Origin of the sequence: Streptococcus halotolerans, assembly GCF_001598035.1 — a bacterium.
GTDB lineage: Bacteria > Bacillota > Bacilli > Lactobacillales > Streptococcaceae > Streptococcus > Streptococcus halotolerans.
On sequence record NZ_CP014835.1, the window covers coordinates 1,813,358 to 2,044,043 of the forward strand.

The 230,686-nt window shown below is 39.7% G+C and carries 212 protein-coding genes, 2 tRNA genes and 9 pseudogenes (2 of these 223 cut by a window edge); 181 read left to right on the forward strand and 42 right to left on the reverse strand.

All coding sequences use genetic code 11. The features are described 5' to 3' along the window. From A2G56_RS08270 to A2G56_RS08290, 5 genes are all read left to right on the forward strand, one after another. A protein-coding gene (locus A2G56_RS08270; protein WP_062711385.1) for a TIGR00266 family protein crosses the window boundary here: on the forward strand, positions 1-349 show its end. It extends 404 nt beyond the left edge of the window; the window shows 349 of its 753 coding nt (coding positions 405-753); the start codon falls outside the window, past its left edge; its stop codon occupies positions 347-349. Between the two features lie 326 nt (positions 350-675). After that, positions 676-2,130, forward strand: coding sequence for a glutamate--tRNA ligase (gene gltX, locus A2G56_RS08275; protein WP_062711387.1), 1,455 nt, complete (start codon positions 676-678; stop codon positions 2,128-2,130). Positions 2,131-2,233: 103 nt separating this feature from the next. After that, the gene (locus A2G56_RS08280; protein WP_157761210.1) at positions 2,234-3,550 is read left to right on the forward strand and encodes a hypothetical protein; all 1,317 of its coding nucleotides are present in this window, start codon (positions 2,234-2,236) and stop codon (positions 3,548-3,550) included. Further along, entirely contained in the window at positions 3,547-4,875 is a 1,329-nt protein-coding gene (locus A2G56_RS08285) for a sensor histidine kinase (protein WP_062711391.1), read from the forward strand. The genes A2G56_RS08280 and A2G56_RS08285 overlap by 4 nt, the downstream gene beginning before the upstream one ends. Then, on the forward strand, positions 4,872-5,636 hold the full coding sequence (locus tag A2G56_RS08290; RefSeq protein ID WP_062711393.1) for a response regulator transcription factor: 765 nt from the start codon (positions 4,872-4,874) through the stop codon (positions 5,634-5,636). Before A2G56_RS08285 ends, A2G56_RS08290 begins: the two co-directional genes overlap by 4 nt. Before the next feature lie 260 nt (positions 5,637-5,896). Here A2G56_RS08290 and A2G56_RS10505 read toward each other — a convergent pair. Next, positions 5,897-6,171 (reverse strand): annotated as a pseudogene (locus A2G56_RS10505) (transposase); the annotation flags it as partial. Between the two features lie 260 nt (positions 6,172-6,431). On the opposite strand from A2G56_RS10505, the gene A2G56_RS08295 reads away from it, so the two are divergent. From A2G56_RS08295 to A2G56_RS08335, 10 genes are all read left to right on the forward strand, one after another. Continuing rightward, on the forward strand, positions 6,432-7,196 hold the full coding sequence (locus A2G56_RS08295) for a (S)-acetoin forming diacetyl reductase (RefSeq protein WP_062711395.1): 765 nt from the start codon (positions 6,432-6,434) through the stop codon (positions 7,194-7,196). A gap of 260 nt (positions 7,197-7,456) precedes the next feature. After that, complete coding sequence (locus A2G56_RS10700; protein WP_157761211.1) at positions 7,457-7,609, forward strand: hypothetical protein; 153 nt, start codon at positions 7,457-7,459, stop codon at positions 7,607-7,609. A 1-nt stretch (position 7,610) separates the two neighbouring features. Then, the gene (locus A2G56_RS08300; protein ID WP_062711397.1) at positions 7,611-8,312 is read left to right on the forward strand and encodes a histidine phosphatase family protein; all 702 of its coding nucleotides are present in this window, start codon (positions 7,611-7,613) and stop codon (positions 8,310-8,312) included. Then, entirely contained in the window at positions 8,302-9,066 is a 765-nt protein-coding gene (locus A2G56_RS08305; RefSeq protein ID WP_062711399.1) for a M15 family metallopeptidase, read from the forward strand. The genes A2G56_RS08300 and A2G56_RS08305 overlap by 11 nt, the downstream gene beginning before the upstream one ends. Before the next feature lies 1 nt (position 9,067). After that, positions 9,068-9,664 (forward strand): glucosaminidase domain-containing protein, encoded by a 597-nt coding sequence (locus A2G56_RS08310; RefSeq protein WP_062711402.1) that lies wholly within the window; start codon positions 9,068-9,070, stop codon positions 9,662-9,664. Between the two features lie 125 nt (positions 9,665-9,789). Then, on the forward strand, positions 9,790-10,824 hold the full coding sequence (hrcA, locus tag A2G56_RS08315; RefSeq protein WP_062712530.1) for a heat-inducible transcriptional repressor HrcA: 1,035 nt from the start codon (positions 9,790-9,792) through the stop codon (positions 10,822-10,824). A gap of 26 nt (positions 10,825-10,850) precedes the next feature. Then, positions 10,851-11,396: a nucleotide exchange factor GrpE gene (grpE, locus tag A2G56_RS08320; RefSeq protein ID WP_062711404.1), complete on the forward strand. Its 546-nt coding sequence runs from the start codon at positions 10,851-10,853 to the stop codon at positions 11,394-11,396. Positions 11,397-11,723: 327 nt separating this feature from the next. Then, entirely contained in the window at positions 11,724-13,547 is a 1,824-nt protein-coding gene (gene dnaK / locus A2G56_RS08325; protein WP_062711406.1) for a molecular chaperone DnaK, read from the forward strand. A 491-nt stretch (positions 13,548-14,038) separates the two neighbouring features. Next, a complete protein-coding gene (dnaJ, locus tag A2G56_RS08330; RefSeq protein ID WP_062711408.1) occupies positions 14,039-15,178 on the forward strand; it encodes a molecular chaperone DnaJ in 1,140 nt (379 codons plus the stop codon). Between the two features lie 92 nt (positions 15,179-15,270). Beyond that, complete coding sequence (locus tag A2G56_RS08335; RefSeq protein ID WP_062711410.1) at positions 15,271-16,041, forward strand: nucleoside phosphorylase; 771 nt, start codon at positions 15,271-15,273, stop codon at positions 16,039-16,041. A gap of 54 nt (positions 16,042-16,095) precedes the next feature. Here the strand turns inward: A2G56_RS08335 and A2G56_RS08340 are convergent, their stop codons facing one another. After that, positions 16,096-16,548 (reverse strand): hypothetical protein, encoded by a 453-nt coding sequence (locus tag A2G56_RS08340; protein ID WP_062711412.1) that lies wholly within the window; start codon positions 16,546-16,548, stop codon positions 16,096-16,098. A gap of 127 nt (positions 16,549-16,675) precedes the next feature. On the opposite strand from A2G56_RS08340, the gene truA reads away from it, so the two are divergent. From truA to A2G56_RS08360, 4 genes are read left to right on the forward strand one after another with little or no spacing between them, the layout of a single operon-like run. Beyond that, complete coding sequence (truA, locus tag A2G56_RS08345) at positions 16,676-17,449, forward strand: tRNA pseudouridine(38-40) synthase TruA (protein WP_062711414.1); 774 nt, start codon at positions 16,676-16,678, stop codon at positions 17,447-17,449. Beyond that, positions 17,415-18,182, forward strand: coding sequence for a bifunctional hydroxymethylpyrimidine kinase/phosphomethylpyrimidine kinase (locus A2G56_RS08350; RefSeq protein ID WP_062711416.1), 768 nt, complete (start codon positions 17,415-17,417; stop codon positions 18,180-18,182). The genes truA and A2G56_RS08350 overlap by 35 nt, the downstream gene beginning before the upstream one ends. After that, positions 18,169-18,633 (forward strand): ECF transporter S component, encoded by a 465-nt coding sequence (locus tag A2G56_RS08355; RefSeq protein ID WP_062711418.1) that lies wholly within the window; start codon positions 18,169-18,171, stop codon positions 18,631-18,633. The genes A2G56_RS08350 and A2G56_RS08355 overlap by 14 nt, the downstream gene beginning before the upstream one ends. A 50-nt stretch (positions 18,634-18,683) precedes the next feature. After that, positions 18,684-19,247, forward strand: a complete 564-nt coding sequence (locus A2G56_RS08360) for a TIGR01440 family protein (protein WP_062711421.1) — start codon at positions 18,684-18,686, stop codon at positions 19,245-19,247. A 918-nt stretch (positions 19,248-20,165) separates the two neighbouring features. Here A2G56_RS08360 and A2G56_RS08365 read toward each other — a convergent pair. Continuing rightward, positions 20,166-21,002: a mechanosensitive ion channel family protein gene (locus tag A2G56_RS08365; protein ID WP_062711422.1), complete on the reverse strand. Its 837-nt coding sequence runs from the start codon at positions 21,000-21,002 to the stop codon at positions 20,166-20,168. Positions 21,003-21,176: 174 nt separating this feature from the next. Between A2G56_RS08365 and tig the strand changes: the two genes are divergently transcribed. The 7 genes from tig to rpmH all read left to right on the forward strand — a co-directional run bounded on the left by tig (position 21,177) and on the right by rpmH (position 26,811). Next, a complete protein-coding gene (gene tig, locus A2G56_RS08370) occupies positions 21,177-22,460 on the forward strand; it encodes a trigger factor (RefSeq protein ID WP_062711424.1) in 1,284 nt (427 codons plus the stop codon). Positions 22,461-23,368: 908 nt separating this feature from the next. After that, positions 23,369-23,728: a ribonuclease P protein component gene (gene rnpA / locus A2G56_RS08375; RefSeq protein ID WP_062711426.1), complete on the forward strand. Its 360-nt coding sequence runs from the start codon at positions 23,369-23,371 to the stop codon at positions 23,726-23,728. Continuing rightward, positions 23,694-24,515 (forward strand): YidC/Oxa1 family membrane protein insertase, encoded by an 822-nt coding sequence (locus tag A2G56_RS08380; protein WP_269465484.1) that lies wholly within the window; start codon positions 23,694-23,696, stop codon positions 24,513-24,515. Before rnpA ends, A2G56_RS08380 begins: the two co-directional genes overlap by 35 nt. A gap of 15 nt (positions 24,516-24,530) precedes the next feature. Next, on the forward strand, positions 24,531-25,577 hold the full coding sequence (gene jag, locus A2G56_RS08385) for an RNA-binding cell elongation regulator Jag/EloR (protein ID WP_062711430.1): 1,047 nt from the start codon (positions 24,531-24,533) through the stop codon (positions 25,575-25,577). A gap of 144 nt (positions 25,578-25,721) precedes the next feature. Continuing rightward, complete coding sequence (locus tag A2G56_RS08390; RefSeq protein WP_062711432.1) at positions 25,722-26,168, forward strand: LytTR family DNA-binding domain-containing protein; 447 nt, start codon at positions 25,722-25,724, stop codon at positions 26,166-26,168. A 12-nt stretch (positions 26,169-26,180) separates the two neighbouring features. After that, positions 26,181-26,585: a DUF3021 domain-containing protein gene (locus A2G56_RS08395; RefSeq protein ID WP_062711434.1), complete on the forward strand. Its 405-nt coding sequence runs from the start codon at positions 26,181-26,183 to the stop codon at positions 26,583-26,585. A 91-nt stretch (positions 26,586-26,676) separates the two neighbouring features. Further along, positions 26,677-26,811 carry a 50S ribosomal protein L34 gene (rpmH, locus tag A2G56_RS08400; protein WP_000831903.1) on the forward strand — a complete coding sequence of 45 codons (135 nt, stop codon included), beginning with the start codon at positions 26,677-26,679 and terminating at the stop codon, positions 26,809-26,811. A gap of 66 nt (positions 26,812-26,877) precedes the next feature. Here rpmH and A2G56_RS08405 read toward each other — a convergent pair whose 3' ends face one another. Beyond that, entirely contained in the window at positions 26,878-28,227 is a 1,350-nt protein-coding gene (locus A2G56_RS08405; RefSeq protein ID WP_062711436.1) for an MATE family efflux transporter, read from the reverse strand. Between the two features lie 183 nt (positions 28,228-28,410). Beyond that, a complete protein-coding gene (gene ruvB, locus A2G56_RS08410) occupies positions 28,411-29,412 on the reverse strand; it encodes a Holliday junction branch migration DNA helicase RuvB (RefSeq protein ID WP_062711438.1) in 1,002 nt (333 codons plus the stop codon). A 295-nt stretch (positions 29,413-29,707) separates the two neighbouring features. Here ruvB and A2G56_RS08415 point away from each other — a divergent pair, with 295 nt between their 5' ends. The 5 genes and pseudogenes from A2G56_RS08415 (at position 29,708) to rsmA (ending at position 34,207) form a co-directional block, all read left to right on the forward strand. Continuing rightward, on the forward strand, positions 29,708-30,916 hold the full coding sequence (locus A2G56_RS08415; RefSeq protein WP_157761212.1) for an excalibur calcium-binding domain-containing protein: 1,209 nt from the start codon (positions 29,708-29,710) through the stop codon (positions 30,914-30,916). A gap of 324 nt (positions 30,917-31,240) precedes the next feature. Beyond that, complete coding sequence (locus A2G56_RS08420) at positions 31,241-32,014, forward strand: TatD family hydrolase (RefSeq protein WP_062711449.1); 774 nt, start codon at positions 31,241-31,243, stop codon at positions 32,012-32,014. A gap of 283 nt (positions 32,015-32,297) precedes the next feature. Continuing rightward, positions 32,298-32,867, forward strand: coding sequence for a ribonuclease M5 (gene rnmV / locus A2G56_RS08425; protein WP_062711453.1), 570 nt, complete (start codon positions 32,298-32,300; stop codon positions 32,865-32,867). 2 nt (positions 32,868-32,869) lie between these two features. Next, positions 32,870-33,312: pseudogene (locus tag A2G56_RS08430) on the forward strand (HIT family protein). Positions 33,313-33,334: 22 nt separating this feature from the next. After that, positions 33,335-34,207: a 16S rRNA (adenine(1518)-N(6)/adenine(1519)-N(6))-dimethyltransferase RsmA gene (gene rsmA, locus A2G56_RS08435; protein ID WP_062711455.1), complete on the forward strand. Its 873-nt coding sequence runs from the start codon at positions 33,335-33,337 to the stop codon at positions 34,205-34,207. Between the two features lie 50 nt (positions 34,208-34,257). Here rsmA and A2G56_RS08440 read toward each other — a convergent pair whose 3' ends face one another. Next, positions 34,258-34,752 carry a VIT1/CCC1 transporter family protein gene (locus A2G56_RS08440; RefSeq protein ID WP_062711458.1) on the reverse strand — a complete coding sequence of 165 codons (495 nt, stop codon included), beginning with the start codon at positions 34,750-34,752 and terminating at the stop codon, positions 34,258-34,260. A 214-nt stretch (positions 34,753-34,966) separates the two neighbouring features. Between A2G56_RS08440 and A2G56_RS08445 the strand changes: the two genes are divergently transcribed. The 9 genes from A2G56_RS08445 to A2G56_RS08490 all read left to right on the forward strand — a co-directional run bounded on the left by A2G56_RS08445 (position 34,967) and on the right by A2G56_RS08490 (position 45,198). Then, complete coding sequence (locus A2G56_RS08445; protein WP_062711467.1) at positions 34,967-35,533, forward strand: GNAT family N-acetyltransferase; 567 nt, start codon at positions 34,967-34,969, stop codon at positions 35,531-35,533. A gap of 254 nt (positions 35,534-35,787) precedes the next feature. Further along, the gene (locus A2G56_RS08450) at positions 35,788-36,627 is read left to right on the forward strand and encodes an amino acid ABC transporter substrate-binding protein (protein ID WP_062711469.1); all 840 of its coding nucleotides are present in this window, start codon (positions 35,788-35,790) and stop codon (positions 36,625-36,627) included. 529 nt (positions 36,628-37,156) lie between these two features. Next, a complete protein-coding gene (gene rsgA, locus A2G56_RS08460; RefSeq protein WP_062711475.1) occupies positions 37,157-38,029 on the forward strand; it encodes a ribosome small subunit-dependent GTPase A in 873 nt (290 codons plus the stop codon). Between the two features lie 6 nt (positions 38,030-38,035). Then, a complete protein-coding gene (gene rpe / locus A2G56_RS08465) occupies positions 38,036-38,698 on the forward strand; it encodes a ribulose-phosphate 3-epimerase (RefSeq protein ID WP_062711479.1) in 663 nt (220 codons plus the stop codon). Beyond that, on the forward strand, positions 38,691-39,317 hold the full coding sequence (locus A2G56_RS08470) for a thiamine diphosphokinase (RefSeq protein ID WP_062711482.1): 627 nt from the start codon (positions 38,691-38,693) through the stop codon (positions 39,315-39,317). Before rpe ends, A2G56_RS08470 begins: the two co-directional genes overlap by 8 nt. Before the next feature lie 14 nt (positions 39,318-39,331). After that, positions 39,332-40,606, forward strand: a complete 1,275-nt coding sequence (locus A2G56_RS08475) for a DNA recombination protein RmuC (protein WP_062711485.1) — start codon at positions 39,332-39,334, stop codon at positions 40,604-40,606. Beyond that, a complete protein-coding gene (locus A2G56_RS08480; protein WP_062711488.1) occupies positions 40,596-41,534 on the forward strand; it encodes a 3'-5' exoribonuclease YhaM family protein in 939 nt (312 codons plus the stop codon). The genes A2G56_RS08475 and A2G56_RS08480 overlap by 11 nt, the downstream gene beginning before the upstream one ends. A 192-nt stretch (positions 41,535-41,726) precedes the next feature. Next, complete coding sequence (gene purR / locus A2G56_RS08485; protein ID WP_062711491.1) at positions 41,727-42,539, forward strand: pur operon repressor; 813 nt, start codon at positions 41,727-41,729, stop codon at positions 42,537-42,539. Between the two features lie 145 nt (positions 42,540-42,684). Next, positions 42,685-45,198, forward strand: coding sequence for an SEC10/PgrA surface exclusion domain-containing protein (locus A2G56_RS08490; RefSeq protein WP_082785135.1), 2,514 nt, complete (start codon positions 42,685-42,687; stop codon positions 45,196-45,198). Positions 45,199-45,394: 196 nt separating this feature from the next. Here A2G56_RS08490 and A2G56_RS08495 read toward each other — a convergent pair whose 3' ends face one another. Further along, the gene (locus tag A2G56_RS08495; protein WP_172793788.1) at positions 45,395-46,414 is read right to left on the reverse strand and encodes an IS30 family transposase; all 1,020 of its coding nucleotides are present in this window, start codon (positions 46,412-46,414) and stop codon (positions 45,395-45,397) included. A gap of 293 nt (positions 46,415-46,707) precedes the next feature. Between A2G56_RS08495 and rpsL the strand changes: the two genes are divergently transcribed. The 10 genes and pseudogenes from rpsL to A2G56_RS11020 form a co-directional block, all read left to right on the forward strand. Next, complete coding sequence (gene rpsL, locus A2G56_RS08500) at positions 46,708-47,121, forward strand: 30S ribosomal protein S12 (protein WP_018366304.1); 414 nt, start codon at positions 46,708-46,710, stop codon at positions 47,119-47,121. Between the two features lie 20 nt (positions 47,122-47,141). Beyond that, positions 47,142-47,612, forward strand: a complete 471-nt coding sequence (rpsG, locus tag A2G56_RS08505) for a 30S ribosomal protein S7 (protein ID WP_062711494.1) — start codon at positions 47,142-47,144, stop codon at positions 47,610-47,612. A gap of 249 nt (positions 47,613-47,861) precedes the next feature. After that, a complete protein-coding gene (gene fusA / locus A2G56_RS08510) occupies positions 47,862-49,940 on the forward strand; it encodes an elongation factor G (protein WP_062711497.1) in 2,079 nt (692 codons plus the stop codon). 210 nt (positions 49,941-50,150) lie between these two features. Further along, positions 50,151-51,161, forward strand: coding sequence for a type I glyceraldehyde-3-phosphate dehydrogenase (gene gap, locus A2G56_RS08515; RefSeq protein ID WP_062711500.1), 1,011 nt, complete (start codon positions 50,151-50,153; stop codon positions 51,159-51,161). Between the two features lie 467 nt (positions 51,162-51,628). After that, positions 51,629-52,300, forward strand: coding sequence for a GntR family transcriptional regulator (locus A2G56_RS08520; protein ID WP_237334444.1), 672 nt, complete (start codon positions 51,629-51,631; stop codon positions 52,298-52,300). A gap of 815 nt (positions 52,301-53,115) precedes the next feature. Continuing rightward, complete coding sequence (locus A2G56_RS08525; protein WP_062711506.1) at positions 53,116-54,312, forward strand: phosphoglycerate kinase; 1,197 nt, start codon at positions 53,116-53,118, stop codon at positions 54,310-54,312. Positions 54,313-54,651: 339 nt separating this feature from the next. Continuing rightward, positions 54,652-55,167, forward strand: a complete 516-nt coding sequence (locus tag A2G56_RS08530) for an FUSC family protein (RefSeq protein WP_062711509.1) — start codon at positions 54,652-54,654, stop codon at positions 55,165-55,167. A gap of 117 nt (positions 55,168-55,284) precedes the next feature. Continuing rightward, the gene (locus A2G56_RS08535) at positions 55,285-55,671 is read left to right on the forward strand and encodes a MerR family transcriptional regulator (RefSeq protein ID WP_062711512.1); all 387 of its coding nucleotides are present in this window, start codon (positions 55,285-55,287) and stop codon (positions 55,669-55,671) included. A 31-nt stretch (positions 55,672-55,702) separates the two neighbouring features. Continuing rightward, the gene (gene glnA, locus A2G56_RS08540; RefSeq protein WP_062711515.1) at positions 55,703-57,049 is read left to right on the forward strand and encodes a type I glutamate--ammonia ligase; all 1,347 of its coding nucleotides are present in this window, start codon (positions 55,703-55,705) and stop codon (positions 57,047-57,049) included. An 805-nt stretch (positions 57,050-57,854) separates the two neighbouring features. Then, positions 57,855-58,268, forward strand: a pseudogene (locus A2G56_RS11020) (CHAP domain-containing protein); the annotation flags it as partial. A gap of 86 nt (positions 58,269-58,354) precedes the next feature. Here the strand turns inward: A2G56_RS11020 and rnjA are convergent. Next, positions 58,355-60,052 (reverse strand): ribonuclease J1, encoded by a 1,698-nt coding sequence (rnjA, locus tag A2G56_RS08550; protein ID WP_062711521.1) that lies wholly within the window; start codon positions 60,050-60,052, stop codon positions 58,355-58,357. A 48-nt stretch (positions 60,053-60,100) separates the two neighbouring features. After that, positions 60,101-60,331 carry a DNA-dependent RNA polymerase subunit epsilon gene (locus A2G56_RS08555; RefSeq protein ID WP_062711523.1) on the reverse strand — a complete coding sequence of 77 codons (231 nt, stop codon included), beginning with the start codon at positions 60,329-60,331 and terminating at the stop codon, positions 60,101-60,103. 236 nt (positions 60,332-60,567) lie between these two features. Here A2G56_RS08555 and tsaB point away from each other — a divergent pair, with 236 nt between their 5' ends. The 6 genes from tsaB (at position 60,568) to A2G56_RS08585 (ending at position 64,871) form a co-directional block, all read left to right on the forward strand. Then, positions 60,568-61,257 (forward strand): tRNA (adenosine(37)-N6)-threonylcarbamoyltransferase complex dimerization subunit type 1 TsaB, encoded by a 690-nt coding sequence (gene tsaB / locus A2G56_RS08560; RefSeq protein WP_062711525.1) that lies wholly within the window; start codon positions 60,568-60,570, stop codon positions 61,255-61,257. Beyond that, a complete protein-coding gene (rimI, locus tag A2G56_RS08565; protein ID WP_062711528.1) occupies positions 61,235-61,672 on the forward strand; it encodes a ribosomal protein S18-alanine N-acetyltransferase in 438 nt (145 codons plus the stop codon). The genes tsaB and rimI overlap by 23 nt, the downstream gene beginning before the upstream one ends. A 20-nt stretch (positions 61,673-61,692) precedes the next feature. Beyond that, the gene (gene tsaD, locus A2G56_RS08570; RefSeq protein WP_062711531.1) at positions 61,693-62,706 is read left to right on the forward strand and encodes a tRNA (adenosine(37)-N6)-threonylcarbamoyltransferase complex transferase subunit TsaD; all 1,014 of its coding nucleotides are present in this window, start codon (positions 61,693-61,695) and stop codon (positions 62,704-62,706) included. An 88-nt stretch (positions 62,707-62,794) separates the two neighbouring features. Beyond that, positions 62,795-63,493: an AzlC family ABC transporter permease gene (locus A2G56_RS08575; protein ID WP_062711534.1), complete on the forward strand. Its 699-nt coding sequence runs from the start codon at positions 62,795-62,797 to the stop codon at positions 63,491-63,493. Then, positions 63,483-63,806, forward strand: a complete 324-nt coding sequence (locus A2G56_RS08580; RefSeq protein ID WP_062711537.1) for an AzlD domain-containing protein — start codon at positions 63,483-63,485, stop codon at positions 63,804-63,806. Before A2G56_RS08575 ends, A2G56_RS08580 begins: the two co-directional genes overlap by 11 nt. A gap of 39 nt (positions 63,807-63,845) precedes the next feature. Next, positions 63,846-64,871, forward strand: coding sequence for a threonine aldolase family protein (locus tag A2G56_RS08585; protein WP_062711540.1), 1,026 nt, complete (start codon positions 63,846-63,848; stop codon positions 64,869-64,871). Between the two features lie 127 nt (positions 64,872-64,998). On the opposite strand, the gene rpsN is transcribed toward A2G56_RS08585, so the two are convergent. After that, on the reverse strand, positions 64,999-65,268 hold the full coding sequence (rpsN, locus tag A2G56_RS08590; protein WP_062711543.1) for a 30S ribosomal protein S14: 270 nt from the start codon (positions 65,266-65,268) through the stop codon (positions 64,999-65,001). A 93-nt stretch (positions 65,269-65,361) separates the two neighbouring features. Continuing rightward, positions 65,362-66,534, reverse strand: coding sequence for an aminoacetone oxidase (gene aao / locus A2G56_RS08595; protein WP_062711546.1), 1,173 nt, complete (start codon positions 66,532-66,534; stop codon positions 65,362-65,364). A gap of 136 nt (positions 66,535-66,670) precedes the next feature. Here aao and A2G56_RS08600 point away from each other — a divergent pair, with 136 nt between their 5' ends. The 3 genes from A2G56_RS08600 (at position 66,671) to A2G56_RS08610 (ending at position 68,715) form a co-directional block, all read left to right on the forward strand. After that, complete coding sequence (locus A2G56_RS08600) at positions 66,671-67,213, forward strand: DUF536 domain-containing protein (RefSeq protein WP_062711549.1); 543 nt, start codon at positions 66,671-66,673, stop codon at positions 67,211-67,213. A 48-nt stretch (positions 67,214-67,261) separates the two neighbouring features. Further along, positions 67,262-67,849: a 3'-5' exonuclease gene (locus A2G56_RS08605; RefSeq protein ID WP_062711552.1), complete on the forward strand. Its 588-nt coding sequence runs from the start codon at positions 67,262-67,264 to the stop codon at positions 67,847-67,849. A 131-nt stretch (positions 67,850-67,980) separates the two neighbouring features. Then, positions 67,981-68,715: a MerR family transcriptional regulator gene (locus A2G56_RS08610; RefSeq protein ID WP_062711555.1), complete on the forward strand. Its 735-nt coding sequence runs from the start codon at positions 67,981-67,983 to the stop codon at positions 68,713-68,715. Between the two features lie 41 nt (positions 68,716-68,756). Here A2G56_RS08610 and A2G56_RS08615 read toward each other — a convergent pair whose 3' ends face one another. Continuing rightward, the gene (locus A2G56_RS08615; RefSeq protein WP_062711558.1) at positions 68,757-69,056 is read right to left on the reverse strand and encodes a YbaB/EbfC family nucleoid-associated protein; all 300 of its coding nucleotides are present in this window, start codon (positions 69,054-69,056) and stop codon (positions 68,757-68,759) included. Between the two features lie 358 nt (positions 69,057-69,414). Between A2G56_RS08615 and A2G56_RS08620 the strand changes: the two genes are divergently transcribed. Then, positions 69,415-71,076, forward strand: a complete 1,662-nt coding sequence (locus A2G56_RS08620) for a peptide ABC transporter substrate-binding protein (RefSeq protein WP_062711561.1) — start codon at positions 69,415-69,417, stop codon at positions 71,074-71,076. Positions 71,077-71,123: 47 nt separating this feature from the next. Here A2G56_RS08620 and A2G56_RS08625 read toward each other — a convergent pair. Further along, positions 71,124-72,181 (reverse strand): IS3 family transposase gene (locus tag A2G56_RS08625; RefSeq protein WP_237334445.1). Its coding sequence is split into 2 segments (ribosomal slippage): positions 71,124-71,953 and positions 71,953-72,181, totalling 1,059 coding nucleotides; the frame shifts between segments, so codons are not numbered across the junction. A gap of 800 nt (positions 72,182-72,981) precedes the next feature. Here A2G56_RS08625 and A2G56_RS08635 point away from each other — a divergent pair. Further along, positions 72,982-74,151 (forward strand): cation:proton antiporter, encoded by a 1,170-nt coding sequence (locus A2G56_RS08635; RefSeq protein ID WP_062711567.1) that lies wholly within the window; start codon positions 72,982-72,984, stop codon positions 74,149-74,151. Positions 74,152-74,205: 54 nt separating this feature from the next. On the opposite strand, the gene A2G56_RS08640 is transcribed toward A2G56_RS08635, so the two are convergent. Further along, complete coding sequence (locus A2G56_RS08640) at positions 74,206-76,476, reverse strand: Xaa-Pro dipeptidyl-peptidase (protein ID WP_062711570.1); 2,271 nt, start codon at positions 76,474-76,476, stop codon at positions 74,206-74,208. 124 nt (positions 76,477-76,600) lie between these two features. On the opposite strand from A2G56_RS08640, the gene gla reads away from it, so the two are divergent. Continuing rightward, positions 76,601-77,464 carry an aquaglyceroporin Gla gene (gla, locus tag A2G56_RS08645; RefSeq protein ID WP_062711572.1) on the forward strand — a complete coding sequence of 288 codons (864 nt, stop codon included), beginning with the start codon at positions 76,601-76,603 and terminating at the stop codon, positions 77,462-77,464. Between the two features lie 286 nt (positions 77,465-77,750). On the opposite strand, the gene A2G56_RS08650 is transcribed toward gla, so the two are convergent. Continuing rightward, on the reverse strand, positions 77,751-78,656 hold the full coding sequence (locus A2G56_RS08650; RefSeq protein ID WP_062711575.1) for a sulfite exporter TauE/SafE family protein: 906 nt from the start codon (positions 78,654-78,656) through the stop codon (positions 77,751-77,753). A 124-nt stretch (positions 78,657-78,780) separates the two neighbouring features. Between A2G56_RS08650 and A2G56_RS08655 the strand changes: the two genes are divergently transcribed. Further along, positions 78,781-79,530, forward strand: coding sequence for a CppA family protein (locus A2G56_RS08655; protein ID WP_062711578.1), 750 nt, complete (start codon positions 78,781-78,783; stop codon positions 79,528-79,530). Continuing rightward, positions 79,531-80,463: a serine hydrolase domain-containing protein gene (locus A2G56_RS08660; RefSeq protein ID WP_062711581.1), complete on the forward strand. Its 933-nt coding sequence runs from the start codon at positions 79,531-79,533 to the stop codon at positions 80,461-80,463. A gap of 104 nt (positions 80,464-80,567) precedes the next feature. Here the strand turns inward: A2G56_RS08660 and pflB are convergent, their stop codons facing one another. Then, entirely contained in the window at positions 80,568-82,880 is a 2,313-nt protein-coding gene (pflB, locus tag A2G56_RS08665) for a formate C-acetyltransferase (RefSeq protein ID WP_062711584.1), read from the reverse strand. Between the two features lie 285 nt (positions 82,881-83,165). Here pflB and A2G56_RS08670 point away from each other — a divergent pair, with 285 nt between their 5' ends. Both A2G56_RS08670 and dinB read left to right on the forward strand, forming a co-directional pair. After that, entirely contained in the window at positions 83,166-83,579 is a 414-nt protein-coding gene (locus A2G56_RS08670; RefSeq protein WP_062711587.1) for a hypothetical protein, read from the forward strand. A 180-nt stretch (positions 83,580-83,759) separates the two neighbouring features. Continuing rightward, entirely contained in the window at positions 83,760-84,854 is a 1,095-nt protein-coding gene (gene dinB, locus A2G56_RS08675) for a DNA polymerase IV (RefSeq protein WP_062711590.1), read from the forward strand. A 25-nt stretch (positions 84,855-84,879) separates the two neighbouring features. Here the strand turns inward: dinB and recD2 are convergent, their stop codons facing one another. From recD2 to A2G56_RS08705, 6 genes are all read right to left on the reverse strand, one after another. After that, on the reverse strand, positions 84,880-87,381 hold the full coding sequence (gene recD2 / locus A2G56_RS08680; RefSeq protein WP_062711593.1) for an SF1B family DNA helicase RecD2: 2,502 nt from the start codon (positions 87,379-87,381) through the stop codon (positions 84,880-84,882). Positions 87,382-87,442: 61 nt separating this feature from the next. Continuing rightward, positions 87,443-88,036 (reverse strand): signal peptidase I, encoded by a 594-nt coding sequence (lepB, locus tag A2G56_RS08685; RefSeq protein WP_062711596.1) that lies wholly within the window; start codon positions 88,034-88,036, stop codon positions 87,443-87,445. A 10-nt stretch (positions 88,037-88,046) separates the two neighbouring features. Further along, positions 88,047-88,961, reverse strand: a complete 915-nt coding sequence (gene rnhC, locus A2G56_RS08690) for a ribonuclease HIII (RefSeq protein WP_062712532.1) — start codon at positions 88,959-88,961, stop codon at positions 88,047-88,049. A 78-nt stretch (positions 88,962-89,039) separates the two neighbouring features. Then, positions 89,040-89,828, reverse strand: a complete 789-nt coding sequence (locus A2G56_RS08695) for a formate/nitrite transporter family protein (RefSeq protein WP_062711599.1) — start codon at positions 89,826-89,828, stop codon at positions 89,040-89,042. Between the two features lie 90 nt (positions 89,829-89,918). Next, a complete protein-coding gene (locus A2G56_RS08700; protein ID WP_062711601.1) occupies positions 89,919-91,166 on the reverse strand; it encodes an NAD(P)H-dependent oxidoreductase in 1,248 nt (415 codons plus the stop codon). 16 nt (positions 91,167-91,182) lie between these two features. Then, positions 91,183-91,788 (reverse strand): NADPH-dependent FMN reductase, encoded by a 606-nt coding sequence (locus A2G56_RS08705; RefSeq protein WP_062711606.1) that lies wholly within the window; start codon positions 91,786-91,788, stop codon positions 91,183-91,185. A 182-nt stretch (positions 91,789-91,970) separates the two neighbouring features. On the opposite strand from A2G56_RS08705, the gene A2G56_RS08710 reads away from it, so the two are divergent. The 9 genes from A2G56_RS08710 to rpsI all read left to right on the forward strand — a co-directional run bounded on the left by A2G56_RS08710 (position 91,971) and on the right by rpsI (position 98,630). Beyond that, a complete protein-coding gene (locus tag A2G56_RS08710) occupies positions 91,971-92,330 on the forward strand; it encodes a YbaN family protein (RefSeq protein WP_062711608.1) in 360 nt (119 codons plus the stop codon). A gap of 107 nt (positions 92,331-92,437) precedes the next feature. Then, on the forward strand, positions 92,438-92,725 hold the full coding sequence (locus A2G56_RS08715) for a MurR/RpiR family transcriptional regulator (protein WP_237334407.1): 288 nt from the start codon (positions 92,438-92,440) through the stop codon (positions 92,723-92,725). Positions 92,726-92,807: 82 nt separating this feature from the next. Then, entirely contained in the window at positions 92,808-93,257 is a 450-nt protein-coding gene (locus A2G56_RS08720; RefSeq protein ID WP_062711611.1) for a dUTP diphosphatase, read from the forward strand. 15 nt (positions 93,258-93,272) lie between these two features. After that, complete coding sequence (gene radA, locus A2G56_RS08725; RefSeq protein WP_062711614.1) at positions 93,273-94,634, forward strand: DNA repair protein RadA; 1,362 nt, start codon at positions 93,273-93,275, stop codon at positions 94,632-94,634. A gap of 690 nt (positions 94,635-95,324) precedes the next feature. Then, positions 95,325-96,074 carry a 23S rRNA (guanosine(2251)-2'-O)-methyltransferase RlmB gene (gene rlmB, locus A2G56_RS08730; protein ID WP_062712534.1) on the forward strand — a complete coding sequence of 250 codons (750 nt, stop codon included), beginning with the start codon at positions 95,325-95,327 and terminating at the stop codon, positions 96,072-96,074. 21 nt (positions 96,075-96,095) lie between these two features. Next, on the forward strand, positions 96,096-96,611 hold the full coding sequence (locus A2G56_RS08735) for an NYN domain-containing protein (protein WP_062711617.1): 516 nt from the start codon (positions 96,096-96,098) through the stop codon (positions 96,609-96,611). 121 nt (positions 96,612-96,732) lie between these two features. Continuing rightward, the gene (locus A2G56_RS08740; protein ID WP_062711620.1) at positions 96,733-97,593 is read left to right on the forward strand and encodes a DegV family protein; all 861 of its coding nucleotides are present in this window, start codon (positions 96,733-96,735) and stop codon (positions 97,591-97,593) included. A gap of 171 nt (positions 97,594-97,764) precedes the next feature. Further along, entirely contained in the window at positions 97,765-98,211 is a 447-nt protein-coding gene (gene rplM, locus A2G56_RS08745) for a 50S ribosomal protein L13 (protein WP_062711623.1), read from the forward strand. 26 nt (positions 98,212-98,237) lie between these two features. Next, entirely contained in the window at positions 98,238-98,630 is a 393-nt protein-coding gene (gene rpsI / locus A2G56_RS08750; protein ID WP_062711625.1) for a 30S ribosomal protein S9, read from the forward strand. A 431-nt stretch (positions 98,631-99,061) separates the two neighbouring features. Here rpsI and A2G56_RS08755 read toward each other — a convergent pair whose 3' ends face one another. Beyond that, the gene (locus A2G56_RS08755; RefSeq protein ID WP_062711628.1) at positions 99,062-100,312 is read right to left on the reverse strand and encodes a threonine/serine exporter family protein; all 1,251 of its coding nucleotides are present in this window, start codon (positions 100,310-100,312) and stop codon (positions 99,062-99,064) included. Between the two features lie 268 nt (positions 100,313-100,580). Between A2G56_RS08755 and A2G56_RS08760 the strand changes: the two genes are divergently transcribed. The 8 genes from A2G56_RS08760 to A2G56_RS08795 all read left to right on the forward strand — a co-directional run bounded on the left by A2G56_RS08760 (position 100,581) and on the right by A2G56_RS08795 (position 108,442). Continuing rightward, entirely contained in the window at positions 100,581-101,678 is a 1,098-nt protein-coding gene (locus A2G56_RS08760) for an iron-containing alcohol dehydrogenase family protein (protein ID WP_062711631.1), read from the forward strand. Positions 101,679-101,856: 178 nt separating this feature from the next. Then, entirely contained in the window at positions 101,857-102,438 is a 582-nt protein-coding gene (gene rpoE, locus A2G56_RS08765; RefSeq protein WP_062711634.1) for a DNA-directed RNA polymerase subunit delta, read from the forward strand. A 949-nt stretch (positions 102,439-103,387) separates the two neighbouring features. Then, the gene (locus A2G56_RS08770; protein ID WP_062711637.1) at positions 103,388-105,145 is read left to right on the forward strand and encodes a sensor histidine kinase; all 1,758 of its coding nucleotides are present in this window, start codon (positions 103,388-103,390) and stop codon (positions 105,143-105,145) included. Continuing rightward, on the forward strand, positions 105,145-105,870 hold the full coding sequence (locus A2G56_RS08775; RefSeq protein WP_062711639.1) for a LytR/AlgR family response regulator transcription factor: 726 nt from the start codon (positions 105,145-105,147) through the stop codon (positions 105,868-105,870). Before A2G56_RS08770 ends, A2G56_RS08775 begins: the two co-directional genes overlap by 1 nt. A gap of 134 nt (positions 105,871-106,004) precedes the next feature. Beyond that, positions 106,005-106,457 (forward strand): antiholin-like murein hydrolase modulator LrgA, encoded by a 453-nt coding sequence (gene lrgA / locus A2G56_RS08780; protein WP_062711641.1) that lies wholly within the window; start codon positions 106,005-106,007, stop codon positions 106,455-106,457. A gap of 12 nt (positions 106,458-106,469) precedes the next feature. After that, a complete protein-coding gene (gene lrgB / locus A2G56_RS08785; protein ID WP_062711643.1) occupies positions 106,470-107,177 on the forward strand; it encodes an antiholin-like protein LrgB in 708 nt (235 codons plus the stop codon). 207 nt (positions 107,178-107,384) lie between these two features. After that, positions 107,385-108,305, forward strand: coding sequence for an alpha/beta hydrolase (locus A2G56_RS08790; protein WP_062711645.1), 921 nt, complete (start codon positions 107,385-107,387; stop codon positions 108,303-108,305). A 51-nt stretch (positions 108,306-108,356) separates the two neighbouring features. Then, positions 108,357-108,442: transfer RNA gene (locus A2G56_RS08795), tRNA-Leu, on the forward strand. A gap of 68 nt (positions 108,443-108,510) precedes the next feature. Here A2G56_RS08795 and A2G56_RS08800 read toward each other — a convergent pair. After that, a protein-coding gene (locus A2G56_RS08800; protein ID WP_099091483.1) for an ISL3 family transposase occupies positions 108,511-109,769 on the reverse strand; the annotation gives its coding sequence in 2 pieces (ribosomal slippage) (positions 108,511-108,590 and positions 108,590-109,769; 1,260 coding nt in all). 338 nt (positions 109,770-110,107) lie between these two features. On the opposite strand from A2G56_RS08800, the gene A2G56_RS08805 reads away from it, so the two are divergent. The 6 genes and pseudogenes from A2G56_RS08805 to tnpA all read left to right on the forward strand — a co-directional run bounded on the left by A2G56_RS08805 (position 110,108) and on the right by tnpA (position 116,185). Then, positions 110,108-110,989, forward strand: a complete 882-nt coding sequence (locus A2G56_RS08805; RefSeq protein ID WP_062711647.1) for a class II fructose-bisphosphate aldolase — start codon at positions 110,108-110,110, stop codon at positions 110,987-110,989. Positions 110,990-111,393: 404 nt separating this feature from the next. After that, the gene (gene rpmB, locus A2G56_RS08810; RefSeq protein WP_062711650.1) at positions 111,394-111,582 is read left to right on the forward strand and encodes a 50S ribosomal protein L28; all 189 of its coding nucleotides are present in this window, start codon (positions 111,394-111,396) and stop codon (positions 111,580-111,582) included. Positions 111,583-111,703: 121 nt separating this feature from the next. Next, positions 111,704-112,069, forward strand: a complete 366-nt coding sequence (locus A2G56_RS08815; RefSeq protein ID WP_062711653.1) for an Asp23/Gls24 family envelope stress response protein — start codon at positions 111,704-111,706, stop codon at positions 112,067-112,069. Continuing rightward, positions 112,069-113,739, forward strand: a complete 1,671-nt coding sequence (locus A2G56_RS08820) for a DAK2 domain-containing protein (RefSeq protein WP_062711656.1) — start codon at positions 112,069-112,071, stop codon at positions 113,737-113,739. Before A2G56_RS08815 ends, A2G56_RS08820 begins: the two co-directional genes overlap by 1 nt. A gap of 899 nt (positions 113,740-114,638) precedes the next feature. Further along, positions 114,639-115,526: an SPFH domain-containing protein gene (locus A2G56_RS08825; RefSeq protein WP_062711659.1), complete on the forward strand. Its 888-nt coding sequence runs from the start codon at positions 114,639-114,641 to the stop codon at positions 115,524-115,526. 193 nt (positions 115,527-115,719) lie between these two features. Further along, positions 115,720-116,185, forward strand: a pseudogene (tnpA, locus tag A2G56_RS08830) (IS200/IS605 family transposase). 158 nt (positions 116,186-116,343) lie between these two features. Here the strand turns inward: tnpA and A2G56_RS10515 are convergent. The 3 genes from A2G56_RS10515 to A2G56_RS08840 all read right to left on the reverse strand — a co-directional run bounded on the left by A2G56_RS10515 (position 116,344) and on the right by A2G56_RS08840 (position 119,052). Next, complete coding sequence (locus A2G56_RS10515) at positions 116,344-116,463, reverse strand: putative metal homeostasis protein (RefSeq protein WP_017768991.1); 120 nt, start codon at positions 116,461-116,463, stop codon at positions 116,344-116,346. Between the two features lie 287 nt (positions 116,464-116,750). Next, the gene (locus A2G56_RS08835) at positions 116,751-117,491 is read right to left on the reverse strand and encodes an amino acid ABC transporter ATP-binding protein (protein ID WP_062711662.1); all 741 of its coding nucleotides are present in this window, start codon (positions 117,489-117,491) and stop codon (positions 116,751-116,753) included. After that, entirely contained in the window at positions 117,484-119,052 is a 1,569-nt protein-coding gene (locus A2G56_RS08840; protein ID WP_062711665.1) for an ABC transporter substrate-binding protein/permease, read from the reverse strand. Before A2G56_RS08840 ends, A2G56_RS08835 begins: the two co-directional genes overlap by 8 nt. Positions 119,053-119,233: 181 nt before the next feature. Between A2G56_RS08840 and A2G56_RS08845 the strand changes: the two genes are divergently transcribed. The 8 genes from A2G56_RS08845 (at position 119,234) to A2G56_RS08880 (ending at position 127,218) form a co-directional block, all read left to right on the forward strand. Beyond that, the gene (locus A2G56_RS08845) at positions 119,234-120,076 is read left to right on the forward strand and encodes an undecaprenyl-diphosphate phosphatase (RefSeq protein WP_062711668.1); all 843 of its coding nucleotides are present in this window, start codon (positions 119,234-119,236) and stop codon (positions 120,074-120,076) included. Between the two features lie 745 nt (positions 120,077-120,821). Next, positions 120,822-121,859, forward strand: coding sequence for an NADH:flavin oxidoreductase/NADH oxidase (locus A2G56_RS08850; protein WP_062711671.1), 1,038 nt, complete (start codon positions 120,822-120,824; stop codon positions 121,857-121,859). Positions 121,860-121,968: 109 nt separating this feature from the next. After that, positions 121,969-122,286 carry a thioredoxin gene (trxA, locus tag A2G56_RS08855; RefSeq protein ID WP_062711674.1) on the forward strand — a complete coding sequence of 106 codons (318 nt, stop codon included), beginning with the start codon at positions 121,969-121,971 and terminating at the stop codon, positions 122,284-122,286. A gap of 840 nt (positions 122,287-123,126) precedes the next feature. Beyond that, positions 123,127-123,582, forward strand: a complete 456-nt coding sequence (locus A2G56_RS08860; RefSeq protein WP_062711677.1) for a MarR family winged helix-turn-helix transcriptional regulator — start codon at positions 123,127-123,129, stop codon at positions 123,580-123,582. Beyond that, on the forward strand, positions 123,575-124,303 hold the full coding sequence (locus A2G56_RS08865; protein ID WP_062711679.1) for an ATP-binding cassette domain-containing protein: 729 nt from the start codon (positions 123,575-123,577) through the stop codon (positions 124,301-124,303). The genes A2G56_RS08860 and A2G56_RS08865 overlap by 8 nt, the downstream gene beginning before the upstream one ends. Further along, positions 124,296-125,822 (forward strand): ABC transporter permease/substrate-binding protein, encoded by a 1,527-nt coding sequence (locus A2G56_RS08870; protein ID WP_062711683.1) that lies wholly within the window; start codon positions 124,296-124,298, stop codon positions 125,820-125,822. Before A2G56_RS08865 ends, A2G56_RS08870 begins: the two co-directional genes overlap by 8 nt. A gap of 10 nt (positions 125,823-125,832) precedes the next feature. Then, positions 125,833-126,351 (forward strand): DinB family protein, encoded by a 519-nt coding sequence (locus A2G56_RS08875; RefSeq protein ID WP_062711686.1) that lies wholly within the window; start codon positions 125,833-125,835, stop codon positions 126,349-126,351. A gap of 21 nt (positions 126,352-126,372) precedes the next feature. Beyond that, a complete protein-coding gene (locus A2G56_RS08880) occupies positions 126,373-127,218 on the forward strand; it encodes an SDR family oxidoreductase (protein WP_062711689.1) in 846 nt (281 codons plus the stop codon). 283 nt (positions 127,219-127,501) lie between these two features. Here the strand turns inward: A2G56_RS08880 and A2G56_RS08885 are convergent, their stop codons facing one another. After that, positions 127,502-128,389: a LysR family transcriptional regulator gene (locus tag A2G56_RS08885; protein WP_062711692.1), complete on the reverse strand. Its 888-nt coding sequence runs from the start codon at positions 128,387-128,389 to the stop codon at positions 127,502-127,504. Between the two features lie 136 nt (positions 128,390-128,525). Here A2G56_RS08885 and A2G56_RS08890 point away from each other — a divergent pair, with 136 nt between their 5' ends. From A2G56_RS08890 to A2G56_RS08925, 8 genes are all read left to right on the forward strand, one after another. Then, positions 128,526-129,089 carry a DapH/DapD/GlmU-related protein gene (locus A2G56_RS08890; RefSeq protein ID WP_062711695.1) on the forward strand — a complete coding sequence of 188 codons (564 nt, stop codon included), beginning with the start codon at positions 128,526-128,528 and terminating at the stop codon, positions 129,087-129,089. A 56-nt stretch (positions 129,090-129,145) separates the two neighbouring features. After that, on the forward strand, positions 129,146-129,556 hold the full coding sequence (locus A2G56_RS08895; protein ID WP_062711698.1) for a cupin domain-containing protein: 411 nt from the start codon (positions 129,146-129,148) through the stop codon (positions 129,554-129,556). 26 nt (positions 129,557-129,582) lie between these two features. Next, complete coding sequence (locus tag A2G56_RS08900; RefSeq protein ID WP_062711701.1) at positions 129,583-129,909, forward strand: carboxymuconolactone decarboxylase family protein; 327 nt, start codon at positions 129,583-129,585, stop codon at positions 129,907-129,909. Positions 129,910-130,163: 254 nt separating this feature from the next. Continuing rightward, a complete protein-coding gene (nmlR, locus tag A2G56_RS08905) occupies positions 130,164-130,538 on the forward strand; it encodes a stress response transcriptional regulator NmlR (protein ID WP_062711704.1) in 375 nt (124 codons plus the stop codon). Beyond that, complete coding sequence (locus tag A2G56_RS08910; protein ID WP_237334408.1) at positions 130,535-130,990, forward strand: cyclophilin-like fold protein; 456 nt, start codon at positions 130,535-130,537, stop codon at positions 130,988-130,990. The genes nmlR and A2G56_RS08910 overlap by 4 nt, the downstream gene beginning before the upstream one ends. A 110-nt stretch (positions 130,991-131,100) precedes the next feature. Continuing rightward, positions 131,101-132,120 (forward strand): alpha/beta hydrolase, encoded by a 1,020-nt coding sequence (locus A2G56_RS08915; protein WP_237334409.1) that lies wholly within the window; start codon positions 131,101-131,103, stop codon positions 132,118-132,120. 321 nt (positions 132,121-132,441) lie between these two features. Then, positions 132,442-133,485: a zinc-binding dehydrogenase gene (locus tag A2G56_RS08920; RefSeq protein ID WP_062712539.1), complete on the forward strand. Its 1,044-nt coding sequence runs from the start codon at positions 132,442-132,444 to the stop codon at positions 133,483-133,485. Positions 133,486-133,611: 126 nt separating this feature from the next. Next, on the forward strand, positions 133,612-134,253 hold the full coding sequence (locus A2G56_RS08925; protein ID WP_062711712.1) for an HAD family hydrolase: 642 nt from the start codon (positions 133,612-133,614) through the stop codon (positions 134,251-134,253). A gap of 39 nt (positions 134,254-134,292) precedes the next feature. Here the strand turns inward: A2G56_RS08925 and mutY are convergent, their stop codons facing one another. Together mutY and A2G56_RS08935 are read right to left on the reverse strand one after the other, a co-directional pair. Next, a complete protein-coding gene (gene mutY, locus A2G56_RS08930; protein ID WP_062711715.1) occupies positions 134,293-135,441 on the reverse strand; it encodes an A/G-specific adenine glycosylase in 1,149 nt (382 codons plus the stop codon). Positions 135,442-135,957: 516 nt separating this feature from the next. Then, positions 135,958-137,063, reverse strand: a pseudogene (locus A2G56_RS08935) (IS3 family transposase). Positions 137,064-138,233: 1,170 nt separating this feature from the next. On the opposite strand from A2G56_RS08935, the gene A2G56_RS08945 reads away from it, so the two are divergent. Further along, positions 138,234-138,306, forward strand: a tRNA-Thr gene (locus A2G56_RS08945). A gap of 742 nt (positions 138,307-139,048) precedes the next feature. Here the strand turns inward: A2G56_RS08945 and A2G56_RS08950 are convergent. Beyond that, positions 139,049-139,936 (reverse strand): LysR family transcriptional regulator, encoded by an 888-nt coding sequence (locus tag A2G56_RS08950; protein WP_062711721.1) that lies wholly within the window; start codon positions 139,934-139,936, stop codon positions 139,049-139,051. Between the two features lie 247 nt (positions 139,937-140,183). Here A2G56_RS08950 and A2G56_RS08955 point away from each other — a divergent pair, with 247 nt between their 5' ends. The 6 genes and pseudogenes from A2G56_RS08955 to A2G56_RS10355 form a co-directional block, all read left to right on the forward strand. Next, positions 140,184-140,555 carry a nuclear transport factor 2 family protein gene (locus tag A2G56_RS08955; RefSeq protein ID WP_062712541.1) on the forward strand — a complete coding sequence of 124 codons (372 nt, stop codon included), beginning with the start codon at positions 140,184-140,186 and terminating at the stop codon, positions 140,553-140,555. Positions 140,556-140,568: 13 nt separating this feature from the next. After that, positions 140,569-141,153: an NAD(P)H-binding protein gene (locus tag A2G56_RS08960; protein ID WP_062711724.1), complete on the forward strand. Its 585-nt coding sequence runs from the start codon at positions 140,569-140,571 to the stop codon at positions 141,151-141,153. Between the two features lie 15 nt (positions 141,154-141,168). Further along, entirely contained in the window at positions 141,169-141,753 is a 585-nt protein-coding gene (locus A2G56_RS08965) for a TMEM175 family protein (protein ID WP_062711726.1), read from the forward strand. A gap of 16 nt (positions 141,754-141,769) precedes the next feature. Further along, positions 141,770-142,588 (forward strand): SDR family oxidoreductase, encoded by an 819-nt coding sequence (locus A2G56_RS08970; RefSeq protein ID WP_062711729.1) that lies wholly within the window; start codon positions 141,770-141,772, stop codon positions 142,586-142,588. 54 nt (positions 142,589-142,642) lie between these two features. Beyond that, on the forward strand, positions 142,643-143,503 hold the full coding sequence (locus tag A2G56_RS08975; protein WP_062711732.1) for an aldo/keto reductase: 861 nt from the start codon (positions 142,643-142,645) through the stop codon (positions 143,501-143,503). Between the two features lie 190 nt (positions 143,504-143,693). Beyond that, a pseudogene (locus A2G56_RS10355) lies at positions 143,694-143,888 on the forward strand (transposase); the annotation flags it as partial. A gap of 15 nt (positions 143,889-143,903) precedes the next feature. Here the strand turns inward: A2G56_RS10355 and A2G56_RS10360 are convergent. Further along, positions 143,904-144,907, reverse strand: a pseudogene (locus A2G56_RS10360) (IS630 family transposase). Positions 144,908-145,274: 367 nt separating this feature from the next. Here A2G56_RS10360 and rpsF point away from each other — a divergent pair. From rpsF to rpsR, 3 genes are read left to right on the forward strand one after another with little or no spacing between them, the layout of a single operon-like run. Further along, on the forward strand, positions 145,275-145,565 hold the full coding sequence (gene rpsF, locus A2G56_RS08980; RefSeq protein ID WP_062711734.1) for a 30S ribosomal protein S6: 291 nt from the start codon (positions 145,275-145,277) through the stop codon (positions 145,563-145,565). A gap of 11 nt (positions 145,566-145,576) precedes the next feature. Beyond that, positions 145,577-146,062, forward strand: coding sequence for a single-stranded DNA-binding protein (locus A2G56_RS08985; protein WP_062711737.1), 486 nt, complete (start codon positions 145,577-145,579; stop codon positions 146,060-146,062). A gap of 35 nt (positions 146,063-146,097) precedes the next feature. After that, positions 146,098-146,337 (forward strand): 30S ribosomal protein S18, encoded by a 240-nt coding sequence (gene rpsR / locus A2G56_RS08990; protein WP_000068665.1) that lies wholly within the window; start codon positions 146,098-146,100, stop codon positions 146,335-146,337. A gap of 639 nt (positions 146,338-146,976) precedes the next feature. Here rpsR and A2G56_RS08995 read toward each other — a convergent pair. After that, complete coding sequence (locus tag A2G56_RS08995; RefSeq protein ID WP_062711740.1) at positions 146,977-147,648, reverse strand: DUF1129 domain-containing protein; 672 nt, start codon at positions 147,646-147,648, stop codon at positions 146,977-146,979. Positions 147,649-147,934: 286 nt separating this feature from the next. After that, complete coding sequence (locus tag A2G56_RS09000; RefSeq protein ID WP_062711743.1) at positions 147,935-148,879, reverse strand: magnesium transporter CorA family protein; 945 nt, start codon at positions 148,877-148,879, stop codon at positions 147,935-147,937. A gap of 439 nt (positions 148,880-149,318) precedes the next feature. On the opposite strand from A2G56_RS09000, the gene uvrA reads away from it, so the two are divergent. The 8 genes from uvrA to A2G56_RS09040 all read left to right on the forward strand — a co-directional run bounded on the left by uvrA (position 149,319) and on the right by A2G56_RS09040 (position 159,031). After that, positions 149,319-152,147, forward strand: coding sequence for an excinuclease ABC subunit UvrA (gene uvrA / locus A2G56_RS09005; RefSeq protein ID WP_062711745.1), 2,829 nt, complete (start codon positions 149,319-149,321; stop codon positions 152,145-152,147). A 977-nt stretch (positions 152,148-153,124) separates the two neighbouring features. Further along, positions 153,125-154,189, forward strand: coding sequence for a M24 family metallopeptidase (locus A2G56_RS09010; RefSeq protein ID WP_062711748.1), 1,065 nt, complete (start codon positions 153,125-153,127; stop codon positions 154,187-154,189). An 8-nt stretch (positions 154,190-154,197) separates the two neighbouring features. Then, positions 154,198-154,650, forward strand: a complete 453-nt coding sequence (locus A2G56_RS09015; RefSeq protein WP_062711752.1) for a deoxycytidylate deaminase — start codon at positions 154,198-154,200, stop codon at positions 154,648-154,650. A 107-nt stretch (positions 154,651-154,757) separates the two neighbouring features. Further along, complete coding sequence (efp, locus tag A2G56_RS09020; protein ID WP_062711755.1) at positions 154,758-155,318, forward strand: elongation factor P; 561 nt, start codon at positions 154,758-154,760, stop codon at positions 155,316-155,318. 80 nt (positions 155,319-155,398) lie between these two features. Next, positions 155,399-155,794, forward strand: coding sequence for an Asp23/Gls24 family envelope stress response protein (locus A2G56_RS09025; protein ID WP_062711758.1), 396 nt, complete (start codon positions 155,399-155,401; stop codon positions 155,792-155,794). Then, positions 155,781-156,215: a transcription antitermination factor NusB gene (gene nusB / locus A2G56_RS09030; protein ID WP_062711761.1), complete on the forward strand. Its 435-nt coding sequence runs from the start codon at positions 155,781-155,783 to the stop codon at positions 156,213-156,215. The genes A2G56_RS09025 and nusB overlap by 14 nt, the downstream gene beginning before the upstream one ends. 60 nt (positions 156,216-156,275) lie before the next feature. Continuing rightward, positions 156,276-156,650 carry an MORN repeat-containing protein gene (locus A2G56_RS09035; RefSeq protein WP_062711764.1) on the forward strand — a complete coding sequence of 125 codons (375 nt, stop codon included), beginning with the start codon at positions 156,276-156,278 and terminating at the stop codon, positions 156,648-156,650. Then, positions 156,647-159,031 carry an acyltransferase family protein gene (locus A2G56_RS09040; RefSeq protein ID WP_062711766.1) on the forward strand — a complete coding sequence of 795 codons (2,385 nt, stop codon included), beginning with the start codon at positions 156,647-156,649 and terminating at the stop codon, positions 159,029-159,031. The genes A2G56_RS09035 and A2G56_RS09040 overlap by 4 nt, the downstream gene beginning before the upstream one ends. Positions 159,032-159,211: 180 nt before the next feature. Here the strand turns inward: A2G56_RS09040 and A2G56_RS09045 are convergent, their stop codons facing one another. Together A2G56_RS09045 and A2G56_RS09050 are read right to left on the reverse strand one after the other, a co-directional pair. After that, on the reverse strand, positions 159,212-160,177 hold the full coding sequence (locus A2G56_RS09045; RefSeq protein ID WP_062711768.1) for a LacI family DNA-binding transcriptional regulator: 966 nt from the start codon (positions 160,175-160,177) through the stop codon (positions 159,212-159,214). 1 nt (position 160,178) lies between these two features. Further along, complete coding sequence (locus tag A2G56_RS09050) at positions 160,179-161,618, reverse strand: sucrose-6-phosphate hydrolase (protein WP_062711769.1); 1,440 nt, start codon at positions 161,616-161,618, stop codon at positions 160,179-160,181. Between the two features lie 296 nt (positions 161,619-161,914). Between A2G56_RS09050 and A2G56_RS09055 the strand changes: the two genes are divergently transcribed. From A2G56_RS09055 to A2G56_RS09120, 13 genes are all read left to right on the forward strand, one after another. Further along, on the forward strand, positions 161,915-163,828 hold the full coding sequence (locus tag A2G56_RS09055; protein WP_062711771.1) for a sucrose-specific PTS transporter subunit IIBC: 1,914 nt from the start codon (positions 161,915-161,917) through the stop codon (positions 163,826-163,828). Positions 163,829-163,962: 134 nt separating this feature from the next. Further along, complete coding sequence (gene scrK, locus A2G56_RS09060) at positions 163,963-164,865, forward strand: fructokinase ScrK (RefSeq protein WP_062711773.1); 903 nt, start codon at positions 163,963-163,965, stop codon at positions 164,863-164,865. Between the two features lie 156 nt (positions 164,866-165,021). Continuing rightward, on the forward strand, positions 165,022-165,981 hold the full coding sequence (gene manA / locus A2G56_RS09065; protein ID WP_062711776.1) for a mannose-6-phosphate isomerase, class I: 960 nt from the start codon (positions 165,022-165,024) through the stop codon (positions 165,979-165,981). Then, positions 165,956-166,309: a hypothetical protein gene (locus A2G56_RS09070; RefSeq protein ID WP_157761213.1), complete on the forward strand. Its 354-nt coding sequence runs from the start codon at positions 165,956-165,958 to the stop codon at positions 166,307-166,309. Before manA ends, A2G56_RS09070 begins: the two co-directional genes overlap by 26 nt. A 783-nt stretch (positions 166,310-167,092) precedes the next feature. Next, on the forward strand, positions 167,093-169,627 hold the full coding sequence (secA, locus tag A2G56_RS09080; protein ID WP_062711784.1) for a preprotein translocase subunit SecA: 2,535 nt from the start codon (positions 167,093-167,095) through the stop codon (positions 169,625-169,627). Between the two features lie 94 nt (positions 169,628-169,721). Beyond that, positions 169,722-170,072 (forward strand): holo-ACP synthase, encoded by a 351-nt coding sequence (gene acpS / locus A2G56_RS09085; protein WP_062711787.1) that lies wholly within the window; start codon positions 169,722-169,724, stop codon positions 170,070-170,072. Positions 170,073-170,104: 32 nt separating this feature from the next. Beyond that, positions 170,105-171,205: an alanine racemase gene (gene alr / locus A2G56_RS09090; protein WP_062711789.1), complete on the forward strand. Its 1,101-nt coding sequence runs from the start codon at positions 170,105-170,107 to the stop codon at positions 171,203-171,205. A gap of 112 nt (positions 171,206-171,317) precedes the next feature. Then, positions 171,318-173,333: an ATP-dependent DNA helicase RecG gene (recG, locus tag A2G56_RS09095; protein WP_062711791.1), complete on the forward strand. Its 2,016-nt coding sequence runs from the start codon at positions 171,318-171,320 to the stop codon at positions 173,331-173,333. 338 nt (positions 173,334-173,671) lie between these two features. Then, complete coding sequence (locus A2G56_RS09100; protein ID WP_062711794.1) at positions 173,672-174,043, forward strand: GntR family transcriptional regulator; 372 nt, start codon at positions 173,672-173,674, stop codon at positions 174,041-174,043. A 3-nt stretch (positions 174,044-174,046) separates the two neighbouring features. Continuing rightward, the gene (locus tag A2G56_RS09105) at positions 174,047-174,895 is read left to right on the forward strand and encodes an ABC transporter ATP-binding protein (RefSeq protein WP_062711796.1); all 849 of its coding nucleotides are present in this window, start codon (positions 174,047-174,049) and stop codon (positions 174,893-174,895) included. After that, a complete protein-coding gene (locus A2G56_RS09110) occupies positions 174,892-175,545 on the forward strand; it encodes an ABC-2 transporter permease (RefSeq protein WP_062711798.1) in 654 nt (217 codons plus the stop codon). Before A2G56_RS09105 ends, A2G56_RS09110 begins: the two co-directional genes overlap by 4 nt. A gap of 237 nt (positions 175,546-175,782) precedes the next feature. After that, positions 175,783-176,598, forward strand: a complete 816-nt coding sequence (locus A2G56_RS09115) for a Cof-type HAD-IIB family hydrolase (RefSeq protein WP_062711800.1) — start codon at positions 175,783-175,785, stop codon at positions 176,596-176,598. Next, the gene (locus A2G56_RS09120) at positions 176,567-177,403 is read left to right on the forward strand and encodes a Cof-type HAD-IIB family hydrolase (RefSeq protein ID WP_062711802.1); all 837 of its coding nucleotides are present in this window, start codon (positions 176,567-176,569) and stop codon (positions 177,401-177,403) included. The genes A2G56_RS09115 and A2G56_RS09120 overlap by 32 nt, the downstream gene beginning before the upstream one ends. A gap of 40 nt (positions 177,404-177,443) precedes the next feature. Here the strand turns inward: A2G56_RS09120 and A2G56_RS09125 are convergent, their stop codons facing one another. Beyond that, positions 177,444-178,001 (reverse strand): TetR/AcrR family transcriptional regulator, encoded by a 558-nt coding sequence (locus A2G56_RS09125; protein ID WP_062711805.1) that lies wholly within the window; start codon positions 177,999-178,001, stop codon positions 177,444-177,446. A 118-nt stretch (positions 178,002-178,119) separates the two neighbouring features. Here A2G56_RS09125 and A2G56_RS09130 point away from each other — a divergent pair, with 118 nt between their 5' ends. Further along, complete coding sequence (locus A2G56_RS09130) at positions 178,120-178,965, forward strand: DegV family protein (protein WP_062711808.1); 846 nt, start codon at positions 178,120-178,122, stop codon at positions 178,963-178,965. Between the two features lie 51 nt (positions 178,966-179,016). Here A2G56_RS09130 and A2G56_RS09135 read toward each other — a convergent pair whose 3' ends face one another. Then, complete coding sequence (locus A2G56_RS09135) at positions 179,017-179,739, reverse strand: hypothetical protein (RefSeq protein ID WP_062711812.1); 723 nt, start codon at positions 179,737-179,739, stop codon at positions 179,017-179,019. Between the two features lie 167 nt (positions 179,740-179,906). Between A2G56_RS09135 and A2G56_RS09140 the strand changes: the two genes are divergently transcribed. The 40 genes and pseudogenes from A2G56_RS09140 to sstT all read left to right on the forward strand — a co-directional run bounded on the left by A2G56_RS09140 (position 179,907) and on the right by sstT (position 222,634). Then, positions 179,907-181,538, forward strand: a complete 1,632-nt coding sequence (locus A2G56_RS09140; RefSeq protein ID WP_062711815.1) for a Na/Pi cotransporter family protein — start codon at positions 179,907-179,909, stop codon at positions 181,536-181,538. A 426-nt stretch (positions 181,539-181,964) separates the two neighbouring features. After that, complete coding sequence (locus A2G56_RS10705; RefSeq protein ID WP_157761214.1) at positions 181,965-182,132, forward strand: hypothetical protein; 168 nt, start codon at positions 181,965-181,967, stop codon at positions 182,130-182,132. A 396-nt stretch (positions 182,133-182,528) separates the two neighbouring features. Continuing rightward, positions 182,529-183,677, forward strand: coding sequence for an N-acetylglucosamine-6-phosphate deacetylase (nagA, locus tag A2G56_RS09145; protein ID WP_062712544.1), 1,149 nt, complete (start codon positions 182,529-182,531; stop codon positions 183,675-183,677). 455 nt (positions 183,678-184,132) lie between these two features. Beyond that, positions 184,133-184,894 carry an elongation factor Tu gene (locus tag A2G56_RS09150; RefSeq protein ID WP_062711818.1) on the forward strand — a complete coding sequence of 254 codons (762 nt, stop codon included), beginning with the start codon at positions 184,133-184,135 and terminating at the stop codon, positions 184,892-184,894. Between the two features lie 126 nt (positions 184,895-185,020). Continuing rightward, a complete protein-coding gene (glyQ, locus tag A2G56_RS09155; RefSeq protein WP_062712547.1) occupies positions 185,021-185,938 on the forward strand; it encodes a glycine--tRNA ligase subunit alpha in 918 nt (305 codons plus the stop codon). A gap of 255 nt (positions 185,939-186,193) precedes the next feature. Then, positions 186,194-188,230, forward strand: coding sequence for a glycine--tRNA ligase subunit beta (gene glyS, locus A2G56_RS09160; protein WP_062711820.1), 2,037 nt, complete (start codon positions 186,194-186,196; stop codon positions 188,228-188,230). A gap of 175 nt (positions 188,231-188,405) precedes the next feature. Next, positions 188,406-188,663 (forward strand): DUF896 family protein, encoded by a 258-nt coding sequence (locus A2G56_RS09165; RefSeq protein ID WP_062711823.1) that lies wholly within the window; start codon positions 188,406-188,408, stop codon positions 188,661-188,663. 500 nt (positions 188,664-189,163) lie between these two features. Then, positions 189,164-190,669 (forward strand): glycerol kinase GlpK, encoded by a 1,506-nt coding sequence (glpK, locus tag A2G56_RS09170; RefSeq protein ID WP_062711825.1) that lies wholly within the window; start codon positions 189,164-189,166, stop codon positions 190,667-190,669. Positions 190,670-191,154: 485 nt separating this feature from the next. After that, a complete protein-coding gene (locus tag A2G56_RS09175) occupies positions 191,155-192,633 on the forward strand; it encodes a BglG family transcription antiterminator (RefSeq protein WP_062711828.1) in 1,479 nt (492 codons plus the stop codon). Next, positions 192,623-193,054, forward strand: coding sequence for a PTS sugar transporter subunit IIA (locus tag A2G56_RS09180; RefSeq protein ID WP_062711831.1), 432 nt, complete (start codon positions 192,623-192,625; stop codon positions 193,052-193,054). The genes A2G56_RS09175 and A2G56_RS09180 overlap by 11 nt, the downstream gene beginning before the upstream one ends. Continuing rightward, positions 193,045-193,494, forward strand: a complete 450-nt coding sequence (locus tag A2G56_RS09185; protein WP_062711834.1) for a PTS sugar transporter subunit IIA — start codon at positions 193,045-193,047, stop codon at positions 193,492-193,494. The genes A2G56_RS09180 and A2G56_RS09185 overlap by 10 nt, the downstream gene beginning before the upstream one ends. Before the next feature lie 11 nt (positions 193,495-193,505). After that, complete coding sequence (locus A2G56_RS09190; protein ID WP_062711837.1) at positions 193,506-193,817, forward strand: PTS fructose transporter subunit IIB; 312 nt, start codon at positions 193,506-193,508, stop codon at positions 193,815-193,817. 133 nt (positions 193,818-193,950) lie between these two features. Then, positions 193,951-195,038, forward strand: a pseudogene (locus A2G56_RS09195) (PTS fructose transporter subunit IIC). An 11-nt stretch (positions 195,039-195,049) separates the two neighbouring features. Continuing rightward, positions 195,050-195,748, forward strand: coding sequence for a D-allulose 6-phosphate 3-epimerase (gene alsE, locus A2G56_RS09200; RefSeq protein ID WP_062711840.1), 699 nt, complete (start codon positions 195,050-195,052; stop codon positions 195,746-195,748). Positions 195,749-195,995: 247 nt separating this feature from the next. Then, positions 195,996-196,640 (forward strand): fructose-6-phosphate aldolase, encoded by a 645-nt coding sequence (fsa, locus tag A2G56_RS09205; protein WP_062711844.1) that lies wholly within the window; start codon positions 195,996-195,998, stop codon positions 196,638-196,640. 46 nt (positions 196,641-196,686) lie between these two features. Further along, the gene (locus tag A2G56_RS09210; RefSeq protein ID WP_237334410.1) at positions 196,687-197,349 is read left to right on the forward strand and encodes an HAD family hydrolase; all 663 of its coding nucleotides are present in this window, start codon (positions 196,687-196,689) and stop codon (positions 197,347-197,349) included. Positions 197,350-197,478: 129 nt separating this feature from the next. Next, positions 197,479-199,464 carry a transketolase gene (gene tkt / locus A2G56_RS09215; RefSeq protein ID WP_062711846.1) on the forward strand — a complete coding sequence of 662 codons (1,986 nt, stop codon included), beginning with the start codon at positions 197,479-197,481 and terminating at the stop codon, positions 199,462-199,464. An 80-nt stretch (positions 199,465-199,544) separates the two neighbouring features. Then, entirely contained in the window at positions 199,545-200,348 is an 804-nt protein-coding gene (proB, locus tag A2G56_RS09220) for a glutamate 5-kinase (protein ID WP_062711848.1), read from the forward strand. A gap of 9 nt (positions 200,349-200,357) precedes the next feature. After that, positions 200,358-201,608: a glutamate-5-semialdehyde dehydrogenase gene (locus A2G56_RS09225; RefSeq protein WP_062711851.1), complete on the forward strand. Its 1,251-nt coding sequence runs from the start codon at positions 200,358-200,360 to the stop codon at positions 201,606-201,608. A gap of 20 nt (positions 201,609-201,628) precedes the next feature. Continuing rightward, positions 201,629-202,027 (forward strand): hypothetical protein, encoded by a 399-nt coding sequence (locus A2G56_RS09230; RefSeq protein WP_062711854.1) that lies wholly within the window; start codon positions 201,629-201,631, stop codon positions 202,025-202,027. 104 nt (positions 202,028-202,131) lie between these two features. Then, positions 202,132-203,082 carry a 16S rRNA (cytosine(1402)-N(4))-methyltransferase RsmH gene (rsmH, locus tag A2G56_RS09235; protein WP_062711857.1) on the forward strand — a complete coding sequence of 317 codons (951 nt, stop codon included), beginning with the start codon at positions 202,132-202,134 and terminating at the stop codon, positions 203,080-203,082. A 2-nt stretch (positions 203,083-203,084) separates the two neighbouring features. After that, entirely contained in the window at positions 203,085-203,408 is a 324-nt protein-coding gene (gene ftsL, locus A2G56_RS09240) for a cell division protein FtsL (RefSeq protein WP_062711860.1), read from the forward strand. A 2-nt stretch (positions 203,409-203,410) separates the two neighbouring features. Then, a complete protein-coding gene (pbp2x, locus tag A2G56_RS09245; RefSeq protein WP_062711863.1) occupies positions 203,411-205,657 on the forward strand; it encodes a penicillin-binding protein PBP2X in 2,247 nt (748 codons plus the stop codon). 1 nt (position 205,658) lies between these two features. Then, positions 205,659-206,669, forward strand: a complete 1,011-nt coding sequence (gene mraY, locus A2G56_RS09250; protein ID WP_062711865.1) for a phospho-N-acetylmuramoyl-pentapeptide-transferase — start codon at positions 205,659-205,661, stop codon at positions 206,667-206,669. 66 nt (positions 206,670-206,735) lie between these two features. Then, on the forward strand, positions 206,736-208,079 hold the full coding sequence (locus tag A2G56_RS09255; RefSeq protein ID WP_062711870.1) for a DEAD/DEAH box helicase: 1,344 nt from the start codon (positions 206,736-206,738) through the stop codon (positions 208,077-208,079). Between the two features lie 356 nt (positions 208,080-208,435). Next, positions 208,436-209,266, forward strand: coding sequence for a transporter substrate-binding domain-containing protein (locus tag A2G56_RS09260; RefSeq protein WP_062711873.1), 831 nt, complete (start codon positions 208,436-208,438; stop codon positions 209,264-209,266). Between the two features lie 138 nt (positions 209,267-209,404). After that, positions 209,405-210,202 carry an amino acid ABC transporter permease gene (locus A2G56_RS09265; RefSeq protein WP_062711876.1) on the forward strand — a complete coding sequence of 266 codons (798 nt, stop codon included), beginning with the start codon at positions 209,405-209,407 and terminating at the stop codon, positions 210,200-210,202. Then, positions 210,202-210,945: an amino acid ABC transporter ATP-binding protein gene (locus A2G56_RS09270; protein WP_062711878.1), complete on the forward strand. Its 744-nt coding sequence runs from the start codon at positions 210,202-210,204 to the stop codon at positions 210,943-210,945. Before A2G56_RS09265 ends, A2G56_RS09270 begins: the two co-directional genes overlap by 1 nt. 107 nt (positions 210,946-211,052) lie before the next feature. Then, a complete protein-coding gene (locus A2G56_RS09275; protein WP_062711881.1) occupies positions 211,053-211,277 on the forward strand; it encodes a DUF4059 family protein in 225 nt (74 codons plus the stop codon). A gap of 64 nt (positions 211,278-211,341) precedes the next feature. Further along, on the forward strand, positions 211,342-212,259 hold the full coding sequence (gene trxB / locus A2G56_RS09280; protein ID WP_062711884.1) for a thioredoxin-disulfide reductase: 918 nt from the start codon (positions 211,342-211,344) through the stop codon (positions 212,257-212,259). A 180-nt stretch (positions 212,260-212,439) separates the two neighbouring features. After that, on the forward strand, positions 212,440-213,903 hold the full coding sequence (locus A2G56_RS09285; RefSeq protein ID WP_062711887.1) for a nicotinate phosphoribosyltransferase: 1,464 nt from the start codon (positions 212,440-212,442) through the stop codon (positions 213,901-213,903). A 3-nt stretch (positions 213,904-213,906) separates the two neighbouring features. Beyond that, complete coding sequence (gene nadE, locus A2G56_RS09290; protein ID WP_062711890.1) at positions 213,907-214,728, forward strand: ammonia-dependent NAD(+) synthetase; 822 nt, start codon at positions 213,907-213,909, stop codon at positions 214,726-214,728. Positions 214,729-214,999: 271 nt separating this feature from the next. Beyond that, positions 215,000-216,337: an aminopeptidase C gene (gene pepC, locus A2G56_RS09295; protein ID WP_062711893.1), complete on the forward strand. Its 1,338-nt coding sequence runs from the start codon at positions 215,000-215,002 to the stop codon at positions 216,335-216,337. A 144-nt stretch (positions 216,338-216,481) separates the two neighbouring features. Beyond that, the gene (locus A2G56_RS09300) at positions 216,482-217,354 is read left to right on the forward strand and encodes a MetQ/NlpA family ABC transporter substrate-binding protein (RefSeq protein ID WP_062711896.1); all 873 of its coding nucleotides are present in this window, start codon (positions 216,482-216,484) and stop codon (positions 217,352-217,354) included. Positions 217,355-217,601: 247 nt separating this feature from the next. Continuing rightward, complete coding sequence (locus A2G56_RS09305) at positions 217,602-218,960, forward strand: M20/M25/M40 family metallo-hydrolase (protein ID WP_062711899.1); 1,359 nt, start codon at positions 217,602-217,604, stop codon at positions 218,958-218,960. Beyond that, positions 218,953-220,017 (forward strand): methionine ABC transporter ATP-binding protein, encoded by a 1,065-nt coding sequence (locus A2G56_RS09310; protein ID WP_062711902.1) that lies wholly within the window; start codon positions 218,953-218,955, stop codon positions 220,015-220,017. The genes A2G56_RS09305 and A2G56_RS09310 overlap by 8 nt, the downstream gene beginning before the upstream one ends. Then, positions 220,018-220,710 (forward strand): methionine ABC transporter permease, encoded by a 693-nt coding sequence (locus tag A2G56_RS09315; RefSeq protein WP_062711905.1) that lies wholly within the window; start codon positions 220,018-220,020, stop codon positions 220,708-220,710. A gap of 194 nt (positions 220,711-220,904) precedes the next feature. Next, positions 220,905-221,099 carry a nitrilase-related carbon-nitrogen hydrolase gene (locus tag A2G56_RS10710; protein ID WP_157761215.1) on the forward strand — a complete coding sequence of 65 codons (195 nt, stop codon included), beginning with the start codon at positions 220,905-220,907 and terminating at the stop codon, positions 221,097-221,099. Beyond that, a pseudogene (locus tag A2G56_RS09320) lies at positions 221,095-221,313 on the forward strand (pyridoxal phosphate-dependent aminotransferase); the annotation flags it as partial. The gene A2G56_RS10710 and the pseudogene A2G56_RS09320, both read left to right, overlap by 5 nt. A gap of 112 nt (positions 221,314-221,425) precedes the next feature. After that, entirely contained in the window at positions 221,426-222,634 is a 1,209-nt protein-coding gene (gene sstT, locus A2G56_RS09325) for a serine/threonine transporter SstT (RefSeq protein WP_062711911.1), read from the forward strand. 38 nt (positions 222,635-222,672) lie between these two features. Here the strand turns inward: sstT and brnQ are convergent, their stop codons facing one another. The 4 genes from brnQ to rsmG form a co-directional block, all read right to left on the reverse strand. Then, a complete protein-coding gene (brnQ, locus tag A2G56_RS09330; RefSeq protein ID WP_062711913.1) occupies positions 222,673-224,055 on the reverse strand; it encodes a branched-chain amino acid transport system II carrier protein in 1,383 nt (460 codons plus the stop codon). Between the two features lie 344 nt (positions 224,056-224,399). Beyond that, positions 224,400-225,071: a potassium uptake transporter gating subunit KtrA gene (gene ktrA, locus A2G56_RS09335; RefSeq protein WP_099091484.1), complete on the reverse strand. Its 672-nt coding sequence runs from the start codon at positions 225,069-225,071 to the stop codon at positions 224,400-224,402. A gap of 18 nt (positions 225,072-225,089) precedes the next feature. After that, complete coding sequence (locus A2G56_RS09340) at positions 225,090-226,463, reverse strand: TrkH family potassium uptake protein (protein ID WP_062711919.1); 1,374 nt, start codon at positions 226,461-226,463, stop codon at positions 225,090-225,092. 24 nt (positions 226,464-226,487) lie between these two features. Beyond that, positions 226,488-227,201, reverse strand: coding sequence for a 16S rRNA (guanine(527)-N(7))-methyltransferase RsmG (gene rsmG / locus A2G56_RS09345; protein ID WP_062711922.1), 714 nt, complete (start codon positions 227,199-227,201; stop codon positions 226,488-226,490). A gap of 113 nt (positions 227,202-227,314) precedes the next feature. Between rsmG and htpX the strand changes: the two genes are divergently transcribed. The 4 genes from htpX to A2G56_RS09365 all read left to right on the forward strand — a co-directional run. Next, the gene (gene htpX / locus A2G56_RS09350) at positions 227,315-228,220 is read left to right on the forward strand and encodes a zinc metalloprotease HtpX (protein ID WP_062711925.1); all 906 of its coding nucleotides are present in this window, start codon (positions 227,315-227,317) and stop codon (positions 228,218-228,220) included. Positions 228,221-228,252: 32 nt separating this feature from the next. Continuing rightward, entirely contained in the window at positions 228,253-228,789 is a 537-nt protein-coding gene (locus A2G56_RS09355) for a DUF177 domain-containing protein (RefSeq protein WP_172793806.1), read from the forward strand. A 241-nt stretch (positions 228,790-229,030) separates the two neighbouring features. Further along, entirely contained in the window at positions 229,031-229,720 is a 690-nt protein-coding gene (locus tag A2G56_RS09360) for a response regulator transcription factor (RefSeq protein WP_062711931.1), read from the forward strand. A gap of 43 nt (positions 229,721-229,763) precedes the next feature. After that, positions 229,764-230,686, forward strand: the 5' portion of a protein-coding gene (locus A2G56_RS09365) for a sensor histidine kinase (RefSeq protein ID WP_237334411.1). Its footprint extends 535 nt past the window's final position; only the first 923 of its 1,458 coding nucleotides appear in the window; its start codon is at positions 229,764-229,766; its stop codon lies beyond the right edge, outside the window.

Consider the following 230,686-nt stretch of genomic DNA (forward strand, 5'->3'; position numbering starts at 1 on the left):
TGGAGGTCAAGGTGGTCTCTTTGTCATGACGACTGAAGGACAAGGAACCCTTTTAGCAAATACTTTTGGTTCGGTTAAAAAATTGGAACTCCATGGAGAGAGTATGACGATTGATAATGCCCATGTTGTGGCATGGAGTGATTCGCTAGACTATGATATCCACTTAGAAAATGGTTTTTTACAATCTATTGGTACTGGCGAAGGTATTGTCAATTGTTTTAGAGGCTATGGTGAGATTTATGTGCAGAGTCTTAACATTGAAACCTTCTCTAAAGTAGTAGGAGGACACTTTGCTACTACTGGCAACTCTAATAGAGGTAAGGTAGACAGTTTTTTGGATTTGTTTTAAGGCTATCTGATGAGTCGAGTCAATGACTAGGCTCTTTTTGTAATTAATTAGCTAATAAAAATCAAAAGTAGACCAAGCACTGAGGATGCAGGTAGAGTGGAAATGCGTCAGACCAAGTCGACATTGATTTTCATTGAGTATAAAGCTCATCTGGAATGTCAATCGCTTGGACAGAGATCAATTAAAGTGAGAATTTTTATCAGAAATCTTCTGTCATTTCTTTAGCTGACCAAGCTGACTTATGCTATAATAGTATGGATTGGCAAGGACAAAAGAATGTGTATTTGCCCAAAGCTATTGATAAAAAAATATTATAGGAGACAGACATGTCAAACGATATTCGTGTGCGCTATGCACCAAGCCCAACGGGTCTTTTACATATCGGTAACGCCCGTACAGCACTATTCAACTACCTCTATGCACGTCATCATGATGGTCAATTTATTATCCGTATTGAAGATACAGATCGTAAACGTCACGTTGAAGATGGTGAACGCAGTCAGCTTGAAAACCTTCGTTGGTTGGGGATGGATTGGGATGAAAGCCCTGAAACACATGAAAACTATCGTCAGTCTGAACGTCTAGAGCTTTACCAAAAGTACATCCAACAATTATTAAATGAAGGGAAAGCTTATAAATCATACGTTACAGAAGAGGAATTAAAGGCCGAACGCGAACGCCAAGAAAAGGCAGGAGAAACGCCACGTTATATCAACGAATTCCTTGGTATGTCTGAAGACGAAAAGGCAGCCTACATCACAGAACGTGAAGCGGCAGGCATTATTCCAACGGTACGTTTGGCGGTTAATGAGACAGCTATCTACAAATGGACGGATATGGTGAAAGGCGATATCGAGTTTGAAGGTGGCAACATCGGTGGTGACTGGGTTATTCAGAAAAAGGATGGCTTTCCAACCTACAACTTTGCCGTTGTTGTGGATGACCATGATATGAAAATCTCTCACGTTATCCGTGGAGATGACCATATTGCCAATACACCAAAGCAACTCATGGTCTATGAAGCTCTTGGTTGGACGGCACCTGAATTTGGTCACATGACCCTGATCATCAATTCCGAAACAGGTAAAAAACTCTCAAAACGCGATACGAATACCTTGCAGTTTATTGAGGATTACCGTCGCAAAGGGTACTTACCAGAAGCGGTCTTTAACTTTATCGCTCTTCTTGGCTGGAATCCTGGTGGTGAAGATGAAATCTTCTCTCGTGAAGAATTAATTAATCTCTTTGATGAGCATCGTCTCAGCAAGTCTCCAGCTGCTTTTGATCAAAAGAAATTGGACTGGATGAGTAATGACTACATCAAGAATGCAGACTTTGACAAGGTATTTGCACTTTGCCAACCTTTCCTTGAAGAAGCTGGTCGTCTTACAGATAAAGCTGCAAAGCTGGTGGAACTCTATAAGCCTCAGCTAACAGCAGCGGATGAGATTGTCCCATTGACAGACCTTTTCTTCTCTGACTTCCCTGCTTTGACTGATGCGGAAAAAGAAGTGATGGCAGGTGAGACTGTTCCAACAGTGCTCGAAGCCTTTAAAGCTAAGTTGGAAGCTATGTCAGATGAAGACTTCCAGCCAGACAATATCTTCCCACAAATCAAAGCTGTTCAAAAAGAAACAGGAATCAAAGGGAAAAACCTCTTTATGCCAATTCGTATTGCTGTTTCAGGTGAAATGCATGGTCCAGAATTGCCAAACACTATCTATCTGTTGGGTCGCGATAAATCTATTGAACACATTGACAACATGTTGCAAAGTCTTTAATAGCAGAAGAAGAGCGGGACTTACCTGACTCTTCTTTTCTAATCTTATCGATATAAAGAAAGACTATCAGATACTTATCAAATTATCCAGAAGGGAGGGATAGATGGAATTTTTTGGAATGGAACAGTACCTACTAGAATTCACAGCAATTTGGTTTATTTACCAAGATTTGAGGCAGAGAAAACTAAACAAATATCACTTCCCTTTTTATTTACTATTATCAATAGTCTTGGCAATTATCATCCGAGTAAATGCCTTCTTACCTCTATGGCTTACTTTTTTACTGCTGTCTCTATTAGAAAAAGAGAAAAGAACCCTTTGTAGGCATTTATTCTATACTGGCCTGTCAGTAGTACTTGTAGACTTACTTTTAAGGTATTTTTATATCTTTGTTTCTCCAACCTTATTAAGGGGAATACATTATCCATCCTATTTAACCCCTTGGGTGACAATCGTCATTTTCCTGTTTTTAATACCAACAACTAGGGCCTTGCGGCGTCTCTTTCGTTTGGATTACCCAACCATTCTGAACATTCCAGATAAACAGGTTCAACGTTATATTTATGGCATGAATGGTCTCTTTTTACTTTATTATATTGTTCATTATCTAGTTCTCTTTAACCATTCATCAGTAATGGCTGATTATGACCGTGTAGCACTTTTTGCCTCTGTCATGGTTCTGGTTTATATGTTAACGCTTTTAAATCGAAAAGCTAGGGAACGTCATATATCCGATGTTGAAAGAGAAGAGCAGCAATACTTGGCTAATTTGGAACAATACAGCCAACATTTGGAAGGTATTTATCAGAATATCCGGTCTTTTAAGCATGACTATGACAATATCTTGATTAGCCTTAATGATAGTATTTATTATGGAGATATTGATGAGATTAGGCTCTCATTTGAAGAAGTGTTAAAAAAATCCCAGGATAGAATGAAAGATGAAGATTATTTATTCTATCAGTTGATTCCGATCGCCAATAATCATATTAAAATGGCTGTGACCAAGGATTTGTTGGAAGCCAAACAGTTAGGCATTCAGGTCTCCGTACTACTTCCGGATTCAGAAGACATCCCTATGCTAACTCAAAAGGATGCTGTTACCTTGCTTCATCATATGCTTCAACTGGGTATCCATCATGCTAAACTCAGTAAAAAGCCAAGTTTAAGGCTAGTGATTAAAACAATTAAGAATGGCTGTGAGATCAGTGTCTCTTATAGCACGTTTGTAAAATCATTAGTCTCCGGTTGTTTACCACTTGACAGGCAAACCCCTTCCTTAGACAATAAGGGCACAAGGACACATCTTGTCCAAAAGATTTTTCAAGATAATCCTAACCTTTCGGTGGTTTTTACAAGTGGTTCTTACATGGCTAAGGATACCTTGATTATCTATTCAAATGAACAGGAGGAAGCATGAGCTTAGAGTTGATTAAGGACTTTTTAGCCTTTGTGATCATGTGGATGATGTACTGGCTGATATTTCTCCACATCAGTGATATCACTATCAAAAAACGGTATTTATTCCCACTTGCCTTTTCGCTTATTATTGTTAACTACTGTTTTCAATTAGAGACCTCTCCTTTTATTTTTGGTGTGTTTTTAGCCATTTATTACTATCGAAATCCAAAGGAAAGTTTTTACAAGTATATCTTTTATGCTTTATTTCCTGTTGTGACGGTGGATATTTTTGCTAGGTCAATGGCTCTATACCTACTGTCACCGCTCTTAGACATCAGCCCTGAAGTGCTTAGTAAAGAATACGCTCTGTTATACCTTAGTTACGGTAGTGTTTTTCCTATCTATTACTTTTTTAATAAAACCCTAAACCTTAATTTTAAATATATTCAAAAAGGGTCAACGGCTAAAAAGAACTTTTTATCGAATATGTTTAGTGGCCTTTTACTGAGTTATTATGGTATTTTTACTTATAGTGTTTTAGCAAGGCGCTTATTTCCAGGCTCATTTAATTTTTGGGATTATCGTCAGCAAATCATGCTTATTTACATGTTCCTATATTTCTGGTTATTGTCCGAAATTAATCATGAAGCAAAGCTAGAAATGGATCGCAAACTGGCAGCAGCCAAGGCTGAAAAAATCAAAGCGCTAGAAGATTATAATCAGCATATTGAAAAGTTACATGGTGATATGCAAAGTTTTAAGGAATATTATGAGCAATCTTTTAACACGTTGCGTACCTTCATTAATGCAGGACATTTGGAAGCCATTCAAAAAGCTTACGGAGAATTGATTGAGGGACGGAAAATGAAAGTTGACCGTTCGCAATATGAATTAGGACGTTTAGCTAATCTAAAAGTTTCTCCGATTAAAAGTATTTTATCGACCAAGATGATTGAAGCCCAAAGCCAAAACGTTGAAGCCTTTTTAGAGATTCCAGATAGGATAGATGGAATTTATCTAGATGTTTTGGATATGGTCATTGTCTTGTCTGTCTTTTTAGACAATGCCATTGAAGCTGCCAAAGAATCACCTAGACCACACATCAGTGTTGCTTTTTTTAAGAGGGAAGACAGCCAACTACTCGTTGTTGAAAACAGCATAAGTAAGGATAGCGTTGATATCGTTAAAATATTCCAAAAAGGGTACTCGACCAAAGGACCAAATAGGGGGATAGGTTTAGCCAATGTTCGACAGATTTTAGAAAATTATCCGGAAACCGTTCTATCTACCAAGATGGGACATCATAGCTTCACCCAAATTCTAGAAATGAGACCAGAGCCATGAATATTTTTATCTTAGAAGACAACGTCTGTCAACAAGAACGATTATTGGGAACGATTAAAGAGATTTTAAAAGAAGAAAACTTATCCACACGTCATTTAGCAGCTTATAGCAAAGCCTCTAATTTACTCGATAATGTTAAAGAAAGAGGAAGCCATCAGCTCTTTTTCTTTGATATTGAAATCAAAGATGAGGCTCGTAAAGGCTTGGAAGTTGCCTCAGAGTTACGCCAGATGGACCCCAATGCGGTGATTGTTTTTGTAACAACCCATTCAGAATTCGCACCAATTAGCTTTAAATATAAGGTTGCTGCTTATGATTTTATTGATAAGATGCTGGATCCGGATGATTTCAAAGATCAGGTTCGCGACAGTATTTTATACACTGCCAGTCTATCCAAAGGGGTACAGACGGAAATAGAGTATTTTGATTATAAATCTGCTAAAGCACAAGTTAAAGTACCACTTCATGACATCTTGTATTTTGAAACCTCTCAAACGGCACATAAATTAATTTTAAGGACAAAAACAGAACGCCTAGAATTTTATGCTAGACTTTCCGATATTGAAAAAATGAGTGATAAATTCTACCAAAGTCATCGATCGTTTTTAGTCAATTTAGACAATGTGAGTGGTGTTGATAAGACCGAACAATTGGTTTATTTTGAAAATGGGGAGTCCTGCCTAGTCTCACGTTTGAAAGTCAAAACCTTAATCGCGAAATGGGAAAATAACATTTCAGGACGAAAAAATGACATTTCATGATTTTTGACTGGTTAAATTTAGGTGATGTGATAAACTAATACGTGTAGAGGCGAGGAACTCTCTCTCTTAAAAATTGACTGTTCGATACATTTCAATAATCTCCAACCTCGCTTCCTAATTTAATCTCCTTTCTAGTTTTAATCTCCTAATTTAACTAGAAGTTAAAAAACCTGTCATTCGTGGCAGGTTTTTTGACGTTGTCAATAAGCCAGTGTCCAAATATTTTTGGTATAGTCGAATGAATTAATACTCATCGAAAATCAAAATCTGAAATCCATCCATTTTCTATGAACAATCGATTTCAAATCAGACCAATAGAAGTGTTGAATCACTTCTTGCGGCTTGTTCATCACGTCATCAAGTGTTTTAAATATTTTATTCTTAAAGCCTCTCTTACGAATCTCAGCCTAGACTTGCTCAATAGGATTCATCTCTGGTGTAGAAGGAGGAATGAACTCAAAGCCAATGTTGGCAGGTTTCTCTAACGTCCTTGATTTATGCCACACAGCCTATCCATGATGAGTAAAATATAATCACGAAGATAAGTTAAGCTGCCGATTTGAGTTCTGTCGTTTAGTCTTGTGTAAAGTTCATATCGTTATTATAATTCAGATTTTTTCAGTGAGTATAACTTTGAGACAAAGAACTGAGATGCGGGCAGCACTTGAGTAGGGCAAGATGAAAGTGACGATGTCTCAATCTTAATTCAAAAGACTATACCAATAAAAACGCTTGCCTTTTTTGTCAATAGTTTTATAATGGGTGTCATAGCACATAAGAAAAGAGGTAATAACGATGAATAAAGTTGCTATTGTTACTGGTGCTGGGCAAGGCATTGGCTTTGCTATTGCGAAACGTCTCCATGCAGATGGGTTCAAAGTAGGAATTTTGGACTATAATGAGGAAACAGCCAACAAGGCTGTTGAGGCGCTATCTTCCAAGGATGCTTTGGCAGTCGTAGCAGATGTTTCCAATCGTGATGAAGTATTTGCAGCCTTTGATAAAGTGGTTGAATACTTCGGAGACTTAACGGTTGTGGTTAATAATGCCGGAATCGCACCGACAACACCTCTTGATACCATTACCCCTGAGCAGTTTGAACGCACGTTTGCGATTAATGTTGGTGGAACTATTTGGGGTGGTCAAGCAGCACTCAAGCACTTTAGAGCGCTAGGGCACGGTGGAAAGATTATTAATGCCACTTCTCAGGCTGGCTGTGAAGGGAATCCTAACTTGACAGTCTACGGTGGTTCTAAATTTGCGGTTCGTGGTATCACTCAAACCTGGGCTAAAGATTTGGCAGCAGAAGGCATTACTGTAAATGCTTATGCACCAGGTATTGTCAAAACGCCTATGATGTATGATATTGCGCATCAGGTTGGTAAAAATGCTGGAAAAGATGATGAATGGGGCATGAACACTTTTGCCAAAGACATTACCTTGGGACGTTTATCAGAACCTGAGGATGTTGCCAATGCTGTTGGTTTCCTTGCGGGAGAAGATTCTAACTATATCACAGGTCAAACGATTGTTGTTGATGGTGGTATGGTCTTCCACTAAGAAAACCTTTTGCTGAAAAAGCCGTTTAAAATGGATTGTCACTGTAAGCTTACTGATCCGATCAGTCAAGGTATCATTTAAATAAGGAGCTAAGAACCTGTCACTTATGGCAGGTTTTTCTGGTGAGCCAAAAGTTTAAAGAAGCTGCCAAACGCCTGAAGAAAATGTTAGTTTTGGAAAAACAGTTTTTAGATCAAGGTGCTATTTTTAGATGAAAAATGCCTGATCATTTCTCTTAAAATGAGGAAATACTCACCTTGTTGGAAAAATGTCATAGCAGTAGTTTGAAAAAATACGTGTCTCTAGAAAATAGTTTCCTGCATTTTCTTGATACCTACGGCATTCCTAAGGAAGTAGCTGTCTATCGCATTGTTACTATCTTATGGTATAATGTAGGGAAGAATGGAGGTTAGCATGACAGAAACGAAATTGTATATTGCAAGACATGGAAAGACGATGTTTAATACGATTGGTCGCGCACAAGGTTGGTCTGATACTCCCCTGACTGCCTTTGGTGAAGAGGGTATCCGAGAACTTGGTGTTGGTTTGAAAGCATCTGCTATTCCTTTCAAAGCGGCATTTTCAAGTGATTCTGGGCGTACCATGCAGACCATGGAGATTATCCTTCGTGAAACAGAAAATGAAAGCCTTCCTTATAAACGCGATAAACGCATTCGTGAATGGTGTTTTGGTAGTCTAGATGGCGGTTATGATGGTGACCTTTTCCAAGGTGTTCTTCCAAGAACGGTTGCCTTTGCAGATGGCCGCTCACTAGATGAAATGCCTTACCCTGATATTGCTCAAAGTATCGTGGAAGTCGATACAGCCAACTGGGCGGAGCCGTGGGATGTTTTAAGCAAACGTATCTATGACGGTTTCGAAGCCATGGCTAAAGAAATCGAAAGCCAGGGTGGCGGCAATGCTATTGTGGTCAGTCATGGTATGACTATCGGTACGTTTATATGGTTGATTGCTAATAATCAAGAAAAACAACGTATTGATAATGGAAGTATCTCAGTTGTGACTTATAAAGATGGTCAATTTAGCATTGAAACTGTAGCAGACTTATCCTACCGTGAAAAAGGAAGAGAGATTATCGACGCGAATGAGAAGTAAGTTAGGGAAATCGTCTCTAGTCATTTTGGGACTCGCTTTTTTAGTCTTAGTCGGAGGGCTATTCTGGTTCAGGAGTCAAGGGGACTCCCAAGGGTCAACTGGCAGTAAGGGGATCGAGCCAGCTGAGCAAGTTTCTGGAAAGAAAACAGCATCAAAGAAAACATCGCAAGATTCAGGCCTACCCAACGTCTCGCCTTCTGATTGGGAGCTAGTTTTGGTGAACCGTGATCACATCACACCAGAGCTAAATCCTGATTTGGAGACGGTTGAGAACATCACTGTGGATAAGCGAATTGCTGAAAATGTTAGAGCCTTTCTAAAAGCAGCCCAAGAAGTAGATCCTGCTTTTCATTTGATTTCTGGTTACCGCAGTGTCGCCTATCAAAAGGAATTGTTTCAATCATATATAGATCAGGAAAAAGCTAATGATCCTAACTTGAATGATCAAGAAGCAGAACGATTGGTCAAAACCTATTCCCAACCAGGGGGAGCGAGTGAACACCAAACTGGTCTCGCCATTGATTTGAGTACTGTGGATGCTTTGAATCAAGCAGATAAGTCTAGCATGGAAAAAATTCATAAACTGGCTCCTGACTATGGGTTCGTCCTTCGTTTTCTTGAAGGGAAGACAGCCTCTACGGGTGTTGGCTATGAAGATTGGCATTTTCGATTTGTGGGTAAAGATTCTGCGCGCTATATGACGGAGCACGGTTTGACTTTGGAAGAATATATTAAGCAATTGGAGGAGAAGTAGAGTGAGACGACGTTTTAAATTTTCATTTTTTATTAGTCTTACCATTGCTTTTGTATTGATTGGTATCTTGCCACTTGTTTTGAATTACCGAAGTTTATCGGCAGAGAAAAAAGTGGCAACTGGCTTGGATAATGAACGATTTATTGAAAAAATTGCTCCTGAAGTTCAAGAGTTGTCAACCTATTATGGGATTAGACCATCTGTCCTAATTGCTCAGGCAGCCTATGATTCCAATTTTGGTCAAAATTTATTAGCGGCTAAGTATCATAATTTATTTGCGATTCCTGCCCAACCCGGTGATGATAGCATCCGTCTGAAAAATATGGAACGCAACGAAGGTAATGTTAGTGAAGTTGAAAGAGATTACGCTATCTACCCATCGTGGAATCATGCTTTGGAAATTTATTTAGCAGGGCTCAAGGATGGTAGTCTAGCCAATAAAAATTTATATAAAATCTTAGCAACTGCTTCGAGTATCAGCGTAGCTACTCAAGCTTTTTACCGCTATGATTTCACTCACGATGATGATTATGCTAATCAATTAGAACAGATCATTAAAGAATATAATCTTGAAAAATACGATAAACAGATGAATTAGCACTCTATGAAAAAGAGTGCTAATTTTTTGTGTTTTTCTCTTGACTTCCTCAACTAGAGGTGTATAATTAGAATTATAAATTAGCACTCTACAAAAAGGAGTGCTAAAGCGTGAAGGGAGGTTCCATGATTACACCAAGACAAAATGATATTTTGAATTTAATCATCGAAATGTTCACCCAAACGCATGAACCAGTCGGTTCAAAAGCTTTACAAGGTTCGATTGATTCCAGTTCAGCAACTATTCGTAATGACATGGCTAAGCTAGAAAAACTTGGTTTTCTGGAGAAAGCTCATACGTCTAGTGGTCGTTTGCCAAGTCGAGCTGGTTTTCAATATTTTGTTCAAAACTCACTGAGATTGGAAAGTATTGAGGAGCAGGATGTCTATCAGGTGATTAAAGCTTTTGATTATGAAGCTTTTCGTCTCGAAGATATTTTTGCTACAGCTGGCCATCTCCTGGCTGATCTGACAGGTTATACTTCTGTGATTTTAGATGTGGAACCTAAACATCAGCGGTTGACAAACTTTGAAGTCGTGCAATTGTCCAATCATGATGCACTAGCAGTGATGATGTTGGATGACTCCAAACCAGTGACCGTTCAATTTGCTATTCCTAAGAATTTCTTGACCAAAGATTTGGAAACCTTGAATGCTTTGGTTAATGAACGTTTTCTTGGTAAAGCTGTTCTTGACATTCACTACAAACTGTTGACAGAAGTGCCGCAAGTTATCCATAAGTATTTTAGCACTACGGATAACATCCTGGACTTGTTTGATTACATTTTCCAAGGACTTTTTCGTGAGACGATTTTGATCTCTGGTAAGGTTAATGCTTTAAGTTATGCGGATTTATCAACTTACCAGTTCTTGGACAATGAGTCTAAGGTGGCTATTGAAATGCGCAGTAATTTGTCTGAGGAAGAACCGACCACTATTCAGGTGGCAGATAGTAGTGAACCCGCCCTTGCTAATCTAACCGTCATTCGACATCAGTTCTTAATACCGTATCGAGGTTTTGCTCTCTTGAGTTTGATCGGACCGGTCGAAATGGACTATCGACGGGCGATTAGCCTGATTAATGTGATTAGTCGAGTCCTAGCATTGAAGTTGGCTGATTATTATCGCTATTTAAGCGGCAATCATTACGAAGTTAATTAAGATATAGAATAAAAAGAGGTGACGCTGTGTCAGAAGATATTAAAAATGAAGAAATCGTTGATGAAACGATTGACAATGAAACCGACACTGAGGAGATTGTTGATGAGACTGTCGAGTCAGAAGAAGCTAGTGAAAAGTCAGAATTAGAATTGGCCAATGAACGTGCCGATGAATTCGAAAACAAGTATCTGCGTGCCCATGCGGAAATGCAAAATATTCAACGACGCGCTAGTGAGGAGCGTCAAAGTTTACAACGCTACCGCTCACAAGATTTAGCTAAAAAAATCTTGCCAAGCTTGGATAACTTGGAACGTGCCTTAGCTGTTGAAGGATTGACAGAAGATGTCAAGAAAGGCCTTGAAATGACACGTGAGAGCCTTCTGCAAGCATTTAAAGAAGAAGGTATCGAAGAAGTTCCAATGGATGTATTTGACGCCAATTTTCATATGGCTGTCCAAACCCTACCAGCGGATGACGGACACCCGGCGGAAACTATCGCAGAGGTCTTTCAAAAAGGCTATCAACTCCATGACCGCTTGTTAAGACCGGCTATGGTAGTGGTTTACAACTAGCTATTTCTGATGGTTGCTAAAGCAACTCATCAGAAAACGGCAAACGCTATGGGCGAATTGCCTAAGCTACTTACTAGCTTGCGATTAACGTAAATGCGATTTTAATCGCTCACGTCGTAATAAACGATTTGACCGCAATGTCGTAAAACTATAAAGTAATCAAAAGGAAAGCAAGTCCAAAGCTTGCTAGTATGATAATTTCCATTGTGACGACAGAGGCCTTGACTCCAAGGTTTCAGATAAGGCAATGTGATGACAACAGTTGCCGATACGTCTCAACAACACAAGGAAACTATCAAGAAGAAAATAAAGTAAAAGAGGAAAAAAATGAGTAAAATTATTGGTATTGACTTAGGGACAACTAACTCAGCTGTTGCCGTTCTTGAAGGAACAGAAAGTAAAATCATTGCTAACCCAGAAGGGAACCGTACAACACCTTCAGTCGTTTCATTTAAAAATGGTGAAATCATCGTTGGTGATGCTGCTAAACGCCAAGCAGTTACAAACCCAGAAACGATTATCTCAATTAAATCAAAAATCGGAACTTCTGAAAAAGTAGCTGCCAATGGAAAAGAGTACACACCACAAGAAATTTCAGCTATGATTCTTCAATACCTTAAAGGTTATGCGGAAGATTACCTTGGCGAAAAAGTTGAAAAAGCTGTTATCACAGTTCCAGCATACTTTAATGATGCCCAACGCCAAGCAACAAAAGATGCTGGTAAAATCGCTGGTCTTGAAGTAGAACGTATTGTTAACGAACCAACAGCGGCAGCCCTTGCTTACGGTCTCGATAAAACAGATAAAGATGAAAAAATCTTGGTATTTGACCTCGGTGGTGGTACGTTTGACGTTTCTATCCTTGAGTTGGGTGACGGTGTCTTTGACGTACTTGCTACAGCAGGTGACAACAAACTTGGTGGTGACGACTTTGACCAAAAAATCATTGATTTCTTAGTGGCTGAATTCAAAAAAGAAAACGGCATTGATCTTTCATCAGATAAAATGGCACTTCAACGTTTGAAAGACGCTGCTGAAAAAGCGAAAAAAGATCTTTCAGGTGTCACTCAAACCCAAATCAGCTTGCCATTTATCACAGCAGGTGATGCTGGTCCTCTTCACTTGGAAGTTTCATTGTCACGTGCTAAATTTGATGATTTGACAAGTGATCTTGTAGAACGTACGAAAATTCCAGTTCGTCAAGCTCTTTCAGATGCAGGCTTGTCAGTATCTGAAATTGATGAAGTCATCCTTGTTGGTGGGTCAACTCGTATTCCAGCTGTTGTAGAAGCTGTGAAAGCTGAAACATCTAAAGAACCAAACAAGTCAGTTAACCCTGATGAAGTTGTTGCAATGGGTGCTGCTATCCAAGGTGGTGTGATTACTGGTGATGTGAAAGACGTTGTCCTTCTTGATGTGACACCATTGTCACTTGGTATTGAAACAATGGGTGCAGTCTTTACAAAACTAATCGACCGTAACACGACAATCCCAACATCTAAGTCACAAGTCTTCTCAACAGCAGCAGATAACCAACCAGCTGTTGACATTCACGTTCTTCAAGGTGAACGCCCAATGGCAGCAGATAACAAGACTCTTGGACGTTTCCAATTGACTGATATCCCTGCAGCTCCTCGTGGTGTGCCTCAAATCGAAGTAACATTTGATATTGATAAAAACGGTATCGTTTCTGTTAAAGCTAAAGATCTTGGAACTCAAAAAGAGCAACACATCGTTATCAAATCTAACGACGGACTTTCTGAAGAAGAAATCGATCGCATGATGAAAGATGCTGAAGCAAATGCTGAAGCTGATGCTAAACGTAAAGAAGAAGTTGACCTTAAAAATGAAGTTGACCAAGCTATCTTTGCAACTGAAAAAACCATCAAAGAGACTGAAGGCAAAGGCTTTGACACAGAACGTGATGCCGCTCAATCAGCTCTTGACGAATTGAAAGCTGCTCAAGAATCTGGCAACCTTGATGACATGAAAGCAAAACTCGAAGCTCTTAACGAAAAAGCACAAGCTCTCGCTGTTAAAATGTATGAACAAGCAGCCGCAGCACAACAAGCAGCAGGCGGAGCAGAAGGAGCTGAAAACGCAGACGCATCAGGTGATGATGTTGTAGATGGTGAGTTTACTGAGAAGTAAGGTGTGAGAGCGTTAAAAGAATGACAGAAAAATAGGAACTTGACGCTGAATGCTTGTATTCAAGGAAAGTTATCTTTTTTCCGAAGTTCTTAGCCCGAACTCAATTTGGCTAAATGACATAGTGTCGCTTTACACCATGTATAGTAACTATAAATCCAATCACAGAGGTTGCAACCCAGCCTCTGTTTTTGGGTAAAAAACGATAGCAAGGTGGTCGAAGACCGCCAGAGATGGACAACTCCGTTGTAACGAGAGGTGGCAAGACCTAAGCTTACCAAAAAGGAAGGGAATGCCTTTGGCGATAGCTTTCGCCCCACATTATCGAAGGAACTTGTCCAAAAACAATACCTTTATAGAAAGGAATACAAGTTCGATTATTCGAACACAGGCTAAAAACCTAGTGAAAAAGATAAACTTCCTAGTGTGTTTCACACACTGTATCAGTTTCCTATTTTCATACGGTTTTCTTAACGCCTTTTGTATCATAAATTATGAACAATACTGAATTTTATGAACGTCTGGGGGTTTCTAAGGATGCTTCGCAAGACGAAATTAAAAAAGCTTATCGTAAGATGTCTAAAAAATACCATCCAGACATCAATAAGGAAGCTGGCGCTGAACAAAAGTACAAAGATGTTCAGGAGGCTTATGAAACCCTAAGTGATAGTCAAAAACGTGCTGCCTATGATCAATATGGTGCAGCAGGTGCTAGTGGCTTTGGTGGTGGAGCTGGAGGCTTTGGCGGTTTTGAGGGAGCTGGTGGTTTTAGTAGCTTTGAAGACATCTTCTCAAGTTTCTTTGGAGGAGGTGGTGCTAGCCGAAATCCAAATGCTCCTCGCCAAGGTGACGACTTGCAATACCGTGTCAACCTCAAGTTTGAAGAAGCTATTTTTGGGGCAGAAAAAGAGGTTACTTATAGCCGTGAAGCCACTTGTCACACTTGTGGAGGAAATGGAGCTAAACCAGGCAGTCACCCTGTCACTTGTGGTCGCTGTCATGGGCAAGGTTTTATTAATATAGACAGACAAACCCCACTTGGAATGATGCGTCATCAAGCCACTTGTGATGTCTGTCATGGAACAGGTCAAGAGATTAAAGATCCATGTACAACTTGCCACGGAACAGGTCATGAAAAAGAAAATCACAAAGTTGATGTCAAAATCCCCGCGGGTGTTGAAACTGGTCAGCAAATCCGTCTTCAAGGTCAAGGGGAAGCCGGTCATAATGGTGGCCCTTACGGAGATCTTTTCGTTGTTATCAATGTTATGAAGAGTGATAAATTCGAACGCGAAGGGGCAACCATCTACTACAACATGAATGTCAGCTTTGTCCAAGCGGCACTCGGTGATGTGGTTGATATTCCAACCGTTCATGGTGACGTTGAATTGACCATCCCAGCTGGTACGCAAACAGGTAAAACATTCCGTCTCAAAGGTAAAGGTGCGCCACGTCTTCGTGGTAATGGTCAAGGTGATCAACACGTGACTATCAATATCGTAACGCCAACTAAGTTGAACGATGCACAAAAAGAAGCACTGCAAGCTTTTGCTGAAGCTGGTGGTGAGAAAGTTCATCCTCAAAAGAAAAAAGGTTTCTTTGATAAGGTCAAAGATGCTATTGATGATTTATAAAAAAAGAATCCCTAATCGCTTGATTGGGGATTTCTTGATTTTAGATGGAAAGGATGTTAAACTATCTTAAACTTTCCCAAGGAGATCTGCCTATGTTACTTGAAGAATTCGACACCAACAAAGAAGCTATTATTAATCCAGATATGATTAATGAGCCTATCGAAGGATTTCCTGAAACAGTAGTGACTTGCTTTGCACGCGGGACTTTCGAGAGGATATTAAACGAGTTACCACATCGGCTTATCGTGTCAACTAGTGTGGCTAATCTAGATATTCCTATTTATGAAGTTGAATTTAATGGTCGAAAGTTTGGTTTTTTTAACGCCTACGTTGGCGGTGCAGCCTGCGTAGCGATTCTTGAGGACTTAATTGTTATGGGTATGAAAAATCTAGTGGTATTTGGTACTTGTGGGGTTCTCGATAGCACCATTCAGGAAACTTCCATCATTATCCCGACAGCAGCGCTTCGTGATGAGGGCACTAGTTTTCATTACGCGTCGCCTAGCGATGAGATAGCCGTTAATCAGGATTTTCACGAGGATTTTAAAACCTTCTTAGATGCTCAAAAGGTTTCCTACACAGAAGGCAAGGTTTGGACGACAGATGGTATTTATCGGGAAACGCCTGACAAGATGGCTAGGCGAAAATCCCAAGGAGCGGTGTGTGTTGACATGGAATGCTCTGCTATTGCGGCTTTAGCCGACTTCCGAAACATCAATCACTTCCAGTTTTTCTACTCAGCTGACAATCTAGATGCTGAAGTTTGGGATGCGAGAACACTTGATAATGACGCTGATCTTGAGACGAAGGACCGCATTGCTTATATCGCTTTGGCATTTGCTAAAGAGCGATTTACAGTGTGAGATTATAATATTATAAGAGCGATGACAAAAGACACCGGAAAGACGACTAGGTTTTTAGAAATGGGTAGCGACATAAATGGATATCGCAATAAGGACAAGGAGAGCTGGTAGGTAGATGATAGAAAAGGTGATTTTATCAAGCCTACTAGTGATTTTATGACGATTGAGATAAGCGAGAAGGGCAATCAGGAGAAAAACAATCCAAAGAACCATGACGACATAAAGTGATGTTGGACTAATGTCCCAGCCAACTTTGAAGGCCTCTAGCAGGTAGCCAGCTGCCATAGCAATAGGAAAGGAAAAGAAGTAGATGATTAAGCCAAACATCGATAGCCACCGTTTGTACCAAATAGCTGGTATCAACCCGATCAAAGAAAGAATCGGATTGATGACGAGTGTGACAATAGTGGCCCAATGATTTGGAAATAAAAAATCAAAATCCAGAACAAAGCTACTGTAAAATAATAAACTTTCGATAATTAAGATAATATTAACAGACTTTTTCATGACGTAAACCCTCCTGTAACCGCTTTCTTACTATGATAACACATTTGTGCTTCAAACCTTACTGTCTTAATGTTTGACTTGCTTCACTGATTTTGAAAAATGGTCAAAGTTTGCTATAATCAAGGTTATGACACGATATAAAGCGATTATTGCTTATGACGGGACCTTGTTTTCAGGCTTTCAGAGACAGCCTGGCGCGAGAACCGTTCAGGAAGAAATTGAAAAGACTCTTTCTCGATTAAACAGTGGCAAAGCTGTTACCATTCATGGGGCCGGACGAACGGACGCTGGTGTCCATGCCTATGGGCAGGTCATCCACTTTGATTTGCCCCAGGCGCGTGATGTGGAGAAATTGCGTTTTGGTTTAGACACGCAATGTCCTGATGACATTGATGTTGTTGATGTCAGCATTGTTTCAGATGATTTTCACGCTCGCTATTGTAAGCATAGCAAAACGTATGAATTTCTCGTTGATACGGGACGTCCTAAGAATCCCATGATGCGAAACTATGCGACAGCCTATCCTTACCCTTTAGACCTAGCCTCTATGCAGGAAGCCATCAAGGATTTGGTGGGAACTCATGATTTTACAGGATTTACAGCCTCAGGTACAGCGGTAGAAAATAAGGTCAGAACCATTTTCAAGGCAAGCTTGGAAGTCGATGCTAAAACAGGCTTTCTGGTCTTCACCTTTTCGGGCAATGGGTTCTTGTATAAACAGGTTCGTAATATGGTTGGAACCTTGCTTAAAATTGGCAACGGACGTCTACCAGTCAGCCAGATAAAGAACGTTTTAGAGTCTAAAAATCGTGACCTAGCCGGACCAACAGCAGCAGGTAATGGCCTCTACCTCAAGGAGATTAGATATGAAGACACCTTACATTCTCACCATAGCGGGTAATGATATTCTGAGTGGTGGTGGTTTTCAAGCAGATTTGGCAACTTTTTCAGTCCATAAACTCTATGGCTTTTTAGCTCAGACTTGCATGACAGCAGTGACCAAGGAGGGCTTTGAAATCATCCCAACAGCTGATGAACTCTTTCAAAAACAGCTGGATAGCTTAAAGGATATTCCTTTTGCAGCTATTAAAATCGGTCTCCTACCGACACCGCAGATCGCAAGAGCTGTGCAAGACTTTGTCAAAGACATGCCTCAAGTCCCTCTTGTCTTAGACCCTGTTCTCGTTTTTAAAGAAAACGCTGACCAAGAAGTTGCCCAAATGCGCCAAGAATTGCAAAAACTCTTTTCTTGTGCAACCCTTATGACACCCAATCTCAAAGAAGCTGAACTCCTTTCTGGACAGAGTATCTCTAACTTAGAAGAGATGGCAAAAGCTGCTCGCATCTTGCAACAAATGGGAGCTAAGTCGGTAGTTATTAAAGGCGGAGCACGACTGGACAAAAACCAAGCCTATGATCTCTTATTAGAAGAAGATGGACAAGAAGTTTTCTTACATTCGCCTCTTCTTAGTCGCAATAATCAGGGAGCCGGCTGCACCTTTGCCTCAGCAATAGCCAGTGGTCTAGCTAAAAACCAGACTGTTCCACAGGCAGTTCATAAAGCCAAAAAGTTTGTTTATCAAGCTATTGCTCACTCTAACGATTATGGAGTTACACAGTATGAAACACACTAACGTTCGTCAGTTAAGTCTTTGGGCGATCCTAACCGCTCTTAGCGTTGTCCTAGCCTACATTCATATCCCTTCCCCAACGGGATTTCTGACTTTACTGGATGCTGGCATATACTTTACGGCCTTTTATTTAGGATCAAAGGCTGGTGCTGTTGTCGGAGGTTTATCAGGGTTCTTGATTGACATGCTGTTAGGTTATCCCCAGTATATGCTTCACAGCCTAATCGCCCATGGGACACAAGGTTTCTTTGGGGGTTGGAGAGGTAAAAAGCGCATTTTTGGCTTGATTTTCGCTAGTCTTTTTATGGTTGGTTGGTACTTTTTAGCCGCTATTTTACTAGGTTATGGCATCGGCACCGCTTGGGCTGGTATTTTTGGGAACATCCTTCAAAACCTATTTGGTATGGGTTTGGGTTATCTTCTTTATAAAGCCATTGTCAAGCTAAACCTTTGAGATAGGCTAAACGGCTACTCGTTAGGATAAAGATATAGAGAGGTAAAGCTATGGATATCAAACATCTAGTAGAGGATGTGCAAAAAATAGTGGCTGATATTATTGATCGTTCAGCTATTCACAAAGGGCAATTATTCGTCCTCGGCTTATCATCAAGTGAAGTTTTGGGTGGTGTGATTGGCCAAAACTCCAGTCAAGAAATCGGTGAGGTGATTGTAAAAACAGTTCTTGATGAACTAGGGAAGTCAGAGATCGAGCTAGCCGTTCAAGGTTGCGAACATCTCAATCGTGCTTTGGTTGTGGAGCGCGAATACGCTCTAAAAAAAGACTTAGAAATTGTTAACGTCCTACCATCTCTTCATGCTGGGGGTAGTGGACAGTTAGCTGCTTTCAAGTTTATGAAGGATCCTGTCGAAGTGGAAGAGGTAGTTGCTCATGCGGGTATTGACATCGGAGACACCTCAATTGGCATGCATGTTAAGCGAGTTCAAGTTCCTCTCAGGCCAATCCAAAGAGAGCTTGGTGGCGCTCATGTGACAGCACTGGCAAGTAGGCCAAAACTCATCGGTGGTGCCCGAGGTCAGTATTTAGAAGATCCAATTCGAAAATACTAACTGAAGTATATAATGATATGAAACAAAACCAAGGTAATCATCATATAATATTGGTATGGATTAGCCACTCACTAGATTTTCGCAAAACAGATCAAAAAAGTATTGTCTAACGGCAATGCTTTTCTTGATATATCTTTGCCCCTATCTTGTTTCAGTTGATTTGAAAAGCTAACTGGTGGTTTTTCTCAAGTTAGCTTTTTACGGACTTTTTTATGATAGGTTTCTGAAAGAGTTAATAGTAAATGTCCAAGCTTATTTCTTGAGGATCTGGATTAACAAGGTCGCGGATAGATTTGGACAAGGTGGATATGACAAGAAGGTAAGCAAACGAATCATAGAGGACTATCGTTAAATCTTGAACGGTGAAAGAGCCTGCTGGTATTGTTAGAGTAGTACTCATTCTCGTAGAGATTAACTAAGCTGATTTATCTCACAAGATTAGTTTCTTCTACTGACTTACTATGGCGAAACTCCAAATTGATCCTATTAAGCTAGACGAACAGGGTCATCTATGTGAGGTTTAGATAACTACCACAGAAAACGAGGGTAAGTGAGTGATGTCCTTCTTATTATAAAGAAGCTTATTCTTGTTATGACAGCGTTTGCTATTAAAAAGCAGCTAATACTCATCCAAAATCAAAAACTAACTTTCTGTAACCATTGTCTGTTGACGGTGGTTTTTAATACTCTTCGAAATCAAAGGCAGACCTTCTTGACATGATTTGATGAACTTTAGTTCTATCTGTATCGGCGTTGCCTAGTTTGTTTTTGATTTTCATTGAGTATAAATAATGAATGGCTCTCTGGAGCAGCCTAAAAAGAGGACTTATCATTTCTTGACAATCAGACTAAAAATAGTGCTAAAAAAGCCTTCCCTTGAGAAGACTTGCTAAATTGTTAGCTTCAAAATCGGCATACTTATTGATGCCCAATAGGTGTTACCGTTGGTAATTGGATCCCCTCTTTTAACAAGGCCTCTTGATAAAACCTAAAGAATTTTGGACCGATGGTATATTGTTGTCCATTTTGAACGAAAATATTGACCCGAAAAACCAACTGATTATTAGTATTAGTAATAGCACCAATAATATCTGGATTGGTAACAATTTCAGGGTATTCAAGCACTCTGGTATCGTTGACTGCTTTAACAACGTCAATGACTTTATCAAGTTCAGTATGGGCATAGATGGGCAGGTCCACTTGCGCACGCATGTTACCACGGGATTGATTACTTACCGTGCTGATGTTTCGATTTGGCACAAAATGCAAGGTGCCATCAAACCCAATAATCTGTGTTGTTCGAATGCCGACACTAGCGACTGTTCCTGCAACCTCTCCGACTTCGACAACTTCATCAACTTCTAATTGGTTTTCAAAAAGAATAAAGAAGCCATTAACCATATCGGATAGAAAACCTTGAGCTCCTAGACCAACTGCAACCCCTGCAATCCCAGCACCAGCTAGTAGGCTAGAAACAGGAATGCCTAGAATACTCAAAATCCAGTAAAACAGCAAGAAATACAGCGCGTAATTCATGACATTATGAAGGAGTTTTGTCATGGTACGCTGTCTCATGGGACTCTGCTTAGTAAAGGAGATGGAGCGTTCGATAGTCTTCGTAAAAAGAACGTCAAAAACTTTTTTTGCTAGAAAAAAAAGCGTTAGTAATAGCACTAAAGAGACAGTCTTAGAAATAATGTTTTCTGCAATCGCTTCAACATGAAGTTTGTTCCAATAATTTTCAATGTATGTCATAAAAGTAGTTTACCAAAAAAAGCGTTAAAAATCATTCTAGGTCGATCAAAATATCTGACGATCAATTCTTCTAATCCCTTGATTTTCAAGAGAAAATTGACAAAAAACTTTTAAAAATAATGTAAATATGATAAACTAAGCTGTATTATAAATTTTTTAAGGAGAAACGACTTAATGTCTACATCATTTGAAAACAAATCAACTAACCGTGGTGTTGTAACATTCACAATCGGTCAAGATAAAATTAAACCAGCCCTTGATCAAGCTTTCAACAAAGTCAAAAAAGATTTGAATGCTCCAGGATTCCGTAAAGGACACATGCCTCGCGCTATTTTCAACCAACGTTTTGGCGAAGAAGCCCTTTACGAAGATGCTTTAAATGCCATCTTGCCAGAAGCATACGAAGCAGCTATTGCTGAACTTGGACTTGAAGTTGTGGCTCAACCAAAAGTTGATGTGAAGTCAATGGAAAAAGGTCAAGATTGGGAAATCGTTGCTGAAGTTGTTACAAAACCAGAGGTTAAACTTGGTGATTACAAAGATTTAGAAGTATCAGTTGACGCTTCTAAAGAAGTTTCAGAAGACGAAGTTACTGAAAAACTTGAACGCGAACGTAAAAATCTTGCTGAACTCGTTATCAAGGAAGAAGCTGCTGAAAATGGCGACACTGTTGTGATCGACTTTGTTGGTTCTGTCGACGGTGTTGAATTTGACGGTGGTAAAGGCGATAACTTCTCACTTGAACTTGGTTCAGGTCAATTCATCCCAGGCTTCGAAGATCAATTAGTTGGTTCAAAAGCTGGTGATGACGTTGAAGTGAAAGTTACTTTCCCAGAAGACTATCAAGAAGAAACGCTTGCTGGTAAGGATGCGGTCTTTGCAACAACTGTACATGAAGTTAAAGCAAAAGAAGTTCCAGAACTTGACGATGAACTTGCCAAAGACATCGATGAAGACGTTGAAACACTTGATGAGTTGAAAGCTAAATACCGTAAAGAACTTGAAGCAGCTAAAGAAATCGCTTATGATGATGCTGTTGAAGGTGCTGCGATTGAACTTGCTGTTGAAAACGCAGAAATCGTTGAATTGCCAGAAGAAATGGTACATGACGAAGTTCATCGTGCTATGAATGAATTCATGGGCAACATGCAACGTCAAGGTATCTCACCTGATATGTACTTCCAATTGACAGGTACAACTCAAGACGACCTTCACAAACAATACGAAGCTGACGCTGACAAACGTGTTAAAACTAACCTTGTTATTGAAGCTATCGCTAAAGCAGAAGGTTTTGAAGCTTCAGAAGAAGAAGTCGAAAAAGAAATTACGGATCTTGCCGCTGAGTACAATATGGATGCAGACCAAGTACGTTCGCTTCTTTCTCCGGAAATGCTACAACATGACATTGCCATGAAGAAAGCCATCGAAGTCATCACAAGCTCAGCTAAAGTAAAATAATCCTAGACTCTAGTTTAACCAAATTATTGACAAGCTTTAAGAGCTCTGAAGATCTATATGATTTTAGAACTTTGAGATGAGTGTATTTATGACCTATTTATCGTTTAATTGATAGGCTCATTGTTACCGAAAAGGAGGACAAGTATATGGGTATCTTTGCTTTTATATTGTTTTGTGGACTCTTTGCTTATGCAATCATTAGTCGTTTTAGAAACAAGTAGTGCAGGCAGTTGTGCCGAGAAACGTCGTTGAAGTTAAAAAGCACTCTTTAACTAAACCTGCAGATTACTGTCGACCTAGCCTAAGTTATTAAGTCAGTCGACCATTCGACAAGTTTTAGGATTGCTAGAGCTTCTGAGATTAAACGTTGATAAAACAATTGGGATAAAGTAGGTTGTGTCATTGACACAGATGCTATCTCGACATGTTAGCCAATAAGGTCATAAACAGACTAAAAAGAGTAGTAAGGAAATCTCCGATGGGAGAGAGTACTTACTACTTTTTCATTGTGGTAAAGTAGAGATGTTTTGTTAAGTTATGTGTTTTTTAGGCACTCGATACCCTATCATAAAACGACAAAGCCTCTGTGAGTTTTACGCCATTGTTGAGCGTATGGTCCTAGAATGCCTCCCCAAAAGAGAGTGGTAGGCAAGATATTTCTCCGGAAGATTACAAAGGCTAGTCAGAATGGTTTGAAGCAGATGGTTATGAGGTTTTTGGGAGTCGTAAGGTGGTTACCAAGTGCTAAACCCTTGGAGGGATAGGATTTGGCCAAGTTCTATGGCAGGTGGAGACAACAAAATCAGATTTTTTGTTATTATAGCCATAAAGTCAATAGTCGCAAGGCTTTTGGCTTTTTTTATGATTTTTTGATATAATAGGGCAAATACAGATGTTTGGAGATTACCTTGAAAAAATCATATCGTGTTAAAAGTGAGAAGGATTTTCAAGCCATCTTTAACAAGGGGAAAAGTTGTGCCAATCGGAAGTTTGTTATCTACCGTTTGGAAAAACAGCAGCCACATTATCGCCTTGGATTATCGGTGAGCAAAAAGCTTGGTAACGCTGTAACACGTAACCTTATCAAAAGACGGCTGAGACATATTGTGATGGAATTAGATTCAGGATTGCGTCATCATGATTTTGTTATCATTGCTCGTAAGGGTGTGGAAGAGCTGACTTACCAAGATATGAAATCAAATCTCGTACATGTGCTAAAAATTGCAAAATTATTTGAAGAAGGACAAATTAGTGAAAAAGAAATTTAAACTCTCAGTCACAGCGGGGCTGTCTCTTTTCTTGTTGACAGCTTGTGGAACCAGCGAAGTAACCAAATCATCTAATGGCTTTTGGAACCAGTTGATTTATCTCTTTGCGGAAATCATTCGTTTCCTTGGCTTTGGTGGTTCAATCGGTCTAGGTATTGTGCTCTTTACCTTGTTAATTCGCTTGATTTTGATGCCACTTTATCATATGCAACTCAAATCAAGTCAAAAAATGCAAGACTTACAGCCAGAATTACGAGAGTTACAACGCCAGTATCCTGGTGCGGAGAACCGTATCAAGTTGGCTGAGGAAAGCCAAGCTCTTTATAAGAAATATGATGTCAATCCTTATGCTTCTTTCTTACCATTAGTGGTTCAAATGCCGATTTTGATGGCTTTGTATCAAGCTTTGAGCCGTGTTTCTTTCTTGAAAGAAGGTCAGTTTCTCTGGGTTAATTTGGCCGAGAGAGACCCTTACTTTATCTTACCGATTCTTGCCGCTCTCTTTACTTTCTTATCGACATGGTTAAGCAATAAGGCAGCTAAAGAGTCGAACATTACGCTAACCTTGATGACTTATCTCATGCCGATCTTGATTTTAGTAATGGGTGCCAACTTGGCGAGTGGTATTGCTCTTTATTGGGCAGTATCGAATGCTTTTCAGGTAGGTCAAATCTTACTGTTGAATAATCCCTTCAAAATCATTGCAGAACGCAAACGTTTGGAAGAAGAAGAGAGAGAACGTTTGGCAAAAATTAGACGAGCTAAGAAAAAAGCACGTAGAAAGTAATAAAGGAGATAGAAAATGGCTATATTTACAGGTAAAAACGTAGAAGAAGCGATTGAGACTGGTTTAAATCAGCTAGGAATCCCTCGTTTAAAAGCACGTATCAAGGTCATTTCGAAAGAGAAAAAAGGGTTTTTAGGATTTGGTAAAAAACCTGCGCAAGTAGATGTTTCTAGTTTAGACGATGCCCAAGCATCTGATAAAAAAGCAAGCAGTGTGACTAGTATTTTCAAAGAACGTCCCAAATCAACCACTGAACTGGATGAGAAAGCCTTAGTTACTGAGTCAGTTGACGCTCAGGGACCTTCTGAGACTTCTGTTCCAAGTGAATCAGGCCAAGAAGCATTTGTTCAAGAAACTGAGGCTGAACGAGTGACGGACGAATCGATTGAACCGACTGAGCCTCAACCTTCGGTAGACTCTTCTGAAGAAGCTGTGCGTGTGACAGAAGAATCTGAAGGTCTCGTGATTATCGAAGAACAACCAAGCGTTGATAAAGAATCCTCTGAAGCAAGAGAAGTCGAAACTGGCGAAGAGACGTTTGACCAATTCGTTGCCAAAGAATTTTCAACGGATAGCAAGGAACCACTACCAGAGTTAGCAGAGGAATTAGAGGAAGCTGCTACGCAAGTGACAGCCTATGTTCAGAAAATTATTGATGAGATGGATGTGGAAGCGAGCATTGACACTCAAACCAGTCGCCGTCGCATCAGTTTGCAAATTGAGACGACAGAGCCTGGTCGTGTGATTGGTTATCACGGAAAAGTACTGAAATCCTTGCAATTATTGGCGCAAAATTATTTACATGATCGCTATTCACGCCATTATTCTGTGTCCATTAATGTTCATGATTACGTTGAGCATCGGACAGAAACTTTGATTGATTTCGCCCATAAAATAGCAAATCGTGTCTTGGATTCGGGTGAGTCGTTTGACATGGATCCAATGAGTAATAGTGAACGCAAAACAGTACACAAAACGATTTCGCAAATTGAAGGAGTGTCATCTTACTCAGAAGGTGACGATCCTAATCGCTATGTTGTGGTTACGTTATCAGGTCATTAGTATCGAGAAGTTAGCTAGTCTAACTTCTTTTTTATATTGTTGACCGCTTACAACCAAGTTTTGACCACTTACCTAAGAAAGTGTCACAAACCGATGAGGATCTGCTATCATAGAAGCATAAGGAAGGGGAAGAGGTGGTGGCAAATGAAGTGGTTCTTTGAAAAAAGTTCGGTGGATGAGTTATCTATTATCATCAAAAATCAAGAGTACACCTCGGAGGTCGTAGACTTAATGGCCTATCTGGAAGCTTATGCTGGTAGTTCAAACGGGATTGTTAGCGTTAAGACGTTTGATGATATTCTTATTCTGAAAATAGATGATATTATTGCGGCTGAGGTAGATGGTGATTACCTGACTATTCACTATCATAATCGTGACATTTCAACACGCCAGCGACTGTATCAGTTTAAACAAAGGCTGAATCATCCAGATATGGTTCAAGTATCTAAACAAAGTCTGATTAATATCCAACATTTAGAACGGATGGAGGCTTCTTTTTCGGGTAATATGACAGCCTTTTTAACAGGTGGTTTGACAGTGACTGTCAGCAGACGTTATTTGAAAGGTCTCGAAAAGCGATTGGGATTATAGGAGAAAAAGCAGATGAAAAAAGTGATTGATTATTTTATGATGGGTGTAGGAATTGGCTCTATTATCTATATTCTTTGTTTGCTCCTATATGGTTTTGAACCAACTTGGGAAAATGCCCTGATAGATTGGTTGGCAAGTGGTCTCATGGGAGTCTCTAGCCTTATTTATGATCATCCCAAGTGGTCAGCGTTTAAAAAGAGACTGTTGAGTATGCTAAGCGTTTATCTTTTGGTGATGGGAATGTTGTTTTATAATGCTTGGTTACCGTTTGAAGTTGCCTATATCATTGGGGCAAGTGTGCAATTTCTTTTCATTTATGGCATTATTGTATTTTATTTTAGTTGGCAAAATAAAGACAGTGTGCGTAAAATCAATCAAAAGCTAGCTAATAGAAAAATAAATCTTGACAAGAGATAGAATTTACTATATTATAGTTTAGTATGTTTAGTAACTGATATCACAAATAGCCGGCTAAACGAATACGAAAATCTATGAGGAGGTATTCACTGTGAAACGTACTTATCAACCAAGTAAAATTCGTCGTCAACGTAAACACGGATTCCGTCACCGCATGTCTACTAAAAATGGACGTCGCGTGCTCGCAAGCCGTCGTCGTAAAGGACGTAAAGTCTTATCAGCATAATGACTTATAAATGATAAATAGAAAAACCGAAGTGCTCGAGACTTCGGTTTTTTTGTTTTTCTAAATTTATGCAACTCGAGGGGCATTTGCCTGTGCTTTTAGACGTTTACGCATTATAAAGGTACTTGGTAGCAGTACAAGCAGGGCTCCCAACCAAGCAGCAGGGTTGGAGGCTGCAATACCACTAAAGCCAAAATAGATGGAGCCTACAGTGGCAATTCCTGCACGCATAAGGAGTTCCATAATGCCTGCTAGAGTAGGTGCCAGTCCTTTTCCAAGACCTTGAATAAAACTTCGAGTCACAAAGAGAATCGAGAGAACCCAGTAGAGAGCTCCGTTGATGACATAGTAAGATAATGCAAGATCATATACCGCTTGACTGCCATCTGAAAGAAACAGGCCACTGAAGAAACGGTTGAAAACAATCAAGATAGTAGCGAAAGAGATAGCCCAGAGAATGGCGATAAAAACGGTACGGTAAAGACCTTGCAAAATACGTTTATACTCTTTAGCCCCGTAATTCTGTGCCGTAAAGGTTGACATCGCTAGTCCCAGATTAATCATAGGCAACATTGCCAGCTGGTCGGTTTTACTGGCAATGGCTTGCGCTGCAATAGCATTGGTTCCTAGTTGGTTAAGACTGATTTGGAGAATAATGGCACCGATGGCGATGATACTGGACTGAAATCCCATAGGAAAGGCTAATTGTGCGTGTTTTTTGAGATTTTCACGATCTAAACGCCAATCTGATAGCCGCATGTGAAAATAAGGTACTTTCCGATGAATATAGATAGCTAGATAAATAACAGAGAAAGCTTGTGCAATAATAGTGGCTAAACCAGCTCCAAAAACCCCCATATGGAAGTTTAAAATAAAGGTGAAATCTAAGACAATGTTAATAATACTTGCGATAATCAGAGCAATCAAGGGTGTTTTGGAATTACCCAAGCTTCTTAAAACGTTGGAGAGATAGTTAAAGAAAATGGTGAAAACCATACCACCATAAATAGCAGTCAAGAAATGTTGCGCATGGTCGATAAGATTATCAGGTGTTCGCATGAGTTCTAGGCTAGGTCGAAGGAAGGTGAGAGCCAGAGCTGTCAAAACCAGACTAGTCATCAAAGCGTAAAAAACACCGTGAACAAAACTTTTTCGAATCCCATCGTCATCTTTAGCTCCAAATTTTTGGGCGGTAACGATAGTTAATCCTGCTGTTAACCCCTGAGCAAAGCCGAGGATGAGAAAGGTCAGGCTACCAGTAGCTCCAACGCTAGCAAAAGCTTCTTTTCCAAGCGTCTGCCCAACAATCATGCTGTCAGCAAAGTTATAAGCTAATTGGAAAAAACTCCCTATTAAGAGAGGAATAGTAAAAAGAAGGATGACCTTGATAGGACTCCCCTTGGTTAAATCATGCATATAATCTCCTTTAACAATAACAAAATAGAGGATAAGGATCCTAAAAGCGCTTAGACTTCCCTTTCCTAGCTAGCTGCCAGTCCTTCTAAGTATGTTGACTTATGAATAAAACAACCTACAAATACCTCTATCCTGTGTGTTATAAATAATGGTTTTAGCAATTGGCGTCAGCATAAAGCCCTTTTATTTTTCTTCAAAGTGATCGTATCCTAAGTGATTGTAGGCTTTAGCCGTTGCTACACGCCCTGTACGTGTACGCATAAGAAACCCTTTTTGAATGAGATATGGCTCATACATGTCTTCGACGGTTTCGCGTTCTTCAGCGATGTTGACAGATAAGGTTCCTAATCCGACTGGTCCACCATTATACATTTCAATCATGGTTTTGAGGATTTTTTGGTCCACATAATCTAAACCTTCGTGATCAACATCCAGCATGGTGAGGGCTTTATCAGTAATGTGATCATCGATGATACCATCTCCCATGATTTGGGCGAAATCGCGCACTCGTTTTAAGAGGCGGTTTGCGATACGAGGAGTTCCACGGCTCCGTTTGGCTAGTTCGATCGCAGCTTCATGAGTAATTTCCATGTCAAAGATATCAGCCGTCCGCTCAACAATTTCCGTCAAGTCAACTAGCTCATAGTATTCCATATGTCCGTTTATTCCAAAACGAGCTCTCAAAGGATTGGACAACATACCAGCACGAGTGGTTGCACCGATAAGAGTGAATGGTGGCAGATCTAAGTGAACACTTCGACTAGTTTCGCCGGTACCGATCATGATGTCAATGTAAAAATCTTCCATAGCGCTATAAAGCACTTCCTCAACCGCCATAGGCATGCGATGAATTTCATCGATAAAGAGAACATCACCCGGTTCTAGTTCGTTAAGGATGGCAACTAAATCGCCAGCTTTCTCAATAGCAGGACCGGATGTCTGCTTGAGATTAACCCCGAGTTCATTAGCAATAACGAAAGCCATAGTCGTTTTACCAAGACCTGGGGGTCCAAAAAGAAGAACATGGTCTAGGGCTTCATCGCGCATTTTGGCAGCTTTGATGAAAATTTCTAGCTGTTCTTTGACCTTGTCTTGGCCGATATACTCTCTGAAATATTGTGGGCGAAGCGTGCGTTCCACAAGCTCCTCATCGCCCATTAAATCCTTGTCTAAAATTCTTGTCATAAGGCTATTTTACCATAAAGCGAAAGAAAACTCCCTCTGTAGTTACCTACTCCGCTATTGTTTTTATGTAGAATTATTGGTTTTAGTTGGCTATCTCCATATTCCTTGATTATTACTATTTTATCTGTAAAGCAAGCCATTGAGATATTAGACAAGCTTTTATTCAGACGATATATTTATTAAAGCTGTAAAATAAGGTATAATTGTAAATAAACATTTTTTGCTGGAGATAGAGATGTACTTAGTGTTACTTTGCCTCATACTGTTTTTTGTGATCGTATTTTGTATACCTAATTTGGATCAATTAGAAATTTTAAAGATTCGTTTGCAAATATTTCTTACAACATTATCTTTGCGTTCTCGGATATATTACATTGCGGCAGCTACTTTTCTTTTTGTTATTTTTAGCGTTTGGTATGGTTCAAGAACTGCGGTGCCTCATTCTTCATCTTATTTCACCGATAAACTGCTTGATGAGGTGAAAGAGGAATTTCAAACACAAGGTTTCAAAAATGTTATGGCTGTTCCTATCAGAGATCTGGAAAAAGGGAAGGATAAAGATAGAACTGTAATGGAAGTTGAAATAGCAGGAGATACCTTCTTCGAGGAAGGCGCAAAATATGGGAAATCAACTGAGGTCAAAATAAAGTACCATGAGTTTCCAAAAAATTATGCAAAGTTATCAATTGGTACAAGTGACACAATTGAGAAAGTAGCAGGTAAACTACGGTCGGATGGTTTTCTTACAACATCTATTAGTAAGGAACAGCTGAGAGTTAGGTATATTACGGATAGATATATTACAGAAAATGAAAAAACAGTTCATGCGCTAGAGGTTGATGAGGAGATTTACAAAGGGAAAGAGATTCAAGAATTAGAGTCGTCTTATCTTCCAACATCCTCTACTTTAATTTTAAAGCAATATGAAGAGGATGGTTCTTTTATCACTCTACCTTATATGAAAAATAGCATGACAGATGTAGAAAATTTTAAGAAAACTTTGCAATCAGTTGGGTTCTCAGAAATCAAAGAAGATTTTATTCCTATCGACGATGAAAGATTCCACAATAAAATGGACAGTATCGATATAGAAGGACAAAATTTTAAAAATATAAGCGGAAATATAGAAGCTGTTGCAGATGCAGAAATTGTTCTTTATTTTTACTATTCAGAAAAGGCTGCTCAAAAAATAGAGAAAAAAGAAGAAGAAAAAAGAAAAGAAGAAGAAAAAAGAAAAGAGAAGCAAAAGGAAATAGAAGAGGAGCGAAGAAGGGAGCAGGAAAGAAAAGAACAGGAAGAGAAAGAGCGCTCAGAAGAATTGACTCCTCAACCATCTCTAACGGTCCCACCTACCCCGCCGCAACAGGCGCCTGAGCAAGGGTTAAGACCATTTGGAAATTGTACGGAAGCAAGGAGAGCAGGTAGAGTGAACATTCCAGCTAGTGATCCACAGTATGGATCGTGGCTGGATAGAGATGGAGATGGTGTGGGTTGTGATGCTTAAGTGTAAGAAAATGGCGTGTGCCACATTAATCTATTGAGAACATATTGTGCTTTGATTGTTTTGCAACACATACGCTCTCTGTGGATGATGATAAAACGATGTAGAATGATCAGAACATTAGGTTAGATGGGATAAAGTGACATCAGCGAATAAAGTGTTATGTCATTTGCATCAATAAGTAAAGAAACGTATAGTCATGTTACTCAAAATATATGATGAGGATAAATCGCATTGTACTTTGAAACTAACCAACACCCTAACCATATATTAACTAAAACAGGAAAAAATCATTGGGAAATATAAGGAAAAATAAAACATTAAATTATGGAAATCTTTGATACGCATACTCACTTAAATGTGGAGAATTTTACAGAAACTGTTGAAGAAGAGCTAAACTTGGCGCGTGAGATGGACGTTACGAGACATAATGTCGTCGGTTTTGACCATGAAACGATTGAGAAGGCCTTAGAGATTGCTGATAATCATCCAGAAGTTTACCTAACGCTTGGTTGGCATCCGACCGAAGCAGGGTCTTATGATAGCGAGGTAGAAGCCTATCTCAAACAAGTTCTCAAGCATGACAAAGTCGTGGCACTTGGTGAAATTGGCCTTGATTATCACTGGATGGAAGACCCCAAAGAGGTTCAAATTGAGGTTTTTAAACGCCAAATAGCTCTTTCAAAAGCCTTGGATTTGCCCTTTGTGGTTCATACTCGAGACGCCCTTGAGGATACTTACCAAGTTATTAAGGAAGCCGGTGTTGGTCCACGTGGGGGCATCATGCATTCTTTCTCTGGCTCATTCGAAGATGCTCAGAGATTTGTTGATTTGGGGATGATGATTTCATTTTCAGGTGTTGTGACTTTTAAAAAGGCAACTGATGTCCAAGAAGCAGCGCAGCGATTGCCCCTAGATAAAATCCTTGTTGAAACAGACGCGCCCTATTTGGCACCCGTACCAAAACGAGGGAAAGAAAATAAAACTGCCTATACTCGCTATGTGGTTGAAAAAATAGCAGAGCTACGGGATATGACGGTTGAAGAAGTCGCAAACATCACAACCGAGAATGCCAATCGTCTCTTTGGATTAGAGGACTAGGTGATCGAAGTGAGCAATAGAGAAATTGGTAATCGGAAGGATTTGCCTTTCTTGTCTTGTCTCTGACTTACCAAGTAGGTCTCTAAGAGATAATGAAATCGGTGTGAACTTGACCCTATTTAACCACTGCGATTGACAAGTTCAACCTTAAAAACATTAAGCCAATTACTGTTGTTGCAGCTTCAGGAGATTGCTGAAATTTTAAGTATCACAATGAGTCACAGCTGTTGAAAAGCAGTTGTTTATATCCCATTTCTTGAGGAAGCTAGCGAAAAAGGAGCATATGACAGAAAAACTAAAAATACAAGAGGTTCTCATTGTCGAAGGTAAGGACGATACCGCAAATCTTCAGCGATTTTACGATGTAGATACCTACGAAACACGAGGGTCAGCTATTTCCGAAGATGACTTAGAACGCATTGAAAAGCTACATGACCTTCGTGGTGTTATCGTCTTTACAGATCCAGATTATAGCGGAGAGAGGATTCGACGCGTCATTATGGATGCTATTCCGACTGTTCGCCATGCTTTTCTTAATCGAGATGAGGCTGTTCCAAAAACCAAAACAAAGGGGCGTTCTCTTGGTGTTGAACATGCTAGCTTTGAGGATTTACATAAGGCCTTGTCAAAAGTTACTCAGCATTTCGATGACGAAGATTATTTTGACATTACCAAATCTGATCTCATACGTCTTCGTCTTCTTATGGGAACAGATAGCCGGCAACGCCGCGAGTATTTAGGACAAAAACTTCGCATTGGTTACAGCAATGGCAAACAACTCCTCAAACGCTTGGAACTCTTTGGAGTGACACTGGCAGAAGTTGAGGAAGTGATGGGAGAGTATGGAGAATAATCATGTGTCTGATTTGTGAGCGTATTGAAATGATTGAATCGCAAACCAATCCTTATTTCGTCAAAGAGCTGGAGACCGGCGATGTCGTTGTTGGTGACCATCAGCATTTTAGAGCTACGTTATTTTTCTCTGTCAAGAACATGTGACAGAATTACATGATTTACCTAGGGATTTTCGAGACTATCATTTATCTGAAATAGCAGACGTTTCAAAGGCTGTCAATAAAGTTTTCTCTGCAGAGAAAATGAATATTGAAAGTCTATGAAATGATGATAGCCACTTACACTGGCATTTATTTCCGAGAAAGTCTGGTGATTTAGGAGAATACGGATATAATAGCAAGGGTCCAGTTTGGTGATAGCCGTTTGAAGAATTGTATTCTGATGACAATAGCATTTCAGGAGCAGATTTAGAAAATATGAAGTCCAAACTCCTTTTAGAATGACATAAATAGAAAGAAAAATATTATGCGTATCGCAGACTACTCCGTGACCAAGAGCATTCTTGAGCGTCACGGTTTTACTTTTAAGAAATCATTCGGTCAGAACTTTTTGACCGACACTAACATTTTGCAGAAGATTGTCGACACGGCTGAGATTGATCAGACGGTTAATGTCATTGAAATTGGTCCTGGGATTGGGGCCTTGACCGAATTTTTAGCGGAAAATGCCGCTGAAGTTATGGCTTTTGAAATTGATGAGCGCTTGGTTCCGATTCTAGCCGACACGCTTCGTGACTTTGATAATGTTCAAGTTATCAATAAAGATGTCCTCAAAGCAGATTTGCAGACGGAGATTCAGAAGTTTAAAAATCCAGGACTGCCGATCAAAGTGGTAGCCAATCTTCCTTACTACATCACCACCCCTATCCTCATGCATTTAATTGAGAGCAAAATTCCTTTCACAGAGTTTGTGGTCATGATGCAAAAGGAAGTGGCAGACCGCATTTCAGCTGAACCAAACACCAAAGCTTACGGTTCTCTTTCGATTGCTGTTCAATACTACATGATGGCCAAGGTAGCCTTCATTGTGCCTCGCACCGTCTTTGTTCCTGCCCCCAACGTGGATTCCGCTATTCTCAAGATGGTTCGTAGGGAAAATCCTTTGGTGCCAGTTCAGGATGAGGATTTCTTGTTTGACGTTTCAAAAGCTAGTTTTGTGCATCGGCGTAAGACCCTCTGGAACAATTTGACGAATCGATTTGGAAAAACAGATGATGTCAAAGTGATATTGGAAAAAGCCTTAGAAAAAGCGGAGCTTAAACCAAATGTTCGTGGTGAGGCTCTCTCCATTCAAGATTTCGGCCGTTTAGCGGACGCTCTCAAGGAGTTAGGATTGTAAAAAAAGAAAAGCATTTCAGAAAACCTGAAACACTTTTTGGTTTTTACTTGCTAAATGAAACTACCCAAGACTTGCCCAATTAAGAAGGCTACTGCTGCCGCAACGATGCCAACGATGAGTGTTCGGACAATTTCGGTTCGTTTACTTTGTTTTGTAATCATTGCCTTAATCCAACCAAGAGCGACGAGCGCTAGGGAGACGAGTAGACTGGCTAAAATTAAGGTAACACGATCAGAAAAGTCAGAGAGATGGATTAATAAAAGGTAGCTGAGAAGAGGAATTAAGCCGAAGAAATTGAAAGAGAGAAAGGTCATGACAGCGTTGTTAAGTGCTTTTGATGAGTCTGTGCCCTCTTCAGTTGTAGAGCTTAGGTAATCTCCTGCTGCCATGGAAAACCCATCGGCCAAAAGGTTAGAAAAACCTAAGATGATGATAGCTGCTGTTCCTAAGTTTCCCCCAATAGCCCCAGCAACGACGGCAAAGGTAGTGATAATGCCATCAAGTCCACCATAGGTAATGGACTTTGCATAATGACTGATATTCATACAATATTTCCTCCTACTTTTTCTTATTTTCTGATATTATTATCTCATTTATTTTATTAAAAAGATAGTGACCAAACGAACAGATTCCTTGTTAATAGGCGTTTTGACGAAAATATCTTTGGTTTCATTGAAAGGTTGTGATAGCTATGTTGACTAAAGTAGATAAATTGGCTATGGAGGATAAACTCCATTAAACGAAAGAAATGGAGGCAGTATGTCTTTTTCGACAGTTAAAATAGAAACAGAGCGTCTAGTAATCCAACCACTAAGAAAAGAGAACTACGACGCTTGGTACCAAGCCTATAGTAAGCGTCAACCATCGCAATCACCATATGATGATGGCTATATTGATCTGACGCCCTGCACCAAAGATTGGTTTGCTAATTTGGTGAGGCGACATAGACATCTAGCTGAGGAGGATAAGCAATATATTTTTGCCATATTCACAAAGTCGGGTCGTCATTTAGGAATGATTGATGTAGTCGTGTTAGCGCGTGCTAATATGAATTGGTGTGAATTGGGGTATTTTATTCATAACCAAGATTGGCGTTGTGGCTACGCTTACGAATCTTTATCAGCACTTATTGAGCAACTATATCCTTTGTTGAATTGTCATCGGATTGAAGCGCACGTTTCTTTAGCAAATACCCCCTCACGGCATCTTCTTGAGAAAATCGGTTTCCAATTAGAAGTTATTCGGGAGCAATTTATGTTTGAAGATGGTCAGTGGATTGATAAGGCTGTGTATGTTCTGAATTTACACAATAATCGTTTAGAGTAATCTTGACCCTAGTCGTTTTATCGGCTAGGGTTTTGCACGCTTCGAAAATCAAGAGCAGACGTTATTGACTGGATTTGATGACCTTTAGTTCCAGCTGTAACGGCGTTGCCAAGTCTGCTTTTGATTGTCACCGAGTTTAGCAGTTGTGATAGCCTTTGTCTATCGTGATGATAATGAAATAGTATAACTGTTTGGAGGAGATTGGGCGTGATTTCATGGTATAATGGCCTTAAATCGTTTTAAGGAGTTATAACATGACATTGAAAAAAGTTTTAGCAGTCACCAGTCTTGCCTTAGCATCAGGTCTAGTGTTGGCAGCTTGTTCATCTGATTCAGCTACTGAAAAAAACAAATCTGGTAAAGAAGAAGTTGTTTTTGCAACAGTAGGAACTACTGCTCCTTTTTCTTATGAAAAAGACGGCAAATTAACCGGCTACGATGTTGAAGTGGCTCGTGAGATCTTTAAAGATTCTGATACCTATAAAGTCAATTTCAAAAAAATTGCTTGGACATCTATTTTTACCGGCCTTGATGCTGGTAAGTATCAAATGAGTGGTAACAACCTTTCTTATACTGAAGAACGCGCTGCTAAGTACCTCTATTCCTACCCAACAGGGTCTACGCCTTCGGTGTTAGCAGTCACAAATGACAGTGATATTAAAAAGTTTGACGATATTGCTGGGCATTCGACACAGGTCGTTCAGGGAAACACAACAGTGACACAACTGCAAGAGTTTAATAAAAAGCATTCTGATAAGCCAGTTGACTTACAATTTACAGATGAAAACATCACTCAAATCTTGCGCAATTTGAATGATGGTAAGACTGACTTCAAAATTTTTGATGCTCCAACGGTCAATGAAATTGTGAAATCTCAAGGGTTAGACAATATTAAAACCATTGAGTTGAAATCAGAAGATCAACCTTATATTTACTTTATCTTTGCAGATGGAAAAGATGATTTACAAAAATTTGTAAACAAGCGCATCAAAGAACTTCAAGAAGATGGGACTTTGGCTAAGTTAGCTGAAGAGCACCTTGGTAACAAAGAGTACGTTCCTGCTAAAGATGCATTGAAAGTACCAACAAAATAGCCTTGTAACCATAAGGAATTGAGATAGACTTTGAAAAAAGTTTATCTTTTTTTATTTTTGCTATCTTTTTTTCGAATGAATAGTTAAGAAGAAAAAATAAGGAATGATTATGATGCCTCTAATGTTATGTTTGATTTCGACGTTGTCCATTCTGTCATGTTTTATGTTGATGACGGAAACTTGTCGAAAGGGTGGTTGGGTACGTCGGTCTAAATTTATTTACCTATGGGCCTTACTCTTGCTTCCTCTGGCCCATCTATTGGAGATGGCCTATCTATGCCAACTCTTTCGCTTTTTAACGATTCTTGGCGCTTTTATTATTATTTGTCATATCCCGTATGAAAAGATTACTCACATAAAAAAAGCATGCCTACTTTGTCTTTATGGTGGCTTATTTGTACAAATCTTAACCTTGTTAGGAGGCCAAATCTCTAGTCTTTTATCTTAGCCAGTTGAAAAAGGTATTAGCTGCTGAAGAATGCTGATAATTCTGTTATAATAAACATATCTTGATTACTAAGGAGTTCATTTGCAAGGAAGAATTATCAAAGCTTTGGCAGGATTTTACTATGTAGAATGCCAAGGGCAAGTCTATCAAACCAGAGCCAGAGGAAAGTTTAGAAAAAAAGGTCAAACCCCCTATGTAGGGGATTTTGTGGATTTCACAGCAGAGGACAATTCTGAAGGATATATTCTGAAGATTCACGAACGACAAAACAGCCTTGTTCGTCCACCGATTGTTAATATTGATCAAGCGGTGGTCATTATGTCAGCTAAAGAACCGGATTTCAACGCTAATCTATTGGATCGTTTCTTGGTTTTGTTAGAGCATAAGGGAATTCAGCCAGTTGTTTATATTTCCAAAATGGATTTATTAGAAAATCCAGTAGAAATGGAAACTATCGCTGATCGCTACCAAGCAATTGGTTACGATTTCGTGACTTCACAAGAGATGCTTTTACCTCTATTAAAGGACAAAGTCACAGTCTTTATGGGTCAAACAGGCGTTGGCAAATCAACCTTACTTAATAGCATTGCGCCTGAGTTGGCCTTAGAAACCGGTGAGATTTCAGATAGTCTAGGACGTGGTCGTCACACCACACGTGCGGTCAGTTTTTACAATGTTCATGGTGGGAAAATTGCAGATACACCGGGCTTTTCGTCTTTGGATTATGAAGTAAAAACGGCTGAAGATCTTAGTGAGTCCTTTCCAGAAATTCGAAAAGCCAGCCATTTTTGCAAGTTCCGCTCTTGTAGCCACACCCATGAGCCAGCGTGCGGCGTTAAAGAGGCTCTTAAAGAGGGGGACATTTGGCAATCTCGTTATGATAATTACCTTCAATTCCTTAGCGAAATCGAAAATCGTCGCGAAACATATCTCAAAGTTATCAAAAGAAAGTAGGCCATCATGTCAACTCATAAAATCGCTCCATCTATTTTAGCCGCTGATTATGCCAATTTTGCTTCTGAGCTCAAGCGCATTGAAGAAACCAGTGCTGAGTACGTTCACATTGATATTATGGATGGTCAATTTGTGCCTAACATCAGTTTTGGTGCCGACGTTGTCGCTAGTATGCGAAAACACAGTAAGCTTGTTTTTGATGTTCATCTCATGGTCGTCAATCCTGAACGTTTTGTTGATGCCTATGCACAGGCTGGTGCAGATATCATGACTGTTCATGCTGAGAGTACATTACACATCCATGGAACCCTTCAAAAAATCAAGGCTGCTGGTATGAAAGCTGGCGTAGTGATTAATCCAGGAACACCAGTGGAGAATCTTATCCCTGTCCTGGATTTGGTTGACCAAGTTCTTATCATGACGGTTAATCCTGGATTTGGTGGGCAAGCCTTTATTCCAGAATGCTTGGAAAAGGTTAGCAAGGTTGCTCAGTTACGAGACCAAAAAGGTTTGCGTTTTGACATTGAAGTAGACGGTGGTGTTGATGACCAGACGATTAAGGCCTGTGCCGATGCTGGTGCCAATGTTTTTGTAGCCGGTTCGTATCTTTTCAAAGCTCAAGATTTGGTATCTCAAGTTGACACCCTGCGTGTGGCTTTGAATGACTAAGGTCGCTTTGTTAGCAGGTGGCGATTACAGTCCACCGAGAGGAGATTTTGATTTATATATCGGTATTGATCGTGGGGCTTTGAGGCTTTTGGAAAATGGCTTCGCTCTGGATTGGGCAGTGGGAGATTTTGATTCCATTTCTGAAGAAGAAATGACTAAAATCGTATCGTCTGGTGCTCGGATTTACCAATCGCCCGCTGAAAAAAATGATACAGATACGGAGTTGGCACTGAAATTACTGTTTAAGACATATCCGCTGGCGCAGGCCACGTTATTTGGTGCCTTTGGTGGTCGTGTTGACCACTTTTTATCTAATATCTTTTTACCTAGCGATCCCGACCTACAACCTTATATGCGCCAGATTCATTTGGCAAATGATACCAACTTCATTTCCTATTATCCAAAAGGTGAGCATACGGTTGACACTCATCCAGAGATGACTTATCTTGCTTTTATGACAGATGAGGAAACGGAGTTGAGCATTTTGGGTACCAAGTACGAATTGACCGCGGCTAATTATTTTAAGAAAAAAATCTACTCCAGTAATGAAGCTATTGGAAAACCGATTACCTTGACTGTGCCTTCTGGTTACGTTGTGGTCATAGAAAGTAAAGATTAGAGAAAGGGGTTACGATGCTGGTTTTAATCATATTACTTTTGCTAGCTAGCCTTGGATTAACTTTCTTTTTATATCACAAGGTCACACACTTAGAAGGCATTCTCAAAAATCAGCTGGAAGATCATATAGACAATCTTTCAGAGCAACTCTCCTATCAGAACGAACGTTCTTCAAATGAAGTACGGATAGCCATAAGCCAAGAGTTTAATCGATTACAAACGGACTTCTATCAGCAGTTAACAGAGATTCGCGAAATGTTGCATCAGAACCTTTCAGACAGTCGCGATCGGTCAGACCAACGACTAGATACAATGACCGAACGGTTAAGGATGACTGTGAAAGAAATGCAAGATTCTAACGAAAAACGGTTAGAACAGATGCGTCTGACCGTTGAAGAAAAGTTGGAAAAAACTTTGCAAACACGGTTGCAGGCTTCTTTTGATAGCGTGTCTAAGCAGCTTGAGTCTGTTAACCAAGGCCTCGGTGAGATGAAAACTGTTGCGCAGGATGTTGGCACACTTAATAAAGTTCTGTCTAACACTAAGACGCGTGGTATTTTAGGAGAACTTCAACTGGGGCAAATTATTGAAGATATCTTGACTGAAAATCAGTATGAGCGAGAGTTTGTTACTGTTCCGAATTCATCAGAACGGGTAGAGTATGCTATCAAGATGCCCGGAGCCAGTCAGGGAGACTATGTTTATCTTCCCATTGATTCCAAGTTTCCTTTGGAAGATTATTATAGATTGGAAGATGCCTATGAAACGGGAGATAAGGCAGAGGTTGAGCGTTACCGAAAAGCGCTTTTGTCTAGTATTAAACGGTTTTCCAAAGATATTAATCAAAAATATATTAAACCACCTGAAACCACAAATTTTGGGGTGCTGTTCTTACCAACAGAAGGGCTTTACGCTGAAGTGGTGAGACAGTCAGCCTTCTTTGATAGTCTCAGACGTGAGGAAAATATTGTTGTCGCTGGACCATCGACACTGTCAGCACTTTTAAATTCTTTATCTGTCGGCTTTAGAACACTTAATATTCAAAAGAATGCTGATGATATTAGTAAAGTTTTGGGTAACGTCAAGTTGGAGTTTGATAAATTTGGAAATATGCTAGTCAAAGCGCAGAAGCAACTGTCGACAGCTAGTAAGACTGTTGATAGCCTCCTGACGACTCGGACCAATTCTATACGACGTGCTTTAGAAACCATTGAAACTTATCAGGATAGTGCAACCACAAACCTCTTAGATATGTCACCTTTAGAAGACGAGGATTCTTATGAAAATTAATCAAATGAAAAAAGATGAGCCTTTTGAAGGGTTCTATCTTATCAAAAAAGCAGAATTGCGTAAAACAAGAGCTGGAAAAGACTTTCTCTCTATGACTTTTCAAGATGACTCAGGGGAGATTTCCGGTAATCTTTGGGATGCGCAAGCTCATAATGTCGAAACTTTCACCGCCGGAAAGGTTGTCCATATGGAAGGACGTCGTGAGGTCTATAACAATACCCCTCAAGTCAATCAAATTACTCTGCGCTTACCAAAAGATGGCGAACCGAGTGATCCAAGTGATTTCAAAGAAAAACCGCCTGTAAACGTGGCTGATGTCAAAGACTACTTAGAGCAGATGGTTTTTAAGATTGAAAATGCAACTTGGCAACGCATTATTCGTGCCCTTTACCGTAAATACCATCAAGAATTCTTCACCTACCCAGCTGCGAAAACGAATCATCATGCCTTTGAATCAGGACTAGCCTATCACACAGCAACCATGGTACGATTGGCTGATGCTATCGGTGACATCTATCCTGAGCTCAATAAGAGCCTACTGTTTGCAGGTATCATGCTTCATGACTTAGCCAAGGTTATCGAATTGTCAGGGCCAGATAACACAGAGTATACTGTTCGTGGTAATTTGATTGGTCATATTGCTCTTATCGATGAAGAAATCACTAAAGTACTAACAGAATTAAATATTGATGATACTAAAGAAGAAGTGACAGTGCTTCGTCACGTTGTTCTGAGTCATCATGGCCTTTTAGAATATGGTAGTCCAGTTCGTCCTAGAATCATGGAGGCTGAAATTATCCATATGATAGATAACATTGATGCTGAAATGATGATGATGACGACTGCCTTGAGTAGAGTGGGCGAAGGTGAAATGACCTCTCGACTCTTTGCTCTAGATAATCGTTCATTTTATAAGCCAAAAATATAAATAGTCAAGAGAAAAATAAAAAAGCGTGCGTTATTTGAGGATAATGTTCGCTTTTTATTAGGTTTATGCTATAATAGCTACAAAATAAGTGATAGTACGGCAAAATATAGAAAACCTTTGTTTATGTGCCATCGTAATTAAAAAGAATGTCACAAAACGGCTGTTTGATCATATCGACTAGAGGAGAAAAGGATGAAATTAAGACGAAGTGAACGTATGGTTGTGATTTCAAATTATCTCATTAACAATCCCTACCAATTAACAAATTTAAACACTTTTGCAAGTAAGTATGAAGCGGCTAAGTCCTCTATTTCTGAGGATATTGCTATTATCAAAAAAGCTTTTGAAGAAAGCCATATTGGTGAAATTGAGACAGTCACCGGAGCCAGTGGAGGAGTGATTTTCACACCTAGTATTTCAAAAGACGAAGCACTAACTATTGTTGAAGATCTTTGTGGCAAACTTTCCGAAAGTGATCGTATTTTACCTGGCGGCTATCTTTATCTAACAGATCTTTTGAGTACGCCAACTATTTTACAAAATGTTGGGCGTATTATTGCCAATGCTTTCAAAGGTGAAAAAATTGATGCTGTTATGACAGTTGCAACAAAAGGTGTGCCACTAGCGAATGCAGTTGCTAATGTTCTTAATGTACCATTTGTCATTGTTCGTCGTGATTTGAAAATTACGGAAGGATCAACGGTTTCTGTTAACTATGTTAGTGGGTCATCAGACCGTATTGAGAAGATGTTCTTATCAAAACGTAGCCTACAACCTGGAAGTCGAGTTCTTATTGTGGATGATTTCTTAAAAGGTGGCGGAACGGTGACGGGAATGATGGGACTTTTAGCAGAATTTGACAGTGAATTAGTTGGTGTCGCTGTTTTCGCTGAGAATGCCCAAACAGAAAAAATGGATGTTTCCTATAAATCATTATTAAAAGTTTCTGAGTTAGATGTGAAACATAATCGAGTGACTGTAGAAACTGGAAATATTTTTCAATAGAACCTTGTGAATTATAGAATTAACACATGAATGTTACAGGATTGAAACATTCATGTGTTATTATTTATAAGCTGATTGAATTCTACTGTTTTTTGAGAATTGTGGAATTCATTAGAAATGAAATAAGAATAACGAGTGGAAGTTTATGTTGAAGAAATTAAAATTAGTAAGGGAAAATTCAGGGAAGCTAGCTGCAACATCAACGATTGCTTTGCTTGGTTTTGGATTAGCCAACCAAACAAATGTTCATGCTGATGAAGTAACGGCAGTTTCTACACCAACCGAACCTGGAGCGACAACATCGACAACTGTCGACCTTGTTCCAACAACAGTGGCTGAAGCCAATGCGCTAGTTGTTAACGCGCAAGCTGGTGCGGATAGTGCAAGTGAAGCTTTCTCAGAAAAAGAAAGTCAAGTTGCTTCACAATCTGAAACAATTGAAGTGTCAACATCTGAAGTTGCAACCCTTGAAGAACAACTAGCTAGTGCGCTGGCAGAACATTCTGAAGCAGTTGCGATTAAATCCGAAGGATCATCTGAACATATTTCAGAGTTAGCATCTCAAGTTGCTTCTGTAACAGAAACTTATACATCTGAGTCAGCAGTAAATGCTGCTAACCAATCAGCAGCAGATTCTCAATCGGTAACAGTTTCATCTGCTAGCACAGCAGCCTCAGAGGCTAACCGTTCAGCTTCAGAAGCAGCAACAAAAGTTGATGAGTTGATTTCTTTAGTTGCTTCACCAGAAAAAGTATCTACTAATTTACTTAGCGCCAAAGCTGAAGTGAGTCGTTTGGAACGCGAAGTATCTGCTGCTGAAAAAGCAGTAATCTCTGCGACAACTACTGCGAAAGCAAATCTTGCTAAAAAATTAGCTGAAAAACAAGAAGAATTATCACAAAAACAAACTGCTTTAAATAAACTAAAATCAGATCAAACAACTGCTAAAGTTGCCTCGGTTACTGGAAGCAATAGAATCGTTCTTCCATCAACATACAAAACCGTTGTTTACCCAGCTTTAAAGACAATCGAAAATAGTGGATGGACTTACTCATCTGGTTATAACCAATCAGCTTCACGATTGAAAAATCAAATTGAGTCTGGTGTTCAGTCTTCCGTTTATGGTGTGTTGTACAATGGTAATGGTGTGAACTCATACAAATCGATTGCTGCAGATAAAACAAGATATATTGATCCTAATAACCTTTCAACTGCTGTTCAAAATGAAATGGCGCAGTTTACAGGTGAACTATTGAACGATGTTCGCTCCCAACTTGGTTTGGCAACGTTGACAGTTACAAAAACGGCACAAGAGATGGCTGCAGCTATCGCAAACGAATATCGTCGTTCTGGATATGGTCGTTTAGGGAATGCACACAATCCAAGTATCATTGGAAAACATGCGCAAAATCGTGGTCTTTTATACTCTGATAACCGTGGTTATGAAAGCTTAGGTTTCTTTGGTAATGCTAAAACAGTTGATCAGTTGAAGAACTACTTCTATAATTCGATAGTCTATATGTTATTTAATGATGTGTCATCGAATTATGGGCATACTATCAGTTTGCTTCAAAATAGCAATAATGGACCATACTATCTAGGTGTTTCTTCTACATCAAATGCCCAGCACATTTATGTTATCCCATCCGCCAATGTCAAATCATCTCGTTTCAATACGACATCACTCGTTGCAGCTAAAACGGTTGATAATAGCGCTCAAATTTCAGCAGTAAAATCAGCTATGACCGCTATTCAGTCAGAAATTGACAGTTTGAAAGCTCAACAATCGACGATTGCTTCCTCTACACTAGTTGTTCGTGCTAAAGATAAATTGAAAAAACTCAATCAACAATTGTCGACATCACGTGATAACTATAAAACGTTATCAACCTTGAAAACAACATTGGCAGCTAACAAGAGCAAGTTACGTTCACAACTTGAAGAAGCTAAACAACTCAGTGCCGTTCGCCTTCAAGAAAAACTAATTGCTCAAGATAACTTAACAAGAGAACTCAAGAAATATCAAGTTTTACAAGCAGCTACTACTGAATCTAAAGCCTCTGTTGCAAGCTTGAAAGAAAGAATTGCAAAACTATCCAAAGAATTGCAAAAATTCCAAGATCCAGAACTCGTATCTCGGACAGCAGCTACTGTTAAAGTACTCAAAGACGATCTTCAAACAGCAAAAGCAGGTTTAGAAGTCAATGTCAAAGCTCTTCAACTGTTACAGAATGATTTGCAATCAGCAGCAAAATCCTATGGAACAGCTAAAGAGAACCTAGAGAACGCTAAGTCGCTTCTTAAAACATTGATTAGTGAACAAGAAGTGGAAGTGCCTGGCGCACCGAATGCTACTTCTACAGAAACAGAAACTGATGCAGCTATGAATAAAGCTATTGTTCCAGGAAATGTCCCAACATTCGATGGGACCAATAAAGTTATTCCAGGGACTCCAGTCGCTTCTCAAATGGTTTCAAAAGCGGATATGAAGACCGGTGTAACTTCGGATGATAAGGCTATGGCTAAATCAGAAAATCATCATGAAAGCAAAGCCTCTAGTCTTCCAAAAACTGGTGATAATACTTCTGCAAGATTCATCCTGACTGGAATCGGCATTTTAGGCATGGCAGGATTGGTTGTCAAACGCAAAAACAACTAGATTATCGATCTAGTCCATCAAAGGACTGGCTCGTTGTCAACTCTAGTGGTTGCTTTATCGTTAATCACAAGACAGAATCAGGGCTCTATAATTTCTGTAGTGGGTGACTTCACCGCAGAGGTTATGGGGCTTTTACAATGCCCCCAGTTGTCAAGTTAAGTGCAACACAGTGTTCATCAGACTAAGTCAATGATTTTTATACTGTTTGAGCTAGCTCAAACAGTTTTTTAGAAGACTGATAGTTGTGTATTCTTCTTGGTTTATCATTAATAGCTTGGGTATACATCTCTAAGTCATCTAGAGTAAGTCCTTTAAGTGAGACTCCTTTTGGTATAAACTCTCTAAGCAAACCATTGAAGTTCTCATTTGTCCCACGTTCGTGAGATGAATAAGCATGTGCAAAGTAGATATCAACACCCTCTAGGTCGCTTAGTAAAGCAAATTCACTTCCATTATCAGCTGTTATTGATTTTATTGGATAGCTTTCCATGTAGTCTAAAACAGCCTGATTAACGTACTCAGCTCTCTTTTTAGGAAGTTTAATGGTGAGTGCAAAACGAGTCTGCCTCTCAACTAGAGTCATAATAGAAGGCTCTCCAGCAGTCTTTAACCCAAGAACAGAATCAATCTCCCAATGCCCAAAAGTTGAACGATCGTTGATATCATCTGGTCTCTTCTCAATAGAAGTTCCAAGGTATTTCTTAGTTGATGGGCGGCTCTTAGTCTTTTTACGAATGCGGACAACTTTAGGCAGGTCAATTGGTTTGATGTCCAATAAACCTTGGTGGATGTAATTGTAAAGCGTCTTGGTACTGGGAACAACTTCCTCAGGATGCTCAAGCTTATAAGAATAGGCAAAAGTATCTACACTATGAATTCTGGGTTTAGCTTGCATAGCTTCTGTGAAAGCTAACAAGAAAGCTTCTGATACTTTCTCAAGTTTCAGATAGTAACTTCCTTTTCTACCCTCAGAATAACGAATCTGAGCAGTTTCTGCGACATATTGTTCGTAGTAAACTTTCTTTCCGTTGATCTGTTTAACTTGCCTGACAGTTCCACGCTTGAGTTCACGGTAGATGGTAGAGCGATTTCGACTCAAACGTTTCGCAATTTCAGCTGGTTTCAATCCTTCTGAAAGATAGGCTTCCATTTTCCCACGTTCTGCTTCAGAAAGATGGTGATAGGCTTGTTTTGTGGTAGAATGATTAGTGGACATGTTCATATTTCCTTTATACTTTGTTTGGCGACTTTAGTATATCAGAGGAACATGTCTTTTCTGTTGCACTTCATTTTACAACGCGGCGCTTTTACAATGCAAAAAAGAATTTAGGAAAAATAATTGACGGTGACTAAGTATTGTGGTATTATAATAAACGGTACTTTTTACTTTTGGTCTCTCAAAAGTGTACAGAGACGTGCTGACAAATGTTGCAAAAGTACACACAGAATAGAGGATGTCACCAATCGCTCTATTTAACCAAAAATAAAATCTTTACAGGAGAAATGTAGATGCCTACAATTAACCAGTTGGTACGTAAACCACGTAAATCTAAAGTTGAAAAATCAGATTCACCTGCTTTGAATATTGGTTACAACAGTCACAAAAAAGTCCACACTAAATTGTCAGCACCACAAAAACGTGGTGTTGCAACTCGTGTTGGAACAATGACACCTAAAAAACCTAACTCAGCCCTTCGTAAATTTGCTCGTGTACGTTTGAGCAACCTTATTGAAGTAACTGCCTATATCCCTGGTATTGGTCATAACTTGCAAGAACACAGCGTTGTTCTTATCCGTGGTGGTCGTGTAAAAGACCTTCCAGGGGTACGTTATCACATCGTTCGTGGTGCGCTTGATACAGCAGGTGTTGCTGATCGTAAACAAGGCCGTTCTAAATACGGTGCTAAACGTCCTAAAGGGTAATAGAAGGGGGATAAGAGAAAATGAGTCGTAAAAATAGAGCGCCAAAACGCGAAGTATTGCCAGATCCATTGTACAATTCAAAGATTGTTACACGTCTTATCAACCGTGTAATGCTTGATGGTAAACGTGGTACTGCAGCATCAATCGTATATGATGCATTTGCAGAAATCAAAGAAACTACTGGAACAGATGCTCTTGAAGTGTTTGAAACAGCTATGAACAACATCATGCCTGTACTTGAAGTACGTGCACGTCGTGTTGGTGGTTCAAACTACCAAGTTCCAGTTGAAGTGCGTCCAGAACGTCGTGTGACACTTGGCCTACGTTGGTTGGTTAACGCATCACGTGCTCGTGGTGAACACACTATGAAGGATCGTCTTTCAAAAGAGATTATGGATGCTGCTAACAACACTGGTGCATCAGTTAAGAAACGTGAAGATACACATAAAATGGCAGAAGCTAACCGTGCCTTTGCACACTTCCGTTGGTAAGATTAAGATACGAAGACATCTAAAACGCACAGCAGAAATAGAAAATGCGACGAAGAGTTTGTGGACTCTAGGAGGATTTATCTTTTTTGTTTAGCGTTTAGTCTGAGTTCAATGACTTAAGATGTAGGGATGTTTGGTCCCGACTCAATTAAACTAATAAACAGCACTTAACGGGTAGGTCCTGCCTATCCGTTTTTCTTAAATAGTGCTATAATGATATGGTAAAATAAATTTTATAGGAGAAACCTAATGGCTCGCGAATTTTCACTAGCAAAAACTCGTAATATCGGTATCATGGCTCACGTTGATGCTGGTAAAACAACTACTACAGAGCGTATTCTTTATTATACAGGTCGTATCCACAAAATTGGTGAAACACACGAAGGTGCTTCACAAATGGACTGGATGGAACAAGAACAAGAACGTGGTATTACAATCACATCTGCTGCGACAACAGCACAATGGGATGGTCACCGTGTTAACATCATTGATACGCCAGGACACGTTGACTTCACAATTGAAGTGCAACGTTCACTTCGCGTACTTGATGGAGCAGTAACTGTCCTTGACTCTCAGTCAGGTGTAGAACCTCAAACTGAAACAGTTTGGCGCCAAGCAACTGAATATGGAGTTCCTCGTATCGTTTTTGCTAACAAAATGGACAAAATCGGTGCTGATTTCCTTTACTCAGTAAGCACACTTCATGATCGTCTTCAAGCCAATGCACACCCAATTCAATTGCCAATCGGTTCAGAAGATGATTTCCGTGGAATCATCGACTTGATCAAAATGAAAGCTGAAATCTATACCAATGACCTTGGTACAGATATTCTTGAAGAAGATATTCCAGCTGATTACCTTGAGCAGGCTGAAGAATACCGTGAAAAATTGATTGAAGCAGTTGCTGAGACTGATGAAGATCTAATGATGAAATACCTTGAAGGTGAAGAAATTACGAATGAAGAGTTGATGGCTGGTATTCGTAAAGCGACTATCAACGTTGAATTCTTCCCAGTACTTTGTGGTTCAGCCTTCAAAAACAAAGGTGTTCAATTGATGCTTGATGCGGTTATCAACTACCTTCCAAGCCCACTTGACATTCCAGCTATTAAAGGAACAAATCCAGATACAGACGCTGAAGAAGAACGTCCAGCATCTGATGAAGAGCCTTTTGCAGCTCTTGCCTTCAAGATTATGACTGATCCATTCGTAGGTCGTTTGACATTCTTCCGTGTTTACTCTGGTGTTCTTAACTCAGGTTCATACGTCATGAATACTTCAAAAGGTAAGCGTGAGCGTATTGGACGTATCCTTCAAATGCATGCAAACAGCCGTCAAGAGATTGAAACAGTTTATGCTGGTGATATCGCTGCCGCTGTCGGTTTGAAAGATACAACTACTGGTGATTCATTGACTGATGAAAAAGCAAAAGTTATTCTTGAATCAATCAACATTCCAGAACCAGTTATCCAATTGATGGTTGAGCCAAAATCTAAGGCTGACCAAGATAAAATGGGTATTGCCCTTCAAAAACTTGCTGAAGAAGATCCAACATTCCGCGTTGAAACAAACGTTGAAACTGGGGAAACAGTTATTGCTGGTATGGGTGAGCTTCACTTGGATGTCCTTGTTGACCGTATGCGTCGCGAATTCAAAGTTGAAGCGAACGTAGGTGCGCCTCAAGTATCATACCGTGAAACATTCCGTGCTTCTACTCAAGCTCGTGGATTCTTCAAACGTCAATCTGGTGGTAAAGGTCAATTTGGTGATGTTTGGATTGAATTTACACCTAATGAAGAGGGTAAAGGATTTGAGTTTGAAAATGCTATCGTTGGTGGGGTAGTTCCTCGTGAATTTGTTCCAGCGGTTGAAAAAGGTCTTGTAGAATCTATGGAAAACGGTGTTCTTGCTGGTTATCCATTGGTTGACGTTAAAGCTAAACTCTATGATGGTTCATACCACGATGTCGATTCATCTGAAACAGCCTTCAAGATTGCTGCATCACTTGCTCTTAAAGAAGCTGCTAAATCAGCGCAACCTGCTATCCTTGAGCCTATGATGTTAGTTACTGTAACAGTTCCAGAAGAAAACCTTGGAGATGTTATGGGACATGTTACAGCTCGTCGTGGACGTGTAGATGGTATGGAAGCTCATGGTAACAGCCAAATTGTTCGTGCCTATGTTCCACTTGCTGAAATGTTTGGTTATGCAACAACTCTTCGTTCTGCAACTCAAGGACGTGGTACATTCATGATGGTATTTGACCACTATGAAGATGTTCCTAAGTCAGTGCAAGAAGAAATCATCAAGAAAAATTCTGGTGAATAATACATAGCAGTTAAGTGCTTGGAGAATGCCCTCGGGTGTTCTCTTTTGTTTTACAGAAAAAAGCTTGTATTTGCAATTTAGAAGAAATTATTATACAATAATCATGTTGAAAGGTTAGCTGATATATATATTAGTTAATATTTTCACAATAGCTAAGGGAGTAGTCCCTAACATAATTATTTATTGATTTTCATAAGGAGGAAATCACAAATGACAGTTAAAGTTGGTATTAACGGTTTCGGTCGTATCGGACGTCTTGCATTCCGTCGTATCCAAAATGTAGAAGGTGTTGAAGTTGCACGCATCAACGACCTTACAGATCCAGCAATGCTTGCACACTTGTTGAAATATGACACAACTCAAGGTCGTTTCGACGGAACAGTTGAAGTTAAAGACGGTGGATTTGAAGTAAATGGTAAATTCATTAAAGTTTCTGCAGAACGTGAACCAGGAAACATTGACTGGGCAAATGACGGTGTAGAAATCGTACTTGAAGCTACTGGATTCTTCGCTAAAAAAGAAGCTGCTGAACAACACATCCATGAAAATGGTGCTAAAAAAGTTGTTATCACAGCTCCTGGTGGAAACGATGTTAAAACAGTTGTTTTCAACACTAACCACGATATCCTTGATGGTACAGAAACAGTTATCTCAGGTGCTTCATGTACTACAAACTGTCTTGCACCAATGGCAAAAGCTCTTCATGATAACTTCAACGTCGAAAAAGGTCTTATGACAACTATCCATGGTTACACTGGTGACCAAATGGTACTTGACGGACCACACCGTGGTGGTGACCTACGTCGTGCTCGTGCAGCAGCAGCAAACATTGTTCCTAACTCAACAGGTGCTGCAAAAGCTATCGGTCTAGTTATTCCAGAATTGAATGGTAAACTTGACGGTGCTGCACAACGTGTTCCAGTTCCAACAGGTTCAGTTACTGAATTGGTTGTTACTCTTGGACAAAACGTTTCAGTTGAAGAAGTTAATGCTGCAATGAAATCAGCTGCAAATGATTCATACGGCTATACTGAAGATCCAATCGTATCATCAGATATCGTTGGTATGTCATACGGTTCATTGTTTGACGCAACTCAAACTAAAGTACTTGAAGTTGATGGTAAACAATTAGTTAAAGTTGTATCATGGTACGACAACGAAATGTCATACACATCACAACTTGTTCGTACTCTTGAGTACTTCGCAAAAATTGCTAAATAATTGATTTCTAATCAATAGAGAAAGGAGGCTTGCCTCCTTTTTTTTGCATCTAGCTTAGTGTTACAAATGGTGTAAAAGACAGCAGTATAAAAGACTTAGCTGAAACTTTTGTAACTGATTTAATGATGCGACAACATCGATGTCTTCTAAGAAAGGTTGGTAAAGATTTTGCTACTTTTCTTGTAAGAAGGAGTGTTCTTGCCATTTTAAACTTAAAGTAAGGGCTACGAAGATTTGATTATTAGATGTAATAGGTGTATGGTCTTTTGATATTGACAGCAACATATTCCACCGGATTAGTTTTCGAAGCTAGTCTATTGTGTTAAAATAGGCATAGAATATTAGTCATGATGAGTATGGGATGATGTCGTGACCAAGTAAATCATTAGTAACATGCATATATTAGAGAATGGGGGTGACTAATCATCGGACACATTGAACCTAAATATTTACAAATTGCAACACAGATTCGTCAGAAAGTCAAAGATGAATTTTACCCAGTAAATGCTAGCTTACCTGATGGGAAGACGTTAGCAAAAGAATTTAACGTTAGTTTAATGACCTTGAAACGTGCTTTAGATATGTTGGTAGCAGAAGGTTACCTGATTCGAAGACGAGGGGCTGGAACTTTTGTGCGAGATTGGAAGTCAGTTCAAAGGCCTCATATCTATACCCTGAATGGGCCAACAGAGGATTATGGCGAAAAGGTAGAAACTGAAGTTCTGGCTTTTGATGTCATCAGGTCCGATGCAGAGGTAGCAGAGAAATTATCTATCAATGAAGATGATTTTATTTATAAGATTATTAGATTGAGGCACATTGATAAACAACCTAGTATCATGGAGTACACTTATATGCCTCTTGATGTTATTCCTAATCTTAAATATGAACATGTAAAATCGTCTGTTTACCGTTATATTAATGAAAATTTGGGTCGTAAAGTTCATAGCGCTTTTGTAAAAGTAACAGGTGTTCGTCCTAATGCATTGGAGCAAGAAAAGATGCATTTGGTAGAAACTGACTATCTGATGCAGATTGAACAGGTCGTGAGCTTAGATAATTGTAAAGTGTTCGAATATGCTATCTCACACCATCTACCAGACATTTTTGATTTTGAGACTGTGCTTTTTAAACAATGAGCAGAGCCTCGCAAGAAAAGAGGTGCATTTTAAAACGTTGATTAGAAAAGAACATGTGTCTGAGCTTTAAGTCATTAGTAGTTTGATTGATGAATTTGTAGAATCTGTTGAGAAAAAGCTGATACGAGGAAATGGTGACGTTTTAGTGACTATGTCAACTGCTGATATGACGGTTGATGCAATAGTTGGCTATGATTGGTTTTAATCATTTACCAATCAGATATTTTTTAACATTGTTGGACATTAACAAATGGGCGAAATAGCAATACAAAGAAAGGCATTCTTGTCAGAGCTATTTAGCATTGTCTTTGTCATAACAATCTTATATGAGCATATCTAATGATTTTAATTGGGTGTTTCTCTGCTGATTCCTCTAGTTGCGCCTGAATAGTTACTAGAAATATAGTGGCACCTAATTTTCGGATTTAGGTAGTTTGTGACTGATGGCGGTCAGATATGGTGGATGGATGGCTGCTAATAGTAATCAGACAAATAAAGACCTATCCAAATATCAGTCAAATTTCATTAGGATGACCTTGGAGCAATTCAGAGGATATTCCTGTGAAAACTTATGGTACACAGGCGATTTCTTGGCTGATTTTTTAGTTACGGTATTGCTTTAATCTTCCTTTGATCGTTTATTAGTATTAAGTACAATGATAGCTAGACTGATCTGTTAATGGCTATTGGAATGAAAAGCGATTTTTATGTTGAAAAAAATGTGAAATAATTAATTTATTGCTTTCATATCTTGGGTTTCTGGGAATAATTATGTTATAATAGTTTTTGTAAAAAATTAATAAGGAGTCTTACTAATGGCTAAATTAACGCTTAAAGATGTTGAGTTGAAGGGTAAAAAAGTCCTTGTTCGTGTTGACTTTAACGTGCCTTTGAAAGATGGCGTTATCACAAACGATAACCGTATCACAGCAGCTCTTCCAACTATCAAGCACATTGTTGAAGAAGGTGGACGTGCAATCCTTTTCTCTCACCTTGGACGTGTCAAAGAAGAAGCAGATAAAGAAGGTAAATCATTAGCACCTGTTGCCAAAGCTCTTTCTGAAAAACTTGGACAAGAGGTTGCTTTCCCAGGAGCTACTCGTGGTGCTGAATTAGAAGCTGCTATCAATGCTCTTGAAGATGGACAAGTACTTCTTGTTGAAAATACTCGTTTTGAAGACGTTGACGGTAAGAAAGAATCTAAAAATGATCCTGAACTCGGTAGCTACTGGGCTTCACTCGGTGATGGCATCTTTGTTAATGATGCTTTCGGTACAGCTCACCGTGCACACGCGTCAAACGTAGGTATTTCAGCAAATGTTGATAAAGCTGTCGCTGGTTACCTTCTTGAAAATGAGATTGCCTACATCCAAGAAGCAGTTGAAACTCCAGAACGTCCATTTGTGGCTATTCTTGGTGGTTCAAAAGTTTCAGATAAGATTGGTGTTATTGAAAATCTTCTTAATAAAGCTGACAAAGTTCTTATCGGTGGTGGTATGACTTACACATTCTACAAAGCTCAAGGTATCGAAATTGGTAACTCGCTTGTAGAAGAAGATAAATTAGAAGTTGCAAAAGAATTGCTTGAAAAATCAAATGGGAAATTGATCTTGCCAGTTGATTCAAAAGAAGCCAATGCATTTGCAGACTATACTGAAGTACGTGATACTGATGGTGAAGCTGTTTCTGAAGGATTCCTTGGACTTGATATCGGACCTAAATCAATTGCTAAATTCGAAGAAGCTCTTGAAGGTGCTAAAACAGTTGTTTGGAACGGACCAATGGGTGTCTTTGAAAATCCTGACTTCCAAGCTGGTACAATCGGTGTGATGGATGCTATCGTTAAACAACCAGGTGTTAAATCAATCATTGGTGGTGGTGACTCAGCTGCTGCAGCAATCAACCTAGGTCGCGCAGAGAAATTCTCATGGATTTCAACAGGTGGTGGTGCCTCAATGGAACTCCTAGAAGGTAAAGTACTTCCAGGACTTGATGCCCTTACTGAAAAATAAGTTTTTGTTAACTTAATATGCTAAAAGAGAGTGGGAAAGTCGGATTTTCCTACTCTCTTCTTGTTTAATACCTTTCGTCTGTCTCCCAACTTCGAAGCGAGATAAAAAACTTTCGCTGCTATACGGGTGCGCATCGAAGGTTATACCAAAAACTCTAAATGCGATACAATAAAGGTGTTCAAGACTATTGTATAGTTAGATCTTACAAGGCTTTTAAGAAGGTTTGCAAAGCCTAAAGGGGTAACACTTATATTAAGACGGTAAGGAATTAAGGAGGAATGTTGAGTTTCAGTCTATTAATTGTGATAAAATAGATAAGTATTGAAGTGAGGTAATAAGATGCAATTTCGTTTTGATCCTAAGAAATTTCGTTTGGGGATGCGAACTTTTAAAACGGGTCTGTCGGTTTTTCTTGTGTTAGCATTGTTTAGCTTATTTGGCTGGGAGGGTCTTCAAATTGGCGCATTGACTGCTGTCTTTAGTTTGAGAGAAAATTTTGATAAAAGTTTTTCTTTTGGGATGTCACGCATTTTTGGCAATTCAGTTGGTGGTATCTTTGCTTTAATTTATTATCTTTTACGGGAATTATTAGGAGCTGATACGTGGGTTATGCTTGTTTTTGTTCCCATTTTAACCATGTTGACGATTATGATCAATGTCGCTTGTAATAATAAATCTGGCATTATTGGTGGTGTAGCTGCCTTGCTCATTATCACCTTGTCTGTTCCTCGGGGAGATACGATTTTCTATGTGTTCTCAAGAATTTTTGAAACTTTCATTGGTGTTTTCATTGCTATTTTAGTTAATACTGATGTTGATAGAGTTCGTCAGTGGCTAGTTAAAAAGAAGTTTTAGGTTAGTAAGGAGTAAGATTTAGTTGTCTGTCTCCTTATTTTTATATGTCAGAAAAAGTGACATAAGCACTTGACAGCTATAAATTATCAGAATATAATGTACAGGAAAGGAGGTCACATGAAAGGTAAAGAATTGAGACGAACAATGGCCGTTTTCCCGATTGGGACTGTTATGAAATTGACAGATTTAACAGCTAGACAGATTCGCTACTACGAAGACCAAGGATTGATTGATCCTGAGAGAACTCCTGGGAACAGACGCATGTATTCCCTAAATGATATGGACCGTTTGCTGGAAATCAAGGATTTCATTGACGAGGGATTAAATATTGCTGCCATAAAGCATGAATATGCGGAACGTCAAGAAGCCAAGCGCTCGAAGCAGAAATCTTTGACTGATGCTGATGTTCGTCGTATCCTTCATGATGAACTTCTTAATCAAGGAGGATTTCAAAATCCTTCATCACATTTAAATCATTTACAATCTGGAATGATGCGTAAATAAATCTGCCTCATATTCTTAAAAAGGAGCTCAAATGGCACTTACAGTAGCTGATATCAAACAAGATATCAAAGATAAAAATGTTACATTCTTACGCTTGATGTTTACCGATATCTTGGGAACCATGAAAAATGTCGAAATCCCAGCGACCGATGAGCAAGTTGAAAAAGTCTTATCCAATAAGGCGATGTTTGACGGCTCGTCAATTGAAGGATTTGTGCGTATCAATGAATCTGACATGTACCTATACCCTGACCTTGATACATGGACTGTTTTCCCCTGGGGGGATGAAAATGGTGCTGTAGCTGGTTTGATTTGTGATATTTACACGTCAGAAGGCCAACCATTTGCTGGTGACCCTCGTGGTAATTTGAAACGTTCATTGGAACACATGGAAGAAGTTGGTTTCAAATCATTTAATTTGGGTCCTGAACCAGAATTTTTCCTTTTCAAACTGAATGATAAAGGCGAACCTACTCTTGATGTCAATGATAAAGGTGGATACTTTGATCTAGCTCCAACTGATTTGGCTGATAATACTCGTCGTGAGATTGTTAATGTCTTGACGGAAATGGGTTTTGAAGTTGAGGCTAGTCACCACGAAGTTGCTGTTGGTCAACATGAAATTGACTTTAAATATGGTGATGTCTTAGAAGCTTGTGATAATATCCAAATGTTTAAGTTGGTTGTTAAAACGATTGCTCGGAAACACGGTTTGTATGCGACTTTTATGGCGAAACCGAAATTTGGCATCGCGGGCTCTGGGATGCATTGCAATATGTCTCTCTTTGATAAAGAGGGTCAGAATGCTTTTTACGATCCTGAAGATAAGAATGGTATGCAGTTGTCTGAGACGGCTTATCATTTTCTCGGTGGCTTGATGAAGCACGCTTATAATTACACAGCTATTATGAATCCGACGGTTAATTCATATAAGCGTTTGGTTCCTGGTTATGAGGCTCCTGTTTACATCGCTTGGGCAGGCCGTAACCGCTCTCCCCTCATTCGCGTTCCTGCTTCTCGTGGCATGAGTACACGGTTGGAATTACGTTCTGTTGACCCAACGGCGAACCCTTATCTAGCTATGGCAGTATTGCTTGAGTCTGGTTTAGATGGTGTTAAAAATAAGATTGAAGCACCAACACCTGTTGAATCTAACATTTATGCTATGTCCGCTGATGAGCGTAAAGCAGCGGGAATTAGCGATCTTCCTTCAACGCTGCACAATGCGATTAAAGCTTTGCAGGAAGATGAAGTTGTTAAGGCAGCGCTTGGTGAACATATTACAACCAACTTTGTTGAAGCAAAACGCCTTGAATGGGCGAGCTATGCTACCTTTGTGTCACAATGGGAAATTGATAATTATTTAGATTTATATTAAAAACGTCTGCTGGTCGTTTCAGGTTGAAGAAAATGTTCATTTTGGACAATTTTCTTCAACCTTTTTTCTTTATCCTGGAATCTAAAAAATCTCTTAGAAGTACTGCCATATCAATACTTTTAAGAGATTTTTTATTTTAGAATATAGTCAAATGAATTAACTTTGAGACAAAGAACTGAGATGCGGACAGTACTTGAGTAGGGCAAGGCGAAAGCGACGATGTCTCAACCTTAATTCAAAAGACTATATAAGGTTATTTCCTCGCTATTTCTCTGTTAGAGAAGGTTTGTTTACGTTTTGGAATGTCTGTGGGACATTTTTAATAAGCCAAGAAAGGAAATGAAGTCGCAACAGTGATTGTCTATAATAGCGTGGTAAGCCATTTTAAAGCTTAGCTTCCTTGAGGTTTAGCAGGATGACTTTGATGCCTTCATTAGGGTGGTTAATAGCGGTATCCCTAAGCTTCTGAGTTTTCAGTGGTGTTATGTGTAATGATGGTAGGCTTTTTTGATTGAGATGCTATTAATGTTACGACTAAGAAAGTAACGGGCTATTTTTTAGAAAACTTAAAGAAAGCTTATTTGCAACTTGAGTGTGATGAATGTCATGTCATCGTCAATAGCATGTCATATTTCTTCGGTAAGATAGACAAGTCTGATAATGAAAGGAAATTTTTAATATGACATCAAAAACTGTTTTTGCAACCTTAGGTCTCGTAGCAGCTTCTGGATTATCTTTAATGACCAGTGGTACTGTTAGTGCTGACCAATACGCTTATCATTATTCTTATGATTACAGCTATCAGAATTATGGGGATCAATATCAAGATGCTGCATGGGGAAGTCAACCAGCAGCCAGTTATGTGCCAGTATCGACAATAAGCTCAAATGGCTATCCAGTTGGGCAATGTACTTGGGGAGCCAAAACTTTGGCACCTTGGGCTGGTAGCAACTGGGGAAATGGTGGTGATTGGACAGTAAGTGCCTCAATAGCAGGATTTGCTACGGGTTCAACACCACAAGTGGGTGCACTAATGGTTTGGACTGACGGTGGTTATGGTCACGTGGCCTATGTCACGGATGTGGCAGCTGATGGTCAAATTCAAGTGATGGAAGCTAATTATAATGGGAACCAAGCTGTTGGGAACTATCGGGGATGGTTTAATCCATTAGCAAGTGGTACCCCAGGAACAGTGTCTTATATTTATCCTAATGTCTAATAACAGATTATCCTATTGTAAAAGCTAGGCGGTTGCCTGGCTTTTTTGGTCGAAAAAATCAGCTAGCCAAGCTAACTGATTCTTATCTATTTATGATTTTTATTTTCTTTATCAGGGGTCAGGATCATGGGAATGATGATTGGTTCACGCTCGGTCTTTTCGTATAGGAAAGGACGGATAGCGTTGACAATGGCACCATTAACAGACTGGATACTAGCTTCTTTGTTTTTAAGAGCAATCCGAATAGCATTGAACAAAACACGTTGGCATTCACGGATAAGGTCTCCTGATTCACGCATATAGATAAAACCTCGACTGAGGATATCTGGACCAGCAAGAATCATTTTGGATTTGAAATCAACAGTTGCAACGGCAAGTACAACTCCATCCTCTGATAAATCTTTACGGTCACGAAGAACAGCAGCGCCTATATCACCAATGCCATTACCATCAACGTAGATGTCTTGCGCGTTGAAGTGACCAGCGCGGCGAGCAGAGTCTTTGGTTAGAGCTAGGACATCACCGTTTTCCATGATGAAGATGTTGTCTTTCGGAACACCGGTATCAATAGCAAGTCCAGCATGGACTTTTTGCATACGGTACTCTCCGTGAACGGGCATGAAGTATTTGGGTTTTATCAAGCGGAGCATGAGTTTTTGCTCTTGTTGACCACCGTGTCCAGAAGTATGGATATTATTAATCTTACCATGGATAACTTCAACACCAGCTTCTTGAATGGTATTGATCAACTTGTTAACGCTGGTTGTGTTACCAGGGATTGGGCTTGATGAGAAGATCACAGTATCGCCAGGTTGCAAGGTTACTTGGCGGTGCATACCGTTTGCAATGCGGGCAAGAGCAGCCATTGGCTCACCTTGAGAACCTGTACACATGATAAGGATTTCACTAGCATGATAGTTTTTCATTTCGCTAGGCTCAATAATAGTTCCTTTTGGAACCTTGATGTAACCAAGTTCAACACCGTTTACGATAGCTTTTTCCATTGAACGTCCAAAGACAACAATCTTACGTCCTGTTTTCACAGCAGCTTCAGCAGCTTGTTGTAAACGGAAGATATTTGAAGCAAAGGATGCAAAGATAATACGTCCGTCAATGCCTTCAATGAGTTTCATGATAGATTGACCAACTACTTTTTCTGAGTTAGTAAAAGTAGGGACTTCTGCATTGGTAGAGTCAGAGAGGAGACACAGAACGCCTTCTTCACCAAGGGCTGCCATTCGGTGTAAGTCAGCAGGCTCACCAACAGGTGTAAAGTCAAACTTGAAATCTCCGGTACAGACAATTTTCCCTTGAGGAGTGTGAATAACAATTCCTAAGGGTTCTGGAATAGAGTGGGTGGTACGGAAGAAAGTAACGCTAAGGTTTTTAAAAGTTAGCTCAGTATTATGATTAATTTCAAATAACTCAGCATCTCTCAATAGTCCGTGTTCTTCAAGTTTGCCACGGATTAGGGCAAGGGCGAGAGGTCCAGCGTAAATAGGTATATTGGCCTGTTTGAGAAGGAAGGGAATACCACCGATATGGTCTTCGTGACCATGTGTGATGACCAGTGCTTTGACACGGTCAAGGTTTTCAACGATGTATGAATAATCAGGGATGACATAATCAATCCCTAGCAGATCGTCTTCAGGGAATTTAATACCGGCATCAACAATGATGATTTCATCTTGATACTCAATTCCATAGGTGTTTTTTCCAATTTCTCCCAAACCACCAATCGCATAGACCCCAACTTCTTCGGGTTTTAGATTGATATTTGACATAGTTTCTTGACGTTTCTGTTAACGTCAGTCCTTTCTATCTAGTTTGGATTAGAATGTTGTGAGTTTGAAAACACCTTTTTCTTTTTCGTATTCAAGGTGTTTATCTGATAATAAGTCGATATGTTCGATGTTAAAAGCGGTATTTTCTTCAATGAGTTTACGAGCTTTGATACGGCCTTCTAACTCCTCTTTAGCATCGATGTCAACATAAAGTGATTGCGTGGTTTCACGACGTGGGTTACGTTCTTTTGTTTCTTGGTAGAAAATTTTGTAAATCATAAAATTCCTTTCTGGTTTGGTCAATGGCTGACAATAAAAGAAGACAACCTGTCTGGTTAGGTTGACTCAATGTGTTGATGTCTGTGTCATGCGTTAACCGTGATATCGTTACAATTATCTTAAATTATACCATAAAGGCAAGGTATAGTAAAAACATTGATGAGAAAACTTTCCAGGACTAGGCTGTTTTTAAATGTGATATAATAAAGGAATAGTTAAACAAGAAGGAAGTTCTCATGAAAGTTTTAGCATTTGATACCTCAAACCAAACTTTGGCAGTAGCGCTTTTAGAAGGTGAACAATTACAGGCAGAGACGTGTCTTACCGTTAAGAAAAATCATAGCATCAGCTTGATGCCAGTGATTGATTTTCTTATGCAACAAGTTGGTTGGCAACCTGCTGATTTGGATCGTATTGCAGTGGCACAGGGACCAGGTTCCTATACGGGTCTTCGCGTGGCGGTAGCAACAGCTAAAACTCTGGCTTATAGTCTCAAAATTGATTTGGTAGGCGTGTCTAGTTTGCAGGCTTTAGCCTTACCAGTGACTTCATCTGCTGTGTTAGTACCACTCATAGATGCTCGACGTCAGCATGCCTATGTTGGTTTCTATCAAAATGGACACCCTATAGCAGAGGATCATTATGCCAATATAGATGAGATTATCGAGCAAGCTAAATCTTATGATCATGTTTGTTTCGTTGGAGAAGTGGATGCTTTTGTGGAGACGATTGCGACGGATTTTCCAGAGGCTACTTATGAAGCTAGTCTTCCATCAGCTTATGAGATTGGAAAATTAGCCTTGAACTTGCCGAGTGCTGATGTTGATGCTTTCTTGCCCAATTACTTGAAAAAGGTAGAAGCGGAAGAAATTTGGTTAAAAGATAATCAAGCGGGTAATAGAGATGACTATATCAAACGGGTCTAACCTCTCAAAAGATCAGCTTATTGAGGGGATATTTAAGATCTTAGAGGATGCCTATGGTCAGTCACCCTGGTCTAGGCAGCAGATTCTGGCTGATTATAATCAAAATAATACGGACTATTTTTTTCTGTCTGAGAATGATCAGATTATTGGTTTTTTGGCTCTTCAAGGGCTTTTTGGAGAGATGGAGTTAACCAATATTGCTGTATTGCCATCTTATCAAGGAAGAGGCTTGTCCAAACAATTAATGGCAAATTTAGAAGCCATGGACGAGCCTATTTTTTTGGAAGTTAGAACGTCTAATAAAAAAGCTCAAAACCTTTATCAGCAATTTGGCTTTAAGAAGGTAGGTTATCGAAAGAATTATTATCATCGCCCCACAGAAGATGCTGTATTAATGAAACGGGAAGCAAGGTAGTGTTAGGAGAAGGAGTTAATATGTCTGATCGCTATATTTTAGCCATTGAGAGTTCTTGTGATGAGACTAGTGTGGCTGTTCTAAAAAATGAATCAGAGTTGTTGAGTAATATTATTGCCAGTCAAGTAGAGAGTCATAAGCGTTTTGGAGGTGTGGTTCCTGAGGTAGCCAGTCGTCACCATGTCGAAGTGATTACGACTTGTATTGAAGATGCTTTAGTGGAAGCTGGGGTTAAAGCTAAGGACTTATCGGCAGTAGCAGTGACTTATGGACCAGGACTTGTTGGAGCTCTACTTGTTGGGGTATCAGCTGCTAAAGCCTTTGCTTGGGCACATGGTCTGCCCTTAATCCCTGTTAATCATATGGCTGGTCATCTGATGGCAGCGCGTGAACAAAAAGAACTAACCTATCCACTGATGGCGCTTTTGGTATCAGGTGGACATACGGAGCTTGTCTACGTATCGGCACCAGGCCAGTATCATATTGTCGGTGAAACTCGCGATGATGCGGTCGGTGAAGCTTATGACAAGGTTGGACGTGTCATGGGACTGACTTATCCAGCAGGACGTGAAATTGACCAACTAGCCCATAAAGGCAAAGACGTGTATCATTTTCCAAGGGCTATGATCAAGGAAGACCACTTAGAGTTTTCATTTTCTGGTTTGAAGTCTGCCTTTATCAATCTGCACCACAATGCAGCTCAAAAAGGAGAAGACTTGGTCTTGGAAGACCTATGCGCCTCCTTCCAAGCTTCTGTTATGGATGTTCTTCTAGCCAAAACCAAAAAAGCTTTGGAACGGTATCCTGTTGAAACCTTAGTGGTTGCTGGTGGCGTTGCTGCCAATGCGGGGCTACGTGAGCGCCTGTCGGAAGAAATAAAGGATGTAGATGTTATCATTCCTCCATTGCGCCTTTGTGGAGATAATGCTGGAATGATTGCTTTTGCTGCGGCGATTGAATATGAGTTAGACCACACCGCTGAGCTTGATTTAAATGCTAAACCCAGCCTAGCCTTTCCAGTTTATGAAGTTTAGAGCCTATCAACACAGCTTGAGTTCAAGTTGTGTTTTTGTTATAATCAAAAAATATTCTGAAAATTAAAGACAGAGATGAAGGAGGCTTATGGATAGTAGAGAATTTTTTAGAGGAGTAAGAGCCTCCCTGCCTACGGCTGTTGGCTATGTCTCTATTGGCCTTGCTTGCGGCGTTGTCGGTTCTAGTAGTGGGTTGACGACTTGGGAAATGGGGTTGATGAGTCTTCTTATTTATGCAGGATCATCACAATTTGCCTTTGCTGCACTGGTCTTAGCCAACGCTAGCCTAGTTACCTTAACACTGACGATTTTTTTAATCAATTTGCGTCATCTTTTGATGAGTCTGCATGTGACAACCATCTTTAAAAAGGTTTCTTTGGTTCAAGGCATTGGTATCGGAACCTTGCTAACAGATGAAAGTTATGGTGTTTTACTAAATGAGCAAGCCCACCAGAAAACCATTTCAACGTCTTGGATGCATGGCAATAATATTATGGCTTATTTAAGCTGGGTTTTGGCAGTTGTCTGTGGGGCGCTTGTTGGTTCTTATATTCCAAATCCTGTGTCTCTAGGGTTAGATTTTGCTTTAGTAGCTATGTTTGTGTCTATTTTTGCGAGTCAGCTGACGGGGATGCTTCGCTGGTTAGGGGGGCAGAAGATAGCAATGATTCTAGGTGCTGTTGCAGTATCGTATTTGCTTTTGACCATCGTTCTTTCAGACTCCATGGCTGTTTTAGTAGCAACCTTAGCGGGATGTGCAGTGGGGGTGAGAATTGATGACAACTAAGACCATTTTATTGGGGATATTCCTTGGTGCACTCGTTACCTGGATTCCTAGAGTCTTCCCGTTTATTTTGACAAAGTATAAAGGACTTCCAGAACCGCTGATTCGTTTCCTTAATTACCTACCGATTAGCATTATTTTTGCCTTGACCCTATCTAGTTTAGTTAAGGGACAAAGAGGCCAGTTGCCACAATTCAACTGGTTGGACATATTAGCGGTGATACCGACCTTTTGGGTGGCCACTAAGCACCAAAATATGTTGCTGTCGGTTTTGACAGGAATTGTCACCATAGCTGTGTTACGCTTGGTATTCTAAGAGAATTTTAGTACAATTTTGGTAAGAAAAGAGGTTCCTATGTTACATTTTGAAAATGATTATAATGAAGGTGTTCATCCAAAACTGTTAAGGGCCATTGTCGATACTAATGAAGTCAATCAAGCAGGCTATGGCTTTGATGATTACACAGATCAGGCTATAAAAAATATTCGTCAGGCTATTGATTGTCCCCATGCTCAAGTGCAATTCTTAGCGGGTGGCACACAAACCAATCAAGTAGCGATTGCTAGTTTATTGAAATCTTACGAGGGTGTGATCTCAGCAGATACGGGACACATTGCGACGCATGAAGCAGGAGCTATCGAATTTGTTGGCCATAAAGTTATAACGCTACCCCAGCAAGCAGGCAAAATTTCTGCCAAAGCCGTATCAGAATATTTGGAGACTTTTTACAATGAGGATACCTTTGAGCACATGGTTTTTCCGGGGATGGTCTATATCACCCATCCGACGGAGTATGGGACACTTTATAGCAAGAAGGAACTAACTGCCTTGGCTTCTGTCTGTCGCCAATACGATATTCCGCTTTTCCTCGATGGTGCCCGTCTTGGATATGGACTGGCTGCTCGGGATAATGATGTCACTCTGAAAGATATTGCTGAACTTTGTGATGTTTTTTATATCGGTGGGACGAAACTTGGCGCCCTAATTGGAGAAGCCTTGATTTATACGAAGGCTAATATGCCTAAGCATTTTCCAACCATGGTGAAACAGCACGGTGCACTCTTAGCTAAAGGACGTTTAGTTGGTCTTCAGTTTGAACAATTCTTTACAGATGATTTATACCTGAAGATTGGCCAACAAGCTTTACACTTTGCTGAGCAATTAAAAACAATTCTCAAGGAAAAAGGCTATCGCTTTTATTTGGAAAGTCCAACCAATCAACAGTTCGTTATTATCGAAAATAAAAGGTTAAAAGAACTACAAGAAAAAGTAGTTGTGAGTCTCTGGGAAAAATATGATGAGCATCATACTGTGGTTCGTTTTGTGACAAGCTGGTCAACGAAGCAAGAAGATATGGATGCTTTAAAAGCAATCTTATAAGGTACTCAAAAAGGTGTCGATTACTAGCTCGACACCTTTTTGGTGATAAAAACTTTAATATGCTAAGATGATAAGAATAACTGCATCATAGAGGACATGCAGTTAACAACGCATCATCGGCTAAAAATTACCAGCTGGCTTTTTTGACACCTGGAAGTTGTCCTTTGTGAGCTAATTGACGGAAGTTAATCCGGCTGACACCAAATTTACGCATATAAGCGTGTGGACGACCATCGATTTTATCACGATTTTTCAAACGATTTGGGTTTGAATCACGAGGTAATTTGCGAAGAGCTTCGTAATCACCTTTTGCTTTTAACTCACGGCGTAAGTCAGCGTATTGCTCAATTAATTGTAATTGTTTTTCGTAACGAGCTATTTTAGATTTCTTTGCCATATTGACCTCCTGTTATTTTGCTTAACTGGTTAACTATTAAAGTCTATCAAAAAATAAAAAAAGTAGCAAGGAAAACTTGTTACTTTTTAGGATTTAATAATGCAGGGCACCAGCTACCCAGCCAGAACAAAGGGCAGAAGTGATATTAAAGCCACCTGTGTGGGCATTGATGTCTAAGACTTCACCAGCAAAGTGCAGTCCAGGAACTTTTTTACTTTCGAGGGTTTTAGGGTTGATTTCTTTCAGATCGACGCCTCCCTTAGTTACAAAGGACTTGGTTAGATTCATCTTACCAGTGACAGGAATCTGGGTTATCTTGAGTTTGTCCACTAAACTTTCGGTTTGTTTAGGATCCATTTGTTTGATTTTTTCGGGCAATCCTTCTGAGAAAAAGTCAGCTAGACGTTCAGGAATAAGGGGTTTGAGACCATTTTTAATCGACTTGTTACGATTTTCTGTGAGATACTGGTTGATTTCTTCTCTTGTCATTTTGGGGAGCACATCCAGTGAGAGGATTTCACCGCCACGAACAAAAGAAGACATGCGTAAGGCAGCAGGTCCAGACAGACCAAAGTGGGTAAAGAGCAAATCATGGGTAATCACATGCTTGTCATAAGAGAGGGTGATGTCATCAAGGGAAATGCCCTGTAAGGGTTTATGAGGGAAATCGGTCAAAAGTGGGCTTTCGGCGGCCTCAATTTCGGTAACTTCCAGCTTGAAATGACGAGCGATATCGTGCCCAAAACCAGTCGAACCAGTCGAAGGATAGGCTTTTCCTCCGGTAGTCACAATCAATTGGTCACAGGTGAATTCGGTATCGATAGATTTGACAATGAAAACAGAGTCATTTTTCTTAACCGAAACGACTTCAAACTGAGTTTTGATTTGGCCACCTAGTTCTAGAATTTTAGTTTCCAAAGCTTGGATAATGGTACGTGATTTGTCCGTAGTAGGAAACATGCGTCCGTGATCTTCTTCTTTTAGTTTGACACCGTTATCTTCAAAGAAAGCGATGATGTCATGGTTGTCAAACTGAGAGAAGACGCTATAAAGAAAGCGTCCGTTGCCAGGGATACCTTCCATGAGATCCTCAAGGGTTCCGCTATTGGTGACATTGCAACGGCCACCCCCTGTGCCAGCTAATTTTTTACCAAGACGGCGATTTTTTTCTAGTAAGAGGGCTTTTTTACCATGAAAGGCGCTAGAGATGGTCGCCATCATACCAGCAGGCCCCCCACCAATAATAATAGTATCAAAATGTGTCATATCCTTATTTTAGCATAATTTTAGACAGTAAATCGTTAGAAAGGACTTTTGCAAAGTGCTTAGCCAAGGATAAATTGACATCAAAAAGCCTTTGTGTTACTATTTTTATAAGAAAAATCAGTAAAAAGAGGGTAAGATGGCTATTGAAAAGACTGTCAGTGAATTAGCTGAAATTTTGGGCGTTAGTCGTCAAGCGGTTAACAATCGTATCAAGACACTTCCTGAAGAAGACATCGAAAAAAATGAAAAAGGGGTTACGGTTGTCAACCGCAAGGGACTTATTAAATTGGAGGAAATCTACAAAAAGACCATTTTTGAAGATGATCCTATTGATGAAGAAACAAAGCAACGCGAGGTTTTAGAGCTTCTGGTTGATGAGAAGAATTCTGAAATCACCCGTCTTTATGAGCAGTTGAAGGCTAAAGATGCTCAGATTGCTGCTAAAGATGAACAAATGCGTGTCAAAGATGTTCAGATTGCTGAGAAAGATAAGCAGATCGATCAGCAACAGCAGTTGACTTTAACAGCTATGCAGGATAAAGAAACCTTAAAATTAGAATTGGAAGAAGCCAAAGAAGAGGCTAACCAAGCTCGAACGGAAGCGCAAGAAATTCAAGAAAAACATGAAGAAGCTGTTAAAAAAGGGCTGTTTACTCGTATGTTTAAAAAAAATAGATAACCTAATGACCCGTCAGGGTCTTTTTTTAGAAGAAGAGGAAGAGAAATAATGGAAAATTTAAACCAATATGTGGCATTTGATTTAGAATTTAATACAGTGAATGAGGTCAGTCATATCATTCAAGTATCAGCAGTCAAGTTTGTCAATCATGAGGAAATTGACCATTTTGATAGTTATGTTTATAGCGATGTTCCCTTGCAAAGTTTTATCAATGGCTTGACGGGGATTACGGCTGATAAAATCACTCAGGCGCCTAAGTTAGACAAGGTACTAGCTGATTTTTTAGCTTTTGTTGACGGATTTTCTCTTGTGGGTTACAATGCCCACAAGTCAGATCTACCGATTTTAGCTGAAAATGGTCTGGGTTTATCGGATCGTTACGCGGTTGATCTTTATGATGAAGCCTTTGAGCGTCGTAGTACGGACCTTAACGGGATTGTCAACTTACGTTTACAGACTGTGGCCGAGTTTTTAGGTATTTCTGGTAAGGGGCATGATAGTCTTGAAGACGCTAGAATGACAGCGCGTGTTTATGAAGCCTTTTATGAGTTGGATAGCAACAAGTCTTATTTATCAGAGCAGGAAGAAAGTCATGGTGATAATCCGTTTGCTGCTTTGGGTGGTTTTTTTGATTAATGGCTCTGCTATTTTAAAAAAAGATAAAAATTACCTTAGGTTAGGTCTTGTTTGTGACCTTGGGTGATATGGTAAGCTACAGGAGAACAGAGTTTGAAGACTTTGTATCTTACCATAAAGGAGGTGAAGAGATGTCTGTAACCTATACAACAGGGGAAATGGCTAAACTAGCAGGGGTTTCCATTCGGACTGTTCAATATTATGATCAGCGTGGTATCTTGACACCAAGTGACCTAACAGAAGGTGGTCGTAGGCGTTATTCTGATAAGGATTTAGAGCAGCTCAAATGGATATGTTTTTTGAGAGATCTTGACTTCTCATTGAAAGCTATTCAAGATATTTTGACGGAAGACCATTCAGAGCAAGTTTTACAATTGCTATTAGAAGGTCATATCATTGAACTGAAGCAGGAAATTGACCAAAAGCAGCTTAAACTTGACACTGCTGTCAACCTACTTGACAAGCTAGAACGACAAGAAGATTACTCTGTTGCAAGTTTACAAGATATGTCGCTCATCATGAAAAATAAAAAAGTACATCGCAAGCTTCAACTGAAAATGTTGGCTACACTGTTTACATTTATCCTAGCGTTGCTTGCTAGTATTTGGTTGGCTAAGCAATTTCCACAGTTAGAGTGGCTAAAAGTATTAGCTGTAATGGTCGGTGTGATTTATGTTGTAGGTCTTATTTGGTTGACCTATTACTTTTATAAACAATTAGTATATCTCTGTCCAAATTGTCATAGGACTTTCCAACCTAGTTATTGGAAATTTGTTAAGGCACCGCACACACCTAGGACACGTAAATTAACCTGCCCACATTGTCATGTTAAATCGTCATGTTTGGAATTAGCTAAGAAAGATTAGCAAAAAAGCCTTTTCCCTGTGGAGAAGGCTTTTTCTGAGTTTTAGAATGGTAATTTATTAGCAAATGCTCCCATTGTTTTTTGAGTAGCGTCATCAATTTGTCCGAGGGCATCGTTGATAGCTTGTGTAGTCATATCTTGAAGTGTTTCTACATCTTCAGGATCAACGATTGCTTCAGCGAAAGTGATATTGGTTAATTTCTTATCACCTGAGAATTCAACGACAACCAAGTCTTGTGCTGATTTACCAGTGAAAGTAGTAGCAGCAAGCTCCTCTTGTTTTTTCTCCATTTGCTTTTGGAGTTTTTGCGCTTGCTTCATCATGTTTTGCATATTCATCATAATAGTTTTAAGATTCCTTTCGTATCAAGGGGTTAGCCTTGTTTCTTTTAGAGCTATTTCCACTATAACTAGGTAGGGGTTAGTGGATGTCTAACTGTTATTATATCATGTTTGGTGTTTAGTTCAAAATTGTTATAAACAGCATTTGAGTATTTTTATTATACAAGTGATAGGTGATATAATTAATTTATATGCAACTATAGTGTTTTTGAGTTGTTAAATATAAAATAAAAATAAAATTCAGAAAATTACCAAAAAGTATTCCTTTTTAACAAAAGTTGTGTTAAACTAGCTAACATACTAATTTTTAGAAAATTTTGTCGCTTCAATGAAGAAATAAAAGGTAGGAGAGATGCGTATGGTATTTTTTAATAAACCAACTTGGAAACGTTTAGGATATGGTGCAGTTGCCTTTGTCTCTGTGGCTATTTTGGGAGCTTGTGGTAATGGTAGTTCTTCTAAGTCTTCTGATGAGGCAAAAGAGACGATCAATTGGTACATTCCGACCGATATTTCGACACTAGATATTTCCAAAAATACAGATCAATACTCAAATGTCGCTATTGGAAACTCAGGGGGCAATTTATTACGTCTGGACGGAAAAAATGGGACTCGTCCTGACTTGGCCAAAACCGTTGACGTCTCTAAAGATGGCTTGACCTACACAGCGACACTGCGTGATGGGCTTAAATGGTCAGATGGCAGTGCGTTAACTGCGGAAGACTTTGTTTACTCATGGCAACGTATCGTTGATCCTAAGACAGCCTCAGAGTATGCCTATTTAGCTGTTGAGGCTCACCTAGAGAATGCGGATAAGATTAACAATGGAGAGGAAAAAGATCTCAACAAACTTGGTGTCAAAGCAGACGGCGATAAGGTTATCTTTACTCTGACCAATCCTGCACCGCAATTTATCAATTACCTTGCTTTTTCTAACTTCTTACCACAGAAAAAATCATTTGTTGAAGAAACTGGTGAGAATTATGCCACTACATCAAAAGATATGCTTTATTCTGGACCTTACAAAGTTGAGGGCTGGGACGGCTCAAACGGTGGCTTCAAACTAGTTAAAAACAAAGAATACTGGGATGCCAAAAATGTTGAAACACAAACGGTCAATGTTGATGTTATCAAGAAACCAGATACGGCTGTACAAATGTATAAACAAGGCGATTTAGACTTCGCTGACATCTCAGGAACCTCAGCTATCTACAATGCCAATAAGAAAAATAAGGATGTCGTTGATGTACCATCTGCGCGTACAACTTACATTGTTTACAATCAAACTGGCGATGTTAAACCATTGATGAATGATAAGATTCGTCAAGCACTTAACCTTGCAACTGACCGTGAGGGAGTCGTCGAAGCTGCTGTTGATACGGGGTCAATTCCCGCGACAGCTCTTGCACCGACTGGTCTTCAAACTTTGGAAAATGGAGAGGACTTAACGGATTTTGTAGCCCCTGGTTATCAATACGATGCCAAAGAAGCAACGAAACTCTTCAAAGAAGGATTGAAAGAGCTTGGTCAAGATTCGTTAACATTGACAGTGACAGCTGATTCAGATTCACCAGCGACTAAAAATGCTGTTGACTACCTCAAGAGTACGTGGGAGGAAGCCCTTCCTGGATTGACCGTTGAAGAAAAATTTGTGACCTTCAAACAACGCTTGGAAGATACTAAAAACCAAAACTTTGAAGTTGCTCTTGTTTCATGGGGAGGTGATTACCCAGAAGGGTCAACCTTCTATGGCCTCTTTACTTCTGATGCGGCCTACAATTATGGTAAATTCTCAAGTGAAGATTACGATAAGGCTTATCAAGCTGCCATCACTGAAAATGCGATGTTCCCAGAAAAAGCTGCCGAAAACTATAAAGAGGCTGAGAAAGCTTTGTATGAGAAAGCCCTTTACAATCCAATTTACTACCTCAACTCACAAGGATTACAAAATCCAGACGTGAAAGAATTGGTCCGTAATTCAACTGGACTAACAGTAGATTTCGTTCACGCGCACAAATAAAATGAAAAGGCAACACTTTTCTGTACAATTTTTATAAAGTGTTTTTGTTAAGCGATCACTCGCCTAGCCATGGGGGTTTGATAGTTGAGACTACCGTGAATGCGATGATGATTCCACCAGTGGACGTAGTCCTTGGTTTTGAGAGTTAGTTCTTCAAGCGAATGAAAGATTTCTTGATTAATAAACTCAATTTTAAAGGAACGATAAGTACTTTCAGCCACGGCATTATCATAAGGACAGCCTGCTTGACTAAGTGAACGGGTAATTCCAAATGCTCCTAACACCTCATCAATCAGCTGATTATCAAACTCCTTACCACGATCAGAATGGAAAAGATTGACCTTGGTTAGGGCATAAGGGATACTCTGAATCGCTTGCTTTACGAGCTCTGCAGTCTTCTGCCAACCGACTGACAGACCAATGATTTCACGATTATAGAGGTCTATTATCAAGCAAACATAAGCCCAGCGCTTACCAACACGGACATAAGTCAAGTCTGTTACAATCGCTTCAAGTGGTCTTTCTTGATTGAATTGTCTGGCTAAGCGATTTGGAATGGGTGCTTCATTTTTCCCTTTAGAATGCGACTTGAAGGTAGTCTGCTGGTAAACAGATACGAGATTCCATCGCTTCATGATCCGACGAATGCGACGACGAGACAAGAGGATTCCTTCTGTTTCCAGACATTTCTTGATCTTTCGAGCACCATATCTAGATTTGCTCTCAAGGAAAATCTGCTTAACTTTTTCTTCAAGCTCTGTTTTCGATACTGGCTCTATGGCTTTGTAGTAATAGCTGGAACGAGGGAGGTTCAACCAACGACACATGGCTGAAATGCTGTATTTATCCTTGTTAGCAGTGATTATTTGCCTTTTTGTGCCATAATCACTGCCGCTTGCTTTAAGATGTCTAGCTGCATTTCGAGTTCTTTATTGCGTTTTCTAAGGGCTATTAGCTCCCGTTGGTCATCTGTTAGATTATCAACCGATTTGAAGGAACCAGTTGTTTTAGCTTGTCTCACCCATTTGTCGAAGGTTGAGGGGGTTAAATCATATTCTTTGATGATTTCGCTACGTTTCATACCTGCATTGTGAAGGTCAACGATTTGTTGTTTAAAGTTATCTGTGAATTAACGACGTACTCTTCTAGACATAAATTTCTCCTGTTTTTGATTACTATTAGAACACTTTATAAATTCTGTCTAGTTTAGTGTAACCGATTCAAAAATTTAAAAACGTTAGATTGAGGAATCTAGCGTTTTTTTAAGTCTATTAACAATGGCTGTTAGTAGGAAGCTGGTTAACAATTGGATGGGAGAAATAAGAAATCCTGTTGGAATTCCTAGCAGCTAACCGTATGGCATAGGTTGTCCTTGGCCAGATGAGAAGCCGTCTGACTAGTACTCTTGTTTTAATATAGCGAATTGACATAAAACAGTGCAACGATGATATAAGCTTGGCATGACCTTTTCACTAGTTTTTTGTAAAATAACCCCGAAAAAGATTGAATGGTATGGCTTTTCTTGAAGCCCTGTTATCCTATTGCTGTTTCAGTCGACGACACGGGTAAGTTTTAATCCGTCTGTTAAGTTAGGGGAAAGTCAGATGATGTTTGATTGATCTAAGCATTGCAAGATTGTTTTTTTAAGCAGTGTCAGTCACATGAATTTATGTCAAAAAAGTTAGTTATACTGATTTAGCTTAACTTTTTATTTATTTCTGTTATCATGGAGTAGTGAGCGTTTTGGTGGAACTTGTGATATAGTGATGGTAAAGTTAACTGATGGACCGAGTGATTGCTGTCTGATAGAAAGTTTTGGGAGTCTTGTTCGTTTTTGTTCTCTTTGCTATTGTAGCATCACAGTGACACTTATCAAGAAATTTATTGACAGAAAGGAAAGTTTTAATGCATGCATTATTAGAAATTGTTATTATCTTAGTAGCTAGTTTGCTAGCAGGAGCGGTTTCCTCACGTTTGAATATTCCTGCCGTTGTTGGCCAACTATTGATTGGTATTGTTATTGGACCGCCTATTTTAGGATTGGTCCACAATGGCGAAATTCTCCACTTCTTATCAGAACTTGGGGTTATCCTGCTGATGTTTATGGCTGGTTTAGAAGCTGATTTCAGCTTGTTGAAAAAGTACCTCAAACCTAGCTTGCTAGTGGCTATTACGGGAGTCATCGTTCCTCTGTTCGTTTTTTATTTTCTAACACAAGTTATGCAATTCAATGTTAGTCAATCTATTTTTTACGGCTTAGTTTTTGCAGCAACAAGTATTTCAATCACTGTTGAAGTTCTTCAAGAGTATGATAAGGTATCTACGGATGTGGGTGCCATCATTATCGGCGCAGCCGTTGCAGATGATATCATTGCTGTATTGCTGCTTAGTTTCTTCGTCTCATCATTAGGTTCAACAGAGAATATCAGCCTTCAATTGGTGGCACAATTATTATTCTTTGTTTTCTTATGGTTGGCTATCAAAGTTCTCATTCCTTGGATGATAAAACGCTTGGAAGTCCTTGCTTCTAAGAATCTTATGTTTTATGTCGCTTTGATTATTTGTTTTTCACTGTCTTGGTTAGCTGATCAAGTGGGGTTGAGTTCTATCATTGGTTCATTCTTTGCAGGCTTGGCTATTGGTCAGACAAAACAAGGTCATTCTGTGATGAGACGTGTCACTTCATTTGGTTATAGTTTCTTCATCCCTATTTTCTTTGCCTCTATCGCTTTTCCTTTGCGATTTACGGGATTACTGGAACACTTACCAATGATCATAGGCTTCACTATTCTAGTAGTTTTAACAAAACTAATTCCTGGTTATTTTGTTGGCCGTAGTTTCAAGTTTCCTAAAATGGAATCCCTAACTATTGGTGGCGGGATGGTCAGCCGAGGTGAGATGGCTTTGATTATTATTGGTGTGGGGCAAGCTGCTCATATTATTGGTAATAGAGTTTATTCAGAGTTGGTTATCATTACGATTGCCTCTACCATCATTGCTCCCTTCATTTTGAAGTATTCCTTTAGAAGTTCTAAGGGTCCTCAAAAAGGTTTGAATTCGACAGATGGCTATTAAATAATCCAAAAAATCCCTACACTACAATGTGCTAGGGATTTTTGAATTGAGTGCTTAATCGTGGGGAATGACTATTTGAGACTGTCCAAGATCAAGGGTTAATTGATAATTTGAATTATCTCGGATAGTGTGCTCAAAATCGGTTGTGTATAAGATAACCTGCAGTTTAGCACCGGCTTTGATATCGTAGATACTTGGTTGAAGTTCCAGTGAGAAGTTCATCCACTCGTCAGGAATAATGTCCTCAACGGTAAGGAGGTTATTACGATTTTGAAGATTGATGTGTCCTTTAGTGATAACACGTGATGCGGCTTCTTTAAAAGGTAATTCCTTAAGAGCCTCCATTTGGAAGAATCGACCGTTATCAACACTGTTACCACTAGGAACGGGGATAGCTTGGAGGTATTTCTGGGTTCCTACTTCAAGGATTTGAGCGGAAAGAAGACCTCTATCAGTGCTTGATTTAAGCCTTAGTTCAAGTTTGATGCGACCGTTGATACGTAGAGATTTTGGGAGTTCTAAATCAATGGTTACTGCATTTGCTTTGTCGCTAAATAAATCTGTTTTAAAGCTATTAAACTCTTTTCCATAACGAGAAAAATCTTCGTCATGGTAATGGTTGTCAATGGTTTTCAAATCAGAACCTAATGGATAGCTTTGATAGTCATTACTGCCAAAGCTATCAAGTTCTTGCCAAGTTTGGGCAGCGGTATTATCTTGCCAAATCACAGTTGGTAAGTCAAAAGAATTTTCTTGTCCTAAGATTACCTGACTCAAGAGGGCATTCATACTTTCTCTAAAGTCTATGGATTGCCAAGCATTCATATAAACGTGGGCACCATGGTGGAGAAAGAGGTGTTTTGAGATGGTTTCAGGAAGAGCATTGAACATATTGTAAACATTGATTGGCTTGACGTTCCAGTCTTGAGTACCATGGGTAAAGACCATACGCGCCTTGACCTTATCGGCGTGTATTAGGTAGTTACGGTCATGCCAAAATTGATTATAATCGCCAGTTTCTCGAGAAATAGCAGCGCTTTGTTCCTTGAGTTGTTCTTGATACTTAGTATTTTGACGGAGGTAATCTCCAGCAGAAAGATTGCGAGAGTAGGTAAATTCAGTCAAGGTATCTAAGTCTTCGCCAGGATAGCCGCCAGGACTGGTAACAAGGCCATTTTCTCGATAATAGTTGTACCATGAGGAGATACCAGCTTCAGCAATGACGACTTCAAGCCCTTCAACGCCTGTCGTCGCTAGGGCATTTGACATGGTTCCTAGATAGGAGAGGCCGGTTGTGACCACCTTACCAGTCGCCCAAGTAGCTTTAATATGACGCTTGCGATCGTGACTTGTAAAAGCACGAGTACGCCCATTCAACCAATCAATGACTGATTTGTAGGCTTGAACTTGGTGATAATCCCCTGTTGTCATAAAGCCGTCAGATTGGATGGTGCCAATACCTGATACGTAAACATTGGCAAATCCACGCGCGAGCATGTAATCGTTGAGAGTGTAACTATTTGGGTAAAGGAAAGTTTCTTCTGTTTTTTGGACCTCATCGACCGTGCTATCCGATGTTAAAATCGTAATGTCTTGAGTTTCGACAGAAATGTTACCAGCTTCTTTTTTAAGGAGTTTACCTTCCATTTTGTGGGTTAATTTATCACTGGCTGGCTCGTTGACCCCTTGATGATAGGGACTAGCTGTCATCATGGTAGGCAATGCTAGATCAGTTTTTGGTCTGATAACAGAGACTTTAACAAGATCTACCTGTCCATCCTTATCAGTATCAACGCCAGACTCTACATAGACGACTTCACGAATGACATCAGTAGTATCAAAGCTAGCCAAACTCTTACCATTGAAATACCTGTACTGATTAGTTATAGGAATAAGATGTTGAGCGACAAGGCTATCGATTAAGGTATTACCGGATTTAGTACGAGTGGCTAATAGATGATAGAGTGGTAAGATGCTATCTTCAAATATTACTGGAAAAGCGATTTCCTTGATAAATTGCTCAGTATTTGTAAAGTCAACATTTGGAATGAAGCCCAGTAGCTGAAGTGCTATTGTATTAAAATGAGTTCGAGTTAAATCAGCATCTGATTGGAAGAAAGTGAGTAAGTCAGTTTCAAAATCTGAAATCAATAACGATAAGGCATAATTGGTATCTTGATACTGTAAGGATAGGATATGACGCACTAGAGTTTCAAGGTTTTGCTTGAGATTAGCTTTACTCGAGACAGCAAACCCAAGGTCGCCCAGTTCTGCAAGGGCCATTTCAGGAGAAGTAGGTATATAGCTATATTGATTATATTTCATAAAAAGAGCTCCTTTAAGTAAACGTTTTAATTGTTAAGATTACCTTTACTTTATTCATTATACTTGATAAAATGAAGGTTGTCGAAAATAAAAAAATCGCTAAATTGAAAGGATTACACAAAACATGGATGTTACATGGACTGTAAAGTATATTACAGAATTTCTAGGAACAGCAATTCTTATCATTCTTGGTAATGGTGCTGTTGCCAATGTTGAACTTAAAGGAACCAAGGGGCACGCTAGTGGTTGGTTAACAATCGCTATTGGTTATGGTATGGGGGTAATGATCCCAGCCTTGATGTTTGGTAACGTGTCTGGTAACCACATCAACCCAGCGTTCACACTTGGTTTGGCTGTGTCAGGCTACTTCCCATGGGCTCAAGTTGCTCCTTACATTGTTGCTCAAATTCTTGGAGCAATGGCAGGTCAAGCAGTAGTGGTTGCTACTCACCGACCTTACTATATGGAGACAGAAGAATCAAATGCGATTCTTGGCTCATTTTCTACTATTTCATCACGCGACAATGGCATTATTGATACGCGTAAAGGTGCTACAATCAACGGTTTCATCAACGAATTCTTTGGTTCATTCGTCCTTTTCTTTGGTGCAGTTGCTATGACCAAAAATTACTTCGGTGCTGAAGCTATCCAGTTTATATCAAAACAAGGTGTAGACGTAGCAGCCCTTAATGCAGGTCAAAAATTGCAAGGAGGTTTGATTGCTTCTACTTCAGCAGGTTCAGCAGTTTCTCACATGGCTCTTGGTTTCCTTGTGATGGCACTTGTGACGAGTCTTGGAGGTCCTACGGGTCCTGGTCTGAACCCTGCACGTGACTTCGGTCCACGTTTGCTTCACCACTTGTTGCCAAAATCAATTCTTGGACAACACAAATCAGATTCAAAATGGTGGTATGCTTGGGTTCCAGTAGTAGCTCCTATTCTTGCAAGTATCGCAGCGGTAGCTCTTTACAAACTACTTTACGCCTAATTCAAATACAAAAAGAAATCCTTGAAATGATTATTCAGGGATTTTTTGTGTATAACGGTTCTGTCGTAGATCCGAGGTGTCATTTCTGGCTCTTTGTCAACCCACTACAGTTGACAAAGAGCCTAAAATACCCCAAGAAAAGTATTACTTGATGGCGATACTTTTCTTGAGGTATTTTTGTCCTATCCTTGTTTTATAAAACGATTATTGACGTTTTGGCAAAAAAGTTGGGATAGCCATCTCTTTGTGCTTTGTAAGCATAGATGACTGTCTCGTTGTTTTGTGTTTAGTGATGCCGAGTTTGTTTGTCTTTTAGCTGAGGTTTTAAAGATGATCGAATGAGCATGCTTCCAGTAAAGATCACAATAATGATGACCAGAACCTTTAAGCTGTTGAGGTTGAGATTTGACAAGAAGGCAACGGCAATTAAGACACCAACAATCCCCCCCAAGACCATACCTGCATAGCCATTCCAACTGACGCGATTACTTTTTATAAACTGAGTGGTTGATGCAGTCATAATCATAGCAGCATCAAGCATCATAACAGGCATAGCAACTGCAGGACTTAGCCCCATGAGTGAGAAGAAAATGAGTTCAGGGGCATAGTTACCAAGCCCCATAGTCATCAATACACCGATGATTAGATTAAAAATGACACCGACGATTAGCCAAATGCCCTCCAAGCCATGGGCGCTTTCGACAATATCGGAACCAGGATTACTCCACATACGGTAAATGCTAATAAAGGCAGCAATGATAAGCAAGGTCCCCAGTATTCTTTGGACAGTTGGAGTATGCCAGTTTTTAGTGATTCTAGTACCAAAAAGAGCTCCTACGAAAGAAGCAGCGGCCATACTGACTAGGGTAAGGGGTTCCACGTTAACAACTAAAATAAAACAAAGCGATTGTACTAATACAGGGATGACATGCACAGCATTCATAGTTCCTGGAAGTTGACTATCATCATCAAGCATTTTGGTTACTTTGAATAAGGTTGTTGTCGTGGCAAATGATCCAATACCAAGCGTATCTAATAAATCGGTCGTCAAGCCAATCCCAAAACCAGTCCAAAAACGTTTGAAGGGATTAATATGATTCTTCTTGATATGAAAAATGAGATAACTTGCAATGGTGATAATGGCTATTACTAAAAAAAATTGTATGAGATGTAAGATCGTATTATCAGTCATTCTATCAGTTTACTGAAAAAATGATGAAATGTAAATATCTCTCATTAAAATTGCTTAGCTTACATATAATTTCTTGTCAAAAAAGATATTTTTGCATACAATAAATAAGAACAAGGAGGACGTTATGTCACTATTTACAGATATTACCTTCAGATCACCGGTTACAAGGGTTGAAGAACGAGATAGAAATTTAGAATTCTTGCAAAAAAATCTTGGCATGAAACTCGTCAGTGAAGAAAATGCCTTGGCTTTTTTATCTGGTCATGAATCCAAAGAAATCCGTTTCATTATAGAAGAATCGCCAGCCTACCGTACAAGAGCAGTTGAAGGAACTAAGAAGTTAAACTGTTTAGTCATCAAAGCACAAGCTGCTGAGATTGCACAACTTTTAGTTCATGGTGCTGAAGCTCGTCATATTTTTAAAGGTAAGGAAGGCTATGCTTTTGAAACGGTATCTCCACAGGGAGATGCCATTTTAATTCATGCTGAAAAGGCTATTGAAGATTTGGAACAAGTGACTTCTGTTGAGGCAGACATTGATTCTGCATTTAAGGGCTTATCAGATTTCCATGTTGAAGAGGTTGTTTTAAACGTACCAGATCCAGAAGCCAGTCAGGCGTTTTATCAAGAGGCTTTTGAAGGACATTTACCACTTAATTTGACCTTTGAGACTGCAGAAGGACCAGACTTGGCCATTGAGCCTCAAATGACTTGGGATATCGAATTCTTTGATTTCCAAGTACCAGAAGACTACGATTTGCTGGCTTTGTATGACTATCTAGATGCTAAGGATTTAGCTCCTTATATTGATAAGAAAGCCCGAGTGGTCGTTGTTTCTGACCCAAGTAATATTGAAATTTGGTTTAGCAAATAAGTGTTTATGGAAAAAATCCTTGAAAAAATCAATCACCAAATTGCTGAGAATCTTTATCATGGTGCAAGTGTAGCTGTTTTAAATGATGGTCATTGGCAGGAATATTATATAGGGACGATTGATGGAGAACGTCTTGTTAAGCCAAATTTAGTATATGATTTGGCAAGTGTTTCTAAGGTTGTTGGTGTTGCCACCATAGCTGCTTTCTTAGTCTATCAGGGCAAGTTAGATATAGATGAGTCCGTTTCATGTTATTACCCAGATTTTCAAACTAATGATGTGACGGTTCGTCAGCTCTTAACCCATACTTCTGGGATTGATCCTTTTATCCCAAACCGTGACCAGTTAGATGCTGCTGAACTAAAGGCAGCGATTAATCAGATTAAGGTGACGGATCAAAAGAAGTTCTTGTATACCGATCTCAATTTCTTGCTGTTAGGATTTATGTTAGAAGAGATGACTGGCTTGGTTTTGGATCAACTGTTTGAGAAAGACATTTTCAAACCTTGGCAGATGACTCAGACAGGATTTGGTCCAAATAACCAAGCAGTTCCAACAGTTAAAGGGATTTCAGATGGCTTGGTTCACGATCCCAAAGCTAAAGTTTTGAAAGAACATGCAGGTTCTGCTGGTTTGTTTTCGACGGTTAAGGATTTAGAAACCTTCTTAGAGCATTATTTACAAGATGATTTTGCCAAAAATTTGTGGGAAAATCTCAGTCCATCTGGGAGTAAATCCCGTGCTTTGGGATGGAATCTAGATGGGCATTGGATCGATCATACAGGTTACACCGGTCCCTTTATCATGGCTAATCGTAGAACTCAGCAAGCCGTTATCTTTTTGACGAATCGGACCTATGAGAAGGATCATCGCGCAGAATGGATTGCTAGGCGAAAAGAGTTAATGGCTGTCATCATTGATGAGCTACGTTAACTAATGATTTTAAGGATATGGAGTTATTAAAAGTCAGTTCAATGGAGCTGGCTTTTTTGGTTGAGAAAACAAAAAATCTTACCCGAAGGTAAGATTTTGAGGAATTAAGCTTGGATAGCATCATCCATTGAAAGAACTTCGTGGAAGACACGTTGTGTCAATTCAGTTTTTTGTTCTGGTGTGAGGTATTTAGTATTTACACAGTAACCAGAGATACGAACGATAACGTCTTCACCAGCCATGATTTTTTCGTAAACATCGTTGAGGTCCATAACGTTCAAGTTGACGTGTTGACCACCGTTTTCAAAGTAACCATCAAGAACTGTTACCAAGTTTGTCACTTGTTCATCGAATGATTTACCAAGAGCACGTGGTGATACTTGAGTTGTCAATGAGATACCATCAGCAGCATATGAGAAGTCAAGACTTGCAAGAGAGTTAAGGTTTTGCAACCATCCACCATTAGCTTTGTTTGATGGGTTAGCACCTGGTGAGAAGAATTCAACTTTAGAAGTGTTTACTGTACCATCTTCGTTGAGATAGACACCACGGTGAACAGGTGAGTTACCAGTTTGTTTAGAGTAGGCAACGTTTGAAGTGATGGTAAGAAGTGATACAGTTGCTTCTGCGTCTTTGTAGAGTTTGTGGCTACGCAAACGAGTAGTGTAAGCTTCGATCAACCATTCAGCTAATTCGTTTGAACGAGGATCATCTTCACCCCAACGTGGGAATTCCCCAACAGTTTCGTAGTCATAGATGTAGCCATCTTCGTCACGAATTGGTTTAACAGTAGCGTATTTGATAGCTGATAATGTATCAACAGTGTTAGCAAATCCACAGATACCGAATCCCATGTTAGCGCGTTGGTGACTTGGTAAGAAGGCCATTTGAACAGCTTCGTAGTTGTATTTATCAGTCATGTAGTGAATGATGTTAAGAGCATCGACATAAGTATCTGTCAACCAGTCTAGTGATTTCTCGAAGTTAGCTTTAACAGTGTCAAAATCAAGAACGTCATCAGTTACAGGATCGATTTCAAAGACTTTGTAGTCTTTATGAACATCATCGTATCCACCATTAAGACCTGTGAGAAGGGCTTTAAGAACGTTAACACGAGCACCAAAGTATTGGATGTTGTGACGTTTCTCTTCGTTTTCTGGGTCGAGTGGTGATACACAACATGAGATACATGACATTTCACCGTAACCATCTTTAGCCATTGTTGTCACACCTTCGTATTGGATTGAAGAGTGTTTGTGGCTCATTGCCATACAGTAGCGACGGAATGCGTATGGTAATTTGTCTGTCCAAAGAACAGTCAAGTTTGGTTCTGGTGAGTTACCGATATTGTCAAGTGTATTCAAGAAACGGTAGTCCATTTTTGTAACACGATGACGACCATCGTTACCCATACCAGCCATTGATGTTGTGATGAATGTTGGGTCACCTGAGTAAAGAGCATCATAAGCTTTTGTACGAGCAAATTTTACGGTACGGAGTTTTAGAACGAAATCATCAACGAATTCTTGAATTTCTGATTCTGTGAATGTTCCGCGCGCAAGGTCACGCTCTGCGAAGATATCAAGAACAATTGGGACACGTCCAAGTGATGTAGCAGCACCGTTGATAACACGGCAGACAGCCATGAAGGCGATGTTAACCCATTGGATAGCTTCTTTTACGTTTTCAGCAGGACGGCGAACATCAACACCATAAAGATCACCAAGTTTAACTACTTCACCAAGTGCTTGGTATTGAAGGTTAACTTCTTCGCGAAGACGAATGGATTCTTCATCGATTTCTGTGATAGCGTTCCAATCGTTAACTTTTTCTTGCATCAAGAAGTCCGCGCCGTAAACAGCTAAACGTGCGTAAACCCCGATAATACGTCCACGTGAGTAGGCATCTGGGAGACCAGTAACAGTGTGGGCATGACGAGCACGACGGATGTTTGATGTGTAAGCGCGGAAGATACCATCGTTTACAGTTGTAACATGTTTAGTATAGATGTCATGCACGGCAGGATCTGGTTCATAACCATTTTCCTTAAGCGTTGTTTCCGCCATGCGGATACCACCTTTTGGCATGAAGTTAAGTTTGAAGAGCTCATCATTTTGGATACCGAAAATAACTTCGTTTTCTTTATCGATGAATCCTGCAGGAATGTCAGCAATTGACGTTGGACGTGTGTCCATTGGGAAACGAGTTGCTTCGTATTCTGCTTTAGTCTCTTCAATGATTTTTTTAATATGAAGTGACCGTTCAGTTGCGCCAGCTAGGAAACTTTCATCACCATCATATGGTGTGTAGTTAGCTTGTACAAATCGAGCGACACTTGCTTTTTCTTTCCAATCAGTTCCTTTAAAGCCTTCCCAAGCTTTTTCAAAAACGTCTGTATTTGTTTTGACTGTTGCCATAAGAATTTCTCCTTCAAATCTAGTAACAAACTATCTGTTACACTTTACACAAATTATTATATCAATCAGAAAACGATTTCACAAGCAAATTTCTTGACTTAATAACTTTTCTTTTATATTACAGTTGAAAATGGATAAGAGGATCTGTATTATAAAACGACTGATGACTGCCGACTGACTTGATAGGATATAAAGAAGGCTAGATGCCTTGATCGGCGATCGAGAGCTGAGCAATTCCGCAAAAAATAAGGTATAATGAAGACTATTAATAGATGTTAGGAAGTAATGTTATTGCTTAAAAAATTATCCCTCACCTTTTGGAAAAGGAAAAAGAGTCAGTTATATGCGGTTATGGTCAGTCTTGGCTTTTTAGCTTTTGCAGTCATTTTGTATAGCTTTGGACTTTTTGTTTCGTCTGTTCGTTTAGAAAATCATTTTGTTTCTTGGTCTTTTTTTAGCGGCTTAATGGGTAGCTTAGTCATTTTTGGAGTTAGTTTCCTACGTTCCATTAGCCTTTGGTCGACTGTTTCCCGAGAGGCTGAGAAGTATGGGCTCTTGCTAAATCCTTTTTTAATGATTTTGGGAGCTGGTCTTTATTTTATCTCGATAGCCTCAGGAAGTCTTTCTAGTTTTTGGGGAATGGTCCTAATCATCCTAAGTGCTAGCAAGACGGTTTTAGATGTTTTTAGAATGTCCTGATTGTTCACCTGCTGTGAAAGACGTGGTGATCTCATCGTCCTAGTAGCTCTAATTAGTTTTTGATAGAGTGGTAGTGCACAGATGTCATTTACCGACTTCCTCATGCCATAAAAGAGGAAGGGCAGTCGCAGCGCCGTTCAGGATAGCTGACTGTTGTTTTTGTGGCAGAAGGGGGAGTTTATGCTTATATTTCCACTTGTCAATGATACCAGTCGAAAAATCATCCATATTGACATGGATGCTTTTTTTGCTGCCGTAGAAGTGCGTGATAATCCTGACTTGAAGGGCAAACCAGTTGTCATCGCTAAGGATCCGAGGGAAACTGGCGGCCGCGGTGTGGTATCTACCTGTTCATACGAGGCTAGAGCGTTTGGAATTCACTCGGCGATGAGTTCCAAAGAAGCCTACGAACGATGTCCACAAGCTATTTTTATTTCTGGAAATTACGCTAAATATCGAGAAGTTGGTAGACAAATCCGTGATATTTTTAAACGGTATACTGATTTGGTAGAACCCATGTCTATTGATGAGGCTTACTTAGATGTGACGGATAATAAACTTAACCTAAAGTCAGCTGTCAAGGTTGCTAAGCTTATTCAACATGATATTTGGAATGAACTGCATCTAACTTGTTCGGCAGGTGTTTCTTACAATAAATTTTTAGCAAAATTGGCTTCTGATTTTCAGAAACCAGCTGGCTTGACACTGATTTTACCAGAAGATGCGCAGGCTTTCTTGGAGACACTGCCTATCGAGAAATTTCACGGCGTAGGGGAAAAAACGGTGGCAAAATTACATAAGTTAGACGTTAAGACAGGTAAGGACTTACTAGCATTATCAGAAATGACTTTGATTGATCACTTTGGCCGTTTCGGCTATGATTTGTATCGCAAGGCAAGGGGGATTTCTAATACTAGCGTTAAACCCAATCGTATTCGTAAATCGATAGGGAGTGAGCGAACCTATGGAAAACTACTCTACCATGAGGAAGACATCAAAGTGGAACTATCGAAAAATGCGCGGCGTGTCGCTGACACGTTGATTAAAAATGAAAAGTTAGGAAAAGTGGTTGTTATCAAAGTTCGTTATGCTGATTTTACAACCTTGACTAAACGACATACCTTAGCGGAAGCTAGTCAATCTTTTGAAGTGATTGAACAAGAAGCTCATCGTATCTACGATGAATTGGAAACCCAATCGTCTGGCATTAGGCTTTTAGGGGTGACTGTGACAGGATTGCGGGATGGCATGAGTGTTGAAACCTCTTTATTTTAAAACAAAGAGCCAATCATTGTCGTGATTAGCTCTTATTTTTTGTCTTAAAAAATAGCTTGAGATCTTCCTCAGTAATCCCAATCATAGGGTCAATGATCAACAGATTATCAACTGTTAAACGATAGTTTTCCACCTTATCCATAGGTTTATTAACATCCTTATCCACAAGTTGTTGATAAATTGTGGAATATCCTGGAAACGTAGTATTATCAAGGGATTCAGTGGTGTTTTGATGAGAAAGAGAAGGATCTTTATCCCCATTTTTGTGGGCTTCTTGTTCTGTTTCTGTGGATAACTTGTGCACAACTTGATTTGAGCTGTCTTCGTTTTGGAACCGCTGAACCAACCAAGTTTGACGGACAGCGCCTTCTGTATGGACAGCCTTATCAAAGGCCGCTACTTCGCCTAAGAGGATGAGTTTGCTTTTTGAGCGAGTGATTGCTGTGTAAACGAGATTACGCTGTAGCATGCGGCCGCTTTGGCGCGTGATAGGAAGGATAACCACTTGGAACTCACTTCCTTGTGATTTATGGATAGACATGGCATAAGCCAGCGTGATTTTCCCCCATTCATTACGAGGATAGACCACTTCAGTGGCATCGAATTGGATGGTGATTTCATCTTGTTTGCTATCTGTGTATTTGGCAGGGAGCAGATCGGTGATGTAACCGATATCGCCATTGAAGACGTTGTTTTCAGCATCATTGACGAGATGTAAGACCTTATCATTTTGTCTAAACCGTTGGTCGTTAAAGGTAAATTCTAAACCATCGTCGAGCGGATTTAGAAGATTTTGGACTAGGTTGTTGAGGTTGTTGATGCCAGCATCTCCCTTGTACATGGGAGCCAGAATCTGGATTTCTTGTGGCTGAATACCACTTTTGACTGCTGAAGAGACGATTTTAGTTACCATTTGAGGAATGTGGAAAGCTTGGGCTTCAAAGTAAGAGCGATCCGCTTTTTTTTCGGTGAAATCACTTGGTAGTTGCCCTTGGCGCATCTGACTCGCCAAAGTGACGATAGTAGAATCATCTGTTTGACGGAAAATTTTCTCTAGACGAACTTGAGGTAATTCTTGAACCTTTAATAAATCAGCCAAAACTTGCCCTGGTCCAACAGATGGGAGTTGGTCGCTATCTCCGACGATAATAAGCTGACTTCGTGCAGAAATAGCACTTAAGAGCTGGTTAGCTAACCAAGTATCCACCATGGAAAATTCATCCACAATGATTAAATCAGCATCTAAATAATCATCTAAAGCCTGGTAATCATCGTTATCCCCAGTCAAGCCTAAGTGTCTATGGATAGTGGCAGACGGTAGCCCTGTTAATTCATTCATCCGACGCGCAGCCCGACCAGTAGGAGCGGCTAGAAGAATCGGAGGATCGTTTTTGTGGATGTCAATCTGATGAAGATTGCCGTAGGCTTCAATAATCCCATTGATAACCGTTGTCTTCCCTGTACCTGGTCCTCCAGTCAAGATAAAGACACGATTGGTTAGGGCTTTAGCAATAGCTTCTTTTTGAATGTCATCGTAAGTGATGTTTAAGCTTGCTTGGATGCGCTCAATTTCTTTAGAGATGGCGTCTTGTGGAAAACTGAGTGTTTCATCATTATTTAGCAGTCGTGTGAGATGTTTGTGGACACCTTCTTCAGCATAATAAAGGGTGTTGTCGAAAACCTTGGTACCGATGGTTTGGATTTTATCTTCTTCAATTAAATGGGTTAATTCAGCAGCAACCAGACTTGGTTCTAATTCAATTTGACGACTTGATTCTAGCAAATAAAGGGTCATCTCTAGAAGATCGCGAGCTTCAGTATAAGTATTCCCAGTTTGGATAGAACTTTCTGTTAGGGTGTGGATAATTCCTGCTCGATATCGTTGAGTGGCGTCAGCAGCAATCCCTAATTGTTCCGCTAGTTGATCGGCTATTTTGAAACCAATCCCTTGGATATCCTCAACTAACTGATAAGGATTTTCCTCGACAATAGCAAGACTTTGGTCCTGATACTGATTAAAGACCTGGAGAGCAAGTTTAGATGATAGACCGTACTTGGCCAGCTTGGTCAAGACTTGCTCGGTGCCGTAATTGAGTTTAAGTTTGGCAACAAAACTCTCACGGTTGACCTTAGATAATCCTGCAATACTATCTAGTTGACTAGGATCCTCTAAAATCTTATCAATGGGATCTTCACCATAGATAGCGATAATTTTCTCGGCTGTCTTTCGACCAATTCCCTTGAAATGGTCACTAGAAAAGTACTTGATGAGTCCTGATGCTGTTGGCTTTGCTCGTTCATAACGGTCTGCCTTGAGCTGCTGTCCATATTTGGGGTGTTGTACCAGCTCTCCCCAAAACGTATAAGTGTCACCTTCGACGACATCACCAATAGTTCCTGTGATGATAATGTCAAAATCGTCAAAATCACTATTAGTATCGTCAATTTCAAGTCGTAAAATCTTAAAAAAGTTGCTAGCATTTTCAAAGATAATACGATCTATTGTGCCAGAAAAATAACTTGTCATGTCGTTTCCTTTGTATTTAGTAGAAAAAGAGGCTGGGACGGAAGTCCTGCCTCTTAGTAGGTTATTTCAAAGTACCAATTTTAGTAAAAGGCCAGTAACGGAATTTGACTTCACCGACAATGGTATCCTTCTTAAAGGTTCCAACAGCTCGGCTATCCTTAGATACAATACGGTCATCACCTAGAAGATAGTATTGGTCTTTAGGTACCTTAACGGTAAAGCTTGTCTTGCCCGAATTATCTTGAGTGAAAGCATCGCTTGCCTGCGCTAACGATTGGAAGTAGGGATTGTAAGAGTATGTTTTTTGAAGCTTGTCTTTTTCGTAGCGTTTCTTGTAGTCTGTGAGGTAAGTTTCCTTTGTTTCCTTGTTGTTAACGTAAAGCTTGTCATTTTTATAGGTAATGGTATCACCTGGCATACCAACGACACGCTTGACGATTTGTTTTTTAGTGCCATTTTCTACTTCCTCAGCAACTACCATGTCGAAGCGATCGATGGTTGCTGTTTTGACCACTAGCAATTTTTCACGGTCGGCCAAAGTCGGGTCCATGGAGTGTCCGTCAACGGTAACAGGGAACCAGATTAACCAGCGGGTCACGAGAAAGACCATTAGAAACAGGATAAATAATCCCCATTCTTTAATAAAACGTTTCATGATAATTCCTTTATTTTTTCAGTAATGCTTGTGCTTTTTGGGTGTTAGCAAAGTGTAGTTTGGCAGTGTAGGCTAGGCTTTCCATCCCGTAAGCAGCTAGTAGTTGACTGGCTACTTTATCAGACTTGGCAGAAGCGCCGCTCGGTAATTGAAATCCCACATCTTCACCTAAGGTTTTGAGGTTTTCCAGAAACATCGCTCTAGCTATAATGGATGAGACAGCGACAGCAAGATAGTTGCCTTCAGCTTTTTCCTCCAACGTGATAGCCTGTGTGACTTGGTTGTTCTCTTTGGAAACGTATTTCTGGTAATTCCTTGGCGATGTGAAGGCGTCGATGACAATGTTATCTGCTTGAACCCCCTTTTGAAGGAGAAGAAAAATAGCCTGATTATGTAAGGCAACTTTGACTGACACAGCATTGTGTTTCAAACCTTTTCCAACCACTTGATTGTATTTCTGAGGAGACAATAGCAGGGCTTGGTGGGGAATTTTTTCTTCCAAAAGAGGAGCAATAGCTTGGATTTTTTGATCTGTCATTTTTTTAGAATCATCGACACCGAGTGATTTTAGGAAGTTGTGATCTTCGGGTTTGACAAAACTGGCCACCACAGCAAGGCCTCCAAAATAGGAACCGTTTCCTACCTCATCAGTCCCAATCATTGATCGATTGTGATCTGTTTTAAGAGCATTTTGGGACGAGGTGCTTTTAGGAGGATTTGCTTCTAATTTGAGATTATTTGCTAAATCTTGTGCACCCTTGCCCTGAATCACAACTTTACCTGAGGTATAGGCTAAAAAGGTTGCATTCTTGTGTTTAGCAGCAAAGGTGACATAAGGGTTATTGTTACTTGTTTGATAGGCGGATAGCTGTTCAACGAGATTTTGGATAGCTGTCTTAGACAATTGGAAAACCAAAGTATTCATAGCCATTATTTTACCACATCACCCCTAAAAAAGGACAAAAGAAAAGAAGATTTTTCAATCTTCTTAAGGGTTATCATTTTAGTCAACGTGTTTGGTTTGGCTTTTATTCAACCAACCATAGGCGATACCGATAAAGATTCCGCCACCGATCCAGTTACCAAAGAAGACCACAACCCATTGACGGATGATATTCAGTACATCAAAGCCTTTGATTTGGTCAACAGGGCTAAATCCAGCTAACATGAATGAGGCAAAGTTTGCAATCAAGTGTTCGTTTGAGATAAGGACGAACATAAAGATAGCTGACACCACGACGAAGAATTTAGCAGATTCTTCTTTTAGGAGCATATAACCTAGAATAGCAATGTTAACAAACATATTGGCAGTGATACCTTCAATGAATGCCATCCAGTTATCTTTAGCCAGTTTTGTTTGAACAGTGTTGATAACGAAGGATTGTTCTGTAAGCTGGTTAAATGCGTAGGATTGATTAAAGAGCCAAGCTAAGATAACAGCACCGACCAAGTTAAAAATGGTGCAGTAAAGAAGGATAGCGACAACTTTTTTCCAACTGATGACCTTGTAGTAAGCGCCGGTTGTGAGATACATCATATTTGAAGTGGCTAATTCGCCGTTAAAGATGAGAACATAGACCAAACCGATCGCAAAAATAAAAGTAAAGACAAATTTAGCGAGAGCTGGAAATTGACTTGAAATGGCATCAGCACCAATAATACCAACGGCAGTGGTCATGGTTAAGAAAGCACCAGCAAACATGGAGCGAAGAGCGTAACGGCCGAGACTTTCACTAAAGAGTGCTTCTTTTTTGGCACAGGCAGCAATGACTTTATCTTTAAATTGTGACATAAATAGTTTCCTTTTTCTTGTGATTTATATTACAAAGATTTAAAACCTAAAGAAAACGGGAAGACAAGCCTCCCGTTTTTTAGGGGATTCTTAGCTTTCAGATGCCCCAGAAGTAGCGTCGGCTTCTGCGGCTGCAGGAGCATCGTTATGCCCACCAGCATCTGAAGCGCCAGACGTAGCATCAGCAGACGTAGCAGCATGACCAGCAGGAGCCTTACCACCAGCGAGGTGTTGCCCAGTTGCTTGGAGGTACCAATCTAACCATGGTTTGAAGTTGAAAATGATTTCGTTGATACCAGCGTAAGAACCGTCTGGATAGTACATCGCCTGATAGTTGTGAGTGTTAATGATTTCAGGAGGAGTACCTGGAACAATGGTACGAACGTATTCTTCATTACCGTTACGGAGACTTCCAACAACCCACTCAACATTCTTCATACGTGCAGGAGGAAGTGTATCATGAACAGTTGCTAAACGATTACCGACTTGCTCGCGAACACGTTTACCAAGCATTGTTGATGCTTCTTGGTGTTGGTGATTGTAGTAGAGGAACTGGTTGTTATCATCAGCATATGTCAATTCAAATGGCATAGCGTTAAGGAACATGTTTAATTGATCAACTGTCAAAAGTCCGTTATCCAATTTGACATAAGTATCACCTTCAACAGCGTTGACTTGTGCAGCTGCTTTGTCCAACCAGTCTGGATCATCAGGATCGATTCCTTGAATGGTTGTTTTAATTGGATTTGTAGCATACAAATCTTCAGGTTCAATTGGTTTTGGTTTTTGCAATTGTTTCACAACTCCTACGTATTTGATGAAATTATCCAAACAAGAACCTAAGAAGTCAATAGTTCCTTGATTGATAAGGTTACCATTGTCATCGAAGGCTTCTTTAGCTTTACCAAGTAAGAATTCGTTACCTGGAAGGGCATAAGCGTTAACACCTGGTGCATCAAGGATTTTACGCAAGTGAACTTGAGCGCGTGACGTTCCTTGGTCATAGTATGAAGCGCCAACAATCATAACGGGTTTGTTTTCAAATGGATGGAGGTCACCGAATGACAACCACTCTAAAGTGCTTTTGAGGGCAGGTGTGATAGTGTGGTTGTGCTCTGGTGTGGCGATGATGACTCCATCAGCACGTGTGATTTTATTATAAAGGTAGCGAAGTGCAAAGTTTTCAGACTGATCGTCATCTTGGTTAAACATTGGCACATCTTTGATTTCAAGAACTTCAAGTTCAAATTTAATTTTAAAGTGACGTTGGATGAATTGCAAAAGCATACGGTTGTATGATTGATCTGCATTCGATCCGACAATACCTACAAATTTCATAGTGATTTCCTCCCGCTTAGCTTAAACTTTCCCAGTCAAAATTTTCAGCTTCCTTGTGCAACAATGATTTGGCACTTGAAAGTTTTCCGGCAATTTTAACAAAGAGACGGAAATCATCGAAGATGGCATCCAATTTTTGGATGGTTTCCAAATCAAAGAGATTACCTTCAGCGTCAAAAGCTTGTAATGAGTGTGAAAGCAAGAATTCATCTGGAAGCACATTGGCTTTCAACTCAGGAGCATTAAGGATTTGACGAAGTTGCAATTGAGCGCGTGATGAACCAAGTGTTCCGTAAGAAGCACCTGTGATCATAACAGGCTTGTTAAGAAGTGGGAAGATACCGTATGACAACCAAGCTAAAGCGTTCATAAGAACAGCTGGGATTGAGTGGTCATACTCTGGTGTGCCAATAATCACACCATCAGCTTCTTCGATTTTGGCTGCAATTTCTAAAACACTTTCAGGAAGTTTCTTGTCTGCCGGTTTATTAAAGGTTGGTAAATCTTTAACTTCAATAAGTTCGATATCTGCTTTATCAGCATAGTGTTTTTCAATGTATTGTAAAAGCTTGCGGTTGGTTGATTTAGAGGAATTAGTCCCCACCAGTCCGATAAGTTTCATAGGATTCTCCTTAATTTTCTGGTAAAAAATATAAAATAATTCACATTTTAATGATAACGTTTACGGCTAAAAAAGTCAATATCAAATCATAAAATGGTAGAGCCTGTCAACCTTTCTGTTTGTGCTTTATTAGACAATTAATCTGATGAAAGTTAGGAAGATTTGGTACAATATAAGGTGCTATGAAAAAACTATTTTATTTGATTGTGGGTTGCATTAGTTTAGTGATAGGTGTTGCTGGTATCGTTCTTCCTATTGTACCAACAACCCCCTTGTTATTATTGGCAGGATTTTGTTTTGCTCGCAGTTCTAAAAAATTTGACGTTTGGCTTCGAAACAGCAAGATTTATGACTTTTATGTTGCGGACTATGCAGAAACCAAAAGTATTGCTAAAGAACGTAAGAAAAAGATGATTTGGCAAATCTATTTGTTAATGGGAATTTCGATTTATTTTGCTCCCTTGTTGCCTATTAAGTTCATGCTTGTTGTGCTGACAGTGTTTATCACTTATTATTTATTTAAGGTTATTCCGGATAAATAAAAGTGAGCTACCTCGGTCGGTGTTTGGATAGGCATAACTGTTAATTACTGATAGTTTGTTAGAAGGTAAGATTTAGTTTGTTAGAAGGTAAGATTGGAGGAAGCAATATGAATTGGTTGGAGCGAAAAGACAAATTTGATGAACGATTGACGGTTCAAGATAGGGAAATCTTAGCTTATTTAGATCAACATATAACTGATATTCAGCAAATGACCAGTCAGGAGCTAGCAGAAGCCTGTTTTGTGTCGAGATCATCCATTTCTCGCTTACTCAAGAAACTGGACATCATCAATTTTGCAGCTTTGAAGTTCTTATTGCGAGAAGAAGAGGCTAAACCAAAGCTTGCTAAGTCAGATTTTTCAGGTCTTGTTAGTATATATTTTCAGCTTGGTTAGTTCTCTAACTGGGCTATTTTTTGCTTTTGTTTTTCGAATATTTTATAATGAATAGACGATTTTTAAAGATAAGGAAGACAAAATGACTAAAGTACGTGGATTTGAATTAATAACAGCTTTTGAAGGACAAGCTGACCTTCTCCCTAAACGAGAAACTGCTCATGCCGCGGGTTATGATTTGAAGGTGGCGGAAGAAATTGAAATTGATCCAGGGGAGATTGTCCTTGTCCCAACGGGTGTCAAGGCTTACATGCAAGACGGCGAAGTGCTCTATCTCTATGACCGCTCGTCTAATCCTCGAAAAAAAGGACTTATTTTAATCAACTCTGTCGGGGTCATTGATGGAGACTACTATAATAACGAAGGAAACGAGGGTCATATCTTTGCTCAAATGCAAAATATTTCAGACCAAGTTGTTCGTTTAGAAAAAGGAGACCGTATTGTTCAAGGCGTGTTTGCGCCATTCTTAGTAGTAGATGGAGATAGCGCTACTGGTTCAAGGACAGGTGGTTTCGGCAGTACAGGAAAATAGTCAAGGAGGCTTATCATCGCAAAGAAAAAATCGAGTTTTGTATGCCAAGAATGTGGTTACAATTCCCCAAAATACCTAGGGCGCTGCCCCAATTGCTCGGCTTGGTCGTCCTTTGTCGAAGAAGTAGAAGTTCAAGAGGTTAAAAATGCTCGCATTAGCCTGACAGGTGAAAAAGCACGCCTAACGAAGCTCAAAGATGTGACTTCTATCCATTATGCTCGAACCAAAACAAATATGGATGAATTTAACCGCGTTCTTGGTGGAGGTGTCGTTCCAGGCAGTTTGGTTTTGATCGGTGGGGATCCTGGTATTGGGAAGTCGACACTTCTCTTGCAAGTATCGACTCAACTAGCTCATCAAGGAACTGTGTTATATGTTTCAGGAGAAGAATCAGCTGAGCAGATCAAATTGCGCAGTGAGCGCTTAGGTGATATTGACAATGAATTTTACCTCTATGCTGAGACGAATATGGCACATATCCGCGCAGAGATCGAGAAGGTGCATCCAGATTTCCTTATTATCGATTCTATCCAAACCATCATGAGTCCAGAGATTTCTAGTGTGCAAGGTTCGGTTTCGCAAGTTCGGGAAGTAACGGCAGAGTTGATGAACCTAGCTAAAACGAATAGTATCGCAACGTTTATCGTTGGACACGTTACTAAAGAAGGAACGCTGGCTGGTCCTCGCATGTTAGAGCACATGGTGGATACCGTGCTTTATTTTGAAGGAGAACGCCATCACACTTTCCGTATTCTACGTGCTGTTAAAAATCGCTTTGGTTCAACGAATGAAATTGGGATTTTTGAGATGCAATCAGGCGGTTTGGTCGAAGTTCTCAACCCTAGTCAGGTCTTTTTGGAGGAGCGTTTGGACGGGGCGACAGGTTCGGCTATCGTTGTGACTATGGAAGGAACCCGTCCAATTTTGGCAGAGGTCCAGGCTCTTGTGACGCCGACGGTTTTTGGAAATGCTAAACGTACAACTACGGGTCTTGATTTTAATCGAGTGAGCTTGATTATGGCTGTTCTTGAAAAACGATGTGGTTTGCTCTTGCAAAATCAAGATGCTTACCTTAAGTCAGCTGGCGGTGTCAAGCTAGATGAGCCAGCTATTGACCTAGCTGTCGCAGTAGCAATTGCTTCTAGCTATAAAGAAAAACCGACCAGCCCACAAGAAGCTTTTATCGGAGAAATTGGATTGACTGGTGAGATTCGTCGTGTGACTCGTATTGAACAACGAATCAACGAAGCGGCTAAACTGGGTTTTACCAAGATCTATGCTCCTAAAAATTCATTACAAGGCATTGATATTCCAGATAATATTCAGGTTGTTGGTGTTTCAACCGTTGGAGAGGTTTTGAAGAGAGTGTTCGCTTAATGAGAAAAGTCCATTTTTGAGAATTTTTCCAATTACTTAATGTTCTATATAGGAAAGAAAAACTCTTAGAAAGGTGCTAAATCACCAGTTCTAAGAGTTTGTTTTAATGATAAGCAAGACCTACATTTTTAACGGTTTATCGTTTAGAAGGGTTGTTAACCTTCAAGCCAATCCTAACAACCGTCATTTTTTAGTGATTGTTTTTATTAAGAATTGTAACCAAACATGATCACAAAAAGTGATGCATATCCAATCAACATTAATAATACCAGATAAATCACTAATAATAAGATTTTTGAGGGTTTGGATAAGGTAAGTTTAGCTTGATTTTTGATAAGTAACATTCCTGTGGCAACGTAGGCAAGGAATCCCACAAGGATTAGACAGCGAAACAATTGGCATCACTCCAATCTAGTTAAGATAGCTGCTCTTAATGTTAGTATAACACTCTTATGGTAATTTGCTTTGGCAGGGCAAACGTACGAAAGATTTTGAATGAAACAATAACGTTTTTTTGTCTTTCAACAAGATGTTTTTTGTAATTGTCACTATAGAAAAAACGAAATGGTCGATTGTTAATTGTATCATCATTCGGAAATAACTGTCTCATTCCTACTTTGATTAGTAAATTTGACACAGAGTGACTATTCGATGATGCTTATTTTCTGTTTTCCATGCTATAATGGTGATATGAAAGAAAAACTTACTGAACTAGAAAATAAGGACATGGTCTATGGTGTCCATGCGGTCACTGAAAGTCTAGAAGCTAATACTGGTAATAAACTCTACATCCAAGATGACCTAAAAGGAAAAAATGTTGACAAAATCAAGGCTCTAGCGGCCAAGAAAAAAGTATCTATTTCTTGGACACCAAAGAAAAGTTTGTTCGAAATGACTGGTGGTGCTGTTCATCAAGGTTTTGTCCTTCGTGTCTCTGAGTTTGCCTATGCAGAGCTAGATGACATTCTCGAAAAGGCAGAAATGCAAGACAATCCTCTAGTTTTGATTTTGGATGGCTTGACCGATCCGCACAACTTTGGGTCTATCTTACGAACGGCGGATGCTACTGGGGTAACTGGGGTCATCATTCCTAAACACCGTGCGGTTGGAGTAACACCAGTGGTTGCCAAAACCTCTACCGGTGCGGTTCAACACGTTCCGATTGCTCGTGTGACCAACCTTAGTCAAACTCTTGATAAGCTTAAGTCAGCGGGTTTCTGGATTTTTGGAACGGATATGAATGGGACCCCATCTCACCAATGGAATACTAGTGGCAAACTTGCTTTGCTTATCGGCAATGAGGGTAAGGGGATTTCCCAAAACATCAAAAAACAAGTGGATGAAATGATTACTATCCCTATGGATGGGCATGTGCAGAGCCTTAATGCCAGTGTCGCGGCAGCAGTGCTCATGTACGAGGTTTTCCGCAATAAAATATAAGCCATATAAGAAGGAGAAAAAATGGTAAAAAAACGTATTCTCCTGGTCGACGGTTATAATATGATTGCTTTTTGGCAGGAGACACGACAGCTCTTTAAGACAAATCAACTGGATGATGCTCGAAATGTGCTCTTGCGTAAGCTCAATAATTATGCTCATTTTGAACATTTGGATATCGTTTGTGTTTTCGATGCTCAGTTTGTGCCAGGAACACGACAGCGCTACGATCAGTACAGGGTTCAAGTGATCTTTACGGAGGAAGACGAGACGGCTGATAGCTACATCGAGCGTTTAGCAGCAGAGCTCAACAATCCAATCCATTTAGTAGAAGTGGCGACTAGCGATTTGAACGAACAATGGACCATTTTCTCACAAGGGGCGCTCCGAGTATCGGCGCGTGAATTGGAAGAGCGTGTCAATACCGTTAAATCTGATTTGGACAAGATGTCGCAAAGTATTGATTTGAAAAAACCAAGATTGAGGCCATGGGACGACCATCAACTCTCTAAATTGAAAGGTCTTTTGAATGAGTTGTAAATCGTCTGACCGCAAGGAGATCATAAATCTCAAGTAGATGTTTTGAAACTATCTTTTAGATAGTTTTTTTGTTATAATGTAAAAAAACTTTGATATTCAAAATATTTGAAAAGAGAATGAAATGACTTTTAAACTTGTAACAGACTCAACTGCTGATCTTAATGAAACCTGGGCTAAAGATAATGATGTAACGGTTTTAGGCTTGACGATTAGCCTAGACGGAATGACTTATGAGACCGTTGGAGATAATCGCATAACATCAGAAGAGTTATTGGCAGCTATGCAAACTGGAAGTAACCCAACAACCAGTCAAATCAATGTTGGGGTTTTTGAAGCTTATTTCCGCCAAGAGGTTCAAAAAGGAAATAACCTTTTGTATATGGCTTTTTCGTCAGTATTGTCAGGAACTTATCAGTCTGCAGTGATGGCACGCGAGATGATTTTAGAAGAATACCCTGAGGCCCGTATTGAGATTGTCGATACCTTAGCTGCGGCTGGTGGTGAAGGCTTTTTGGTTATGCTAGCGGCTGAAAAACGTAATCAGGGTCAGCCATTGGATCAGGTTGTCGCAGACATGAAAGCCGTCAGCCCTTATTTGTATAGTCATTTTTTAGTGGATGATCTTTATCATTTGATGCGCGGAGGTCGCCTGTCAAAAAGTTCGGCTGTTATTGGGAGTTTGATCAATATCAAGCCACTGTTATGGATTAACGATCAAGGAAAACTGGCACCCTTGACCAAAGTGAGAGGGCGTAAAAAAGGGATTAGAGAGATGGTTGAAAAGTCTCTCGAAGATTTAGATTATACGACAGTCGTTCTTGCCCATGCTGGTGACACCGAAGCGGCTCAAAAAATAGAAGAGTATTTATTAGATGAAAGTGGTGTTAGGTGTGTTATCCAGCTACCTCTAGGACCTGTTATTGCAGCTCATGTCGGCCCTGGAACGCTAGCTATCTTCACCATTAAAAAAAGTCCGAGATAAATGAGAAATAAAAAGAAAAAACACTTGACTTTAATCGATGTTTTTTGATATGATATTAAACGGTATTGTTTACCCCATTTGAAAGGCCCCGGAACCTTCCAAATACTTTTGGTGGGACGGAACACCCACCGCACTTGTAAACAAATATTACGAATTCGTATAGGAGAAATCATGAACAAAACAACTTTCATGGCTAAACCAGGCCAAGTTGAACGTAAATGGTACGTTGTTGACGCAACAGATGTGCCACTTGGACGTCTTTCTGCAGTAGTTGCTAGCGTACTTCGCGGAAAAAACAAACCAACTTTCACTCCACACACTGATACAGGTGATTTTGTGATTGTTATCAATGCTGAAAAAGTTAAATTAACTGGTAAAAAAGCAACTGATAAAATCTACTACACTCACTCAATGTATCCAGGTGGATTGAAACAAATCTCTGCTGGTGAACTTCGTTCTAAAAACGCTGTGCGTTTGATCGAAAAATCAGTTAAAGGCATGCTTCCACACAACACTCTTGGACGTGCACAAGGCATGAAATTGAAAGTCTTCACAGGCGCTGAGCACGCACATGCTGCTCAACAACCAGAAGTACTTGATATCTCAGGACTTATCTAATCTAAGAGGAAAGGAGCAACATAAACATGGCACAAGCACAATATGCAGGTACTGGTCGTCGTAAAAACGCGGTTGCACGCGTTCGTTTGGTACCAGGTACTGGTAAAATCACAGTTAACAAAAAAGATGTAGAAGAGTACATTCCACGTGCAGACCTTCGTCTTGTTATCAACCAACCATTTGCAGTAACTTCAACTGAAGGTTCATACGACGTTTTCGTAAACGTTATTGGTGGTGGATACGGTGGTCAATCAGGTGCAATCCGTCACGGTATTGCACGTGCGCTTCTTCAAGTAGACCCAGACTTCCGCGATTCATTGAAACGCGCTGGACTTCTTACTCGTGACGCACGTATGGTTGAGCGTAAAAAACCAGGTCTTAAGAAAGCACGTAAAGCATCACAATTCTCAAAACGTTAATTATCAGCGATATATCAACGTTTCAAAGCACTTCATGGTTCACACCATGGGGTGTTTTTTGATGATTTTTTAACAAAATTCACACCACTTTTCACACCAAATTCCCGCCACTATTAGTATGTTGTAGTTCAAGTTACTGCAAAGTAATGATGAGTTTTTCAATACAGATGGTGAATTGAAATAGAAAGTATTAGTATAAAAGACTATCGGTATCGTTTTTTAATGGATTGTCGTAAAAATCTCATAGAAGCGTTGCTCTATTACTATTTCAGTTAGCAGCGCTATTACCCTATTTTCTTCAATATAGGACGCTTTATCATTTTGTGACTTTTTATGTTCTCTTTGAAATGCCTGTATTTAATTGGACAAGAAAAAGACAAACCTCAAAACTGACGTCTGTCTTTGTTGTGAAGCCAGCACTAGATGTTAGCTTATTTTTTTTTCTTCTTAAAAAGTGACAAGGGGAATTGCTGGATGATACTAATGGCAATAGTAATAGCAAAGGCTGTTACAAAGGATGTTCTCATATGTGTCATCGCTAATTCGCTTGAACCTGTTAGTAAGAAGTAAATGCCACGGTAGAAACTTAGTCCGGGAATCAAAGGGAACATGCTGGTAGCTAGGAAAATAGTCATTGGTGTCTTCCGTCTAGCAGCTAGAATTTTTGATATCAAAGTGGCAAAGAGGCCGGGAATGAAGATAGCGATGATATCCATTCCAAAATTTTCTTTCAAAATCAAGTAAAGCACCCAAGAGACGGCACCGATGATTCCAATATCCAGCAAATAGCGTTTGGGAACATTATAGGTAATCGAAAAGGCAATTGTGCCAATCCCTGCGGCAAGTGTTCTTATCAAGAAGCCAATCACTGTAACTGTTTCCGTTGAGAAAGTTCCTGTCATTTGATCCGCAAAGGGGAGAATTTCAGTCATCCCAGCTACGCCAGCTGAAATGGAGATACAGGTCATGATGGCGGACATTAGTAGGGTAAAGCCGATTGAGAAATTATTATGAGAAATCTCTCGCACAGCGTTAATGAAGAATCCTCCTGGTACCATAATCATCAAGGCACCTAAGATAATGATACTTCTTGTTTCTCCGAGTCCAAGAAAATAAAAGAAGTTGACAGATAAACTGACTATCGAACTAGCTAGGATGGTGGTTAGAAATGGGGTGTGAATCCGAGCAGATCCTACTTGGATAAACCAACCAGCGAGCAGACCAGCGACAGCAGCTGCGAAAGAATCAATGGGTGAGCTTCCTAGCGCTAGAGAGAAGCCACCAGCACCAAAGAAGTAGGCTGCCAAAATAGTCCAGATAGAATATAAGACACTATTGTTGATTTCTTTTAAGCGATGAAAGACATACGAGGGAGTTACCTTGTTTTTTTTCGATAGGCTTCTAGAAAGAGCATTGACGGCTTCTAGTTTACCTAAATCCATGGCAGTTTCATTAACATTCATCACTTTTGATTCTTGATACCCCAGTTGATTGGTGCCTGAAGCGATAATGCCTTGATTGACTACGTAAACCTCGAATTGCTCGATATCTAAAGAGTCAGCAATATGGTTCATTGTGGTTTCGATACGGAATACCTCGGCTCCTGATTCCATGAGAATACGTCCAGCAAAGAGGACGGCATCGATTTCATTTTTAAGGGTGGCAATTGGACGTCGTTTCATTTGCTTTCTGGCTCCTATCCTATTTCGTAATATATCTCAAAAGTAAAGAAAAATACGCTTAGATGTTAACTCCACTCTTGGTAGCTGTTTTTTTAATTAACCGATTGTATCTACATTATAAAAGGTGCTCTCCTTTTTGACAATGCTTGAGCTAAAAATCCTTAAAAATGTTAAAAATTTCTTGATTTTATCAGCAGAAGTGATAAGATAGAGAATAACATTTTGAATTTTTGGATAATTCAAAAAATATTTTACTAAGGAGAGTGCTATGACAACCAACAATATGTCCAATTACAGTTATGGGGTGGATTGCTTTCAGGAAATTCCTCAAGTTCTGAAGTCTTATCATGTTAGGAGCGTAGCGCTCATTGGTGGTGAGAAAGCCTTGGCTAGTTCAGCTGACCAAGTGGTTACGATTTTAGAAACAAATGGCTACGAAGTGACTGGTCAGTTTATCTATGGGACAGATTCGACCCAGTCCAATATCGACAAACTAGTGGCTAATCCAGATGTGGCTCGTGCGGATATCATTTTTGGATTTGGTGGCGGACGTGCGCTGGATACGGCTAAGATGGTGGCACATGAACTAGAAAAAGATATCATGACCTTCCCGACCATCTGTTCTAATTGCTCAGCCGGAACAGCTATTGCCGTTATTTATAAGGATGATCATAGTCTCCTTAAATATGGCTATCCTGAAACGCCAGTTCATATCTTTATTAATACTAAAGTGATTGCCGAGGCACCAGTTAAGTATTTCTGGGCAGGCATTGGAGATGGGATCTCTAAGGCCCCTGAAGTGGAACGTGCTGCTTATAAATATGAACAAGGCGGCGGTAAGCTGTCGCATACAGGCGTTTTAGGCCGAGCGGTAGCCCTCTCTTCAAAAGATGCTTTTTATGAGTATGGTCAAATGGGATTAAAAGATGTCGAAAATAATAGACCATCAAAAGCAGTAGAGGAGATTGCTTTAGCTATTCTTGTCTCTACTGCTTATGCTTCAAACTTAGTGAACCAACCTGATTTTTATTTCAACTCTTGTCATGCTCATGCTTTTTATAATGGGACAACAGCTGTTAAACGTGACGGTGAGCATCTTCACGGTGCAGTAGTAGCTTTTGGTGTTATGGTACTTCATGCTTATTTTAATGAAACAGAAGAACTGCATAAAGTCGCTTCTTTCAATAAATCCCTTGGCTTACCAGTAACCTTGAGCGATATTGGTTTGACAGAAACAGACATAGCAGCAGTGCTTGAATTAGCTTTGACAACCAATGAGTATAAACACACACCATTTGAGGCAGAGCGGTTTAAAGCAGCCATTCTAGCAGCAGATCAAGTGGGACAGTCTTTGGCTTTGGCTTGAACTTATTAGAGAAAACGTCATATCACTTGTCAAGCTTCCTTAATAAAGGGGGGTGATGGCTGATTGCTGGAATTGTGAAAGAGGTTGTCTCTTTATTGAAAATTCACAATAAAAGTTTTGACGAAAGACTATTTTTAGCGTAAAATAGAAAGGAATGATAACATAAGGAGAATAGGCCTTGGAATTAGAAGTATTTGCTGGTCAAGAAAAGAGCGAACTTTCAATGATTGAAGTGGCTCGTGCAATTTTAGAAGAACGTGGTCGCGACAATGAGATGTATTTCAGCGACATGGTGAATGAGATCCAAGTCTACCTTGGAAAAACGGATGCAGATATTCGTGAGTCTCTCCCATATTTCTACTCAGATTTGAACATCGATGGAAGTTTTATCCCATTAGGTGATAACCGCTGGGGTCTTCGCTCATGGTACGCAATCGATGAAATCGACGAAGAAATCCTTACCTTTGAAGAAGAAGGTGAGGATGCACCAAAACGTAAGAAAAAACGTGTCAATGCCTTCATGGATGGTGACGAAGATGCGATTGATTACAACGCTGATGATCCAGAAGATGAAGACTACACAGCTGCAACAGAAACGATCGAGTATGATGAAGAAAATCCAGATGATGAAAAATCAGAGGTTGAGTCATACGACTCTGAGTTGAATGAAATCATCTCTGATGACGAAGTTGTTGAAGAAGATGTTGATCTAAACGAAGAAGATGACGAGTTCTCTGACGACGAAGACGTTGAGGAGTAAGCAGTAGCTTCTCTTAATCAATCCTACATATTTATAGCAGCCTGTACCTCTTTGGAGGTTATGCGAAGCTCTCTAGTTAAGGCTAGGGAGCTTTTGTCTGCTATTTATTTTATGGGACTTACTACCAAAATGGTTTTCGTGACAGCAATCGATGACTAACCACTGTCTTATTTTTCGGGTTGGTTAGTTTCAAAATAGCACGCAAAAACAATATCTTGTTTTGAGAGTTTTTGCTAAGGTCTTATAAAGTTAGTGCCTGGCTAACCATACTGATTTTGGTTAGACTAAGGTAGAGATAATCTATCGTTCGAATAGGGCGATGCATGGAGGCAATCGTATATGGCTTCGTTGAAGTCATCTGCGATTGTCTTTTTCATTTTGCTTTGAAAAAGGGGAGTTAAACAGACTTTCAGAATTTTTAGTTCTTTTTGCCCAAGCTATCCTATTATGGTGTGAATTGGATGCCATTGATTTTATAGTTTTTTGAATTAAGATTATGGCATCTTCGCTTTCGCCTTACCCTACTCAATTGCTGCCCGTATCTCAGTTCTTTGTCTCAAAGTTAATTCATTCGACTATATTTGAGAGATTGGTTGCTAGCGTTAGTTATTTTTTAGAAGAGGTGTCCTGTTATTGACCAAGGACATTGTTGTGACTGGTGGTGTGATATTGTCTATTGGTAAGAGATAGTGGTAAACCAGCACCATTTAGAATGGCAACTCTGCCTCAATTCTGTTGAAGAGTTGCACACCACTTTTATGACACAAGCTGTTGCTAGTCACAGCTAAAAGTGATTTGAATTTGACAAAACATTAGTGCTATAATAATACTCAAAGAAAATCAATATCGGAAGAAGCATGTTAAGAAAGTTTAGGCTAGCGTATAGTTTTTAACTAAAACTAGCTTTCTTTTGATTGTAGATGACTATCATCTTAAAGAGAGGTTGGCTATGGCATCTTTATTGCTCCCTTTGCTGGAACGTGTGGGGCTCATCATTCTCTTGGCTAATCTATTAATGATTAGTCCTTTTTATAAAAAAATGATGTATCACCGTAAAGAGACGAAGGCTAAATGGCTGTTGATTGCAACCTTTAGTGTCTTTGCTATTATTTCCAATTTTACAGGAGTTTTGGTGACATCGTCTACGAGTATCGACAGTGGTAATGCTGTCAGCTTGACGGCTCACGCTTCGATAGCCAATACTAGGACTTTAACCATTGGCATGTCAGGCTTGATTGGTGGTCCTTTTGTCGGCGTGTTTGTTGGTTTAATTTCAGGAACGGTTCGTTGGCTACAGGGGGGGAGTGTCCCTTACACTTATTTTATTTCGTCACTGTTAATTGGTCTTTTATCAGGTTTTGTTGGCCGTATCAGCCTGCGTAAAAATACTTACCCAGCCATTTGGCAAGGTAGCCTTTGTGGTGTCATGATGGAGATGGTTCAGATGCTTTGTATCTTCATTTTTCTTCCCAACAAGGCTAATGCTATCGCTTTGATTGAAACGATTGCTTTACCAATGGTTCTGGTTAACGCCTTAGGGACTGGCATTTTTCTCTCTATTATTTTGGGGACCCTTCGGCAAGAAGAAAGCATGAAAGCTATTCAGACTCATGATGTTTTAGAGTTAGCTAACACGACCTTGCCTTATTTTAGGCAAGGATTGACACCTGAGTCGGCAGTTAAGGCAGCTGAGGAAATCAAACGGTTTATGCGCGTGTCAGCAGTTAGCGTGACCAATCGCCAGTCGATATTAGCCCACGTTGGAGCAGCCAGTGACCATCATATTCCCACTAAGAAGATCATTACTGACTTATCTAAAGAAGTGATTGAGACAGGAGAAATTCATGTGGTCAGGCACAAACACGACATTGGCTGCTACTACCCCGATTGTCCTTTGTCAGCTGCCATCGTGGTCCCTTTAATGGTTAAAACCAAAGTGCTTGGAACGTTTAAATTATATTTTACCAACGCAGATGATTTGACCTATGTTGAAGAACAGTTGGCAGCTGGTTTAGGGAATATCTTCTCATCACAATTAGAACTAGGACAAATGGCTTTGGAGCAAGGGCTATTAAAAGATGCAGAAATCAAATCCCTTCAAGCTCAAGTTAACCCTCATTTTCTGTTTAATGCCATCAATACTATTTCTGCTTTGATGCGTATCGACAATGAAAAAGCACGCCATTTGCTCCTTCAACTAGGAAAGTATTTTCGTTCTAATATTAAGAGCACTCGTGAAAATGTTATTAGCGTTGAGGATGAACTGGCTCATTTGCAAGCTTATTTAGCCATTGAACAAGCTAGATTCCCCAATCGTTACCAGATTGATATTGATGTCTCAGAAGAGTTATACCAGTCGGGGATTCCGCCGTTTGTGATTCAGATTTTGGTGGAAAATGCTTTAAAACACGCCTTTCCAGGTCGTAAAAAAGACAACCACGTTTGGGTGCACTTGGCTCCAGCTGATCAGAACCATTTCCTCTTGGAAGTCTGCGACAATGGCTGTGGTATTTCGAAAGAACTTCAAGATAAACTAGGTAAGGAAGTAGTGCCTTCGCAACGAGGAACAGGATCAGCTTTGGAAAATCTCAACCGTCGCCTGACAAGCTTATATGGCGACAATGCTCAGTTTAGCATTGCGTCTGACCAATTGGGGACTTGTTTCAAGATCCTTTTACCCAATAGACCCGTGGAGGAGAGTGTGTAATGAAAGTAGTTGTTATTGATGATGAACCCTTGGCACGTATGGAATTGTCCTACTTGCTTGAACAAACCAATGATGTGACAGACATTTGGGAAGGTGAGTCCATCGATGATGCCTTCCAATTGATTTTAACCCATCAGCCTGATCTGCTTTTTCTTGATATCCATTTGACAGATGAGAGCGGACTTGATTTGGCTAAGAGGCTAAGCACAGTCCCACAGGCCCCTTTGATTGTTTTTGCTACAGCTTATGATAATCATGCTGTGGAAGCCTTTGAGGTTAATGCTTTAGACTATATTCTAAAACCTTTTGAGCAGGATAGAATTCAACGGACTATCCATAAAGCCAAGCAAGTCTTATCAACCGAAGTGGAACAATCTGAAAAAGGAGCTGAAAAGTCCAGTCGGCGTTTGACAGTTGAGACGGATGAGCGCATTTACTTGATCCCATTTGAGGATATTATTTACTGTGAAGTACAAGGTAAGGAAACAACGGTTTATACTAAAACAGCTAGCCATACGAGTCATACCAGTCTGTCTGCCATAGAAAAGCTGTTGACGACAGACCGTTTCATGAAAGTTCATCGCAGTTATTTGATCAATCAGGACCAAATCAAGGAAATTCAACCGTGGTTCAATCAAACCTACCAGATTACCATGACCAATGGCGGAAAGGTTCCTGTTAGTCGATCATACCTGAAGGCATTTAAGGAACGCTTAGGTTTATAAAGTGTATTTTAGGAAGTTAAAACAGCATTTCATACCAAAAAGAAAGCGTTTTATACCAAAAAGAGCCAATGAGCTCTTTTTTTAGTTATACTAAAACCATCGAAAGCAAGATAAACAGTGAAAAGGAGTTACTCATGAAAAAACATTACTCAGTTCTCTATCAAAGTGTTGTCCTCGGTCTTATCGTTCTTATTTCAAAAGTGATTGAAACTTTCCTACCATTTACAATGCCATCGTCGGTTATTGGACTTATCTTATTATTCTTGGCATTGACCTTCAACGTTATTAAGTTAGAACAAGTTGAAAAAGCTGGTACAGCTTTGGTTGATAATATTGGACTCTTCTTTGTGCCAGCTGGGATTTCAGTAATGAATTCCTTTGGTATTTTAAAAACTCACTTTATCCTCAATATTCTTTTAATCTTCCTTTCAACGTTGATTCTCTTGGTGGCAACTGGTTGGATGACTCAAGTGCTTATGGCGGCAAATCCTGTTACTCTTGTGACAACTGTTAAACAGTATTTTGCTAAGAAAAAATCAAGTGTTCAAAGTGAATTAAAACCAAGCGACTCATACTGGAATAACTAAGGAGGTAGTCACATGGCTGTTTTAGTAGACGTTTTAAAAGAATCTCCAATGTTCGGTGTCCTACTCACCATTAGTAGTTTTTTCATCGGTCAAGTCCTCTTTAAAAAGTCAAAAGGTTTCTTCCTTTTTGCCCCTCTCTTTGTTGGGATGGTCTTAGGGATTATGACTCTTCTAGCGACAGGTATTAGTTTTGAAGAGTATAATAAAGGTGGCCAGATTGTTAGTTTCTTTCTGGAGCCAGCAACTATCGCCTTTGCGATTCCTCTTTATAAAAGACGTGATGTTTTAAAAAAATATTGCTTCCAAATTGTTGGTGGCATCACTTTGGGAAGTATTGTTGCTGTTTATGGTATTTATATGGTATCAACCATCATGGGTTTGGGACGTCAAGTGACAGCGTCAATGTTGCCTCAAGCAGCTACAACAGCTATTGCTATGCCAACTTCAGTTGCTCTCGGAGGTTCAGGTGAATTAACATCGCTAGCGTGTATCTTGAATGCTGTTATCATCTATGCTTTAGCAAGACCGCTCTTGAAACGCTTTAAAATCAAAGATCCGATTGCGCGTGGTATCGCACTTGGAACGGCAGGGCATTCACTCGGTGCTTCAGTGGCACAAGACATGGGGGAAGTAGAAGCGTCAATGGCGTCGATTGCTCTTGTACTTGTTGGTGTCATTGTTACAGTTGTTGTTCCAATCTTTGGAAGCATCCTAATGTAAGACTGAAGCATAGATGAGTTTTCTTGGGGGATGGACACATCTTCAGACTCCTCGAAAGATCAAAACTCAATGATCAAAAAAGAACTCTTAGCAATGTGGATTTAGTAAAGATTGCTGAGAGTTTTTCGTTGCTCAAAATGAAATGAATTTTTTTAGCTTTAAGTCGCAGGTCTTTTCTTTTTGGGAAATTCTCAGTACAATAAGAGTATGAAAAAATGGATTATTAGTCTCATCATCTTGGTGACACTTGTTTTATTAACGACAGCTGGCGCTAGTGCCTACTTTTTCTATGTGGCACAATTCCGTTCTGAAAAAGACTTTATCAACAACAAAGCTCGCACGCCAAACAGTTCACTTTATCAAGACGAACAAGCCTTCAATCGCTTACCTAAAGAAAAGCGTTACTTAACTAATCAAGGGTTAAAACAAGTTGCTTGGTATGTTCCTGCTGAGAAAAAATCAGACAAGACGGTTATTGTTGTTCACGGATTTACCAATGATAAATCAGACATGAAACCATACGCCTATATGTTCCATCAGTTGGGTTACAATGTTCTAATACCTGATAATGTCGCCCACGGTGACAGTCAAGGGAACATTATCGGCTACGGTTGGAATGATAAAGATAATGTGATTAAGTGGACCAATAGCTTAATTACCGGGAATCCTAAACAGAAAATCACTCTCTTTGGTGTTTCTATGGGTGCCGCGACGGTCATGATGGCTAGTGGTGAAGAACTTCCTAAACAAGTCACAACTATAATAGAAGATTGTGGCTACACAAGCGTTTGGGAAGAACTTTCTTATCAAGCTAAAGACATGTATGGCTTAAAACCATTTCCAATTTTGTATGGGGTATCAGGTATTTCTAAACTGTTAGCTGGATTCACTTATGGAGAAGCTAGTTCGGTTAAACAGTTAGCTAAAAATGACTTACCAGTATTATTTATTCATGGAGATGCTGATAAGTTTGTGCTGACAGATATGGTTTATGACAATTTTAAAGCTAGCCAAGGACCAAAAGAACTTTATATTGCCAAAGGTGCCAAACATGCACAATCTTTCGAAAAAGATCCCAAAACCTATCGCCAAAAAATTAAGGATTTTTTGAAAAAATATCAAAAATAGTATTGACACTTCTCTTAACAGCTGTTATAATAATTTTTGTTGTTAAGAACAGCGGAAATGGCGGAATTGGCAGACGCGCAGGACTAAGGATCCTGTGACCGCTTTAGGTCGTGGGGGTTCAAGTCCCCCTTTCCGCATAGTGAAACCAAGTCTTCAGCTTGGTTTTTTTGTGGCTCTTTGTCAACTGTAGTGGGTTGACTTATAGCTAACACCGAGAGAGGACTAGTTTGGTCTTCTCTTTTGTTGTGTTCAAAGCAAGATAAATCCGTTTTTTGAAGTTTTCATCTTCCTAAAGCCAAAAGCATTTCGCTTAATGACTTTAATAAGGTTGTTGGTCGCCTCTAGTTTTGCATTGGAATAAGGTAGTTTCAAGGCATTAATAATCTTCTCTTTGTCTTTTAGAAAGGTTGACAAGACGGTCTTGAAGATGGGATGGACCTGTTTGATGGTATCAGAAATGAGTTCAAAGAAGTGTTTCTCCTGCTTTTCTTGGAAATGAAAGAGAAGGCATTGGAAGAGTTCATAGTGGTGACGTAGCTCATCAGAGTAGCTCAAAAGACGTTGCACAATCTCTTGATTGGTCAAATGCATGCGAAAAGTTGGACGATAAAACCGTTTATCGTTTAGGTTACGACTATCTTGTTGGATAAGTTTCCAGTAACGTTTTAAGGCCTTATAGTCGTGAGATTGACGCTCAAATTGGTTCATGATTTGGATACGGAAACGGTTCATGGCACGAGATAACTGTTGAACAATGTGGAACCTATCGAGAACAATCTTCGCCTTAGGAAACAGTTGCTTAGCGATGTCATAGTAGGGACTAAACATATCCATGGTGATGACTTTGACACGACTGCGCACCTTGTGAGAATACCGCAAAAAATGATTTCTGATGACAGCTTGCGTCCGCCCATCAAGGATAGCGATAATCTTGTTAGCATCGAAATCTTGGGCAATAAAGCTCATCTTTCCCTTCTTAAAAGCATATTCATCCCACGGCATGTTCTCAGGTAACCAGGTTAAATCGGTCTTGCACTCAAAGCGGTTGAGTTGCCGATAGACGGTTGAGACAGAGACAGACAGGTCTTCAGCGATTTTTGTCATTGCCTCACGACTCATGAGTTTGTCGGTGATTTTGTGGTTAATGATGTTGGGAATCTGATGATTTTCTCTGACCAGAGAGGTCTTAGCGACAGCCATTTTCCCACACGCTTGACATTTGAAGCGACGCTTTTTGAGACGAATCAGTACTTTACAACCCGCCATTTCCAGATAGGGAATTTTGCAAGGCTTTTGGAAATCGTACTTTGTCATTTTTCCTTGACAAACAGGGCATTGCGGGGGATCATCATCTAACTTGGCATGATACTCTCTGTGAGTGAAAAACTTGTCAAATGTCTTTTCAAAAGTGATGTTAGGGTCTTTAATGTCAAGCGACTCTTTGATATAATCTAATTGTTCCATATGAGTCTTTCTAATGAGTGGTTTGGTTGCTTTTCATTATAAGTCATATGGGACTTTTTTGCTATATTCAAAAAGACTCCATAATCTCCGAGGGGAATTTACCCACTACAGAAATTATAGAGCCTTTTTTGTTAGCTAAAACACTGGTTAACGTAGTCATTTCTTACGGTTATTAAAGCAAGGGTTGGTCAGGGTCTAATAATAAGTGATATATTTCTCATTCTTTTGATTTAGAAAACGCTTAACTTAGAAGAAAACTGGTTTTTTAACCTCATTTGTGCTAAAATATAGAGCGTAAAGGGGAAATAATCCCCAAAAATATAGAGGAGGCCTTTATAATGGCAATCGTTTCAGCAGAAAAATTCGTCCAAGCAGCTCGTGACAACGGCTATGCTGTAGGTGGATTTAACACAAACAACCTTGAATGGACACAAGCTATTTTGCGCGCAGCAGAAGCTAAACAAGCTCCAGTTCTTATCCAAACTTCAATGGGTGCTGCTAAATATATGGGTGGTTACAAAGTATGTCAATCACTTATTGCTAACCTTGTAGAGTCAATGGGTATCACTGTACCAGTTGCTATTCACCTTGACCACGGTCACTATGAAGATGCACTTGAGTGTATCGAAGTTGGTTACACTTCAATCATGTTTGACGGTTCACACCTTCCAATCGAAGAAAACCTTGAAAAAGCTAAAGAAGTTGTTGCTTTGGCACACGCTAAAGGTGTTTCTGTAGAAGCTGAAGTTGGTACAATCGGCGGTGAAGAAGACGGTATCATTGGTAGCGGAGAACTTGCACCAGTTGAAGACGCTAAAGCTATGGTTGAAACTGGGATCGACTTCTTGGCTGCTGGTATCGGTAACATCCACGGTCCATACCCAGAAAACTGGGCAGGTCTTGATCTTGACCACTTGAAGAAATTGACAGAAGCTGTACCTGGTTTCCCAATCGTACTTCACGGTGGATCAGGTATTCCTGATGATCAAATCCAAGCTGCTATCAAACTTGGTGTTGCTAAAGTTAACGTTAACACTGAAAGCCAAATCGCCTTCTCTAATGCGACACGTGCATTTGCTCGTGCCTACGATGCAGACGAAGCAACTTATGACGGTAAGAAACTCTTCGACCCACGTAAGTTCCTTGCTGACGGTTTCAAAGCTGTTCAAGGTGCTGTTGAAGAACGTATCGACGTCTTCGGATCAGCAGATAAAGCTTAATTTAAGATTTATGACTAAAACCAGCCGTAAGGTTGGTTTTTTGTCGTCAAAAGTTTTAGATAGTAGTCCAATTTCAAATGCCATTTAGAATGAAGTTAAAAACTGTATGGAGAATTCAGAATCTAAACATGGCTCCTTTTTTGTTAGGAATCAATTTTTGACGGAGTTTTTTTACTGTTTTTGTCAATTGTTTAAGCATGATTGGGGCTAGCCCTAACACTTTTCATCAATCCAGCTCTTAACAAATAGAACCTGTTGTATTTAAGGTAACACTTTCATTTTATTTTTCAGAAAACCAAAAGAATGATAAAAATATCTTGTTTTGTTTTTGGGTTTCTGCTATAATAGTAAGGTATGTGGTGCTAGCACATCCAAACATATTCTACGTAGGAGGAAAACACGAAATGGCTAAAGTATGTTATTTTACAGGTCGTAAGACTATGTCAGCTAACAACCGTTCACACGCGATGAACAAAACAAAACGTACAGCAAAACCAAATCTTCAAAAAGTTACTGTTCTTGTTGACGGTAAACCTAAAAAAGTTTGGGCTTCAGCTCGTGCCCTTAAATCAGGTAAAGTTGAGCGCGTTTAATAGTTAAAGAAGTTGGATGTTTGTCATCTAGCTTTTTTATTTCCTCAAAGTATTATCTTTTTTTACAAAGTCTCTCTATTATGATAAAATGAAGTGATAAAAACTTTTTGAGGTAGTGAATATGACTGTAAAAATCAATACAAAAGATGGTCAAATTGAACTCTTAGACGATGTTATTGCAACAGTCGTTGGGGGTTCGGCAACAGAGATTTTTGGTGTTGTTGGTATGGCTAGTAAAAGCGCTATTAAAGACAATTTCCAAGCCCTTCTTCGTAAAGAAAACTACGCAAAAGGTGTTGTTGTCAAATCAACAGAATCAGGAATTTCCGTAGATGTTTACACTGTAATGAGTTATGGTGTGAAAATCAGTGAGGTTTCCAAAAACATTCAAGAACGTGTCAAGTTTAATTTAGAAAATCAACTAGGCATTTCAGCTGAAACAGTGAATGTTTATGTTCAAAATATCAAGGTTGTAGGAGAAGAGTAGTGTCAAATATTACAACAAGTTTATTCCAAGAAATGGTTCAAGCAGCAGCTACACGTCTTGGTAAACAAGCTGAATATGTCAATTCCTTAAATGTCTTTCCAGTTCCAGATGGTGACACTGGGACAAACATGGGGATGACTATGGATAATGGAGCTAAGGAAGTTGCTGATAAGCCTGCGACAACTGTCGGCCAGGTTGGTCAGATTTTGTCTAAGGGTCTATTGATGGGTGCTCGTGGAAACTCAGGTGTTATCACTTCACAATTGTTTCGCGGTTTTGGACAAAGTATTAAAGACCTTGATGAACTAGATGGTAAAGCTTTAGCTGATGCCTTTCAATCAGGTGTAGAAGTTGCCTATAAGGCCGTTATGAAGCCTGTTGAAGGAACCATTTTGACAGTTTCACGTGGTGCCGCAACAGCAGCGAAAAATAAGGCTGAAGTGTCAAATGATGCTACTGAAGTAATGCGTGCAGCAGTTGATGGTGCAAAAGCGGCTCTTTTAAAAACGCCTGATTTACTTCCCGTTCTTAAAGAGGTAGGAGTGGTTGATTCTGGTGGTCAGGGACTCGTTTACATTTACGAAGGTTTTTTGGCAGCCTTGACAGGTGACTATTTATCTTCAGAAGACTTCCAAGCAACGCCTGCAACTATGTCTGAGATGATTAACGCTGAACACCATAAATCCGTAGCCGGTCATGTAGCGACTGAAGATATTACTTTTGGTTACTGTACTGAAATTATGGTAGCGCTTGGTAAAGGTCCAACACATGTTAAAGAATTTAATTATGAAGAATTTCAAGGTTATTTGAGTGGTATTGGTGACTCACTTCTAGTGGTTAATGACGATGAAATTGTCAAAGTACACGTTCATACTGAGGATCCAGGACTTGTTATGCAAGAAGGCTTAAAGTACGGGTCTCTTGTTAAAGTTAAAGTTGATAACATGCGTAATCAGCATGATGAAGTTCTTGAGAGAACAAGTTCAGAAGCGTCTGTAACTCCGAAGGAAACAAAAGAGTATGGCGTGATCGCAGTCGTAGCTGGAGAAGGATTGGCAGATATTTTTAAAGCGCAGGGTGCGGATTATATTATTTCTGGTGGTCAGACAATGAATCCATCAACTGAAGATATTGTTAAAGCTATTGAAGAAGTTAATGCTAAGAATGTTATTATCTTACCAAACAATAAAAATATCTTTATGGCTGCTCAATCAGCAGCAGATGTCGTGGACATCCCAGCAGCAGTTGTGGAATCTCGTACCGTACCACAAGGTTTGACGAGTCTTTTAGCTTTTGATCCCTCTAAAACTTTGGAGGATAACGTAGTGGCTATGTCTGCTAGCTTATCTGACGTTGTTAGTGGTAGCGTCACCTTGGCTGTTCGTGATACGACAATCGATGGTCTTGAAATTCATGAAAATGATATTTTGGGAATGGTTGATGGTAAAATTCTGGTTTCCACCCCTGATATGGAAGCGGCTCTCTTATCGACATTTGAAAAAATGTTAGATGAAGATAGTGAAATTGTAACCATCTACGTTGGGGAAGATGGAGAGCAAGAATTGGCAGAGTCAATTGCTGACAAGCTTGAAGCAACTCATGAAGATGTAGAAGTTGAGATCCATACTGGAAGCCAACCTGTCTACCCTTACTTGATGAGCGTTGAATGATGATTATGAATAAAAAAGTCTGAGTGTCATTTGGCACTCAGGCTTTTTGGGTACGACAGGCATGCCATAAATCTGAGGTGAAAGTCCTCTGAGGGCACCAGTTGTCGGTGAAGTCAATAACGATTTCCGAGCTGGACTATCGTGAGGAGGTAGCAGATTGAAATAGTCTGAGGATAGACTGTCTTAGGTCTGACGCTAGAAACTGAAACCATCAGAGGAAGGCATGGCGAAATCGTGACACTACGAACAGAAAAAAACGTGATAGTAAGGCGTACGTAGTGGATAAGGGGCTCAAAATGCTAAAGTCCCAAAAGGTAGTTGTCACCTATATGTGTTAATTACAAGAGTAATTGAATAATGGACTATTGCAAGAAAATAGAAATGACATCTAACCTTAACATTATCTATGAGCTTTCTAAGAATTAATGACATAGCATTTCATCATGAATGGTTACTATGTCAGTAGTAGAATAAACGACAAGTGCGACATTGTCCCGTAGCCTTATTTTCTCTATTTTCATTCTACTATTAATAGTAACAGGAATCAAGTTGTTCGAAATGTCTGATAAACCAAGCTTTACTCTGTTATGAGTTAGCCTTATCAGTATTTCGTAGTGGTGGGAAACTTGTCTCTTTGACATTTGTTAGTAATGGCTTGATGAATTAGTCTTTTATTGCTCTTACAATAACAAGAGGATATGAGGTTTGGTTGATAGATGAAAGAAATGGTTTGATGTGTTTATCGTTTTTACATTAGAAGTTTATTTAATGAAAATAGATATTATATCTAACCAATCCATTATTTTCTTATTTTTTCAATAACTATTAGGTGGATATTTGACACTGCTTTCATACTTGATATAATAATAGTATTAAACGTTTCAGGAGGAACTGTTACTATGGCACTTATTTTTCCGCTTGTCATCTTGATTATTGTTTTGACCATAATTGCTAGTACACTTTATGTGGTCAGACAGCAGTCGGTGGCTATTATAGAACGCTTTGGTAAATATCAAACCATATCGACTAGTGGCATTCATGTGCGATTACCATTTGGTATTGATAAGATTGCTGCGCGTGTGCAATTACGTCTACTTCAAAGTGAAATTATTGTTGAAACAAAGACAAAAGACAATGTCTTTGTCACACTTAATATTGCTACTCAATACCGCGTCAATGAGCAAAATGTTATTGACGCTTATTACAAATTGATGAAACCTGAAGCACAGATCAAATCATATATTGAGGATGCCTTGCGTTCATCAGTTCCTAAATTAACCTTGGACGAATTGTTTGAGAAAAAAGATGAAATCGCTTTGGAAGTACAACATCAAGTTGCTGAAGAAATGTCAACTTATGGTTATATCATTGTTAAAACCTTGATTACTAAGGTTGAGCCAGATGCTGAAGTTAAGCAGTCAATGAATGAAATCAATGCAGCTCAACGTAAACGTGTGGCCGCACAGGAGTTAGCAGAAGCCGATAAAATTAAGATTGTTACAGCAGCTTCAGCTGAAGCTGAAAAAGACCGTCTACATGGGGTAGGTATTGCCCAACAACGTAAGGCTATTGTTGATGGGTTGGCAGACTCTATTCAAGAACTTAAGGATGCCAATATTAGTTTGAATGAGGAAGAAATCATGTCTATCCTTTTAACCAATCAATACCTTGATACACTCAATACTTTCGCTGCAAATGGTAATCAAACCATCTTTTTACCCAATACACCTAATGGTGTCGATGATATTCGAACTCAGGTATTATCAGCTTTAAAAGCAAATAAGTAAACTAAAAAGCCAAGAGATGTGTTTCTCTTGTCTTTTTTGGTTATGTGGCTTTAAGCCCAGTCTCGCTCCGATAGGTGCGAGACAAATAAACCACCCGCTATGCGGGTGCGCATCGACTGTTATACAAAAAAATCTCCAAACGCAATACAATAAAGGTGTTCAAGCCTACTGTAAAGCGAAAGGAGATAATGATGTGGCACAAAAGGCACATAGTTTATCACACACAAAATGGATGTGTAAATATCACATTGTGTTTACCCTTAAGTATAGACGAAAAGTCATTTATCATCAAAATAGAAGCAGTTTGGGCGAGATATTTCGCCGATTATGCAGTTATAAGGGGGTAGAAATTATAGAAGGACATCTGATGCCAGACCATGTTCATATGCTAGTGAGCATCCCACCACGAATAAGTGTATCAAGTTTCATGGGATACCTAAAAGGTAAAAGTGCCTTAATGATGTTTGATAAACACGCCAATTTAAAATATAAATTTGGGAACCGCCCATTTTTGGGCAGAGGGATATTACGTGAGTACGGTCGGTCTCAATGAAGCCACGATAAAGAAATATATTCAAGAACAAGAGAAGCATGATATAGCACTAGATAAGTTGAGTGTGAAAGAGTATGAAGATCCCTTTAGGGATAGTGGCAAGTAGTACCACTGCCTCTTTGAGAGGCTAGCGACGGGTCAAGAGCAGTGAGGCTTGAACAAAGTGAAAGCCAGCGTCTTTAGGCGCTGGCTGGTAATGTGGGCTTATAGCCCCGGTTCAAACCACCCGTTAGACGGGTGGTCATGATTGATGACATAATAGTATTAGTTACTTTTGCCTCTGCGTTTGAAGTCGTGGATGATTTTAAGAGCACGTTTACGTGTCTTGATATTTGGACTTTTAAGACGACGGTAGGCTGATGAAAGATCTGTTTTTTCTGCCATGGTTTCCTCCTTATAAAAAGTAGTCATTGCAATGACTATCTCATGATAACATAAAATAGTTAACCGGTAAAGTATTTTGTGATGACATTTTGACAATTACCTTTATTTATACTCAATGAAGGCCAAAAGCAAACCAGGCGATGATGATGCGAATAGAACTGAAGTTTATCGAACCAAGTCAGTAACCCCCGCTTTTGATTTTCGAAGGTTATTAGAAGCATAAGATTGTTGTCTTTAATTGATAGCAGATAAAAAGAGCTGACTATGTCAACTCTCTGATATTATCTTTAATTCAAGAAGCGTTTCAAGAATTCTTTAGTGCGTTCTTCTTGCGGATTTTCAAAAATTTGTTGTGGCGATCCTTCCTCAGCGATGACTCCCTTATCCATGAAAATGACACGATCAGAAACATCACGAGCGAATTCCATTTCATGAGTTACGATAATCATCGTTAGGCCTGATTTAGCTAAATCTTGCATCGTTTTAAGCACTTCGCCGACCATTTCTGGGTCAAGAGCAGAAGTTGGTTCATCAAATAAGATGGCTTCTGGATCAACGGATAGAGCGCGAGCGATGGCCACACGTTGCTTTTGTCCACCAGATAATTGACTAGGACGAGCCTTCCAATAGCGTTCTCCCATACCGACTTTTTCAAGGTTTTCTTTGGCAATGGCTTCAGCTTCAGGACGGCTGCGTTTTAGTACAGTCGTTTGCGCCACAATAGCATTTTCTAAAACATTTAGATTGTCAAAAAGGTTAAACGATTGGAATACCATACCAAGTTTTTCTCGATAAGTGGTTAGTGGGTAGCCTTTTTCGAGAACATTCTCACCATGATAGATAATGTTACCTTCTGTTGGAATCTCTAATAAGTTAATCGAACGAAGGAGGGTTGACTTACCGGAACCAGATGAACCGATGATAGAGATAACCTCACCTTTATTGATACTTAATGAAATGTCCTTGAGAACTTCATTGTTACCAAATGATTTTTTGAGATGTTTGATTTCTAAAATAGGATTAGTCATGTGCCACCTCCTCAACTTGCATTTGGTTAGCACCAGTAGTATAAGTGTCGACGTCCATACGACGCTCAATGAATCGAAGGATACGGGTCACAGTAAAGGTCAATACGAAATAGATAACGGCGATAACTGTGAAGGTTTGGAAATATTGGTAGGTTTGTGTTGCGACAGTATTCCCAGAGAAGTAAAGTTCCACAACGGAGATAACGTTCAATACGGAAGTATCTTTGATATTGATAACGAACTCATTACCAGTAGCAGGTAAGATATTGCGGATAACTTGTGGTAAGACAATTTTACGCATGGTCTGGTTATGGTTAAAACCAAGTGCAGTAGCGGCTTCGAATTGTCCTTTATCAACGGCAAAGATACCACCACGCACGATTTCACTCATATAGGCACCTGTGTTGATTGAAACAATGAAAATAGCAGCTAGGGTACGGTCAAGAGAGACCCCAAAGGCTTGGGCAGTTCCATAATAGATAACCATGGATTGTACAATCATCGGAGTGCCACGGAAAATTTCGATATAAATGTTGAGTAGCCAACCAAAGAGTTTTTGAAGAATGGCAAGAGCCTTGTTGCTGGCTTTAGGAGCTGTACGGTAGACACCAATCAAGAGACCAATGATAGTCCCAATGACAGTCCCTAAAATGGAAATCAAGAGTGTGATACCGGTACCGCGAAGCAATTGTTCCCAGTTGTTTTTGACGATATCAGCAACCTGCCCAAAGAAACTCTTAGCAGCTTCGTCATCGCTATTATCCGAAGGTTGTTCGGCAATCATTTTATCCATCAGTTTGATGCGATCACTTTCAGAAATAGTGGCGAGCACGTCATTAACCTGCGATATACGCTTATCTCCTTTACGCATACCGACAGCAGTAGCAGCGTTTGACTCGTCAACTTTAAAGCCAGGTTTCAAGGTAAGCATTTTAAATTTACTGTTAGCTTCCTGGGCAGTCAGGGCTTCTGGACGTTCAGAGATGTAAGCATCGATAACGCCTGAAGAGAGGGCTTGACGCATTTGAGAGAAGTCTCCCATAGGTGTTTGAGGATTAGCATCTTTTAAATCTGCAAGAAGGTCGACATGCCATACCCCTTGTTGGGCCGTCACTTTAGCATCTTTGAAATCTTTGATGGATGTTGCATTAGCATAATCACCATCTTTGGTGACCACAATGACTGGCTCACTAGTATAATAACTATTTGAGAAGGCAACTTCTTTTTTGCGTTCTTCAGTAGGACTCATACCTGCAGCAATCATGTCAATTTTGCCTGAAGTCAGGGCAGGAACGAGACCTTCCCATTTTGTCTTAACAACAAGGAGTTTTTTACCCATGCGTTTAGCAATCTTTTGTGCTACTTGGACATCGTACCCATTAGCATATTGCTTAGTTCCTTCAATTGGCGCAGCGCCATTTGAGTCATCATCTTGCGTCCAGTTAAAGGGGGCATAGGCAGCCTCCATCCCGACACGCAAGTACTCATCTGCTTGCGCTTTTGTTACTCCTCCGAATAATAGGAGTAAAGCTGCAAAACAGCCTAAAAAAATCTTTTTCATGAAAGACTCCTCATTTTTTATTGTGTCTTCTCCATTTTACAAGAAACCAGAGTCTATTTCAATATGAAATCACTTAAAATGAAGAATAATGATGCAATAATCGTTTAATAATAATAGTTGCTGCGCCATTTTTGTGGATGTTTTGTTATAATAGAAGACAAGTTTAAATATAGGAGTTTGCATGCTAATCATAGAAATTTTAAAGGCTATCTTTTTTGGCATTGTCGAAGGTGTCACAGAGTGGCTTCCTGTATCAAGTACAGGTCATCTCATTTTAGTTCAAGAATTTCTTGCATTCAACCAGTCAAAAGACTTTGTTGATATGTTCAATATTGTGATTCAATTAGGGGCTATTTTAGCCGTTATTGTTATTTATTTCGAACGTTTAAATCCATTTCAACCTGGAAAAACGAAGCTAGACATTCAGTTAACTTGGCAGCTTTGGTTAAAAGTTGTCATAGCTTGTATTCCATCAATTTTAGTTGCTCTACCTTTTGATGATTGGTTCGAGCGTCATTTTAATGCTATGTTTCCAGTAGCGGTTGCCTTGATTGTCTATGGTATTGCCTTTATTGTGATTGAGAAGCGTAATGCAACGAGAGAGCCCAAAGTGACTGACTTGGCAAGGATGTCTTATAAGACAGCTTTGTTTATTGGTGTTTTCCAGGTGCTTGCCATTGTCCCAGGGACTAGCCGTTCGGGCGCTACGATTTTAGGAGCCATTATTTTAGGGACCAGTCGTTCTGTGGCGGCAGACTTTACCTTCTTCTTGGCTATTCCAACCATGTTTGGCTACAGTGGCTTGAAAGCTGTTAAGTTTTTTATTGATGGTAATGTTCTTAATATGCCACAAGTGCTGATCCTCTTGGTGGCTAGTGTTACTGCCTTTCTCGTCAGTCTTTACGCAATTAAGTTCTTGACAAATTATGTTAAGAGACATGATTTTACTGTCTTTGGTAAATATCGTATTGTTTTAGGGATTATTCTCATTCTTTATGCCTTAGTCAAGGCTGTCATTTTATAATATCAATGGGGAGTTAAAATTCCTCCTTGTTGAAATGACGCTTAAAGTTTGGGGATTCTCTGTTAAGACAAGGAGTGAGTTCTGTATCGCAGGGTTCAGTCCCTTGAATGTTAGTTTGATTCGTTTGTGATCAAGTCGGATTGGAATGAAACAAAAACAGTACAATCGCAATATCATCTTGATATGGAATAATCACTAGATTTTATTAAACAAGCCGAAAAGTATTGCCTAATGACAATACTTTTTTTAGTTGTTGTCCTTTTTTGTTTCAATTGACCACAATATCATTTGCAATAATTACTTCCAATGCCTTCACGGGAAGAAGCTGTCTTCCAAGAGCTCAAAATCATCTCTGTTTTTAGTGTGCTAGAGAAGGAGTTCATCCTGCCATTGTTTAAGATATTCCCTTTGGAGAAGGTCGTATTCGTAAAAAATATTTAACTCCAGAGAGGAAGTGCGAAAATGTTGTATCAAACAATGCTAGAACGACAAGAACTGGTAAGATCATCTTAGGCGATAAGCGCTAGATATTTTAGGTCTTTATATTGCGCTTTGTCAAGGAAGCACGGCTCACTGGTTGTATGGAGACTGTTATACAGATTTTTCAATGATGACCTACTGTTTAGGGTAAGAAGGAATTCATTAAGGGAATCTGTTCTAGAGCCTTTTGATAGCAAAAAACTGACGTTTTGGTAGGATTGTGCTAGAATAATGACAATTGTAGACGGAAAGAGGAGGCTAGACAATGACAATGTTGCTTTCACCTGTCGAGATGGCAGGATTAACCTTAAAAAACCGTGTGGTGATGTCGCCGATGTGCATGTATGAAGTTCACAAGGAGGACGGCCTTCCAACGGCTTTCCATCGCGCCCATTACGGAGCGCGTGCTATTGCTGGAGTTGGTCTTATCATTCAAGAGGCAACGGCGGTTGAGGCTGATGGACGTTTGACTAACCGTGACTTAGGGATTTGGACGGATGAGCAGGCTAATGCCCTCGCTGAGATTGTCGATGACTTACATTATTTAGGGGCGCAAGTGGGTGTCCAACTAGGACATGGCGGTCGCAAAGCCCATGATGCTATTGATCCTATTGCACCAAGTGCCATTGGTTATGGCAGTGATTACAGAGTGCCGCGTGAGATGACTTTAGAAGATATTGAACGTGTCAAAAAAGCCTTTGTGGAAGCGGCTAAACGGGCTGATAAAGCAGGCTATGACATGATTGAACTTCATGGAGCACATGGTTATTTGATTAATCAGTTTTTGGAGCCTCAATCTAATCAACGTAGCGATAAATACGGTGGCTCTCTCGAAAACCGTTTCCGTTTTTTGAAAGAAGTGATTGAAGAGATTAAGAAGGTCTTTTTGAAACCAATCTGGGTGCGTTTGTCTATGTCAGCCTATGATGAAACTGGTGTCCAAAATACCATCAAAGATTACCAACAACTGGGGAAATGGTTGGAAGAACTGGGGGTAGCTTGTTTGGATATTTCTACAGGCGGTCTTATGAATGTTGGTCCTAATATTCCAATTCATAGTGGTTATCAAGCAAGCTTTACTGCTAAAATGAAAGAAGCTGTCTCTATTCCAGTAACAGCTGTTGGTCTTTTGGATAATCCTGGCTTAGCAGAGTATTTATTACAAAATGGTCAAGCAGATTTGATTTTACTTGGGCGGGGCATTTTGCGCAATGTCAATTGGTTAGCAGATGCAGCAGCCATACTTCATGATCATGACTACGAGGTTTATAATCATTCTTATAAGCGTGGTCAAGTCACCTAAATGAGCGTAGCAAATAGTTGTAACTTCCTTAAGAATTCGTTAAAATAGCTTTACATTAACCGTTAGGAAGCTAGCTTTGCTTGATGTCCTAAAAAGAAAGAGGTAAGATATGACACAAGTGGTAACTGATGCAAGTTTTGAAAAGGAAACGGCAGAAGGTCTCGTTTTGGTAGACTTCTGGGCAACATGGTGCGGCCCATGTCTTATGCAAGCGCCAATCTTGGAGCAATTATCCCAAGAGTTTGATGAAGATGAACTCAAAATTGTTAAAATGGATGTTGATGAAAATCCACACACAGCACAATCATTTGGCATTATGTCAATCCCAACCCTTCTTTTCAAAAAAGATGGGCAAGTGGTTAAGCAAGTTGCTGGTGTCCATACTAAAGATCAAATCAAAGCTATTGTTGCAGAATTAAGCGCATAAAATAAGCTAAAAACGGGCCTGAGTGCTCGTTTTTTCTTTTGGTTGCTGGCATCATGCTTGCGGTAGCCTAGTGAAGCAACTTGATCAAAAAAGGTAGTGGAACTTTGTTATAATCATATATCCTGATGCGCTAAGCAGTGCTAGAAGCACCTATAACTGTTAAAAGACTTATAGTCTTCGAAAATCAAAAGTAAGCATTGTTAGCTTGATTTGATGAACTTCAGTTCTATATGCATCGGCGTCGTCTAATCTACTTTTGATGTTCAGTGAGTATTAGCTATCAGTGAAGAGATCAAGGCATTGAACGATTATTTTGGCTAGTTAGGATCTCCTTTTATGACAACGAACAGTGATTGAGGTTTTCGTAGTTAATCTCCAGTTAGCCAAAGGTAGTAGCCCCTAATGGCTTAATCAGACAAAAAGCTAACCGAGTTTAGAGAGAACATCAAGTGTGCCATATGGCTCAGCAACTCTATAATAACTATGGTTAGGCAAGATGAGTCCGGCAGAATCAAGGGAAATTTACTCTATTTTACCAAAGAGTCTTTGAATCAGCTGAAGAAGCTGGACTAGCATTGCTATGGCGTTCTACACTCCAGTAGTGGTGGTAAGTATAGGATTCAACTTTTTACACAGGGGTCTTCCTGTCTTATAGGACCGCATGTAAAAAGGATTATGTTATAAGATGCTTTTGTGTGAGAGTGAGGGGTAACTTAGTTTTCTGACCTGATTTTGTAAAAATAGATTAGTTTTTGAGATAAAATTAGTCAAAACACTTGACTAATAAAAAGCAATTAGTTAAACTCAATATAGTAAAAGAATTTGACTAAAGGAGTCATTATGACGAGAAATCTTACTTTTAATCCCTATATTAGGAGTATGGATGAACAATTCAGTCTTTATGAATGGTTTGCCCGTCAATACGGTTTACAACGAAAGTCTATGCAGATTTTATTTTGGATTAAACGTTATCCTGAGATGACGGGAGACTATATTACTCAAAAAATGTTGGCACAAAAAACCTACTCGTCCAAACAAGTGGTCAACGCGGCCATTAAATCTTGGCGACAAAAAGGTTATCTTCAATTGTTGGAAAATCCAAGAGATAAACGCCATAAGTTTATTCGCTTGACTACTGAAGGTCAATCCTGGGCCGAAGAAATTTATCAAAAAATATCATTTATGGAGAATCGGGCAGCAGCCGAACTTTCAAAAGATGAGCAAGATTTATTGAATAAATTGACTATAAAATACAATGCAGCCCTCAAACAGGAAATGGAGAAAATGTATGATTGAATTTGATTATGTCAGCAAGTCTTTTGGTGACAAAGTTGTCCTTAAAAAACAGAGCTTTACGATAGCTGATAGCGAATTTTTGGTTTTGGTTGGACCATCTGGTTCTGGGAAAACAACGATTCTCAAAATGCTCAATCGTTTGATTGACTTAACAGATGGCAAAATTATCATCGATGGCACTCAGCAAAGTCAACTAGATTTACGACAACTTCGTCTTTCCATGGGCTATGTCTTGCAGCAGATTGCTCTGTTTCCTAACCTAACAGTCGCTGAAAATATTGCCCTTATCCCTAAGATGAAAAAATGGCCACCAGAGCGAATCAAGGAGCGATCCCAATACTTTTTAGAACGCGTTGGTTTGACACCAAGTAAGTATCTCAATCGTTATCCTAAGGATTTGTCTGGTGGGGAGCAGCAACGTGTTGGTATTGTACGCGCCATTATTCATGAACCAGAGTATTTGCTGATGGACGAACCTTTCTCAGCCCTAGACCCGATCAGTCGTGAGCAGTTGCAACTTTTGACTAAAGAATTGCATGAAGAGTTTGGGATGACGACCATCTTTGTCACGCACGATGTTCGCGAAGCTTTGGAGTTGGCTGATCGTATTGCTGTGCTCAATCAAGGGGAACTGGTTCAACTCGCTAGTCCGCAAGAAATCCTTGATCAACCAGCAGATGCTTTTGTAGCTGAATTATTTGGAGGTGTTCGCCATGACTAATTTGATTGTGACTTTCCAAGCCAAATTTGGTGACTGGTTGACAGCTCTTGTAGAGCACTTACAGATTTCCTTGATTGCCCTGTTGGTGGCTATCCTAATTTCTGTGCCCCTGGCTATTTTCCTTAGTAAGCGTCAAAGTTGGGCAGAAGCTAGTTTGCAGGTGACAGGTGTTTTTCAAACGATTCCTTCATTAGCGCTCTTAGGTCTTTTTATTCCCTTTATGGGGATTGGTACCTTACCAGCGGTAGTGGCCTTGGTTATCTATGCGATTTTTCCCATTATGCAGAGTACTGTGACGGCTATTGCGAGTATTGATCCTAGCCTGATTGAAGCCGGAACAGCTTTTGGATTAAATCGTTGGGAACGTCTAAAAACGTTTATTCTGCCGATTAGTATGCCAATCATTATGTCAGGGATACGGACTTCTGCTGTTATGATTATCGGAACGGCAACCTTGGCTTCTCTTATCGGTGCTGGTGGATTAGGCTCTTTTATCATGTTGGGGATAGATCGTAATAACAGTTCGCTTATCCTGATAGGGGCGATTTCGTCGGCTATTTTGGCTATTCTCTTTAATGCCGTCTTGAAAGTTTTGGAAAAAGCAAAGCTAAGAACCATTCTGCTTTCTTTTGCTGTCATGGTCTTTGGGCTTTTGATGACCTATGCGCCAACTATTTTTAAAAACCTTAGCCACCGTGATGATACCGTCGTTATTGCTGGAAAACTAGGGGCTGAGCCCGAGATTCTGATTAACATGTACAAGGAGCTGATTGAGGATCAAAGTGACCTCAAGGTTGACCTTAAGCCTAGCTTTGGTAAGACTAGCTTCCTTTATGAGTCCGTAAAATCAGGTGATATCGATATTTACCCCGAATTTACGGGGACGGTGACAGGTAGTCTTTTGAAAAATCCTCCGAAACTCTCTAATGATCCCAAAGAGGTTTATACCGCAGCCCGTGATGGGATTTTAAAACAAGATGGCTTGGCTCTGCTAAAGCCGATGGCTTATCAGAATACCTATGCCCTAGCCGTTACCAAGAAGTTTGCTCAGGAAAATAATGTGTCCAAAATTTCTGATTTAGTAACTGTGCAAGACAAGCTAGTGGCAGGATTTTCTTTGGAATTCAATGACCGACCAGATGGTTACCCAGGTTTACAAGATCTTTATGGTCTGAATTTTAAGGTCAATACGATGGAGCCGGCTTTGCGCTACCAAGCGATTCAGACCGGTGATGTCAATATCATCGATGCCTATTCTACGGATAGTCAGATTAAGGAGTATGATTTGGTCATTTTAGAAGATGACAAGCAGCTCTTTCCGCCTTATCAGGGCGCTCCATTGATGACAGAAGCATTCTTGAAAGAACATCCAGAGCTTAAGAAAATCCTCAAACAACTAGCCGGTAAAATCACCGAAACCGAAATGTCTGAGATGAACTATCAAGTGGACGTTAAAGGAAAAGATGCAGCACAGGTAGCGCATGATTATTTGGAAAAAGAAGGATTGCTAAAAAAATAGAAGAAGACATATGACAAACTTTAAAGATTTATTGATTGATGATTTAAACCGTGCAGTGGCTCGATTTGAACGGGCTTTTCAAGAGGTCAGCGTGGAGCAAGCGAATAGCTTTCCAGTTGCTGATAAGGCACCACAGATTAAGTCCATGGCTTGGTTGCTCTGGCACACAGCCTTGGTCTTGGATATTCAGATTGCTGAATTGGCAGATCAAGAATCGCTACTTAAGAAAAACGGGTGGGAGCAAAAATTACCATCAAGTTCCAGCCCAAGCTGGCTTCATACTTTAGAAGAAGCGCAACAGATTAGAGTTGCTAATCTGGATGATTTATTTACTTACTTTAAAGAAGTCCAAACTGCCGCCGTCAAGTATATTCAGTCGCTACAAGAAGCAAATTTGAATGAAATTGTTGATGATTCTTGGACACCAGCTGTCACTCGTGGCGTACGATTGGTATCTACGCTGGATGACATCACTATGCATTCAGGACAAGTTTTTTATGCAAGACGGTTGCTGGGACTAAAGGATTAGGTAAGCTAAAGGAGAAGAAACATGTTAGCAATTACAGGTGTAACTGGAAAGTTGGGAACGCTTTTAGCACGAGATTTGTCACAAAAAGGAATATCTGCCCGACTACTGGCTCGTCGACCTCAAGCAGTTGAGGATTTGCCGCACATGACTATTTACGAGTCTTACTATGATAAGAGTCAGACAACGATAGATGCTTTGATGGGTGCTGATGTTCTGTTTATGGTGTCGGCGCGTGAATCTCTTGAACGTGTGGCTGAGCATAAAGCCTTATTAGATGCTGCTAAGAGTGCAGGTGTTAAGCATATTGTTTATACTAGTTTCTGCCAAGCATCGGCGGATGCTACCTTTACCTTGTCACGTGATCATGCGGCAACAGAAGCCTATATCAAAGAACTAGGTCTCACCTATACCTTTATCCGAGATAATTTTTATATGGATTTCTTTGTTGAATTATGTCGAGAATATGACGAAATCAAGGGTCCAGCTGGTAATGGCAAAGTTTCAGCCGTTGTTCGTGAGGACGTCGCAGCGGTTGCTCTCGAGGTTTTGCAAAATCCTCAAAACTTTGAAAATCAAGTCCTTAATATGACGGGGCCTGAAAGCTTGTCTATGGCTGAAATTGCTGAAATAGTAGGCAGAGCTTGGCGAAAAGAAATCTCATATGTGGAAGAGACACTCGAAGAAGCCTATGATTCTAGAAAAGCTTGGCCAGCAGAAGACTGGGAATATGATAGCTGGGTGTCAACCTACACTGCCATTGCAAAAGGAGAGTTAGAAGCTGTTTCTAGTGACATCGAACGTGTTCTAGGACGACCAGCAACTTCTTTAACAGAATTTTTGAATTCACAAATGGATTTTAATCATTGATAAATACCTACTTCAGGGAGAAGTTTCTTGAGTAGGAAATCAAAAAAGACTACACTAAGTCAAACCTCGAGCCAAGTGGTTCGAGGTTTGTTTATAGCTATTTGAAGCAAGACTAGAGCAAAATTCCCTCAAGAAAAGTATCGCGATTGGACGATGTTTTTCTTGAGGTTTTTAGTCTGGATCCCTGTCTTCTCAATAGACTAGCACTTCGATGAGTAGAGAAGCAGAGGTAAAAGTTATCTCATCACTGGACTATTTGTATCTCATTTTACTAGATTATCCATTAATGAGGCATTTCTTTCTCATTTAGGATGTCTCCTTTGAGGATTTCTAAAAATCGTTTAGCGACCGGAGATAAGATAGCCTGTTTTTTCCAAAGTATTTGGATCCCATCATGGTTGTCATGATTAAGGTATCGAAAGGTCAAGTCACTATGTTCAGAGGAGGTGTCAATAAGGCCATCTAAGGCCAGTGCAATACCAGCTCCTGCTTTGACAAGTAGAGCCGCGTTATAGATGAGGTTGTAGCTACCGACAATGCGATAATCACCCAAACCAGCAAACATCCTGCGATCAACAGAGGACTGGGCAGAGACTAATAGTGGATAAGAAAGAACATCTTGCAGATTGACGATACCTTTTTCAGCTAAGGGATGCTGTCGTGGCATAAGGACCCCCCAACGGTCTCTGTTCGTCAGCGATATATGATTGTATTTACGACGATCAAAGTCTCCAATAGTAATGCCGAAATCCAGTAGCCCTTGGTCCAAATCTTCATAGACTTGATCAGCGTTTCCACTACGGATGTGGATGCTAGTTGACGAATACTTGCTTGTTAATTTGGTGACAGCTTTGGCAATGACATCAAGCGACTGGCTTTCAGCAGCTCCGATGGTTAGTTCACCAGAGATGCCTTCTTGTTGCTGAAGATGGTATTGTGTTTTATCAACTAAATTGAGGATTTCAATGGCTCGATTATAGAGGTACTGGCCATCATCTGTTAATTGAATTTCCCGACTACCCCGGTAAAACAAAACAGTTCCCAACTCTTTTTCTAGGTCCTTGAGTTGACGCGATAGGGTGGGTTGGGTAATGTGGAGGGCAGCGGCAGCATTAGAAATCGATTTTGTTTGCACGAGAGCTACGAAATAAGTTAGTACACGAATATCCATTGTTTAGTATTAAAGGTCCTTTCTTTGACAGTTATTATACCATGCTTTTTAGGCATATAAAGTATTTTATATAAGTATTTGTTATGATTGTTCTTGTTTGATACACTAATCCTAACATCTAAAACAGGAGATACTTATGATTGATCAGAGCTTTAAACCCTTTTTAAATACTGGCAAACTGGTACCTGAGGCAGATGGTTTGCGCACCATTATTAGTCAGATTCAAGAAGAAAACAAACCCTTGATCCAAGAACTTAATACACAGGTGCAAACTTATGACTCAGCACGTCTTCTCGTAGAAAAAATAACTCAAGATCAGATTGATCCGACAACAATCATTAATGTCCCTTTTCAGACAGACTTTGGACGCCACATCAGCTTTGGCAAACGTGTTTATGTCAACATGGATGTTTTTATGACAGACTTGGGTGGGATTACCATTGAAGATGATGTCCTCATTGCCCCTCGTGCTAAGATTTTGACGGTTAACCATCCTTTGAAACCTAGTGACCGGCATAAATTAGAGCTCAAGTCGGTTACACTCAAACGAAATTGCTGGATAGGTGCTGACGCAACGATTATGCCAGGTGTGACCGTTGGTGAAAATGCAGTCGTTGCAGCAGGCGCCTTGGTGACCAAGGATGTTCCAGACAATACACTTGTAGCCGGTATTCCTGCAAGAGTCATAAAACAGCTGTAAACACTTGACTTAGAGTTGACTTCAAGGTGTATCCTAGGAAAAGAGGAGGAAATAAAATGGGAGTATTTAAACCAATTTTTCCAAAAGGGAAACCTAACGAAGCCTATGCTTCGGTATTTACTGGACAATCTTATCTAGCAGCGCTGGCTCAGGCACCAGACAAGCAATTTGCTATTGCCAATGTTACTTTTGAACCAGGTTGTCGCAATAATTGGCATGCCCACCAGGACGGCTATCAACTATTGTTAGTGACCGATGGGGAGGGCTTGTATCAGGAAGAGGGAAAACCAGCTCAACTACTAAAGGCCGGAGATGTTGTTGTTACACAGGCAGGTGTTAAACATTGGCATGGTGCTAAATCAAATAGCTGGTTTAGTCACGTGGCGATAACTGCTGGTAGAGCTGAGTGGTTTGAACCTGTGAGTGATCAAGAGTATATCGCTGCACAAGCAACATCACCGAAATGATCTAGACAATAGAAAGAAGTTTCAATATGGTAGAAACAATCAAACAAACTGCTGGACGCGACCAGCTTGGCGACTTTGCACCAGATTTTGCTCACTTCAATGATGATGTGTTATTTGGTGAAAATTGGAATAATCAGGACATAGAGCTCAAAACCCGGTGCATTATTACAGTAGTTGCTCTCATGTCATCTGGTGTGACAGATCGTTCACTAACCTATCATTTGCAAAATGCCAAAAATCATGGTGTGACCAAAGAAGAAATCACTGCTACCTTAACACATGTAGCTTTCTACGCTGGCTGGCCAAAAGCATGGGCAGCCTTTCGTTTAGCGAAGGAGGTTTGGGCAAACTAAGAAATATGTCATCACATTCTGGGAGAGCAGCAAGCTATTGAGCATTCATAATTATTTTTCCCTTGGTTGGTTGATAAGTCTATGTGTCTTTCGGAGAAAATCTGAAAGGCCTGTTTAGCTAGTCAAGCCTCGCTAGTGGCTAGCCATTACGCTATTTTAAACGGAGTGTAACTAGGGACTTGAGTTGATGGCTGTTAAAATCTTATGTGACAACAGAAATGGTAATTGAAAACAAACAATAAAAGGAGCATTCTATGAATATCAAAAAAGCAGCAGAACTTGTAGGTCTAAGTGCGGATACCATTCGCTATTACGAACGTATTGGTCTGGTGCCAGCGATACCAAGAACTACTTCAGGCATTCGTGATTTTCAACAGACTGATTTGGATGCTTTAGCGTTTGTAAAATGCTTTCGAGCGGCAGGCGTTTCTGTAGAAAGTTTGATTGAGTATATGGCACTCTATCAAGAAGGAGATAAAACACGTCAGGCACGCCTTGAAATTTTACAAGAAGAGCATCAAAAAATGCAGGAGCGCTATGATGAACTTGGTCAAGCACTTGATCGTTTAAATCTTAAAATTCAACATTACCAATCTCCTACGTTTGAGACAGAGATAAAAGATAGATGAGAGTGTTATTAAGACTAGTGATAATCGTTCCGCTAATCTTACTATTAGCTTCTTGCAGTCAGAAAAACAGTGAGGTAGAAAAAGACATGGTTGCTGTGCATAAGATTCAACTAAAGATTGACCAAAAACCGGTAGAAGTCACTTGGGAGAAAAATGCAGCAGTTGAAGAACTTGAGAGACGCTTGTTGGAAGGTGAACTTGAGCTACGGTTAACGGCTTATGGTCGTTTTGAGCAAGTTGGCCCTTTAGGGATTGAACTCCCTAGTCAAGATAAGCCGCAAACTGCTAAGGCTGGGGATATCATGCTTTATAACAGTGACAAGCTGGTTATCTTTCACGGTCAACATTCTTGGACTTATACCAAGTTAGGTAAACTCTCAGGTGATCATTTAGACCTAGTAGCGTTATTGGATAAGCCGCAAGTTTTAGTAACTTTATCAATCAGAAAATGAAATAAAGCACTTGAGTTGGAGTAGACTCTAAGTGGTAAACTATAATCCCCCTTAGAAATGAATTTAACGAAATCCGTGCTTACGCTATTTAGTCATTAGAAAAGAGGTTTATGATGACAAAAACATTTGACATTTATTCCACTATCCAAGCACAAAAGGTTCATTTTAACAATCGTTTTGGGATTGAGGTAGCTGCAGATTTGTATTTACCCGAGAACTACGAAGACAAGCTATGGCCGGCCATAGTGGTTTCTGGTCCTTTTGGTGCCGTTAAAGAGCAAGCCTCAGGCTTATATGCTCAAGAATTTGCCAAAAATGGCTTTGTTGCGCTAGCCTTCGACCCATCATTTACCGGCGAGTCAGGAGGCGCTGTTCGCAACGTAGCAGAGCCAGCTATTTTTGCGGAGGATTATAGCGCAGCCGTTGATTATCTCGGTAATCTGCCTTATGTGAATCGTGACCGCATTGGTGCTCAGGCCATTTGTGGCTTGTCTGGCATGGCATTGACCGCAGCTGGAGCAGATACTCGTATCAAGGCGGTGGCGACGGCTTCCATGTACGATATGTCCAAGTCTATGTATCTTGGCTATAAAAATAGCTACAGCGATGACCAAAAAGCAAAACTTCGTGATTATGTTAGTCAGCAACGCTGGATAGATGTGGATAAGGGTGCTACCGAAACGGGCCATTATTCTCTTGGCTACCACGAACTTGGTTTTGACACAGCGGGAAACGTTATGTCAGACGATAATCTCTTCCCTAAGCAATTGCCAGAAGATGCCGATTCTATTGCTAAAGCTTTTTTTGATTATTATCGCACATCTCGTGGTTACCATGAACGTTCGATTAACTCTACGGCTGCTTGGACAGCAACGACGCCGATGTCCTTTTACCAATTTCCGCTCTATGCTAATATCAAGGATATTTCACCAAGGCCTATTCTTTTTGTCGCCGGTGAAAATGCCCACTCGCTCTATCATTCTGAGGAAGCCTACGCTCTTGCCAATGAGCCTAAAGAGTTACTTATTGTCCCAGGAGCAGATCATGTAGATCTTTATGATCAAAAGGATAAGATTCCGTTTGATAGATTGGTTGAATTTTTTGCCCAACACTTGTCATTGCAGAAATGACTTTCTAAAGAGATTGTGTCGCTATAAGGTAGAAGTCAGCATTGTCAGTATGAGCTTAATCCATTCGGACAGTGAAAGAAGTTTGCTGGAAAAGCTCCCCCCAAACGACAGGGTATGGAGTCTAAAAAGTTTAGAATGAGAAAGCTTGCAGCTAAATGCAAGCGCCACTATTTATACATACAGAAAGGATGATTTGGTCACTGACGTGACTGAGCTCACCTACCGTCTCTGTAAGAAGGTCAAACTAGCCTGGTGATTTGGCATCGTTGTTGACTTTTCTATTTTGACGTGACGGTTGTGGGCTAGGTATCTTCTATGAAAATGAAAACTGCTATTTTTGAATCTGCTGGTCAGATGATTATTGAAGAGGTAACCAAACCCTCTATTCAAGCTGCCGATGATGTGATTGTTAAGGTTGTTCGTGCCTGTGTCTGCGGCTCAGATTTATGGTCTTATTCACATGGCGATAATAAAAAGGCTCACTCAGAAAATTCTGGTCACGAAGCTTTAGGGATTGTGGAAGCAGTTGGTGCTGACATTACCACAGTGGTGCCAGGAGATTTTGTTATTGTACCGTTTACACATGGATGTGGAGAATGTGACGCCTGTCGTGCTGGCTTTGATGGAACCTGTGACAAGCATGAAGCACCGACTAACTGGTCAAATGGTTTCCAATCTGAATACATTCGCTTCCATTATGCCAATTGGGCACTCATAAAAGTTCCTGGTCAGCCGAGTGATTATTCAGAAGGAATGATTAAGTCGCTCTTAACCTTAGCTGATGTGATGCCAACAGGTTACCATGCTGCTCGTTGTGCTAATGTTCAAAAAGGAGATAAAGTCGTTGTGATTGGAGATGGTGCTGTTGGACAGTGCGCTGTCATAGCTGCTAAAATGCGAGGTGCTTCTCAAATTATCCTTATGAGTCGCTATGAAGATCGGCAACGATTGGCGCTTGAATTTGGTGCTACTGCAGTGGTAGCTGAACGTGGCCAAGAAGGTATTGCCAAAGTTCGCGAAATTCTAGGTGGTGGAGCAGATGCTGCTTTAGAGTGTGTTGGAACGGAAGCTGCCCTTGAACAGGCTATTGGTGTTCTTCATAACGGAGGCCGCGTTGGCTATGTTGGCGTACCTCATTACAGTGACCGCCCCATTGGCTCAACGTTTGCCCAGAACATTTCATTTGGCGGAGGATCAGCCTCGGTCACCACTTATGATAAGGCATTTCTCCTTAAAGCGGTTTTAGATGGGGACATTAATCCAGGAAGAGTCTTCACTGATACTTATCAATTAGACGATATTAACCAAGCCTATCAAGACATGGCTGATCGGCAAACGATTAAGTCTATGCTTGTTGTTTCTTAAGAAAATTTTAAGCTATGTTAGATATACTCTAAGCATCCTAAAACTTTTCTTTTTCATAATCTCCTAAAAACCAGATGGCTCGGCTGTCTGGTTTTCTTATGTTACAATAGGTGTGAGGTGATTTTTATGGCTATAAAAGCAGTGATTTTTGATATGGACGGTGTCCTTTTTGATACTGAAATATTTTACTTTGAGCGTCGAAAAAAATTTTTAGCGCAACAAGGGATTAATATAGAACATCTAGCACCAAAAGATTTTATTGGAGGCAATGTCAAGCAATCTTGGCAGCTAGTCTTGGGTAATGATTATGATAACTGGGATATTCCCAAATTGGAAGAGGCTTATCGCCAGAAAAAACAAGAGCAGCCTGCTCCTTACCCTGAACTCATCATGCCTGGAGCAAAAACTGTTATCCACCGTTTGAAAGCGGACGGCTATCGTCTGGTTTTGGCTTCAAGTTCGGCTATTTTTGATATTGAACGGGCTCTTAAAGGTTCAGGCTTGTATGATGCTTTTGAGATTATCTTATCGGGTGAAGATTTTCCAGAAAGTAAACCTCATCCAGCTATCTACCAAGAAGCTATTGCTCAATTAGGAGTTGAGAAAAATCAAGCCTTAGTCATTGAAGATAGCCAAAAAGGGATAGCAGCCGGAAAGAGAGCTGGCTTGAGAGTGGTTGCCCTTAAAGATGAACGCTTTGGCGTTGATCAAAGTCAAGCGGATGCTTTTATCAACCACTTGGAGCAATTGCTTGATTTGCTAAAATAGAGACTAGAAAAACAGCCTTTTGTGTGGAGGCTGTTTTGTTTATCTTTCATTGCTCAGATATTCTGCTAACATCTTTTTTTGAGGAGTTGCCATAGGGTAGTTGTCCAAATGATCGATGCTAACCCAATGAAGATGTTCTCCTTCTGGCAGGTCTTCTTTTTTGATAAGACCCTCGACCAAAGTCATTGTCCATTTTTGATGACTAAAAGTATGTTTAATTTGCTTGAAACTTCGATTGGTCCAAGTTGGTTTTATGGCATAGCTTTTTTCAAAATTATCTTTTTGTGAAAGAGGTTTTAAAAGGGAAGTTGTGTCTTCAAAAAGATTGGTCTGTTGACCGATAAGTGACGTTTCTATAATGGGAAAAGACCAGAAGCCATCCAATAATCGTCCCTGCATCTTTTTTTCAAGAAGTAATTCTCCCTCCTGATTTCGGATGATAAAAGCTTGACATTCTAAGGGTTTTGGTTTTTTCTTAGGCAACTTGATAGGATATTTGTCATAAGTACCATTTAGATAAGCAGCGTTAAAAAAACGAATAGGGGATTCATCAGGTCGAGGGTTTTTAGCGGACTCAATATCTGTCCCTAAGTCCATCAAAGCTTGATTGAAATCGCCAGGTCTCTCTGGATCAATTAACCTTTCCATGATAGCTTGGAAAATTTTCCGATTCTTGGGGTCACCAATATCATAATCCACTTCAAAAAGTCTAGCCATGACCCGCATAACATTGCCATCAACGGCTGGTTCAGGCAGCTGAAAAGCAATGCTTGCAATTGCGCCAGCCGTGTAAGGTCCGATTCCTTTGAGGGAAAGGATATCCTCATATCGTTCTGGAAAAGTTTCGTCAAAGTCTGACATGATTTGCTGGGCAGCTTTTTGCATGTTTCGCACGCGAGAGTAGTAGCCTAATCCTTCCCACGCTTTTAATAATTTTTCTTCTGGAGCATTAGCCAAATCAGCCACTGTCGGGAACCATTCTAAAAAGCGCTCGTAATAGGGAATCACTGTAATGACTTGTGTTTGTTGTAACATGATTTCACTAATCCAAATGTAGTATGGATTATTTGTGCGTCGCCAAGGCAAATCCCGCTTTTCTTGGTCATACCATGTTAAGAGTGTGCGACGAAAGGAAGCAATCTTGTCATCATCCCACATTTTGATGCCGTAATCTTTTAAATCTAACATATTTCTATTGTAACAAAGAAGTGTCTTTTGAACAGAAAAAAGCTCCTAAGGCGATAGGAATTGAAGGTACAGCTTAACTGTTGACAGTTTTTCTAAGTTTTAAGAGTAACAAGCTTACGTGTAGAAGAGATTTCTAACAGTGGTGTCGGTATAGTGGTTGCCATTATTTTCTGTTGAGAGTTCAAAGTTGGTCGGTGTGTTTGGAGTTGGAGGGTTTATAGTCTTTTGAATTAAGATTGTAACATCTTCGCTTTCGCATTACCCTACTCAATTGCTGCCCGCTTCTCAGTTCTTTATCTCAAAGTTAATTCATTCGACTATATAAGATTGCTATTTATCTATGGTAAGGAGTTTGGTGCCTTGTAGACTAGTGGTCAAGGCCTTTCGGTATGACTTGCCAGCTAAAAGCTACTTTTTGCTACTGCATATAAGTCTAGCTTCACAGAAGTGCTGTTTTTCTTTTTTTGATTTGAAAAGGCAACACTTTTCTGTACAATTTTTATAAAGTGTTTTTTGTCAACCGATAACTCGTCGAGCCATGGGGGTTTGATAGTTGAGACTACCGTGAATGCGATGATGATTCCACCAGTGGACGTAGTCCTTGGTTTTGAGAGTTAGTTCTTCAAGTGAATGAAAGATTTCTTGATTAATAAACTCAAGTTTGAAGGAACGATAAGTACTTTCAGCCACGGCATTATCATAAGGACAGCCTGATTGACTAAGTGAACGGGTGATACCGAATGCTCCTAACACCTCATCAATCAGCTGATTATCAAACTCCTTACCACGATCAGAATGGAAAAGATTGACCTTGGTTAGGGCATAAGGGATACTCTGAATCGCTTGCTTTACGAGCTCTGCGGTCTTCTGCCAACCGACTGACAGACCAATGATTTCACGATTATAGAGGTCTATTATCAAGCAAACATAAGCCCAGCGCTTACCAACACGGACATAAGTTAAGTCTGTTACAATCGCTTCAAGTGGCCTTTTTCGATTGAATTGTCTGGCTAAGCGATTTGGAATGGATGCTTCATTTTTCCCTTTAGAATGCGACTTGAAGGTAGTCTACTGGTAAACAGATACGAGATTCCATCGCTTCATGATCCGACGAATGCGACGACGAGACAAGAGGATTCCTTCTGTTTCCAGACATTTCTTGATCTTTCGAGCACCATATCTAGATTTGCTCTCAAGGAAAATCTGCTTAACTTTTTCTTCAAGCTCTGTTTCCGATACTGGCTCTATGGCTTTGTAGTAATAGCTAGAACGAGGGAGGTTCAACCAACGACACATGGCTGAAATGCTGTATTTATCCTTGTTAGCAGTGATTATTTGCCTTTTTGTGCCATAATCACTGCCGCTTGCTTTAGGATGTCTAGCTGCATTTCGAGTTCTTTATTGCGTTTTCTAAGGGCTATGAGCTCCCGTTGGTCCTCTGTTAGATTATCAACCGATTTGAAGGAACCAGTTGTTTTAGCTTGTCTCACCCATTTGTCGAAGGTTGAGGGGGTTAAATCATATTCTTTGATGATTTCGCTACGTTTCATACCTGCATTGTGAAGGTCAACGATTTGTTGTTTAAAGTCATCTGTGAATTGACGACGTACTCTTCTAGACATAACTTTCTCCTGTTTTTGATTACTATTAGAACACTTTATAAATTCTGTCTAGTTTAGTGTAACCGATTCAATTCATCGTAAATGTTAGTGCTGAGATATTTTAGTCAGATCTGTTCAGTGCCATTCCTTTAAAGCTCCTGGCGTCAGAAATGGACATTTTGACTTTCGACCTAGCCAAGACATTATCACTTTCGAATGATAAAAAAGAGGTCTACTAATGTTTTTTCTTGACAAAAGAAAGCGCATACAATATAATTAAAGTACAAAGAAGGATGACAGAAGAAACAGATTTATAGGAGGTAATCTTATGATGAAACCACATGTCGCACGGTACAAGAACGGAGATAGTTAAGTCTCCGGATAAATAGTAGGCAAACTTTACACCTTATTAACTTTACATTTTGCGTATCAAAGTGATCACTGATAAAACTTTTAGTATAAGATATAACTGAAACATTTTACTGACAAAGTTTCTAGAACTTGTTTTCAATTAGGAGGTAACACTCATGATGGAATTCAATAAAGGACGCTATAAAAACGGAGACAGTTTAAGTTATTGCAGCAAATAACTTAAAGACAAATCCGTTGTTAATAGGTATTGTTTATTTCTCACGATGAGAAATAGGTATTAGTTTTATTTTGATAACATGGTGATTAACCACCGATTGAGCTCAATAAAGTCGTCGCGTTACTCAGGGTGTGCTGAAAAATAAACTATTGTTAATGTCACTCAGGTTGTGCATATATCAAAAACGTAAATTCAGACTTGTTTAAAGACAATATGGAGGAACGCCTATGCTAACATTTGATATTGGACGTTACAAGAACGGTGACAATTAAGTCAGTGTCTATAGTCACTCAGGTTAATGGATCATTAAAATGAGGTGAACGATGCTAAGATTTAACATTAGCCGTTATAAAAACGGAGACAATCCTCTTTACTGAAGTATTAAAGGAGGACGATATTATTCAAAATATAAATAACGAAATTAATAAAAACTTTAATGACGCTAGATACTCCTTATGAAATCGTACATATGAAAGGAGAATTATATTTTAGACGAATATTTTACACATTAAAAAGGTACTTACAAGCGTGCAGTAAGTATCTTTTTTAATTTTGTGAAAGACTTGACAGAATCAGTTAAAGTGCTAAAATAATCATGTTAAGCCGATTTAGCTCAGTTGGTAGAGCAACGCACTCGTAACGCGTAGGTCACAGGTTCGATCCCTGCAATCGGCATCAAAATATAGACAAAAGCCCTTGAAATAGGGCTTTTAAGATTGAAGATAATCTTCCTTTTGGAGGTTTGGTTTTTTGGTAAGACGGGCATGTCGTAAATCTGAGATGAAAGTCCACCGTGGGTACCTGCCACCGGTGAAGCCAATAGCGGCTCCCAAGACTAGCTATCGTGAGGTAGTGGATTAAAACAGTCTATCCCCAGACTGTTTTAGAACTTGTATTCACAATTGTGAATACAAGTTCTTATTCCTATTAACCCCTAGTCTATGGAAACAAATACGTATCCCTAGAGTTTCTGGAAATAAATTACTCTTCAATTATCCTATCAAACCTACTAGATCTGTCCATACTCTTATTTTGGTACTTCTCCCTATATGCTAAAAAGCCTTAAAATCAAGGCTTTTTACTATCTCTTTCGTTCAAAGACTTCTAGGCCTTTATGAGCAGAACTACGTACTCAGCGGATCGCTGTTATTGTATCACTACGTTTTGCGACAGCTATCGCATGGGCAAATTATATCCTTCTGCTTCTCTGATAAATCAGTTCGTACAAGCAGTGATGTTACTTCAACGTGTACGGATAGCAGGTACCTATACTGTCGCACGCAATAGAATGGGTACTGTTTGAAAGTATATTGTGGAACGGAGCCTGCCCTCAAAAATCAAGAACATTTATGAAGAGTTTGCCAAAAAAGAGTTATAAGGTGCAAAATGCTATTCCCAAAAGTTATAATTAAGTTTTTTAAAATTTCCTCATTGAAGAATCATATAAATCAACCAAAATATCTATCAAAACTTTGAGGCTAGGTGTCCGATTATCCTTGTGCGTAACGAGAACAAATTCAAACTGCTCAGGACAATCAAAAGGAATCCAAGCAAATTGATCAGAGTGATCATTCAGATAGCCTGGAGAGAGACAGATTGCCTTGTCACTTGCAACCTGTATCAGCGTAAAATCGTGCGTCGGACTATTATAGTAATGGATAGGAACAGATGACAGAACTCGTTGTTGAACTTGACGTAGAGTAGCAGATGAACCACCATTCACAAGCAAGGTCCGATGAGCTAAATCGTTAGTTGTAATGAGGTCTTTCTGAGCAAGGGGGTCTGAATTCTGACAAAGAAGATAGATCTGGCTGGTAAACAGCGGATAGGTGCGTACTCCTGTCAATTTCTCAGCTTCCTCTTTCGGCAGTAAAATAATGTCCAATTCCTTGCTCATAAAGGAGTTGATGAATCTATTGGGTGACTGGATTTCAGGAACAATCTGAACAGATGGCTGTTTTTCTTCAAAAATTTTGATGGCTTTCGGTAGATAATAGAGTGAGGTACGAGCCTGAAATCCAATTTTAATCGCATCTTTGTATCGCTCCCCCATATTTTGTGCCTGCTCAATAGCAAATTGCAGTTCGCGTGAAATACGCTGCAGGGAGATGATTAGCTCCTCTCCCGCAGGTGTCATACGGATGCTTTTTCCGACACGATCGAAAACAGCAAAACCGACTTCCTCTTCAATCGTTTTGATTTGATAAGATAGCGATGGTTGAGAAATATAGAGATTCTCAGCTGCACGACTTAAGTTTAGTGTCTTAGCTGTTTCAATGAGGTAGGTCATTTGTTTGGTATTCATGGTATTTTCCTTATAAAATAATTTGATAAATAATCGAAAATAAGTATTGGATAATTTTATTGTAAGGGTTTATAGTAAGGATATCAAGCAAAATGGAAGTGAGTAAATGAGCAGACGAATAACTGCTAAGAGTATCATCGTGATTGCAAGTTTTGTTTTGGGACTTCAGGGTTATACAGAACAATTCGTAGCTAAAGATACATCTGTTTTATTATCTCAACCTACTAATTCTGAAAGGAGAGACAAAATGTCAGAAGAAATAACCTTAAAAAATCTCTATCGCCAGGTCAATCAGGCCATGGTAGATAAGGATATTGAAACACTTAAACGGATTCTAGAACCAAATACCTTGCTGGTGCATATGACAGGTTATCAGCAACCGGTGGAAGAATGGTTAGATCAGATTGAGACAGAAGAGATGAAGTACTATTCTTGGGAGGAAGATGTCATTAAGGATGTCACCATCTCTGGAAATCATGCCAGCCTTATCGGTCAAAGCCGGGTGAAGGCTCGCATCTGGGGATCTGGTCCATTTATGTGGCGACTACAAATGAAGATGTCTTTTGAAAAAGTAGATGGGCATTGGAAAATTAGCAAACAAGTAGCTAGTGCTTATTAAGAGGAGGTCCATCATGACAAAAGTAACGATTATTGGTGCCACAGGGTCGCTCGGTCGAGCAGCGACAAAAACAATATTAGAAGAAACAGAAAGTGAACTGACCTTGTTCTCACGGTCAGCCAACCGTCTGTCAGACCATGTGCGCGTGACAAAAATTGCAGCTAGTATCTTTGATAAAAGTGCATTAGAACAAGCTATTGGTGGTAGTGACTTAGTTTTTGTGGCCTTATCAGGAGATTTGCCAGCTATGATAACTGCTGTTATAGATGCCATGAAAGCAAAAACTGTCAGAAGAATTATCTTTGTTTCTTCCTATGGGATTTATGGAGAATTGCCTGGTCAAAATGGGCGTGTTGATAGTATCTTGAGGTCTTACCGTAAGGCAGCAGATATCCTAGAACAAACAGACCTGGACTACACTATTTTGCGACCGGGTTGGTTTGACAATTCACCTGATCATTCCTATCAGCTCATTCCCAAAGGTGAGATTATCTATGGCAATACCATTTCGCGTGCAGCTATTGCAGATTTTGTGAAAGACGTTGCCTTAAAAACGAGCAGATATCAGAAAGAAAATTTAGGAATAGTGCGTGATTAAAGGAGCAACTTAAGTATGTCAAAAGAAAGGTGTTCAGCATTTTTTGATGCTGTCTTAGCCATTATTATGACGATTTTAATACTAGAATTAGAAGTTCCACAAACATTGAATGTTCAAGGTTTGTGGAAGATAACTCCTAGTATTTTTAGCTATGTTTTATCCTTCTTTTGGTTGGGAACCATGTGGGTAGGTATTCATAATATTTGGCACAAAGCGACTAAAATTAGTAGCTTAACAGTGTGGACACAACTCTTGCTATTGTTTTTCGTTTCATTCTTTCCATATACCACAAAAATTGTTGCTGCACATTTTCAAAATAGTTTTACACAGGTCATGTACGGTATGATTACCATTTTAGTTTCAGTCTGTGTAACTTGGTCAAATTATACGCTGGTTCAAGCTGATAGGAATAATAAAATACTGATGACAGAAGTCAAATCCAGTGTCTTGATGTTATGTGTTGATTTAGCAGTGAAATTTATCGGTTTATTATTAGCGGTTACAGTGTATCCACCAGCAATGATGTATAGTATTTTAATAGCTGGTTTTCTTATTATTTTACCACACAGGGTAGTCAACGACTTAGCTCGAAATAACTAAATTAGGAGAATATATCATGACAAAAGATGTTTTATTAGTAACAGGTGCAGGACAAATTTCACTCGCAATTGTGCGTCGAATTGGCTATGGAAAGAAAATTGTTTTAGCTGATAAATCACTCGAAAATGCATGGAAAATTGGCAAAATCCTTCTAGAAGCTGGTTTTGATGTCGAAGTGATGGAAATGGATTTGTCTTCTCGTGAGTCTATCCAATCTATGATTTTACGGGCTCAAACGTTTGGTCCGATAAAATATCTAGTCAACGGTGCCGGGGTTTCACCGTCTCAGGCTTCTATTGAAACCATTTTGAAAGTTGATCTTTACGGGACAGCTGTTCTCTTAGAAGAAGTTGGTAAGGTGATTGAAAGTGGTGGTTCTGGTGTAATAATTTCCAGTCAGTCTGGTTTTCGTATGCCAGCTTTAACAGCTGAACAAGACAAACAACTAGCTACAACAGCAACCGAAGATTTGCTTAGCTTGGACTTTCTTCAACCGAAAAATATCAGAGATGGTTTGCATGCTTATCAGCTTGCCAAACGTGCCAACGAAAAACGCACCATGTATGAAGCAGTGCGTTGGGGTAAGCGTGGTGCTCGTATCAACGATATAGCTCCAGGTATCATTGTAACGCCACTTGCTTTGGATGAATTTAATGGTCCGCGCGGAGATTTTTACAAGGAAATGTTTGCTAAATCCCCTGCTGGTCGTCCTGGAACAGCAGATGAGGTAGCTGATTTAGCCGAACTCATCATGAATGAGCGAGCACAATTTATTACTGGTTCAACCTTTTTAATTGATGGAGGAGCGACTGCTGCCCATTTTTACGGAGGCTAACGACAAGCTTACAGGGAACCTGATAAAATAATGAACAATGATAAGGAGAGCATGATGACACAAACGTTTACACTCAATGATGGAAACACTATACCTGCAGTTGGTTTTGGGGTCTTCCGCATTCCGGCTGACGGATCAACCTACACAGCAGTTAAAGAAGCTCTGGCTGTTGGTTATCGGCATATTGATACTGCGCAAGCTTATTTCAATGAAAAAGAAGTTGGTCAAGCCATTGCTGATTCAGGACTTACTCGTGAAGAAATTTTTGTGACAACTAAACTTTGGCTACAAGATTATGCTTATGACGCGGCTGTGAATGGATTAGAAGTTTCGCTAGAAAAGTTAGGTTTGGACTATATTGATCTGGTTTTACTTCATCAACCTTACGGTCAAGTGCTGGACGGCTGGCGTGCTCTCGAGGAATTCAAAGTTGCCGGCAAAGTCAAATCCATCGGTGTTTCCAACATGACATCAAAACTCTGGAAAGAATATGTTCCGCGATTTAAAACGTTGCCTGCGGTGAATCAAGTGGAATGTCATCCCTATGCGCAACAAAAAGAGTTGCGCGAGTTATTAGCTAATGACCATGTTCTTATCGAAGCTTGGGGTCCTCTCGGGCAAGGTAACCAAAACCTGCTAAATAACCCTACTATCGTGCGTTTGGCTGAAAAATATGGTAAAGATGTGGGACAAATTATTCTTAGATTTGAAAATCAAGAAGGTATCATCGTTTTGCCCAAATCTACCAAACCTGCTCGTATTCAATCCAATCTTGATATTTTTAGTTTTAAACTAACAGATGAGGAAATCAAAGAACTTCGGGCTCTTGATAAAAATCAGCCAACTCATAATCCAGATGCGACTGGTGTTGGCGATTGGTTGCTCAAGAATTTTGACATTCATGCCAACGACTAGCTGCATAAGATATTCTTACTGTATTCTTGTTCAAAAGAGTCTGAGACAAAAGTTTCTTAACACATAAAAAACAACGGATAGTCGTTGCTTCAGATTGAAAACAAAGTTCTTAGAACTAGGTCTCTCAGGGCTTTTTACTAATTTTCGGCTTATAATAAAAGAAAAGTGTTGGTGAGGGTGCAGTAGTTTCATAAAAAACCCTGACTATAATCGTAACCAATTTAGATGCTATACTCTTGATCAGTTGGTTCTTGAGGATGACTTTCTCCCTCAAGTGGAGCAAATCATTGATTTTGAGTTTATTTATGATTTAGTTGAAGACTCCTATTCTTCTGATAATGGTCGTCCGAGTTTGGATTCTATGATGTTATACTCATTCAAACTCAAAAATAGCAGATATCTAGTCTCTGTGTACAATCGATTTTAATTGGGGAAGAGATAAGGCTTGAATCACCTCTTGAAGGTTATCAATGGCCTCATTTAATGTTCTAAATACCTTATTCTTAAATCCACGCTTGTGAATGCTCAATAGGATTCATTTCAGGGGTATCAGGTGGAATGAAGCTAAATGCTATATTTTCAGAGATAGCTAAGGTTTGAGATTTATGGCAAACATCATTATCCATGACTAAAATAAGGTAATCACCTGGATAGGTCGCTGATAGCTGATGTTGCCCCTCAATCCTCCAATCGCTATGACACCCACCTGCTATGATAAAAAAATGACTCGCCCGTATGAGTATCCCCACAACACCATAACAATAGCGGCACTCACGAATGTGATGACTAGCCACATGAGGACGATAATTCTATGGTAATCAATGAGCCTCCAGCTTACTGATACGACCAAAGTTTATCTCATCTTGATACATAAGGCGGGGTGGTTTGGTAGAATTTCCCGTCGATGAAGCACTTACTTGCTCTCTCCTCGAATAAAGATTTTATTTTTAGACGCTAAAATGGTTTGGCCGTCTGCTTTTTTAGGATGTTGAGGGAGAGGACTAGTCTTACACCAACCATAATGCCTAAGAAGAGCATAGGAACCTTAGCGAGTTGTTTGACGACCAACTTATTATTGGTAGGCCTTAAAAAGAGAATTGACCGTTACAAATTTTCCATTTAGAGTAGAAAAAACTTTTCATTGAGGAAATGTTTGTGTCATGTAGAAACGACGACGTCCACCACGTTTCTCAGTGAGAAGACTCTGTAAACCTCTGGCTTGATAGCGATTCAATAAATTTCGGATGTTTTAGTGGACAAAGCCTACTGATTTAGCTACTGCTGTTAAATTATGATATTCAGAGTAAAGAATAAGCGCCTGAATTTGTCTATGATTCTGGTATTCCTTTTATCTCTGAGTGCCTGTTTTAATTCATGAGTTTGGGAAGGAGTGAGTTCATTCATAGGATAAAGGATTTTTCCCTTTTCTTGATAGCCTATGATCAAACGATTGACTGTCTTCGACTTAGGCTCAGCTCTAGATAGGCTCTGTTTTTAAGTTTTTTCCATCACATACGGCTTTAATGACTAAGTATTTCTTTGACTCTGTTATGTTTAATTCTGTTTTCCACATTTTTTTAGATTAACAGAATAGGACATTTTGACTTTCGACCTAACCAAGACATTATTACTTTCGAATGATAAATAGCGTTTCTAATTAAAGAAAATCCTTGCTATTTCGTTTTGAAATGGTATAATAATAAATTGTGAGAATACCTCACTTACCCCTTGCTAGGTCTTGGGGTCATTAGTCCAAAAGGAGGAAATATCAATGGCTAAATACGAAATTCTTTATATTATTCGTCCAAACATTGAAGAAGAAGCAAAAACTGCTTTGGTAGAACGTTTTGATTCTATCTTGACTGATAACGGTGCTACTATCGTTGAATCAAAAGATTGGGAAAAACGTCGCTTTGCTTACGAAATCAAAGATTTCCGCGAAGGTCTTTACCACATCGTTACTGTTGAAACTGAAGATGCTTTCGCTCTTAACGAGTTTGACCGTCTTTCAAAAATCAACAATGACATTCTTCGTCACATGATCGTTAACCTCGAAGCGTAAGAAGGTAGTTTATGATTAATAATGTGGTACTTGTTGGTCGTATGACCAGAGATGCAGAACTTCGCTACACACCAAGCAATGTTGCTGTTGCTACTTTCTCTCTTGCAGTTAACCGTAACTTCAAGAGTCAAAATGGTGAACGTGAAGCTGATTTCATTAACTGTGTGATTTGGCGCCAGTCAGCTGAGAATTTGGCTAATTGGGCTAAAAAAGGTGCTTTAATTGGTATCACTGGACGTATCCAGACGCGTAATTATGAAAATCAACAAGGCCAACGCGTTTATGTAACAGAAGTTGTTGCGGAAAATTTCCAAATGTTGGAAAGTCGTGCTACACGTGAAGGTGGTTCACAAAGTTCTTATAATGGTGGTTATAATAACCAATCATCAAATAACAGTTTTTCATCTTCATCACAAACACCAAACTTTGGTCGAGATGAGAGCCCATTTGGTAATTCGAACCCAATGGATATCTCAGATGACGATTTACCGTTCTAGGATGGACTTAATACTATAATATAAGGAGAAATAATATGGCTCAACAACGTCGTGGCGGATTTAAACGCCGTAAAAAAGTTGATTATATCGCAGCTAATAAAATTGAATACGTTGATTATAAAGATACTGAACTTCTTAGCCGTTTCGTTTCAGAACGTGGAAAAATTCTTCCTCGTCGCGTAACAGGAACTTCAGCTAAAAACCAACGTAAAGTAACAACAGCAATCAAACGTGCTCGCGTTATGGCTCTTATGCCTTACGTAAACGAAGACTAATTCGTTAGGCCACTTCCTAAGCAGGGAGTGGTTTTTTGTTTTATCATATCTAATAGTCACTCTGTGATCAAATTCGCTTTGAAGTGACTTGAGGCTCCTAAAATTCCAAAAAAAGTTACCATTGTACCTATTTTATTAGCTTTTATTCGCATAGCGTGATAAATGAGATTTTTGATTGTAACAGTTGTCTAGTTTTGATAAGTGATGACATTGACGAAAAAATCTTTAGACGCCATTTTCTAATAGCTTTTGAGGAGCGTGATGTCAGGAATTTGTAAGAGATTGTATATTACAATCAAAAACGGTTACCTTTGCAGAGTATCAAAGGCTTAACTGTACAAGCGTAAAAGATAAGTCTTAGTTGAGATCGTAAGCTTGGTGTGCTAAAAACTCAAAAAAATTAGCTCAATTGGCGGTGAAAGACCTTGTTGTTTTAAGGGCGAGGCATTATGTGAATGTGTTATAATCGAATGAATTAAGGTTGAGACAACGAACTGAGATGCGGACAGCACTTGAGTAGAGCAAGGCGAAAGTGACGATGTCTCAACCTTAATTCAAAAGACTATAGTTTACTGAATGAGTTCTTTCAGCCGCATACTGAAAAAGCCAAACATCAAAACGGATGTTTGGCTTTAGTCGTTATCTTCGAGGTGTAGCTTGTGCTGACATAGCACTCAAAATATTGTATTTTTTCTTGAGGTAGTAGCGGATAGCAAAAGCGACTGCGCCTATTAGAATAAGTAAGAGCGGAGGTAATTGTGGGTTGATAGCTGCTGGTAAAAAGGTAGTGGCACTAAACAGAACTAACCAACCGATCATCAGAAGTCCTAAGAGACCAATGCTTTTCCAAAAATTTGGGCGTTGGGATTTTTCTTTGCCCATATGACGATAGATATAGTAGTAAGTGGTGTAGAGAAAGGCTCCGCCACCTAGTCCAACAACTATTAGTGATAATAAACCGTAAGATTGGGTTTGGTTATTGGTAAGAGCAAGGAGACCTGTGATGACGCCAAGGAAACCAAGCCAAAAGAGTGAAGCATCCGTCCACATAAGCCAAGGGTTTGTATTTTTGGCTTCTTGAGCTTCTGCTTTTATCTCTGCTTCTGATTTAGTGAATTGCGCAGCCCACGTTGTTGGAGCCCCGAGGAAAGAACGCGCGGGAATACCATTTTTTTGATTTTCTTCGATGGTTGGCAAAATATCTTCTAAAATAGTTTTAATTTCAGTATCTGATTTGCCGTCTTGTATCAATTGTTTAGTAGCAATGTGAATAAATTCTTGATTTTTGTGAGTGAGATTGTTTAAATCCATGATAATCCTTTCAGAAATGGGAATAGTTAATCTATCGTTACCTTTGTAAAAGGTTTAGAAAGTACCAGATTGTTAACAAGGTTAAGGTACCTGAGCATAAAGTCACCCCATAATCTTATCTCATCAGCTTCTAGGATTAGTTTGTGTGGAGAAGCCAAAAAGATGTTTTAGAAAGTCTCTGATTATTAAAGAGGTTAAGGCGCTAGCAAATTCCTTCGGTACCAATCAGTTATTTGGCTAATGCCACTGTTTGACGAGTCGTTTTGCGACTGCCAACTATAAAGCATCAAAACCATTTTTTCCTGATAAAGTAAAGCACAACCAACATACTGAGTACAGAAGCGATAAAAACGATGTACCAGAAGGCGTGTGGCAGACCATTTAGAGGTAACCAGTTGTTTTGGAAGTTCATGCCGTAAGCTGAGAAGATGACAGTTGGGATGTCTAATGCCATCGTCATCAGCGCCAAGGTTTTCATAATGGTGTTCTGATTGTTATTGATGATAGCTGCAGAAGTTTCCGCCATTGCATTCAAGACATTTTCATAAATACCTGCCATTTCAATAGCCTGTTGGGTTTCAATTAAGGTATCTTCCAGCAGGTCTTCGTCCTCAACGTATTTTTTGAGACTTGAGGTATTACTGGAGAGCTTTTTAACGATTCGCTCATTCATTTTGAGTGAAGCCTTTAGATAGACGATGGATTTTTCCAACTCCATCATGTCGATCAGTTGTTCGTTACGAGTGGCATCTTCCAATTGGGCTTCGATACGGTCGCTTTGGCGATCAATAGAACGTAAGGCGGTTAGGTATAAAATGGCATTGCGATAGAGGAGTTGAAAAATGAATCGTGTCTTCATAAAAGTATAAAAGCCTTTGACACGATGATTTTTAAATTGATCAAAAATAGATAATTCTTCTAGACAAGTCGTAATAACAGCATTTTCAGCGACGATGATACCCAGAGGAATAGTCATATAGTAGTTTTTGTTGTTACGCTCTTCATAGATAGGAACGTCGACGAGAATCAAAGTATAATCATCTTCAACCGTGATACGAGAAGTTTCTTCAATATCGAGGGGAGCTCGTAAATCGGAAATGTCAATATTGAAGCGTTCAGCTATTTGATGGGATTCTTCCTGGGAAGGATTGACCAAATTAATCCAAGCACCGGGCTCGAACGTATCAATTTCTTTGAAGTCAATTCCTGTTGACAGAAACATTTGTTTCATGTACATTCCCTCCTGTAAGTTAGAATTTAGCCATACCTAACTATTATACTCTATTTTAGCTCCAAAAAAAAGCAGAGTCTAACGATTCTTTTTACAGTAAAAAAATCTGATTTTGTTATAATAGAGTAACCTTAAGAAGTTTCTTGGCAATTACGCCGTTTTAAAATGGGGTTAAATCGGTTATCAAAAGATGTTTTAAATGGTTCAAAAGGATTAAAACTTCTAAGAGTTTTGACATGATTAACGCTATTTTTAAGAATATTGGCTGAAAATTCTCTGCTATCAAGTTTTGATAAAGACTAGATACGCTTCTAACTAAGGATGAAAGGAATGAAATACGCCCTAAATGCTGTCAAAAAGAAAAACCAATTTGAAGGGGATTCTCTTTTAGTCGTTTTCTTTTTCGATGGACTATGTGCTGGGTTTTGTATCTTAGATTATGCAAGATAAGTTAGTGATTCATGGGGCACGCGCCCATAATTTAAAAAATATTGATGTGGAGATTCCGCGAGATAAGTTGGTTGTTGTGACAGGTTTGTCTGGTTCTGGAAAATCTTCTTTGGCTTTTGATACTATTTATGCTGAAGGGCAAAGACGCTATGTGGAAAGTCTTTCAGCCTATGCTCGCCAATTTTTGGGTAATATGGAAAAGCCGGACGTTGACTCTATTGATGGACTTAGCCCAGCTATTTCGATTGACCAAAAAACAACTAGTAAAAACCCACGTTCGACCGTTGGTACGGCGACAGAGATTAACGATTATCTTCGTTTGTTGTATGCGCGTGTGGGAACACCCTACTGTATCAACGGACATGGTGCCATTTCAGCCTCTTCTGTTGAACAGATTGTTGACGAGGTGTTAGAATTACCCGAACGTACTCGGATGCAAATCCTTGCTCCAATTGTTCGTCGTAAAAAAGGCCAGCATAAAACAATTTTTGAACGAATCCAAAAAGATGGTTATGTTCGGGTTCGTGTAGATGGTGATATCTTTGATGTGACAGAAGTTCCTGAGTTGTCTAAGAGTAAAATGCATAATATCGAAGTGGTTATTGATCGTTTGGTCAATAAAGAAGGCATTCGCTCACGGCTCTTTGATTCTATTGAGGCTGCTCTTCGACTAGGTGATGGTTATCTTATGATCGATACCATGGATGGTAATGAATTGCTATATTCAGAACATTATTCCTGTCCTGTTTGTGGCTTTACAGTCCCTGAGTTAGAACCTCGACTCTTCTCATTTAATGCGCCATTTGGTTCTTGTCCAACTTGTGATGGCTTGGGAATGAAGTTGGTCGTGGATTTGGATTTGATTGTGCCAGATGGGACAAAGACCCTCAGAGAAGGCGCTCTAGCACCATGGAATCCGATTTCGTCTAATTACTATCCGACCTTGTTGGAGCAAGCCATGACAAGTTTTGGCATCGATATGGATACTCCTTGGGATGATTTATCTGATGAGGATAAAGACCTAGTTCTCTACGGTTCAGGAGAGCGTGAGTTTCATTTCCACTATGAAAATGATTTCGGTGGTGTGCGTGATATTGACTTGCCTTTTGAGGGAGTGGTGACTAATGTTAATCGCCGTTACCACGAAACTAATTCCGAATATACTCGTGGTGTGATGCGTGATTACATGAACGAGTTGACTTGTTCGACCTGTAACGGCTATCGCCTCAATGATGCTGCCTTATCTGTCCGCGTCGGAGGCCCAGATGGGATGAACATTGGACAAATTTCAAACCTATCCATCGAAGACCACTTGAAGCAACTTTCGCGCTTAACACTCGGGGAAAATGATGAAATGATTGCCCGCCCAATCCTTAAGGAAATCACTGACCGTTTGACTTTCTTGAATAATGTCGGTCTAAATTATTTGACCTTGTCTCGGATGGCTGGAACCTTATCAGGCGGAGAAAGCCAACGTATTCGCTTGGCAACGCAGATTGGCTCCAATCTAAGTGGAGTCCTCTATGTGCTAGATGAGCCTTCTATTGGTCTTCATCAGAGGGACAACGATCGCCTGATTTCTAGTTTGAAAAAGATGCGTGATCTTGGCAATACGCTGATCGTTGTGGAACATGATGAAGATACCATGATGGAAGCGGACTGGTTGATTGATGTGGGACCAGGAGCAGGGGCGCTCGGTGGTGAGATTGTTGCTTCGGGCACGCCTAAACAAGTTGCCAAATCGAAAAAATCAATTACCGGTCAATACTTATCTGGTCGAAAAGCTATTCCAGTTCCAGAAGAACGCCGTCAGGGAAATGGTCGTTTCATTGAAGTGAAAGGGGCTAGCGAGCACAACCTTCAAACCATTGATGCCAAATTCCCACTCGGTCAATTTATTGCTGTTACGGGTGTCTCAGGTTCTGGAAAATCAACTCTGGTCAACAGTATTCTCAAAAAAGCTATCGCCCAAAAATTAAATCGCAATTCTGATAAACCAGGTAAGCATCAGTCTGTGGAGGGGATTGAGCATATTGAGCGCTTGATTGATATTGACCAAAGTCCGATTGGGCGTACACCACGCTCTAATCCAGCGACTTACACGGGTGTTTTTGATGATATTCGAGACTTGTTTGCCCAAACGAATGAAGCAAAAATTCGTGGTTATAAAAAAGGCCGCTTCTCTTTTAACGTCAAAGGCGGTCGCTGCGAGGCTTGTTCTGGTGATGGTATTATCAAGATTGAGATGCACTTCTTACCAGATGTCTATGTTCCCTGTGAGGTTTGCCATGGTACACGTTATAATTCTGAAACTTTGGAAGTGCATTACAAAGGCAAAACGATTGCGGACATTTTAGAAATGACCATAGATGATGCGGTGGAATTCTTCGCAGCTATTCCCAAAATTGCGCGTAAAATTCAGACCATTAAAGATGTTGGTCTAGGTTATGTGACACTGGGCCAGCCAGCAACTACCCTATCTGGTGGGGAAGCTCAACGGATGAAGTTGGCTAGTGAACTGCATAAACGCTCAACTGGTAAATCCTTATATATCTTGGATGAACCAACAACTGGACTTCATACGGATGATATTGCCCGATTAATTACGGTTTTGAATCGTTTTGTGGACGAAGGGAACACTGTTCTTGTCATCGAACACAATCTCGATGTGATCAAGACAGCAGACCATATCATCGACCTTGGTCCAGAAGGCGGTGTTGGTGGTGGACAGATCATCGCAACAGGAACGCCAGAAGAAGTAGCACAAGTGGAAGCTTCTTATACAGGACAGTATTTGAAAGGGAAGTTATCTAAATAAGAGAGAATCCGATGTTTGTCGGGTTTTCTTTTGTTTTTTGAAGGGAAATACTTGCTACTATGCTTCCTATACTACATCCAACAAGCCAAGTAGCAGGAGTATTTTTGATAAACATCCTGTTGAATTTTTGACACAAAAGACGTCGCAATATAGTCTCGAGCATAAACAGTAATGCAGAAAGAGCTTGGGAAGCCTGCCTCAAACTCTAAATGATTGCTGAGCTATTTTGGGAAGTCTTTGTCAAACAAGAAGATAGAGACAGTGGCTATGGCTAGCTATTATAGTCGAATGAACTAACGTTGAGACAAAGAATTGAGATGCGGGCAACACTTGAGTAGGGCAAGGCGAAAGTGACGATGTCTCAACCTTAATTCAAAAGACTATAATGGAGTTTTTTTATAAATGATGACAATCGTATTAAGAGGACCACGTCCAAGAGAAACTTGAAAAGTTACGTCGGAAAGTGACGAAGGTCAAGCGCGTCGCTCTCCTCATTACAAGTCTTCATAGCCTTTACTAGCTGACAAGGGGCTGGAGCATTTGAGATGATGTTGTTGTTGTCGGATAGTTAGGTCTTGAGTACAGATGATGGGTCATTACCCATGCTTAATATGTGGTTAAAGATTTTGACGTGATAGCAATTCGAGATGCTTGTTCAGTTGTTGCTCAGGTATTGATTGATGGGCAGTTAAAGAGGTTAGCGGTTGAAGTTGAAGTGTTCTACTATTTACCAAGGCATGCAAGGTTTTTGAGGACGTGCGCTTGGTACTTAACCTAAATTAAAAATAAGCAAGGCATCTCACAAATATTGTGTTGACAATAGCTGTTGCCATTTTGCTGATTTAAATGATTGAGAAGTATTCTGGAGCAATAGCGTTTGCACAACACACTTTATCGTTAAATCATGAATTATTCCTCGTTTTCGAGGATTTTTTGTTAAAATAAGATAAGTTTAATGTTTTATTCAGGAGGTTATTATGGATTCTAGGATTGTTCGTTTTGAAGAAAAATTAGCGCAATCAAATTTGGATGGTTTTTTAGTGACAGGGCAAAAGAATATCTACTATCTGACTGGTTTTTGGGGAACGGAGAGTACCGTTTTCATCACTCGCAATCGTCGCATCTTTATGACAGATGCTCGCTATACATTGATTGCCAAGGAAGTGGTTGAAGGATTTGACATCATTGAGACACGTACAGCTTTGGCTGAAGTTTCTAACATAATCAAGGCTGATCAGCTTGCCAGAGTCGGTTTTGATAGTCAAGTTTCTTATGCTTTTTATGGCCAATTGACAAGCTTATCGCCTCAGACACAGTGGCTGCCTCAGACAGACTTTGTAGAAACCTTGCGCGTGGTAAAAGACAAATCAGAGATTGACACTATCCGTCAGGCCTGTCAAATTTCTGATAAGGCTTTTGTAGATGTGCTGGATTTTATCAAACCTGGTCAAACGACAGAGTTGCAAGTGGCCAATTTCCTTGATTTTCGTATGCGTCACTACGGTGCTTCGGGAGTATCTTTTGAGACTATCACTGCTTCGGGTTATCGCTCTGCCATGCCTCACGGTGTTGCCAGTGACAAGGTCATTCAGTCAGGAGAATCGTTAACCTTGGACTTCGGTTGTTACTACAAGCATTACGTCAGTGATATGACGCGGACCATTCATATCGGGCACGTGACGGATGAAGAACGTGAGATTTACGATGTTGTCCTAAGAGCTAATCAGACCTTGATTGACCAAGCAAAAGCAGGGATGACTTATAAAGACTTTGATGCCATTCCTCGTCAGGTTATAGAGAATGCGGGTTATGGAGAATTCTTCACACACGGTATCGGTCATGGTATTGGTTTGGATATTCATGAAAATCCATTTTTCCGTGGTAGTGAGGATAAGCTGGAGGCTGGTATGGTAGTGACGGATGAACCAGGTATCTATTTGCCAAATAAATACGGACTCCGTATTGAAGATGACTTAGTTATTACAAAAAATGGGTGCGAAGTATTGACCCAAGCCCCTAAAGAATTGATCGTATTAAAATAGGAGAGAGTATGGAGAGATTATCCTGGCAGGATTATTTCATGGCCAACGCTGAGTTGATTTCTAAGCGTTCCACTTGTGATAGGGCTTTTGTAGGTGCTGTTTTAGTGAAAAATAATCGCATTATTGCGACTGGTTATAATGGTGGTGTTTCAGCAACGGATAACTGTAATGAAGTCGGACACTATATGGAAGATGGGCATTGTATTCGAACCGTCCATGCAGAGATGAATGCTCTGATCCAGTGTGCTAAAGAAGGGATCTCAACAGATGGCACTGAGATCTATGTAACGCATTTTCCCTGCTTAAACTGCACCAAAGCCCTTCTACAAGCAGGAATAAAAAAGATCACTTACAAAGCTAACTACCGACCACATCGTTTTGCGATTGAACTTTTGGAGAAAAAGGGTGTTGCTTACATTCAACACGATGTACCTGCCATGACCCTAGGAACCAAAGAATAACCGCAAATGTAAAGAGCAGTCATGAAAAATAGTTTGACTTTTTACAAAAGCTAGTATTTGTGCTAGAATGAAGTGATAAATAATTTTTACAAAGAGGTAATAAGAGAATGATTGAAGCAAGTAAGCTTAGAGCAGGTATGACTTTCGTAGCATCTGATGGCAAATTGATTAAAGTCTTGGACGCCAGTCACCATAAACCTGGTAAAGGTAACACGATCATGCGTATGAAATTGCGTGACGTGCGTTCAGGATCAACCTTTGACACAACTTACCGTCCAGATGAAAAATTTGAGCAAGCCATCATTGAAACACGCCCTGCTCAATACCTTTACAAGATGGACGACACAGCCTTCTTTATGGATACTGAAAGCTATGACCAATATGAAATTCCGGTCGCAAACGTAGAAAATGAGTTGCTCTACATATTAGAAAATGAAGAAGTTAAGATCCAATTCTATGGAACAGAAGTTATCGGTGTGACGGTACCAACAACTGTTGAATTGACTGTCGTTGAGACACAACCTTCTATTAAAGGAGCAACGGTTACTGGTTCAGGTAAGCCAGCAACTCTTGAAACAGGTCTTGTGGTTAACGTTCCTGACTTCATTGAAGTTGGTCAAAAGCTTGTTGTTAACACTGCTGAAGGTACATACGTTTCACGTGCCTAAGCCAAGGTAAAGAAATTTATAGTTGCGTTTTTTCAAATATGAAAAAACTGACTTAAACTATAATGACGAAAGGAAAAGCTATGATTACTGAAAATATTGGCGAAATTGTTATTTCGCCACGCGTATTGGAAGTTATTACAGGGATTGCTGCAACTAAAGTTGACGGTGTTCATTCATTGCACAACAAAAAAGCAGCAGATACGCTAAGTAAAGCGAGTCTTGGTCGTGGTGTTTACTTGAAGAATAACGAGAATGGTGACGTTGTTGCCGATATTTATGTCTATCTTCAATATGGTGTCAATGTGCCAACTGTTTCCATTGCTGTACAGAAAGCTGTTAAAGCAGCTGTTTATGATATGGCAGAAGTAACAGTTGCTCAAGTAAATGTTCATGTAGTTGGAATTGTCCCTGAAAAGACTCCAAAACCTGATTTGAACAGTCTTTTCAGCGAGGATTTTTTGAATGAGCAAGACTAGTATTTATACTGGCTCAAGACGTGACCTCCGCGAACGTGCTTTTCAAGCCTTGTTTAGCATGGAATTTGGTGGCGAATGGTTACAAGCATCCGAATCAGCTTATCTTCATGATAAGACGGTTGAGGATGAGGAAACTGTTGAAGTTCCCGCTTTCTTATTGAATCTTGTTAATGGCGTTGAAAGCCATAAGGATGAATTAGATGCTTTAATTTCTGAAAAATTGCGTAAAGGTTGGTCTATCGAGCGTCTGACCTTGACGGATAAGACCATGCTTCGCCTTGGCTTGTTTGAGATTAAATTTTTTGAGGAAACACCTGAGCGTGTTGCCTTAAATGAAATTATCGAGATTGCTAAGAAGTATTCAGATGAAACATCAGCTAAGTTTATTAACGGTCTCTTGAGTCAATTTGTTGTTGAATAATTAGATAGTAACATAACCTTTCAAGTTAGTCTTGGAAGGTTTTTATCAGTGGAGTTAGTAATGAAAATGTTAATGAAGAGGTTAGTAGAAGCGATGGCTGCCTTGTTAATTTTAGCTTTTGCAGGCTGGACTATCTATTCAACCTATCCCAAGAAGGCTGTTTTATCGCTGGCTAATAATAAAATGACTTACAATGGTGTCCTTCGAAATGGACGTCTAAATGGAAAAGGGACGCTGACTTATGATAATAAAGATCGCTATGTTGGCCAGTTTAAAGACGGTGCGTTTGATGGTCAGGGGACTTTTTACTCTCACGAGGGTTGGTCTTATACCGGCGAGTTTAAAAAAGGACAGGCCAATGGAAATGGACGATTGAAATTACCTGACGGCAAGCAATATAAAGGAAAGTTTAAGCAGGGGATTTATCAAAAATGAGAATACAATGGTTTTCGTTTATTAGGGTTCTAGGCTTACTTTTTGTCTTGTTATATCATTTTTATAAAGACATATTACCAGGTGGTTTTATAGGTGTAGATATCTTCTTTACCTTTTCTGGTTATTTGATCACAGCTCTTTTGATAGATGCGGTTTATGAGAAAAAGAAAATCCATTTGGTCGATTACTTGAGGCGTAGATTTTATCGTATTTTGCCACCCTTGCTCTTTATGATTTTGCAAGTTATGCCGTTTGCCTTATTGATTCGTAGGGATTTTCTGGCTTCAATTGGTCATCAAATCAAGGCGGCTCTTGGTTTTGTGACTAATATTTATGAAATACTTCTGGGCAGTCACTATGAAAATCAGTTTTCACCACATCTGTTTTTGCACACTTGGAGTTTAGCCATCGAGTTTCAATACTACCTCTTTTGGGGAATTGCTTTATGGCTCTTGGTCAAGTATCTTCCTAAGCCGGAGAGCTTTCGTAAGGGTGTGTTATACTTATCAGCTGGTTTGGGTCTTGCAAGTGCTTTGGTGATGATTGTTGGCAGTTTCATGGGTGTTGAGGATTCTGTTCTTTACTTTTCTACTTTCAGTCATGCCTTTCCTCTTTTTGTGGGCAGTTGCTTTGGTGCTTTATCAGGGATTAAGCACGTGGGCATCTTGCATGATGTTATCAAGAATAAGGTAAAACCAATTCAAACCTTAGGTCTAGTTTTAGCATTAACAAGCCTACTTTTGGTATTAGCCAAATGCCTGCATTTTGATAGTGTATTCACTTACCGATTCGGTTTTGTGTTAGCTACTGGTCTAACTGGCTTTAGTATTGTTTTGTGTCGCGTTTTGCATGATCAATTTTCTGGTAAAACAGAGCCTATTGTGATTTCATTTTTAGCTAATATCAGTTACAGCGTCTACCTCTATCATTGGCCTATTTTACAAATCACAAAAGATTTATTTTCTGATCACGTGGCTGTTCTAGTGACAACTTTGACTTCGGTTGTTTTATCAACGATCTCCTTTTATCTTTTAGAACCAATGCTTATGGGACAGATTCAAAGTGATAGGAGACAAGCTATTTTGCTGCGTTTAGCTTATGGGGTTGCCTTGATTTACTTTATGATTTTGGGTGCTTATATGGTGCAGATTGCCAAAGCTGCTCCAGTTTTGGGGCCTTTTGAGCAAAATATGCTTGAAAAGAATCTTCAGCAATTTGATATAGGGATGGGGACAACTAAGCAACTAGCTGTTGGTGGCATCAAACAACCATCTTCTGGACAGAGAGCTGTTAGTGAGCAATATGACAACGTCCTTGTGATTGGCGATTCTGTTGCCCTTGATTCTGTCCATACCATGCCAGAAAAACTGAAATCGGCAACTGTTGATGTGGCAGACAGTAGGCGTTTTGATCAAGCCTTTGACATTTATCAAAATTATATTGATTCTGGCAATTTACCAACCTATACAGTCGTTGCCGTAGGTGTTAATTCACCCAATAACTACCAAGCGCACATCCAAGCCTTCCTAGCTAAATTACCAAAAGATCATCATTTGATCTTTGTAACGCCTTATAGTCAAACAGAAGCGGTAGAAGAGATTAAGGCTATCCGTGATTACGAACTGAAGTTGGCCGAAAAAGATGATAGGGTATCCGTAGCGGATTGGTACAAGATAGCATTAGAACACACCGAGTTATGGCCAGGCTCTGATGGCACTCATTTCTCTCATACTGTTGAGACGAGTCGTTTGGGTGCACAGTTGTACCTAGATGCTATTACGGCTAAATTAGATGACTTCAAACAACGTTATGATTCTGCTGGAACAAGGATGACTGATGATCTTCTATTTATCGGAGATTCTGTTGCAGTCCATGCTGGAGAAAGTGTCAATGCTCGTTTCCAAGGAGCCATTATCGACTCTAAAAGTAATAGAAATTTGGCTGATGCCGCTACTATCATCAAGAACTATGCTGATAATGGAGCGCTGCCCAAAAATATTGTTGTAGCCGTTGGAGTGAACGAAGTGACCAATAGCAAGGAAGTTTTGGATGACCTAGTTGCTAGTTTACCTGATAATCGTCGATTGGTCCTTGTGACGCCTTATAATGGGTCATACAGTAATGTTAAAGGATCAAACGTTTATGATACTAGACAAAATGAAATGAAACTTGCTAAAAAATATGATTTTGTCGCAGTAGCGGATTGGAAAAAGACAGCAGAAGCTCATCCTGAAATCTGGGAAGGAACTGATTCGGTTCACTTTGAACGAACGGATGGTCTGCTGGATTATGATTTATTAGCTAAGGCATCTGGCTATTACACAGATACCATCATGAAAGCTCTTGAGAAGGTTCAAAACCAACCTGCAAAAGGAGAGTGAAAAAGAAGCTAGATTATTCCTAGCTTCTTTTTTAGAGTTTCATTAGGAGCAATTTGGTGCTTGAGAGGCTGTTTTTCACCCATTTTCAGGTTCAAACTCTTTTGGTGAATTTGATTTGTCCGGCGTTTGTGTCCCCAAAACGAAGTTTTCGGATGGGCGACTTTGGCAACATAATCTTGTTTAGACGGTTCTACCAGCGGAGTAACTAATTGGTAGAATATAGTCTCGACTGGTTTCTTGACCAGACATTTTTTTGATTAAAACATCTACAATGAGGCTGGCCAAATCTTCAATGGGTTGCTTAATGGTTGTTAGGTGTGGGAAATACTGTTCCATAAAGTCCGTTCCATCATATCCAATCAGTTTTAAATCTTCAGGAATTCGTTTGCCCATTTCTTGCGCCACTTTGATTACCTGTACGGCTGTTAAATCATCAGAGGTAAAAATGCCGTCAGGATTTTCTTTGGCGATGATAGAGCGGATCTCCATTTCACGTCTCAAGGTTGATAATTCTCGCGGAATGTGATGAACTGGCGTGTCTTTACCTAGTTCATAGCTAAAGCCTAGCTGGCGTAATCCAGTCGGAGAGTTAGAATTATCATTACCCGTGATCATAATACTATGTGTACATCCAGCTTTTTTTAGGAGCTGCCCTGCCAGCTTGCCTCCTTCAAAATTATCAGAGGAAACGATGGGGATGTGAGGAGCGAGGTTACGGTCGAAAGCAACGATGGGGGCTTCTACTTTTTCGTAATCTTTGATTCCTAGATTGTGGCTGGATGAGATGATACCATCTACTTGGTTAGCAGCGAGCATTTCTAAATATTCTTTTTCTTTGATGGGATTATGCTGACTATTACAAATAATGGTTTTGTAGCCTTTTTCAAACAGTTGAATTTCCAAATGCTCAATCAATTGCGCAAAGAAGATATTGGAAATGTTAGGAAAAATCAAGCCAACTAATTGAGGGGATTTTCCTTGCAGGCTACGAGCTAGATTATTTGGTTTGTAGCCCAAGTCATGCATGGCTTGATGGACTTTGTCGATGGTTTTTTGTGAGAGATAGCCTTTTTTATTGATAACGCGTGAAACTGTCGTAGGACTAACGCCAGCGAGTTGTGCAACATCGGTGAGTTTTGCGACCATGTTAGACCCTTAATTCAAAGTAGCTACCGCTAATTTGCCCTTCTTTAATATAAATTCCAGATTGGTCTTGACTTGGGAAGACACGGCCGGTAAAGACTTTTTCACCATCGTTAACAAAAATCTCAAAGATTGATTTATCGACAAAAATATTGAGTTTTGTCTCTGCTTTATCAATGTCACATTGCCGTGTGTTACCAAAATCGACAGCATACTGCTGACCAGCAGAAGAACGGTCCACAAGGATTTGGCCTTGGGTAGTATCAATTGTGATTGTTAGGCCATTTAACTGTTCATCAGAGAATAAAATAAGTTGGGATTTATCGTCAGCAGGGACGGTGACTTCCAGTTCATAAGTATTTTGACTGCTAGATCGATTGGATAGAGCTTTGGCTTCTAATCGCAAATCCTTCATGGCTGAGACAGGGTATTGATAGAGTTTGCCGTCTCTGATTGATAGTTCCTTAACCAAACTCATGGCACCCTGGTAGTCATATTGGTCAGTAGGGTAGTCAATATCTGGCAATCCAATCCAACTGATCGCATAAACCTTACCGTCAGGAGCATTAAAAGCTTGTGTTGCATAGGCTTCAAAACCATAATCTAGATTATAAATAGGGGATGCCTCAAGCAGTTTAGCTGCATGTGTGTCAAACGCTTGACATATTTTATAGGTATTAGGGTAAATATTGTCATAATTGAGTTCAGATTTATCTAAACCTTGTGGGCTATAAAGGAGAACAGGGTGTCCATCAACGAAGACAAGATTTGGGCATTCAATCATGTATTCTGATCCAGTACCACCAAATTCAAGATTGCCGACAAATTTCCAGTTATGAACATCATTGTTAGTAGCCTTATAAAGTTTGATAAAGCCTTGTTTATCATGGTTTTGAGCACCTACAATGGCATAGAATTGTCCTTGATAGTTAAAGATTTGAGGGTCACGAAAATGTTCGGTCACATCGTCTGGTTGTTGAATGAGAACCTTGTCACATTTTTCAATATGACCATCCTGATCCATCCAAGCTCCGACTTGAAGCGGGTCACGGATCCAGTTGTCATCACGGACGTTACCCGTATAAAAGAGAAAGAGCTTACCATCAATCTCATAGGCAGACCCTGAGTAGGCTCCATGGCTATCGTTGACATGGTCGGGCTCTAGAGTAACTCCTGTTTCTTTAAAATGGACAAGGTCACTTGATTCAGTGTGAACCCATTGTTTTAAGCCGTGAGCTGCACCAAATGGCCAGTTTTGGTAGAAGAGTTGAAACTTACCATTAAAGTAAGAAAAGCCATTTGGATCGTTTAATAAGCCAGTTTTTGGCTCTAGGTGATAGCTAGTGAGCCATGGCGATTTTGTTTTATTTTCAGCAATTTTATTTTTCTCGTCTTCTGTCCAATCCTCATAACGGCGATAGCGAATTTCGGTAGGTAAATTCATAAATATGATACATCAGAGCTAAGCAAATATGTGAGTAGCTCCGTGTTCAGCTGACGATTGCCCACTGAACACGTCCTTTCTATTGTATTAGTAATCGGCAGAAATAAACAGTTTTCTGTCAACAGATGTCAATTATATAGTAAACGTTTTCTCACTAAAAATCAATGGTTTACTGTCAATTTATAATAATTTCTGCAAAACGCTTGACATATTTTTAAAACCTGATAAAATGATGGTGTGATGTGAAACGCTTTCACTTAACTTAATAGAAAATAATAAAAGGAGTCTTTTTGCAAATGGATAATAAGCAAATTGCAGAAGAAGTCATCGTTGCTCTTGGTGGTCGCGATAATGTTAAAAGTGTCGCTCACTGTGCCACACGTCTTCGTGTGATGGTTAACGATGAATCAAAAATCGATAAAGCCAAAACGGAAGAAATTGAAAAAGTACAAGGAGCTTTCTTTAACTCAGGTCAATACCAAATCATCTTTGGTACAGGTACTGTCAATAAAATTTATGATGAAGTGGTTGCCCTAGGTCTTCCAACCTCATCAACTGGTGAACAAAAAGAAGAAGCTGCTAAACAAGGAAATGCTTTCCAGCGTGCTATTCGTACTTTTGGTGACGTCTTTGTTCCCTTGCTTCCAGCTATCGTTGCGACTGGTCTTTTCATGGGTATCCGTGGTGCTATCAACAACGATACGATTTTGGGGATGTTTGGAACAACATCAGAAGCCTTCTCATCAACAAACTTCTATACTTATACGGTTGTTTTAACTGATACAGCTTTCGCCTTCTTCCCAGCCTTGATCTCATGGTCAGCCTTCCGGGTATTTGGCGGTAATCCAGTTATCGGTTTGGTCTTGGGACTTATGATGGTAAACTCAGCCCTTCCAAATGCTTGGGATGTGGCCTCTAGAGCAGCCAAGCCAATTGAATTCTTCGGATTTATTCCTGTTGTTGGTTACCAAAACTCAGTTCTCCCAGCCTTCTTCGTAGGTCTCTTGGGTGCTAAACTTGAGAAAAAACTGCATAAAGTGGTTCCCGATGTTCTTGACCTTCTGGTTGTACCATTCTTGACATTTACCATTATGTCAGCTTTGTCACTCTTTGTTATTGGTCCGGTCTTTCATAGCGTTGAAAACTATGTTCTAGCTGGAACTAAATTTATCCTTAACTTGCCACTTGGTCTTTCAGGACTTATCCTTGGTGGCCTTCACCAAATCATTGTTGTTACTGGTGTTCACCATATCTTTAACCTTCTTGAGTCACAATTGATTGCGGCTGATGGTAAAGACCCATTCAACGCCATTATCACAGCAGCGATGACAGCACAAGCTGGTGCAACGCTTGCAGTTGGTGTTAAAACGAAAAATAAAAAATTGAAAGCTCTTGCTTTCCCTGCAGCTCTTTCAGCTGGTCTTGGGATTACTGAACCTGCTATCTTTGGGGTTAACCTACGTTTTGGTAAACCGTTTATCATGGGTCTTATCGCTGGTGCAGCTGGTGGATGGTTGGCGTCAATCTTTAAATTGGCTGGTACTGGCTTTGGAATTACAATCATTCCAGGTACGCTACTTTACCTCAACGGCCAAGTGCTTAAATACGTCATCATGGTTCTCGGAACAACAGCCCTTGCCTTCGTGCTGACTTACTTCTTTGGCTATAAAGATGAAGAAACAGTTACACAACAAGCGGCACCTACCTCTACTGAAGACGTCAAATCAGAACCTGCCGTAGCAGCTCCTGTAACGCTTTCAGAGGAAACGATTGTGTCACCTCTTAATGGTGAAGTTGTTAGCTTAACGTCTGTTAATGATCCAGTGTTTGCTTCAGAAGCTATGGGTAAAGGGGTTGCCATCAAACCAACTGACAATACGGTTTACTCTCCAGTTGATGGTGTTATCCAAATTGCTTTTGAAACCGGACACGCTTATGGCATTAAATCTAATGATGGAGCAGAGATACTTATCCATATCGGTATTGACACCGTTTCGATGGATGGTAAAGGATTTGATCAAAAAGTGAAAGCCAACCAAGTCGTTAAAAAAGGTGATGTTCTTGGAACGTTTGATCTCGATGAAATTGCAGCAGCAGGTCTTGATAGCACAACTATGATGATCGTGACAAATACGCCGGATTACGCTGAGATCAATACCCTAGCAACAGGAACAGTTGCTAAAGGTGATGCTTTGGTTGCTGTCAAATAATCCTAAATTCTCGAGAAATGCTCTAATCTTAGATTAGAGTGTTTTCTTATTGAAAGACGACAGGACGTTTCTTGCGAGAAGCACTAAATTTACTTATAATAAAGATAACAATGCAAGATAAAAAAGGAGATATTATGCCTAAATTATACGGGAGTTTGGAAGCTGGTGGGACAAAGTTTGTCTGTGCTATCGGTGATGAACAGTTTAACGTTGTTGAAAAAACACAATTTCCAACAACGACCCCTTACGAAACGATAGAACGTACGGTGGCATTCTTCAAGCGCTACGAAAAGGATTTGCAAGGTATTGCTATTGGTTCGTTTGGTCCGATTGATATTGACCAAAATTCTGATACTTATGGATATATCACAACAACGCCAAAAGAACACTGGGCGAATGTTGACTTGGTTGGGTTGATTTCGAAAGAATTCAACGTCCCCTTTTACTTTACAACAGATGTCAACAGTTCAGCTTATGGAGAAGTGATGGCGCGTAAAGGTGTTGATAGCTTAGTTTATTATACTATTGGCACGGGTATCGGAGCTGGTGCTATCCAACGAGGTGAATTTGTTGGCGGTGTTGGACACACAGAGGCAGGGCATGTCTATGTTCCTCGTCATCCCCGCGATTATGCGAATGAATTTCAAGGCGTCTGTCCTTTCCACAAAGGTTGTTTGGAAGGTTTAGCTGCTGGTCCATCTCTTGAAGCTCGTACAGGAATTCGTGGCGAGTTGATTGACCAAAATTCAGATGTTTGGGATATCCAAGCCTACTATATTGCGCAAGCAGCTGTTCAAGCGACCGTTCTCTATCGCCCACAAGTCATTGTTTTTGGTGGAGGGGTTATGGTGCAGGAGCATATGTTGCGTCGAGTTCGTGAAAAATTCACAGCTCTACTGAATGGCTACCTTCCAGTCCCTGATGTGTCAGAGTATATCGTAACACCTGCTGTTGCGGAAAATGGTTCAGCGACATTGGGTAACTTTGCGCTTGCCAAAGATGTTGCTGATCGAAAAGCTAGTTATGGATTACAGTAAAAAATCTGGTTGTGGCCAGATTTTTTCTGTTCTAAATGGTTAGTCTTGGGCAGGGATTTTTGAAGATAAGTTGACTTTGTCTTGAACCACTTTCTAAAAAGGGGTATAATGACTCTAATTTGCTTCTGAAATGAAGAAACTTGAAAGGAAACGGATATGGCTAAGCCTTTATTTTTAGCACCAGTGATGCAAGAGAAAATTTGGGGTGGTAGTCGCCTAGCACAAGAATATGGTTACGAGATTCCATCGGATCATACCGGTGAATGTTGGGCTATTTCCGCGCATCCAAATGGTGTGTCTACCATTAAAAATGGTAAATTCAAGGGGATGGGATTGGATGAACTTTACCAAAATCATCCAGATGTTTTTGGCAATCCAGATAGTGGTGTTTTTCCATTGTTAACCAAAATTCTTGATGCTAATGATTGGTTGAGTGTCCAAGTTCACCCAGATGATGATTATGCCATGATTCATGAGGGAGAACTAGGCAAAACAGAATGTTGGTATATTCTATCAGCTGAAGAGGGAGCTGAGATCATCTATGGTCATCATGCTAAGTCCAAAGAGGAGTTGGCTCAGATGATTGAATCAGGTGATTGGGACCACCTCTTGACTCGTATTCCAGTAAAAGCAGGTGATTTTTACTATGTCCCAAGCGGCACCATGCATGCCATTGGCAAAGGAATCATGATTTTAGAAACCCAACAATCAAGTGATACTACCTATCGTGTCTATGATTTTGATCGAAAGGATGATCAAGGGAATCTTCGGGAACTTCATTTGAAACAATCCGTCGATGTGATGACCATTGGGCAGCCTCAAAATAGTACACCTGCTGAGATTTCAGTAGGAGGACTTACTTCGACACTTTTAGTTGCTAACCCTTTCTTTACGGTCTATAACTGGAAAGTTAGCCGATCCGTTGTCATGCAGCAAACGGCACCTTATCTATTAGTTAGTGTTATTGATGGTGAAGGCCACATTACAGTAGATAATGGGATTTTCTGCATTCGAAAAGGAGATCATTTCATTATTCCTAATCAAGTTGAATCGTGGGAATTCGATGGCAAACTTGATATGATTGTCAGTCATGTCGGAGAAAAAAATGATGACTGATTTGGAATGGTTGATTGATCATTTTCCTGAGGAAGCTATCTTTTATCAAGGGCGTTATTTTCAAGTGAAACGTTATGATGGGAATCACTATGCCCTTTCTATTTCAGAACCTGGTCCTTGTGGTGATAAAACCCCACATCCATTGTTGAAATTTTATTATCAGGATCATCAGTTAGCCTATAGCTATTTTGCAGATTTTGTGGTAAGTCCTGTGGTAACTGTTTCAGCAAGTCCAGAAAACCTTCCTTTTTTCAAGGAAAAAATGGTAGCAACAATCTCTGAATTTATGGCAGTATTTCCCAAAGAAGAGCGAAGCCAAAATCGTTAACTTAAAGCTTTGTCCCCCCTGTGTATGTTTAAGGCAGCTTGTTAAGTGATACTTTACTGTCTTAGTGTTTGAACTGGGAGGTGGATTTGGAGAAGGTTATCTCAAACAATCGTGATGAACGAAGTTGAGCTTGTCAGTGAATGAGACGAAGGTATTTATTTGTCAGTCAGCAGATTGAAGAAAAAGTTCATTTTGGACAATTTTCTCCAATCTTTTTTCATGCTGGAAAAAAGAACCTCTTAGAGACACTGTTATCTCAATCTCTCTAAGAGGTTTATGATGTCATGCTGGAAAGGTTAATTCTTCGCTATTTTCATGTTGGAGAGGGTCTGACGACGTTTTGAAGTACTTACTTTGTCCATCGCTCTTTGTTTCAGAAAATGTTCAAGTTTTTGAGTACCTCGCACTGCGTCTTTAAGTGGCTTCAATAGTATTAGAGAAAAAAGGGCTCTTGTCTTCGTTTCAGGTTGTAGAAAGTCATTTTTTGACAATTTTCTTCAACCTTTTTTATTATTTGACGAAATAGCAACTCTCAGAAAAGTGACCAACTCAAGATTCCTAATACTCTTGTTACTTATGGTTAAGTATCACCTTTTAATGTCGCTACCGTTTATAGAGTTTTATTTAGCTTCCGAAGCTGATGCTGTTTATCCTAGTTTTTTGTAGACCTGGAATAGGTCTACTATTTGCTTGATTAATAGTCATTTTCCTGCTTTTTATTTCGTTGAATTTACCCCTGTATTATGCTAAAATGAGAAGATAAGACTATCGAAAGGGAAAAAGATGGCAAATATAATCCGAGATATCATTGAAAATGATAAAGGTGAATTAAAAAAACTTGATAAACTAGCCAAAAAAGTTGAGAGCTATGCTGATGAGATGGCGGCTCTTAGCGATCCTGACTTACAAGCTAAAACCGAAGAATTTAAGAAACGTTATCAAAATGGAGAAACTTTAGACGATCTCCTTCCAGAAGCTTTTGCGGTTGTCCGCGAAGGTGCTAAGCGTGTGTTGGGACTATATCCTTACCATGTACAAATCATGGGTGGGATTGTTCTCCACCATGGTGATGTACCAGAAATGCGTACTGGTGAAGGGAAAACCCTGACAGCGACTATGCCTGTCTACCTCAATGCTCTTGCTGGTCAAGGGGTTCATGTTATCACAGTTAATGAATACCTTTCAACACGTGATGCGACTGAGATGGGAGAATTGTATAGTTGGTTGGGGCTTTCAGTAGGGATTAACCTTGCAGCCAAATCTTCTTTTGAAAAACGCGAAGCCTATGCTTGCGACATCACCTACTCTACCAACTCAGAGGTTGGCTTTGACTACTTGCGTGACAACATGGTTGTCCGCCAAGAAGATATGGTGCAACGTCCTTTGAACTTTGCCCTAGTTGACGAGGTGGACTCTGTCTTGATTGACGAAGCTAGAACCCCATTGATTGTGTCTAGTCCAGCAAGTTCAGAAACCAACCAGCTTTATTATATGGCGGATCGCTTTGTAAAGACTTTGAACCGAGATGATTACGCCATTGATGTGCCAAGTAAGACCATCGGTCTCATGGATTCAGGGATTGATAAAGCAGAGAAATTTTTCAAACTTGACAACTTGTATGATTTAGAAAATGTTGCTCTAACTCACTTTATTGACAATGCTCTTCGTGCCAACTACATCATGCTTTTGGACATCGACTATGTTGTTAGCGAAGAACAAGAAATCTTAATTGTTGACCAATTTACCGGTCGTACGATGGAAGGCCGACGCTTCTCTGATGGTCTTCACCAAGCGATTGAAGCCAAAGAAGATGTGCCTATTCAGGATGAATCTAAGACATCAGCTTCTATTACCTACCAAAATATGTTCCGTATGTACAAAAAATTGGCAGGTATGACTGGTACTGGTAAAACTGAAGAAGAGGAATTCCGCGAAATTTATAACATGCGTATTATTCCGATTCCAACTAACCGTCCTATTCAACGTATTGATAATCCGGATTTGCTCTATCCAACATTAGAATCCAAATTCCGTGCTGTTATTGCAGATATCAAGGAACGTCATGCTAAAGGACAACCTATCTTGGTTGGTACCGTTGCTGTTGAAACCAGTGAATTGATTTCCAAAAATTTGGTTGCAGCCGGTATCCCTCATGAAGTTTTGAATGCCAAAAATCACTTTAAAGAAGCTCAAATCATCATGAATGCTGGTCAACGTGGAGCAGTTACTATCGCTACCAACATGGCTGGTCGCGGAACCGATATTAAACTTGGTGAAGGTGTCCGCGAGCTTGGTGGCCTCTGTGTTATTGGGACAGAACGTCACGAAAGTCGTCGTATTGATAATCAGCTCCGTGGCCGTTCAGGTCGACAAGGTGACCCAGGTGAGTCACAATTCTATCTGTCCCTAGAGGATGAATTGCTTCGCCGCTTTGGTACTGATCGTATCAAAAACTTCCTAGAGCGTTTTAATGCTGATCAAGATGAGGACCTTGTCATTAAATCACGTGTCTTCACTAGTCAAGTGGAAGCTGCACAAAAACGTGTGGAAGGTAATAACTACGATACCCGTAAGCAAGTCCTTCAATACGATGATGTGATGCGTGAGCAACGTGAAATCATCTATGCGGATCGTTATGATGTTATTACATCAACACGTGATCTTGGACCAGAAATTAAAGCTATGATCAAACGTACCATTGCTCGCGCTGTTGATGGTCATAGTCGTATGCCAAAAGATGAGGCTTATGAAGGTATTCTAACATTCGCTCAAAATAACATTTTGCCAGAAGAAGCCATTAGTCTGTCTGACTTGGAAGGTGAGAAGTTTAGTGTCATCAAAGAAAACCTTTATGACCATGCTCTCCGCATTTATAACCAACAGATTGCCAAGTTGCCAGATGAACAGGCTGTTATTGAATTCCAAAAAGTTTTGATTCTGATGGTTGTGGATAATAAATGGACAGACCATATTGATGCTTTGGATCAGTTACGTAACTCAGTAGGTCTTCGTGGTTATGCTCAAAACAATCCTATTGTTGAATATCAAACAGAAGGTTTTCGAATGTTCAACGATATGGTTGGCGCCATTGAATTTGACGTTACCAGAACGATGATGAAAGCTCAAATTCATGAGCAAGAACGTGAGCAATCTCAAGAACATGCGACAACAACTGCTGTTAAGAATATCGCTGCCAAACAAGGAACAGATGTTTCTCAAATGGAAGCAATTGACTTTAACAATGTTGGGCGTAATGAGTTGTGCCCATGTGGTTCAGGCAAGAAATTTAAAAATTGCCACGGTCGCTCTCAATTTTAATAGGATTGTGCGACAAGCTGTTTAAACAATAAGGTGGAGTAAGGATTTGACAGGAAACTGGAGAATGCTTACTCTCTTTTTAGGAAGATTTCAGATGATAGTAGGACATGGCATTGATTTGCAGGATATTTCAGCGATAGAAAAGGCTTATCATAAGAAAAAGAGCTTCGCTGATCGTGTATTAACCCCAAATGAACTGATGAAGTTTAATGCTTTAAAAGGTAAGCGTCAAGTAGAATTCTTAGCCGGACGGTGGTCAGCTAAAGAAGCTTTTTCCAAGGCATATGGGACTGGCATTGGAAAGGTTTCTTTTCAAGACATCGAAATCTTATCAGATCAGCTTGGCAAACCCTATGTCAATAAATCACCTTTTGAAGGGCGGAGCCATCTTTCGATTTCACATAGTGGGGGCTTTGTTCAAGCAAGTGTGATTTTAGAAGATTAAAGTCACGTTCTAGGATGGAAAGGAGTGCTTTTATGATATCAAGTTTACACAGGCCAACAAAGGCTAAGGTTAATCTGGATGCCATTTCAGCCAATATTCGTACCGTTGTTGACCATATTCCCAGCCAACCCAAGGTTTGGGCAGTTGTCAAGGCTAATGCCTACGGCCATGGGGCGATTGCTGTTGCTCGTCATATAGAAGGACAGGTGGATGGTTTTTGTGTGTCCAACCTAGATGAAGCCATTGAACTACGTCAGGCAGGCGTGACGAAATCAATTCTTATCTTGGGAGTTGTTTTGCCAGAAGAAGTTTATCTGGCAATTGATTACCAGCTGACCTTAACCATTGCCAGCCTAGAGTGGGTGCGCTTGGCTAAAAGGTCAGAGATTGATTTGAAAGGCCTCACCTGCCACATTAAGATTGATTCAGGCATGGGGCGAATTGGTGTGAGAAGTCAAGCAGAAGCGGAAGCATTGATTGCTGAATTACAAGAGCAAGGTGCTTTTGTTGAAGGGATTTTCACCCATTTTGCAACAGCAGACGAAGTGGATCAAGGTCAATTTGAAGAACAGCTGGCCTTCTTTAGAGCATTAGTAAGGTCATTGGACAATTGTCCTTCCGTCGTTCATGCTAGTAATTCTGCAACCAGTATTTGGCATGCCGATACAGTGTTTAATGCCGTTCGTCTGGGCGTAATTATCTATGGTCTTAATCCAAGTGGTACCGCCTTAGATCTACCTTATGATATTGAACCAGCACTACACTTGGAATCAGCCTTAGTCCATGTTAAGGAGGTTCCAGCAGGAGCTTCAGTTGGTTATGGAGGGACTTATCATTCGCCAAAAGCTGAATGGATAGGAACTTTGCCAATCGGGTATGCGGATGGTTGGACGCGTGACATGCAAGATTTTGATGTTTTAGTTGATGGGCAGCTTTGTCAAATGGTTGGACGTGTTTCTATGGATCAAACCACCATTCGTTTACCAAAAAAATACCCCCTGGGAACTAAAGTTACTCTCATTGGAAAGAGCGGTGACCAGTCAATTTCAGCAACGGATGTCGCCGAAAAACGTGGCACCATTAATTATGAAGTGCTCTGTTTAATCAGTGACCGTGTGCCGAGGGAATATTGATACTATTTGGGTGAGATACTGCTAGCTTCAATCAAACAAGGCAGTAAGGAGCCAACTTAGGAGAAAAAGATTAAAGGGAGCCAATCGAGGCTCCCTTTGTTATAATAGATATATGAATTTACAATCACCGATTGCAGCATTAAAAGGTTTTGGACCTAAGTCTGCGGAAAAGTTTGCCAAATTAGGCTTATACACGATTGAAGATCTCTTTTTGTATTATCCTTTCCGTTATGAGGATTTTAAAAGCCGTTCTATTTTTGACCTTGTGGATGGTGAGAAGGCTGTCGTTACCGGTCAGGTAGTAACACCAGCTAATGTCCAGTATTATGGTTTTAAACGAAATCGCTTATCCTTTAAAATCAAACAAGATGAAGCGGTTATCGCTGTGAGTTTTTTTAACCAACCCTATCTAGTTGATAAGATTGAGATGGGCAGCGAAATCGCTGTTTTCGGAAAGTGGGATGCTAAAAAATCCGCCCTAACAGGCATGAAACTATTAGCGCAGGTTGAAGACGACATGCAGCCAGTCTATCATGTTGCCCAAGGCGTCTCACAATCCGCTTTGGTAAAGGCTATCAAATCTGCTTTTGACAGTCAATTACTAGGATCAATCAGGGAAAATTTGCCTCAAGTTTTACTTCAAAAGTATCGCTTGATGACTAGGCAGGAAGCAGTGGCAGCCATGCATTTTCCAAAGGACTTGGCAGCTTACAAGCAGGCTCTACGACGAATTAAGTTCGAAGAACTGTTCTATTTTCAGCTTAATTTACAAGTCTTAAAAGCAGAAAACAAGTCTGAGACTAGCGGCTTAGCTCTTCATTTTGACCAAGCAATGATCGATGAAAAAGTCAAAGCACTGCCATTTCCTTTAACGGGTGCCCAATCCAGAAGTCTGACTGAAATTTTAGAAGATATGAAATCAGGTGCCCACATGAACCGTCTCTTACAGGGAGATGTGGGTTCTGGAAAAACCGTTATTGCCAGTTTGGCGATGTATGCAAGCTACACCGCTGGGTATCAGTCAGCGCTTATGGTGCCTACGGAAATTCTGGCTGAACAGCACTTTGCCAGCCTGACAGCATTATTTCCAGATCTCAATGTAGCTCTCTTAACTGCTGGCATGAAGCTTTCTGTTAAACGAGATACGTTAGCAGCTATTGCTGATGGTTCTGTGGACATGATTGTGGGGACGCACGCCTTGATTCAAGATGCTGTGACCTACCATAAGCTAGGTTTGGTTATCACAGATGAGCAGCATCGTTTTGGTGTCAATCAGCGTCGCGTTTTTCGAGAAAAAGGGGAGAATCCCGATGTGCTGATGATGACAGCCACACCAATTCCCCGCACGCTCGCCATCACGACCTTTGGCGAAATGGACGTTTCCATCATTGATGAATTGCCGGCAGGGAGAAAACCAATCGTGACCAGATGGGTCAAGCATGAGCAGTTGAATACGGTCTTAACTTGGATGAGAGATGAGTTGACCAAGGGAGCACAGGCTTATGTTATTTCTCCCTTAATTGAGGAGTCAGAAGCCCTAGACTTAAAAAATGCTGTGGCGTTACATGCTGAGTTGGCAGCATTCTTCGGAGAAGATTTTCGGGTGGACTTGATGCATGGTCGCATGAAAGCTGATGAAAAAGAAGCAACCATGTTGGCCTTTAAAGCCGCAAAAAGTCAGGTACTAGTATCAACGACAGTTATCGAAGTTGGGGTCAATGTTCCCAATGCTACGATTATGGTAATCATGGATGCAGATCGTTTTGGTCTTAGCCAATTACACCAGCTTCGAGGCCGTGTTGGCCGAGGTCATAAACAATCCTACGCTGTGCTTATTGCCAATCCTAAAACTGATACCGGCAAAGACCGTATGCTGGCCATGTGTGAAACAAATGATGGCTTTATCTTAGCAGAAAAAGATTTGAAAATGCGTGGTTCGGGAGAGATATTTGGTACCCGTCAATCGGGTTTACCAGAATTTAAAACGGCAGACATTGTCGAAGACTTTCCTATCTTAGAAGAAGCCAGACGTGTTTCGGCAGAAATTGTCAAAGATCCAAAATGGATGCTGGATCCTAGATGGGAAGTTCTTCTGACAGACTTGAAAAAAGAAGGTCAGTTTGATTAAACACATGAAGACATGAATGAGTCCTTAACTGGTCTGGTTCATGGCTTTTTTTAGTTGATGCCGCTTTTCTGAAAAAGGTTAGAAGCTAGAGATAATGGGAAGTTAGAAATGCTTATCTCGTGTTAATGCACATCGACAATCAATGCAGATGTTGCTGACTGGATTTGATACTCCTTTAGTTCTATCTATACTGGCGTCGCTTAGCCTGCTTTTGATTGTCATTGCGTATAAAAAACACTAAAGGACATAAGGACCTAAAACAGATAACGTGCGTTTGTCTAGTGATATTTGACAACTGTTATAAACTGTTATATACTGTTTATAAAGAGAGGTCAAACATGGAAATTATTATCAATCAGTCATCCTTGGTACCTATTTACGAACAAATTTATGGTCAACTAAAAAATGCTATTTTATCCCAAGCATTATTGCCAGAAGATCATTTACCCTCAGTTAGACAACTGGCTAAAGAATTACAGATTAGTGCTTTAACGGTTAAAAAATCCTATGATTACCTTGAAAAAGATGGCTTAATCAGCACCATTCATGGGAAAGGTTCTTTTGTCAATAAGATTCAATCCAGTCGTTTTTATGAGGAACAATTAAAAGAGTTTGAGGCATCTTTAGATCAGCTGATTGAAAAATCGCTTGTCTATGGCATCGAGCAATCTGATATTATAGCAATCTTAGAGATGAAAATAAAGGAGTAGATGATGATTGAAGTCAATAACATAAAGAAGTCGTACAAGAATTTTGAGTTAGACCTTTCTTTAAAGATTAAGGCAGGTGAAACTGTCGGAATTGTTGGTAAAAATGGTTCTGGAAAATCAACCTTTTTTAAAGCTCTCCTAGATTTAGTCACTCTTGATCAAGGAAAGATTAGCATGTTCGGTCAGTCTACTCGTGACTTGAATCATGAGGATTTTGAAAAAATTGGTGTTGTTTTTCCAGATATGGATTTCAATGAACTGATGACCATTAGCGATATCAGCACCATTCTTGATGCTTTCTACCATTCTTTTGATAAACATGACTTTCTCAAGAAAGTTCAAGCTTTTGGTTTACCTACCAAGACAGCCATTAAAACCTTTTCAACAGGGATGAGAGCTAAGTTGAAAGTGCTGGTTGCTTTAAGTCATCGGTCCAAGTTGTTGATTCTAGATGAACCTACAGCTGGTTTGGACGTTGTTGCGCGAAAAGAGATTCTCAACTTAATTCGAGATTTTCAAGAGAAAGAAGAAGCCGCGGTCTTGATTAGTTCACATGTTTCTTCAGACATTGAAACTTTATGTGATCGGTTGGTCTTGCTTCATGATGGCAAAATCTTGCTGGAAGAAGATACCGATATTATTTTAGACACCTACGCCCTTCTCAAAATGACTGAAGAGCAGTTTGAATCAATTGCAAAAGACTATCTTCAGTATATTGAAAAAGAGGCTTATTATTATAAGTGTTTGACAAATCAAAAAGGTTTTTATAAGGAAAATTATCCACATCTGGTCATCGATGATATGACCATTGATGGTTTGCTAGCTATCATTATCGAAGGAGAGAGATTATGAAAGGTTTACTGATAAAAGATGTTCAAATGATAAAGAAACAGCTGAGTCTGGTGCTGGTGCTTGCTGCCATCTTAGTCGGGATTGCTGTCTTTTCAGATGACACAGTATTCTCAGTGAGTTTTTTCACCTATTTTATCGGCCTTATGGCCATTAGCACGATTAGCCAGGATGATAGGTCTAAAGGACAAGCCTATCTATTTTGTTTACCAGTTTCGCGGACACAGTATGTATTGGAAAAATATGTCTTGAGTTTCTTTTTGATTTTCTTAGCTTGGTTAATGTCGTTCGGGGTGATCTTGCTATCTCGTCAATTCCCTCATCACATGTCGTCAAAGAGTTTTTTCTTACCTTACTTATTTGTTTTATTGTCGTGTTGCTTACTGATTAACCTTCTGATTCCGGTTTATTTAAAATTTGGAGGTGAAAAATCTCGGCATGTTATCATGATAACATTTGCAGGATTGTTCTTAGTCTACTTGCAAGTGACGCATGCGGTCGATGGTGTATCAGCTTGGTTTGCTAGCTTGGTTCGTCACGTATTAGGGATAGAATTCATGGTTCTCATTTCTATTGGAACTCTTGTTATTTGTTCTACAGCCGCATTGTCTGTCCTAATTAGTAAAAACATTATGCAGAGAAAAGAATTTTAGGAGGAAATCATGATTGAAACTCTTTTGTGCCTTATTAGTATTGGTGTTTTGTTGTATTGGCTGTATCACAAAATGCAAAAATAGAAAGGAAGTCCTTCTAGTTGAATGGCAAAAGGTTATGTTGATAATTGCTTAAAAAGAACTCGTCTGAGTTCTTTTTGTTTGCAGGCTAGGCTTTTGATTTTTTAAGAATTTTGCTATGCTAATAGTAAGTGATAAAGTAGAAAGAGGTTTAGGATGGTTCAGTTAATCGCTATCGATATGGATGGCACGCTCTTAGATAGTCAAAAAAAATTATCCCAGGAAAACATCAACGCTATTCAAGAAGCTGTTGCTGCTGGTATTAAAATTGTGATTTGTACCGGTCGTTCGCAGGCTGGGGTGAAGCCATATTTTGATCAACTAGGTCTTCACGAAGAAGAATATGTTATTTTAAATAATGGCTGCTCGCTTCATGAAACGCTCAATTGGTCGACTCTTTATGGCAAACCTTTGCGCCATTCAGATATGCTAACATTGCAGTCTTATGTGGATAATCATTTGGAAGTTGATCTGGTGTTAGCAACTAATAAGGATTATTATTTTGTTGGAGAAAAACCTTCAGAGATTGCTCAAGCTGATGCTGATTCAGTCTTTACCAACTTATTGCCAATCAAAAAAGAAGACCTGTCAACCATTGAAGAGCCTGTATACAATGCCATGTACATGGGAACCCCAAAAGCTATCGATGCCTTTCAGAACCAATACGAAACTGACATTGTGAACGCTTATACTGGCGTGCGTAGCCAAGACTTTCTTTATGAAGTCTTACCTCAACATTCTAATAAAGCTACTGGATTAGCAGAACTTGTCAAACGGTTAGGATTGGACCCCAGTCAAATCATGACCATCGGCGATGGCAACAATGATATTGAGATGCTGGATTTTTCAGGATTTGCAGTTGCCATGGGAAATGCCTCAGAGGCGGTTAAAGTTCATGCCGATAAAATCACACTAAACAACGATCAAGCAGGAGTTGCCTATGCTATCAGAGAATTTGTCCTTAAATCCTAACATTAAGTTAGTTGCCATTGATATGGATGGCACGCTTTTGGATGAGGCTAAACAATTAACCGCAGAAAATAAAGAAGCCATTAGGAAGGCGCGTCAAGCTGGGGTTCATGTTGTCATTTGTACGGGGCGTCCCAAGTCAGGTATTTTACCTTATGCTCAGGAACTTGGTTTAGAAGATGATTATGTGATTGCCAACAACGGCTCTTGGCTTTTTAAGACCAATGACTGGTCACCGCTAGCCTCCCATAGTCTCTCTCGTGAAGCTTTGGAACATATAGTCGCTATCTTTGACAATACCCCAGGCATTAATCTGGTGTTCTTCACTCAAGAAGCCAATTATGCCTTGGGAAAAGAGCTCTATCCAGCAGCTATCCGTGATGCGGAGATTGAAAATTCTAAGCTATATCACACCACGTTTGAGGCATTTTTAGATCTAGATATTCCAGTAGCTGTTGCAGTCTTTATGGGAGAAGAGACGGTCATGGACGCCTTCCAAGACAGAGCAGATGCTCTTTTATCTGAACAGGTAGCAACAGTGCGTAGTATGGACTACGCCTATGAAGCTCTACCGCTCGGCGTTGATAAAGGCCGTGCTCTGAAGGACCTAGCGGCAGAGTTAAACCTAGCTCCAGAAAGCATTATGGTATTGGGTGACGGTAATAATGATTTAGAAATGTTTGATTTTGCAGGAGTTGCCGTAGCGATGGCAAATGCTTCAGATGCTGTTAAAGCACAAGCTGATTTTGTGACGCATTCCAATCAAGAATCAGGGGTCGCTAAAGCTATTTATGATCATATTTTATAAAAAAACAAGCTAGCTGCCTCGTGCAACTAGCTTTTATGGTTTAGACTAACAGGGGTAAATCCATTGCTGCCATTTCTTCTTCTGGGACAACCATGCCTTCGTTAATCCAGCGACCTAGAACAGAAAGGACAGCTTGGCTCCAGAAGGAATGTCGATACTGATTTTGTTTGCTATCATTTAGTTTTCTAAATTTACTCAAGCGATTGATAATGATATCGTAAATCCATTGCAGCATGTTGTATTTAAGGATTATTTTAAGAAGGCGAGCATTTTTCTTAGCCTGTTTAAAGAGGTATAGCCAGGCCTGGTAACGTTCGGTCTGAAAATTAAACCGTTGTAAGCCTTTAACCACTTTTAATGTTGCCCGTTTAATCATTTTATGAAACAATACTTCTTTGGTTTGGTAATGGCGGTAGAAGGCATTACGAGAGACCCCTGCCTTTTTCGTAAGCTCTGAAATAGAGATATTTTCTAAAGGTTTTTCTTCCATGAGGAGTATGAGGGCTTCTTCGATAGCTTCCTTGGTGGCTTGTTTAGCTTCTTGGTTGGCTATTTGTAACGGCTTAAGAGATGGTTCAGGAATAACTTGTGTAGCCATGACAAATCCTTTCTTTTTGTGACATCCGACTAAAAATTGCGTATTTTTGGGATGTTTAATGATATAATTTTATTATAAAGTAGTTTGTATGTCAAAATAAAGTACAAGGAGATAAGGTATGACTTGGAAAATTGTCGCAGATTCTGGATGCGATCTGAAAGTGTTACAAGATCTAGCAGAAGATGTTAATTTTGTACGAGTTCCTTTAACACTACAGGTTGGAAACCAATTGTTTATTGATGATGAAGGACTAGATGTCGAGCATATGCTTGATGTTCTTAAAGAAACAAAGGCAGCAGCTACCTCGGCTTGTCCTAGTCCAGATGCCTATATGAAAGCATTTGAAGGGGCAGATAATATTGTGGTTGTTACCATAACAGGCGGGTTATCTGGCAGTCAAAATAGTGCCCAGATAGCTAAAGAAATGTATCTTGAAGACCATCCTAATACTAATATTCATGTCATTGATAGTTTATCAGCCGGCGGTGAAATGGATCTTTTAGTGCAAAAAATTCAGGAATTGACTGAAGCAGGCTTATCATTTGATGATGTTGTTTCACAAATAAAAGATTATCAAGAAAAGACGAAATTGATTTTTGTTCTTGCCAAGGTGGATAATTTAGTCAAAAACGGACGTTTGAATAAAGTGCTTGGAAAGGTTATCGGACTGCTAAATATTCGTATGGTTGGTAAGGCTAGCGCAGAAGGAAAGTTGGAGCTCTTGCACAAGGCTAAGGGACAAAAAAAATCAGTATCAACTTCTTATCAAGAAATGGTCAAGGCAGGTTATCAAGGTGGTCGTGTTTTAATAGCTCATTGTCATAACGCTGCCATCTGTCAACAGCTAGAAGAGGCGATTAAGAAAGACTATCCTACGGCAGATGTTCAAATTGTACCAACTTCTGGTTTGTGTAGCTTTTATGCGGAAGAGGGTGGCATTCTCATGGGATACGAAATCCAATAAAAAATCGGTAAGCTACAACATTAGCTTACCGATTTTTTTGATCCACACTATCTATGGGGCATCAGCATTATCAGCAGGCTCAGCTGATGCAGCATCAGATGAGCCAGGGTTTGCTGGTTCAGGTTGGTTTGTCCCAGCTGAAGGAGCAGGAGCAGCTGGGGCTGGAGTTACTGGTGTATAGATGTTAGGTCGACTTTGAGGAGCTTCAACTGCCCCGGACTGATTAGCATTATCATTGTCCTCAGTTTCTGTTTCTGTGTCCAATTCTTCAGAAGAGGGGGCTGGTTCAGTTGGTAATTCCGCATTTAAGCGTTGGCGAATATCATCGAGTTGCTTTTGCAAGTCTGTCTTTTTATCGCCATCTTTTAATTTGTCGATTTCTGTTTGAGCAGCATCAATATCAGTTGCTGACAGCGTTTCACTAGCTTGTTTAACCGCTTTTTCGGCTGTTTTTTCTTGCTTTAAAACAGCTTCAACAGCATCGATACGTTTTTGCAGTTTGTCCTTCAAGTCACCTTTAGGCAGTTTAGCCAAAGCTTCTTTAGCTTTTTTTAAATGGTCATCATTAGGCTTATCTTCTAATGTTTTAACCGCTTTTTCGGCAGCTTCTTGGTTTTTAATAGCTTCTGATGAGCTCGACTGGCTTGTTTTTGTTACTTGGCTAGAGCTTTGCTCTTGAGTAGACTTATTAGCTAGTATATAAACTCCCCCAATAACGATGAGGAGCAATACAGACAAGAGCATAAAGAGTGTTTCACTTTTTGATTTTAACATTTGATTTCCTTCATATCGTCTTATTCTTTAACTATTATAAAGGACAATTGTTAAAATGCCAACCTAAACCCATAATTTCTTAAAAAAATCCTTGTGCCCTTTATCATATTCTATTAAAATAGAAGTGTTGTCTAGTAGACAAAATAAAAAAGTTTGGGGATAAACATATGTCTATCAACTGGCAAGAAATTGCCTTTAGCTTCCTAGGTGGTCTAGGTCTCTTCCTTTTTAGTATTAAATATATGGGAGATGGCTTGCAACAAGCTGCAGGGGATAAATTACGTGACTATATTGACAGATACACTAGCAATCCTTTCTTGGGAGTCTTGATTGGGATTGTCATTACTGGATTGATTCAATCTAGTTCAGGTGTGACTGCGATTGCGGTTGGTTTGGTATCAGCGGGTCTTCTGGGGCTGCGACAAGCTATTGGTATTGTTATGGGTGCCAATATTGGAACGACAGTTACTTCTTTTTTGATTGGTTTCAAATTAGGAGACTATGGACTCCCTATTTTATTTGTCGGTGCGGTATTACTCTTATTTGTGAAAAATCGAAAACTCAATAATTTAGGAAAAATTCTCTTTGGTCTTGGTGGTCTTTTCTTCGCCTTGAACCTTATGGGGGATGCCATGGCACCGCTGAGAGACATTCAAGCCTTTCGCGATTATATGGTTAGTTTGAGCGATAAGCCGCTTCAAGGGGTGTTCATCGGGACTCTCTTGACAGTTCTCATACAGTCATCATCAGCGACAATCGGTATTTTGCAAAGTCTTTATGCGGGTGGTTTGCTTGATTTGAATGGTGCCCTACCAATCCTTTTTGGTGATAATATTGGAACAACCATCACGGCTGTCTTGGCGGCTTTAGGAGCTAATATTGCTGCTAAGCGGGTGGCTGGTGCTCACGTCATGTTTAATGTGATCGGTACTGTCATCTGCTTGATTCTCTTAGCACCATTTACGCATTTAGTGGCATGGTTCCAAGGTCAATTGGGCTTGACAAAAGAAATGACGATTGCCTTTGCCCATGGAACGTTTAACATTACCAATACCGTGGTGCAATTTCCATTCATCGGGGCTTTGGCTTACATTGTCACGAAAATCATTCCGGGTGAGGATGAAGTGGTTAAATACGAAGCCCTTTATCTTGACCGTGGTCTTATCACGTCAGCACCGTCTATTGCGCTTGGAAATGCTAAACGTGAATTAGTTCATTTGGCTTCCTATTCTGTTCAAGCGTTAGAAGCTTCCTATGCTTATATTTCCTCATCTGATAGTAAGTATGCTGCTAAAGTTGAAAAATATGAAAATGCTGTTAATACGATTGATGAAGAATTGACCAGCTATCTTATTGCTATTTCAAATGAAGCTCTTAATGAGAGTGAAAATGAAGTACTTGCCAGTTCGCTAGACTCCTCTCGTGACCTCGAGCGTATCGCTGATCATGCTAATGAGTTAGCGCAATTGACGACAGAAACACTGTCTAAAAATGTCATTTTCTCAGAAGAAGCTCAGGCTGAGCTAAAGAAAATGTATACGATGGCGCATCGCTTAGTTCTAGACAGCATTCGTGTGGTTGTCGACCATGATAAAGTATTGGCTGGTGAACTTTTAGAGCGCCATAAGGATATTGTTAAGTTAGAGCGTAAATATCGTCGTGTTCATACTAAACGTCTTAACCGCGGGGAATGTTCAGCGCAAGCAGGTATCAGCTATGTGGATATCTTATCTCATTACACGCGTATCTCTGATCATGGCATCAACTTGGTTGAAAAAGTTATTGAGGATGTCATTTAAAAGAAAGTTTATAGAACCCGAAAACAAAGATCTTAGAATTTCTTTTCTAAGGTCTTTTTGAATACGACGGGCATGTTGCACATCTAAGGTGAAAGGCCTCTGTTGTCATCCACTACTGGTGAACCTAATAGTAACTTCTAAGTCTGATGCTAGACATTGAAACCGTCAGAGGAAAGAATAGTGATATCATGGCATGACGAACTGGAAAACAATATCAAGATGTGTATAGCGGATAAGCAGACCCAAAACGATAAAGTCCCAAAAGTAGACATCATTAACATGCATCCATTACGAGAGTAATTGCATTCGGAAAAAGGTCTGTGCGAAACAGATAATTCTCCCTAGAGTCTTTAGACTCTTTGCTCGAAGTAGAAGTAGTAGTGACGCTTTTGTAATGGAAGTATAACAAAGGATTCGAACAATTAAATGATCTTACTCAAGTTAGCCTTGCCTATGATCATTCTTGGCCTGAAAAATGGTGAACTGAAAGTGTCAATGATGGCTATTGGTTATCAATCGAGAACAGCATCAATAGAACGACTCTATAAAATGAACGATGTGGAAGTCTATGCATTCTCGTTAACAGTTAGTTGAATCACCGTTTGCTCCCGAATGGTACGAACGGTGGTGTGAGAGGAGCTAGAACTTCGTTCCCTACTTGATTCTTTTTTAGACTATCGTGAGAAACGGTTGATGAGGATGCCGTATTCTTCCTAAAAAAGTTACATTAAAGCCTGATCGATATGAACTCTATAGCTAGATCAGTGGGTTTCTGATGGCTCCTGTCTTTGTCAGGTAGCTTAGAACATTGCTGTTGATGCTAGTCATGACCTGATTGAAGAAAATAATGGTTTAGCTATTGGTTGTTCTCTTCTTGCTGTTGAAGATCTCGAATTTTTTTGGGCTAACAAGCTCTTTTTGGTATATACCAGTTGAAAAATTTTTTCAAGAGCGTATAATAAGAGAAAAAGGATGAAAGCGAGTACAGACATGACACAATATGTAAAAGCAGATCGATTTTATTTTGTAGATGAAACAAAGGAAGGAGGTTATCTTCAACTAACTGATGGTCACTTTGGCAGCTGGCAGAGTCAGGAACCAACTGAAGGTGATATTCTTGATTATTCAGGTTATCAAATTGCTCCTGGTTTAGTAGATACTCACATTCATGGTTTTGCTGGCTGGGATGTCATGGATGGTTCACCTGAAGGCATTCATGCAATGAGCGAAGGGCTTTTGTCAACTGGAGTGACATCATTTTTACCGACGACACTAACTTCCTCATCAGAAGCTTTAGAAAAAGCCTCTGTAGCTGTTGCCAGTGTCGCTGATGACGTTAAAGGTGCAAAAATTCAAGGTATTTATTTCGAGGGACCTTATTTTACAGAAGAGTACAAGGGTGCCCAAAATCCAGACTATATGTTTGACCCTAGTTTAGATGAATTTGCTAAATGGCAAGAAGCAGCAGGCGGACGAATCAAAAAGATTGCCCTAGCTCCAGAACGTCAAGGGGTTGAAGAGTTTGTTTCAACAGTAACTAAACAAGGAGTGACGGTGGCTCTGGGACATTCTAATGCTACCTATGAAGAAGCGAAAGCAGCAGTAGATGCAGGTGCTTCTGTTTGGGTTCATGCTTATAATGGGATGAGGGGACTCACTCACCGAGAACCAGGCATGGTTGGTGCGGTCTACAATATTCCAAATACTTATGCCGAACTCATTACTGATGGGCACCATGTCTCACCAGTAGCCAGTGAGATTCTTATGCGTGAAAAAGGGCATGATCATGTTGCCTTGATTACAGACTGTATGCGTGCAGGTGGTCAACCTGATGGTGATTATATGTTGGGTGAATTTCCGGTTATTGTGGAACATGGAACCGCACGCTTGAAAGCTTCTGGTAATTTAGCAGGATCTATTCTCCAACTAAAAGATGGGATTAAAAACGTCGTCCAATGGGGGATCGCCACACCTGAAGAAGCTATTAAAATGGCCTCTTATGTAGCAGCCAAATCCGTTGGTATTGCTGATGTATGTGGCCAGTTGACAGAAGGCTACGCCGCTGATTTTATTGTTTTGGACAATGACTTGGAGTTGGTGGCAACTTATCTGGATGGTCAAAAAGTATATCAAGCCTAAAGAAAACTATTAAAAAGACTGGGAAGAAAAATTAGTTGTTCGACATTTTGCCTTCTTGGAGATAGAAAAAAATCAGCAAGGTTGCTAAATCAATGTTTCTAAGGAATTGTGTTGAGGCTATCATCAGGAGTGATAGGTTTAGGCTATCAATGTTTTAAAGCACTTGACTAGCTTCTGAGCTTTAAAATACTAGTAAGTCATTTAAAAAATAGACAATCAGATTCTAATTTGATATACTTTTAGGAAGGAAAGAGAGCTTTAGGGCGTTCTAACAGCGAGCTTGGAGTAGTGAGAGCCAGGTGGAACTAAGTAAAGACTTGGCGCTTTCTGTTAGGTTTATCAGAACTACATATGAAGTAAGTAATAAATTAGGGTGGAACCGCGTTTTAACGCCCCTATGTCAAGTGGCATGGGAGTGGAGAAACGTGGTTTTTTAGGTTATTAAAGGAGTTAAAATGGATTATTTTTATCTTGTCCGAGATAAAAAGCAATTAGCTTCCTATCAACGATTTTTAGAAACGTTCGAAAGCAAGTTAGAAGATTATAGCGCATTTCTAATAAGAAACTATTATGTTGAGGATATACCTAAAGCTATTATTTGGGCAGATAAAGTCTCTGCAACAGAAATGTTAAGGCAAATTCCTGTTCCAGCATATACCAATGAGACCCGAATCGTTATGACACCTGATTTGTCAGTTTGGCGTGATATTTATTTGAAGCAGCTCGGTAGCTATGAGGATAGCGCCATTAAAGATTGGCTGACTGATCATTACCAATATGTTGGAGAAAATTACTTACTTCAGATAGTCGGTCATGAATTAGCTCATTGGTCAGAATTATTCGAAGATGATTTTGACGATTATGATAGTTTTATTTGGTTTGAAGAGGGGATGGTAGAGTACATTAGTCGTAAATACTTTCTCACTTCTGAGGAATTTAAAGCTGAAAAACTGGCGAATCGCTACTTGGTTGACCTGTTTCAAAATGAGCACGGTTGGCACTCATTAAATGATTTTGGTCAAGCGACTTATGATGGCAACTACGCTAGTATTTTTTATGAGTATTGGAGAAGCTTCCTTACTGTTGATGAGTTGGTCATGAAGGTGGGATCAGTGGATGCTGTTTTTAAGATCTATCAAGAATGGCTAAATACAGACCATTCTCAACCGTTACTAGATTGGCTTGTTCAAAAAGAAATACTGACGAAAGAACCCTAACATTTAGTCATTTATGGTGTATCAAAATGATTATTAGGACCATCCTATCGGTTTTCATAGAAAGCAAAACGTGTTTTTAAACTCACGCTTTTCAAAAAAGATTATAAAAAGAAAGAGGAAATGAAATTGAGTAAAAAATTGACATTTCAAGAAATTATTTTAACCTTACAACAATACTGGAATGACCAAGGGTGCATGCTGATGCAGGCTTATGATAATGAAAAAGGTGCAGGTACTATGAGTCCCTATACTTTCCTTCGCGCCATTGGTCCCGAGCCTTGGAATGCTGCTTATGTCGAACCATCACGTCGTCCGGCGGATGGTCGTTATGGTGAAAACCCTAACCGCCTTTACCAACACCACCAATTCCAAGTGGTTATGAAGCCATCTCCATCCAATATTCAAGAACTTTATCTTGAGTCTCTGGAAAAATTAGGTATCAATCCTTTGGAGCATGATATTCGTTTTGTTGAAGACAACTGGGAAAATCCATCAACTGGTTCAGCCGGTCTTGGTTGGGAAGTATGGCTTGATGGTATGGAAATCACCCAGTTTACCTATTTCCAACAAGTGGGAGGTCTGGCAACGTCACCCGTCACTGCTGAGGTTACTTATGGATTGGAACGATTGGCTTCCTATATTCAAGAAGTCGATTCTGTTTATGATATTGAGTGGGCTCCAGGTGTTAAATACGGTGAAATCTTCTTGCAACCCGAGTATGAACATTCAAAATACTCTTTTGAACTGTCAAACCAAGACATGTTACTTGAAAATTTTGAGAAATTTGAGACAGAAGCTGCTCGCGCTTTAGAAGAGGGGCTAGTCCACCCAGCTTATGATTATGTCCTCAAATGTTCCCACACTTTCAATCTATTAGATGCGCGTGGTGCCGTTTCTGTTACCGAGCGTGCTGGCTATATTGCCCGTATCCGGAATCTTGCTCGTCTTGTGGCGAAAACCTTTGTCGCAGAACGTAAAAAGCTTGGTTTCCCATTGCTGGATGAAGCAACAAGAGCAGCGCTTCTCGCTGAAGATGCAGAATAGCCAAATGGTCTATTAGACAGTTTCAGATGTGGGTTTAGGTATCAAAGCGATCCCAAAAAGTACCATCGCAGTAAATTTAGAGTGACTTGGAGTCGCTTCAGAAAAGCCTAGATGTTGTGTCAATAATAGCATTGGCTTTGAAAATGATAGGAGTAAACGCAAGGCTTCTGCTTTTTCGTTGATCCAGTAAATCAATGATTTGTTGGCGTGCTAGACCTTGCAAGACCATTGGTAAAAAGAAAAAAGGAAAGAAAAATGACAAAAAATCTTTTAATAGAACTTGGTTTGGAGGAACTTCCAGCCTACGTTGTCACACCAAGCGAACAACAACTAGGAGAGCGTCTTGCCGCTTTCCTTAAAGACAATCGTCTCTCTTTTGAAGACATCAAGACTTTTTCAACGCCTCGCCGTTTAGCAGCGCGTGTGATAGGCCTTGCTGATCAGCAAACTGATTTGACTGAGGATTTTAAAGGTCCTGCTAAGAAAATTGCGCTTGATGATGAGGGAAATTATACTAAAGCAGCTCAAGGTTTCGTTCGTGGAAAAGGATTGAGTACTGATGACATCGAGTTTCGTGATGTTAAGGGGGTCGAATACCTCTATGTCACGAAAAACGAAGCAGGTAAACCAGCAGAAGAGGTTTTAGCCGACCTTCCCAAAGTTCTTCATCAAATGACCTTCCCTGTTAATATGCATTGGGCTAACAATAGTTTTGAATATATCCGTCCAGTTCATACCTTGACTGTTCTGTTGGACGATAACGTTTTAGACATGGATTTCTTGGATATCCATTCTGGTCGTGTGAGCCGTGGACACCGTTTTCTTGGTCAAGAAACGGAGATCGCTTCAGCAACATCTTATGAAGATGACTTGCGTAGACAATTTGTTATCGCTGATGCCAAAGAGCGTGAGCATATGATTGTTGAACAAATCAGAGCTATTGAAGCTGCGGAGGATGTTCAAGTAGAAATCGATGAGGATCTCCTCAATGAAGTGCTTAACCTGGTTGAATATCCAACGGCTTTCATGGGGGCTTTCGATGCGAAATACCTTGATGTGCCTGAAGAAGTGCTGGTAACCTCAATGAAAAATCACCAACGTTATTTTGTGGTGCGTGATCAAAATGGTCAGTTGAAACCTCATTTTATCTCAGTCCGTAATGGGAATGATCAACATATTGAAAATGTGGTTAAGGGCAATGAAAAAGTACTTGTCGCGCGTTTGGAAGATGGAGAGTTTTTCTGGCGTGAAGACCAGAAACTAAAAATTGAAGACTTGGTAGCTAAGTTAGTTGATGTTACCTTCCATGAAAAAATTGGTTCTTTGGCTGAACATATGGAACGCAGTGGTGTTATCGCTAAGTATTTAACTAAAAAAGCTGGTCTTTCAGCTGAAGAAAGTAAGGCAGTCGCTCGTGCCGCTGAGATTTATAAATTTGACCTTTTGACTGGTATGGTTGGTGAATTTGATGAACTTCAAGGACTTATGGGGGAAAAATACGCTCTTCTAGCTGGTGAGGAGGCTGCTGTGGCGACAGCTATTCGTGAGCACTACCTGCCAAACTCAGCTGATGGAGAATTGCCAGAAACGAAAGTTGGTGCAGTCCTTGCGCTTTCTGATAAGTTAGATACCCTGTTATCATTCTTCTCTGTTGGCCTTATTCCTTCAGGTTCTAATGACCCATATGCCCTGCGACGTGCCACAGCTGGTATCGTTCGTATCCTGAATGCCTTTGGTTGGGAAATGCCGTTAGACGAATTGATCACTGATCTTTATGCTTTGTCGTTTGACAGTTTGACCTATCAACATAAGGCTGATGTCATGACCTTTATCCGTGCGCGTGTGGATAAAATGATGGATAAAGCTATTCCAAAAGATATTCGCACAGCTGTTCTTGATAGCACTAACCACGTAGTGACAGAGCAACTGGCTGCTAGCTCTGCTATTTTCCAAAAATCAAAAGAAGCTGGTTACAAAGAAGCTGTTGAAAGTTTGTCACGTGTTTTCAACTTAGCTGAAAAAGCTGAGAATAACGCCATTACTGTTAGTCTTTTTGAAAATGAGCAAGAAAAAGCCCTTAATGCAGCTGTTGAAGATTTAGAGATTAGCCATGACATGCTTGCCAATGTTGAAGCGCTCTTTGCCCTAGCACCTGCTATTACAGACTTCTTTGACAATACTATGGTTATGGCTGAGGATGAATCGCTCAAAGCTAACCGTCTGGCTCTCTTGAAAAACTTAGCGAACAAAGCTAGTTATGTCGCCATTTTCAATCAGTTGAATAGCAAATAGGAAGATGAGGACTACGGATAATGGCCGTGTTTCTCTGAAATAAAGAAAGAAAGGAAAGCCCTAGAGGTAAATCCCTCACCTACGTCTTCGTAAGAAAAGAAAACCGCTGGTTGGATGTGAACATATCCGCTTTAGTGTCTATCTTTCTTGGGGCGTATAGGCTTAATATCTTAAGATGGACCAAGCTAAAATTAATCGCATTAATGAATTAGCGAGAAAGAAAAAAACGGTTGGCCTCACTGATGAGGAAAAAGTTGAACAGGATAAACTCCGACGCGAATATATTGACGGTTATCGCAGATCACTTCGTCATCATATCGAAGGCATCAAATTAGTTGATGAAGATGGCAATGATGTAACACCAGAAAAACTCCGTCAAATTCAACGTGAAAAAGGCTTGCATGGTCGCAGTTTGGATGATCCTGAATCTTGATCGCTTAAAGGCAACGTCAAATCATTAAAATGTTGTCAATACTTGTTACAATAAACAAAAACCTAAAATCAAGATCTTGAGATTAATGATTTTAGGTTTTTTTGCATTTAGTAGTACAAGCGCCATGGTTTTCCTGTGCAATAGACCTCTAAGGGTTAATCGCTTTGGCGTGATCTTGTCTTATTGATGGGGATTAACCCTAGGCTTAGGATTTTTGAAAAAAGTTTTGATAAATCATCATTTTGGCTGATTCTTTGTAAGCTAAAAGTCACTTCACAGTAATGCTGACTGGCTGTTAGAGACTGGATAAAGTATTAGACTGTCACTAGAGTGAGGTTACGTGCTGACAATCTATCGGTTCTGGTGGGACTAGGACCTGCGTTAAGGCGATAGGGTAGTAATAGACAATAAGGTAGCAAAATAAATGCAGAATTTCTATAGTTTTGTTATAGTAAAAGAGTCAGAAAACGCTTACTTGTTAAGAAAAGAGGAGGACGAGAATGTCTCAAGAAAAATATATTATGGCTATTGATCAAGGAACGACCAGTTCAAGAGCTATTATTTTTGATAAAAAAGGACAAAGTGTCAGCACAAGCCAGAAGGAGTTTCCACAGATTTTTCCGAAGGCTGGCTGGGTTGAGCATGATGCTAATCAAATTTGGAATTCGGTACAATCAGTGATAGCCAGCTCTTTCATTGAATCGGGGATTAAACCCGATCAAATAGAGGCGATTGGGATTACGAACCAACGTGAAACGACAGTTGTGTGGGATAAGCATACCGGTCTTCCGATTTATAATGCTATTGTATGGCAATCACGTCAAACAGCTGATTTGGCAGAACAGTTAAAAAAAGATGGCTATACGGATATGTTTCATGAAAAAACAGGTTTGGTGATTGATGCCTATTTCTCTGCAACAAAGGTGCGGTGGATTCTGGACAAAGTTCCCGGGGCGCAAGAGAGGGCGGAAAAAGGGGACTTGTTATTTGGAACGATTGACACTTGGTTGGTATGGAAATTGACGGATGGTCAGGCTCATATTACAGATTATTCCAACGCTGCTCGTACCATGCTTTATAACATAAAGGAGTTAACCTGGGATGATGAGATTTTAGAGCTTCTTAATATTCCTAAGGTTATGTTACCAGAGGTAAAATCCAATTCGGAAATTTATGGTGTAACAGCACCTTTCCATTTCTATGGTGGCAGTGTTCCGATTTCAGGGATGGCTGGAGATCAGCAAGCGGCTTTATTTGGACAGCTAGCTTTTGAAAAAGGGAAGATTAAAAATACTTATGGAACCGGCTCGTTCATCATTATGAATACTGGTGAAGAGATGCAATTGTCAAATCATAACTTGTTGACGACGATTGGATATGGCATCAACGGAAATATTTACTATGCCCTAGAAGGTTCCATTTTTATTGCTGGTTCTGCTGTTCAATGGCTTCGCGATGGACTTCGTATGATTGAACAGTCAGCGGATTCTGAAATGCTTGCTTTACAGTCAACAGCAGAAGATGACATTTACGTGGTTCCTGCTTTCACAGGTCTAGGAGCACCCTATTGGGATTCTGATGCCAGAGGGTCAGTTTTTGGCTTGACGCGTGGTAGTAGCAAGGAAGATTTTGTAAAAGCAACGCTACAATCCATTGCTTATCAGGTACGCGATGTGATAGATACCATGCGACTAGACTCAGGAATTGCTATTCCTGAATTGCGCGTGGATGGTGGGGCAGCGATGAATAATTACCTCATGCAGTTTCAAGCCGATATTCTTGGGATAGATATCACCCGAGCTAAGAATTTGGAAACAACGGCTCTTGGGGCAGCCTTCTTAGCAGGATTGGCAGTAGGCTACTGGAAAGATATTGAAGAGCTTAAGAAACTTAACGAAGCAGGTCAACTGTTCCAAGCGCACATGCCTTCTTCACGCAGAGAGAAACTTTACAAAGGATGGAAACGCGCTGTAAGAGCGACACAAGTCTATGCAGCTGAAGAGTAGGTGAGAGGGAAAGAGTTGTTGGTTGTTACAGATAATCAAGCAGAAATAAGAACTTTATATATGGAAATACTTCTTGCTAATTCACAGAAATTGAAAAACTATTTCTCAAAAATATTAGTTGATAGAAACGTAGTTCGTTAGTTTTAAACCTAAAACTGATGAACTATTTTTTATTTTTAGTAGTTATAGTAGTATGAAATAAAAATACCCCAAGAAAAGTATTGGCTGATTGTGATACTTTTTCGAGGCATATTATATCCTAGTTGTACTGATTTTATTTCATTTTACTAAGGATAAATGTGTGGAGATTTTACTCATGCAGAAATGATATGTATTTATACCTCTTTGAGATGATTTAGCTTTTTTCTCGTAACTAAGTTTATTATAGAATGAAAAGGTAGATTGAAGTTGGCTATTGTACTGGACAATGAATTATCACAAACGAAACAAGAAAACGATTACAATAAAAATGAAGGGAGGATGAGATGAAGAAGCAGAATAGAATTGATCAACTCTTTAAAATTCTATCTAAAAAAAAGCAATTTATTACTGCAAAAACTTTATCATGCGAACTAGGGATATCTGAAAAAACAGTATATCGTTTGGTTCGCGAACTAAATGATAATTATTTTCCAGAACTCCCTATATTGTCTGAGAAAGGAAAAGGTTACCGAATAAATGAGCAGTTTAAATATAGGTCTATCCATCTTTTCAATGATAATGAAATGTCTGCTGAAAAAAGACGAGAAAATATTTTGGAAAGATTGTTAATGATTTCTCCAAGTAGTATTTCTACAATTGCATTAGGACAAGAGTTTTTTGTTAGTGACTCCCAAATACTAAAAGATAAACAATTGTTACAAAAGCAATTGTTTCCTTATAATTTGGACATTTTATCCCGAAAAGGAGAACTTCTGATTAGGGGAAATGAGTTTGATGTTAGACAAGCTATTGTAGATTTAATACCCAGTTTTAGCACTATTGACCTAGATAGATTGGAGTTTCATGAAGACCCAACGATTAATCTAGAATTAGCGCAATTTTTACAGTCTGAAATAAAGAAAATAGAGTATAATCTTCAAGACAAAATTCCTTATCCTTATAATGTCAATATTTTTTCACACTTATATATAATGGTTAATCGAATTCTCAAAGTTAGAAAATTTGATCAGTTACCGAAGAATGAGAATGGTGTTGCCACTATTGAAGAAAAGGCTATCTATCACGAAAGTAAAAGAGTCGTTAATGCTATTGAACATTTTATTTATAAAAAGATTCCTGAGATTGAAGTAGATTATTTGTATAGGTATCTTATTTCTTCAAGATTCCAAAATAAAAAAGTTGTCTCGGAGACACCGCAATTTTCTAAAAAAATACGGCAAATAACAAGACAGTATTTTGATAAATTTACTTTATTTGATTTATCAAACATTCAAGATGATTCGCCGATTTTTGTGGATTTAGCCAATCATATCAATCCTTTATTGAGGAGGATTGAGAATAAGATAAGAATAAAAAATAATATGCTCAATGATATCAAAGATAATTACAATGCAATTTTTAAAGAATTAGTCAAAATTTCAAAAATGGTAAGTCAAGAATATGGTTTATCAGGTATAAATGATGATGAAATTGGTTTTTTAACTCTGTATTTTGCAAGATTTAAAGAGATAAAAAGACAAAAAGTTAAAGTAGTGATTATGTGTACTACTGGTATAGGTACTTCTGAATTATTAAAATCAAAGATAGAAAATAATTTTCCTGAGGTTGAAATATTGGCAGTAACTAATTATCAACAGCCTGATACTATTATTGAAAACTTTCCAAGTCTAGAACTATTAATTTCAACTATTGATTATCCCAAGACGAATAGATATAGAACAATAGTAGTTAGTGCTTTGTTCACAGAAGAAGATAAAAATCAACTTAGAAGTTATATAAGGGATATCAATTATGAGAAATGATGATGTGAGTATTTATCTTGGAGAACCATTAGCAGATAAGCAGACCGTTTTAGAATTTTTATATGATCATTGTGATATTGATGATTATGTTTCTCAACAGATTTTTCTAGAAAATCTAGAAGAAAGAGAGAAACAAGGCAGTATTGAAATTGCTGAGGGTGTCATTTTACCTCATTTTGAGTATAAGGCGCTGACACGGACAAAAATTATTATCATCAGACCATTGCAGTCAATTAAAAGCTGGTCTTCAAATATTAGCAAAGTCGACCTAGTGATTGCACTTCTGTATAAAACAGGTGATAGTTTAAATGAGATTAAACTGTTGATGCAAATGTTAGCTAATGATTCTTTCATTGAAAATTTGAAAAAGAAAGATGTAGAAGTAGTAAGTCAAATAATAAGGAGTAAATTATGCAAGTAGTTGATGCTATTGATTCCAATTTAGTTGTCACTGAGTTAGATGTTTCAACTAAAGATGAAATGCTAGAAGTTTTAATAGAAACATTAAAAGTTAATGGTTATGTCAATGATTCAGATGGTTTCTTAAAAGATGTTTACGAACGAGAAGCTGAAGGACAGACCGGTATTGGTAATTTTGTTGCGATTCCGCATGGAAAAAGTTTTTTTGTAGATAAAGTTGGTGTTGCAATTGGAATTAATCGGAAAGATATTCCATGGGAGAGTCTCGATAATAATGGCGTAAAAGTTGTCATCTTATTTGCTATAGGAAATGATACTGAGGGTGCCCAAGAACATTTGAAACTCTTATCACTCTTTGCAAGGAAATTAGGTAATGATGAAGTTATTAATCATCTAGTGAATTCAAAAACAGTTGATGATGTCATCAACGCATTTAAATAAAGGAGTAAATTATGAAAATTGTCGGAGTAGCAGCATGTACTGTAGGAATTGCACATACTTATATTGCACAAGAAAAACTTGAAAATGCGGGTCAAGCAGTGGGTTATGAGGTTCATATTGAGACTCAAGGAACTATTGGTATAGAGAATGAATTAACTCAAGAACAAATTAATGAGGCTGACGTTGTTATTTTAGCTGTTGATGTCAAGATTTCTGGTATGGAACGTTTTGAAGGAAAAAAAGTAATTAAAGTACCAACAGAAGTTGCTATAAAATCACCTAATAAGTTAATTGCAAAAGCTGTTGAAATTAGTTCAAAATAAAGTACTTAAAGGAGGACTAGAAACAGCTGTGACTCTATTGTTCTGGTAAGTCTTTCAACAGTCGAGCTGTAAGAATTGTTAGCATTTTGGGGAGAAGAAGCCCCGTAAACTTATTTTTAGAGGAGAAAAGGACATGATAAAACAACTTAATTTAAAAGGTCACCTTTTAACTGCCATTTCTTATTTGATCCCTATCGTTTGTGGGGCAGGATTTCTTGTAGCTATTGGTCTTGCAATGGGTGGGAGTGTTCCAGATGCTCTTGTGGCAGGTGAATTTACATTCTGGGATACTCTCGCAACAATGGGAGGAAAAGCATTAGTGTTGTTATTGCAACAGGAATTGCATTTTCTATCGCAGGTAAACCAGGTATCGCCCCAGGTTTTGTTGTAGGGCTTGTTGCCAATGCCATTGGGGCAGGATTTATTGGTGGAATTTTAGGAGGTTATATTGCAGGTTACTTAGCACTTGTGATTTTAAAAAAAATTAAAGTGCCTTCTTGGGCAAAAGGGTTGATGCCTACCTTAATAGTTCCATTTCTATCATCGTTTGTTAGCGGTATGATTATGATTTATGTTATTGGTGGACCAATTGCTGCCTTTACCTCATGGTTAACGGGCTTCCTACAAAGTCTCGGTGATACTTCAAACGGTGTTATGGGAGCTGTTGTTGGTGTACTTAGTGCTGTTGACTTCGGTGGGCCACTTAACAAGACAGTTTATGCCTTTGTTTTAACTTTACAAGCTGAAGGAGTCAAAGAGCCGTTGACAGCATTACAATTGGTTAATACAGCCACTCCAGTTGGGTTTGGTTTTGCTTACCTAGTTGCTAAATTACTAAAGAAAAATATTTATACAAAAAATGAAATTGAAACACTAAAATCAGCTGTACCAATGGGAATTGTTAATATTGTTGAGGGTGTTATTCCAATCGTTATGAATAATCTGGTACCTGGCTTGATTGCTACAGCTATTGGTGGAGCTGTTGGCGGCTCAGTATCAATGGCTATGGGAGCAGATTCAAGCGTTCCATTTGGCGGTGTGTTAATGCTACCAACTATGACGAAGCCCATAGCAGGTATTTGTGCACTGTTAGCTAATATTCTTGTGACAGGGATTGTATATGCAATTCTTAAAAAGAATGTTACAGAAAAAGATGAAGTTGCTATTGTCAATGCTGAAGATGAAGAAGATATTGATTTTGATGACATTGAAATTTTGTAAGGAGAAAAAGTATGTCAAAAGTAGAATTTTCACCGTCACTAATGACCATGGATTTGGACAAATTTACAGAGCAGATTACTTTTTTAAATGATCATGTTAGCTCATACCATATTGATATTATGGATGGACATTTTGTCCCTAATATTACTTTATCGCCGTGGTTCATTGAAGAGGTCAGAAAAATATCTACCTTGCCTATGTCAGCTCATCTCATGGTTACTGACCCTACGTTTTGGGTTGATCAATTGATAAATGTAAATGCGGAATGGATATGTATCCATGCAGAGGTGCTAAATGGACTGGCTTTCCGTTTATTTGATAAAATTCATAATGCAGGTCTAAAAACAGGTGTTGTCTTAAATCCTGAAACACCTATTGAGACTATCCTTCCTTATATTACTTTAGTTGATAAAGTTACTATTATGACAGTGGATCCTGGGTTTGCAGGACAGCGTTTTCTTGAAAGTACATTAGATAAGATTGTTGAACTAAAGGCTTTGAGAAAAAAAAATGACCATCACTTTGTGATAGAAATGGATGGTTCTTCAAGTCGCAAAACTTTTAAACAAATTGATAAAGCTGGTCCAGATATATATGTCATCGGACGAAGCGGACTATTTGGCCTTTCTGAAAATATTGAAGAATCATGGGATATCATGACAAAAGATTATTTTGAAATGACTGGTAAAACAGTAGAATGTAATGATTAGAAGTTTATAAAGCATTATTTTTAATAGTTACTTACAAAACCATTCTCCCTTTTCCAGATTTTCACCAATCGTTTCTGTAAATAACCTATGAAATCCAGTAAAAATTTAATAAAAAATAAGAAACTTATGAAAGTGTCAGCACGATATTGACTTCAGTGAGGAAAGCGATTACAATGCAAAGTGGATGACGTTGTGATAATGTCATCCTAGAAACTAATTTATTTTTAAAAGATTTGAAGGAGTTCTTATGAAATTTTTTCTAGACACAGCAAATGTTACAGCGATTAAAGAGATTCATCGCTTAGGTGTGGTGGATGGCGTGACCACCAATCCGACTATCATTTCAAAAGAGGGACGTGATTTTGAAGAGGTCATCAAAGAGATTTGTACCATTGTTGATGGGCCTGTTTCAGCTGAGGTGACGGGGCTCTTAGCTGATGAGATGGTTGAAGAAGCTAGAACAATTGCTAAGTGGGCAGACAATGTCGTGGTTAAAATTCCAATGACAACAGAAGGCCTTAAAGCTGTTCATATCTTATCAAAAGAAGGTATTAAGACTAATGTGACCCTTATCTTCACAGTTTCTCAAGGCTTGATGGCCATGAAAGCGGGAGCGACCTTTATCAGTCCATTCATAGGTCGTTTAGAAGATATTGGCACAGATGCTTATCAGTTGATTTTAGAATTGAGAAACATCATTGACCTGTATGATTTTAAAACTGAAATCATTGCTGCAAGCATTCGAAATACAGCTCACGTTGAAAGAGTCGCCGGACTTGGTGCACATATTGCTACAATACCAGATGCCCTGTTTGAGAAAATGACGAAACATCCTTTAACGGATTCTGGTATTGAAACCTTCTTAAAAGATTGGGAAGCTTTCAAAAACTAAAGCAGGGGACTAAAGGCTGATTCAATCAGCCTTTTTTAGAAATAAAATGATTAAAGTAATTTATTTTGATATTGATGATACTCTTTACGACCAATTCAAACCATTTGAGGATGCTTTTAAAACAGTTTTCCCTCATTTGCAAATCGATATTAGACAAGCCTATCTCAACAGTAGGCAATATAGTGATCAAGTATTTGAAGCCACCGAAAATGGCACATTAGATCTTAAAACAATGCACAGGCAGAGGATTCAAACAGCTTTGAAATCATTATCTCTATCGATCACAGATGATGAAGCTGATTCGTTTCAAAGGCGTTATGCAGCCAATCAAAGGCATATTACATTAGATAGTTCATTGAGGTCTTCGTTTGATGCTTTAAAGGCGAGTGGAGTTACTCTTGGGATAATAACCAATGGCCCTCTGGAGCATCAAATGCGCAAGATCCATCAACTAGGTTTAGCGAACTGGGTCGATGAAGACCATATTTACATTTCATCAGAGCAAGGGATTGCCAAGCCTGATATACGATTGTTTGATTTAGCGAGAAAAGGCCTGTATTCTCCAGAAGACTGTCTTTATATTGGTGATTCCTTTGATAATGATGTTGTTGGTGCAAAGTCAGCAGGTTGGCAGGTCATCTGGTTTAATCGTCGAAATAAACCACTGCCTTCTTCTCAGTATTCCCCAGATTATCAGGTAACTAAATGATTTGTGCAAATTGCTGCTAGATTTCATTAATTAGACAGAAAAACCGATGATTTTATGATATAATAAAAACGATTACAGACTTATTTTTGTGAAATGGTTGATGCCATTTCTTGTCATAGAGGAGGAATTATGACTTTTGATACAGTTGATCAATTAGCGGTAAATACCATTCGCTCACTTTCAATGGATATGATCCAAAAAGCCAATTCAGGTCATCCAGGGCTCCCTATGGGTGCAGCACCAATGGCCTACGTGCTTTGGAATCAATTTTTGAATATAAACCCTAAAACAAACCGTTCGTGGACTAACCGCGACCGTTTTGTCCTATCAGCGGGTCATGGAAGCGCCTTGATTTATAGTTTACTTCACTTGTCAGGTTATGACGTCACGATGGAAGATATTAAGAACTTTCGTCAGTTTGGCTCAAAAACACCAGGTCACCCTGAAGTAAATCATACTGATGGTGTCGAAGCTACAACGGGACCACTTGGTCAAGGAATTGCGAACGCTGTCGGAATGGCAATGGCTGAAGCGCACTTGGCTGCCAAATACAATAAACCTGATTTTAATATTGTCGATCATTATACTTTCGCTCTCAATGGTGATGGTGATTTGATGGAGGGGGTTTCTCAAGAAGCAGCTAGTCTCGCTGGACACTTGAAATTGGGTAAATTAGTGCTCCTTTATGATTCAAATGACATTTCACTTGATGGTCCAACGTCAATGGCTTTCACAGAAGACGTTAAGGGACGCTTTGAAGCTTACGGATGGCAGCATCTTCTAGTCGAAGATGGCAATGATTTAGAGGCTATTGCTAAAGCTATCGAAGAAGCAAAAGCAGAGTCAGACAAACCTACCATTATTGAAATCAAAACCATCATTGGTTATGGAGCGAAAAACCAAGGAACATCAGCGGTTCACGGTGCCCCACTTGGTGATGAAGGGATTGCACACGCTAAAGAAGTTTACGGTTATGACTATCCTGCTTTTACAGTGCCTGAAGAAGTGGCTGAGCGATTTGCGACAGGACTCCAAGCACGTGGTGAAAAAGCAGAAGCTGCTTGGAATGAACTCTTTGCTAAATATGAAGCCAAATATCCTGAATTAGCCGCAGACTATAAAGCAGCCTTCGAATTGAAACCAGTTGAAGTAGAACTCGATGCCCATGAAGTTGGCCAAAGCTCTGCTAGCCGTGTAACAAGTCAAGCAGCCATCCAACAAATTTCTGAGCAAGTATCATACTTCTGGGGTGGTTCTGCAGACCTTTCAGGTTCAAACAACACTATGGTCAAGGCTGAAACTGACTTCCAGGCAGACAATTACAAAGGTCGTAACATTTGGTTTGGCGTTCGTGAATTTGCTATGGCTGCAGCGATGAACGGTGTAGCTCTTCACGGTGGTAGCCGGATTTATGGCGGAACATTCTTTGTCTTCTCAAATTACCTACTCCCAGCTGTTCGTATGGCAGCCCTAGCTGAATTACCAACTGTCTATGTCATGACTCATGACTCAGTTGCTGTTGGAGAGGACGGACCAACTCACGAACCAATCGAGCAATTGGCAAGTGTTCGTTCAATGCCAAACCTTAACGTTATTCGCCCAGCTGATGGTAACGAGGTCAATGCGGCTTGGAAACGTGCCCTTCGCGAAACTAAAACTCCAACCATGCTTGTTCTAACACGTCAAAATCTACCAGTTCTTGAAGGAACGGCAGAATTGGCTGAAGAAGGGCTTAACAAGGGTGCCTACATTCTTTCAGAAGCAAAAGGTGATCTTGATGGTATTATTATCGCAACAGGTTCTGAAGTAAAATTGGCACTTGACACACAAGCTTCTCTAGCTGAAGAAGGGATTCACGTTCGTGTGGTTTCCATGCCATCTCAAAACCTTTTTGATGCGCAAACACCAGAGTATAAAGAAGAAGTTCTCCCAAGTTCTGTAACCAAACGCCTTGCTATCGAGGCAGCAGCAAGCTACGGTTGGGAACGTTATACAGGCTTAAAAGGGGCAACCCTTACCATTGATACTTGGGGAACATCTGCTCCGGGAAATAAAATCTTTGAAGAGTATGGCTTTACAGTAGAGAATGCTAGTCAATTGTATAAATCACTTTAATTAGTCAAAAAGTCTCATGATATGAGGCTTTTTTGATGTTCAAGCTATTCTAATGTTTAAAAATTTAGTATAATTTGCCTATGAAGCGAGAATTTAGTAAGGTAAAACGTTTGGTGATCAAAATAGGGACTAGCTCCTTAGTGCTGTCAAACGGAAAAATAAATTTAGAAAAAATAGACCAACTGGCTTTTGTCATCGCCAGTCTTCACAACAAGGGACTAGAAGTCGTTTTGGTTTCTTCTGGAGCCATGGGGTTTGGTTTAAACCTTTTAGACATGGATAGACGCCCACAAGAATTATCAAAACAACAGGCCATCTCAAGTGTTGGTCAGGTAGCTATGATGAGCCTCTATGCTCAGATTTTCTCACATTATCAAACCAATGTGTCGCAAATTCTATTGACACGTGACGTAGTTGAATTTCCAGAAAGCTTGGAAAATGTGACGAATGCCTTTGAAAGTCTTTTGAATTTGGGGATTGTCCCCATTGTCAATGAAAATGATGCCGTCAGTGTTGATGAAATGGATCACGCCACTAAGTTTGGTGACAACGACCGCTTGTCAGCTATTGTCGCAAAGATTGTCAAAGCAGATTTGCTGATTATGTTATCAGATATTGACGGTCTTTTTGACAAAAATCCAACCATCTATGACGATGCCACTTTGAGAACCAGTGTGAGCGAGATTACTGAGGAGATTTTAAAATCAGCTGGCGGTGCTGGCTCTAAGTTTGGAACTGGTGGCATGCTCAGCAAGATCCAGTCAGCACAAATGATGTTTGACTATAATGGGGCCATGGTCTTAATGAATGGGAAAAACCCAAGGGATATTCTCAGAGTACTCGATGGTCAAATCATCGGTACCCTCTTTAAACAAGAAAAATAGGAAAAGGTTATGTCAGTAATTGAAAGACTTGGAAAACAAGCAAAAGTGGCTAGTTGTGAGTTAGCCTCTTTGTCAACCATTGCTAAAAATCAACTGCTCTTGGCTTTGGCCGACGCCTTGGTGAACTCTTCAGCCATTATTTTGGAAGCCAATGCTAAAGACGTGGCAGCTGCAGCAGAACATGGCATTTCAGACGTTATGGTCGATCGTCTACGTCTAACGGAAGAACGTATCCAAGCCATGGCAGAAGGCGTTAGTCAAGTAGCAGACTTATCTGATCCTGTTGGACAGGTTGTGCGTGGTTATACTAATTTGGACGGTTTGAAAATTGTTCAAAAACGAGTTCCGCTTGGAGTGCTTGCGATGATTTTTGAGAGTCGTCCTAATGTCTCCATTGATGCCTTTAGTCTTGCCTTAAAGACCAATAATGCTATCATTCTGCGCGGCGGTAAGGATGCTATCCATTCTAACAAAGCCCTTATTCAGGTGGCGCGTCAGGTTATTCAAGAAGCTGGTTACAATTCTGATTTTGTTCAGTTGGTAGAAGATACCTCACATGCTGTAGCGGAAGAATTAATGGTGGCTACTGATTACGTTGATGTTCTTATTCCACGTGGTGGCGCACGCCTTATTCAAACGGTTAAAGAAAAAGCCAAGGTACCAGTCATTGAGACAGGGGTTGGTAATGTTCATATCTATGTGGATAAGTATGCTGATTTAGATATGGCGACTGACATCGTGATCAATGCTAAAACTTCGCGACCAAGCGTTTGTAATGCAGCAGAAAGTCTCGTGGTGCATCGCCATGTAGCGGCAGACTTCTTTCCAAAGTTAGAAGCAGCATTAGCTGACAAACAAAAGATTGAATTTAGAGCAGACCAAGCTGCCATGCCTTATTTGAAAAATCCTGTTGAAGCGACAGAAGAAGACTTTGCGACGGAGTTTCTAGATTACATCTTATCGGTTAAAGTGGTTGACCATTTTGAAGAGGCGCTGGACTGGGTAAACCGTTATACAAGCCATCATTCAGAAGCTATTGTGACCCATGATATTAGAAGAGCAGAAATGTTCCAAGATAGTATTGACGCAGCAGCCGTCTATGTCAATGCCTCGACTCGCTTTACAGATGGATTTGTTTTCGGATTAGGGGCCGAAATTGGCATTTCAACGCAAAAAATGCATGCACGTGGACCAATGGGCTTAGAAGCTTTAACGTCAACCAAGTTTTACATCAATGGACAAGGCCAAATTAGAGAATAAGTCATTTTAGGAGGACAGTTATGACCAGCCAGAACGACGAAGCTAAAGAAGCTTTAAGACAGTTATTACATGCGATTGACGATTGTCAGAATGATCTTAAAAACCTCAATGACTGGAGCATTATAGACTTGATTGCTGGAAATGCTTTTATGAGTGCTATTAAACGAGATAAGATCACTAAAGTCAATCAGAAATTAGAAGGATTAAACCAGCTAAGAAAGATAACTCAAGAAAAACTCAGTAATGTGGAACTTGGCTTGGTTACTGATATTTCTAATTCAAAAAGCGATAGATTCTGGGATATTTGGGCAGACAATGTCTATACCGATTGGAAAGTTGGCAAGGAAATATCAGCAGTCTCTGAACAGATCAGCTCTTTGAAAGAAGACGTTAGAGACCTGCTGGACAGACTTTCCTAGTTTCAGCAAAACTGAAGTCGATAGTATTATCCGCCAAACTCTAGTGACCATGTCCGTCTGCCTATTTAAGACAAGCAAGATTCATTTATGATATAATAAAGGTTATGACTAAAGACTTTCATCATGTAACAGTGCTTTTGCACGAAACCGTTGATATGCTTGATATCAAGCCCGACGGCATATATGTGGATGCGACCCTAGGTGGTGCAGGCCACTCGTCTTATCTGTTATCTCAATTAAGCGAAAAGGGACACCTTTACTGTTTTGATCAAGATCAGACCGCTATTGATAATGCCCAAGTAAAACTAAAAAACTACATTGACAAGGGGATGGTCACCTTCATCAAAGACAATTTCCGTCATTTGAAGTCTAATCTAGGCCAACTAGGAGTGACTGAGATTGATGGGATTTTGTATGATTTGGGCGTTTCTAGCCCCCAATTAGATGAACGGGAACGTGGCTTTTCTTACAAACAAGATGCTCCTCTTGATATGCGCATGAACCGCCAAGCAGAGTTAAGTGCTTATGATGTTGTTAACACTTATGATTACCATGACTTAGTGCGGATTTTCTTTAAGTATGGTGAGGATAAATTCTCTAAACAGATTGCTCGTAAGATCGAACAGGCGCGTCAAGTCAAGCCCATTGGGACTACAACCGAATTGGCAGAGTTGATTAAATCAGCTAAACCCGCTAAAGAACTTAAGAAAAAAGGTCACCCAGCTAAGCAGATTTTTCAAGCTATCCGTATTGAAGTTAACGATGAATTAGGCGCAGCTGATGATTCCATCCAAGAAGCCCTAGATTTACTGGCTGTCGATGGACGAATCGCTGTGATTACCTTTCACTCTTTGGAGGATCGCTTAGCGAAACAACTTTTTAAAGAAGCCTCAACAGTGGAAGTGCCAAAAGGTTTGCCATTTATCCCAGATGACTTACAACCCAAAATGGAGCTAGTTAACCGCAAGCCAATTTTGCCGAGTCAAGAAGAATTAGAAGCGAATAATCGTGCTCACTCAGCTAAATTGCGAGTGGCAAAAAAAGTTAGGAAATAAATATGCCAAACGAAACCAAACGTGAAGCGCTTACGGAAGCTTTGCAAAAACGAATCCGTACGTTTACACGCATTGAAAAGGCTTTTTATGGAGCTATTGTGATAACAGCTATTTTTATGGCGATTAGCATCATCTATTTGCAAAGTCGTAACATGCAGATACAACAAGAAATCAATCATTGGAATGTTGAAATCAATGGCGCTCAAACAGACTTGAATGATGCTAAGCAAGAAGTCAATGAATTGAGCCGTTATGATCGGATTGCTGAAATTGCTAAAAAAGCCGGTCTAACCATTCAGAATGACAATATTCAAAACGTGGAGTAGGAATGAGTAAACTTCGAAAACTCTTTCTTGACTATGTTGTCAAGATTAGAAAAGAACATCCAGAAGAGAATAGGCGTTATGCTGGTCAAAACTTGATGATCCTAACAGTGTTCATCTTTTTTGTCTTTGTCATCAACTTTGCTGTTATTGTTGGCTCAGATAGTAAATTTGGAGTCGATTTGTCAGAAGGTGCCAAAGCTGTCTACAATACCAGATCAACCTTGCAGGCAAGACGAGGCAGTATTTTTGATCGCAATGGGAATGTCATTGCTGAAAATTCGACGACTTATAGTGTTTATGCCATCATTGATAAAACGTACGTCAATGCTGATCAAGAAAAACTATATGTACAGCCTTCCCAGTTTGAAAAAGTTGCTGATATATTTCACAAGCAGCTGGGGATGGAAAAGAAATATGTCATTAGTCAGTTAAAACAGAAGAAACTGACACAAGTTTCCTTTGGTACAAAAGGCTCTAATCTTAGTTACAGTAAGATGAGCACTTTAAAGGATGTCGTTGAAAAAGCCAAAATAAAAGGCATTTCCTTTGATACTAGTACCAGTCGGATGTATCCTAATGGTGTGTTTGCTTCCCAGTTCATCGGTCTGGCACAACCCCATGTAGAAGATGACGGTTCAACTATTCTGTCTGGCGTTACCGGGGTCGAAGCTTCTTTGGATGATGTTTTATCTGGTAAAGATGGTACCGTTGAATATGAAAAAGATCGTAACGGTAATATCCTTCTTGGAACTCAACATGTTGTGAAAAAGGCTTCTGATGGCCGTGATGTCTACACCACCCTGTCAGCTCCTCTGCAAACCTATTTAGAAACCCAGATGGATGCTTTTCAAGCAGAAACAAAGGGAAAATTTGCTAGCGCAACGATTGTCAATTCACAAACAGGTGAAATATTAGCGACAACCCAACGGCCAAGTTTTAACTCTGATACCCTTGAGGGTCTTGATGACAAAAATTTCTCATGGCAAAACTCGCTCTATCAAACCAATTATGAGCCAGGTTCTACCATGAAAGTCATGACCTTAGCGTCAGCCATTGATGCTAAAAAATTCAAAGCCAATCAGTACTTCACCAACTCTGGATTGAATCTATCTGGCATAGTTGTTAATGACTGGTCTGTCAATAATGGTACCGCTGGTATTCAAACGATGACCTTTGCCCAAGGATTTGCTTACTCAAGTAACGTAGGGATGACCCTCTTAGAGCAGAAGATGGGGAATGCTAAGTGGCGTGATTACCTCACAAAATTTAAATTTGGGGAGCCAACTTATTTTGGCATGGGCTCTGAATCAGCTGGTATTATTTCCAATAATAGCGTTAACACCGCAACCAGCGCTTTTGGTCAGGGGATTGCGGTAACACAGTCGCAAATGTTACGAGCCTTTAGTGGTGTTTCAAATGACGGTGAAATGTTAGAGCCACAATTTATCAGTCAAGTGGTCAATCACAATGACAGTACCAGCCGTGTCTCTAAGCCTGAGATTGTCGGAAACCCGGTTAGCAAAAAAGCCGCTAAGGAAACCCGAGAACACATGGTTGCGGTTGGGACGACACCTTATTACGGCACCTTATATGCAAGCTGGCTCGGAGAACCAATTATCCAGGTCGGTAACGAATCTATTGCCGTTAAATCTGGTACTGCACAGATTGCCAAGGATGATGGTTCGGGTTACCTTACTGGTGAGCGAGATTATATCCATTCAGTTGTTGCTATGATTCCAGCTGAAAAACCACTCTTTACCATGTATGTCACCGTACAACAACCAGAGAGTTGGAAGGGGTTAGAGTGGCGAACTATTTTTAATCCAGTTCTTCAAGAAGCTATGACTATGCAGGATCAATTAACCACGTCAGTAGCTGCCAAAGAAAAACGTAGTGAGACAACTTACGAGATTCCGGATTTTGTTGGCCAATCAACGTCAAAAGCTATTGAAACCTTGCGTAAAAATCTTGTTCATCCAATCATCGCTGGCGATGGTGCGAAAGTGACCAGAATGTCTGTAACCAAAGGTACGAAACTAAAAGCCAATCAACAAATCCTTGTTCAGGCTGGAAAAGTCGACGAAATGCCAGACATGTATGGTTGGAGCAAGCGTAATGTGCAGGCATTTGCCAAATGGAATGATTTGAGTATCACGATTAAAGGCTCTGGAAAAGTTGTCAAACAAAATACGGATGTCGGCACATCGTTTAAGAAAAAGAAAAATATCAAAATTACATTAGGAGAGTAACATGTTAATCAGTATAATAGTCGGTATCGTGAGCTTTGTCTTAACGATTATCGCTATGCCCTTCTTTATTCACTATTATCAGATGAAAAAAATTGGTGGACAGCAAATGCACGAGGATGTCAAGCAACATCTAGCCAAGGCTGGCACACCAACTATGGGAGGAACTGTTTTTTTAACAGTTAGTCTTCTTGTTAGTCTTATTTTCGGACTTGTCAACCAAATTAACCAAGGTGCAGCTGTTGGTGCAACGGTTGGTATTCTATCTGTTGTTCTGATCTATGGTATTATTGGTTTCTTGGATGATTTTTTGAAAATCTTTAAACAAATCAATGAAGGTCTGACCCCTTGGCAAAAGATGATTCTTCAGATTGTTGCTGGTTTGCTTTTCTATTTTATACATGTTCGTCCGAGTGGCATTACGAGTTTGAATATCTTAGGTTGGGAGCTTCCACTAGGTGTTTTTTATGTAGCATTTGTCATCTTTTGGGTTGTCGGTTTTTCCAATGCGGTCAACCTAACAGATGGTATTGATGGTCTTGCTTCTATTTCAGTTGTCATTACTTTGGCAACTTATGGCGTCATTGCCTTTGTTCAGCAGCAATTTGATATTTTGATTATGATTGCCTCAATGATTGGTGCCCTCCTTGGATTCTTTATGTTCAATAAAAAACCAGCGAAGGTTTTCATGGGTGATGTTGGTTCGTTGGCGCTTGGAGCTATGTTAGCAGCCATTTCTATTGCTCTACGACAAGAGTGGACACTATTACTGACTGGACTTGTCTATGTTTTTGAAACAGCATCAGTCATGTTACAAGTGACCTATTTCAAAATCACTAAGAAAAAATATGGTGAAGGTCGTCGTATTTTCCGAATGACTCCCTTCCATCACCATCTTGAATTAGGGGGCTTGTCAGGAAAAGGGGAGCGTTGGAGTGAATGGAAAGTTGATGGCTTTATGTGGTCAGTCGCCATCGGTTCGAGTTTGGTGACGCTAGCTTTACTTTATTTATAATTTTAGGGCAAGGAAGATTTTCCTTGCTTTTATTATGTTATAATGGTCATAAGAAAAGGAGGCATTATGTCCTTTAAAGATTTTAATTTTAAACCTTATATTCAAACCGCTTTAGATGAGATTGGTTTCAAAGAACCAACAGCTGTACAGCAAAAATTAATCCCAGTGGTTCGCTCAGGTCGTGATCTGGTTGGAGAGTCAAAAACAGGCTCAGGTAAAACCCATACGTTCTTGTTACCCATTTTTGAAAAACTAGATGAAGACAAGTCTGAAGTTCAGGCAGTTATCACAGCACCTAGTCGCGAGTTGGCTACTCAAATTTACCAAGCGACTAAACAAATTGCGTCGCATTCTAAGAAAGGGCTCCGCGTGGTAAACTATGTGGGCGGTACGGATAAGTTGCGTCAAATGGAACGTTTAAAAACCGCACAACCACACATTGTTATCGGAACCCCGGGTCGTGTTTATGACCTGGTTAAATCAGGAGATTTGGAGATTCACAGGGCTCATACGTTTGTCGTTGATGAAGCCGATATGACCATGGATATGGGATTTCTTGATACGGTCGATAAGATTGCTGCCAGCTTTTCTAAGGATGTTCAAATGTTGGTCTTCTCAGCGACTATTCCTCAAAAATTGCAACCTTTCCTCAAAAAATATTTGACCAACCCAGTTATCGAACAAATCAAAACAAGTACTGTTATCGCTGATACGATTGACAACTGGTTGATCTCAACAAAAGGAAAAGATAAAAATGCACAATTGTTGAATTTATCAAAGGTTATCAATCCTTACATGGCTATGATTTTTGTTAATACTAAAGAGCGTGCCGATGAGCTGCACTCTTATTTGTCAGCTAATGGCTTAAAAGTGGCAAAAATCCATGGTGGCATTCCTCCGCGTGAGCGAAAGCGTATCATGAATCAAGTCAAAAACCTAGATTTTGAGTATATTGTGGCAACAGATTTGGCTGCTCGCGGAATTGATATCGAAGGGGTCAGTCATGTGATCAACGATGCCATCCCACAGGATTTATCTTTCTTCGTCCACCGTGTAGGACGTACGGGACGTAATGGCTTATCGGGAATTGCGATTACCCTTTACCAACCCAGTGATGATTCAGATATTCGCGAATTAGAAAAAATGGGGATTTCATTTGAGCCAAAGGTGTTGAAAAATGGTGAAATCCAAGACACTTATGACCGAGATCGTCGTCATCAACGCGAAAAAGCTTATCAGAAATTAGACACCGAAATGATTGGCTTGGTTAAGAAGAAAAAGAAAAAAGTAAAACCAGGTTATAAAAAGAAAATTCAGTGGGCCGTTGATGAGAAACGTAAAAAAGAACGTCGAGCTGCTAATAGGGCACGAGGTCGTGCTGAACGTAAAGCTAAAAAACAAACCTTTTAGTGACCTTGTGATGACTAGTTATAGTCAGCGTTATCAGACTAATCTGCTTAGTATCATTAGTATTATAGGCTAGAGAGTGAGAAAGAATCCTACTTTTGAGTTGGTCTTCTTTCTCGCTCTTTTTTATATAGGAGAAGTAACTCTAATGTGACGTGACAAAACATCATATCATCTTTAATAACTGAATTAGTAGCAAACCTAAACGTCTACTGTTTCAGATTAGTGTTATTCTATAAATGATCTTTTGAGGTTTTGATATATATATTCTTTAAGTCATGATATGAAATTACTATTGGTAGGGAGCTCTTAAATTTGATAAACTGTCGTTTATAAAAAAAGAAAGTGAGTGTTTGTTAATGAAAAGAAAATTCTTGGTTACTCTTAGTGCTATGGCTGTTTTGGTAGTTGGAGTTTTCAGCCTGCCCCATCAAGTCAAAGGAAAGACAAAAAGTAATGAGATTATAGTGGCTACAGACTCAGATACGGCACCGTTTACTTATAAAAAAGGGAAGCAATTTACGGGATATGATATTGATGTTTTAAAAGCAGTCTTTAAAGACTCCTCAAAGTATCATGTTACCTTCGTGACAACAGCTTTTGATAGTATTTTGACAGGATTAGACGCTGGCCGATTTGATATAGCAGCAAATGACTTTGCCTACAATGATGATAGGGCTGAAAAGTACCTTTTTTCAAAACCTATCTCTAAATCGAATCATGTCATTGTTGGAAAATCAGGGAAAAAATACAGTAGTCTAGATGACTTATCTGGAAAAACAACAGAGGTTTTACCAGGTGTCAATTATGCGGACGTTTTAAAAAATTGGAATAAAAATCACCCGGATAAAGAGCCAATTGATATTCGATACGCTTCAAGTTCAACGGGGCTATCGACAAGAATGCAGCATATTGAAAATGGTAAAATTGATTTTATTTTGTATGATGCTATTTCTGCTAATTATATCATTAAGGATCAAGGATTCGATTTAGAGATATCAGATATTAAGGATAATTCTGGAGAAGAGACTGATGGATTAGAATACTTCTTATTTGCTAAAGATAAAAAAGGCAAAAAACTTCAAGCTTATGTTGATAAACGGCTAGAGCAATTAGCAAAGGAAGGAACCCTGCAAAAATTAAGCCGTAAGCATTTTGGCGGTGATTTCAGTACTCAGCTTAAAAATTGATCATTAGGAGTAGGGATAGAAAAAAGCTAAGAGGTGATAGGCAAAAGCTATCACCTCTTTAAAACCTCCTATTTTACAGGCTAGATGGTCAGTGATAGAATGGACAGATAGAAGGTTATCAATGAAAAGGAAAAACTTATGAAACCATTATTTTTAGCGGCAGCTTGGTATGAAAGCCTCGTGGAAAAACTACCAGCTGGCAAACTTTTTTCATGGAGGGCTGTTTTTGATGCCATTCCATCCATTTTAGAACATCTGCCATTAACGATTGGCTTAACTTTGGCAGGTGCAGTCGCTGGGCTCATCCTAGCCCTTTTATTTGCGGTTGTTAAGATTAATCGCATTAAAGTGGTTTATCCTATTCAAGCTTTTTTTGTTAGTTTCTTGCGTGGCACACCGATTCTGGTTCAGTTGATGCTCAGTTACTATGGTATCCCACTTTTACTGAAGGCGATTAATCAAAAAACTGGTTTAGAGATGAATATTAATGCTATTCCAGCATCAGTATTCGCTATTACTGCCTTTGCATTCAATGAAGCAGCCTATGCTAGTGAAACCATTCGTGCGGCTATCCAGTCAGTTAATTCTGGAGAGATTGAAGCTGCTAAAAGCTTAGGTATGACCAATAAACAAATTTATCGTCGAGTGATTATCCCTAATGCAGCTGTCGTTGCTACACCAACCCTCATTAATAGTTTGATTGGATTGACCAAGGGAACATCGCTTGCTTTTAATGCCGGAATTGTCGAAATGTATGCGCAAGCCCAAATTCTTGGTGGTAGTGATTACCGTTACTTTGAACGCTTTATTTCCGTATCTCTTGTTTATTGGGGGATCAGTTTCTTGATTGAAAATTTAGGCCTTTTCATTGAGAAGCGTATGGCGATTGCTTCGCCAGAAGCTGTTCAAGAATCAATTGAAATAGGAGGTCGCTAATGATTTCAATTCGTCATTTAACCAAAGAGTTCTCAGGACAAAAAGTGCTTGATGGGTTAGACTTAGATATCCAAAAAGGTGAAGTAGTGGCCCTTGTTGGTGCTTCAGGTGCTGGAAAATCGACATTCTTACGCAGTCTAAATTACCTAGAGGAAGCTGATTCAGGTACTATTGACATTGATGGTTTCAAGGTTGATTTCAAGACGATTTCAACTGAAGACATTTTGACTCTCCGTCGCAAACTAGCGATGGTTTTCCAGCAATTTAATCTTTTCGAGCGTCGTACGGCACTTGGAAATGTTAAAGAAGGCTTGAAAGTTGTCAAACAGATGTCAGACGCTGAAGCGACTAAGATTGCCAAGGAAGAATTGGCGAAAGTTGGCCTTTCAGATAGAGAAAATCACTACCCTCGACATTTGTCAGGTGGGCAAAAACAACGTGTTGCCTTAGCCCGTGCTTTAGCCATGAAACCTGACGTTCTATTACTTGATGAACCGACTTCAGCTCTTGACCCAGAGCTTGTTGGTGAAGTTGAAAAATCAATCGCAGATGCTGCAAAGGCAGGTCAAACGATGGTATTGGTAAGTCACGACATGAATTTTGTAGCTCAAGTAGCTGATAAAATTCTCTTTCTCGAAAAAGGAAAGATTTTGGAACAAGGGACACCTGACCAGATGATTAACTACCCTAAGGAAGAGCGGACGAAAGAATTCTTCGCTAGTTACAAAAAGTCATATCTTTGATATAATGGAGAAAAACTCAGCTAGATAGTCTGGCTGAGTTTGTTTTGGCATTGTTATCACTAGGTTGATAGAGGCATCCATAAATCCAAGGCAGAGAAGGTAGACGCATGTTACATACTTTAATTTCATTTTACTTACAAGGGCTCTTATTAGCAACCATCTTTGTATTTATAGCTGGTCTGACCTACATGGTGAATAGAGCCTATAAAAAAGTAGATAAAACGGCTAAAGAGCGACAAGAAGTTCTTTATGATGTCTTGATGATTTGTATTTTGACAGTTCCTATTTTTTCGTTTGCCTTTATGGCTTTGCTATTAGTTCTTAAATCTTAATAATTGCTAATTCAAAGAAGAATTGCTAAAATTTGACTACGAATGTCGTTTAAAAGGAGAAAGCATGTACGATACAATTGTGATTGGAGCTGGTCCTGCAGGAATGACTGCAGCGCTATATGCCGCTCGTTCTAATTTGAAAGTGGCCACTTTGGAACAAGGTGCTCCAGGTGGACAAATGAATAATACAGCTGATGTTGAAAATTACCCAGGCTTTGAGCTAATCAGTGGCCCTGAATTATCCATGAAAATGTTTGAACCCCTTGAGAAATTCGGCGTTGAAAACCTTTATGGTATTGTGACTGGTATCGAAGATAAAGGGGATTACAAAATCGTTCGAACAGCTGATGAATCCTACGAAACTAAAACGGTCATCATCGCGACAGGGGCTAAACATCGTCAAATTGGCGTAGCTGGAGAAAAGGAATACAATAGCCGCGGGGTTTCTTACTGTGCTGTTTGCGATGGTGCCTTCTTTAGAAATCAAGATTTGCTTGTTGTTGGAGGTGGCGATTCAGCCGTTGAAGAAGGATTATTCTTAACGCGTTTTGCTAATTCTGTTACCATTGTACACCGCCGTGATGAATTACGTGCGCAGAAGATTTTGCAGGATCGTGCTTTTGCCAACGATAAGGTTTCTTTCATTTGGGATTCAGTGGTTGAAGAAATTAAAGGGAATGACATGAAAGTTACCAATGTTGACATCAAAAATGTTAAAACAAATGATGTCAGCAACCATGAGTTCGGTGGTGTCTTCGTTTATGTCGGTCTTGACCCAGTATCAGACTTCTTCCGTGATTTAGGGATTACGGATCAAGAGGGTTGGGTAGTGACAGATGATCACATGAGAACCAACATTCCTGGTATTTTTGCTATTGGAGATATTCGTCAAAAACATTTGCGTCAAATCACGACAGCTGTCGGTGATGGTGCTATTGCCGGTCAGGAAGCTTATCAATATATTGTTGAACACGAAGCATAAGAGAGTCAGGATGAAAGTCCTGGCTTTTTGTCTTAGCAATGTTACGTCATTCACAATGTCAAGCGTCAAAGATTCCCTAAAACTAGTGCATATGCTATAATAGTCAACAAGATTAGAAGTCTTGAACTGTTGAGGGTCACGGGAAAAGAGACTTTAATCAAGAATAAAGGAAACAAGAAAATGAATTATACCGATGATAGTTTAACACTACATACAGATCTCTACCAAATCAATATGATGCAGGTTTATTTCCAGCAAGGTATTCACAATAAACGTGCTATCTTTGAGCTTTACTTCCGTAAATTACCCTTTGAAAATGGCTTTGCTGTTTTTGCAGGCTTGGAACGTCTCGTGTCATATTTGAAACAATTGCGTTTCACTGAAACAGACCTTGCTTATCTTCGTGAAGAAGGCTATCCAGAGGACTTTTTAGCCTATCTGAAAGATTTTAAATTAGAACTTTCGGTTAAGTCAGCACGTGAAGGAGACTTGGTATTTGCCAATGAGCCTCTGGTTCAAGTAGAGGGACCCTTGGCACAATGTCAGCTGGTTGAAACAGCTCTTTTGAATATTGTTAATTTCCAAACATTGATTGCGACCAAAGCAGCTCGTATTAGGACAGTTATTGCAGATGAGCCGCTTCTCGAATTTGGAACTCGTCGTGCTCAAGAGATGGACGCTGCTATTTGGGGAACACGTGCGGCTGTCATTGGTGGTGCGGATGCCACTTCAAATGTGCGAGCAGGCAAGATTTTTGGCATTCCAGTGTCAGGAACGCATGCTCACGCGATGGTTCAAGCTTATGGTAATGATTACGATGCCTTTAAAGCTTATGCCCAAACTCACTACAATTGCGTTTTCTTGGTGGATACTTATGATACCCTAAAAATCGGTGTTCCAGCAGCTATTAAGATTGCCAAGGAATTTGGCGATAAGATTAATTTTCAAGGGGTTCGTTTGGATTCAGGAGACATGGCCTACCTTTCTAAAGAAGTTCGTAAACAGTTAGATGAAGCTGGTTTCACGGATGCTAAGATTTATGCCTCTAATGACTTAGATGAAAATACCATCCTAAACTTGAAAATGCAAAAGGCAAAAATTGATGTCTGGGGAGTTGGAACCAAACTCATCACAGCTTATGACCAACCAGCTCTCGGTGCGGTCTATAAGATTGTTTCTATTGAAGATGATAATGGGAAAATGAGAGACACGATCAAACTATCAAACAATGCTGAAAAAGTCTCTACACCAGGTAAGAAGCAAGTTTGGCGCATCACTAGCCGCGAAAAAGGCAAGTCAGAAGGAGATTACATTACGTTTGCAGATGTTGATGTGTCTAAAATGGATGAAATCCATATGTTTCATCCTGTCTATACCTACATTTCAAAGACAGTTAAGAACTTTAATGCTGTGCCATTATTGACAGATATCTTCCAAGATGGTCAATTGGTTTATGAGCTACCAAGTTTAGAAGACATCAAAGAGTATGCTCATAAAGAGTTGGAAGATTTATGGGATGAGTACAAACGTGTCCTTAACCCACAAGAATACCCAGTGGACCTTGCTAAGGATGTTTGGGACAATAAAATGGCGCTTATTGATCGTGTTCGTAAATCAGCCTTTGCCCAAGTTAAAGGAGACTAAGAAGTGAGTTTACAAGCAACTATTATTAAAACATTAGGCGTTAAGCCAGAGATTGATGCCCAAGAAGAAATTCGTCGTTCCATTGATTTCTTAAAAGTCTATCTCTTAAAACACCCCTTTTTAAAGACTTTAGTTTTAGGGATTTCAGGTGGTCAAGACTCTACCTTGGCTGGACGTTTAGCACAATTAGCTATTGAAGAATTGCGTCTTGAAACCAATCGAGACTATCAATTCATCGCAATTCGTCTTCCCTATGGTGTTCAAGCTGATGAAGCGGACGCGCAAAAAGCACTTGATTTTATCAAGCCTGATGTCAGTCTAGTGATTAACATCAAGGAAGCAGTGGATGGTCAGGTGTCAGAATTAGCCAAGGCAGGTGTGGAAGTATCCGACTTCAACAAAGGAAATATCAAGGCTCGCCAACGTATGATTACACAGTATGCTGTGGCAGGACAATACAGTGGTGCAGTTATTGGAACAGACCATGCAGCGGAAAATATCACAGGATTTTTCACTAAGTTTGGTGATGGTGGAGCGGATATTTTGCCACTCTTTCGTTTGAACAAACGTCAGGGGAAACAACTTTTAATTGAACTAGGCGCTGATAAGGCGCTTTATGAAAAAATCCCCATAGCAGATTTGGAAGAAAATAAACCAGGCCTTGCTGATGAAGTCGCATTAGGCGTAACTTATAAGGATATTGATGATTACCTTGAAGGCAAGCAAGTATCATCTGAAGCCCAAGAAAAAATCGAAAATTGGTGGCAAAAAACCATGCATAAGCGTCATTTACCAATAACCATTTTTGATGACTTTTGGAAATAGTGAATACGTGAAATTGTGTTTTTTCAAACCATAGTCTCTTTCTAAACGTCAGGGAAAGAGAACCTGTAAAGCTTTGATTGCTAGTGATTTATACTCTCAGAAAAGGTGATTTAGCCCCTTTTTCTGAGAGTTTTCTTTTTCTGAAGAAATTGAAGAAGCAGTTCCAAAAGGATTGTTTTTTTGGAGCGAAAAGATGTCCTGTTCCCTTTTTTCTTGAATAATATCTTTGAAGGCGTATAATATGGAGTAACATGATTTTAGGAGGATGAGAATGTCTGAATTAACGAAAACCTTTACAGATCAATTATTTGAAAATTATCAAGCTAACCCTAAATTTCAAGCACTAGAGAACGCAGTGACTCATGCTGGACTCTTGAAAGTTCTTGAAACGCGTCAAAGTGCGATCGAAAATGATTATGTTTTCTCAGTAGACCTTACCAATGATGCTGTTTCCAATCAAAAAGCATCAGGTCGTTGCTGGATGTTTGCAGCACTAAATACGTTTCGCCATAAACTGATTTCAGAGTTTAAATTGGAACATTTTGAATTATCTCAAGCACACACTTTCTTTTGGGATAAATACGAGAAATCAAATTGGTTTTTGGAAAATATTGTGGCAACAGCTGACCAAGAATTAGATAGCCGTAAGGTTAAATTTCTTTTAGATGTGCCTCAACAAGACGGTGGTCAATGGGATATGGTTGTGTCTCTTTTTGAAAAATACGGTGTTGTTCCAAAATCTGTTTACCCAGAGTCAATCAGCTCAAGCAATAGTCGTGAGCTCAATCAATATTTAAACAAACTCTTACGACAAGATGCTCAAATTCTCAGAGAACTCATTGCTGAAGGTGCTGATGAAAAAGCTATCCAAAGCAAAAAAGAAGAGCTCTTGCAAGAAGTTTTTAACTTTCTGGCTATCAACCTTGGGCTACCACCACGGACTTTTGATTTTGCTTATCGTGATAAGGATAATAACTATCATAGTGATAAAAATATCACACCACAAGCCTTTTATGAGCAATATGTTGGTCTGAAATTGGATGATTATGTTTCTATTATCAATGCACCGACGGTAGATAAACCTTTCGGAAAATCTTACACCGTTGAACTTTTGGGAAATGTGGTTGGTAGCCGTGACGTTCGCTACCTCAATCTTGATATGAAACGGTTTAAAGAGTTGGCCATCGCTCAATTGCAAGCTGGTGAAACGGTATGGTTTGGTTCTGATGTTGGCCAGTCGTCTGATCGTAAATCAGGTGTTATGGCGACAAATGCCTATGATTTCACCTCAAGTATGGATATTGAACTCAGTCAAGATAAGGCTGGTCGATTGGATTATAGTGAGAGTTTGATGACCCATGCCATGGTCTTGACAGGTGTTGATTTGGATGAGAATGGTCAATCCCTTAAATGGAAGGTTGAAAATTCTTGGGGTGATAAAGTTGGTGAAAAAGGTTATTTTGTTGCCTCAGATGCTTGGATGGATGAGTATACCTACCAAATTGTTGTTCGCAAGGATTTATTAACAGCTGAAGAGTTGGCCGCTTATGAGGCAGAGCCAGTTCTTTTGAAACCATGGGATCCGATGGGAGCTCTAGCTTCTAAATAACTTGTTTTAAAGAGCTGAATAAAAGTCAGCTCTTTTTGTTATAATGTTTAGCTATAACTAAACCTAGTTTTTAACAACTTGTTTTTAATAACTGTGTATGACATAATAAGTAAGCAATTAAAAAAGAGTAAGAGGTAAGATGACATGACATTATTGAAAAAAGTATTAGGTATAGCAGGTTTAGCCGTGGCTTCAACAGTTGTTTTGGCAGCTTGTTCAGGTGATAATTCAGCTGATGATAAAGATGTTGTTCGTGTTGGGATCATGACCAAAACGGATGCTACTGAACCTATTTGGGACCGTGTTGAAGAACTGGCTGAAAAAAAGGGGATTGAACTAAAATTCACAGAGTTCACTGATTATACACAACCCAATAAAGCTCTTAAAAATGGTGAAATTGATGTTAATGCCTTTCAACATTATAATTTCTTGAACGACTGGAACAAGAAAAATGATGGCGATTTGGTGGCGGCAGCTGACACACTCTTGAGTCCTATTAACCTGTTCTCAGGTTTAGATGGCAAAAAAGCCAAATATAAGGATGTCAAAGACCTTCCAAAAGGGGCAACAATTTCAGTACCAAACGATCCAACCAATGAAAGTCGTGCTCTTTATGTGCTTCAATCAGCAGGGTTGATTAAATTATCTAAATCAGGTGAAGAAGTAGCGACACTTGATGATATTACATCAAATTCAAAAGATTTGAACATCAAAGAGATCGCCGCTGATCAATCTGCTTCAACATTGACATCTGTTGATGCGGCTATTATTAACAACAACTACGCTGTTGATGCTGGTGTTGATTACGGTACCTCAATCTTCACCGAAGAAAAAAATGATAGTTCAAAACAATGGATTAATATTATTGCTGCTCAAAAAGACTGGAAAAAATCTGATAAAGCAGACGCTATCAAGACTTTGATTGATGTTTACCAAACGGATGAAGTTGCTAAAATCATCAAAAAAGCATCTAAAGGTACAGATATTGCTATCTGGGAAGGTGCTCCAAAAAATTAATTCAAGTCTCCAATAATTTATTAAAGAACAAGTAAAATAGGCGTGTGAGAAGCACTCCTGTTTTCTTGTTATGGTATAGTCTTTTGAATTAACTTTGAGACATCATCACTTTCGACTTTCGATACTCACATCAATCCAACAACGTCTGATTTTGATTTTCGAAGAGTATCAAGTACTGTCCGCGTTTCAGTTTCTTGTCTGAACGTTAATTCATTGGATTATGGTATTGATCATAGAGAGGAAGAATATGCCAGGGATAATTCAAACCAAAGAAAAAGCTAGCTTGACAGAACATTATCTTGGCGTTTTGGAAAAACTAATTGCAAGCAAGTCCATTTTTGCCCAAGCAGTTGGTTTGGCTGAAACGGCAGCCTACCTCAAAGAAGTCTTTGAAGATGCTGGCGCACAGGTTACTGTTGATGAGAGTTATGCTGCACCCTTTATGCTAGCCCAGTTTAAGAGTTCACGACCTGAAGCCAAACATATTATTTTTTATAATCACTACGACACGCAGCCAGCAGATGCTGATCAGGTGTGGCAGAGTGACCCTTTCCAGCTCACCTTTCGGAATGGCTACATGTATGGTCGAGGCGTCAATGATGATAAAGGTCATATTACAGCACGCTTAACAGCAGTGATGACTTATTTGAACAAACATAAAGACTTGCCGGTGAGCATTACTTTTATGATGGAAGGAGCAGAAGAATCTGCCTCTGTTGATTTAGAAAAGTATTTAGCAAAATATAGCAACCAGTTAAAAGGGGCAGACCTTTTGGTTTGGGAACAGGGCATTCGCAATAAAGAAAACCAGATTGAAATCTCTGGTGGCACCAAAGGAATTGTTACATTTAACGCAGAAGTGACTTCAGCTAAGGTGGATAGTCATTCTAAATTTGGAGCTATCTTTGATAGTGCAACATGGTATCTTCTCAATGCGTTGACTAGTCTTAGAGCAGAGGATGGTCGAATTTTGGTCGATGGCATCTATGATGACATCATTCAACCAACTCAGCATGAGGTTGATTTAGTAGCGAAACATGCTCATCTCGATTTGGATTCTTTAAAGGAATTGTATGAATTAACACTTCCGACCTTAGCTAAAACACAGGCTGATCTAGAAAGACGCTTATTTTTTGAACCAGCTTTGACGATAGAAGGCTTATCATCTGGTTATCTTGGACAAGGCGTTAAGACGATTATTCCCGCACAGGCTTCAGCTAAGTTAGAAGTGCGGTTGGTACCGGGAATGGATCCTTATAAAGTTTTAGGATTGATTGAAAAACAACTTGCTAAAAATGGTTATCATCAAGTCACCTTAACCTATACTTTAGGAGAGAGAGGTTATCGAAGTGACATGACGGCGCCAGCTATTCAAAATGTCATTAGCATTGCGGAAGGTTTTTCACCAAATGGTGTTGCTGTTTTACCAACGACATCTGGCACTGGTCCTATGTATCAAGTTTTTGAAGCTTTGCAAGTTCCTATTGCAGCCTTTGGGATTGGTAATCCTGATAGTCGGGATCATGGTAGTGATGAAAATGTCAAAATGACAGACTATGACACGCATATAAAAATGATAGAGGAGTTAATTGCAAGTTATGACTAATGCGATTATAAATTTAGAACACATCGATATCACTTTTCATCAGAAGAAACGTACTATCGAGGCTGTTAAGGATGTTTCTGTGACCATCAATAAGGGTGATATTTATGGTATTGTTGGCTATTCAGGTGCTGGGAAATCAACCTTGGTTAGGGTGATTAACCTGCTTCAAGTACCAACCGCAGGAAAAATTACCATCAATGACGATGTGACTTATGATAAGGGAAAAGTGCAACTATCATCGTCTGAATTGCGCCAGAAGCGTCAAAAAATCGGCATGATTTTCCAACACTTTAACTTGATGGCTCAAAAGACGGCTTCTGAAAATGTTGCTTTTGCTTTACGTCATTCCGATTTGACTAAGGAAGCTAAAGCTAAGAAGGTTTCAGATTTATTGGAGTTAGTGGGGCTCTCTGACCGCGCTGACAATTATCCGGCGCAGCTATCTGGTGGTCAAAAGCAGCGTGTTGCTATTGCGCGTGCCCTAGCAAATGACCCAGAAATTCTGATTTCCGATGAATCAACATCGGCTTTGGATCCGAAAACAACTAAGCAAATCTTGGCTCTGCTACAAGATCTTAACCGAAAATTAGGTTTGACGGTGGTGATGATCACACATGAAATGCAGATTGTTAAAGATATCTGTAATCGTGTTGCCGTTATGCAAAATGGTGTTTTGATTGAAGAGGGCTCAGTTTTAGATATTTTCTCAAATCCTAAAGAAGCATTAACGCAAGAGTTTATTAAAACAGCGACTGGTATTGACGAAGCTATGATTAAGATTGCCCAACAAGATGTTGTTGCTAATCTAGCTGCAGATTCTATTTTAGTGCAACTTAATTATGCGGGAACATCGACAGATGAACCGATTTTGAATGATATTTACAAACGATTTCAAGTCACTGCTAATATTCTTTATGGAAATATTGAAATTCTTGACAATACACCGGTTGGTGAAATGGTGGTTATCCTTTCAGGAGCTTTGGATAGTCTATCGGCGGCACAAGAAGCCATTGCATCAGCTGGTATTCACTTAACGATTTTGAAGAGAGGTGCCTAGATGTTAGAGTGGATTCAAACTTATTTACCAAATGTTTATCATATCGGTTGGACAGGAGATAATGGTTGGTTGGCAGCCATTAATGCTACCTTATATATGACGATTGTATCGTTTATTATTGGTGGTCTTTTGGGGCTTCTTGCAGGTCTTTTTCTTGTCTTGACCGCACCTGGTGGTGTCATTGAGAATCGTCCAGTTTTTCAAGTTTTGGATAAGATTACTTCAGTCTTTCGGGCGATTCCTTTCATCATCTTGCTAGCCATTTTAGCTCCAGTGACTTTTTTCATTGTCAAAACAAATCTTGGGGCGACCGCTGCCTTGGTTCCTCTCTCAGCAGCAACTTTCCCCTTCTTTGCTCGACAAGTTCAAGTCGTTTTATCAGAATTAGATCGGGGAGTGATTGAAGCAGCACAGGCGTCAGGGGCAACGCTTTTTGATATTATTAAAGTCTATCTTGGAGAAGGATTGCCTGACCTCATTCGTGTGTCAACAGTAACCTTGATTTCGTTAGTTGGAGAAACAGCCATGGCGGGAGCTATTGGGGCTGGAGGGCTTGGTAACGTTGCTATTTCTTATGGTTATAATCGCTCTAACACAGACGTGACATTTATGGCTACCTTGGCAATTCTGTTATTAATCTTTGGCATCCAATTTATCGGAGATTTTTTAACACGAAAACTTAGTCATCGGTAATCACTTTTGATGAGTGCAACCGGACTCACCAAGAGCTATACAAAAAGAGATTTACCTGTTGGTAAGTCTCTTTTGGTTCAGTAGGAGGTATTATGGAGATTGCTGTATTACAGATGACCATCACAGAAGGTCAATCTGATCACAACCGTCAGTAAGTTTTAGACTTATTAAATGAACGTCTGACCTTAAATCAAGTGGATTTGCTAGTATTACCAGAATTATGGGATACAGGTTATGCTGTATCAGATTTGGAGGCTTGTGCTGATACAGATGGGCGAGAAGCGCAGGTATTTTTATCAGACTTGGCTCGAAACTATCGCATCAATATCATCGGTGGTTCGATAGCTAGAGCTTGTGATGGACAATATTATGACTACTTATCGTTTTAATCGCAAAGGAAGCTTCTATGCTTGGATACCGGTTCCTAAAGGACATACTTCCGAAACTTTTTCCGATTTAGTATTAGAAGAGGCTAAGGTTGCTGTTGCGCCAGTTATCGGTTTTGGTGCCGCTGGAGATAGCTATGTCCGCATTGGTCTTTTAGAAAGTACCGAATGCTTATTGGAAGCGGTAGCAAGAATAAAAAGATTAGACTTGTTTTAACTAATCGAAAGTAGCTTGAATGTTTGCACAAGTTTTATGATATAATACATAGAAATGGGAGCAATTTGCTCCTGTTTTAGTCTTAAAATGTATTAAAAATTCAGGAGAACATATGAAAAAAGCATTTCACGTTTGGGGACGTGTTAGTCTAGTCAAGCGTATTCTTATCGGTGTTATTATTGGTGGTCTTTTAGGGTTACTTGTTCCTAAAATGACCTTTATCGGATTAATTGGACAGATGTTTGTTGGTGGGCTAAAAGCTATTGCTCCGCTCTTGGTGTTCGCTCTGGTCGCTAATGCCTTATCACAATCACGTGATGGGCAAAAGAGTAATATGAAGATTGTCATCTTTCTTTATCTGCTAGCGACATTTTCAGCAGCCTTAGTTGCCGTTTTGAGTTCTTACGTCTTCCCAGTGACCTTGAGATTGACGGAATCAGCTGCTGCAAATGCTAATTCGCCTGAAGGGATTGCCCAAGTTTTTCAAAGTTTAATCTTGAATATTGTTGACAATCCAATCAATGCCCTGGCTCAGGCTAATTATATTGGGGTATTATCATGGGGAGTAATCTTTGGATTAGCCTTTCGTTCAGCTAGCAAAACGACAAAGGAGCTTTTAGCTACCTTAGCAGACGTTACAGCACAAATCGTCAAAGGCATTATTAATTTAGCACCGTTTGGTATCATGGGATTGGTCTTTACGACTATTTCTGAAAATGGGATCTCGGTATTAGCTGATTATGGTATTTTGATTTTAGCACTTGTTGGGACAATGGCTTTTGTTGCCCTAGTAGTCAACCCACTATTAGGCTTCATCATGATGGGGAAAAATCCCTACCCACTGACTTTTCAATGTCTGAAAGAGTCAGGAGTAACGGCTTTTTTCACCCGCAGTTCAGCAGCCAATATTCCTGTTAATATGCGTCTTTGCGAAAAATTAGGTTTGAATCCAGATACTTACTCTGTTTCTATCCCACTAGGAGCGACGATTAATATGTCGGGGGCAGCCATTACTATTAATGTGTTGACCTTGGCTGCAGCACGTACTTTAGGGATTGAAGTTGACTTTGCCACAGCTTTTATTTTGAGTGTTGTTGCGGCAGTCTCAGCTTGCGGCGCTTCTGGTGTTGCTGGCGGATCTTTGCTTTTAATTCCGGTTGCCTGCAGTTTGTTTGGGATTCCAAATGACACAGCTATGCAAGTGGTTGGCGTTGGGTTCATCGTTGGTGTCGTTCAAGATTCTTGTGAGACAGCTCTGAACTCAGCATCGGACGTCTTCTTTACAGCAGTGGCTGAAAAGTCATATTTTAACAATCATTAAACAAAAAAGCTATCAGCAAAAAGTCTGATAGCTTTTGTTTATTTGTTTTTGAAATAATAATGATAAGCCAATAATCCAATAGCATAGCCCATCAGTGTAAAGGTAATCCATCCCATGTTGTATTGCCCTAAAGGTACAGTGTGGGTAAAAAAGTGGTTGACGATATCTGGTAGCTGGAAGACTCCAGTCAATGAGCCCAGTGTGGATGAGAAATCATAGAAACCAGCTATAAAAGTAGAGGCTATTGTTGTTTGATAGACAAAGGAATGATTAGCGAAGAACTGTTTTGTGAATACTAATAAAATCAAAGCAATTGTCAAAGGGTATAAGAGATAAAGGAACGGTGTTGACCATTTGATAATTTCGGATAAACCGCCAAAATAAAAGAGCGTAGACAAGAGAGTGAAAATGGTTACCCATGTCAGGTGAGATAATTTCGGAATCAAATGATGGAAGAACTCTGAGCAAGCTGTGATTAATCCAGAAGAAGTTGTTAGGCAGGCTAGGAAGATAACAATTGAAAGGATCGTTTGTCCTAAATTACCGAGGTAGAATGCTGCGGATTGATTGAGGATGTGGCCACCATCAACTTGGATGCCATAAAACTCAAAGATACCGCGGTGTAAGGTAAATAAGCTTTGAGAGGTGGCTCCTATGTGTCCAACAAAGACATAAACTAGCGAAAGCAGGAGGCAAGCAATTAGTCCCGATTTCACAACATTTTGCCCAACTTGTTTTTTACCGCTAATACCATGATCTTTAATGGCATTTATAACGAGAATGGCAAAAGCGAGTGAGGCTAAGGCATCCATCGTTCCATAACCTTGAATCAGACCAGCTACAAATGGGGAGTCTTTGAAAGCATTATTGACAGTCTCTGAAGCATTGTGTGGTTCCCCCAATCCACCAATAGGATTAATAAAGGAAACAACAATCAAAATGGCAAGAACGGCAATCAACAGAGGTGTTAGGTATTTGCCAATGTAATCTGCAATTTGACTTGGTTTAACAGCTAAAAAGTAAGATAACCCAAAGAAAACTAAAGCATAGATAATTCTTACTAATGGACTATTACCAAAAATAGGCTCAATTCCGATAGAAAATGACGTTGCCCCTGTCCGTGGGATAGCAAAGAAAGGACCAATGGAAAGGTATAAAATAGAAGCAAAAAGCAAGGCATACCATTTAGAAACAGGTCTCGCAAGGTCTTGAGGACTCTCGTGTCCGGAAAAAGCTACAGCAGTGACGCCGAGTAAAGGAAGACCGATACCAGTAATACAGAATCCTATGATGGCTTGCCAGAAATTTTGTCCTGAATAGAGGCCTAAAAAGGCTGGAAAGGTTAGATTTCCTGCACCAAAAAATAGTGCAAAGAGCATTAACCCAACAATAAGGGTTGGATTTTTAAATTTTTTGAACATGTAAAGATGATACTTTCTAAAAATGAGTATTGTGTTATAAAAAATCAACGTTTATTATTTTAAAATTATTCTGACAGTTTGTCAACTTGTTTCACATGGGATATTATAGTGGCAGAAAAACAACAGCAGAACGCTTAGAAATATACGATTAATGTGGCAGATTTACTAAATTTTCGTAACATGTCTCAGAAAAGCCTTGCGTCGTTACGATACTTTGTTAAGTTATGTTGTCCTAGTTTTGTTTCATTAGACGATGTAACGTTACTATCGCCTGATTTTTATTTAAAAATAAAGACAAGACCAATTCGAACAGTTGGTCTTGTAATGCTCTGAGGTCTAAAATACTATTTTAAATAGCCTAAGTAGTCAAATTTTTCAAAAGTGCGGGAATTGGTAACAGCGCTTATTTGGATATTGTCTGGCAAGGGTTCCTGAGGGTTAACATCAGTTGTCAGACTTTCCATGTTTCCTCGACGGATGCCAACCACATTCAATTCGTATTTGTTACGCACATCAAGTTCAATGAGGTTTTTACCAACCCATTTTTGAGGGATTTTAAATTCAATGATTGAAATATCGTCTTCAACATGAATGATGTTAGAAATGTGACGTCTTAAAATATGGGATGCTAGTGATTTTCCAGAAGCTCTCTCGGGCATGATCACGCGATTGGCTCCAATATGGTACAAAACATCTTCAAAGATACCGCTTTTAGCTTTTGCGATGATATTGTGAACGCCTAATTTTTTACAGTGCATAACTGCAAGGACGGACGCTTCGAGACTATTACCTGTTGCAATCACAACGGTATCACAGTGTTCGATGCCGACACTTTCCAGAAATTCGTAGTTGGTGATATCACCAACAGCGGCACGAGTAACCGTATTAGCAACGGCTTGAACGTGGTCCTCATGATAGTCGATAGCAATGACGTCTTGGTCAAAGGTACAAAGTTCTTCGGCGACGGTTTTTCCAAAAATGCCGAGACCTAGGACACCGATAATTTTTTTAGACACAATGGTCTCCTTTCTGTCTTATCCAACTGAAATGTTTGCTTTAGCATAATGGATGGTTTTTTCTTTCTTCTGTAATAGACTAAGTAGGACAGTTACCGGTCCAACACGGCCAATAAACATGAGAATCATAATAATAATACGTCCAGATGTCGATAAATCAGCAGTCACATTCATAGAAACACCCACAGTAGCAATAGCTGATGAAACTTCGAATAACAGTTTAAAAGGATTTACCGTTTTTTCAACGATTAATAATAGTAGAAAACCAGCCATCATAAGACTGAAGAAAAAAATGATAATGGTTAGTGTTTGTTTGATAATGCGGTTATCAATGGTACGGTGATGGAAAGTAACCTCCGTCTGTCCTGAAAGTTCAGCTTTAAACAGTAAAGCGATAATAGCAACAACGGTAACCTTGATACCACCAGCTGTACCTCCAGGTGAACCACCCATAACCATTTGGATCATATAAAGGAAGTTAGTGGCAGGATTAGCATTTTCATAATCAATGGTTGCAAAGCCAGCTGTTCTCATCGTAACAGTCTGAAAAAGAGATGCCATAAACTGTTTCGAGGGGGACAAGTTGCCAATGGTTTTAGTATTGTTCCATTCTAAAAGCCAGCTCAGTAGTGTTCCTATTACTAGAATAATAGTTGTTGTTTTGAGAACTAAGCGTGACTGGTTGGATAGGGGACGAAAGAGCGTTGATAGGCGCTTGGGACGTTCAGAAAGATAGTTTTTAATGCACTGAATAATATCCTGCCAAACGCCAAATCCCAGACCACCAGCTATAATCAAGCCGATAATGGTGAAGTTGATAATAGGATTTGTGGCATAATGCTGTAAACTAGATGACCCAAAGTTATCAAAACCCGCATTACAAAAAGCAGAGATGGCTAGGAACATAGCATTGAAAATACCGTGACCCAAACCAAATCGTGGGATGAAATCGATCATTAGGATCAAGGCAGCAAGGCTCTCAATAATAAAGGTAAATTGATAAACCATGTAAAGAAATCTCTTTAAGTCTTGTCCACTATCTCGACTCAATGCTGATTGCAGCAATGATTGATCGGACAGATTCATTTTACGATGGAGGACGTAGCTGCTAATGGCTATTAGGGTCACTAACCCCAGGCCACCAATTTGCATGAGAAGCATCACAATGACTTGTCCAATTCCGTTATAGACGTCTCCCACAGCAAAGACCGACAGGCCTGTTACGCAAACCATGGAAGTAACATTAAAAAGATGGTCAAAATAACTGGTTTGTGGAGCGTTAGCATAATGTGTAAAAGGCTGCGACAGTATCAGACTGCCGATTAAAATAACAATAATAAAGCTAAAACTGAGTCGCTGAGTCACCGACCATTTGGAAATAAACGTTGACATGAGTGTCCTTTCTAATGATCGATATTAAAGTGGTTTTTTATTCGGAGTTCCAGCTTTTCGTGGGTATTTTTTAGGTGTTTCTTTTTTCTTTTCGACAATAGTAATATTTCTCGGGTCTCCGTTTGGAAGTTCGTAATCTCTGCTTTCGATAACCTGTGCAAAAAGGGTAGTGAGAGCAGTTTTGGCTTGGTCCATTTCTTGGTCAGCAGCACTAGCTTTTAAGGCGATTAATCGGCCATTTAATTTTAAAAAGGGGATAGTTAATTCAGCTAAAATCGGCATTCTTGCCACTGCCCTAGCTGTTACAAAGTCAAATTGCTGACGAAATGCTTTGTCTTGACCAAAATCTTCAGCACGTCCATGAAAGAAGTGAACATTGGTTAAGGATAATTCATCAGCTAAAAGCCTTAAAAATTGAATACGCTTATTGAGAGAATCGATAATAGTGATCTCTAAGTTTGGAAAAATGATTTTCATCGGGAGACTAGGAAAACCAGCTCCAGCGCCAATATCAAGAATTTTAACAGGCTCGTTTGTTAAATCCCCTTGTAAAATAGGGGCAATAGAATCATAGAAATGTTTGAGGTAAACATCGTTTTTTTCAGTAATAGCTGTCAGATTAATCTTCTGGTTCCATTCGATTAAAAGTTCAAAATAACGTTCAAATTGATGTTTTTGTTGATCTGTTAATGTAATGCCATGAGTGTTTAGTTGCTCACAAAAAATTTGCGGTGTCATATAAGCTCCTTGTCTCTTAAACTTCCCTTATTTTATCACAAACACCTGTTATTTTCTTTAGAAATTATCTTAAACCTGATATAATGAAGAGAAACATTCTTAGGGGATGACAAATGCTAAAACAACAGATTGCAAGTAATAAAAGAAGGACCATCTTTCTGCTCATTTTCTTTTTTGGTTTGCTTAGTGCTATAGGAGCAGCAATAGGCTATCTTATGATTGGGAATACCAGATTTGGTTTGGCTATCGCTTTAATTATTGGGACCATCTATGCGACAAGTATGATTTTTCAATCGACCCAGGTTGTGATGTCAATGAATGGTGCGAGAGAGATTGGTCCAGAACAAGCACCTGAATACTATGATATCGTTGAGAAGATTGCCATGGTAGCGCAGATTCCAATGCCGAAAGTTTATATCATTGAAGAAGAATCCTTAAACGCTTTTGCTACCGGATCTAGCCCAGAAAATGCTGCTGTTGCAGCTACTAGTGGGTTACTTAAAGTTATGAACCGAACGGAATTAGAAGCTGTCATCGGTCATGAAATTAGTCATGTGAGAAATTATGATATTCGAATTTCAACCATTGCCGTGGCTTTAGCCTCTGTGGTAACTATGATTTCGAGTATTGGTGGTCGTCTCATGTGGTATGGCGGTGGAAGACGAAGAGATGACCGTGAGGATAGTTCTGGGGCCTTAGTTTTGGTGTTTGCCATTATTACGATTATATTGGCTCCGATGATAGCTAGTTTGGTTCAATTAGCGATTTCACGACAACGCGAGTATTTAGCGGATGCTAGTTCAGTCGAATTAACTCAGAATCCTCAAGCTATGATCAATGCCCTTAAAAAATTACAGGCTTCAAAACCAATGTCACATCACATTGACGAGGTTAGTGCAGCCTTGTACATTAGTGACCCTAGAAAAAATAAGTCTCTAAAGTCCCTCTTTCAAACTCATCCACCCCTAGAAGAACGCATCAAAAGGTTAGAAACAATTGCAAACAGTTATTCCTTATAGTTTGAAATAAGGTCAATAAATAGAAAAGGTAGATTATGAAGTTAGTAGATATCCGAAAAAATCCAGAAGGATTGCACTTTGAAAAAAAATTAGACTTAAAAGATCAACTCATTGCGCGTGATGAGTCAGTCATTGATTTGCAAAATTTAACAGCAGTCGGCATGGTGAGTTTTGACGATGGCCTTTATTTACTGAATTATCAACTGTCTTATGAGTTGACATTGCCATCAAGTCGTTCGATGGAAGCCGTGACTGTCTCTGAAGACTACATGGTTTCTGAAGTTTTTATGACAGCAACCGATGCTTCAAGTAGGAAAGAGCTGGTTGAAGAAAATCTTGTTTTAATGATTGAAGATGATCACATCGATCTTTCTGAAAGTGTTTTAGATAATATTTTGTTAAACATTCCATTAAAAGTTTTAACAAAAGAAGAAGAAGCGTCTGAAACAATGCCAGAAGGCAATGATTGGGTTGTGTTGACAGAAGAGCAATATCAGGCCATGAAGGAAGAAGAAAAACAAGAAAATAATCCATTCGCGTCGCTTTCAGGCTTGTTTGACGAGGAATAAATCAAATTGACATCATTTTGACATATAACTTTAATTTGTAATCTTTTGCTAAACATGGTATGATTAAATATCTGGGAATTATTGAAACGACGCTTGCTGATGATAGTTTAATAAAAATGAGTAACCGATTATGTAACCGCTGCTATAATCGCTTGCTGATCATTTGTTTGAGCTGTTTCAGTATGTAAAATCTAATTATTATAATAATATAAACTTTGAATGAAATAACAAAGGTGGTAAAATGACGAAACACATTTTGATTATAGAAGATGAAAAAAATCTTTCACGCTTCGTTTCTTTAGAATTACAACATGAAGGTTATTCTGTAACTGTTGAAAACAATGGCCGTGCTGGTTTAGAAACTGCACTTGAAAAAGAATTTGATTTGATTCTTTTGGATTTGATGCTACCAGAAATGGACGGCTTTGAAGTTACACGTCGTTTGCAGCAAGAAAAATCAACCTATATCATTATGATGACAGCAAGAGATTCTGTCATGGATATCGTTTCAGGGTTGGATCGTGGTGCAGATGATTATATTATTAAACCATTCGCAATTGAAGAATTGTTGGCCCGTGTTCGTGCAGCGTTCCGTCGCCAAGAGATCGAAGAAAGCAAGCGAACCACTTCGAGTGGAGCAAGCTACCGAGATCTTAAATTAGATCCTCAAAATCGTTCAGCTGTCCGTGGTGACGAAACTGTACCGTTGACGAAGCGTGAATTTGATCTGTTGTCAGCCTTGATGTCCAATATGAACCGTGTTATGACACGCGAAGAATTATTGAATCTCGTCTGGAAATACGATGAAGCTGTTGAAACTAATGTTGTTGACGTGTATATTCGTTACCTCCGTGGCAAAATTGATGTCCCTGGTAAGGAATCGTACATTCAAACGGTTCGTGGTATGGGGTATGTCATTCGTGAAAAATAAACGTTTTTTTCAAAAACTACATCGAATGCCTTTAGGTAGAAAAATGGTCCTAGTCACAATGGGGCTGTTTTTTCTCATTTTGACCACATTTACGATTTTGGTTCTGTTATTTTCAAATGACTTATTGATTAAGCAGGAAGAAAAAACGATTAGAACAACTGCAAATTTGGTCCAAAGACATGTTTCTGACATCGATGAGCCTTTAAACAAGGATAACTTAATTGTCTATTTGCAGACAACTCAGACGCTTGATACGGCGGGCTCTGAAAAAGTGTTAACGGAAGGGATGGCTATTGCAGGGAATAACTCTGTTTCACGTCTCTTGTACTCAAACCAAATCGCCTACCTTTACAACACTAAAAAAGAATTGCTGTTTACGACTAGTACAAAAGTGGACTATCTCACTCTAGGTCCCCTTAATAAGCTTCGGTCAGAGCGGATCGATCAAGATAGAGGGTTCACGATTAGCGTTCCTATTTACAATAAGTCGCAGACAAAAGTGATCGGCTATGCTAAGTTATTCCATAATCTTGAATTCTATTATGCTTTGAAGAATCGTTTGATTATTGTCTTACTTTTCTTGGAAGTAGGAACGATTATTATTGTTTTGGTCATTATGCGCTTTAGTATTGAGGTCTTCTTGAAACCTATCTACAGTTTGCGCCGTATTATGCGTCGTATCGAGGGTGATCCTACTGACTTGGATGTACGAGCTGAGATTAACAGTGGTGATGAGATAGAGGAGCTATCTCACATGTTTAATGCTATGATGGCCCGTATCGCTGAACAAAACAAACTACAACAACAGTTTATTAGTGATGTTAGCCATGAATTGAGAACGCCAGTGGCGGTCATTAAAGGCCACTTGGATATGCTTAGTCGCTGGGGAAAAAATGATCCAGAAATTTTAGAAGAAAGTTTAGAAGCCAGTCGTCACGAAGCCCATCGCATGAATCTTATGATTAG

Excerpts from the sequence above, each read along its gene's own strand:
- gltX (WP_062711387.1), top strand. The coding sequence starts at position 676 with ATGTCAAACGATATTCGTGTGCGCTATGCACCAAGCCCAACGGGTCTT.
- A2G56_RS08280 (WP_157761210.1), top strand. The coding sequence starts at position 2,234 with ATGGAATTTTTTGGAATGGAACAGTACCTACTAGAATTCACAGCAATT.
- A2G56_RS08285 (WP_062711391.1), top strand. The coding sequence starts at position 3,547 with ATGAGCTTAGAGTTGATTAAGGACTTTTTAGCCTTTGTGATCATGTGG.
- A2G56_RS08290 (WP_062711393.1), top strand. The coding sequence starts at position 4,872 with ATGAATATTTTTATCTTAGAAGACAACGTCTGTCAACAAGAACGATTA.
- A2G56_RS08295 (WP_062711395.1), top strand. The coding sequence starts at position 6,432 with ATGAATAAAGTTGCTATTGTTACTGGTGCTGGGCAAGGCATTGGCTTT.
- A2G56_RS08300 (WP_062711397.1), top strand. The coding sequence starts at position 7,611 with ATGACAGAAACGAAATTGTATATTGCAAGACATGGAAAGACGATGTTT.
- A2G56_RS08305 (WP_062711399.1), top strand. The coding sequence starts at position 8,302 with ATGAGAAGTAAGTTAGGGAAATCGTCTCTAGTCATTTTGGGACTCGCT.
- hrcA (WP_062712530.1), top strand. The coding sequence starts at position 9,790 with ATGATTACACCAAGACAAAATGATATTTTGAATTTAATCATCGAAATG.
- dnaK (WP_062711406.1), top strand. The coding sequence starts at position 11,724 with ATGAGTAAAATTATTGGTATTGACTTAGGGACAACTAACTCAGCTGTT.
- dnaJ (WP_062711408.1), top strand. The coding sequence starts at position 14,039 with ATGAACAATACTGAATTTTATGAACGTCTGGGGGTTTCTAAGGATGCT.
- A2G56_RS08335 (WP_062711410.1), top strand. The coding sequence starts at position 15,271 with ATGTTACTTGAAGAATTCGACACCAACAAAGAAGCTATTATTAATCCA.
- A2G56_RS08340 (WP_062711412.1), bottom strand. The coding sequence starts at position 16,548 with ATGAAAAAGTCTGTTAATATTATCTTAATTATCGAAAGTTTATTATTT.
- truA (WP_062711414.1), top strand. The coding sequence starts at position 16,676 with ATGACACGATATAAAGCGATTATTGCTTATGACGGGACCTTGTTTTCA.
- A2G56_RS08350 (WP_062711416.1), top strand. The coding sequence starts at position 17,415 with ATGAAGACACCTTACATTCTCACCATAGCGGGTAATGATATTCTGAGT.
- A2G56_RS08355 (WP_062711418.1), top strand. The coding sequence starts at position 18,169 with ATGAAACACACTAACGTTCGTCAGTTAAGTCTTTGGGCGATCCTAACC.
- A2G56_RS08360 (WP_062711421.1), top strand. The coding sequence starts at position 18,684 with ATGGATATCAAACATCTAGTAGAGGATGTGCAAAAAATAGTGGCTGAT.
- A2G56_RS08365 (WP_062711422.1), bottom strand. The coding sequence starts at position 21,002 with ATGACATACATTGAAAATTATTGGAACAAACTTCATGTTGAAGCGATT.
- tig (WP_062711424.1), top strand. The coding sequence starts at position 21,177 with ATGTCTACATCATTTGAAAACAAATCAACTAACCGTGGTGTTGTAACA.
- jag (WP_062711430.1), top strand. The coding sequence starts at position 24,531 with ATGGCTATATTTACAGGTAAAAACGTAGAAGAAGCGATTGAGACTGGT.
- A2G56_RS08390 (WP_062711432.1), top strand. The coding sequence starts at position 25,722 with ATGAAGTGGTTCTTTGAAAAAAGTTCGGTGGATGAGTTATCTATTATC.
- A2G56_RS08395 (WP_062711434.1), top strand. The coding sequence starts at position 26,181 with ATGAAAAAAGTGATTGATTATTTTATGATGGGTGTAGGAATTGGCTCT.
- A2G56_RS08405 (WP_062711436.1), bottom strand. The coding sequence starts at position 28,227 with ATGCATGATTTAACCAAGGGGAGTCCTATCAAGGTCATCCTTCTTTTT.
- ruvB (WP_062711438.1), bottom strand. The coding sequence starts at position 29,412 with ATGACAAGAATTTTAGACAAGGATTTAATGGGCGATGAGGAGCTTGTG.
- A2G56_RS08420 (WP_062711449.1), top strand. The coding sequence starts at position 31,241 with ATGGAAATCTTTGATACGCATACTCACTTAAATGTGGAGAATTTTACA.
- rnmV (WP_062711453.1), top strand. The coding sequence starts at position 32,298 with ATGACAGAAAAACTAAAAATACAAGAGGTTCTCATTGTCGAAGGTAAG.
- rsmA (WP_062711455.1), top strand. The coding sequence starts at position 33,335 with ATGCGTATCGCAGACTACTCCGTGACCAAGAGCATTCTTGAGCGTCAC.
- A2G56_RS08440 (WP_062711458.1), bottom strand. The coding sequence starts at position 34,752 with ATGAATATCAGTCATTATGCAAAGTCCATTACCTATGGTGGACTTGAT.
- A2G56_RS08445 (WP_062711467.1), top strand. The coding sequence starts at position 34,967 with ATGTCTTTTTCGACAGTTAAAATAGAAACAGAGCGTCTAGTAATCCAA.
- A2G56_RS08450 (WP_062711469.1), top strand. The coding sequence starts at position 35,788 with ATGACATTGAAAAAAGTTTTAGCAGTCACCAGTCTTGCCTTAGCATCA.
- rpe (WP_062711479.1), top strand. The coding sequence starts at position 38,036 with ATGTCAACTCATAAAATCGCTCCATCTATTTTAGCCGCTGATTATGCC.
- A2G56_RS08470 (WP_062711482.1), top strand. The coding sequence starts at position 38,691 with ATGACTAAGGTCGCTTTGTTAGCAGGTGGCGATTACAGTCCACCGAGA.
- A2G56_RS08475 (WP_062711485.1), top strand. The coding sequence starts at position 39,332 with ATGCTGGTTTTAATCATATTACTTTTGCTAGCTAGCCTTGGATTAACT.
- A2G56_RS08480 (WP_062711488.1), top strand. The coding sequence starts at position 40,596 with ATGAAAATTAATCAAATGAAAAAAGATGAGCCTTTTGAAGGGTTCTAT.
- purR (WP_062711491.1), top strand. The coding sequence starts at position 41,727 with ATGAAATTAAGACGAAGTGAACGTATGGTTGTGATTTCAAATTATCTC.
- A2G56_RS08490 (WP_082785135.1), top strand. The coding sequence starts at position 42,685 with ATGTTGAAGAAATTAAAATTAGTAAGGGAAAATTCAGGGAAGCTAGCT.
- A2G56_RS08495 (WP_172793788.1), bottom strand. The coding sequence starts at position 46,414 with ATGTCCACTAATCATTCTACCACAAAACAAGCCTATCACCATCTTTCT.
- rpsL (WP_018366304.1), top strand. The coding sequence starts at position 46,708 with ATGCCTACAATTAACCAGTTGGTACGTAAACCACGTAAATCTAAAGTT.
- rpsG (WP_062711494.1), top strand. The coding sequence starts at position 47,142 with ATGAGTCGTAAAAATAGAGCGCCAAAACGCGAAGTATTGCCAGATCCA.
- fusA (WP_062711497.1), top strand. The coding sequence starts at position 47,862 with ATGGCTCGCGAATTTTCACTAGCAAAAACTCGTAATATCGGTATCATG.
- gap (WP_062711500.1), top strand. The coding sequence starts at position 50,151 with ATGACAGTTAAAGTTGGTATTAACGGTTTCGGTCGTATCGGACGTCTT.
- A2G56_RS08525 (WP_062711506.1), top strand. The coding sequence starts at position 53,116 with ATGGCTAAATTAACGCTTAAAGATGTTGAGTTGAAGGGTAAAAAAGTC.
- A2G56_RS08530 (WP_062711509.1), top strand. The coding sequence starts at position 54,652 with ATGCAATTTCGTTTTGATCCTAAGAAATTTCGTTTGGGGATGCGAACT.
- A2G56_RS08535 (WP_062711512.1), top strand. The coding sequence starts at position 55,285 with ATGAAAGGTAAAGAATTGAGACGAACAATGGCCGTTTTCCCGATTGGG.
- glnA (WP_062711515.1), top strand. The coding sequence starts at position 55,703 with ATGGCACTTACAGTAGCTGATATCAAACAAGATATCAAAGATAAAAAT.
- rnjA (WP_062711521.1), bottom strand. The coding sequence starts at position 60,052 with ATGTCAAATATCAATCTAAAACCCGAAGAAGTTGGGGTCTATGCGATT.
- A2G56_RS08555 (WP_062711523.1), bottom strand. The coding sequence starts at position 60,331 with ATGATTTACAAAATTTTCTACCAAGAAACAAAAGAACGTAACCCACGT.
- tsaB (WP_062711525.1), top strand. The coding sequence starts at position 60,568 with ATGAAAGTTTTAGCATTTGATACCTCAAACCAAACTTTGGCAGTAGCG.
- rimI (WP_062711528.1), top strand. The coding sequence starts at position 61,235 with ATGACTATATCAAACGGGTCTAACCTCTCAAAAGATCAGCTTATTGAG.
- tsaD (WP_062711531.1), top strand. The coding sequence starts at position 61,693 with ATGTCTGATCGCTATATTTTAGCCATTGAGAGTTCTTGTGATGAGACT.
- A2G56_RS08575 (WP_062711534.1), top strand. The coding sequence starts at position 62,795 with ATGGATAGTAGAGAATTTTTTAGAGGAGTAAGAGCCTCCCTGCCTACG.
- A2G56_RS08580 (WP_062711537.1), top strand. The coding sequence starts at position 63,483 with ATGACAACTAAGACCATTTTATTGGGGATATTCCTTGGTGCACTCGTT.
- A2G56_RS08585 (WP_062711540.1), top strand. The coding sequence starts at position 63,846 with ATGTTACATTTTGAAAATGATTATAATGAAGGTGTTCATCCAAAACTG.
- rpsN (WP_062711543.1), bottom strand. The coding sequence starts at position 65,268 with ATGGCAAAGAAATCTAAAATAGCTCGTTACGAAAAACAATTACAATTA.
- aao (WP_062711546.1), bottom strand. The coding sequence starts at position 66,534 with ATGACACATTTTGATACTATTATTATTGGTGGGGGGCCTGCTGGTATG.
- A2G56_RS08600 (WP_062711549.1), top strand. The coding sequence starts at position 66,671 with ATGGCTATTGAAAAGACTGTCAGTGAATTAGCTGAAATTTTGGGCGTT.
- A2G56_RS08605 (WP_062711552.1), top strand. The coding sequence starts at position 67,262 with ATGGAAAATTTAAACCAATATGTGGCATTTGATTTAGAATTTAATACA.
- A2G56_RS08610 (WP_062711555.1), top strand. The coding sequence starts at position 67,981 with ATGTCTGTAACCTATACAACAGGGGAAATGGCTAAACTAGCAGGGGTT.
- A2G56_RS08615 (WP_062711558.1), bottom strand. The coding sequence starts at position 69,056 with ATGATGAATATGCAAAACATGATGAAGCAAGCGCAAAAACTCCAAAAG.
- A2G56_RS08620 (WP_062711561.1), top strand. The coding sequence starts at position 69,415 with ATGGTATTTTTTAATAAACCAACTTGGAAACGTTTAGGATATGGTGCA.
- A2G56_RS08635 (WP_062711567.1), top strand. The coding sequence starts at position 72,982 with ATGCATGCATTATTAGAAATTGTTATTATCTTAGTAGCTAGTTTGCTA.
- A2G56_RS08640 (WP_062711570.1), bottom strand. The coding sequence starts at position 76,476 with ATGAAATATAATCAATATAGCTATATACCTACTTCTCCTGAAATGGCC.
- gla (WP_062711572.1), top strand. The coding sequence starts at position 76,601 with ATGGATGTTACATGGACTGTAAAGTATATTACAGAATTTCTAGGAACA.
- A2G56_RS08650 (WP_062711575.1), bottom strand. The coding sequence starts at position 78,656 with ATGACTGATAATACGATCTTACATCTCATACAATTTTTTTTAGTAATA.
- A2G56_RS08655 (WP_062711578.1), top strand. The coding sequence starts at position 78,781 with ATGTCACTATTTACAGATATTACCTTCAGATCACCGGTTACAAGGGTT.
- pflB (WP_062711584.1), bottom strand. The coding sequence starts at position 82,880 with ATGGCAACAGTCAAAACAAATACAGACGTTTTTGAAAAAGCTTGGGAA.
- A2G56_RS08670 (WP_062711587.1), top strand. The coding sequence starts at position 83,166 with ATGTTATTGCTTAAAAAATTATCCCTCACCTTTTGGAAAAGGAAAAAG.
- dinB (WP_062711590.1), top strand. The coding sequence starts at position 83,760 with ATGCTTATATTTCCACTTGTCAATGATACCAGTCGAAAAATCATCCAT.
- recD2 (WP_062711593.1), bottom strand. The coding sequence starts at position 87,381 with ATGACAAGTTATTTTTCTGGCACAATAGATCGTATTATCTTTGAAAAT.
- lepB (WP_062711596.1), bottom strand. The coding sequence starts at position 88,036 with ATGAAACGTTTTATTAAAGAATGGGGATTATTTATCCTGTTTCTAATG.
- rnhC (WP_062712532.1), bottom strand. The coding sequence starts at position 88,961 with ATGAATACTTTGGTTTTCCAATTGTCTAAGACAGCTATCCAAAATCTC.
- A2G56_RS08695 (WP_062711599.1), bottom strand. The coding sequence starts at position 89,828 with ATGTCACAATTTAAAGATAAAGTCATTGCTGCCTGTGCCAAAAAAGAA.
- A2G56_RS08700 (WP_062711601.1), bottom strand. The coding sequence starts at position 91,166 with ATGAAATTTGTAGGTATTGTCGGATCGAATGCAGATCAATCATACAAC.
- A2G56_RS08705 (WP_062711606.1), bottom strand. The coding sequence starts at position 91,788 with ATGAAACTTATCGGACTGGTGGGGACTAATTCCTCTAAATCAACCAAC.
- A2G56_RS08710 (WP_062711608.1), top strand. The coding sequence starts at position 91,971 with ATGAAAAAACTATTTTATTTGATTGTGGGTTGCATTAGTTTAGTGATA.
- A2G56_RS08715 (WP_237334407.1), top strand. The coding sequence starts at position 92,438 with ATGAATTGGTTGGAGCGAAAAGACAAATTTGATGAACGATTGACGGTT.
- A2G56_RS08720 (WP_062711611.1), top strand. The coding sequence starts at position 92,808 with ATGACTAAAGTACGTGGATTTGAATTAATAACAGCTTTTGAAGGACAA.
- rlmB (WP_062712534.1), top strand. The coding sequence starts at position 95,325 with ATGAAAGAAAAACTTACTGAACTAGAAAATAAGGACATGGTCTATGGT.
- A2G56_RS08735 (WP_062711617.1), top strand. The coding sequence starts at position 96,096 with ATGGTAAAAAAACGTATTCTCCTGGTCGACGGTTATAATATGATTGCT.
- A2G56_RS08740 (WP_062711620.1), top strand. The coding sequence starts at position 96,733 with ATGACTTTTAAACTTGTAACAGACTCAACTGCTGATCTTAATGAAACC.
- rplM (WP_062711623.1), top strand. The coding sequence starts at position 97,765 with ATGAACAAAACAACTTTCATGGCTAAACCAGGCCAAGTTGAACGTAAA.
- rpsI (WP_062711625.1), top strand. The coding sequence starts at position 98,238 with ATGGCACAAGCACAATATGCAGGTACTGGTCGTCGTAAAAACGCGGTT.
- A2G56_RS08755 (WP_062711628.1), bottom strand. The coding sequence starts at position 100,312 with ATGAAACGACGTCCAATTGCCACCCTTAAAAATGAAATCGATGCCGTC.
- A2G56_RS08760 (WP_062711631.1), top strand. The coding sequence starts at position 100,581 with ATGACAACCAACAATATGTCCAATTACAGTTATGGGGTGGATTGCTTT.
- A2G56_RS08770 (WP_062711637.1), top strand. The coding sequence starts at position 103,388 with ATGGCATCTTTATTGCTCCCTTTGCTGGAACGTGTGGGGCTCATCATT.
- A2G56_RS08775 (WP_062711639.1), top strand. The coding sequence starts at position 105,145 with ATGAAAGTAGTTGTTATTGATGATGAACCCTTGGCACGTATGGAATTG.
- lrgA (WP_062711641.1), top strand. The coding sequence starts at position 106,005 with ATGAAAAAACATTACTCAGTTCTCTATCAAAGTGTTGTCCTCGGTCTT.
- lrgB (WP_062711643.1), top strand. The coding sequence starts at position 106,470 with ATGGCTGTTTTAGTAGACGTTTTAAAAGAATCTCCAATGTTCGGTGTC.
- A2G56_RS08790 (WP_062711645.1), top strand. The coding sequence starts at position 107,385 with ATGAAAAAATGGATTATTAGTCTCATCATCTTGGTGACACTTGTTTTA.
- A2G56_RS08805 (WP_062711647.1), top strand. The coding sequence starts at position 110,108 with ATGGCAATCGTTTCAGCAGAAAAATTCGTCCAAGCAGCTCGTGACAAC.
- rpmB (WP_062711650.1), top strand. The coding sequence starts at position 111,394 with ATGGCTAAAGTATGTTATTTTACAGGTCGTAAGACTATGTCAGCTAAC.
- A2G56_RS08815 (WP_062711653.1), top strand. The coding sequence starts at position 111,704 with ATGACTGTAAAAATCAATACAAAAGATGGTCAAATTGAACTCTTAGAC.
- A2G56_RS08825 (WP_062711659.1), top strand. The coding sequence starts at position 114,639 with ATGGCACTTATTTTTCCGCTTGTCATCTTGATTATTGTTTTGACCATA.
- A2G56_RS10515 (WP_017768991.1), bottom strand. The coding sequence starts at position 116,463 with ATGGCAGAAAAAACAGATCTTTCATCAGCCTACCGTCGTCTTAAAAGT.
- A2G56_RS08835 (WP_062711662.1), bottom strand. The coding sequence starts at position 117,491 with ATGACTAATCCTATTTTAGAAATCAAACATCTCAAAAAATCATTTGGT.
- A2G56_RS08840 (WP_062711665.1), bottom strand. The coding sequence starts at position 119,052 with ATGAAAAAGATTTTTTTAGGCTGTTTTGCAGCTTTACTCCTATTATTC.
- A2G56_RS08845 (WP_062711668.1), top strand. The coding sequence starts at position 119,234 with ATGCTAATCATAGAAATTTTAAAGGCTATCTTTTTTGGCATTGTCGAA.
- A2G56_RS08850 (WP_062711671.1), top strand. The coding sequence starts at position 120,822 with ATGACAATGTTGCTTTCACCTGTCGAGATGGCAGGATTAACCTTAAAA.
- trxA (WP_062711674.1), top strand. The coding sequence starts at position 121,969 with ATGACACAAGTGGTAACTGATGCAAGTTTTGAAAAGGAAACGGCAGAA.
- A2G56_RS08860 (WP_062711677.1), top strand. The coding sequence starts at position 123,127 with ATGACGAGAAATCTTACTTTTAATCCCTATATTAGGAGTATGGATGAA.
- A2G56_RS08865 (WP_062711679.1), top strand. The coding sequence starts at position 123,575 with ATGATTGAATTTGATTATGTCAGCAAGTCTTTTGGTGACAAAGTTGTC.
- A2G56_RS08870 (WP_062711683.1), top strand. The coding sequence starts at position 124,296 with ATGACTAATTTGATTGTGACTTTCCAAGCCAAATTTGGTGACTGGTTG.
- A2G56_RS08875 (WP_062711686.1), top strand. The coding sequence starts at position 125,833 with ATGACAAACTTTAAAGATTTATTGATTGATGATTTAAACCGTGCAGTG.
- A2G56_RS08880 (WP_062711689.1), top strand. The coding sequence starts at position 126,373 with ATGTTAGCAATTACAGGTGTAACTGGAAAGTTGGGAACGCTTTTAGCA.
- A2G56_RS08885 (WP_062711692.1), bottom strand. The coding sequence starts at position 128,389 with ATGGATATTCGTGTACTAACTTATTTCGTAGCTCTCGTGCAAACAAAA.
- A2G56_RS08890 (WP_062711695.1), top strand. The coding sequence starts at position 128,526 with ATGATTGATCAGAGCTTTAAACCCTTTTTAAATACTGGCAAACTGGTA.
- A2G56_RS08895 (WP_062711698.1), top strand. The coding sequence starts at position 129,146 with ATGGGAGTATTTAAACCAATTTTTCCAAAAGGGAAACCTAACGAAGCC.
- A2G56_RS08900 (WP_062711701.1), top strand. The coding sequence starts at position 129,583 with ATGGTAGAAACAATCAAACAAACTGCTGGACGCGACCAGCTTGGCGAC.
- nmlR (WP_062711704.1), top strand. The coding sequence starts at position 130,164 with ATGAATATCAAAAAAGCAGCAGAACTTGTAGGTCTAAGTGCGGATACC.
- A2G56_RS08910 (WP_237334408.1), top strand. The coding sequence starts at position 130,535 with ATGAGAGTGTTATTAAGACTAGTGATAATCGTTCCGCTAATCTTACTA.
- A2G56_RS08915 (WP_237334409.1), top strand. The coding sequence starts at position 131,101 with ATGATGACAAAAACATTTGACATTTATTCCACTATCCAAGCACAAAAG.
- A2G56_RS08920 (WP_062712539.1), top strand. The coding sequence starts at position 132,442 with ATGAAAACTGCTATTTTTGAATCTGCTGGTCAGATGATTATTGAAGAG.
- A2G56_RS08925 (WP_062711712.1), top strand. The coding sequence starts at position 133,612 with ATGGCTATAAAAGCAGTGATTTTTGATATGGACGGTGTCCTTTTTGAT.
- mutY (WP_062711715.1), bottom strand. The coding sequence starts at position 135,441 with ATGTTAGATTTAAAAGATTACGGCATCAAAATGTGGGATGATGACAAG.
- A2G56_RS08950 (WP_062711721.1), bottom strand. The coding sequence starts at position 139,936 with ATGAATACCAAACAAATGACCTACCTCATTGAAACAGCTAAGACACTA.
- A2G56_RS08955 (WP_062712541.1), top strand. The coding sequence starts at position 140,184 with ATGTCAGAAGAAATAACCTTAAAAAATCTCTATCGCCAGGTCAATCAG.
- A2G56_RS08960 (WP_062711724.1), top strand. The coding sequence starts at position 140,569 with ATGACAAAAGTAACGATTATTGGTGCCACAGGGTCGCTCGGTCGAGCA.
- A2G56_RS08965 (WP_062711726.1), top strand. The coding sequence starts at position 141,169 with ATGTCAAAAGAAAGGTGTTCAGCATTTTTTGATGCTGTCTTAGCCATT.
- A2G56_RS08970 (WP_062711729.1), top strand. The coding sequence starts at position 141,770 with ATGACAAAAGATGTTTTATTAGTAACAGGTGCAGGACAAATTTCACTC.
- A2G56_RS08975 (WP_062711732.1), top strand. The coding sequence starts at position 142,643 with ATGACACAAACGTTTACACTCAATGATGGAAACACTATACCTGCAGTT.
- rpsF (WP_062711734.1), top strand. The coding sequence starts at position 145,275 with ATGGCTAAATACGAAATTCTTTATATTATTCGTCCAAACATTGAAGAA.
- A2G56_RS08985 (WP_062711737.1), top strand. The coding sequence starts at position 145,577 with ATGATTAATAATGTGGTACTTGTTGGTCGTATGACCAGAGATGCAGAA.
- rpsR (WP_000068665.1), top strand. The coding sequence starts at position 146,098 with ATGGCTCAACAACGTCGTGGCGGATTTAAACGCCGTAAAAAAGTTGAT.
- A2G56_RS08995 (WP_062711740.1), bottom strand. The coding sequence starts at position 147,648 with ATGGATTTAAACAATCTCACTCACAAAAATCAAGAATTTATTCACATT.
- A2G56_RS09000 (WP_062711743.1), bottom strand. The coding sequence starts at position 148,879 with ATGAAACAAATGTTTCTGTCAACAGGAATTGACTTCAAAGAAATTGAT.
- uvrA (WP_062711745.1), top strand. The coding sequence starts at position 149,319 with ATGCAAGATAAGTTAGTGATTCATGGGGCACGCGCCCATAATTTAAAA.
- A2G56_RS09010 (WP_062711748.1), top strand. The coding sequence starts at position 153,125 with ATGGATTCTAGGATTGTTCGTTTTGAAGAAAAATTAGCGCAATCAAAT.
- A2G56_RS09015 (WP_062711752.1), top strand. The coding sequence starts at position 154,198 with ATGGAGAGATTATCCTGGCAGGATTATTTCATGGCCAACGCTGAGTTG.
- efp (WP_062711755.1), top strand. The coding sequence starts at position 154,758 with ATGATTGAAGCAAGTAAGCTTAGAGCAGGTATGACTTTCGTAGCATCT.
- A2G56_RS09025 (WP_062711758.1), top strand. The coding sequence starts at position 155,399 with ATGATTACTGAAAATATTGGCGAAATTGTTATTTCGCCACGCGTATTG.
- nusB (WP_062711761.1), top strand. The coding sequence starts at position 155,781 with ATGAGCAAGACTAGTATTTATACTGGCTCAAGACGTGACCTCCGCGAA.
- A2G56_RS09035 (WP_062711764.1), top strand. The coding sequence starts at position 156,276 with ATGAAAATGTTAATGAAGAGGTTAGTAGAAGCGATGGCTGCCTTGTTA.
- A2G56_RS09040 (WP_062711766.1), top strand. The coding sequence starts at position 156,647 with ATGAGAATACAATGGTTTTCGTTTATTAGGGTTCTAGGCTTACTTTTT.
- A2G56_RS09045 (WP_062711768.1), bottom strand. The coding sequence starts at position 160,177 with ATGGTCGCAAAACTCACCGATGTTGCACAACTCGCTGGCGTTAGTCCT.
- A2G56_RS09050 (WP_062711769.1), bottom strand. The coding sequence starts at position 161,618 with ATGAATTTACCTACCGAAATTCGCTATCGCCGTTATGAGGATTGGACA.
- A2G56_RS09055 (WP_062711771.1), top strand. The coding sequence starts at position 161,915 with ATGGATAATAAGCAAATTGCAGAAGAAGTCATCGTTGCTCTTGGTGGT.
- scrK (WP_062711773.1), top strand. The coding sequence starts at position 163,963 with ATGCCTAAATTATACGGGAGTTTGGAAGCTGGTGGGACAAAGTTTGTC.
- manA (WP_062711776.1), top strand. The coding sequence starts at position 165,022 with ATGGCTAAGCCTTTATTTTTAGCACCAGTGATGCAAGAGAAAATTTGG.
- A2G56_RS09070 (WP_157761213.1), top strand. The coding sequence starts at position 165,956 with ATGTCGGAGAAAAAAATGATGACTGATTTGGAATGGTTGATTGATCAT.
- secA (WP_062711784.1), top strand. The coding sequence starts at position 167,093 with ATGGCAAATATAATCCGAGATATCATTGAAAATGATAAAGGTGAATTA.
- acpS (WP_062711787.1), top strand. The coding sequence starts at position 169,722 with ATGATAGTAGGACATGGCATTGATTTGCAGGATATTTCAGCGATAGAA.
- alr (WP_062711789.1), top strand. The coding sequence starts at position 170,105 with ATGATATCAAGTTTACACAGGCCAACAAAGGCTAAGGTTAATCTGGAT.
- recG (WP_062711791.1), top strand. The coding sequence starts at position 171,318 with ATGAATTTACAATCACCGATTGCAGCATTAAAAGGTTTTGGACCTAAG.
- A2G56_RS09100 (WP_062711794.1), top strand. The coding sequence starts at position 173,672 with ATGGAAATTATTATCAATCAGTCATCCTTGGTACCTATTTACGAACAA.
- A2G56_RS09105 (WP_062711796.1), top strand. The coding sequence starts at position 174,047 with ATGATTGAAGTCAATAACATAAAGAAGTCGTACAAGAATTTTGAGTTA.
- A2G56_RS09110 (WP_062711798.1), top strand. The coding sequence starts at position 174,892 with ATGAAAGGTTTACTGATAAAAGATGTTCAAATGATAAAGAAACAGCTG.
- A2G56_RS09115 (WP_062711800.1), top strand. The coding sequence starts at position 175,783 with ATGGTTCAGTTAATCGCTATCGATATGGATGGCACGCTCTTAGATAGT.
- A2G56_RS09120 (WP_062711802.1), top strand. The coding sequence starts at position 176,567 with ATGCTATCAGAGAATTTGTCCTTAAATCCTAACATTAAGTTAGTTGCC.
- A2G56_RS09125 (WP_062711805.1), bottom strand. The coding sequence starts at position 178,001 with ATGGCTACACAAGTTATTCCTGAACCATCTCTTAAGCCGTTACAAATA.
- A2G56_RS09130 (WP_062711808.1), top strand. The coding sequence starts at position 178,120 with ATGACTTGGAAAATTGTCGCAGATTCTGGATGCGATCTGAAAGTGTTA.
- A2G56_RS09135 (WP_062711812.1), bottom strand. The coding sequence starts at position 179,739 with ATGTTAAAATCAAAAAGTGAAACACTCTTTATGCTCTTGTCTGTATTG.
- A2G56_RS09140 (WP_062711815.1), top strand. The coding sequence starts at position 179,907 with ATGTCTATCAACTGGCAAGAAATTGCCTTTAGCTTCCTAGGTGGTCTA.
- A2G56_RS10705 (WP_157761214.1), top strand. The coding sequence starts at position 181,965 with ATGATCTTACTCAAGTTAGCCTTGCCTATGATCATTCTTGGCCTGAAA.
- nagA (WP_062712544.1), top strand. The coding sequence starts at position 182,529 with ATGACACAATATGTAAAAGCAGATCGATTTTATTTTGTAGATGAAACA.
- A2G56_RS09150 (WP_062711818.1), top strand. The coding sequence starts at position 184,133 with ATGGATTATTTTTATCTTGTCCGAGATAAAAAGCAATTAGCTTCCTAT.
- glyS (WP_062711820.1), top strand. The coding sequence starts at position 186,194 with ATGACAAAAAATCTTTTAATAGAACTTGGTTTGGAGGAACTTCCAGCC.
- A2G56_RS09165 (WP_062711823.1), top strand. The coding sequence starts at position 188,406 with ATGGACCAAGCTAAAATTAATCGCATTAATGAATTAGCGAGAAAGAAA.
- glpK (WP_062711825.1), top strand. The coding sequence starts at position 189,164 with ATGTCTCAAGAAAAATATATTATGGCTATTGATCAAGGAACGACCAGT.
- A2G56_RS09175 (WP_062711828.1), top strand. The coding sequence starts at position 191,155 with ATGAAGAAGCAGAATAGAATTGATCAACTCTTTAAAATTCTATCTAAA.
- A2G56_RS09180 (WP_062711831.1), top strand. The coding sequence starts at position 192,623 with ATGAGAAATGATGATGTGAGTATTTATCTTGGAGAACCATTAGCAGAT.
- A2G56_RS09185 (WP_062711834.1), top strand. The coding sequence starts at position 193,045 with ATGCAAGTAGTTGATGCTATTGATTCCAATTTAGTTGTCACTGAGTTA.
- A2G56_RS09190 (WP_062711837.1), top strand. The coding sequence starts at position 193,506 with ATGAAAATTGTCGGAGTAGCAGCATGTACTGTAGGAATTGCACATACT.
- alsE (WP_062711840.1), top strand. The coding sequence starts at position 195,050 with ATGTCAAAAGTAGAATTTTCACCGTCACTAATGACCATGGATTTGGAC.
- fsa (WP_062711844.1), top strand. The coding sequence starts at position 195,996 with ATGAAATTTTTTCTAGACACAGCAAATGTTACAGCGATTAAAGAGATT.
- A2G56_RS09210 (WP_237334410.1), top strand. The coding sequence starts at position 196,687 with ATGATTAAAGTAATTTATTTTGATATTGATGATACTCTTTACGACCAA.
- tkt (WP_062711846.1), top strand. The coding sequence starts at position 197,479 with ATGACTTTTGATACAGTTGATCAATTAGCGGTAAATACCATTCGCTCA.
- proB (WP_062711848.1), top strand. The coding sequence starts at position 199,545 with ATGAAGCGAGAATTTAGTAAGGTAAAACGTTTGGTGATCAAAATAGGG.
- A2G56_RS09225 (WP_062711851.1), top strand. The coding sequence starts at position 200,358 with ATGTCAGTAATTGAAAGACTTGGAAAACAAGCAAAAGTGGCTAGTTGT.
- A2G56_RS09230 (WP_062711854.1), top strand. The coding sequence starts at position 201,629 with ATGACCAGCCAGAACGACGAAGCTAAAGAAGCTTTAAGACAGTTATTA.
- rsmH (WP_062711857.1), top strand. The coding sequence starts at position 202,132 with ATGACTAAAGACTTTCATCATGTAACAGTGCTTTTGCACGAAACCGTT.
- ftsL (WP_062711860.1), top strand. The coding sequence starts at position 203,085 with ATGCCAAACGAAACCAAACGTGAAGCGCTTACGGAAGCTTTGCAAAAA.
- pbp2x (WP_062711863.1), top strand. The coding sequence starts at position 203,411 with ATGAGTAAACTTCGAAAACTCTTTCTTGACTATGTTGTCAAGATTAGA.
- mraY (WP_062711865.1), top strand. The coding sequence starts at position 205,659 with ATGTTAATCAGTATAATAGTCGGTATCGTGAGCTTTGTCTTAACGATT.
- A2G56_RS09255 (WP_062711870.1), top strand. The coding sequence starts at position 206,736 with ATGTCCTTTAAAGATTTTAATTTTAAACCTTATATTCAAACCGCTTTA.
- A2G56_RS09260 (WP_062711873.1), top strand. The coding sequence starts at position 208,436 with ATGAAAAGAAAATTCTTGGTTACTCTTAGTGCTATGGCTGTTTTGGTA.
- A2G56_RS09265 (WP_062711876.1), top strand. The coding sequence starts at position 209,405 with ATGAAACCATTATTTTTAGCGGCAGCTTGGTATGAAAGCCTCGTGGAA.
- A2G56_RS09270 (WP_062711878.1), top strand. The coding sequence starts at position 210,202 with ATGATTTCAATTCGTCATTTAACCAAAGAGTTCTCAGGACAAAAAGTG.
- A2G56_RS09275 (WP_062711881.1), top strand. The coding sequence starts at position 211,053 with ATGTTACATACTTTAATTTCATTTTACTTACAAGGGCTCTTATTAGCA.
- trxB (WP_062711884.1), top strand. The coding sequence starts at position 211,342 with ATGTACGATACAATTGTGATTGGAGCTGGTCCTGCAGGAATGACTGCA.
- A2G56_RS09285 (WP_062711887.1), top strand. The coding sequence starts at position 212,440 with ATGAATTATACCGATGATAGTTTAACACTACATACAGATCTCTACCAA.
- pepC (WP_062711893.1), top strand. The coding sequence starts at position 215,000 with ATGTCTGAATTAACGAAAACCTTTACAGATCAATTATTTGAAAATTAT.
- A2G56_RS09300 (WP_062711896.1), top strand. The coding sequence starts at position 216,482 with ATGACATTATTGAAAAAAGTATTAGGTATAGCAGGTTTAGCCGTGGCT.
- A2G56_RS09305 (WP_062711899.1), top strand. The coding sequence starts at position 217,602 with ATGCCAGGGATAATTCAAACCAAAGAAAAAGCTAGCTTGACAGAACAT.
- A2G56_RS09310 (WP_062711902.1), top strand. The coding sequence starts at position 218,953 with ATGACTAATGCGATTATAAATTTAGAACACATCGATATCACTTTTCAT.
- A2G56_RS09315 (WP_062711905.1), top strand. The coding sequence starts at position 220,018 with ATGTTAGAGTGGATTCAAACTTATTTACCAAATGTTTATCATATCGGT.
- sstT (WP_062711911.1), top strand. The coding sequence starts at position 221,426 with ATGAAAAAAGCATTTCACGTTTGGGGACGTGTTAGTCTAGTCAAGCGT.
- brnQ (WP_062711913.1), bottom strand. The coding sequence starts at position 224,055 with ATGTTCAAAAAATTTAAAAATCCAACCCTTATTGTTGGGTTAATGCTC.
- A2G56_RS09340 (WP_062711919.1), bottom strand. The coding sequence starts at position 226,463 with ATGTCAACGTTTATTTCCAAATGGTCGGTGACTCAGCGACTCAGTTTT.
- rsmG (WP_062711922.1), bottom strand. The coding sequence starts at position 227,201 with ATGACACCGCAAATTTTTTGTGAGCAACTAAACACTCATGGCATTACA.
- htpX (WP_062711925.1), top strand. The coding sequence starts at position 227,315 with ATGCTAAAACAACAGATTGCAAGTAATAAAAGAAGGACCATCTTTCTG.
- A2G56_RS09360 (WP_062711931.1), top strand. The coding sequence starts at position 229,031 with ATGACGAAACACATTTTGATTATAGAAGATGAAAAAAATCTTTCACGC.